Origin of the sequence: Nocardia sp. NPDC059177 (assembly GCF_042755165.1) — a bacterium.
In the GTDB taxonomy this organism is placed as follows: Bacteria; Actinomycetota; Actinomycetes; order Mycobacteriales; family Mycobacteriaceae; genus Nocardia.
Window position 1 is genome coordinate 112,419 of record NZ_JBHZBX010000004.1, and the last position, 173,595, is coordinate 286,013.

Here is a 173,595-nt window from a genome sequence, read left to right on the forward strand (position 1 = left end):
GCGGGGTTCTTCGGACTGCTGGACTGGGAGCAGGCGACCGGGCTGTCGAAGTTCTGGGTCGACATGATCAGCATTCCGATCTTCAGCGCGATGGCCGGCCTGATCACCAACTGGACCGGGGTGATCATGTTGTTCGCGCCGGTGCGGTTCACCGGGTTCTATGTGCCGGGCCTGAAGACGGTGTTTCCGTTGTTGCCGCGCAAGGTGCAGATTCTGCCCACGTTCGCGCCGGGTGGCATTCTCGGTTTCCAGGGGTTCATTCCGGCGCGGGCGGAGAAGATGGCCAGTTTGATGGTCGACAATGCGGTCGCCAAGATCGGCACTGCCAAGGATTTCTTCGATCAGATGGATCCGCGCAAGATCTCCGCGCAGGTGGCGCGGGTGGCGTTGCCGAATGTGCGGTCGATGGTGGATGAGGTGATGGTCAGCGAGCATCCGAAGCTGTGGGCGGATATGCCGCCGCGGGCGCGGGAGGCGATGTATACGCGGGTGGAGGCCGAGCTGCCGGCGATCACCGATCGCGCGTTCGATTTCATCGGCGCCAATATCGATCAGCTGCTGGATGTGAAGTTGATGGTGGTGGGCTATCTGCGGCGGCGCCCCGAGCTGCTCAAGGATGTCATCTACGGTCTGGGTGCCCCGGAGTTGCGGTTCATGACCCGCAGTGGGGTGCTGGGGTTTCCGTTCGGGGTGGTGGTGGCGTTGTGGTTGTCGCTGCTGCATTACAGCACCCCGCACGGTGATTCGCCGGCGTTGATCTCGTTGCCGGGCTGGCTCTACGACATCCTGCATTTCCTGCCTGCGTGGCTGTGGGTGCTCGTCGGTGGCGCGGTGGTGGGTGTGCTGGTCAATATCATCGCGATCAAGGTGGTGTTCGAGCCCGCGGTGCCGCAGCCGCGGTACCGATATCCGTGGCGGGTGGCGAAATTCGCGAAGCGGCAGTATCAGGCGGCCGCGGATCTGGGGCATGCGATCGGGTATCAGATCGTCACGCTGGATGTGGTCACCGAGCAGCTGTTGGAGGGGCCGAGCGGGGACAAGACGCGGGCGGTGATCGCGCATTTCCTGAAGGCCGAGATCGATAGGGTGCTCGGTCCGTTGCGGTCGGTGACGCGATTGGCGGTGGGGCCCAAGCAGTTCGACGCCATCCAGGCCACCGCGGGGGCGAATCTGGCGACGGAGATGAAGCCGTGGCTGGTCGAGGACGTGGAGTTCTCGCAGACCACCGCGGCCAGTGTGGACCGGTTGGCGACGGAGAAGCTGCGGGAACTGCCGCCGGAGGAGTTCGTCGAAATGCTGTACACCGCCATCGAACAGGACGCGTGGCTGCTCTACGCGCACGGTGGGGCGCTCGGTGTCGTCATCGGGGCGTTGCATCTGCTGGTCTTCGGAGTGTGATCATGGACGAGAACCTGCCCGACCGCAGTCCCGGCCCCGAGCCTCAGGTGCCGACCGATCTGGTCGGGTTGGCGCGCCTGGCCGGTTTGTCGTTGCGCCATATCGTGGGCGCGGTCACCAAGGGCGCATTGCACACCGCGACCGAACTGGCCGAGGACATCCGGGCCGGGGAGCCGATGTCGCAGATCCTCGACGAACGGGTGGAGATGGTGCGCCGGGCCGCGTTGAGCGCGCTGGGCCTGACCCCGACCGCCGCCGGTGTCTACGGTCCGCCCGAACCGGTCGCCGAGGATCTCAAGGCGATGGGTGACGCGATGATCACCGAGGGCTGGGATTCGGCGCAGCAGCCGCGTGATCTGCATCCGTCGTTCGTGCCGATCCTGCACGACCTGACACCCGACGAGGCCCGTATTCTGCGGTTCCTCGCGGTGGCCGGTCCGCAACCGGCGATCGATATCCGCACCAAGACACCGTTCGGGATCGGTTCGCAGCGCCTCGCCGACGGCATCACGATGATCGCCTACATGGCCGGGTGCGCGATTCCCGAACGTGACCACCATTATCTGGGCAATCTGAGCCGGTTGGGGCTGGTCCGGTTCTCCACCGAACCGGTCGCCGATTTCCGTCGTTACGCGTTCCTGGAGGCGCAACCGGCCGCGCAGGCCGCCTACAAGTCGGTGAAGATGCACGCGATCAGTTCCTATCGCAGCATCTATCTGTCGGTGTTCGGTAAGCAGTTCTGTGAGGCGTGTTTCGTGCTCGACGACTACACCGGGGGCGGTTGGGCCAGCGATGATCGCGGTGACATCTACCTGGGCAAGGGCCCCCGGTTGCCGTGAGTCAGTCCTTGCCGCGCAGCGCGTCGAGGACTGCGGCGTACATGACGGATTTGATCGCGGTCATGGTCTGGGGGTCCTTGGCGCCGATCGGGGCGAGCATGCCGAGCGCGGTGTCGAGGACGTCGGCGGCGGTGGCGGTGGTGTCGACGAGGTCGTACGCGGCGGCGTCGGCGCCACCGAATCGGCGGCCGGTGGTCATGGCCGCGACGGCGGTCCTGGGCGGCACCTTGGCCTGGATGAGCGCGGCCATGCCGTTGGTGAACGGGATGCGGATGTCGGCTTCGGGGAAGCAGAAGTAGCCGCGGTCGGCGCGCATGACCCGGTAGTCGTGGGCCATGGCGAGCATGGCGCCCGCGCCGAAGGCGTGGCCGTTGAGGGCCGCGGCGGTGGGCATGGGCAGCGTCAGGACCCGCCCGAACAGGGTGTGCACGCCTTCGACGTATTCGGTGGCGTGGTCGGGGTTGGCCGAGAGCCAGTCCAGGTCCAGGCCGTTGGAGTAGAACTTGCCGGTCGCGGTGGTGACCAGGGCCGCGGCGCCGTCGGCGACGACGGTGTCGAGGTGGGTGTGGACTTCGGTGAGGAAATCGGGGGAGAAGCGGTTCTCGCCGTCGCCGAGGTCGAGGACGGCGACGGTGTCGTGGTGGCGCAGAGTGGGCAAGGTGGTGCCTTTCAGTGGGGGCCGAGTTCGAGGACGGCACGGACGGCGGCGCGCAGGTGGGTGCGGGCCAGGGGATCGGTGAGGCGGTCGCGGCGCAGCAGCAGCGCGGTGGGCAGGTCGACCAGGCAGGCGGTGACGGTGGCGACACCGCGCCGGTCCGCGCGGCCCCACAGGGCGCGTGCGAGGCGGGTCAGCACCGACAGCAGCGCCTTGTCGGTGGCGGCGATCTCGCGGGCCAGCTCCGGGGGCAGGTCGCCGGTGAGCAGGTCGGTGCGGTCGACGAGCAGCAGCAGGCGCGCGGAGTCGGGGTGGTGTTCGGCGAGGCGGGCCGGGGTGTCGGCGGCGTCGACGACGGCGGCGATGCGGGTGTCGGGGTCGGTGGCGGTGAGCGCGGCGGTCACCGCGCTCGATTGCAGGGCCAGGAAGCGGTGCGCGGCGCGTAACCAGGTGCGGGCCAGTACTTCCCGCCGGGAGCCGAAGCTGTGGTAGAGCGCGCCGTTGGAGATGCCGGTGGCGGTGGCGACCGCGCGGACGGTGACCGCGGCCGGACCGGAACGGGCGGCGAGGTTTTCGGCGGCGTCCAGCACGGCCTGTGGGTCGTGGGTGCGCGGTCTCGGCATGAACAAAAGTTTACAGAGCGATTGCTCTGTTATTCCATCCGGATCCACTTCACAGCGCTCTGTGCACGGATTTCGTTCCCGCGCTTGCTATTTCACAACGTTCAGCGCCGCGCCCGGCACAGCATGGACTTCGTTACGGGCGCGCGGGGCATCGATACGATGGGGTACTGTTCGCATTCTTCGACCCTGCCCGCAACGAACAGAACGGCATCGCGATGTCCCGAGTGGTCACCAAGGAGCAGTACTTCGACACCGCGGTGGCGGTGCTCGCCGAGTTCGGCTTCAAAGGACTCAACATCGGGGTGTTGTGCCGTCGCCTCGGCGTCACCAGCGGCTCGTTCTACCACCACTTCGGTTCCTGGCAGGGCTTCGTCGACACACTGCTCGAGCACTGGGAGAACCGCCAGATGATCGAGCTACGCACCATCGAGGTCGGCCACGGCGACCCCGACGCCGACGTGCGCGCCATGTCGGCGCTGGCCAGCGGGCTCGAACACGGCGCCGAAGCCGCGCTGCGGGCGTGGGCGGCCAACGACGAATCGGTGCACGTCACCGTCAAACGCGTCGACGAGTCCCGCCGCCGCACCGTGTTCCGCGTCATCGACGGCGTCGTCGGCGACGAAGCCACCGCCACGGTGGTCACCGAACTCGGCATGGCCATGATCATCGGCTACCAGCAGCTCGCCGCCACCGGCGAACCCACCGAACTCGACGAACTGCTGGCCGAATACGCGCGCCTGATCTACTCGCACCGCCCGGCCTAGACTCCGCGCCGGCTCAGCCGAGCAGCTCGTCCACATAGCACCAGCGCCACACTTCGCCCGGCTCGATACTGCGCATCACCGGATGCCCGCTCGCGTGATGGTGGGCGCTGGCGTGATTGCCCACCGACGACTCGCAGCAGCCGATGGTGCCGCACGCCGTGCACAACCGCAGATGCACCCACGTCGACCCCTCGGCCACGCACTGCGCGCACACCAGCGCACCGTCGGGTTCACGCAGCAGCGGCGCCTGCCGCAGATGCTCGCAGCCGTCGGGGGCGGCCGCACCGGCCAGCGGTTCGAGACGCTGATCGTCGTCGGCCTCGTCGAAACGGTCGATCATCGACTCCTCGAGATCCAGGCGCGCCAGCACATGCTGCAGTACCTCGTAGTCGACCGTGCCCGCGTCGCGCACCGCCAGCACGGTGTCGCGTTCGGCGGCCAGCATGGCCAGCCGCAGCCGCCGGTATTCCGCGGTGGGCGTGGCCAATTCGGCCTCGGGGCGCCCCAGCCGTTCCCAGGCGGCGTTGGTCCGCCAGATCAGCCGCTGGCGCAGCGACTCGATCACCGGCTCGGGGGTGTCGGGCCCGATCCGGCGATCCAGTTCGGCCAGCCCGGCACCGGCGGCCTGCTGCAGCAGATCGGCTTTGGCCAGCGCGTCCTCGGCGCGGGTCGGGCCGCGCAGCTTCAGCAGCCGCACCAGCCACGGCAGCGAGGTGCCCTGCACCAGCAGAGTGCCACCGACCACCACCAGCGCCAGCAGTTCCAATACCGGCAACTGCGGGGTGGACTCGGGCAGCAGCAGCACCGCGGCCAGGGTCACCACCCCGCGCATACCCGCCCACGACACCACCGCGGCATGACTCAACGGTTCGCGCGACCGCCCGAACAGCCGCGCAACCAGCACCGGCGTGAACACCCAGATCGGGCGGGCCACCATCACCGCCGCCAGTACCGCCACCGCCGTGACCAGCAGCGTCGAGTGGTCCAGGCCGCTGTGCCAGGCGCCCTCGACGATCCAGCGCACCTGCAGGCCGATGATCAGGAACACCGCGCTCTCCAGGATGAACTGGATGGTGCGCCAGTTGGTGGTCTCGGCGACCCGTGAGGCCGCGCCCTGCCAGCGTTGCGCGCCGTGACCCAGGATCATCCCGCAGGTCACCACGGCGATCACCCCGGAGGCATGGAAGTGTTCGGCCGGCAGATACGCCACGAACGGTGCCAGCAGGGAGGCGGTGGTGTCGAGCACCGGATCGTTGATCCGTTTGCGCACCGCCACCAGCAGTGCCGCCACCACCGCGCCGATCAGCGCGCCACCGACGGCGGCGATCAGGAAGTCCTCGCCGATCTGCCACACGGTGACCGCGCCGGCCATCGCCGCGATCGCGCTGCGCAACGACACCAGCGCGGTCGCGTCGTTGAACAGCGACTCGTCCTCGAGCACGGTGACGATGCTGCGTGGCATGCCGGTGCGCCGCGCGACCGTGGTGGCGGCCACCGCGTCCGGGGGTGCCACCACCGCGCCGAGGGCGACCGCGGCGGCGAAGGGCACCGGCAGCAGCCACCACACCACCAGCGCCACGGTGAAGGTGCTGAACAGCACCAGCCCCACCGACAGCGAGGCGATGGTGCGCAGATTGTCCTTGAAGTCGACCAGTGAGGTGCGCAGCGCCGCGGTGTAGAGCAGTGGCGGCAGCAGGCCGAGCAGCACCACCTCCGGTTCCAGATGCACCTGCGGCACCATCGGCAGATAGGACGCCGCGACCCCGGCCAGGGTCAGCACCAGCGGTTCGGATATCCCGGCGCGGCGGGCCAGTGCCGCGAGCGCGGTCGCCGAACCGATGAGTACCACCAAGCCGATCGCGATATGCACCCCGGCATTCTCGCACCCGGACCAGGGTTCGGTCCGGGTGCGCTGATCACCCGGCCTGCTCGTCGACGGCCAGGTGGTCGGTCGCGCCCCACACCCGCAGCGTCAGTCGCGAGCCCTCGCGCCGCCACTGCGAGACCGAGGCGTTGGGTACCGGTTCGAGCGAATCAGGGACCGGCGCGCCCAGTCCGTCGAGGATGTAGCGCAGCGCGAGCACCACCGCGTCGTGGGCGACCAGCAGGACTTGTTCGCCGGCGGCGACGGTGTCGAGTTCGTCGAGGAAGCCGCGCACCCGCAGCGCGACATCGGCCAGGGATTCCCCGCCCGGGGGCCGGTAGACCCAGTTGCCGATCTGTTCGCGGCGGGCGGCTTCCTCGGGGGAGCGGCGCCGGATCGCCCGGTAGGGGTGGAGTTCGAAGATGCCCATCTCGCGGTCGCGCAGGCGTTCGTCGACCAGGGTGCGGATCGGGCGCAGGTGCCGGTTGCGGGTGGCGGCGGCCTCGGCCATCAACGCCCAGGTGAGCCGGGTACGCAGGTAGGGCGAGCAGACCACCAGGGTGGGTCGCTGGATCGAGGCAAGTCCGGCCAGCCAGCCGCCCAGGCAGTGCGCCTGCCATTCGCCGTAGCTGGTCAGTTCCACTTCGGCGTCGGTGCCGCGCATCGGGCGCGTTTCGGTGGCGGGGTCGGCGAACCAGGCGTTGGCGCGGCTCTGCGCGTGGCGTATCGCCCACAGGCCGCCGAGTGCGCGGGGGACGAGGAGTCCCTCGGGCGCTGGTATCCAGCCTCTGCGGTGATCGGCTGTCATCGGTTGTCCTCGCTGTCCTGTCGTGCCCGGACGCGCTGGGAATACCGGCTCCGTTGCCGATGTTGCACCCACAGATTTGAACGCTTGTCCAGATGTGTTCGGCGGGACACCGCCGGTCGAATGCCGCCAGGAGGCCCGCGTGACAACCAGAGTAGAGATCTGGACCGACATCAACTGCCCCTTCTGCTACCTGGGCAAGGCCCGCTTCGACCAGGCACTGGCCGGCTTCGAACATCGCGCCGAGGTCGAGGTCGTGCACCGCTCCTTCGAACTGGACCCCGGCCTGCCCGCCGACGCCTCCGGCCCGGTCATCGCGCACATCGCCGCCAAGTACGGCATCAGCGTCGAACAGGCCGCCGCCAACGAACGCGGCATCGCCGCCCAGGCCGCCCAGCTCGGCTTGCCCTATCAGACCAGCGGCCGCGACTTCGGCAACAGCTTCGACATGCACCGGCTGCTGCACTTCGCCCACGAACAGGGCAACCAGGACCGCCTCGTCGACGCCCTCTACGCCGCCAACTTCGCCGAACCGGCCCCGATCTTCGCCGACACCGAACGCCTCGTCGCGGTCGCGGTGGCAGCCGGGCTCGACGAAACCGCCGTCCGCGCGGTCCTCGACGACCCGAACGCCTACGCCGATGCCGTGCGCCAGGACGAACGCGCCGCCAGCCAGCTCGGCGCGACCGGTGTCCCGTTCTTCGTCTTCGACGACAAGTACGCCGTCTCCGGCGCCCAGCCGACCGAGGTGTTCACCCAGGCATTGACCACCGCCTGGAACGACCGCCCCGCCCCGGTCGTCCTCGCCGCCGACGAGGACACCTGCGGACCCGACGGCTGCGCGATCTGACCGGCGCCACGCGGGGTCGTTGACGCGCCACCACCGCGCTGCCACGATCGAGAGGTTCGGTCTGTCCCGAGTCATCGTCGACGTGAGGGCCCACCATGAAGGCAGTCCAGTATCGAACCCCCGGCAGCGCACCGGAAGTCGTCACCGTCCCCGACCCGGAACCCGGTCCCGGACAGATCCTGCTGAAAGTGGCCGCCGCCGGTGTCTGCCACTCCGACATCGCGGTGATGAGCATGCCCGCCGAGCAGCTGCGGTTCCCGCTGCCGCTGACCCTGGGCCACGAAGGCGCGGGCACGGTCGCCGCGCTCGGCGCCGGTGTCGAGGGCATCGAGGTCGGGGAGATGATGGCGGTCTACGGGCCGTGGGGCTGCGGGCTGTGCCGCAAATGCACGCAGGGCCAGGAGAACTACTGTCTGCGCGCCGCCGAACTCGGCATCTTCCCGCCCGGGCTCGGTGCGCCCGGCGCGATGGCCGAATACATGATCGTCGACGACCTGCGCCACCTGGTACCGATGCGCGGGCTCGACCCGGTGCAGAACGTCTCGCTCACCGACGCCGGCCTGACCCCGTACCACGCGATCAGCCTGTCACTGCCCAAACTCGTGCCCGGGTCGACCACCGTGGTCATCGGCGCGGGCGGCCTGGGCCATGTCGCCATCCAGCTGCTGCGCGCCCTGACCGCGACCCGGGTCATCGCCCTGGACGTCTCCGCGGATCGCCTCGATCTGGCCCGCCGCGTCGGCGCCCACGAGACCGTCCTGTCCGACGAGCACGCCGCCGACCGGATCAGAACCCTCACCGGCGGCGAAGGCGCCCAGGTGATCCTCGATTTCGTCGGCGCCCCACCGACCACCGCGACCGCGGCCGCCGCGGCAGGCATCGACGCCGATATCACCGTCGTCGGGCTCGGCGGCGGCACCGTCGCGGTCGGGTTCGCGACACTGCCGTTCCAGACCACGGTCACCGCACCGTATTGGGGCAGCCGCACCGAACTCGTCGAAGTGCTCGAACTCGCCCATCACGGCGCCGTCGACGTGCACGTGGAGACCTTCGGCATCGATGAGGCGCCGCTGGCCTACCAGCGCCTGCACGCGGGGGAGATCACCGGTCGCGCGGTCATCCTGCCGCACGGGTGAACGCGGGTCCGATACGGTGGACAGCGCTAGCACCCCGTTGTCTGCTGGAGGCGTCTTGCGCATCATCGTCCCGATCCTGTTCGTGCTGGCCGCTTTCCTCGGCGCCACCGCACCCGCGCAGGCCGCCCCGGCCATCGACGACGCCTCCGCGCGCACCATCGACGACCTGCTCGCCATCCGGGCCCAGGCCGGTGACATCAGCCGCGCCGAACTGATCGAACGGCTCTCCGCGCGGCTGCTCGGCACCCCCTACGGCGAGAACATGCTCATCGGCTCGGCCAGCGAACCCGAACAGCTCGTCGTGGATCTGCGCCGCGTGGACTGCTTCACCTATCTCGACTACATCGACGCCGCCTCCCGCTCGGCCGACCGCGACCAGTTCCTCACCAACCTGACCGCGACCCGCTACATCGACAGCCGCGTCGAATTCGCCCAGCGCAAACACTTCTTCACCGACTGGGCCACCCGCCCCCGGATCGCGGCCACCGACATCACCGCGAGCCTGAGTCCCGCCGCGGTCACCACCACCAAACATCTCAACGCCAAACCCGACGGCAGCACCTACCTGCCCGGCGTCCCGGTCGTGGATCGCGCCGTCACCCACATCCCCGCAGCCGCTGTCGATCCGGCGGTCATCGCCGGCCTGCGCACCGGTGACTATCTCGGCGCCTACAGCCCCGAGCCCGGCCTCGACGTCACCCACGTCGGGATCGTCGTGGCGACCCCCACCGGCACGATGTTCCGCAACGCGTCCTCACTGGCCGAGTACCGCGTCATCGACACGCCACTGGCCGACTACGTCGCCACCACCCCCGGCATCGTGGTGTTACGTCCCACGCCCTGATCCCGGGGCCGCACGCGGACTGGGCCGAGACCACCCACGCCCGGTCCTAGGCGAACCCGCCCCGGCATGCGACGATCACGCAGGTGACCAGCACGGACAAACCCCAGCACCTGCGTGATCTCGCACTGCTGCGACGCGTGCGCGACCGCATCGACCGCGAATACGCCCAACCCCTCGACGTCGAAGCACTCGCCCGCGGCGTGCACATGTCCGCCGGGCACCTCAGCCGCAAATTCCGCGCCGCCTACGGCGAATCGCCCTACTCGTATCTGATGACCCGCCGCATCGAACGCGCGATGGCGCTGCTGCGGCGCGGCGATCTCACTGTCACCGAGGTGTGTTTCGAGGTCGGCTCGTCCTCACTGGGCACCTTCAGCACCCGGTTCACCGAACTGGTCGGGGTACCGCCCAGCATCTACAAACAGCAGGCCGCCGCCACCGAGGGGATGCCGTCGTGCGTGGTCAAGAAGGTGACCAGACCGATCAGGAATCGAGAAGCGACCGCACCGACCGATCATTAGCGTGGTCGCCATGACCATCACCATTCACCAGAGCTACCTGCCCCACGACGACGCCGACGCCGCCCTGGCCTTCTACCGCGACAAGCTCGGTTTCGAAGTCCGCAACGACGTCGGCTACAACGGCCTGCGCTGGCTCACCGTCGGCCCGCCCGGCCAGCCCGACACCTCGATCGTGCTGACCCCACCCGCCATCGACCCCGGCCTCACCGACGACGAGCGCCGCGTCATCACCGAGATGATGGCCAAAGGAACCTACGCCGGAGTCAACCTCGCCACCGACGACCTCGACGGACTCTTCGCCACCCTGCAGGCCGACGACATCGAAGTCGTGCAGGAACCCACCGACCAGCCCTACGGCATCCGTGACTGCGCCTTCCGGGACCCCGCGGGCAACCTGATCCGCATCCAGCAACTCCGATAGGTTGTCGGACCCCGCCGATACGATTCCCACCGCGACGCCGACCACCTTCGAGGGAGACCCATGAACACGGCCAGCCCAACCGGTACCACCCGCACCGTCGAACCGGCCGACAGCCACGACCTGATCCGCGTCCACGGCGCCCGCGTGAACAACCTGCGCGACATCAGCGTCGAAATCCCCAAACGCCGACTCACCGTGTTCACCGGCGTCTCCGGCTCAGGCAAGAGTTCGCTGGTGTTCGGCACCATCGCCGCGGAATCCCAGCGCCTCATCAACGAAACCTACAGCGCCTTCGTGCAGGGCTTCATGCCCAGCCAGTCCCGTCCCGACGTCGACGTCCTCGACGGGCTCACCACCGCCATCCTGGTCGACCAGTCGCGTCTCGGTGCCGACCCACGCTCCACGGTCGGCACCGTCACCGACGCCAACGCCATGCTGCGCATCCTGTTCAGCCGCCTCGGCGACCCACACATCGGCTCCTCGCAGGCGTTCTCGTTCAATGTCGCCTCGATCAGCGGATCCGGCGCGGTCGCGGTCGAGAAACACGGCGTCACGGTCAAGGAACGGCGCAGCTTCTCCATCACCGGCGGCATGTGCCCGACCTGCGAAGGCAAAGGCACCGTCAACGACATCGACCTCACCCAGCTCTACGACGACAGCAAATCCCTCGACGAGGGCCCGTTCACCATCCCCGGATACAGCATGGACGGCTGGATGGGCCGCATCTACAAGGGCAGCGGCTTCTTCGACCCCGCCAAGCCGATCAAGAAATACACCAAGAAACAGCTCGCCGACCTCCTCTACAAGGAACCGACCAAGATCAAGGTCGACGGCATCAACCTCACCTACGAGGGCCTGATCCCCAAGATCCGCAAATCCATGCTGTCCAAGGACCTCGACGCGCTGCAACCGCACGTGCGCGCCTTCGTCGAACGCGCCGTCACCTTCGGCACCTGCCCCGACTGCGCGGGCACCCGCCTCAGCGCCGAAGCCCGCTCCTCCACGATCGAGGGCATCAGCATCGCCGACGCCTGCGCCATGCAGATCACCGACCTCGCCGAATGGGTCAAGGGCATCGACGACCCGTCGGTGGCGCCGCTGCTGGAATCACTGCGCCAGACCCTGGACTCCTTCGTCGAGATCGGCCTGGGCTACCTGTCGCTGTCGCGCCCCTCGGGCACCCTGTCCGGCGGTGAAGCCCAGCGCGTCAAGATGATCCGGCACCTGGGCTCCTCGCTCACCGACGTCACCTACGTCTTCGACGAACCCACCGCCGGACTGCACCCGCACGACATCCAGCGCATGAACGACCTGCTGCTGCGGCTGCGCGACAAGGGCAACACCGTGCTCGTCGTCGAACACAAACCCGAGACCATCGTCATCGCCGACCACATCGTCGACCTCGGCCCCGCCGCCGGCTCCAAGGGCGGCACCATCTGCTTCGAAGGCACCGTCGAGGGCCTGCGGGCCAGCGACACCGTCACCGGCCGCCACTTCGACGACCGCGCCGCCGTCAAAGACACCGTCCGGAAAGCGAACAGCGCCATGCGGATCCGCGGCGCCACCGCCAACAACCTGCGCAAGGTCGACGTCGACATCCCCCTCGGCGTCCTGGTCGCCATCACCGGTGTCGCCGGATCCGGCAAGAGCTCACTCGTGCACGGCTCCATCCCCCGCGACGAAGGCGTCATCTCCATCGACCAGGCCCCCATCAAGGGCTCCCGGCGCAGCAACCCCGCCACCTACACCGGCCTGCTCGACCACATCCGCAAAGCCTTCGCCAAAGCCACCGGCGCCAAACCCGCCCTGTTCAGCGCCAACTCCGAAGGCGCCTGCCCCAACTGCAACGGCGCCGGCGTCGTCTACACCGACCTGGCGATGATGGCCGGGGTCTCCACGGTGTGTGAAGTGTGCGAGGGCAAACGTTTCCAGGCCGAGGTGCTCGAACTGATGTTCGCGGGCAAGAACATCAGCGACGTGCTCGCCATGCCCGTCGACGAAGCCCGCGAATTCTTCGGCGACGGCGACGCCCGCACCCCCGCCGCCCACAAGATCCTCACCCACCTCACCGAGGTCGGCCTCGGCTACCTCACCATCGGCCAGCCACTGACCACCCTGTCCGGCGGTGAACGCCAGCGCCTCAAACTGGCCACCCACATGTCCGACAAGGGCGGGGTCTACATCCTCGACGAACCCACCACCGGCCTGCACCTGGCCGACGTCGAACAACTCCTCGGCCTGCTGGACCGCCTCGTCGACGCAGGCAAATCCGTCATCGTCGTCGAACACCACCAGGCAGTCATGGCCCACGCCGACTGGATCATCGACCTGGGCCCCGGCGCGGGCCACGACGGCGGCACCATCGTCTTCGAAGGCACCCCCGCCGACCTCGTCGCCGCCCGCTCCACCCTCACCGGCGAACACCTCGCCGACTACGTCGGGGCATGAAATCACCGTCCTCCCTCGGGATTCATCACTGGGGGAGGACGGTCGGGCGCGGCCCGCAGCGGCGATCTCGATCCGGTAGTGCAGGATCCCCAGTCCCGGAACATGATTCAGCCCACAGGATTGACTCGCTTATCGTGTGCAGCCGATGATTGTGGTGGACCTCGGGCGGCAACCCGCCCCCGAATCTCTGACCCGTCCGGATCGGGACAGGGAACACGGGGCAGGTGCCGACCCACACGTCGAATCGATCTACCCCACCGAACCGAGCATCGCGGGCATCCGAACGTGTCATCGGCGAAATCTCACCTCGCCGCGCCCTCGGATCACGCACCCGATGCGTCGAGGAGCGTCTATGAACACCGATATCGGCAAACCCGGCGCCCTGTCCCCGGATCACCGATGACCGAGAAAACCCTCACCCTGGGTGACACCACATTGCGGGCAACAGTGACCGGCACCGGGCCGACGGTCCTGCTGCTCCATGCGGGCGGAGAGCACCGTGGCGTCTGGGCCCCGACCGCCACCCGCCTCGCCGAGGCCGGGCTCCGGACCGTGGCCTACGATCTGCGCGGTCACGGCGAGAGCACCGGGCAACCGACAGCTCTTCGCGCGCTCGCCGACGACGTGATCGAGATGGTGCGGCAGGAGCCCGCACCGCTCGTCGTGGTGGGTGCCTCCGCCGGCGGGTACGCCGCCCTCGCCGCGCTGGCGGAACCGACCATCGCTCGCCGTGTTACCGGCCTGATACTGGTGGATGCCGTGCCGAATTCCGAACCGGAACGGGTACGCGCCTGGCTCAGCGAGCGAGGCCTGCTCGACCAGTACGCTGAACTCACCGAGGACATCCTCAGCTCAGGCCCCGAATTACACACGGCCGCAACAGCATCGAACCTGCCCATCCTGCTGGTGCGCGCAGGACGGTCACCGATCGACGGCGCCGATTTCGACCGGTTCCGCGCCGCCAACCGACGCATCACCCTGACCGTACTGCCCGAGGCCGGCCATCTCGTGGCCCAAGAAGCACCCGCCGAACTGGCGCGCATCGTGTCGGCCCACGCCCACTCGGAAACTGGAGCGTGTGGCAGGCCGCCGACACGGGTGTGGACAGCGCCTACGCGTCGTATCCGCCCGAGTTCTACGACAATGAGTTGGCCGCCGCACCCGGCTGGAAAGTCGGCGGCTGGCCTCGCTGGGGAGCCACCGACCCCACCCCGCGGAGCTGCCCTACCTGCGACAGCGACATGGATGCCCTACTGACCATCGCCACGTTCGAGGCCTGCGGCGACAGCAGCTGGCGCCCGCACGAGGAACCGGTGCAGGAACCACTCATCGGCTTCAACCACACCGCGGTCCAGATAGGCAGCGGCTACGACCAGCAGCTCTACGTCTGCCCGAGAGCACCGGAGCACGCTCACGCCGAGCTGATGCAATAGCCGGCCACACAACCGGGTATGTCGCTTCCGCTGCCCGGCACGTATTCGGCGCTCAGGAGGTGGGGGAGCGGGGGAGCAGGCCGAGGGTCAGGTGTCCGACCAGGTCGTCGAGCAGGTCCTCGGAGTCGTAGTCGGCGGTGTAGCCCGAACCGACGAAGGTGGCCAGGCCTTGCAGGGCCGCCAGTGCGGTGACGCCGAGACGTTTCGGGTCGCCGGGCACGATTTCCCCGGCGGCCTGACCTTCGGCGATCAAGGCGATCGGGACGGCGAACGCCCGCTCGGCGGCCACCTGGATCTCGGCGGCGGTCGAACTGTGCCTGCGCGCGAACATCAGCGGGAGCAGCTCGGGATTGTCGACCGCGAAACGCAGGTAGGCGCGGGCGAAGGTCTGCAGGCGGGTGGTGATCGGCCCGTCGGTGACGGCCTGCTCGAAACAGTCACCGAGCCGCTCCAGCCCGGTGATCGCCAGCGCGTCCAGCAGAGCTTGCTTGTCCCGGAAATGCCGGCTCGGGGCAGCGTGGCTGACTCCGGTGTCGCGGGCGAGCTGACGCAGTGACAGACCGTCCACACCGACCTTGCGGAGTGCGGTCTCGGCGTGGCGCAGCAGCGCGGCCCGGAGATCGCCGTGGTGATAGCGCGAGTGCAGGGACATGGTACGAGCAGGATATCCGACACCCCCACCCAATGTTTGCATTGACTACTTTGTAGTCGCTGACTACATTGACCGATGCCATGACAGACAACACCGCGCCGACGCGCCCACCGCGCGCCATGCCCCTCCGCGAATGGCTGGCCCCGATCACGCTGGTCACCGTGCTGGCCGCACTCCTGGGAACCATGTACCTCGGCTACACCGCCGACCCCGAGAAGCACCTGCACGACTTCCCGATCGCCCTGGTCAACCAAGACGTCGGCGACACCGTCGCCGGACAACCCACCAACCTCGGCGACCAGATCACCACCGCTCTCGGCACCGAAATCCCCGCCGACAAAATCGACCTGCGCACCGTCGGCCTCAACGAAGCCCAGCGCCAACTCCAGAACGGCGAGGTCTACGGCGCCATCGTCATCCCCGGCGACTTCACCAAACGCGTCACCATCCTCGGCACCGCCTCGATCGTCCCCGGCGACATCGAACGCCCGATCATCTCCGTGCTCACCAACCCCCGCGCAGGCACCCTCGCCGCCCAGATCATGCAAACCGTCGCCGACCAGGCCATGACCCAGGTCAACACCACCGTCGGCACCCGACTCGCCGCCCAGGTACATACCGCGATCGGCGACACCCCACTCAGCGGCGCGGCACAACTGCAACTCACCGAACCCATCGACGTCGTCGTCACCGCCTACCACCCGCTACCCGACGGCACCGGCCAAGGCCTCGCCGCGTTCTTCTACACCCTGGTCCTGCTCATCGTCGGCTTCAGCGGCGCGATGATGATCAACTCCCTCGTCGACGCCTCCCTCGGCTTCGTCCCCGCCGAATACGGCCCCTGGCACAAGACCACCGCCACCGCCCCGATCAGCCGTCGGCGCACCCTGCTCATCAAATGGGGGATCGCCGCGATCAGCGCACCCCTGGCCTCCGCGGTCTTCCTCGGCATCGCCGCCCTGCTCGACATGTCCCTCGGACGACCACTCCTGCTGTTCCTCTACGGCACCCTCGCCATCACCGCCATCGCGATCACCTGCCTGTCGGTCATGGCCGCCTTCGGCACCGCGGGCCTGATGATCAACCTCATCGTCTTCGTCGTCCTCGGCATCCCGTCCTCCTCGGGCACCATCCCCCTCGAAGCCACCCCCCGCTGGATCGCCGACATGGCCGGCTTCGAACCCATGCACCAGATCTACCTCGCCGTGCGCGCCATCGTGTTCTTCGACGGCCACCTCGAAGCCGGTCTCGCCCAAGGCCTCTGGATGACCCTCGCCGGCCTGGCCATCGGGCTGATCCTCGGCGCCACCGCCACCCACACCTACGACCTGCGCGGGCTGTATCGCCTCGGCCGCGCACCAGCACCCGCCGGAGGACACTGATGCGAGAATTCGAAACCCCCGCTTCCTACACCGTCCCCGAACACGCCAACAACTCCGACAGCGTGTTCCGCCACGCCGAGCAAACACCCGACACCGTCCTGTTCCACGCCACCACCGACAACGGCGACCACACCGACATCACCGCCGCCCAATTCGCGGCCACCGTCACCGCCGTCGCCAAAGGCCTCATCGCCACCGGCATCCAGCTCGGCGACCGCGTCGCCATCATGGCCCCCACCCGCTACGAATGGGTCGTCCTCGACCACGCCATCTGGGCCGCCGGTGGCTGCACCGTCGCCATTTACGACAGCTCCGCCGCCGCGCAGGCCACCTGGATCCTGCAGGACTCCGGCACCGCACTCCTGATCGTCGACAGCGACAAACACCGCCGCGTCATCGACGACATCGACCCCGCCGACCTGCCCGCACTCCGCGAAACCCTCCAGATCGACCAGGGCGCCCTCACCACACTCACCACCCGCGGCACCCACCTCGACGACCACATCGTGCACACCCGCCGCGCCCAGGTCGGCGCCACCACACCCGCCACACTCATCTACACCTCCGGCACCACCGGCCGTCCCAAAGGCGTCCTGCTCACCCACGCGAACCTCTACGCCCAGTCGAAATCCGACCGGATCGCCCTCGCGGAATTCGTCACCGAGGGCAACAAGACCCTCATGTTCCTGCCGCTGGCCCACGTCTTCGCCCGCGCGGTCACCCTGGCCGCCCTCGACGCCAAGGTCGTCGTCGCGTTCAGCGCCGACTGGTCCACCCTCGTCGACCAATTCGGCGCCTTCCGCCCGAACTTCATCCTCGCCGTGCCGCGCGTGTTCGAGAAAGTCTTCAACAGCGCGAAAAACAACGCCCACGCCGACGGCAAGGGCCGGATCTTCGACCGCGCCACCGAAACCGCCATCGCCTGGAGCGAATCACTCGACACCGGCGGACCCGGCATTCTCCGCAAGCTCGAGCACGCCCTGTTCGACAAGCTCGTCTACCGCCGGCTCCGCATGGCCCTCGGCGGACAGTGCGCAGCCGCGGTATCCGGTGGCGGACCACTCGGCGCACGCCTCGGCCACTTCTTCCGCGGCGCGGGCGTTCCCGTCTACGAAGGCTACGGGCTCACCGAAACCACCGCCGCGATCACCGTGAACACCCCGCGCAATACCCGAGTCGGCACCGTCGGCCGTCCCACCGATGGCCACGGCATCACAATCGCCGACGACGGCGAACTCCTGCTCCGCGGCCCCGTAGTTTTCGGCGAATACTGGGGCAACCCCGAAGCGGCCGCCGACGCCCGCACCGACGGCTGGTTCCACACCGGCGACCTCGGCGCCATCGACGGCGACGGCTACCTCACCATCACCGGCCGCAAGAAGGAAATCCTCGTCACCGCAGGCGGCAAGAACGTCGCACCCGGCCCCCTCGAAGACACCCTGCGCGCCCACCCCCTCATCGGCCAGGCCATGGTCGTCGGCGACGGCCGCCCCTTCATCGGCGCCCTGATCACCCTCGACCCCGATGCCCTGCCCACCTGGAAACAACGCCACAACCTCCCCGTCGACACCCCGGCCGAACACCTCATCACGCACCCCGACCTCATCGCCGAGATCGACGCCGCGGTCGCCGACACCAACACCCTCGTCTCCCACGCCGAAGCGATCAAGAAGATCCGCATCCTGGCCACCGACTGGACCGAGGCCACCGGCGAGCTGACCCCGAAGATGTCACTCAAACGGGCAGCGGTCATGACGAAATACGCGACCGAGGTCGACAGCATCTACCTCTGACGACAGGGACTCGGTTACAGATAAAACGTCACAGTGACAAAATGACGGGGTGTGGGGAAGTGGAGGGGGAGTGGCAACACTGAACCCCGGATCCACCACCAACCCGGTTTGCCCAGCTATCGCACCGCACGGGCCAGCCGGCGAGCAATTCATCCCAATGAGTCATCATTGGCTCCGAGCCCGAGAATCGCTCGAATTCGACTCGCCGGGTCTGGCGTCCAAGGATCCTGGGTGATCCACTGAAGAAGCATGGTTGCACACGCGGCGACAGCGCTGGTCCAGGGGCGGCAATCCGGCCGATTGGCACGCGATGCACTGCGGCACACACCGCAAAATTCGCAAAACCGCCCCCGGACCAGCGCCGTTCCAGCGCCGATAATGCACATTATGTCAAGTAAGCGGTTGGTGAGCGCTCGGGTTCAATGCCGAGGCGTCAGCGTGATGGAACCGATCACCACCCCACCCAGATACGCCGGGCCCGTGTACCCGCCATGTCCGTCGCTGATCAGTACGACTCGATGGCCGGGAAACAGGTCCACGTAACCACCGTCGGGCGTCGAATGAATGGGGTAACGCCCTATCAAGACCAGGTCCCCGCCCTCGACTCGCGCGTCGCGTTGCAGGAGCACGATGCCCGACGACCACGTCGTGGACGTGTAGTCGCCGGGTTCGACGTCGGCGAATGCTTGACCGGCCGCGCCGAAGAGCATCGCCGCGCCCACGGCCACAGCGATCCCAGCAGTCCGGATTACCGCTGGTCTGGCGCGTAGGGACATCGTCAACTCCTGCCGCCTCGGGGTATCAACTCTACGCCTGCGGATCCGCGAGTAGTTCCCAGCAGCCTGACAGCAACAGTGCAGGGCCCTCACCGGATCGACACGGAGTATCGGAAGCAACGAACCCACCGAGTGTCACCGAAGGAGCAATCAGCGATGACCCGCATACCCGAACCCACCAACACTCCCGCGGGACCGGCCTATGAAGGACGCCTGCTCGATCGCCCCGCCGAGGATGTCGTCGATCAGGGTGCCGGCTTCGATATCGCCACCCTCGTCACCCGCCGCCGGGTGCTCAGTGTTGTCGGTGCGGGCGCAGGCGCGATCGCGCTCGCTGCCTGCTCGAACTCCCCCGGCGCCGCCGATTCGACCACAACGGCGGCCGCCGCGAGCGAGATCCCCGAGGAGACCAACGGCCCCTACCCCGCCGACGGCACGAACGGCGTCAACATTCTCGAGGAATCCGGAATCGTCCGCCGCGACATCACCTCGAGCCTGGACGGCGGGACCACGGTCGCCGGTGTCCCGCTCTCGCTCACCTTCACCGTGACCGACATGGCGAACGGCAACAGCCCGTTCGAAGGCGCCGCCGTGTACGCCTGGCAATGCGACGCGGACGGCCAGTACTCGATGTATTCCGAGGGCGCCGAAGACGAAACGTATCTGCGCGGGATCCAGGTCCTCGACGCCGACGGCACCGCGACCTTCGACACGATCGTCCCCGGCTGCTACCCCGGCCGCTGGACCCACATCCACTTCGAGGTCTATCCCGATGCCGACTCCGCGACCGACGTCGCGAACGCCATCGCCACCTCGCAGGTCGCCTTCCCTCAGGACATGCTCGATGAGATCTATCAGCTCGACACCTATCCGGAGTCGGCGCAGAACCTGGCCCAGCTCGGCAGCATCGAGAGCGACAGCATCTTCGGTGACGGCTACGACCTGCAGATGCCGATCTACTCCGGCGACGCTACCGCCGGCTATGCCGGCTCGCTGGCCGTCGCGGTCGACACCACCACCGAGCCCGCGGTCAGCTCACCCGGCGGCGGGCCGGGTGGCGGGCAGCCCCCGATGGGCAACGGCACTCCCCCGGCCAACTGACCACCTTTCCATCCCCACGACTCGAAGGAAACATCATGTTGCACAACCTGACCGGCTGGCACGCCCTCATCGTCCTCGCGATCCTGCTGCTCGTTTTCGGGTCGACCAAGCTCCCGTCGCTCGCCAAGGGCGTCGGCCAGTCCCTGCGCATCCTCAAGGACGAGGTGCGTGAGGAGACACCGTCCTCGCCGCGCGACACCACAGTTCCGTATCGACACGCGTCATGACCGCGACCACCGTCGCGCGCGGCACGATGCCGCTCGCCGGGCATCTTCGTGAGGCGCGACGCCGCGGGCTGCGCGCTGCGGTGTCACTGCTCGTTGGCGCGGTGATCGGTTTCGTTCTCGCCGACCAGATCCTCGACGTGCTGCGAGCGCCGGTCGAAGAGCTCGCGCTTTCACGTCAGGCCAGTCTGAACTACGACACGGTGACCGGTGCGTTCGATCTCGAACTGAAGATCGCGCTGTTCACCGGTGTGGTCGTGTCGAGTCCGGTCTGGCTGCGTGAGCTTTTCGCCTACGTCACCCCCGGCTTGACCCGGCGTGAGAGGCGATACGTCCTCGGGTTCTCCGCCGCGGCGGCCCCGCTCTTCGCGGCCGGGTGCGCGTTCGGACTGCTGGTCTTCCCGCGCATGGTCAGTGTGCTGGCAGGTTTCTCCGATGACCAGGACAGCACGATTCTCAACGCCTCGTACTACGTGGATTTCGTGATGAAGATCGTGCTGGCGACCGGGATCGCATTCGTACTGCCGGCGTTGCTGGTGATACTGAACTGCCTCGGTATCGTCTCGGCGCGCAGGCTGCGCGGCAGCTGGCGGGTCATCGTGGTCGTCATCGTGCTGTTCAGTGCCCTGGTGACCCCGGCCGCTGACGTGCTGTCCATGTTCCTGGTCGCGTTGCCGATGTCGGCGCTGTTCGGTGCTGCCCTCGCGATCACCGCCTTGCACGATCGGCGGGCCGCTCGACGCGTGCCGGCCGCCGACTGAAAACGTGGAGCCACACCATGTTCGGTTTGACCTTCGAGAAGTTGTTCCTGGTCGCTGTCATCGCGGGGTTCGTCCTCGGTCCGCAGCGGCTGCCCGGATACGCCCACCAGCTCGCCCGGTCCGCGCGGACGTTGCGCCGGTTCGTCGAATCGACGCGTAGCGCGGCGGAACGGGAGATGGGGGTGCCGCTGGATCGCACCGAATGGCAGTCGTTGAATTTGCGGCAGTACGATCCGCGCCGCATCGTCAGCGATGCGCTCCACGACACCACGGGCTCCTCCCCCGCGGCGGTGGACGACGAGGTGATCGAGGAGGCCAGGAGGGTGCGCCCGGGTCAGAAGTACCTGGTGAGTGGGCCGTCGTCGCATCCTCGCCGGATCCGTATCGACTCGTTGGCCGAGGATGATCCCCGGCGTCTCGCTGCCCGAGCTCCGGTGGTGTCGCCGCCTGGCTGACCGCGGTTCCGGTCGACCACCCCGCCACGAATTCTAGAACACGTTATAGTTTTCGAAGCGGGCAACGGAGCCCCTGCTCGGAAGGTGGTACAAGTGCGGACCTGGGACGATGAAGCCGATGTCGTGGTGGTCGGCTACGGCGGTGCGGGAGTCTCCGCGGCGCTCGCGGCTCGCGAAACCGGCGCCGACGTCCTCGCGCTGGACCGGTACATGGGTGGCGGCGCGACAGCATTGTCCGGCGGCATCGTGTACGCGGGCGCCGGCACCTGGGTGCAGCGTGCGGCCGGGATCGACGACGATGCCGAGAACATGTTCGCCTATCTGGAGGCCGAGGTCGGTGACGCGGTGAGCGCGGCGACACTGCGCAGATTCTGCGAACAGTCCCCCGCACTGATCGACTGGCTGACCGAGCACGGTGTGCCGTTCCAGGCCTCGGTGTGCCCGTACAAGACCTCCTACCCCACCGACGACTACTACCTGTACTACTCCGGCAGCGAGAACGCCGGCGGCTTCCGCGATCTGGCGGCACCGCGACAGCGTGGCCATCGCGCCCATGGTCGCGGCGTGTCGGGTAAAGCGCTGTTCGGGCCGCTGGCGGCGTCGGCGGACGCGCACGGGGTGCGGGTACGCACCGGTGTCCGAGCGACCCGGCTGGTCCTGGAAGACGGCCGGGTGACCGGCATCGAGGCGATCACGATCGACCGCGCGCCCGCCTCGGTGCGGCGGCGTTTCGCCGCGCTCGCGCGGATCTCGGCGAAACCCGGTGTGTACCACCAGGGTCTGCGCCGCGCGATGCAGGTCCTGCTCGACCGGATCGAACGCGATCACGGTGTGCCGGTGCGGATCCGGGCGCGGTCCGGTGTCGTGCTGACCACCGGCGGGTTCATCGCCAACGGGGAGATGGTCGCCCGGCATTCCCCGGCGTATCCGTGGTCGCAGGGTCTGCCGTTGGGTACCGCCGGTGACGACGGCAGCGGCATCACCATGGCCCTGGACGCGGGCGCGGTGAGCGGCAAGATGGATGCGATGTCGACGTGGCGGTTCATCGCCCCGCCGAGCGCCTTCTACGGTGGGCTCGCGGTCGACTCGACGGGTAGTCGCATGATCGACGAGTCCCGCTACGGTGCGGCGCTGGGCGCGAAGATCGCCGCGGCACCGGGTCATCGGGCCTGGCTGCTCGTGGACGCGGAACTGGCCGCCGAGGCACGCAAGCAGATCGGGAAGCAGTCGGTGTGGTTCCAGCGGATGCAGACCGAACGGCTGTTGCGGATCGGGAGCTGCTCGGGCCGTACGGTCGAGGAGGTCGCTGCCCGCGCCGGTGTCGATGCCGCCGGGCTGCGTGCGAGTGTCGATGCCCACAATCGGGCCATCGAGGACGGTGTCGCTGATCCGCTGGGCAAGCCCGCCGACATCCGCCGCCCGATCCGCACCGGGCCATTCACCCTGCTCGACATCTCGTTCACCGCACGGCTCACTTATCCGATGCCGATGCTGACCCTGGGTGGTTTGCTCGTCGACGAGGACACCGGTGCGGTGCGTGCCGCGGCGGGTGGGGTCATTCCCGGGTTGTATGCGGCGGGGCGTGCGGCGGTCGGGATCTGTGCGAACGGGTATGTCAGTGGACTGTCGCTGGCGGACTGTGTGTTCTCCGGGCGGCGGGCCGGCACGCACAGCGTCGAGCGGGTGCGGCCGCGTTAGACGGTGCGGGCGGTGCGACCGGGTGGGCCGCCCAGCCGGTCCACCGCCGTGGCGAGTTCGCCGGCGGGCAGGGTTTCGCCGTCGAAGGTCGAGACGAGGATTTCGCTGTCGGCCTGTTCCCAGGTGCCTGCGATGCGGGCGCCGGCCAGGACCAGTGGCGAGATCCAGCCGGCGGCCCGGCTGACCGCCAGGCGAGGATCTGATCCCATCCGACGCTGAGCACGCCCATTTCTTCAGTTCTCCTCGCTGCGCCGGGTCCGCACGGCGGCCCGGAGTCCTTCGAACTCGTCGTCGCTGATGCGGTCGACGAAGTATCGCAGCACGAGGTCGCCGCGGCCACCGGTGGTGAGTGCTTCGTGCATGCGGCGGGCGCTGTATTCCTCGCGGGTCATCGTGGGCCAGTAGCGGTAGGCGCGGCCGTCGCGTCGGCGGGCCAGCCAGCCTTTGCGGTGCAGGTTGTCCATGGTGGACATGACGGTGGTGTAGGCGATGTCGCGTTCGGTGGTGAGGTCGTCGTGGAGTTCGCGCACGGTGGTGGTGTCGACGTCACGGTTCCAGAGGCGGTCCATGAGCACCGCTTCGAGATCGCCGAAACCTCGCACCGCCATTGTGCTCCTCCGATGCCGTCGCCCTCGACAGACCGGTTGTCACAGTACCGGCTGCGGGGGTGTGTTCACATCGAGTAGAGGCTGTGTTTGCGCGGGTTGAATTCCTGGGTCAGGGGGTGCTTGTCGCGTAGTAGCCGCAGGGCGTGGCGGATTTCGAGGCGGGTGCGTGCGGGTTCGATGACGGCGTCGATGTAGCCGCGTTCGGCCGCGACCCAGGGGGTGGCGACGGTTTCGTTGTACTGGTTGATCATGAAGTCGCGGGCAGCGGCACGGTGTTCTTCGGGTACGGCCATGAGCTGGCGTTTGCCGATGAGGTCGACCGCGCTTTCGGCGCCGATGACGGCGATACGGGCGGTGGGCCAGGCGAAGCTGATGTCGGCGCCGAGTTGTTTGCAGGCCATCATGCCGTAGGCGCCGCCGTAGGATTTGCGGACGACGAGGTTGATGATCGGGACGGTGGCTTCGATGATGGCGCGGGGTACGCGGCCGCCGCGGATGATGACGCCGTTGTTCTCCTCCTCGACGCCGGGCAGCACGCCGGGGGTGTCGGCGACGAAGACGAGCGGGATGCCGAACGCGTCGCAGAGGCGGATGAAGTAGGTGGATTTGTCGGAGCAGGCGGCGTCGATGGATCCGCCGAGGACCAGTGGCTGGTTGGCGATGACGCCGACGGTGCGGCCGTCGACGCGGGCGAATCCGGTGATCAGGTTGGGGGCGAATTCGCTGCGGATCTCGTGGAATTCGCCGTCGTCGAAGATGCGCAGCAGGATGTCGTGCATGTCGTAGCCTGCGCGGTCGGAGTCGGGGATGATCGTGTCGAGTTCGCGGTCACTGGCGGTGATGTCGGGTTCGAGTCCGGGGTTGACGATCGGTGGGTGTTCCAGGCAGCTCGAGGGCAGGTAGCCGAGGTAGGTGCGGGCCCAGTCGAAGGCTTGTTGTTCGGTGTCGGTGACGTGGTGGATGACGCCGCGGCGGGCTTGGACGTCGGCGCCGCCGAGGTCTTCGGCGCTGACGTCTGCGCCGGTGACCGCTTTGATCACGTCGGGTCCGGTGACGAACATGTAGGCGTTGCGGGTGCCGACGAGGACGTCGGTGTTGATCGGCCCGTAGACCGCGCCCGCGGCGCATTTGCCGAGCATGATCGAGACCTGGGGGACGTAGCCGGACAGTTTGGCTTGGACTCGGCTCATGTGCCCGAACCAGGCGATGGAGGCCACCGCGTCCTGGATGCGGGCGCCGCCGGAGTCGTTGATGGTGACCACCGGGCAGGCTTTCTCGAACGCGAATTGGAGTGCTTTGGTGAGTTTGCGTCCGAACATCTCCCCGACCGAGCCGCCGTAGACGGTCTGGTCGTGGGCGATGACGACGACGGGTCTGCCTTGGATGAGTCCGTGGCCGGTGACCACGCCGTCGCCGTACATGGCGTCGGCGGTGCCGGGTTGGCGGGCGAGGGCACCGATTTCGAAGAAGCTGCCGGGGTCGAGCAGGGCGGTGACGCGGGAGCGGACGCTGGGGATGTTCTTCTTCGCGCGTTTGGCGACAGCGGATTCACCGGCGGGTTCCGCGGCGATCTCCAGGATCTTGGTGAGTTCTTCGAGCTTCTCCTGGGTACTACTGACCACGCCGCCAACCTTTCGAACCGTGCTGTGTGCGGTGGTGACGTTAGGACCTGGCGCGGGTCGGTGGGGTGTGGTGGCTGAGATCCGGGACAGGTCACAGTCGCCGGCCGGGTCGTGCCGGGTTTACGACATGGGGGGTCGAGCCGGGCGCGGCGTTCACGGTCGCCGCCATCGATGCGAACATATGTTCGTGTCCGATTCCGTCGCCGCTGGTCGTCCCCGTATCCGCTCCCGTGCGGAGGCGTCGATTCTGCATGCCGATCTGGACTCCTTCTACGCCTCGGTCGAGCAGCGTGATCACCGGTGGTTGCGTGGCAAACCGGTGATCGTGGGTGGCGGGGTCGTGCTGGCGGCCAGCTACGAGGCCAAGGCGTTCGGGATCCGGACGCCGATGAACGCCGCTCAGGCGCTGCGGTTGTGCCCGCACGCGGTGGTGATGCCGCCGCGGATGTCGGCCTATGCCGAGGCGAGCAAAGCGGTGTTCGCGGTGTTCGGCGATACGACTCCGGTCGTGGAGGGCATCTCGATCGATGAGGCGTTCCTGGATGTGGGTGGGTTGCGGCGCATCAGCGGGGAACCGGTCGCGATCGCGCACCGATTACGGGCCGAGGTGCGTGATCGGGTGGGGTTGCCGATCTCGGTGGGGATCGCGCGCACCAAGTTCCTGGCGAAGGTGGCGTCGGCGGTCGCCAAACCTGACGGGTTGCGCCTGGTCGAGCCGCAGCGCGAGCTCGAGTTCCTGCATCCGCTGCCGGTGGAGCGATTATGGGGGGTCGGGACCGTCACCGCGGCCACGCTGCGCGCGCACGGCATCACCCGGGTCGGTCAGCTGGCCGAGACCGGTGAGGCGCATCTGCGGGTGATCCTGGGTCCGGCGGCGGCGCGGCATCTGTTCGCGCTGTCGTGGGCGCGTGATCCGCGCCGGGTGGAGACCGGGAAACGGCGCCGTTCGATCGGCGCCCAGCGTGCGCTCGGACGACGTCGTCGGGAACCGGCCGAGATCGCCGCGTACCTCGACGGGTTGACCGACCGGCTCGGCCGCCGCCTGCGCGCCGCGGATCGGGTGTGCCGGACGGTGGTGCTGCGGCTGCGATTCGACGATTTCTCCCGCGCCACCCGCTCGCACACCCTGCTCGAAGCCACCGACTCCTCCGCCGGCATCCGCCAGGCCGCGCGGCTGCTGCTCGAGGCGGCGCAGCCGTTGATCGCCGAACGTGGCATCACTCTGATCGGGTTGTCGCTGACCAATCTCGACGACGCCGACACCATGCAGCTCACGCTCCCGCTGGAACCGCGCGCCGGCAACACCCTCGACGCCACCCTCGATGATCTGCGCCGCCGGTTCGGTTCGGGCGCGGTGACGCGCGCGGCGCTGCTGAAGTCCGGGGAGGGTCTGTCGGTGCCGTTGCTGCCCGACTAGTGCAGCCGTTGGGGACGTTTGTCCATCAGGCGCAGGATCAGCGGGGTGAAGATGAGTTGCATGGCCAGTTCCATCTTGCCGCCGGGCACCACGATGCAGTTGGTGCGGGACATGAACGAATCGTGCAGCATCGACAGCAGATACGGGAAGTCGATGACTTTCGGGTCGGCGAAGCGGATGACCACGAAGCTCTCGTCGGCGGTGGGGATGGAGCGCGCGATGAACGGGTTGGAGGTGTCCACGGTCGGTACCCGCTGGAAGTTGACGTAGGTGCGGGAGAACTGCGGGCAGATGTATTTCACGTAGTCGGGCATGCGCCGCAGAATGGTGTCGATGACCGCTTCGCTCGAGTATCCGCGATGGGTCTTGTCGCGGTACACCTTCTGGATCCATTCGAGGTTGATGATCGGCACGACACCGACGAGCAGGTCGGTGTAGCGGGCGACATCGACGCTGTCGGTGACCGCGGCGCCGTGCAGGCCTTCGTAGAACAGCAGGTCGCTGCCGGGGGTGAGGTCCTGCCATGGGGTGAAGGTGCCGGCGGGCTGGCCGAACGGTTTGGCTTCCTCGTCGTCGTGCAGGTATCGGCGGACCTGGCCGACCCCGGTTTCGCCGTAGTCGCGGAACAGGGTCTCCAGTTCGGGCAGCAGGTTGGCGTCCTCGCCGAAGTGGGAGAAGGTGGTGTCGCGTTGCTGTTCGGCTTCGGCCATGGCGAGTTTCATCGCCGTGCGGTCGTAGCGGTGGAACGAGTCGCCTTCCACGATCGCGGCGCTGATCCCTTCGCGCCGGAAGATCTCCTCGAAGGTGCGGGTGACACTCGAGGTGCCCGCTCCGGAGGATCCGGTGATCGCGACGACGGGATGTTTGATCGACACGGTGCCTCCTAGGTGCGCTGGTCGTGGCGGGCGGGCCGGAACAGTGAGCGGTTGCCGAACAGGGAACTGTCGAAGCTGGGTCCTGCGTCGGGTTCGCGGTGGTAGCGCTCGATGCGCAGCACTTCGGTGCGGGAGCCGAAGATGAACGGCACCCGCTGATGCACCTCGACCGGCGCGACGGCCATCACCCGGTCGTGTCCGGTGGTGGCCGCGCCGCCTGCCTGTTCGACGATGAACGCGATCGGGTTGGCCCCGTACAGCAGCGAGACCCGGCCGGGGCGGGCGGGGTTGCGGGTGTCGCGCGGGTAGAGGTATATCCCGCCGCGGGTCAGGATGTGGAAGGTGTCGGCGACCAGTGAGGCCACCCAGCGCATGTTGAAATCGCGTCCGCGCGGACCGTCGAGACCTTCGAGGCATTCCTGGACGTAGCGGCGGACCGGGCGTTCCCAGAAGCGTTCGTTGGCGGCGTTGATGGCGAAGCCGGAGGTGTCTTCGGGGATGCGCATGCGTGGATGGGTGAGTACGAACGCGCCGATCTCGCGGTCGAGGGTGAACCCGTCGACGCCGCTGCCGGTGGTGATCACCAGCATGGTCGCCGGTCCGTAGAGGGTGAACCCGGCGCACACCTGCTGCACGCCGGGTTGCAGGAAGTCCGCGTCGCTCGCGCCGTCGGGGGTGTCGCGGGGTGTGCGCAGGATGCTGAAGATCGAGCCGACGGGCAGGTTGACGTCGATATTGCTCGACCCGTCCAGTGCGTCGTAGGCGAGCAGGTATTTGCCGCGTCGCTGGGTCGCCGGCAGCGGTAGGGCTCCGGCGCGCTGTTCGGACAGCAGCCCTGACAGATGCCCGGTCCACTGGGTCTGCCCGACCATGATCTCGTCGGTCAGCACGTCGAGGCGGCGGCTGACCGAGACCGGTTCCTCGCCACCGGATCCCACGATCGCGCCGCGGGTCACCTGGTTGGCGATGATTTTCGTCGCCGTCGCCACCACGTTGACCAGGGCGGAGAACTCGCCGGAGGAACCGGGATGGCGGTGTTCTTCCTCGATCGTGTAGCGGGTGAGGGTTTTCAATCGGTCCGGCATGGTGTCGCGAATACCTCCGGATCGGTGTCGGTGAACAGGCTGCTGCCGTAGACGTCGCGGTCGCACAGCGTGATCAGGTCGGTTTTCGACAGTGGCCGTGCCGCTTCGACGAGCCGTTTGGCCTGGCGCAGCCGGCAACGGTCGATCGCGTTGCGCACACTGCGCGCGTTGGAGAATCGTGGCCGTGTCATCCGCACCGACAGATACTCGGCGAACGCGACCTGCGCGTCGGCGTCGAACCGGAAGTTCTCCCCCGCCACCATGAGTTCGGCGATGCCGAGCAATTCCTCGTGGGTGTAGTCGCTGAATTCCAGGTGGTGGGCCACCCGGGAGGACAGGCCGGGATTGGCGGAGAAGAACCGGTCCATCCGGTCGGGGTAGCCGGCGAAGATGACGACGAGGTTCGCGCGTTCGTTCTCCATCTCCTGGAGCAGGATCTCGATGACCTCCTGCCCGTAGTCGCGTTCGTTCTCGGGCCGGAACAGGAAGTAGGCCTCGTCGATGAACAGCACCCCGCCCGCGGCCTTGGCGATGGCTTCCTTGGTTTTGGGTGCGGTGTGACCGATGAACTGGCCGACCAGGTCGTCGCGGGTGACGGTGTGCACCTTGGGTTTACGGATGTAGCCCAGGGCGTGCAGCATGTGCGCCATCCGCAACGCCACAGTGGTCTTGCCGGTGCCGGGTCCGCCGGTGAAACTCATGTGCATGGTGGGCCGTGAGGAGCCGAGCCCGAATCGGCGCCTGGCCCGGTCGATCAGCAGCAGTGCGGCGATCTCGCGTACGCGTTCCTTCACCTTGGCCAGCCCGATCAGTTCGGCGTCGAGCGCGGCCAGTGTTTCGGCGACATCGTGGCCGGCCAGGTCGAGGGACAGATCCAACAGCGCGTCCTCGCTCAGCAGTTCCTCGGTCGCGGCCGCCTCCGCTGCCGGTGGGCGCGACGGCCGGGCATCGGTGACGCCCGGCCGTGGCAACCGGAATCCGGCGGCGGATCCCTCAGCCGCCATAGCGGTGCCCCTGCGGGCGGCCGGTGGCGTAGGACCGCACACTGTAGCTCTGGCGGCGGTCGGCGCCTTCGGAACGGACCAGTTCGAAGCCGGGTTCCTCGGCCGGGCGCTGCACCAGGAAACTCAGTGCCGTGGTCTGTTTGGTGTAGCTCGCGTCGTAGGCGGTGACGCGCACATAGTGGCGGGGGAAGGTGGCGCGGCAGGCGTTGATCTCGGCCATCACCCCGTCGGGTTCGTCGAGGTCGAACAGCGGCAACCCCCACATCTCCCAGTAGGTGTTACGTGGGTGCGGGTCGTCGGTGTATTCGATCGACACCGGCCAGTTGTTGAGCAGCGCGTAGCGGACCTGGGCGGCGATGTCGGCGTCGCTGAGTTCAGGCAGATACGAGAACGTCCCGTGGCGCAGATACATGATGCTCCCTACAGGCTCGGGGTCGGCACCGCGTCGGGTGCGTCGGTGGAGGTGTAATCGAAGGTGACATCGCCCCAGGTGGCCAGCGCGACCTCGAGCGGACGGCAGCTCGCCGCCGCGGTGCGTAGCACATCGGGGCCCTCTTTGAGCAGGTCGCGGCCTTCGTTGCGGGCCTGCACGACGGCTTCGAGCGCGACCCGGTTGGCTTCGGCGCCCGCGGCGATGCCGAGCGGATGCCCGATGGTGCCGCCGCCGAACTGCAGGATCACGTCGTCGCCGAACAGGTCGAGCAGCTGATGCATCTGGCCGGCGTGGATACCGCCGGAGGCCACCGGCATGACCCCGGGCAGGCTCGCCCATTCCTGGTCGAAGAAGATGCCGTTGCCCAGGTCGGTGGGTACCGAGTTCTCACGCAGGGTGTCGTAGAAGCCGCGGGTGGTCGCCGGATCGCCTTCCAGTTTGCCGACCACGGTGCCGGCGTGCAGATGGTCGACGCCGATCAGCCTGCACCATTTGGCCAGGACCCGGAAGCTGACACCGTGGGTTTTCTGCCGGGTGAAGGTGGAGTGCCCGGCGCGGTGCAGGTGCAGCAGTACCCCGTTGCGGCGCGCCCACTTCGACATCGACTGCATCGCGGTGTAGCCGACGGTCAGATCCATCATGATCACCACGCTGCCGATGTCCTTGGCGAACTCGGCCCGCTCGTACATGTCTTCCATGGTGGCGGCGGTGACATTGAGGTAATGGCCTTTGATCTCGCCGGTTTCGGCCATTGCCCGGTTCACCCCCTCCATGGCGAACAGGTAGCGGTCGCGCCAGCGCATGAACGGCTGGGAGTTGATGTTCTCGTCGTCCTTGGTGAAATCCAGGCCGCCCTTGCAGGCTTCGTAGATCACCCGGCCGTAATTGCGGGCCGACAAACCGAGTTTCGGTTTCACCGTCGCACCCAGCAGTGGCCTGCCGTATTTGTTGAGATATTCGCGTTCCATCACGGTGCCGTGCGGTGGACCCTGGAAGGTCTTGACATAGGCGACCGGAATGCGCATGTCTTCCAGGCGCAGCGCCAGCAGCGGTTTGAATCCGAAGACATTGCCGATGACCGACGAGGTGAGGTTGGTGATCGATCCTTCTTCGAAAAGGTCCAGATCGTAGGCGATATAGGCGAAGTACTCGCCCGGCCTGCCCGGCACCTCCACCACCCGGTAACACTTCGCCTGATATTTGGTGTGCGCGGTGAGCCGGTCGGTCCACACGACTGTCCAAGTGGCAGTGGAGGATTCGCCCGCGACGGCGGCGGCGGCCTCGATCGGGTCGACACCCGGCTGCGGGGTCACCCGGAACACCGCGAGCACGTCGGTGTCGGCGGGGATATAGTCGGGTGCGTAATAGCCCATCGAGGCGTAGGACTGTACACCCGGATCCCAACGATCCCGTTCGGTTTCTTCCGCCATGGTTCCTCCTGTGGAATCCGATGTGACCGTTGCGAATTCCAGGATGAAGGGTGAACCGGCGGCAAACAATCTGAATGTTTCCGCGCACACTCAACCGAAACGTTGAGTTTGCTACCGTCGGGTATGGGTAGGGTCAGTGCGGGGCGGATGGAAACCTTTCTGGCCGTGGCCCGGTCGGGATCGATCCGGCGCGCGGCCGCCCAGTTGCATGTCACCGAGGCGGCGGTCTCGGCCGCGGTCGCCCATGTCGAGAAGCAGCTCGGCGCCAAACTCGTCGCCCGGGCCGGGCGCGGGATCACCCTCACCGAAGCCGGACGGGTCTATGCCGAATACTGTCGCGGCATCCTGGGCTTGATGAAGGAGGCGCACGCCGCGGTCCGTCAAGCCGATGTGGGCCGGCTGCGTATCGGGGTCGTCGCGACCGCCGGTGAATCGGTGGTGCTGCGCCCGCTGGCCTCGTTTCGCCGCCGCTACCCCGAGGTGGAGCTGAGCCTGTCCATTCAGCCGCGTGACGTGCTGTTTCTCGAACTGCAGCACCACGAAACCGATCTCGTCATCGCCGGGCGCCCACCGCACGCGGCGAATCTGGTCATCCAGGCCCGCCGCCCCAGCACCCTCGTCGTCGTCGGCACCGACGACCCCGACCCGCGCACGAGCACCTGGCTGCTGCGCGGTACCGGCTCGGGCACCCGCGAAGCCACCCTCGCCCTGCTCGACCGCCTCCGAATCGACCCACCCACCCTGACACTGGGCTCCCACGGCGCCGTCATCGCCGCCGCCCGCGAAGGCCTGGGCCTCACCCTCATCCACTCCGACGCCGTCGGTGAACACCTGCGTTCCGGCGCCCTGCACACCATCGACGTCGCAGGCACCCCCCTCGACCGCGCCTGGCACGCGGTCACCACCCCCACCCCCACCCCGACCACCCGCCTGTTCCTCGCCCACCTCATCGACCCCACCGAAACCGGCCCCGACGCCTTCCACCCCGCCATCGGCCCCTGAACCCACCAGATATCGTGACCGTCGTGACGACTCCCCTGTGGGCGCGCATCCCCGCCGAGGTCCGCGCACACATCGACGAACTCCTCGCCCAACATCGGAAACTGCAGGCGATCGCGGTGATCCGCGACCACGTCGACAACCCACGCCCCGGCCTGCTCGAATGCCAGGCCCTGCTCGCGAAACGATGCGCCGAACTCGGCTATTCGCTGGTCCGGCTCAGCCCACCGCTCGACCTCGACACCTTGACCGATGCCGTCGCTGCGCTGCCGATGCCACCGGACGCCATCGAGGCGCTGTGGGATGGCGACAGCGACGGCTGGTTCGTCTGCCTGGTCGCGGTGACCGCACAGCCCAGAGCCGAGCACCACTTGGCCGTGGTCCGGCACGGCACCGATATCAGGCTGTTCGACGGCGAGGTCCCGCCGTGGCCGGAAGCGCGGGAAGCCGCCGATGTCGGCAGCGCGCTGGCCGATCGTCGGGGTGTGCCGTTCCATTTCGTGAGCCCCGAGGCACCCCACCAGGATCCGCCGCGCTGGTGGAACAGCGTGGCGTAGTTCACGAAGAGTCCGGTTTTTGTCATGAACACAACAACTCGGGCGACATTGTCGGTGGGTTCTGTCAGGATCACGTGGACGACCGACCCGCAGCGCGGTGGACGCCCATCCGGGCGTTGAGTACGGTCGGTGACGGGGCTTGTTCGGACGGAGGGGTGGGATATGACAACACAGGTGACTTTGTCGGGGGACGCGCTGGAATTGCCCGGCGGTGTTCAGGTGACGTTCGTGCGCACGCTGCGACTGCCGGAGACGGGCACGTATCCGCTACCACCGGGGATCGGGGCGTTTCCGTTGCGCCGGGTCGCGGACTATCCCGATACCGTGCCCGAGCAGTGGCGGGCGCGTGGGGGTGTGATGCTGCCGGTGTATCAGCGGGAAGCGATGTGGTTGCAGTTCAGTGCGACCACGCCGGCCGCCCTGCAGGTCGGCGTTGGCAAGGTGTGCGCGGTCTCCGGGAAACCGTGGAGTGACGCGCTCACCCAGGAGCCGCAGAACTATGTCCCGCTGCCGCGCCAGCCCTGGCTGGACGGGATCAACTCCGGTGACGGCACCGTGCGCCAGTTCGTCGCGGTACCGCTCGGACTCGGCGCGACGGTCGAAGGTCAGCTCACCGGCACCGAACAGTGGGGTGGCGTGCAACTGGCCGTGCACGGCCTGACCGACGAGGCGCTCGCGGCCTGGCAGCGTGCGCAATCGGCCCGGCGCGACCGTGCGGCGGACTACGGCGGCTTCGCCCCGGTGGCGTGCGCCGCGCCTGCCGCACCGCCGGGCGCGATGACCATGGGCCTGGGTGGCGCCCCGGCCGGATCGCCACCGGCGCCCCGCGCGATGGGATTGGGTGCGGGCGGCACGATGCGCCAGGAGATCTACACCGATACCCGCCCGGTCGAGGACTACCGGCCGACCGCCGACGGCCGCGTCTTCGTGCACCTGGCCTCGGCCGCGCAATGGCAGCAGATCACCGGCGAGCCCGCACCGTCCACACCGGTCACCGCACAGTCCTATGCCGAGTACGGTCTGCCCTGGTTCGAGTACTACGCCGCCGACGCCACCGACCTGCCCGCCGCGCCCGAGCTCGCCGAGGTGAAACCCACCGGCGACTGGCTCGCCGACGAACAGCCGAATCCCGCTGTCCAACAACCACTTCCGGTGATCCCGCTGGGCGACAAGGCAGTCGGGGACGGAGACTGGTAACGGCGTTGCGGCGCAGGCCGACCGGCTGATCCAGCGAACCTGCCACGGGCCGGGCCCGCGCGGACGTACGATCCGAACGTGGCCGAATCGACTGGTTCCACCCCGCTGCGTGTGCTGGTCTACAGCAACGATGCCGATACCCGTCAACAGGTGATCCTCGCGCTGGGCCGCAGGCCGCGCGCCGATCTGCCGGAACTCGATTTCTTCGAGGTCGCCACCGCACCGGTGGTCATCGAGCAGATGGATGCCGGCGGGATCGATCTGGCCATCCTCGACGGGGAATCCGCACCCGCGGGCGGCCTCGGCATCGCCAAGCAGCTCAAGGACGAGATCGACGACTGCCCGCCGGTGGTCGTGCTCACCGGCAGGCCCGACGACGCCTGGCTGGCCAACTGGTCGCGCGCCGAGGCCGCCGTCTCGCATCCGATCGACCCGATGCAGCTGACCGACGCGGTCGCCGGAGTGCTGCTCGCTCGCTGATCGGCATCGTCCCGATCCGTCGGATAGTCCGAATCGCACCTTTCCAGCTATCACCACTGGTAACACCCGTGGTTTCCGCGCGCCCACGTACCGGCGATTACCACCGGATCGCTCATGAATCGCGGTACCGAAATCGATCAAAAGGCGCCCCGGAAACGTGCGGCAGACCCCCGAAACGGCGGTAGTCTGTGCTCTAGCTCACACGAGCGCGGGCTCTTGTATAACGCTCCGCCATCGCTGCACAGCCTTGCGCGAGCCCCGGTTCGGCGGACAACGTTGTCGGCCGCGTCTCGCCGAAGCTGCCGTCCGCGGCCGGGCCACCCAGCCCGGCCTGCTCCAGCGAGGAGGGGAAGTGCAGTCGTGAACATCGAGGTGCCCGCACTCGTACTCGGCGCCATCGCCGCGGCGTTCGCGGTGTTCTCCGTCATCATGGCGGCGCTGGTCGGCCCGAAGCGGTACAACAGGGCCAAGCTCGAACCCTACGAATGCGGCATCGAGCCGACACCGCACGCCATCGCCGGCGGCCCGGGAAACGCGACAGGACAGCGCTTTCCGGTCAAGTACTACCTGACGGCGATGCTGTTCATCATCTTCGACATCGAGATCGTGTTCCTCTACCCCTGGGCCGTCCACTTCGACGCGCTCGGGCTCTTCGGTCTCGCCGCGATGGCGCTGTTCATCGTCAATGTCTCCGTCGCCTACGCCTACGAGTGGCGTCGCGGCGGCCTCAGCTGGGAATGAGTGGGAAATTATGGGTCTCGAAGAGAAACTGCCCAGCGGGTTCCTGCTGAGCACGGTCGAGGATTTCGCCGGCTACCTGCGCAAAGGCTCGGTCTGGCCGGCCACGTTCGGGCTGGCGTGCTGCGCGATCGAGATGATGGCCACCGGCGCCGGACGATTCGACATCGCCCGCTTCGGCATGGAAGCCTTCCGCGCCTCCCCCCGCCAGGCCGATCTGATGATCGTGGCCGGACGGGTCAGCCAGAAGATGGCGCCGGTGCTGCGGCAGGTCTACGACCAGATGACCGAACCGAAATGGGTACTGGCCATGGGCGTCTGCGCGTCCTCGGGCGGGATGTTCAACAACTACGCGATCGTGCAGGGCGTCGACCACATCGTCCCGGTCGACATCTACCTGCCCGGCTGCCCGCCGCGGCCGGAGATGCTGCTCAACGCGATCCTGGCCCTGCACGCCAAGATCGCCGAGATGCCGATGGGCGTCAACCGGGAAGAAGCGGTGCGCGCCGCCGAACAGGCCGCCCTCGCCAGCACGCCGACCATCCGGATGGAGGGCCTGCTGCGATGACCTTCGACTCCCCCGAAGGAACCGACGACACTGCCGGACAACAGGTTCCGCAGGAATCCACCCCCAGCCCGGCGTCGCAGCCCGCGCCGGCCGAGGACGAGGTCATCGGTACCCGGCACGGCATGTTCGGTGTCAGCGGCACCGGTGACACCTCCGGTTACGGCGGCCTGGTCACTCCGGTCACCCTGCCCGGCGGTACCCCACCGCCCTACGGTGGCTGGTTCGACGCCTTCGTCGGCACCGTGCGCGCCGCACTGACCCACCGCGTCATCGCCTTCGACGCCGCGATCGAGAAGATCGTCGTCTTCCGCGACGAACTGACCCTGCACGTGCGCCGCGAACACCTCGTCGACGTGGCAGGCGCGCTGCGCGACGACAGCGCGCTGCGCTTCGAACTGTGCCTGGGCGTCAACGGCGTGCACTACCCCGACGACGCGGGCCGCGAACTGCACGCGGTCTACCACCTGATGTCGATCACCCACAACCGGCGGGTACGCCTGGAAGTGTCGGCCCCCGACGCCGACCCGCACATCCCGTCGCTGTTCGCGATCTACCCGACCACCGACTGGCACGAACGCGAAACCTACGACTTCTTCGGCATCCGCTTCGACGGGCACCCCTCCCTGACCCGCATCACGATGCCCGACGACTGGCGCGGTCACCCCCAGCGCAAGGACTACCCGCTCGGCGGGATCCCGGTGGAGTACAAGGGCGCGCGGATACCGCCGCCCGACGAGCGGAGGACCTACAGCTGATGACCGACACCGATTTCCGCCGCGACGAACCACAGGTCGTCACCGTCGCAGGCCAGGACTGGGACCAGGTCAGCGAAGTACTCGAGGGCACCCGCGAAGAACGCATCGTGGTCAACATGGGCCCGCAGCACCCCTCCACGCACGGCGTGCTGCGCCTGATCCTCGAAATCGAAGGCGAAACCGTCACCGAAGCCCGCTGCGGCATCGGCTACCTGCACACCGGCATCGAGAAGAACCTCGAATTCCGCACCTGGACCCAAGGCGTCACCTTCGTGACCCGGATGGACTACCTGTCCCCGTTCTTCAACGAAACCGCCTACTGCCTCGGCGTGGAGAAACTGCTCGGCATCACCGACGACATCCCCGAACGCGCCACCGTCGTGCGGGTGCTGCTGATGGAGCTCAACCGCATCTCCTCGCACCTGGTGGCACTGGCCACCGGCGGCATGGAACTGGGGGCGCTGACCCCGATGCTGTTCGGGTTCCGTGAACGCGAACTCATCCTCGACGTCTTCGAAGCCATCACCGGACTGCGGATGAACCACGCGTTCATCCGGCCCGGCGGCCTCGCCCAGGACCTGCCCGACGACGGCGTCACCAAGGTCCGCGAACTCCTCGACATCCTGCCCGGCCGGTTGCGCGACCTGGAACACCTGCTCAGCGCGAACCCGATCTGGAAGAAGCGCACCCAGGACATCGGCTACCTCGACCTCACCGGGTGCATGGCACTCGGGATCACCGGACCGGTGCTGCGCTCCACCGGCCTGCCACACGACCTGCGCAAATCCGCGCCCTACTGCGGCTACGAGAACTACGAGTTCGACATCCCGACCACCACCGGCTGCGACTGCTACGGCCGCTACCTGATCCGCGTCGCCGAGATGAGCGAATCGATCAAGATCGTCGAACAGTGCCTGGACAAACTGCGTCCCGGCCCGGTGATGATCGATGACAAGAAGATCGCCTGGCCCGCCGACCTCGAACTGGGACCCGACGGACTCGGCAACTCGCCCCAGCACATCGGCAAGATCATGGGCACCTCCATGGAATCGCTGATCCACCACTTCAAGATCGTCACCGAAGGCATCAGAGTCCCCGCCGGACAGGTGTATTCGGCGGTGGAGTCCCCGCGCGGCGAACTGGGCGTGCACATGGTCAGCGACGGCACCACCCGCCCCTACCGGGTGCACTACCGCGACCCCTCGTTCACCAATCTGCAGGCCGTGGCGGCGATGTGCGAAGGCGGCATGGTCGCCGACGTCATCGCCGCCGTCGCCAGCATCGACCCCGTAATGGGTGGTGTAGACCGATGACAACCGAAAACCCCGCAGGCACAGTGATCCTGCTGAACCTCACCACGCGACCGGAACCGTATCCGCCGCACGTGCGCCAGCGTCTCGAGCTCGACGCGAAGGAAGTCATCGCCCGCTACCCGCATCCCCGCTCGGCGCTGCTGCCGCTGCTGCACCTCGTGCAGGCCGAGGAGGGCTGTGTCACCGGGACCGGGATCGACTTCTGCGCCGAACATCTCGGCCTCACCGGCGCCGAGGTGACCGCGGTCGCCACCTTCTACTCCATGTACCGGCGCACACCCACCGGCGACTATCACGTCGGTGTCTGCACCAACACCCTGTGCGCGGTGCTCGGCGGCGACGCGATCTACGACGCGCTGCAACAGCATCTGGGCATCGGGCACGGCCAGACCACCGACGACGGCGCGATCACCCTCGAGCACGTCGAATGCAATGCCGCCTGCGACTACGCCCCGGTCATGATGGTGAACTGGGAGTTCTTCGACAACCAGACCCCGGAAACGGCCGTCGCGATCACCGACGCCCTGCGCGCCGGACATCAGGTGCGCCCCACCCGCGGGGCACCACTGTGCACTTTCCGCGAGACCGCCCGCATCCTGGCCGGCTTCCCCGACGAACGCCCCGGCGCCCTCGACGGAGCCCCCGGCCCGGCCACCCTCGCCGGCCTGCACGCCGCCGACGACACCGACGACTCCACGGGGGGCCTGAGATGACACTGACCCCGGTCCTGAGCCGGCACTGGGCCGAGCCCCGCTCCTGGACACTCGACAGCTATCTCGCCACCGGCGGCTACGAAGGACTGCGCGCGGCCCTGCGCCGCGAACCCGACGAAGTGATCCAGCTCGTCAAGGACGCCGGACTGCGCGGACGCGGCGGCGCCGGATTCCCCACCGGGATGAAATGGTCGTTCATCCCGCAGGGCCCCGGCCCCGACGGCACGACGAAACCGCACTACCTCGTCGTCAACGCCGACGAATCCGAACCCGGTACCTGCAAAGACATTCCGCTGATGCTGGCCACCCCGCACACCCTCGTCGAAGGCGTGATCATCGCCGCCTACGCGATCCGCGCACAGACCGCGTTCATCTACGTGCGCGGCGAAGTCGTGCCGGTGCTGCGGCGACTGCAGGCCGCCGTCGCCGAGGCCTACGCGGCCGGCTACCTCGGCCGCGACATCCTCGGCTCCGGCCTCGACCTGGAACTGATCGTGCACGCCGGGGCAGGCGCCTATATCTGCGGTGAGGAGACCGCGCTGCTCGACTCGCTCGAGGGCCGCCGCGGCCAGCCGCGCCTGCGGCCCCCGTTTCCCGCGGTGGCCGGCCTCTACGCCTGCCCGACCGTGGTCAACAATGTCGAATCCATCGCCAGCGTCCCGTCGATCCTGCGCCACGGCACCGAATGGTTCCGGTCCATGGGTTCGGAGAAATCGCCCGGCTTCACGTTGTATTCGCTGTCGGGCCATATCGCGCGACCCGGCCAATACGAGGCGCCGCTGGGCATCACCCTGCGCGAACTGCTCGGCTACGCCGGTGGTGTGCGGGCAGGGCACACCCTGAAATTCTGGACGCCCGGTGGCTCGTCGACCCCGCTGTTCACCGACGAGCACCTCGATGTCGCGCTCGACTACGAAGGCGTCGCCGCCGCCGGATCCATGCTGGGCACCAAAGCGCTGCAGATCTTCGACGACACCACCTGTGTCGTGCGGGCGGTGCTGCGCTGGACCGAGTTCTACGCTCACGAATCGTGCGGCAAGTGCACGCCGTGCCGCGAGGGCACCTACTGGCTGGTGCAGCTGCTGCGCGATCTGGAAGCCGGTCGGGGCAGCGAAGCCGACCTGGACAAGCTCGCCGACATCGCCGACAACATCAACGGCAAATCGTTCTGTGCGCTCGGCGACGGCGCGGCCAGCCCGATCTTCTCCTCGCTGAAGTACTTCCGTGCGGAATACCTCGAGCATCTGCGCCGCGGCGGCTGTCCGTTCGATCCGGCCCGCGCCACGGTGTGGGCTCCGGCAGAGGGAGGGAACCGATGACCGCGATCGCACCGGGGAACAGCAGTGACGTGGTCCCCGCCGACCTGGTCAGTGTCACCATCGACGACGCCACGATCCAGGTGCCCGCCGGCACCCTGCTGATCCGTGCCGCCGAACTGATCGGCGTGCAGATCCCACGTTTCTGCGATCATCCGCTGCTCGAACCGGTCGGCGCCTGCCGTCAGTGCCTGGTCGAGGTCGAAGGTCAGCGTAAACCGGTGGCCTCCTGCACGATCCCGGTCACCGACGGCATGGTCGTGCGCACCCAGCTCAGCTCGCCGGTCGCGGAGAAGGCGCAGCGTGGGGTGATGGAACTGCTGCTGATCAACCACCCGCTGGACTGCCCGGTCTGCGACAAGGGCGGGGAGTGCCCGCTGCAGAACCAGGCCATGTCCACCGGCAGCGCCGAATCCCGGTTCGAGGGCGAGAAACGCACCTATCCCAAGCCGATTCCGCTGTCCTCGGCGGTGCTGCTGGACCGGGAACGGTGTGTGCTGTGCGCGCGCTGCACCCGGTTCTCCCAGCAGGTCGCCGGTGACCCGTTCATCGAGTTGATGGATCGTGGTGCGCTGCAACAGGTCGGCATCGCCCAGGCCGAACCGCTCGACTCGTACTTCTCGGGCAACACTGTGCAGATCTGCCCGGTCGGCGCGCTCACCGGCACCTCCTACCGGTTCCGGGCCCGCCCGTTCGACCTGGTCTCCACCCCGAGCGTCTGCGAGCACTGCGCCTCCGGCTGCGCGCAGCGCACCGATCACCGGCGCGGGAAAGTGTTGCGCCGCTTGGCCGGTGACGATCCACAGGTCAACGAGGAATGGAACTGCGACAAGGGCCGCTGGGCCTTCGCCTACGCCACCGAACGCGACCGGCTCACCACCCCGCTGGTGCGCGGCTGGGACGGCGTGCTGGCGCCCGCGTCCTGGCCCGAGGCGCTCGCCGCCGCGGCGACCGGGCTGCGGGCCGCGATCGGCAACGCCGGTGTGCTCGTCGGCGGACGGGTCACCGAGGAGGACGCCTACGCCTACAGCAAGTTCGCGCGGATGGTGCTGGCCACCAACGACATCGACTTCCGCAGCCGCGTCCACTCCGAGGAAGAGGAACGGTTCCTGGCGGCGCGGATCGCCGGACGCGGTGTGCAGGTCAACTACCGGGCGCTGAGCCAGGCGCCGGTGGTGCTGCTCGTCGGGTTCGAACCCGAAGAAGAGTCCCCGATCGTGTACCTGCGGTTGCGCAAAGCCACCCGCACCCACGGACTGCGGGTGGTGTCGCTGGCGCCGTTCGCCTCCCGCGGACTCGAACGTCTCACCGGCGCGCTCATCCAGACCCCGCCCTGCGGTGAGGCCGAGGTCCTGGCCGCCATCGGCGCCGAAACCTCCGCCGACGCCGCCGAACTCATGGACCTGCTCCGTAGTCCCGGCGCGGTGATCATGGCCGGGGAACGGCTCGCGGGCAGCCCGGGCGCGCTCTCGGCGGTGGTCCGGCTCGCCGATGCCACCGGCTCCGCCCTGGCCTGGGTGCCGCGCCGCGCCGGGGAACGGGGCGCGCTGGAAGCCGGGGCGCTGCCGAGTCTGCTGCCCGGTGGCCGTCCGGTCATCGATCCGGCGGCCCGCCAGCAGGTTCGCCATCGCTGGCAGGCCGGTGAACTGCCGGTCAGTCTCGGCCGCGACACCGCCGGCATCCTTGCCAACGCCGAGCAGGCCGGCGCGCTGGTGATCGGCGGCATCGATCCGGCCGACCTGCCCGACCCGGCCGCCGCGCTGGCCGCCATCGACGCCGCACGGTTCGTCGTCAGCCTCGAACTGCGCCACAGCGCCGTCACCGAACGCGCCGACGTGGTGTTCCCGGTCGCGCCCGTCACGGAGAAGTCCGGGACCTTCCGCACCTGGGAAGGCCGGGCGCGGCCGTTCACGGCGGCCCCGCTCGACACCACCCGCCGGGTCGCGGCGCCGCTGCCGGATCTGCGGGTCCTGCATTCCCTCGCCGCCGAGATGGGTGTGCCGATCGGGCTGCCCGACACCGCCACCGCCCGCGCCGAACTCGACACCCTCGGCGCCTGGACCGGTGACCCGATCAGCGCCCCGGAATCCACCAGCCAGACCAGACCCGCACCCGGCCCGGGGACCGCGGTGCTGGCCGGGTGGCGGATGCTGCTGGACGCGGGCCGCATGCAGGACGGTGAACCGAACCTCGCCGGTGTCGCCCGGCCACCGGTGGCGCGCCTGTCGGCCGCGACCGCCGCCGAGATCGAAGCCGCCGACGCCGATCACGTCATCGTCTACACCGACCGCGGCGAGATCACGGTGCCGCTGATGATCACCGACCTGCCCGACCGGGTCGTGTGGCTGCCGCTGCACTCACCCGGGTGCACGGTCGCCGCCGAACTCGGAGTGACTCCCGGCGCCGTGGTGCGCCTGCGCCGCGCCGACGACAGGATGAAGGAACACCGTCATGAGTGATCCCGTGCACTACCTGGCGGCCGACGCCGTGTTCGGCACCGACCCGCTGTGGCTGGTGGTGGTCAAGGCGTTGGGTGTGTTCGTGTACCTGATGCTGGTGCCGTTGATCGCGGTGTTCGCCGAACGCCGCGTCGTGGCCAGAATGCAGATGCGGTTGGGCCCCAACCGGATCGGGCCCGGCGGCATGCTGCAATCGGTCGCCGACGGGGTGAAGATGGCACTCAAGGAAGACATCATCCCGGCCATCGTCGACAAACCGATCTTCGTGCTCGCCCCGATCATCTCGGTGATCCCGGCGTTCATGGCGTTCGCGGTCATCCCGTTCGGCCCCGAGGTGTCGATCTTCGGTACCCGGACCCCGTTGCAGCTCACCGACATGCCCGTCGGCGTGCTCTACATCCTCGCCATCACCTCGATCGGCGTCTACGGCATCGTGCTCGCGGGCTGGTCGTCGAATTCGACCTATCCGCTGCTGGGCGGGCTGCGCTCGACCGCGCAGGTCATCTCCTACGAGATCGCGATGGCGCTGACCTTCGCCACGGTGTTCCTGCTCTCGGGCACCATGGCGACCTCGGGCATCGTGTCCGCGCAGGAAGGCACCTGGTACGTCTTCCTGCTGCTGCCCTCGTTCCTCATCTACTGCGTGGCCATGGTCGGTGAGACCAACCGCGCACCCTTCGACCTGCCCGAAGCCGAAGGCGAACTGGTCGGCGGCTTCCACACCGAGTACTCCTCGCTGAAGTTCGCGATGTTCATGCTGGCCGAATACGTCAACATGGCCACCGTGTCGGCGCTGGCGACCACCTTGTTCCTCGGCGGCTGGCGGGCCCCGTTCCCGATCAACCTGTGGGAGGGCGCCAACTCCGGCTGGTGGCCGCTGCTGTGGTTCACGATCAAGGTCTGGTCGTTCCTGTTCGTGTTCGTGTGGCTGCGCGGCACCCTGCCCCGGCTGCGTTACGACCAGTTCATGAACCTGGGCTGGAAACTGCTCATCCCCACCTCGCTGGTGTGGGTGATGATCGTGGCCGCCGCCCGCGTGCTCGACATCGAGGGCATCCCCGGGCAGACCGCGATCCTCGTCGGTGTCGGGGTGGTGATCACCGTGGCGCTGATCGCGATGTTCCTGCGGGCGGGCCGCGCGCGCGGACTTCCGCCGCTGCCGCAGCCCGAACCCGCGAAATCGGCGGTCTTCCTCGGGTTCCCGGTACCGCCGATGCCGCCACGTCAGGTGTCCGCCGAACCCGAGGTCGGGCTGCTGGAACCGCTGGCGGGTTTCGCGGTCACCGCGGCGACGATGTTCAAGAAACCCAATACCGAGTCCTACCCGGAACAGAAGGTGCCGACCGCGCCGCGCTATCACGGCCGCCACCAGCTCAACCGGTATCCCGACGGGCTCGAGAAATGCATCGGCTGCGAACTGTGCGCCTGGGCCTGCCCAGCCGACGCGATCTACGTCGAAGGCGCCGACAACACCGAGGAGCGACGATTCTCCCCCGGTGAACGGTACGGGAGCGTCTACCAGATCAACTATCTGCGCTGCATCGGCTGCGGACTGTGCATCGAAGCGTGCCCGACCCGCGCGCTCACGATGACCAACGAATACGAGATGACCGACGACAACCGCGCCGATCTGATCTACGAGAAGGACCAGCTGCTCGCCCCGATGGAACCGGGGATGGCCGCCCCGCCGCACGCGATGGCGCCGGGCACCGACGCCGCCGACTACTACCTGGGCCGGGTGCGGCCCGCCACGTCGGAAGAGGTGCTGCGATGACCACCGCACACGTACTGGCCGCCGGCATCGCCGACACCTCCACCGGGGAGGCGGTGCTGTTCTGGGTGCTGGCGCCCATCGCCGTGCTCGGCGCGCTGGGCATGGTGTCGGCGGCCAAGGCCGTGCACTCGGCACTGTGCCTGGCCGCCACCATGATCGCGCTGGCCGTGTTCTACATCGCCCAGGGCGCACTGTTCCTCGGGGTCGTGCAGATCGTGGTCTACACCGGCGCGGTGATGATGCTGTTCCTGTTCGTGCTGATGCTCGTCGGCGTCGATTCCGCCGAATCGTTGAAGGAGACACTGCGCGGGCAGCGAATCGCGGCCGCCGTCGTCGGTGTCGGGTTCGGATTGCTGCTCATCGGCGGCATCGGATCGGCATTGCGCGACAGCACCACCGCCTACCCCGGCACCGGATTCGGTGATCGTGACGTCATCGCCGAACTCGCCGAACTGATCTTCCTGCGCTACGTGTGGGCCTTCGAACTCACCGGCGCCCTGCTGATCACCGCGACCATCGGCGCCATGGTGCTCGCCCACCGCGAACACTTCACCCCGCGCCGCGGCCAGCGGGAACTCTCGCGTGACCGGTTCCGCACCGCGGGCAGGCGGCCCACACCGATGCCGACACCGGGTGTGTACGCACGCCACAACGCGGTCGACAGTCCCGCCCAGCTACCCGACGGCTCGTTCGCCGAGCTGTCGGTCAGCACGATCCTGCGTCACCGCCGCACCCGCGCGCACACCGAGGCCGCCGCGCTCTCGGTCGGCACGGGCAGCGACGTCACCCCGACGGCCGACGAGGAAGGCACCCGGTGAACCCCGAGAACTACCTGTTCCTGTCTGCGCTGCTGTTCACCATCGGCGCCGCCGGAGTGCTGTTGCGCCGCAACGCGATCGTGGTGTTCATGTGCATCGAGCTGATGCTCAACGCGGTGAACCTCGCCTTCGTCACCTTCGCCCGCCTGCACAGCAATCTCGACGGGCAGGTGATCGCCTTCTTCACCATGGTCGTCGCCGCCGCCGAGGTGGTCGTCGGGCTGGCGATCATCATGACGATCTTCCGTGCCCGCCGGTCGACCTCGGTCGACGCCGCCAACCTGCTGAAGTTCTGACATGGGTACCGCAACGTTGTGGCTGCTGCCCACCTTCCCGCTCGCCGGCGCGATCCTGCTGCTGCTGATCGGGCGCCGCGCCGACCGCTGGGGCCACTACCTGGGCACCGTCGCCGCCCTGGCCTCCTTCGTCGTCGCCGTCGTCGCGTTCGCCGGCATGCTCGGCCGCGCCGACGCCGACCGGGCGATCCATCTGCAACTGTTCGAATGGGTGCCCGTCGGTGCCCTGCGGGTCGGGTTCGGGCTGCAACTGGACCAGCTGTCGATCTGTTTCGCGCTGCTCATCACCGGCGTCGGGTCGCTGATCCACCTGTACTCGATCGGCTACATGAGCGATGACCCCGGCAGGCGCCGCTTCTTCGGCTACCTCAACCTGTTCCTCGCGGCCATGCTCGTGCTGGTACTGGCCGACAACTTCCTGGTGCTCTACCTCGGCTGGGAAGGTGTGGGTCTGGCCTCCTACCTGCTGATCGGGTTCTGGTACACCAAGCCGGCGGCGGCGACCGCGGCCAAGAAGGCGTTCGTGGTCAACCGGGTCGGTGACATGGGCCTGGCCATCGCCATGATGGTCATGTTCGCCGCGTTCGGGTCCTTCGACTTCCGCACCGTGTTCGCCGCGACACCGGGCGCGAGCGAAGGCACGCTCACCGCGATCGGGTTGCTGCTGTTGCTGGCCGCCTGCGGCAAATCCGCGCAGGTGCCACTGCAATCCTGGCTCGGTGACGCGATGGAAGGCCCCACCCCGGTCTCGGCCCTCATCCACGCCGCGACCATGGTCACCGCCGGTGTCTACCTGATCGCCCGCGCCAACCCCATCTACGACCTGGCCCCCGACGCGCGACTGGCGGTGCTCGCGGTCGGTGCGGTGACGCTGCTGTTCGGCGCGATCATCGGCTGCGCCAAGGACGACATCAAGAAGGCACTGGCCGCCTCGACGATGAGCCAGATCGGCTACATGATCCTGGCCGTCGGCCTCGGCCCGGCCGGCTACGCGTTCGCGATCATGCACCTGCTCACCCACGGCTTCTTCAAGGCCGGACTGTTCCTGGGCGCCGGGTCGGTGATGCACGCGATGAACGACGAGACCGATATGCGCCGCTACGGCGGGCTGCGCACCCTCATGCCGATCACCTTCGTCACCTTCGGGCTCGGCTACCTGGCGATCATCGGCGTACCGCCACTGTCGGGATTCTTCTCCAAGGACAAGATCATCGAGGCCGCCTTCGGCCACGGCGGCGGCACCGGAATCCTGCTCGGCACAGTCACTCTCCTCGGTGCCGGCCTGACCGCGTTCTACATGACCCGCGTCATGCTCATGACGTTCTTCGGTGACCGTCGCTGGCGCCCCGACACCCACCCCCACGAAGCGCCCGCGGTGATGACCGGCCCGATGATCCTGCTCGCCTTCGGCTCGGTCTTCGCCGGCGGCCTGTTCGTGTGGGGGTCCTCGCTGGTCAACTGGCTCGAACCCGTGGTCGGCGCACACCACGGCGAACCGGTCGTCCCGGCCGGGGTGGTCACCGGGCTCGCGTTGACGGTGGTCGTCATCGGTGTGGCGCTCGCCTACCGTGTCTACGCCGAGAACCCGATCCCCGAGACCGCGCCGGAGCAGGTGAGCGTGCTGACCGTGGCCGCGCGCAAGGACCTCTACGGCGATGCGATCAACGAGGCCGCGTTCGAACGCCCCGGCAACTACCTGACCAGGGCGCTGGTGTTCCTCGACGCGCGCGGGGTCGACGGCATCGTCAACGGGACCGCCGCCGCGATCGGTGGGCTGTCCGCGCGCATCCGCACGGTGCAAACCGGTTTCGTGCGGTCCTATGCCCTGTCCATGTTCACCGGCGCGGCCCTGGTGGCCGCTGCCCTGCTGGCGGTGAGGTTCTGGTGAACTCGTTTCCCTGGCTGACGACGCTGTGGCTGGCCCCCGCGGTCGGCGCGCTCGCGGTGCTGATCGTCCCCGCCGGACGGCGGAATCTGGCGCGCGGGCTGGCCTTCGCGGTATCGATCGGTGTGCTCGCGCTGGCCGTGACCCTCGCGGTGCGGTTCCAGCCGGGCGGCGAGCAATACCAGTTCGTCGAAGCCCACGAATGGATTCCGGCGTTCGGCGTCGGCTACACCCTCGGCCTCGACGGCATCGCCACCGCGCTGGTGCTGCTCACCGCGGTGTTGCTGCCGCTGCTGATCCTGGCGGGCTGGCACGACGACCGCGCCGCGGGCGACGGCCGCAAGACCGTCCACATCTATATGGCGTTGATGCTGCTGGTCGAGTCGATGGTGCTGATCTCGTTCCTGGCCCTGGATGTGCTGCTGTTCTACATCTTCTTCGAAGCGATGCTGATCCCGATGTATTTCCTGATCGGCGGCTTCGGGCCACGCACCAGCGACGCCGCGGTCCGCGCCCAGCGCTCCCGCGCGGCGGTGAAGTTCCTGCTGTACAACCTGTTCGGCGGCCTGATCATGCTGGCCGCGGTGATCGGGCTCTACGTGCTCACCGTCAACGCCGAACTCGGGACGAACTCGGCGGGCACCTTCGATCTGCGTGTGATCGTCGCCGCGGTCCAGAACGGTCAGCTCGGTGGCAGCGCCGCCGTGCTCGACCTGCTGTTCCTCGGTTTCCTGTTCGCGTTCGCGGTGAAAGCGCCGCTGTGGCCGTTGCACACCTGGCTGCCCGACGCGGCGGTCTCGGCGACCCCGTCCAGTGCGGTGCTGATGATGGCGGTGGTCGACAAGGTCGGCACCTTCGGCATGCTGCGTTACTGCCTGCTGCTGTTCCCGCTGGCCTCCACGACCTTCGCGCCGATGGTGATCACCCTCGCGGTGATCGGCATCATCTACGGTGCGCTGCTCGCGATCGGCCAGACCGATGTGATGCGCCTGATCGCCTACACCTCGATCTCGCACTTCGGGTTCATCATCCTCGGCATCTTCGCCATGACCAGCCAGGCCCAGGCCGGTGCGACGCTATACATGGTCAATCACGGACTGTCCACGGCCGCATTGTTCCTCATCGCCGGGTTCCTGGTCTCGCGGCGCGGTACCCGGATGATCGCCGACTTCGGCGGCGTGCAGAAAGTGGCGCCCGTGCTGGCGGGCACCTTCTTCATCGCCGGCCTGGCGACCCTGTCGCTGCCGGGGCTGGCGCCGTTCGTCAGCGAATTCCTGGTCCTCATCGGCACCTTCAGCAAGTACAAGGTGGCCGCGGTCATCGCGACCGGTGCGCTGGTTCTGGCCGCGATCTACGTGCTGTGGCTCTACCAGCGGATGATGACCGGCCCGCTGAAGCAGGGCAACGAGCAGCTGCGTGATCTGGTGCCCCGCGAACTCGCCGTGGTCGTGCCGCTGCTGGTGGCACTGCTGGTGCTCGGCTTCTACCCCAAACCGATCCTCGACCTGGTGGATCCCGCGGTGGGACACACACTCTCGACGATCGGTCAGCATGATCCCGCGCCGACGGTGCCCGCCCCCGAGGCAGGCGCCGCCCCCCAGCCCGCAGGCGGACACCAATGAGGACGGACTCCGTGACCATCGACGAGCTCGCCGCCACCCTGCCCGCACCGAGCATCGAATACCACCTGCTCGCACCGATGCTGATCGTGTTCGCGGTCGGCGTCGTCGGGGTGCTGGTGGAAGCCTTCGCGCCGCGGTCGTCGCGGTATCTCACCCAACTGGTCCTGGGGGTGGGCGGGGTGATCGGCGCGCTGGTCGCCGTCGTGCTGCTCGCGGGGACCTCGGCCACCGCGGTAGCCGGCGCGGTCGCCGTCGACGGGGTGACACTGTTCCTGCAGGGCACGATCCTGCTGGTCGCGCTGCTCGGACTGCTGCTGATCGCCGAACGCGGCGCGGTGCCGCGGGCGCGCAGCGGACCCGGCACCTGGAGCCGGGCCGCGGCCACCCTCGAACGCGGTGTCGACGCGTTCACCCCGCAGGCCTCCGCGGTGCCGGGCAGCGCCGACGAGCTCGCCGCCGTCCGGGCCGGCGTGGCGACCACCGAGGTGTTCCCGCTGACCATGCTCGCGCTCGGCGGGCTGCTGCTGTTCCCCGCTTCGAACGATCTGCTGACCATGTTCGTCGCGCTCGAAGTGCTGTCGCTGCCGCTGTACCTGCTGTGTGGGCTGGCGCGGCGCAGGCGGCTGCTGTCGCAGGAAGCGGCACTCAAGTACTTCCTGCTCGGCGCGTTCTCCTCGGCGTTCTTCCTCTACGGTGTCGCACTGCTGTATGGGCAGACCGGGACGGTGTCGCTGCCGGGAATCGGTGCGGCACTGGAGAAGGAGCCCGAGAACGCGACCCTGGCCTTGCTCGGGATCGGCATGCTCGCGGTGGGTCTGCTGTTCAAGATCGGCGCGGTCCCGTTCCAAGCCTGGGTGCCCGATGTGTATCAGGGCGCGCCGACACCGATCACCGCGTTCATGGCGGCGGCTACCAAGATCGCCGCGGTCGGCGCGACCCTGCGCGTACTGATGGTCGCGGTGGACGCGCTGCGCGAGGACTGGCGTCCGGTGCTGGCCGCGATCGCGGTGGCGACCATGGTGGTCGGTGCGGTCATGGCGATCACCCAGACTGATGTGAAACGAATGCTCGCCTACTCCTCGATCGCGCACGCCGGGTTCCTGCTCGTCGGCCTGGTCGCCGCCGACACGGCCGGGGTGGCGGCGGTGCTGTTCTATCTGCTCGCCTACGGTCTGAGCACGGTCGCCGCGTTCGCGGTGGTCACCCTGGTCCGGGACGCCTCCGGTGACGAGGCGACCGCGCTGTCGCAGTGGGCAGGACTCGGACGGCGATCCCCGTGGCTGGCCTCGGCTTTCGCGTTGCTGCTGCTCTCGTTCGCCGGTCTGCCGCTGACCAGCGGATTCGTCAGCAAGTTCGCGGTGTTCGCCGCCGCGTCGGGCGCGGGCTACACCCCGCTGGTCGTGATCGGTGTCGTGTGCAGTGCCATAGCCGCGTTCTTCTACGTCCGGGTGATCGTGCTGATGTTCTTCACCGATCCACCCGCCGACGCACCGACGGTGACAGCACCGTTCGCGACCACCCTGGTCGTCGCGTTCGGCGCCGGCTCGACGGTGCTGCTCGGCATCTTCCCGCAACCGGTGCTGGACCTGGCCGAACGCTACGCGGAATTCATCCGCTGATGCACGAACAGGACCGGGAACCGACCAGTCACGAACGCCACAGCGGGCAACCGTGGGACGCGTCCTACCGCCACGGCCCCGCGCCCTGGGACATCGGTACCGCCCAACCCGCGGTCACCCGGCTGATCGCGGCGGGCGCATTCACCGGTGAGGTCCTGGACGTGGGCTGCGGCACCGGCGACAACACCGTCGCCCTCGCCGCCACCGGCCTGCACGTCCTCGGTGTCGATGTCGCCGAGACCGCCCTGGCCATCGCCCGCCGCACAGCCACCGACCGCGGCCTCACCGTCGACTTCGCCCTCGCCGACGCCCTGCACCTCGAGCGACTGCACCGCCGCTTCGACACCGTCCTCGACAGTGCCCTGTTCCACACCTTCGACACCACCGAACAAGCCGCCTACGCCGCGAGCCTGACCACCGCCACCACCCCCGACGCCACGGTCCACCTCCTGTGCTTCAGCGACACCGGCCCGAATCCGGGCCCGCACCCGATCTCCCGTGCTGCCATCACCGCGGCCTTCGCCTCCGCCGACTGGCACATCGCCGCCATCGAACCCTCCACGCTCCGCACCAGATTCGACGACGCCAGCCCCGCCTGGCTGGCCACCATCCACCGCCGCCCGCGCACACCGGCTGCGTCTTCCTGACCTACGCGAGGACATCGCCCAACCCAGGCGCTCCGGCCATTCAGGTGGCGGGAAGGGGAAACTCGATATGGGTGAGGAGTTCGGAAACCTCCCAGAGCTTGTGCGCGGCATCATCATCGAGGGCTTGGCCGGACAATTCCTCGAGGGCGGCGGGCCCGCGCACCCCGAACCGGCTGGGGCCGGAGAAGCTGGCACCGGGGACGTCGCCGACAGTGGCCAGCAGGGTCGGCCGGGCCCCACCCTCGGGGCTTTGGGCCAGTAGCCGCGTTCCCAGTGCGAGGGTGCGGTCGAGGGTCCGCCGGCCGGTGGTCATGGTGAATCCGGTGGCTGCCCAGCCGGGATGCGCGGCCGTGGCCAGGATCGGTGAGCCGGCCGTGTTCAGCCGGCGCTGTAGTTCTCTGGTGAACAGCAGGTTGGCCAGCTTGGTCTGCCCGTAGGCGCCGAACGGCCGATACGGGCGTCGTTGCCACTGCAGGTCCTCGAAGTCGATGTGTGCGTTGCGGTAATTGGTGGAGGACACGGTGATCACCCGCCGGGTGATCTGGCTCAGGAGCAGATTCGTCAAGGCGAAGTGCCCGAGATGGTTGATGCCGAACTGGCTTTCGAAGCCGTCGGCGGTGAGCTGCAGGCTGTCGGTCATGGAACCGGCGTTGTTGATCAGATAGTCGATGGAGCCGTCCATCGTGCGCGCGAACGCACGCACCGAGGCCAGCGACCCGAGATCCAGCGGACGCGACTCGGTACGGCCGCCGATCTCGGCCGCGGCCGCACGCCCGCGGGTCTGGTCGCGCACGGCGAGGACGACCCGCGCGCCCTTCGCTGACAGGGCGGCCGCGGTGGCCTTGCCGATGCCGCTGCTGCCGCCGGTGATGACGACGGTCCGGCGGGTCTGATCGGGGATGTGCATGGTCATGAGGTGGTCTTTCCGTGATCGGGGTGCGCGGTGTTCGAGATCGATGCTGTCCGGGATGTGCCGCCTCACAAGCTGTCCCAGAAGTCCGACAGCATGCGGGCGGCCCGGGCCGGGTCCTGCAGCATCCACCAGTGACCGAGCGCGTCGAGGTCGACGGCACGGGCGCCCGCGCGCTCGGCGGCGCGGCGGCGGAGGGCAACGCTGCCGGCAGTGAGGTCGTCGGTGGCCACGGGCACCAGACCGGGCCGCGCGGCCGCCGCAGGCAGCTCGAGCCCGCGTTCGGCCAGCATGTTCGCGGGTACCGAGCGGTACAGCGACAGAATGGCTCGGCCCATCTCCGGGCCCTGCCCGAGCGCCACCTGGCCGGCCGTCGGCTCCGGGATGCCCCAGGAGACCATGCGCGCCGTCCGTTCCGCGGTGTCTCCCGAGAAGGATTCCTCGATGTGGCGTTCCCCGTCGCCCGGGGTCTGCCAGGTCGTTGCGATCTCGTGCCAGGTGAAGTCCGGTTCGTACCCGCCGATGGTGTCGCTGACCCAACTGCGCACCAGGTCGGGGCGGGCCATCGCGACTTCCAGCACGTATCCGCCGCCGAAGTCGTGACCGACCAGGTCCACCGGGGTCTCGAGCTGCGTCAGTTCGTCGATGAGCCAATCGCGGTAGTCCAGGAAGGTGGCCCCGAAGTCCGCGGGAAGTGCGGTGCCGAACCCGGGGGGTGAGAGCCGGACCACGTCCTGCTGGTAGGGCTCGGGCAGTTCGTTGATCAACGGGGTCCAGACCGCAGCGGTCACCGGGACGCCGTGGACGAAAACAATGGTCATACCAGGAATGACACCACCGGACCGGCGTAGCCGTCCAAGACCTACTGTGCACCACGTGATGCAAGAAATGCATCACGTGGTGGCTAGTCTTGGGTGCATGCTTCCCGATCTGGACCTTCGGTTGGTCCGGTACTTCACGGTCGTCGCCGAGCAGCTGAACTTCGCCCGGGCGGCCGAGGAACTGCGTGTCGCGCAGCCGTCCCTGAGCCGTCAGATCCAGCGCCTGGAGAACACTCTCGGCGTGCGGCTGCTCGAGCGCACCACCCAGGGCAGCCGGCTCACCGCCGCAGGTGCGGCTTTCCTGCCCCGGGCACAGCAGTTGCTGCACAGCGCCCAGCAGGCGGTCCAGACCGCCGTGGCCGCGGCCCCGGCGCGCACGATCACCATCGGGTACGTCGACGATCTCGTGGTCACGCCCGCCGTGCGCGACCTGCGCCATCGATATCCCGACGCCCACGTCCGTACTCGGCACCTCGGCTCGCGCGACGCCGCCGCACTGCTGGAGCGCCAGGTCGATGTCCTGGTCACCCGTACACCGCTGCCGATCCCGGTCGAGGATCTACAGGTGACGGTCCTCTACTCCGAGGACCGGGTGTTGCTGGTGCCCGCGTCACACCGCCTCGCCGGGAAAGAGACCGTCACCGCCGACGACATCGCCGCGGAACCACTCGTGGGCTGCACCGGGATGGGCGTCGAATGGACCTCCTTCTGGCGGCTCGAACCCCGATCCGGCAGCGAACCCGCCCCGGTGGGTCCCACCTTGGCCGAGACCTACGAGGACAAACTCGAAGCCATCACCGACGGCACCGCCATCGCCATCGTCCCGGCCGGCGACCGCCGCTACACCCTGCGCCCCGACCTGGTCACCGTCGCGCTCGACGGCATCGAGCCGTGCCGAATCGTCGTAGCCACCCGGACCACGGACACGAACCCACTCGTCACAGAGTTCGTGCGATCGGCGAAAGATCTCCTGGTCGGGCCGATCCGGAGATCGTGACACCGAAGATCCCCGCGTGGACAGTCACCCCGGATGGTCCCCGCCGCGGTGCGGTACTCGCGTCGGACTGTTCGCCGGTGAACGTATTCGCACTGTCGTCCGGGGCGCGACCGCGACTACCGTGGCGGTGTGCGAAGTGTGGGGAGAGAACTGCTCGACGAGGTCGAGAACATGTCGGTGCCGCAGCGGATGCGGACGCTGGCGGCGCGAGCGCGGCAGCTGGCCGGGACCCCGGAACTGGATCAGCTGCTGGCCGCGGTGGATGCCGAGGGCCCGTACGGGCGGTGGGTCGCCGGGTATCTGGCCAGGATCGGTGGCGGGCGGCAGTTCCTGCTGGCCCGGCTCGACTCCTCCGACCAGGACGCGGCCGGTGCCGCGCTGACGGCGTTGATCCGGCTCGGCATCGAGCCGCGGGTTCTCGTCGACCGGCTGCCGGCGATGTCGAAGCGCGTCCGGTACAACGTGTTCCGGGCACTCGGGCGCGGCGACAACACCGAGCTCGCCGATACGCTGCTGCCGCGGGTGCGCAGCCTGTTCGGTGACGTCGAGGCCGCGCGGGTGCTGCCGTCGTGCTCGGCCGCGGTGGTCGCGCACCTGCTGCCCGATCTCGCCTATACCGTGCCGAGCTGGAACAAGCTGGGCGGCAAGCACATCGGCGTCGTCTTCGACTACGTGCAGGCGCGCGCGGCCGGTGCCGACCGCGCGCAGTGGCAGGAACTGTGGTGGCGTCTGACCGCGAACCCGATCGCCGCCGCCACCCACGACCCGGACCGGCTGCTGGCGCTGGCCGGTGTCGCTGTCAGGTATGTGTCCGTCGCGCAATTGAACCCGGTGGCGGGCATGCTCGCCCGCCACGACATCGCCGCGGTGCGACGGCTCGTCCTGCATCCCAGTGGACACGGGCGCGGACTGGCAGGGCCTGCGTTGTGGCGGGCGCTGCAAGTTCTGCCCGACGACGACCTGCGTGAGCTCTACCTGGCCTGCCCGGCGGGCTCGAAACAGCAGTTCCTGCACACGATGCCGCCGTCGCGCCGGGCGGCTCTGGCCGCCGCCGACCTGGTCCGGCCCGGGCTCGCCCCGGCTGCCGTCGATGTCGCGCTGCTCGACGAACTCCCCGGCCCCGCCCGCCACGCCGTGGCCGACGAGCTCCTCGCCCGCCCCGGCGGCGCGGACATCCCCGAGGTCGCCGACCGGCTCACCGCACGCTTGCCCTGGACACGGGCTCGGCCCGTGCTCGTCCAGGCGACGCGGCGGCCCACCGCCGACGAACGCGCCCGCGCCTACCCGCTGCTGATCACCGCCGCCGCAGGCACCCGCGATCCCGCGGTGCTCACCGACCTGCTGACCCTGCTCACCCGCCTGCGCAACGAACAGGACCCAGTCCGTTCCAGCGCACTCCAGGCACTGGCCGGCATCCCGATGTCGCTGCTCACCACCGAGCATCTGCCCGCGCTCGAACAACTCGCGACCGATGCCCTGCAGGCACGCGACCGATCCTGGACCACCATCCACGCCGTCGGCCGGCTCACCCGCACCCTGCTCCTGCGCGGTGGCCACACCGGCGACCCGGCGTTCACCGACACCTCGCTACGGGTCATCACCCAGCTCGCGGCCCTGTCGAGCGCGCCGAATCTGCGGGGCCTGCACCACAATCTGCCCCGCGGCGCCGAACACCGCATCTTCGCGGCCCTGCTCGACCGGCTCACCGCCGACGCCGACCGCGACATCTGGTACCTGTGCCTGGCCACGGCCGAAGGACTCGCCCACCGCGCCTGCAACATCCCCGCCCTGCAAGCCCTGCTCGTGCGCGCCTGCCGGTCGGCCTCGGATGCCACGGTGTGCCGCGCGGTGCCCCTGGCCCTGGCCGCACCTGACACCCGCGACACCCACCTCGACGCGATGCTCGCCCACGATCGGTCCCTGATCACCCTGCCGATCGTCCAGCAGCACATCGGCTCCCGCCGCACCGATCTGCTCGTCTCGCTGCTCGACACCACGACTCCGGGCCGGTTCCTGCCGGACTCGGTGAGGTTCGTCCCGATGTCGCTGGGGGGTTTCCGGCGCTGGTCGCCGCAGCACATCGACCGGTACGCGCGGCTGCTCGACGACTACGCCCGCGGCCGGGCGACCCAGCGGTACGAGCAGGCCGCCGCCGTGCGCCAGCTCGGCCGGCTGCCGGGCAGCCTCGCCCGCGTGCGCAGGTTCGTCGACCACGACGATGTCGTCGTCGCCGAGGCCGCCCTGACCGCACTCGGCGGCAGCGACCAACCCGAAGACGCCGTCGCGATCCTGGCCGCGTATGTCGGCGACGACCGGGCCCGGGTGGCGGTGAGCAGTATCGCGGCGTGCGCTCCGGCGCTCCCGCCGGAGCGGATCTCGGTCGCGGTCGCCCCGCTGCTGGGTTCGCGCAAGATCACCGCGGTGAAGGAAGGGATCCGGTTGCTCGCGTCGTTGCGTGCCCCGGACGCGGCGACGGTGATCACCGAACTGGCCCTGCGCCCGGACGCGCACCGGGATGTGCGGCGCGCCGCGGTGTTCGGTACCCGGTTCCTGCTCGATCAGGAAGCCGCGTGGACCCTGCTCGACCGGGTCGCGGCCGACCCCGAGGTGGCGAGCGCGATCCTCGAGATCCGGCCCTTCCTGCTCCCGATCCCGCAGCGGCCCCGGTTCGCGGCGTTCGTGCGGGATCTGGCCGCGCAGCCCGATCCGCGGGTGGCCGGTCCGGCACTGGCCGCGCTGAGCGGCTGGCAGCGGTGGGCGGCGCCGGGCACCGACGCGGTGATCATCGATCAGCTCACCGATCTGGACCGGGTCGGGGTGTGGCAGGCCGCGATGCAGGCGCTGCTCGCCGGTGTCCGTCAGTCCGGCGAACCGACGGCGCTGTCCACCGCCGTCACGCGGCTACGCGCCGACGGATTCACCGCACCCGGCCGGGATCTGCCCGCGCACCAGCGGCTGTCGAGCCTGCTGCACTGGTTCGTGCCGTTGCTGCGCAACTACGACGAGATCCGGCCCCTGGCCGCGCCGATCGCCGAACTCGTCGCCACCGATCCGCTCTGGCACGACCAGGTCATCCAGCTCACCGTCGTCGCCATCCGATGGGAAGACCCCGCCGGTGTCGTCGCCACCTTCGACCGGATCGCTGCCTACGCCACCGGTGCCCTGATCCCCCGCCCCGCACACCACCTCGCCCAGCGGCTCCCCGACGCCCTCACCAGCACCGCGCCCGAGGTCCTGCACACGATCAGCGCCGAATTGTCCACCCGCCCAGCACCGTCGACCGCCCTGGCCGCCCTCGCGATCGTCACCCAGTGCGGCCCGAAGTTCGGCTGGTCGACCGACTGGCTCGACATCCTGACCCGCCTGCGCGCCCATCCCGACCCGGACGTCCGCCGCACCGCCCACACCGTCTTCACCGAACCGGAGTAACCGGGACCGCCGGGGGTGACGCCGGGTGACCGCTGCCGGGCCGCGATCACCGCCACGGTCCTGGGTCACGGCTGATCGAGGACCTGCTGGAGCCGCGCGGCAAAAGCGATCGGGTGGTCGACGAATCCGGTGTGGTCGCCGGGGAACAGCACCGGTTCGATGCCCAGTGCGGTGCCGAGTTCGCGGGAGGCGCGGTCACAGAACTGGCCGGCCGATTCGGTGCCGATGCCGATGATGACGCGGGTCGGCACGGCGCGCAGCAGCGGCGGGTCGGGCACCCAGGCGGTGGTGGCGCGCAGTTCGTGGGCGAACCAGTACTGTTCGCTGGCGACCTGCCGGGGATCACGGTCGCCGCCGAACATCTGCGCGACCACCTCGGCGGGGACGCCGAGGTCGGCCTGGTCGAAGAATTTCTGCCAGGCGCCGACCACGTCACCGGCGGCGTAGGTGGCGATGATGTCCTCGGTGCGGGCCCGCTGGGACTCGGCGTCGGGCAGCAGTTCCCGCAGGGGTGGTTCGTGCGCGACCACGGTGGTGACCAGGTCGGGGTGGTTCTGGGCCAGGGCCAGCGCGCTCACGGCGCCACCGCTGGACCCGAACACGACCGCCGGGCCGGTATCGAGGTGGGTGATCAGGCGGGCCAGGTCGTCGGCGCGGGCCAGTACCGCCGAGTCCTGGTCCGGATCGTCGAGGGGGCTGGCGAAATGACCTCGCGGATCGGTGGTCAGGACGGTGTTGGTGGTGGCGAGGTGCTCGGCCAGCGGCGCGAACGAGGCGGCGTTCATCGGCGCGCCGACGAGCACGATCAGCGGCCCCGACCCTCTGACCTCATAGTGCAGGCGGGCATCAGGCACCACGAGGGTGCCGGTGGTGACAGCGGAACTGGCAGTCATGAGACTCTCCCGGATCTCGGCTAAAGGTAGCACTCATAGAGACGGTGCCTGCCCGGAGAACTCATCGCTCGCGGTGGAACTAGTTGTAGGCGGCGGCGACTCCGTCGAGCAGATGCTCGAGGGTGTCGTAGGCGGGCACGTCGACGATGTCGATCAGGTCGGCGGGCACCGCCACCTCGCGTTCGGTGGCGACAGCGGCGAATTGCGCGTTGTCGCCGGTGCGGAAACCGTGTTCGGCGGCCAGGCGGCGCAGTTCCGGGTTCTCGGTGAGCAGGGCGCCGATCGTGTCGCCGGTCGCGGTCAGCGGCACCAGGGTGTGGTTGGACAGCACCGTCGGGGTCGGGTAGGTCAGCACCATGTCCGGGGTGATGCGCCCCTCGCCCGCGGCGCCGACGAACTGCGCTTCGTAGATGCAGACCAGCGGGGTCGGGCCCATCCCGTTGGCGAGGTACTGGTTGAACGGCCCCTCGCTGCTGTTGTCGGTATAGCCCTGGGCGAGAAACAGTTTCGACAGCACCGGCAGGACATGCGCTTCGGCGGTGTCGCCGCGCACGATGGTGTGATCGTTGGCCACATAGCTCGCGATCGAGAGGTACATGGCCGCGGAGTTGGAGGTGCGCGGGTCGGTGGTGGAGACCAGGATGTTCTTGGCGACCGGGTAGGTGGTGTTGCCGGGCAGGTCGTCCCATTGCACGCCGGCGGCGGTCAGTTCCAGGTACTTGTTCATGTCGAAGGTCGCGACGGGACCGGGACGGATGACGCCGGCCGCGGTGAGCAGGTCCGCGATCGGCCGGTAGGTGGCGATGGCGATCGGCGAGGCGAACGGGGTGTATTTGGTGGTGACGGCGCGCTGACGCTGGATGCGTTCGGCGGCCGGGCTGCTCGACGGGAACGCGAAGTCGTACTGATCCAGGTCGACGGTGGTGGCGATCTGGCGTGACCCGGCGGGCTCGACCTCCACGCGGACCCCGTTGTCGGCCAGTACCCGGACCACCCGCTCGTCCTGGAAGAACGCCACCTTCTCCGACCCGACGACACCGCGCACCACCGTCGGTGCGGCCGGGGCAGCCACCGCCGCCTCGTCGGCACCCGGCCACAGCGCCGAACCGGCCACCACCGCGGCGACCACGCCGACCGCGCCGATCGACAACGGCACCACCGCGCGCCTGCTCACCACCCGCCGGTGCGCGCCACCGGCACCCGGTTCGGTGGGCTCCTGGCCGGCCGCCCGCACCGCGGCCGGTGCCGGGATCCGCACCGTCGGCTCGGGGTCGGCGAGTTCGCGGCGCACGATCCGTTCGACGAGGATCGGCACGAACTCCCGGATCGGTTTGCCCTCGAAACGTGTATGCGCGGCGCCCACCGCCGAAGTCACCTGGTCGACGGGGACGTTCTCGGACAGGTCTTCGACCAGACTCTCGGTCATACGCCGCATGGCCAGCTCTTCTCGCTGGACGACATCGGCTGCTATGCCGGGGGTTACGCGCGACACCACATTCTCCTGGGCTCGGATCGGCTGCGGACGTGGCGCGGCGACCGGGCCCTCCCGTGCGCACGCCGCGGGCCACGCTACCGGCGCGCAGCACAGTTGCCCCAGCGCGCAACGGCCGGGCACGCAGAGTTCAACACCCGCTCCGCTGTGCGCCATGTGATGTTGTCCGGCTGTTCGCGAATATTCTCGAAACCCGCTCTGCGGGTGGCTGATTCGCGTCGGCGTGCGCGGTCAGCCCGCCGCGCCGGGTCGCTCGGTCAGGCCGAGGCGCAGATGCTCGCTGTGGTAGACGGCTTCGTCGAGCAGTTGGGCGACGTGGTTGTCGTAGAGGCTGTAGACGATGCTGCGTCCGGTGCGGGTGCCGGTGACGAGCCCGAGGTTGCGCAGCAGCCGCAGCTGGTGGGAGACCGCGGACTGTTCCATGCTGACGGCGTCGGCGAGTTCGGTGACCGGGAGTGGTCCCTGGCGTAGTTCGCTCAGGATCAGCAACCGGCTCGGGGTGGCCAGGGCCTGCAAGGTCGTGGCGACGTGCGCGGCGGCGTCAGCGTCCAGCCGTGCGATCGGCCTGTCGTGGCCGTCGACACCGTGTCCCATGGCCGCAGTCTATCCCGCCAACAACACATGAATACCTCTTCATTTATTCTGTTATTGTCGCGTCGTCCGTTCCCCGCTCCCGGAGGTGACCCGTGGCCTCGTCCACCGCCACGCCCACCCGTCCTGCCCTCGGCAGACCCGCGCTCACCCCGCGACGCACCCGCTGGTCGTCGCTGCCGCAGATGCGCTGGGCCGCGACGGCATCGGCACTGTTCGTCCTCGGCGTGCTCGCCCAGCTCGCCGATACCCCGGCGCCGCTGTGGTGGGCGCTGTATCTGGGCTGCTATGCCGCGGGCGGCTGGGAGCCGGGACTGGCCGGACTCCGGGCGCTGCGGGACAAGACCCTCGACGTCGACCTGTTGATGGTCGTCGCGGCGATCGGCGCCGCCGCGATCGGGCAGGTGTTCGACGGCGCGCTGCTCATCGTCATCTTCGCCACCTCGGGCGCGCTCGAAGCCCTCGCCACCGCCCGCACCGAGGACTCCGTCCGCGGCCTGCTCGACCTCACCCCCGACACCGCCACCGTCCTCACCGCCGACGGCGAACAGACCGTCGCGGCCGCTGAACTCGCGGTCGGCGCGCTCGTGCTGGTGCGTCCCGGTGACCGGATCGCCGCGGACGGCACGGTGATCGGCGGGGCGAGCGAGGTCGATCAGGCCACCGTCACCGGCGAGTCCCTGCCGGTCGGCAAAGCCGCAGGCGACGACGTGTTCGCCGGCACCCTCAACGGCACCGGTGTGCTGCGGGTGCGGGTGCGGCGCCGCGCCGAGGACTCGGTGGTGGCCCGGATCGCCGGACTGGTCGAAGAAGCCGGACGCACCAGCGCGAAGGCGCAGCTGTTCATCGAGAAGATCGAGCAGCGCTATTCGGTGGCCATGGTCACGGCCACGCTCGCGGTGTTCCTGGTGCCGTTGGCATTCGGTGCGTCGTTGCAGAGCGCGCTGCTGCGGTCGATGACGTTCATGATCGTCGCCTCACCGTGCGCGGTGGTCCTGGCGACCATGCCGCCGCTGCTGGCCGCCATCGCCACCGCGGCCCGGCACGGCGTGCTGGTCAAATCCGCGGTGGTCATGGAACAGCTCGGCGGCACCACCCGCGTGGTGGTCGACAAGACCGGCACCCTCACCCGCGGCGTCCCCGAGCTCGCCGCCGTCACCGTCCTCGACCCGACGATCACCGAGGACGAGGCCCTGCGCGTGGCCGCGGCCGCCGAGTACGCCAGCGAACACCCCCTCGCCACCGCGATCGTGCGCGCCGCCCGCGGGCGTGGACTGTCGCTGCCGAAGGCCGAGGACTTCGCCGCCCTGCCCGGGCGCGGTGTATCGGCACTGGTCGACGGTACCCGAATCCGCGTGAGCTCCCCGGCGGCTTCCGATCCGGCGACCGGGGCGGTGGCCGAGCTGCGGGCACGCGGAGGCACCGCGGTCGTCGTCCACCGCGAGCAGACCCCGGTCGCGGTGTTCGGCATCACCGATCAGGTGCGTCCCGAGGCCGCTGCCGCCGTCGCCGCGCTCACCGCCGCGACCGGCGCCACCCCGGTCGTGCTCACCGGCGACAACCCGGTCACCGCCGCCGCCCTCGCCCGTCAGGTCGGGATCGGCGAGGTGCGCGCCGAACTGCTGCCCGCCGACAAGGTCACTGTCATCCGGGAACTCGAGGCCGCCGGCGCCCGGGTGACGATGGTCGGCGACGGGATCAACGACGCACCGGCCCTGGCGGCCGCGCACGTCGGGATCGCCCTGGGCGGCGCCGGATCCGACCTCGCACTGCAGACCGCCGACGTGGTGATCGTGCGCGACGACCTCACCGCCATTCCCGCGGTCATCGCGCTCGCGCGCCGGGCCCACCGCGTCGTCGTCGCCAATCTCGTTCTCGCCGGCGGATTCATCGCTGTCCTGGTGACGTGGGACCTGGTCGGTCACCTGCCGCTGCCGCTGGGCGTGGCCGGTCACGAAGGATCGACGGTGCTGGTCGGCCTCAACGGATTGCGCCTGCTGCGGTCGAAGGCGTGGCCCCGCTGAGGATTCCGTTCGCCGACGCCGACTTGGCATCGGCCCACCGAAAAACCCATCCGCACCGTGCCTTCGAGGTCAGCTCCGGGGGTCCGGGGCCGAATCCTGGGCGGTGGCCCGCAGCAGGGTGCGCAACAGTCCCCCGGCCAGCAACTCCAGCACACCGATCACCACCAGCGCACCACCGGTGACGGTGGCCAGGCCGGTGACAGTGTGGAACTTCACCGCGATCACCACGAGCCCGATGACGGCGGTGGCGACGCCGCACACCTCGTGCACCCAGCCGTCGGCGACCTCAGTGTCCCAGGCCGCCACCAGCGCCTGCACGGTCCCACGCACCGCCCAGCCGATCCCGATCCACAACGCCAGCAATTCGATCGTGCCGCCGCTGAAGGCGAGCATTGCCAGGATGCCGGTCAGAATCGCGCTCACCACCACGATCAGCCGCAACGGGAACGTGATACGCGAGAGCAACGCCAGATACACCTGTATGCCCGCACTCACCAGCAGCGCGACCCCGAACACCAGGGCCAGCGTCGAGGTGGAACGCCCAGGCCAGAGCAGGATCACCAGGCCGAGCGCGAACGAGCAGATCCCGGCGAGCAGCATCGCCTGCCGGGTACCGTCGCGCGAGCGCGAATCCACGGCTACCGAGATTACGCGGTCACATCCGCCGCACGATGCCGCACACGCTGGGCGTTCGCGACCGAACTAGAAGAACCAGCCCAGTTCCGGTGCGCGCTCGGTGGCGAACGCGGCGTCCAAGGCATCCAGTGCCGCCGCGTTGCCGACCCGGATCCGGTGGGCAGCGGCCAGGGTGCGGGCGCCGCCGGCCGGCTGGCTAAGGTCGGGACCATGCTGCTGTGGATCAACGGCCCCTTCGGCGGGGGCAAGACCCAGACCGCGTTCGACCTGCATCGACGACTTCCCGGCAGTGTGGTCTGTGACCCCGAGTCGGTGGGTTTCGGGCTGCACCGGATGATGCCCTCGGCGCTGCGGGGCGATTTCCAGGACTATCCCAGCTGGCGGCAAGGCGTGTTCGAGGTGCTCGACCACGTCGTGCGCCACCACGACGGGGTGGTCATCGCGCCGATGACGGTCGCGAACCCGCGCTACTTCGACGAGACCGTGGGACGGTTGCGCACCGCGGGCCACGATGTCCGTCACTTCGCGCTGCTGGCCGAGCGGGCGACGGTCCTGAATCGGCTGCGCGACCGGGGACTCGGTCTCGCCGCCGTCCTGCGTCTGGTCGGTAAGCAGGATCTGTTGCTGCGCATGGAACAGTTCGCTGTCGACCGGCTCGACTACTGCCTCGACCAGTTGCGCGCACCCGAATTCGCCGAACACCTCTGGACCGACACCACCCCGATCGCCGCGGTGGCCGACCGTATCGCCGACAGCGCCGGTCTGACCTTGACCCCCGACACCGACGGCCCGATCCGCGGCACACTGCGCCGCGTCGCCGTCACCGTCCGCAGCGCCCGCCTGTAACTGTCAGCGTTGCACCATCGCGCGCAGGTCGGGCAGATTGCCGATGCGCTGGGTGACGGGGCGCCCGGGGGCGGCGGCCTGCGGGGAACCGGTGGCCCGCAGCAGTGCCCGGATCTCGGCGGGTGTGGCACGGGCACCGGTCTGCGCACGGATGCCCTGGTAGGCGGCCACGGCGCCGACGACGATCGGGGACGCGCTCGAGGTACCGCTGAATTCGTCGGTGTACCAGAGGTCTTCGTCGGCGCCGCCCTGCAGGTCACCGTAGCCGGTGGTGGTCACCTCCCGGCCCCACCCCTGGACATCCAGGCGCGCACCATAGTTCGAGAACGCCAGCCGGGAGCGGGCCGGACCGTGGTCGCGGCCGTGCAGACCGGGCGGTGGGGCGCCCGCCCCGACGAGGACCGCGCCGGAGTCGACGGGACCGGCGCGCAGCGGATTGCGCCAGTCGCCGGGGAAATCGGCGGGCCGGGCATCGTAGACGGGGTCGTCGAAGTTCTCTCCGCCGTTGCCGGCCGCTTCCACCACGACGATGCCGCGCCCGACCGCGTATCGGACGGCGGCGAAGTCGTCGGGCCACCACTCCACGGCGATGTAGCCGCGCTGGTCGGGGGTGGCACGGTAGTCGAATCGTGGTCCGGGACGGTGCAGTTCGATGAGCAGCACGTCACCGGGGTCGAGGGTGTCGGCGGCCGCGCGGATCGCCGTCGCCGACCCGATACCGAAGATCGAAACGGCCCTGATGTGGGCTTCCGGCGCGATCCCGGTGACACCGAAGGCATTGAGGTCGCCGCTGATCTCGCCGGCGACAGCGGTGCCGTGATTGCGCCAGCCGAGATCGTCGGCGGCGGTGCCGCCGATCATCCCGCCCTGGTTCTGGCGTAGGTCTTCGTGGGTGAACCGCCACGCGCCTTCGACGTCGACGATCCGCACGCCGGTGCCGAGCCCGCCGGGGCGGGTGTGCGCCCACACCGCGTCGATCCCGGTCGGTCCGGCATCCAGATACCCCTGGCGCGACCGGAAGTCCGGTGTCACGGCCGGGGCGTCGGGCGCGACGGCGTTCGCGGCCAGCGGGGCCAGCGGTGGTTCGGCCGCCGGTTTCACGTAGGCGGCCGCGACGGTGTCCTCGGCGCGCAGCCGGTGCGCGAGCTCACCGAGGTCACCTACCTCGCCGCGCACGGTGAAATAGCTCAGGTACTCCCCGGCCACCGGCGCCTGCGGTGTTTCCGAGAGCCGGGCGGCGAGCCGGTTGCCGGGTCCGAAGATCGGTTCCAGATGTGCTGTGCCGGGCAGTAATTCGTCGACCCGGCTGCGCAGCGACCGGTTTTCGCGCAGGGCACGGTCGGTGATCTCGGGTCCGGTCGGTGCGGTGACGACGACCAGTTCGCCGGATGCGACCGCGGCGACGGGCGCCCCTGGTCGCCGATGCCTGCTGGGTCGAGCGGTGGAGGCCATGGCTATCAGTGAACCGCGCGCCGCGTCGGCTCGCTACCGATCCCCCGCACACGCGGTCCGCGACACGCCGTTCACCACATCGCGGCGACCACCCCGGCCCCCGCGATCACTGCGACGTAGAGCAGCACCAGCCGGGTGTCACGCAACCAGCATCGGCTGCGCCGCAACCCCGCTCGCCACGCCCGCCAGTATCCGGCGAAGGCCAGCGCACCGAATCCGGCGACCGCCCACGGCCCGATCAGCCAGGTCAGCAGGGCCGCGGTCGCGACAATGCACAGCGTCAGCGGATCCGGTGGCTGGTGTCCGCGCACCGCTTCCTCGTAGTAGACACCGCGTGACTCGCTCACCGCACCGCCACCGGCAGCAGCGTGTGTCCGGCCGGTGCCGCGGCCGCCAGGCGCTGCCGTGACAGGGCGGGCCAGGCCTGGACCGCGCAGAACGGCGCGCACTGATCGGCATCGGAGCGGGTGCCGACATGCACACAGCACTGGGTGAGGCGTTCCTCGATCATCGTCGAGACGTCCATGAACGGTTTGATCGTGATCCGCACGACCCGTTCACCGAGCAGGGTCCGCAACCGTTTCCGCCGCCCGGGCAGTGCCGAGGACGCCAGCGTGAGCAGCGTCGACATCCCCAGATCGCAGTGCTCGCAGATGTTGCGCCACACCCGCCCGATCTCCGGATGTGACAGCGAGGACTGTTCCGACAGCAATCCCAGCAGCGATTCGCGCACCGCGACCCGCAACTCGGCGGGCAGTTGCGTGTCCGCGATCCGGTTCGACACCAGACCCAGCTGCTCCTTCAACCGGTCGGGCCCGATCAGCGATACCAGCGACCGCCAGTCTCCCGCGTCGTCGCGCAGCAGATATCCGACCGAGCAGCAGTGCGGATGCGAGCACGGCAGGGCGGTCAGGTCACGCCAGGTGACCTGCCCGCCGGTTTGCGGGCCGAGCCGGCGCAGCACCCCGGTGTGGGTGAGACGATCCATCGGGTCGATGGCTCCCGAACGGCCCGAACCGAATTGGGGCTGGATCGACACGCCGCCGACGAAGGGGGTGTCCATGGCGGTGCGCACGACGGCGCCGATCTCGTCGTCGTTCACACCGAGCGCCACCGTCATCACCAGGGTCGTGAAGATGCCTGCGCCGGAGAGCCTGCGCAGCGCCTGCGCCTTCCTGGCCCGCAGGTCACCACCGCGATGGTGCCGCGACGCTGCCGCGCTCACTCCGTCGTATTGCAGATACACCTCGACCCGGTCACGGTGCTCGCGCAGCAGGGCGAGCAGGGTGTCGTCGGTGGCGATGCGTAACCCGTTGGTGTTGAGCAGGATGCGGGTGATCGGGCGGGCGGTGAGCTCGGTCAGCAGCTGCGCCAGTTCCGGGTGCAGGGTCGGTTCGCCGCCGCTGAGCATGAGCACATCGAGGCGGCCGTTCTCGCGGGCGAGCCGCTGATCGACATTGGCCAGGACATCGGCCACCGCGACCACCCCGCGCAGGTCCGGGGAGGAATCGGCGAAACAGGTGGGGCAGCGCAGGTTGCAGCTGTCGATGATGTCCTCGAGCAGGATGCAGGTGTGCTGGGTCTGCATCTCGGGCAGCCCGCGCAGATACGCCGACGGCACCGGATCGAAATTGCTCACCACGTCGGGCCGGTGCGCTTTGGTCGGCGCGGTCCATTCCTCGAGGTAGGCGAGGATTTCGGGGTCCTCGTCGTAGAGGGTGCGGACCATGCCGTGCACCGCGCAGCCGCGCTCCAGCCACACCCGCCCGTCGCGTTCGGCCAGCCAGCCCGAGAGCCGGGCCACCCGTGGCAGCGGGGTCTCGGGGTCCGCGGCGTGGCAGTGCGGGCAGAACGCGGTGACATAGCGCAGGATCCGGTCACCGCGCAGCGGCATGCCACTCATCGCGCCATCCCGAACATCGTGGTGTACAGCGCGGGATTGACCGCCGTACAGATCCCGGCCGTGCATACCGTGACCAGCGCCCACCCGATCATCAACCCCATCCCGAACCCTTTCGGTATCGGCTTTTTCAGCCGGATCAGCAACCAGCCACCGACGAACGCCGACACCGCACTGATCACCCCGGTCAGCGCGAACACCGCCCGGCCCACGTTCTGTTCGTTCGCGGCCGCGATCAGGAACGCGATGAATCCGGCGACGGCGTTGACGCCGACGAAGGTCGAGGCACCCGCCAGCGCCATCGCCGCGATGGTCCCGCCCTGCCCTGAGGGTGGCGGACCGGGCGGTGGTGGCGGTGGCATGTTCGGTGGAGGGACGGGCGGAAAACTCATGCCGGCACCTTTCGTCGCAGGACACGGTCGTAGTTGCCGCGCCGATAGCCGATGGTCCACCGCACCGCGACCAGCACCAGTCCCGGCAGCAGGAACCATTGCGGCCGGGTCAGATCCAGCCACACCGTGTCGTTGGCGCGGGTGAATTCGACCAGGAACCGGAAGATCGCGTACGCCCCGACATAGAGGGTGAACAGTTCCCCGGGTGTGCTGATCCGGTCCCGCAACCACCACAGCGCGCCGAAGGCTGCCAGCTGGAACGCGATCTCGTAGGCGTAACTGGGATGCATCGCCACTCCGGCGGCACAGCCGGGACAGTGCGGCACGCTCATCGGTGCGTGGATGCCCCACGGCAGGGTGGTCGGGCGGCCCGGCGCCTCGGTGAGCAGGCAGCCGATCCGGCCGACCGCCATCCCGAGCGCCACCGCGGGCGCGAACAGGTCACCGGTGCGTTCCCGGTAGCCGATGATCCGCTTGGCGACCAGCACGCCCACATAGGCGCCGAGCAGCCCGCCGAGCACGCTGCGTGCCCCGAACATCCAGCTCTCGTATGGATCGAGGGTTTCGGCCAGGCTCGACAGCCGCATCCCGATCGCCCCACCCACCAGTGCCCCGGTGACCGCGACCAGCGATTCCTCGCGCAGCGCGTCGCGACGCCGGCATTCGGCCACGAACACGATCGCCGCCACGGCCACGCCGAGCGCGACGAAGAACCCGTGCGTCTCGATCCCCCACACCACCTGTGGCACCATGGCGAAAGGGTAGCGGCCCGCAGGGTGGGTCCGCGTGAGTGAAACTACCCGTCTTTCCCCCGCTCACCACCGGGTACGTCGCTGTTCGTGAGTGAATCCCGGTGCGCGCGTGAGTGTTTCGCCTAGAATCGGCGCCGGGTGAGATCCTCGGTCACCCGGCGTGAACCAGTCCATCGGAAATGCCGTCATGCAGGGGGTCAACCATGTCTACTGCTGTCGATTTCGCCGCCCGTCTCATCGATCCGTCCGCGATCGCCGCCGCAGGCCACTCCGCAGTTCTCGCCTATGTCGCACCGAGCAGACCCGGGGCGAACTTCGGCGCCAAACCCATCACCGCCGACTATGCCCGCGCGCTCACCGCCGCGGGCCTCGACATCGTCTCGATCTGGCAGTACGGCAAACCCGGCGACCCCACGCCCTCGGACTGGACCACCGGTTTCGACGGCGGCAGGCGGATGGCCGAACAGGCCCGCGCCACCCATCTGAGCCTGGGCGCGCCGGCGCACGCGCCGATCTTCTTCGCCGTCGACGAGGACATCTCCCTGGCCCAGTGGAACAGCACCGCGGTCGAGTTCTTCCGCGGCGTCAACGCGGTACTCGGCACCGCGGGCACCGGCATCTACGGGCATTCGCGGGTGTGCGCGTGGGCCATCGAGGACGGAGTCGTCGGCGGGCGTGGCGAATTCAGCTGGGTGTGGCAGACCCGTGCCTGGTCGGGCACCGAACGGGAGCCACGCGCGGTGCTCTACCAGCGGGTGATCGATACTCCGGGCAACCCCGGCCCGGTCATCGACGGCACCTCGGTCGACGTCAACGACATCGTGGCCCCCGATTTCGGGCAGTGGGCCCTGGACCGCACGGTCACCGTTCCGCCGTTCACCGAACTCGATCGCCTCGGCCCCTCCCATTCACCCCGTGACGGCGCCCGGATCACGAATTTCCTCCTGCACACCCAGGAGGGCAACGGCACCGCCGAGTCCCTGGCCGCCTACCTCAACGACCCGGCCAACGGCGTCTCCTACCACTACACGCTGCGCGACGCGGTGCTGGTGCGGGTGGTGCCCGAGGAACTCGCCTCCTGGTCGGTGCTGTCGGCCAACCCGTTCACCGTGAACCTGTGCTTCGCGGGCAGCCGGGCGGCCTGGTCGCGCGCGCAGTGGCTGGCCATCGACGACGACCTGCGCGTCGCGGCCTACATCGCGGTCCGCAGCGCGCTGCGCCATCACTTTTCGACCACGGTGATCGCCCCGGACTACCACGTGGGCGAGGGCATCACCGATCACAACTATGTGACCGAAGCGCTCGGTATCGGCAGCCACACCGATGTCGGCCCGAACTTCCCGTGGGATGTGTTCGCCGCCCACGTCGCCGATTTCGCCGGAGCGGGCCCGCCCAGCGCCATCGATGTCCGAGCGGCCGCGTCGCCGTGGCTCGGGACGCGGCGCACCGACGGGGAACTCGCCACGCCCGACGGGATCGGCCGCTTCGCCGAGTTCGAGCACGGCTACGTGTACTGGCATCCGGCCACCGACGCGCACGCGGTCCCGACCGCGATCATGACCAAATACGCCGAGCTCGGCTGGGAGGCCGGCCCGCTGGGCTATCCGATCGCCGAACACACCGAACTGCCCGACCCGCGTGGCACGGGCCCGGGGTTGGCGCAGGCCTTCCAGGGCGGCATCGTGTATCGACGGGCCGGGAGTCCGGCGTATCGGGTGCACGGTGCGATCGGTGCGCGCTGGGCCGCGACGGGCTACGAGAACGGGCCGCTGGGTTGGCCGGCCTCCGACGAGGTCGGCCATGACGACGGCATGTATCAGGAGTTCGAGTTCGGCCGGGTCTACTGGGTGCCCGAACAGGTGGTCGCCCTGCGCAATTCCGGCGAACCCGACACGCCGCTGGCGCGTCCGGCGTAACCGGTCAGGCCAGCAGGATGGCGAGCGTGGTGGCCGCGGCACTCAGGATCAGTGCCACGACCACCACGATCGCGATGAGCCGTATCCGCGAGGACGGGCCCTGGTAGGTCTCGTCCTCGTTCAGCATGTCCGCGAGGTCGACGGCGGCGAACTCACGTGTGGTTTCCAGAGGTCCGGGCTGCTCGGTCATGATCGGTGACGGTAGTCGAGGCCGTGGCCGAGGTCGACCGGTACCCCGATCATGGCTGCGGCGCAGCGGTTCTGGTCGCCGCCAGCAGGTCGTCGAGGCGGCGTTCGGCGCGTTCGGCCCGCGCGAGGGTCTCCTTGCGTACCTCGTCGAGCGCGGTCAGACGTTCCGTGGCCTCGGCGCGAGCCTGGTCGAGTGCGGCGGCGGCTTCGGTGCGCCGCTGTTCGGCGTCCGCGGTGGCGCTGCGGCGCAGGTCGGCGAGTTCGACTCGGGTGCGGTCGAGTTCGGCGCGGGTGGTGTCGAGTTCGGCGCGTGCCCGTCGCCATTCCTCCCGTGCTTCGGCGGCGGCTTCGACCCGTTCGGCGGTGGCCTGCTCGGCGCGTTCGGTGGCGCGGTCGGCGTCGGCGGCCCGCTGGATCGCCAGATCGCGTTCCGCGGTGGCGGCGGCGATGCGTGCCTCGGCGTCGCGGCGGACGTGGGCGGTCTCGGTGTCGGCCCGCTGCTCGGCGCGGGTCACCGCGTCGGCGGCGTCCTGCTGGGCGCGGGCGATGTCGTCGGCGGCTTGTTGGTGTGCGGCCCGCACCTCGGCTTCGGCGTCGCTGCGGGCGGCGAAGACATCGTCGGCGGCCTGTTTGGTGACGCGGTCCACCGAGGCGAGCACTTCGTCCCGGGCGGCGAGCGCTTCGGTCACCGCCTGCTCGGCATCCTCGGCGGCGGCCACGGCCTCCTGGGCCACCGATTCGGCGAGCGCTCTGGCCTCCTCGGCGTCCCGGCGCGCTTGCTCGGCGGCCACCGCGGTCATCTCCGCTTCGGCGATCCGGCGTGCCGCGTCGGCCTGCACCGCCTGGACCTGCGCCTCGGCCACCGACGGGTCACCCAGGGTCTGCAGTTCGGCGACGGCGGCATTCAATGTGGTGCCCAATTGTTCTGCCAGCCCACGGAACTGCCCGAGCAGCTCATCGGCCCGCAGCCGCGCCACCGTCACCGGCCCCTGTGTCGTCACAGTGACGTTAGCGGGCGCACTCTCCGACTCCTGCTGCAGCCGTTGCCTTTCCCGCCACGCGCGCCATCGCGTGTGGTCGGGGTGATCGCAGTATTCCGACGGTCGGCCGGGGCCACCGCCGCGGGTGATGGGCCGGGCACAGCCCGGATAGTTGCAGACGCTCGACACCGATGAATCGTAACGTTGGTTTCGTCAACTGGTTACGTATCAGACGAAACGAATTCTGTGTCGCCCGTTCAACTCTCGATACCAACCCTTCCCATCCTGACCCCCGATAAGTGAACATTATCGGGGGTCAGATGGTCACGAGGGTTCCAATCACCTCCCCTGATTTACGTTTACGTTTGGTCGCATCCAACGCTACGTATCCACAACGGAATCTGGTGAAAACTGTGCTCGGTGGTACAGGCGTCCACAACGACAGGTGGCCGATGTCAGCGGGGTCCGGTTGGACGAGCTCGTGACTGTCTACGACGTGGCCCGCCGGCTTCCGGCCATCGCCGACGTGCGGGATCTGTGTCGCTCGGTGGCGATGCTCGATGCGATCCTGAGCCCGGACTGGGAACGCCGGTACTACTCGTTCAACGCCGCGTGGGCGGACGGCGAGGAGGTGGCCTCGATGCGCAACGGGTCAGGAGACGAGTACTCCATCGTGTTCGCGGCGGCCGGGGCCTATGTCCGTGGTTTCGGTCACGAATCGCCGATGAGCCCCTACGGCAACGACTACGAGCCCTGGCCGGGAGTGATCGACGACGTTCCCGATGTCTTCCAGGGCTTCGTCGAAGAGCCGGCGTTCACCGACGAGGACGGCGTGCCCGTGGTGACGGCCTGCCTGTGGCGGGAAGCGACGGATGATCAATGGCGCCACGGCACCATCGACTTCCCCACTGGCCGCGCCGACCCTGATGGGGCGACAGGTCTGTTCCACCTGCTGGTCGAACGCTCACCCGAATCGTTCCAGCGCTTCGCCGAGGACTACTACGAGATCCCCGTCGACCTGAAAGCGGTGCGTGAGGTGTATGCCTTGCGCCCGCTGGACCAGGAACTCGTGTCGTCGCTGAACGGAAACCTCACCCTGGCGGACCTGGCCCAGGACATCTCCGAAATCGGTTATCCGCAGGTTCGCTGAGCGCCGAAGGCCGGTCACCAGCATTCGCCTGTCCGTCACGATGCGTGTCCATCCAGCGACGATCGCCCTGTCCAATACGTCGCGCGACGTATGCGGCAGCGGCGCGCAGGCTGGCCGAGTACGCGCGGATGCCCGACGACGGACTGCGCCGGTATCAGGCAGACAGTCAACCGGCGGTGCGGCGGCCGACGTGTATCAGCTGATCTTCTGGATGTCGGCAGGTTTCCAAGTGCCGTCGAACGCGGGCTGTTCGGGGCCGTAGATGCGCAGGTAGACAAACCAGCCACGCCCCGGCACGGTACGGATCCAGCGGCCTTCGGCCCCGGCCGGCTCCTCCGGTGCGAAATACAGGCGCGTCGGTGTCGAGGTGTCGACATCGCTGAGCTCGAACATCGACCGCAGTGCGGCTTTGTCCTGATCGGTCTGTATTTGCGAGCGGGTTTCGACTCCCACGCGCGGTCGGGCCAGGCGATGCGATCGGGCCGGTCGCTGGCGAACGCCGCGACCAGCATCTGGTCACGGCCGGTGCGGGCGGCGCGCTCGAGCAGGGCGCGGGTGGTTTCGTCGGTGGGGAACGGTTTGCCCGGTTCGATTCCGAGTGCGCTCAGCAGTCCATGCATCGGCCGGAACTCCTCGATGACGGGTTCGGCGTCGAGGAGTTCGTGCAGTTGTTTCCAGTAGTCGAGACCGGCCTCGACCTGGAGGGGGCTGGCGTCCATGGCGGTCTCGGTGATGTCACGGAAGCCCATGCGATCGTCCTCGCCCGCGGCGAGCGGGTAGATCTTCATCGCCCGCAGCGCGTCGAGAGCCTTGTCGATGTCGGCCCCGAGCGGGTGTCGGAGTTCGCGGTGAACCCGATCTGGCGGGGTCCGGTCGAGGCGATGCCCATGGTCTCGTTGGCGTGAATGCCGATTGCACGGTTGCCCCGGAACATTGCGTCGACCGAGATGGTCGGATACCAGAACCGGTACGCGGTCACCGCCCTCGCGAACGTGGCCTCGTCGCGGGCGGCCGCCGCAGCCGCAGCGGTCGGATAGCCGGTATCGAATTCATAGGCGAAACCGATCTGCTGGGCTTGCGTGCGTTCGGTCACCGCGGACTCCATTTTCTGTCTCGGGAACGGGCGTGTGGCGCGCCCGGCGACGGATTCTCACTGTCGCATCACCGCCCGCTGCTCGACCCCGCACGAAACGGGTGATTTCGGTCGGGCCTCGCCCCCATCGGTGGCGCAGATACCCGCGTGCTCACTCGTCGCTGTCAGGGTCACGCGCACCACCGCGGCCCGACACATCTTCCCGATGTCCTTCGATCCGGTCGCAGTCGATGCGCCCGCCTGCGGCCTTGTCCAGGGGCGTAGTCCCGGCCGGAACGAGACCACCGGCGACGATCAGGCCGGTCTTGTTGTCGCCAGGCGGTACCCGACGCAGTGGAGCTCGTCGGTGGGGTGGCCGCTAGTTCTGGCGGAGCCGGTCGAGGGTCAATCGCACCTGCGCCCGGGCGACCGTGTCGAGGTCGTGCCGGCTGACCGCGGGACTTTCCGGTTCCCGGGTGAGGTCGATCCGTACGCGCACCATCATGTTGCGGTCCTGGACCTCCATCTCGTAGGTCATATTGGGAACGAGGTCACCATAGGTTTCCCACATCCAGCAGCCGCGGGTGCCGATGTCGGTGACCAGTCCCATATCGATGTCGCCGGAGGCACGCATGGTGCAGAAGTGGCTCGGCGCCGACTCGTCGTGGGTGAACTCGGCCGCGACGACCATGGCGGCACGGTCGAACGAGTAGTCGTCACCGACGGTGCTGGTGTAGTCGACTTCGCATTCCAGGCGGCCGAGGGAGTTGGCCGATGGTGGCGTCTCCGTGTGTACGGGGTCGCGTTTCGGTCTCGTCGCCCATTGGGTCAACGGGGTCGGATCGAGCAGATCGCACGCGTTGGTGATGCCGTTCATCGAATAGGTCGTCGGGCTCGGTGCCGCATCGGCGTCCGTTCCACCACTGTCACCGGCACCGCGGACGAGGAACCCGATCGCCACCCCGACGACCAGGCCGAGCACTCCCGCGACGATCAACCCAGTACGCGGCGGCCGCGGATGCGGTGCCGATCCGGCCCCACCCCGATGCGGTGCGTCGCTGTGTTCGCGCTGCGCTTCGCTCATCCTTGATCCCCTCCGGTGCCGGCCGGACCCGCTCGCCGGTGATCGACTCGGACCGATCCTACTGTCGGCCTGCCCCGGATCATCCACGCGCACACCGGGGTCCGGGCGGACCGGGCAGTGCCGATGTGGTGTCAGGCGAGGGTGGCGGTCGTGGCGAGAGTGGTGTGTTCCATGGTGAAGGAACCGCCCAGCGCGTCGATGGCCGCGCCGACCACGTCGGCGATCTCGGCCAGTTGATCGGGGCCGAGGCCGGTGAGTCCGCCGGTGGTGGGGAGTAGTTCGAGCCATTGGTCGCGGGTGTAGGACCGCTGCCAGTCGTATCGCCACTGTTCGGGTTCGGCGAAGTGCCCGGTCGCGCGGATCTGCTCGGCGAACTTCGCGTAGCCGGCCTGGTAGAGACTCAGGGGTCGGCGGGCCGGTTGACCGTTGAGTGGGGAGTCCGGTGCCACTCGCCGGTAGACGGCGGCGAACGGTTCGGCCACTGCCTCCGGTGGTTCGTAGACGTGGCCGAAGATCGCCAGGCGGCCACCCGGACGTAGCACCTCGGCCGCTTTGGCGGCGCCCACGGCGGGGTCGACCCAGTGCCACGACTGGGCCGCGACGACCGCGTCGAACGACCGGTCGTGCGGTTGCCACTGCTCGAAGCTCGCCACCTCGACCCGCAGGCCGCGGGCGCGGGCGAACTCGGCCATGCGCGCGTCGGGTTCGATGCCGAGCACCGTGGCTCCCCCGGCCTGGAACTGGCGGGCGGCGATGCCGGTGCCGCAACCGATGTCGAGAACGTCGGGCCGGTCGGTTCCGGCGAGGATTCGGGTGATGAGGGTGTCGGGGTAGCCGGGGCGGGCCCGGTCGTAGCGCTGGGGGTCGACGCCGAACGAGACGGCCATCCGCGGAAACCGATCCGGCGGTCGTGGGACGGGTTCGGGGTGTTGCGACGATAGAGTGGGCATGCGCCCACCTTAATGGGCGATCGCCCACTGTGCCATGATTCCGCTGGATCGACGCACGAGAGGATCAGTGAGTGCCGACTGGAGTGCACCTTCGTGATGTCCGGCAGCAACTCTTCGACGCCGCCGACCGCGTCCTGCTGCGCGACGGCCCGAACGGGCTGACCAGTCGCGCCGTCACCGACGAGGCCGGCTGCGCCAAAGGCGTGCTGCACCGGCACTTCACCGACTTCGACGCCTTCCTCACCGACCTGGTGCTCGACCGGGCCGCCCAGCTCGACACCCAGGCGGCCACGCTCCGCGCCGCCGCGGGCACCGACACGGTGGCAGCCAACCTGACCACCGCCCTGACCACGCTGTTCGGTCCGGTTCCGGTGGCGATCATCCCGCTCATCACCTTCCGCGACGAGCTACGCGCCCGCCTCCGCCACGCCAGGCCCGGCGGCGGCATGGCGATCCTGGCCGAGGTGACGACCGCGATCACCGGCTATCTCGACGACGAGCGCGCGCTCGGCCGCATCGCCGCCGACGCCGACATCGATTCGCTGACCCTGTCCCTGGTCGGCGGTGGGCACCTGCTGTTCACCGATCGCGACCACATCCCCACCACCGAGGCGGTCGGCAAGTTCGTCGCCTCGGTCGTCTCCGACGTGGTCCGGCGCCGACCGGCCTGAGCCGTCCGGGTCCGCATCGGACTAATTCTTCTTCAGCTCCTCGGCGAGCATGACCAGGATGCCGCTGGGACCGCGGAGGTAGGTGAGCTTGTAGATGTCGGCATAGGTCGCGACGCCGCGCAGCGGATGGCAGCCGTGCCGGGCGGCAATCGTGAGAGCCTCGTCGAGGTCGTCGACCGAGAACGCGACGCGGTGCATGCCGATCTCGTTGGGCAGGGTGGGCTCGGTCTCGATCGCTTCGGGATGGATGTACTCGAACAGCTCGATCCGGCCGTGCCCGTCCGGCGTCTGGAGCATCGCGATCTTGGCGTGGTTGCCATCCAGGCCGACCGCGGTGTCTGTCCACTCGCCGCTGACGGTGCTACGGCCGACGACCGTGAGGCCGAGGTCGGTGAAGAACGCGATCGTCGCTTCGAGGTCGTGAACGGCGATGCCGACGTTCTCGAGTTTGATGTCCATGCGTCGCATGCTAATCCCGGTGTGCGACGAGTTCTGGAAGCGTAGCGTGACGCCGTTGTTCAGGATCTGCACGCCGTCGTCGAGGGTGACAGCGGGGTCCGGTTCACGAGCGTGCTTCTTGTGCCGCGGTGTAGTCCTCGTCGCTGACGTGGTCGAGCCAGGTCACGACCTGGCCGTGGTCGTCGGCTTCCTGCATGGCGACATGTGCCATGAAGCAGTCGGCGGTGGCGCCGTGCCAGTGCTCCTCGCCCGGCTCGATGTAGACGACATCGCCGGGCCGGATCTCCTGCACACCGCCCGCGCGGGTCGCGACCAGGCCCACGCCGTCGGTGACGTAGAGGGTCTGGCCTCTGGGGTGGTGGTGCCAGGCGGTGCGGGCGCCCGGGGTGAATCGGACGTGGGCGCAGCCGATGGCGGTCTGCTCGTCGGGATCGCGGATGCCGTCGATGAGGACGGTGCCGGTGAAGTAGGCCGTGGGACCGGTCGCGGTCGGGCCGCCGCTCCTGCTGTATTTCACAACGTTTCTCCTCGTGGTCGGGTTCGGGTGACAGGCGTCTAGACCGTCAGCAGCACCTTGGTGGCGCGGCGCTCGTCCATGGCCCGGTAGCCTTCGGCCGCTCGATCCAGCGGCAGGGTGAGGTCGAAGACCTTGCCCGGGTCGATCTCACGCCGCCAGATCAGGTCGATCAGTTCGGGCAGATACCGGCGTACCGGTGCCGGGCCGCCGGCGAGGTGCACGCCGGTGCCGAACAGCAGTTCGCCGGGGATTTCGACGTCGTGGGAGACGCCGACGAACCCGACGTGCCCGCCTGGGCGCGTCGCGCCGATCGCCTGCATCATGGCTTCCTGGGTGCCGACCGCCTCGACGACGCTGTGCGCGCCGAGCCCGCCGGTCAGGGCCACCACCTCGGCGGCGCCCTCCTCGCCTCGCGTCTCGACGATGTCGGTCGCGCCGAACTCGCGAGCGAGTTTCTGGCGGTCGGCGTGGCGGCTGAACGCGATGATCCGCTCGGCGCCCATCTGCCGGGCGGCCAGGACCGCGAGCAGACCGACCGCGCCGTCACCGACCACGGCGACGGTCTTGCCCGGGCCGGCCTGGGCGGTGTCGGCGGCGAACCAGCCGGTACCCAGCACATCGGAGGCGGCGAGCAACGAGGGGATGAGGTCCGCGTCGGGCCGGCCGGGCGTGGCGACCAGCGTGCCGTCGGCCAGCGGAATGCGCGCCCGCTCGGACTGGGTGCCGATCGAACCCATGATCGTGCGGTGCACGCAGTGCGACTGGTAGCCCGCGCGGCAGATCTCGCAGGTGTTGTCCGACGCCCAGAACGACCCGACGACGAAATCGCCCACCGAGACCTTTTCGACCGCGGGGCCGACCTGTTCCACCACGCCGACGTACTCGTGCCCCATGACCTGGTGATCGACGTCCTGCACGCCGCGATACGGCCACAGATCGGACCCACAGACGCAGGTCGCCGTCACCCTGATGACGGCATCGGTCGGCTCGATGATCGTGGGGTCGGCACGGTCTTCGACCACGATCTCGCCCGGTCGTGTCATAACCACCTGACGCATGAGACACACTTCCTTTCTCGCCTACTTCGCCGGTTTGAGCTGCTTCACCAGCGACCGCGCGACGATCGCGAGCCGGTCGGCCTCGGCGTCGTCACCGGCCGCGGCCGCGCGCCAGTACTCGATCTTGATCTCGACATACTGCTGCCGGATCCCGATCAACCGTGCCTCTTCGGCCAGGCGTTCGGCCCGCTCGCTCAGCAACGCGATCTGTTCGTCGGCGGCGGCGGTGCCGAGCTGTCCGTTCTCCCCATAACGCCGCATATCGCTGACCGACATGCCGGTGGCAGCCAGACACGCGACGCCGACGAGCAGGTTCAGGTCCTCGTCGGTGTACACGCGATGCCCGCTGGTCGCACCCCGGCCCACCGGCGCGATCACCCCGATCGACTCGTAGTAGCGCAACGTGGTGGCGGGTAGCCCGGTCAGCGCCGCTGCTTCCTTGATCGTGTAGGTGTGCTCGCCGATCTTCGCTGTCACTTCATCCACGATAAAAACTTCGAGCACTCGAAGTCAATGGAAGTATTCGCAGGTCGGACCGGCGCACCGACAGACCACGTGATCCCAGGAATGTGTCGGACCGGTGGGTTAGGTTGCGACACATGACCGATCGAAGTTCTTTCGCACCGCTGACCTTCTTCGAATACGACCACCAGCCCGGCACCTACTGCCTGATGCTCACCGACAGCGAGATGTCCGAGGGTGCGGAGGTCTTCGACGAGGCCGGATACGAGGCCAGCGGTTACAGCTGGACCGGTATCGCCCGCGCGGCGCTGACGGTGCGTGCCCCGGAACTGGTCGATCGGGTGAAGTTCGATCCCGAGGCGGGAATGATGGTGGCATACGGGTCTGATGCCGACGCGCTGCGCACGCTGGGCACCTACCTGCAGGAAGCGTTGCGGGACAGGACCGTCCTGGCCGGGTTCTTGGCCGCGGGCGATCCGGAATGGTACGACTGACCACACCTGGTCGAGGTCACACTTTCTTCAGCGCGTTGAAGATCAGGTCGCCGTAGATCCGCCACTGTTCGGGGTCGCGTTCCTGCTGGCGGAACAGGCTGCCCGCGACGCCGCCGAGCAGCACTTTGACGTGTTGGGCGGTCACGTCCTCGCGGATGACGCCCTGTCGCTGGCCGGCGGTGATGATCGGCTGCAGTGATCCCGGTTCCTGCGCCGGGGTCGTCGCGGGGAGCGCTTCGGCGAGGGCGCGGTCGTTGGCGAGGCGCTCGACGGTGTCGGCGAGCATGTCGCGCAGGATCGTGAGGGGGTCACCGCCGGCGTTCAGTTGTTCGAGGGCGGCCAGGCCGCGGCGGTGGAACCAGGCGCGCTGATACTGCGCGACCGCCTGCACCAGCGCGTCTTTGGTGGGAAAGCTGCGGTAGACGGTCGCTTTGCCGACCCCGGCTCGCTCGGCGACCTGCGGAATGGTCGCGTCGATGCCGTGTTCGGCGAACACTTCTACCGCCGCGGCGACCACCCGTTCGTGATTGCGCCGGGCGTCGGATCGTTTGTTGGACCAGTCGACGTCGTCGTCGGGCAGCGGGTCGGGCTCGGGAGCGGTCACAGTGCGATTGTGCCGAATCGGGCAGTAGCGATGATCACAACGGCTCCCTCTGTTTTAAACGGACTCCGAGGTCCACTATAGTTCTATATGGACTTCAAGGTCCACTTACTGGCTCGCGGACGCACGGAGGCGTGAAAACCCATGACAGAACTGACAACCCGGGAGCCGGAGGCCGCACCCGGCTCCGGCGGACTCGGGGCCAATCTCCTGTTCCTCGCACTGGCCGCCGCCGCGTTCGCGCTGGCCCAGACCGCGATCGTGCCCGGCGTCATGATCCTGGGTCACGAACTGGGCGCGAGCACCGCCGATGTCGGCTGGGTGCTGACCGCATACCTGATCTCGGCGGCCATCCTCACCCCGGTCTTCGGCCGCCTCGGTGACATGTACGGCAAGAAGAAGCTGCTCGTGGTCGCGCTCGCGCTGTTCGCGCTCGGCAGTGTGATCGGCGCGCTCGCGCCCTCGATCTGGGTACTCGTCGCCGCCCGGGTGATCCAGGGTGCCGGTGGCGGCATCTTCCCGCTCTGCTACGGCATCATCGGCGACACCTTCCCCGCCGAGAAGCGCGCTGGCGCACTGGGTCTGATCTCCGCGCTGGCCGGCATCGGCGCCGGTGGCGGCCTGCTCATCGGCGGCCTGCTCATCGACCACCTGTCCTGGCAGTGGGTGTTCTGGTCCGGTGCCATCATGTCGGTGATCGCGCTGGTCGGCGTGCTGCGGGTGCCCGAGCGCAGCATCCCGACCCCGGGCCGCATCGATGTCGTCGGCATCGCCCTGCTCAGTGTCGGCCTCACCATGCCCCTGCTCGCCCTGAGCCGCGGCGCCACCTGGGGCTGGACCGACGCGCGCACCCTCGGCCTCATCATCGGCGGCCTGGTCGTGCTGGTCGGTTTCGTCTTCTTCGAGAACCGCACCACCGAACCGCTGATCGACATGCAGGTGCTGCGCCGGCCGATCGTGCTGATCACCAATATCGCCATGCTGCTCTTCGGCGCGGGCATGTTCGCGGTGTTCTCGCTCATCCCACAGTTGGCGCAGGCACCCGACACCGGCGAATACGGTTTCGGGATGGACGCGACCGGTTCGGGCCTGCTGATGGTCCCGGGCTCGATCGCCATGCTGGCCGCAGCGGTGGTGGCCGGACGTCTGGTGGCCCGAGTGCGGGCCGCGGTGCCGCTGGTCATCGGCGCGTTCATCGCCGCGGCGGGTTTCGCTGCACTGGCGCTGGCACACGGGTCCCAGGGCGCGGTCGTCGCGTTCACCGTGGTGACCTTCGTCGGTATCGGCCTGGGCATGGCGGCGATGCCGAACCTGATCATGTCCGCGGTGCCGGCGGAGAAGACCGCGGAGAGCACCGGCGTCAACGCGCTGATCCGTTCGGTCGGTTCGTCGATCGGTTCCCAGGTGGCGGCCACCGTGCTGGCCGGCAGTATCGTCGCCGGGTCGGCACTGCCGACGGATTCGGCGTTCTCGACCGCGTTCTGGATGGCGGCCGGTGCGATCGCGCTGGCCGGTGTGGTCGCGGCGTTCATCCCGAAGGGCGGTACGCCCGCCGCACCGCCTGCCACCGAGCCGGAACTCGCTGTCGCGCTGGCGAAGTAGTGACCACGACACCCCCGGGCCGCGAGTCGCCCGGGGGTGTCGCGCACGCTCAGTTCGCCGGATCGAGCAGTGTGTCGATCTTCTCCGGTGCGACACCGAAATTGGCGAGCCGGTTCAGCGGCACCGAGGCGATCATCTTCATGATGTTCACGCCCAGTGCCGCGCCGCTGTCTGGAGCGCCCGCGCCGAACACCTCCGCCAGCGCGGCGGCGGCCGCGGGGTCGGTCAGTACTTCACCGAGGGTGGAGGACGCGGTGATCGGGACCCGCACGTCGTCACCGGTGAGTTCGATCTCGCCGTCGACGCGCAGGTCCCGGCTCGACGCACCCACCCACACCCGGTAGGTTCCGCCCTCGACCACCCACTGGTCGGTGCGGGTCTCCCAGTACGCCAGCTGATCTCGGTCGACACTGATCGAAACATGTTCGCTCGCACCGGGTTCCAGGTCACCGGTGACCGCGATGGCGGCCAGCTCACGGATCGGCCGCGACACCGCCGAGCCCGGCCGTCCCGTATACACCTGGACCACTTCGCGGCCCGCGCGGGCACCGCTGTTGGTGATGTCGACCTCGACGGTGAGCCGGGAACCGTCGGTGGCCAGTGTCAGGCCGGTGTAGTCGAAGCTGGTGTAGGACAGGCCGTGGCCGAAGGGGTAGGCCACGTCGGCGGCACGGATGTCGTACCAGCGGTAGCCGACGAACAGTCCTTCGCCGTAGCGGGCGTGACCGTTCTCGCCGGGGAACCACGGGTAGGCCGGGGTGTCTTGCAGGCGCAGCGGCACCGTTTCGGCCAGCCGCGCCGAGGGGTTGACGACGCCGAACAGAACGTCGGCGAGTGCGCCGCCACCGGCCTGGCCCAGCAGTGCGGCGTCGAGCACCGCGGGCGCGGTGACCGGCGGCTGTGCCAGTACCCCGCCGTGGGAGAGCACGACCACGGTGTCGGGCTGCGCCTGCACCACCGCGGTGAGCAGTTCGATCTGGTCGGCGGGCAGGTCGATATCGGTGCGGTCGAATCCTTCGGACTCCTGGCTCTCGCCGAGGCCGAGGAACACCACGGCGACCTCGGCGCGCGCGGCGGCGGCGACCGCTTCGGCGCGCAGTGCCGCCGGGTCGGCGTCGTCGGCGGCATCGAAGCCACGGCTGAACGACACCTCCGCCTCGCCGGCCAGGGCGCGGATCTCCTCGAGCGGCACATCCACCCGGGTCGGGTTGACGTGTGAGCTGCCGCCACTCTGATAACGCGGTTCCACGGCGAAGGCGCCGATGACCGCCAGCGACCGGCCCGCGGCCAGCGGCAGCAGTTCGCGTTCGTTGCGCAACAGCACGACACAGCGCCCGGCGACTTCGCGCGCGAGCCGATGGTGGTCCTCGACGGCGAAGGCCGCGAGATCGCGTGCCCGACCCTGCGTCACGCGGTCGGCGAGGACGGCGACATTGGCCGCGACCCGGTCGACGCTCGCCTCGTCGAGGATGCCCGCGCGCACCGCAGCCACGACCTTCTCGTCACCGCTGCCACCACCGGGCATCTCGAGGTCGAGTCCGGCCGCGACGGCGGCGGGCCGGTCCTCGACCGCACCCCAGTCCGAGACGACGACACCGTCGAATCCCCATTCCCCGCGCAGGACATCGGTGAGCAGCCACCGGTTCTGGGAGGCGTAGACGCCGTTGATCCGGTTGTAGGAACACATCACCGTCCACGGTCGCGCGGAGCGCACGATGTGGGCGAAGGCCCGCAGATAGATCTCGCGCAAGGTGCGGGGGTCGATGTCAGAACTGATCCGCATCCGGTCGAATTCGGCGTTGTTGGCGGCGAAATGCTTCAGCGAGGCACCGACACCGACGCTCTGCAACCCGGTCACCCAGGCCGCGCCGAGCACGCCGGTCAGAGCCGGGTCCTCGGAGTAGTACTCGAAGTTACGGCCGCCACGCGGGTCCCGCTTGATATTGATGCCGGGCCCGAGCAGGACATCCACGCCGAGCTCGCGCGCTTCCCGGCCCAGCGCCTCCCCCACGCGCCGTACCAGGTCGGGGTCGAAACTCTGGCCGAGGCCGACCGCGGGCGGGAAGCAAGTCGCGGGTTTGCTGCCCGCCAGTCCGAGGTGATCGGTGGCGCCGTCCTGGCGGCGGACACCGTGCGGGCCGTCGGTGAGCAGCAGCGAGGGCACCGGGCCGACCGCTTTCGTCGTCCAGAAGTCGGCGCCACTGCCGAGCGCGGCGCGCTCCTCCAGTGACAGCGCGGTGAGGTCGGTGGTCATCGAAGCTCCCTCGAGTGATCGCGCGGACATCAACCCTGCCCACGGTACGTGTCGGTGGAGCAGCAGCACATACCTTCTTTATTCGCTATTTAGCTACAGTGCTAAATTATGAACATGACCGAGTTCGGGCCTGAAGAGGAGGCCGGAGTGTTCCGCGCGCTGGCCGACTCCACGCGCCGGCAGATCTTGGAGGACCTCCGCTCCGGCGAGTTGACCGCTGGTGAGATCGCCGCGAGGTTTCCGATCAGCGGTCCCTCGATCTCCCGGCATCTGGGCGTACTCAAGGCAGCCGGGCTCGTCCGAGAGCGACGAGCCGCCAATCGGATCTTCTACTCGCTGGTCGAGGAACGACTGGCGCTGTGTGTCGGCAGGTTCCTGAGCGCGATCTGCCCGGAGCAGGTCATCGTCAGACAGCGCAGACCGCGAACCACCGAGAACAGGGCAACCTGATGAGACCTCCGCGGATGTCCAGCGTCGTCGAGCGACGCCTGCTGGTGAACTACCGAGTAGACCCTGATGCCGCCGCGAGCTCGGTGCCGCCGCCGATGCGACCTCAATTGGTTGGCGGTTGGGCGGTTGCCGGCATCTGCCTGGTCCGCCTCGGCCAGTTCCGGCCCAGTTGGCTACCCGGCTGGGCCGGGCTGCGCACCGAGAACGCCGCACATCGCATCGCGGTCGAGTGGGACGGTCCGCAGGGACGCTCGACCGGTGTGTACATCGCGCGCCGCGACAGCGGTTCGGCGATCAATGTCGTTGCCGGTGGCCGACTGTTTCCCGGTGAGCACAGTCTGGCGAGGTTCGACGTGCGGGAGACGGCGCAGGACCTGCATGTGGCCTTCACCAGCCAGGACGAGACGGTTTCGGTGAGCATGGATGTCCGGCCGGTCGATATCCACTCGGTTCGGTCCACGGTCTTCGACGACCAGAACCGGTTCCCGCCAGGCACCGCGGGGTAACCAGGGGTGCTGTTTCAGCCGAGCGCCGCAGCCGACCGCCCGGGGGGCTAACCTGCCACCTGGAATACCTCGGCATGGCAGCAAGAAGGCACAAGAATGCGCGTGACAGCGAAGACGGGTCGATTCGTCCTCCAATGGGCGGTAGCGGCATCGGTAGTGATGACACTCGTCGGCTGTGCAGAGTCTCGAGGAACCATGGACGTGGCGACCAGCGCGCCCGGGACCCCGACGGCCGTCAGTACACAGCCGCGCGGCATCGAGGGCATGAACCAACCGTGCTTCCCACAACCAGGCTTCTATCCGGCGGCGGACGCTTACGCCGGTCCCGCACCGCATCCGGTCGCGGTGTTCGCCAACGACTACGGCGCGATTTGGACTACGCCGCTGCAACCTCCCGAGTGGATGAACCAGTCGGACCCGCTCCGATATCAGCTTGTCGTATGTCTGGGAACCAGCCAGGACGGCGGCGAGCTGATCCAGGCTTGCGAATTCCTCGGGGACAAGCGACTACCGCTGTTCCGTGGGCGATACGTCGCCAAGGTCTACGAGGCGAAGTCGGCAAAGCTGCTGGGCACCGAGGTGATTCTCGGGGACCTCTACGGCGGGTGCCCGATGGTGGTGCGGTTCACGCCGAACGAGCGGCAATGGCTGTTCTCGAATCCGGACCTGATCGAATTGCAAAGGGTGCTGGGCAAATACGTCTACCGATGACCAGGGCGAGGTCATCGCGGTGCGGCTCCGGGTGTCGCGCCTTGACGATCGGCGCACTGCTCCCTACCCTCCGGTGGCGGACAACCGAGGCACGGAGACCGTGGAGCGAGGGGGCGCCGATGTTCGCCGAGAGTGTGCTCTGGCCGCGGGAGCCGTCGACGGTGGCCGAGGTGGTCGTCGACGAGGCGACCGTGGCGGATCTGCGGCTGGATCAGGTGATCGCCGCGGTTGTCGGGTCCCCGGACGAATTCGGGCTCGCGGCACTGTTGCGGCGGCCGGTGCGCGACCGTGACACCGTGCGCTACCGCCAGGAAGTCTTCGCGGATCTGGCCGTCGACGAGATCCGGGCGGTGTTCGACGATTTCGCGGCCGGTCTGCGACGGGTGCGGCGGCGCAGCGACGGCGCGGCCCGCCTGCAGCATCCGCGCCAGCGGCAGCGCTGGCATCTGGACGCGGCCGCCGACTATCTGGCCGCACTCACCACGACAGCTGCGGCGTTGCCGTCGCTGCCGCTGACCTCGCGCGCGCTGCGGCAATGGCGCACAGCCGTCCTCGACGCGGTCGCCGGCCCCGCCGTCACCGAACTCGCCGAACAGGTACGCACGGTACGCGAAGCGCTGGCCGCGGTCCGCTACAGCGTCCGCGTGCTCGACACCGGCACGCTCGCGGTCGGACCCGACGACGACACTTCCGACTACACGGCCACGATCACCGAACTGCTGGCACGCTTCGGCGCGGGCCCGCCACCACCACCGCCGCCCACCCAGCCGGAGTGGCCGGACATGAACCAGATGGAAGAACAGATCCTCGACCGGGTCGCGGCGCTGGCACCGCAGGCGTTCGGGCAGCTCGCGGCCTTCGCCGACCGATCCCCCCGCTTCGTCGATCCGGCGGTCGCGAGCTTCGACCGGGAGATCCATTTCTATCTGCGCTACCTCGATTTCGCCGCCACCCTGACCGAGCCGCTGTCACTACCGCGGATCCTCGACGCACCCGGCGACATCGGCGCCGAAGACGCCTTCGATATCGCGCTGGCCGCCAAACCCGGCCGGACCGGACCGCTGGTGTGCAACGACTTCGAGCTCGCGGACCCGGAACGGGTGCTGGTGGTCACCGGCCCCAATCAGGGCGGTAAAACCACCTTCGCCCGTATGGTCGGCCAGCTGTGTTACCTGGCGGCGCTGGGTTGCCCGGTGCCGGCACGGTCGGCACACCTGGCCTTGCCCGACCGACTGACCACCCACTTCGAACGCGCCGAGCAGGCAGGCGACGCCGATGGGCGGCTGCTGGCCGAACTCGGACGAGTCCGTGAAACCCTCGACAACGCCACCGCCGACAGTGTGCTGATCCTCAACGAGAGCTTCAGTTCGACCAGCACCCTCGACGGTGTCCGGATCGGCGGACAGGTACTGGACCGGATCATCGCCGCGGGGTCGGTGGCGGTGTGGGTGACCTTCTTCGACGAACTCGCTGCCGCACGCCCGGAAACAGTCAGCATGGTCGCCGCGACCGACCCCGCGGATCCGGCGCGGCGCACCTTCCGGATCGTGCGCCGCGCGGCCGACGGCCAGGCACACGCGGTGGTGCTGGCGCAACGCTACGGCCTCACCTACGGTCTCGTGACCGCGAGGATGACCGCATGCGAGTGAATCTGCTGCACCCGCCCGGTCGGGTCCCCGCGATCGCGGTCAACGGGGAGCGCGTGGTCACCGATCTGGGTCTGGAGTCGCTGTTCACGGCGATGGCCACCGACGATCCGCTGATCGCGCAGGTCGTCCGCGCGACGGTGCCCGCCACGATCACCGATCCGGCGGTCATCGCCTACCGGCAGGCCGTGCTGAGTGACTGCATCACGCATCCGGATGCGGTCCGGGAGCTCTACCGGATCGCGGTCGCGCCGACGCGGATCCGGCGCTGGCCCACCGGCGAAGGCCGGCGTGCGGGCGGCAAACTGGTGCTGTCGCTGCCACCGTTCGGTGAGCTGCTGGACTGCCTGCGCCTGTTGCGGGCGCAGTGCCGCCGTCACGCCACCGATTTCACTTCCACCGGTCTGCGGGCCCTGGTCGCCACGGTGACCGACCACTTCGACGACGACTACCTCGACGCGGTCGAACAACAGTTGACCGCACTGCATTTCGATGACGGTATCCATCTGGGTGCCGGTCTCGGGATCGGCAACAAGATCGCCGATATCGTCCTGCACGACCCGTTGCCGCCGCGCCGGACCCGTTTCGGGTTCGACCGGCGTGCCGCGCAGACTTTCCAGCCGATCGAGGATCCCGAGGCCAGATCCAATCCGACACTGAATCCGATTGTGCAGCTGCGTAATCGAGCACTGGCCGAGGTGGCCGAGGTCGTCGGTTACGCAGCCGACCACATCCACGGCTTCTTCGAACGGTTGCGCACCGAACTCGCCTTCTACATCGGCTGCCTGAACCTGCGCGACCGCGTGACCGCGGCCGGGGTTCCGACCTGTCTGCCTGCCGTGGCCGCCGCCGGCGATGTGGGTCCGCGGTGTGCGGGTTTGCGTGATGTCACGCTGTGCCTGACCGGTGGCCGGGAGGTCGTCGGCAACGATCTCGACGCGACCGGCCGCGAGCTGCTGGTGGTCACCGGCGCCAACAACGGCGGCAAGTCGACGTTCCTGCGCAGTGTCGGCGCGGCCCAGGTGATGATGCAAGCCGGTATGTTCGTGGTCGCCGAGAGCTTCCGGGCCCCGGTCCACACCGGGATCTTCACCCATTTCGTCACCGACGAAGACCGCACCATGACCTACGGCAAACTCGTGGACGAACTGGTCCGGATGCGCGCGATCGTGGACCGGATCGGGCCCGGGGCACTGTTGCTGTCCAACGAGTCGTTCGCCTCTACCAGCGAACACGACGCCGACCATATCCTGACTCCGCTGGTGACCGCGCTCGTCGATGCCGGAGTGCGGCTGGTGCTGGTCACCCACCTGTTCGACTTCGCCCGTCGGCGCCACGATCGCGCGCTGGCCGGTGATTTGTTCCTGCGCGCGGGTCGGCTGCCCGACGGCCGGCGCACCTTCCGGCTCGTGCCCGGCGCACCGGAGCCGAGCAGTCATGCCGAGGAAATCTTCCGGCAGGTGTTTCCGGAGGGATAGTTCGGCTCGCGCATGGCTTGTGGGGACGGTTTGAGTAGCGGCGCAGGTTCTCGGCCTTGCGGCGACGGGAGTTCGCCATGACTTCGAGGGCTGACCCCGGATTCTCCGAGGTGGGTCAGGGCCGAGTGTCGGAGCTCGTGCAGGTCCCAGCCGGTTGCGGCCCGTCGACCGCAGTGGCAGCGTCGAGCAGGGTCGCGGTCGCGCCAGCGCCACCAGGCGGTGAGCTCCGGTACCCGGACGCCGACGGCTCTGAGACCCGCACCTCGGAGAATCCGAGTGGATCGAGATCAGCGGGGAATACGCGAGCCGGGTGCCGCACTTCCCGCTGGCCCGCCCGCGGGATCCGGCCAAGGGCCGCCCGAACGCGCCGACGCGCGCTACTGACTGTCAGCCCCGGGCCGGAGTTAGGTTGCTGGTATGCATCCGGGAAACCCTTCGGCGGCGTTGCCACCGCGATCGGGTGAACAACACCAGCCACCAAGCACCGGCGAACCCGCCGCGGCACCCATGGGCGGACGCGACGGTTTGTCGTCGCGGCGGTGGCCGCTGCTGGCCGCCGCCAGCGCCGCGGGCGCGGTCGCGGTGTATCTGGCGGCGGTACTCACCAGCACCGGGCAGGCACTCGAGAACGCCGCGCTGCGCGGCGCGGACCAGGCAGGAGCACGTGATGAGGCACGGGCCTGGGCGAGCCTGGACCAGATCACGGTGTACTCGCTGGCGGTCGCGGTGGCGATGATCGCGGTGATCGCGCTGCTGCGTCGGCGCGTCGATCTGCTGGTCGCCGGAGTCGGGGTGATCGTCGCCGGGCAGCTGGTCACCCAGGTCCTCAAGCGGTGGGTACTTCCGCGCCCGGAATTGGTGGACACCACCGGCGGTTTCACGGCCAACAGCCTGCCCAGCGGGCACACCACCATCGCGATGACGGTGTGCTTCGCCATCGTGCTCGTTGCCCCCTACCGGTGGCGCGGACCGGCCATGCTGATCGTCGCGTTCTGGGCAGTGGGCATCGGCCACTTCACCTTGACCGCGAAATGGCATCGTCTCAGCGACACCCTCGCCGCCGACGCGATCTCGCTGGCCCTGGCGTGTCTGGCCTCGTGGTGGCTGGCGCGGCGCGGCGCGCTCGCCCGCGACACCGGCCCGCGCCGTATCGTGGCCGTGCTGGTGGCGGCGTTGCTGTCGGTCTGGGCGCTGATCAGCCTCGCCCTGGGATGTGTGCTGTGGGTGGTCCCGCTGCGCACGGAAGGCCTGGACACCGCTCTGGCCGAAGACGACTGGAACATCTATCTCGGCGCCACGGCCTTCGCTTCGGCCGGATCGGTACTGGCCGCGCTGGTGTTTCTGGCCGCCTGGCACCGCCTCGACACCACACCCACACCGGGCCGGCCGCCCCCGCCCTCGGCACCGGCATCCGGCGACCACGGACCGGCCGGGCGGTGACCGGGGGCATGCCGAGTCGTTCGTCGAGACCTGGACCATCTGCATCGGTTGCGGAGGGAAACACCCGCTGTCCGCAATCCGATGGTTTGCCCGAAGTTGTCTATTACAGTGAACTCGTTCATCCGATCACAGCGAGGAGTCCACGTGCGCAAGTCACTAGCTACCGTAACCGTCGCATGCACCATGACCGCCGGGGCCGTACTCGCCGGCGCAGGGGCCGCCGGAGCCACCCCCGCCCCGCCCTCACCGGCGTGCTCGCTGGTCTCCTGGCCGCTGGTGTTTCTGGTCGAGGCCACCGGCGGCGCGTCGAGCCCGCTGCTGCCGCTGGCCGATTCCATCCAGGCCATGGTCTGCCCGTAACCCCTCTGCCGGTGACCGGTCATCACCCGGTTCCCGACGAAAACGCTGCGTCAGCGAATTCGCGGCGCGAACCCTCGCGGCAGGAAACTCCGCGTCTGCTTCGAAAGGTATGACCAGATGAAGCGTGTACTGATCGCGGTCGCCGGCGCGGCCCTGATCTGTGGTGTCGGGGCCTGTTCCAACGATTCGGACCCGGCGCCGGCGACGAGCACCAGCGCACCCGCGACCACGACCACGACAACCACCCCCGTGGGCACGACACCGCCCACACCGCCCACAACCGGCGAACGCGGCGCCGACGGCTCTACCGGCAACGGGCTCAGCGCCGAATACTGCGCCCGCAACGAGGATCCGGGATGCCCGGCCGGCTCCTACGTCGGCCCCAGCGCCATCCCCAACCCCAACGGTGACGGCACCTGGGTGCCCTGTGAGGGCACCGTTTGCACCAACCCCAACCACGGGGCAGGCCCGGACGGCACCGTCCCGCCGGTCGATCCCACCACCACGGTCCCGCCCGCTACCACCACTCAGCCCGCCGCCGAGCGGGTCGAGGGCGCCCCTTGCGAGGGCGACGGCCGCTGGGTGCATCTCGAGGGTGGCAACGCCGGCCATTACGGCACCGAATGGCTCTGCCAGCACTGAACACCGACACCGGCGGGTGAGGAACATGCACCTGGCGCATCCCGCCCGCCGGTGACCGACCGCCAGCGATGGCCTCGCGTCGACTGAGGGGCGAGTACGGGTGCCGGACCGCCGGTCTCGCGGTGAACTCCGCAGCGGCGACACCGGGATCGGCCGCTCTGCCCCTCGGGCGCTCGAGCGCAACGCGCGGTCCGGCTCACCTGAGACGACAGCGTGTCGGACCACGGCGGGCAACCTTGCAGTTACGGTGAGCGGCGTGGTGATGATACTGATCGGGGTGTGTCTGCTCGCGGTGTTCACGGTGCGCTTTCGCAAAGAACGGCGCCGCTTCGGCAACGGAGTGCTGTTGCTGGCCGGGCTGCTGTTCACCGCGGGCGGACTGCTGACCTCCGGCGTGGAGGACTACGGCCCGGGAATCGGTGTGGCGCTGCTGTTGCTGCTCTCCCCCCTGCTGATCGTGATCCTCGCCGGTCTGCTGATCTGGAACGGGCTGGTCATGCTGCGCCGCGAAGGCACCCGGATCGCGAACGCGCTGTCACTGGCAGCTGGGGTGGGCCTGCTGGCGCCCTACCTGGGGCTGGTGGTCGCGGTGGTCTCGGGCTGGAAGTGGGAACTGGTCGCGCTGGTGTCGATCACCCTCGTCGCCTCCTACCTCGGGTTCGTCCTCGCGGTGTTTGTGACCTATTCGCTGGTCTATGCCTGGACGACCGAACCCGTCGGCGCCGCGATCGTCGTGCACGGTTCCGGGTTGATCGGTGACCGCGTCCCGCCGCTGCTGGCCGCACGCCTGGACCTCGCCGGACAGCTCTGGGCCGCCTGCCGCGCCGCCGGTGCGGACCCGTTACTGGTCACCAGCGGCGGGCAAGGACCTGACGAGGCGGTCAGCGAAGCCACGGCGATGGCCACCTATCTGCGCGAGCGGGGCGTTCCCGACGAACGGATCCTGCGCGAGGACCGATCAGTCAACACGCGCGAGAACCTGCGCTACAGCGCGCAACTGCTGGCCGAGCACGCCATCACCGGCGACATCGTGCTCGTCACCTCGAACTTCCATGTGCTGCGGACCGCGCTGCTGGCGCGATCACTCGACGTCGACGCGCACGCCGTCGGCGCCCCGACCGCCCGCTATTACCTACCCAGCGCCCTGCTGCGCGAATACATCGCAATCCTCGCCGAACACAAGATCGGCAACACCGTGACGTGTCTGGTCCTGGCAGCGATCCCGATCGCCGTAGCCATCGCAACGTAAGCGGCCCTTGGATCCTGCGCACCAGTTCGGCGCGCAGACGAGCCCCACCCACGAAACGCCCTCGCCATACCTCGGGCCGATCTCATGAACGTCGCTGTCGGCGGTGTGGTTCTGAGCGTCGATGTCGGCAGCGCCCGCGAACCCGTAATACTCGGTGGTCCAGGCGATCACGGTGTTGGTGGCCAGGGTCAGACACCACTCTTGCTCGGTCTGGTCGGCGAGCTGGCCGGGCCCGGATCATGCCCTCATGGGCGTAGAGCAGCTCACGGCGCAGCGCGCAGGGATTCGCCCCCTGTTGAGCGGGCGAGCGATCTTGTGCAGGCAGTCCGGATCGGCCAGGTACTTCGCGGCGTAGATGGTGCGCCGCAGCGCCCAGTACACCTTCATGGCCGCGACCAGACGATGAGCACCTTGGCTGCGCGCAGGGTGTCCTCGCGTACATACCATCTGTCGGTCCAAGACAAGCGCGATCGCCTCGGCCGGGTCGGCTTTCGCCGAGATCGACTGATCGAACGTGCCACGACCTCGCCGACTACGCGGTGCGGGCGTTGCTGGCCGCGCCCGGCGGGGCGAGCGCGGCGCTGCAGGTCGCTGTTCGTGCTCGGCCACGACGCCCCCGCACAAGATCAGCTCGTGCAGCAGGCACACATCCGTCTCCCCGTCCCGTCCGCCACCGAGACGACGACGCCCGCACATGTGGCACAGCTCGAGTCGGCGGTATCGAACCGGCAGCGCTCACAGGCCTGCATGCCATCGTGTTCAGGCCCCGAAGAATACGATCGTCTTCGGATTGGTCGCACCGACAACGAAACCCTGCCGGAACACCCGAGCACCGTCGGCACCGGGCACCGCCGACCGCAACACCTCCGCCAACTGCCGACGCCGCCGAAAAGTCGAGACACCCAAGTAGATCAAATATCCGGCGCCGATCACCTTCACCACCAGAAACAGCACCGTCGAAGCCATCAGCACCGCCCCCAGCCCGAACACCACGGCCACCAACGGCACGAACGACCCCGCCACCGCACCCACCACCGACAACACCGCCGACCGCCGCCCCACCGTCAGCGCCCGCCCGATCGCAAACAACACATTCGGCCCTGGAATGACAATGATGACCAGCGCGGCAACAGCAAAAGCGGCAGCATGCCCGAATGGAACACCGCCCCGACCACGATCCCCGACGAAATCCCGTGCGGTCGAACAGCATTGCGCACCGAGCAGGGGCCGGAAATCATGGCACAGCAGATCGTAGACTCGGAGCAGTGATCGTCGCTGTGGAAGGACCGAGCGCTGCCGGTAAGACGACGTGGTGCAAGAGGGCAGGACTGCGGTTCGTTGCCGAGTACCTGCCGACCAGGGTGGAGCCGGACGGGTCCGATCCGGAGGAGCAGGCGCGGTATTGGACCGAGGTGAATGCGCGGCGATGGATGCGAGCCCGGGAGCTGGAGGAACAGATCGGTGTCGCGGTCTGCGACAGTGACCCGCTGAAGCTGCACTACAGCTGGTGTCTGGCGGCGGTGGGCGCGGGACCGGTCGTGCGGTTCGAGCGGGAACTCGCCGCTGTCCGTCAGGCGTTCACGCAGCGGCGACTCGGGTTCGCCGACGTGGTGTTGTTGTCGATACCCGAACCACAGCAGTTGGCGGCACAGCGCGCCGGGGATCCGACCCGGCGGCGCAGACACTTCGAACTGCACGCACAGCTGGCCGAACCACTACGCCAGTGGTATTCGGCGCTGGGCCGGCTCGATCCGGGTCGCGTCGTAGACGGCTTTCCCACCGAACTCGGCGACGCGATACCGGAGGCACCGCGCACAGATCGGTGCGACCGGGACCTGCTCGACAGCCTGGTCGACGAACTTCCCGCGCTGTGACATGTACGGAACCGGGTTCAGCCAGCACGATCAGCATCTGCGCCGCCGCGAGCCTCGATGCGGCGTCCACCCGCCACGCCGACCGAAAATTGTTCGCGCCGCCAACTCCCGCATGGCACCATCGCCGCCATGACTGCGACCATGACCGCCGACCAGCTCGCTGCCCGCACCGCCCGGGCCGTCGCCGCCGCCGTCGGCGCAGGCCGCGAGCGAGGGCTCACGGTGCACGAACCGGTGGTATTGCACGACGTGTTCTCGGTGGTGGTGCATCTCGCACCCGCGCCGGTCGTGGTCCGTGTACCCACCGTGCTGCCCATCGGAACCGACCTCGACGACATCACGCACCGCCAGCGCACCGAACTCGCGCTCGTGTCCTGGCTGAACGCCCAGAACGTGCCGGTGATCGCGCCGAGCCCGCTCGTCGCCACCGAACCCGTGCACCGCGACGGCTTCTCGATGACGTTCTGGCAGTACGTCGAACGAGACCTGACCACCGAACCCGACTACGTTCGCAATGCCGCACTCGTCGCCGACCTGCACCTCGCCTTGCGCGACTACCCAGCGGAACTCCCGTTCCTCTCCGCAGCCGAACCGCGCACCGTCACCGCCGGACTCGACGCCCTCACCGGATGCCCCGAACTCCTCCCCGCCGCCGACCTCGAACGAGCCAGGATGGAATGGGCGCTGCTCGAACCGCTGGCCTCCTCCCGTATCGCCTTCGATGCCGAATTCCCCGGCACCACCCTGCAACCCGTCCACGGCGACGCACCCGCCTACAACATCGTCGCCACCCCCACCGGCCCGCTCTACGCCGACTTCGAACTGGTCACCCTCGGCCCCGCGGAATGGGACCTCGCCGCCTTCGGCCCCGACGCGGCCGCCGCCTACGACACCGCGGCCCAGGGCCTCGGCCTGCGCCGCCTCGACGCGCGTGTCCTGCGATTCGTCGAAGCGATCGGCATGGCACGCACCATCGCCTGCCTCCCACTGGTCGCCCGGCAACCGATCCTCGGCCCCGCCCTCGCCCCCGCGATCGACCAGTGGCGAACTCAGCCCTTCGCAGGCGGGATCTTCGACTGAAGCCGGCTCGCGCGCGGCTATGAGTTCACCGTGCGTCACCCTCGGCGACACGCATCGCCCACACGTAGAACCGCACCGGGTCACCCAGCGTCGCCCGCGCCGCGGGCCGGGCGAGGACACCGTTGGCCGCCGACAGCAGGTCGTACAACCCCAGATATCCCCACTCCCACAGCATGCTGTCGAAGTTGTAGGACATCATCGCCGGCTCGACCCGTCCACGGATCCCGGCGATGCCCGCCGTGGACAGTCCGGCCCGCCGCAGGCGGTCCTCGGTGGCCCGCTGGGTGTCGTCGTCGAAGATGGTGTCCAGGAACGGTTCGAGCAGATCAGACCAGATATCCGGACGGTTGCGCACCGTGATCGCGTTGGCCGTGCAGAACTCGGTCAGCTCCACGCGGTGCGCCGCGGGCACGAACAACGTCTCGCCATGGATCGTCCTGATCTCCGGCGGTATACCGGCCGGCTCGGCATCGCGGATCCCGGCCACCGCGAGCACCCCGTCCGGATACACCGACGCGCCCGCGAAGGGGTAGTCGACGAAGCGGATCTCGGCATCGGCCAGCACAACCTGCATCGGTCCATGATGGGCGCGGGCGACTCGCCGGAAAACGTGTCGGTTATCACTCCGGGGCCTACCATGTTGACAACGGCTGTAATCAAAACGTTAGGTTTCAGACATGGTACGCACCGGAGCAGCAATCACCGACCCGGACGAACTGAATGTTCCTCTGCCCCAGCAGCATCCGGCACGTCTCGAACTCGTCGACACCACACCCAGCACCGACGCGACCCCCACCGACGCCGTCGATGACCATTTTCCGCGACTGGGCGACACCAGTTTCCTCACCACCGCCGCCCGGCACCGCCTCGCCGCCTACATCCACACCAAGCTCGCCGAACTCGCCGAAATGCCGTGAACGCCACGCCGATGACTAGGATCGACCCGTCATCGGCGACACCAGCGCAACACGACAGGAGAGGCGTGGACAGCGACGCAGCAGTCGTACTGCCCGAACGGGTCCGCACCGAACTGCGCCGGGGAGTTCGCAGCGTCCTGGTCGACACCGCCGCCCTGCGCCTGGTCCGCGAACGCTTCGACGACAACCAGGCCGGCGCCCTGCGCCGCTACCTCGAAGCCTCCCAATCAGCCAACACTCTGCGCGCCTACCGCACCGACTGGATCGCCTGGGCTGGCTGGTGCCAGATCGAACACCGCCAGGCACTACCCGCCGACCCCCTCGACGTCGCCGTCTACCTGGCCGCCTCCGCCGACGCCCGCCGCGACGACGGCACCTGGGCTTTCAGCCCCGCCACCCTGGACCGCAAATCGGCCGCAGTCGCCGCCGTTCACGCCGCCAACGGCCTGCCCTCACCCACCCGCTCCGACGTCGTCCGGCTCACCCTGCGCGGCATCCGCCGCACCCGCCGCACCCCACCCACCCGCAAACGCCCTGTCCTGCTGCACACCCTCGACCAGCTCCTCGCCGAACTCCCCGCACCCGCTTGGCCCACCGAACCCGCCCGCCGCCGCGACACCCTCGCCCTGCTCGTCGGCTTCGCCGGCGCCCTGCGCCGCAGCGAACTCGCCGGCCTCCGGATCAGCGACGTGCACGTCCGCACCGACCACACCACCGGCGAACCACTGCTCATCGTGCACCTGCCGACCACCAAAACCGACCCGACCGGCGCCGCCGAACAACGCGTCGCCCTGCCCCGTGGCACCCACCCCCGCACCTGCCCCGTCTGCGCCTACGCCGACTGGGTCCGGCTACTCGAGATCCACGCCGACGGCGGCGACCCGGGCACCAAAACCTGGATCACCACCCACCCGCCCACCGACAACGCGATCCACCGCTGCCACGGCTTCACCGGCACCCGCCTGAGCAACAACTCGGACCGACCCCTCTTCCCCACCATCAACCGGCACGGATCCATCGCCGCCACCGCCCTGTCCGGCCGCGCCGTCGCCGAACTGATCAAACGCTACGCCGCCCGCGCCGGCCTCGACCCCGCCCTGTTCTCCGGTCACTCCCTACGCGCCGGCTTCGCCACCCAAGCCGCCCTCGGCGGCGCCAGCGACCGCGAGATCATGCGCCAGGGCCGCTGGGCCAACCCGCGCACAGTGCACGGCTACATCCGCACCGCCAACCCTCTCGAAGACAACGCGGTCACCAAACTCGGACTGTGAACCGCCGGTAGCGATGCTCATTCTTCCGGGAGCCGGCCGCTCGGATCTGTCTGTGCGGTGATCAGCGGAAGGAAGATGGTGTCGACGATCTCGGAGATGACAGCGTCGGTGGCGGCCTGCCGATGTATCAGCATTTCCTGCCGGAGCAGATCGAACGGTAACGACCTGATCCTGTCGGTGACCCGAGCCGGGTCGACCTCACCCCGCGCCGCGGCGCGATCGAAGATGATGTCGAGCGCGCCGGGTCGTTCGGTGGCGAGCAGTTTGCGTAGATCACTGGGACTCGTACCGGTGGCCTCGTAGTATTCCGCCACCTGCACGCTCAGTGCGGTCATCAGGCCGACGCGAGTCTGGTTGATCTCCGACATCAGTTCGAGGACATCACCTCGCAGCGATCCGGTGTCCGGCACGGATAGGCGATGCCGTTCGAGGATGTGCCGCAAGGTAGCCCGGAGTAGGTCGGCCTTCTCGGGCCATCGCCGATAGATCACCGGGCGGCTGGTGCGCGCCCGCGCGGCGACGGATTCCATCGTCAAATTCGCGTATCCGGTCTCGGCCAGTTCGGCCCAGGCCGCGTCGAGCAGGGCTGTCTCCAGCGCTGCCCCCCGCCTACGTTCCATCATTCCGCCTCCTTTAAGGAACAGTTGCGCATCTTATTCGAAGGGGCTATCGTTACCCGCCGTAAGATACGTGTTTGCATCTTATCGCCATCTGACCGAAGCGCCAACTGCTGGAAGAGAGATTTCATGACCACCACCGCCACGGTGGAGCCGGACACGTCCGAGTCAGGCAGCCACCAGAGGAACGTGGGCCTGCTGTTCGCAGGACTGATGGTGACGATGCTGCTGGCCTCGCTGAACCAGACGGTGCTGTCGACGGCGTTGCCGACGATCGTCGGCGAACTCAACGGTGTCGACCACATGACATGGGTGATCACCTCCTACATCCTCGCCTCGACGATCGTGATGCCGGTCTACGGGAGCATCAGCGACCGCCTCGGTCGAAAGCCCGTCCTCATCGCCGCGATCGTGCTGTTCCTCGCCGGATCGGTCGTCGGGGCGCTCGCTCAGGGGATCGGCGTGCTCATCGTCGGCCGAATCGTCCAAGGTATCGGCGGCGGCGGCCTGATGATCCTGTCGCAAGCCGCGATCGCGGACGTCGTCCCCGCCCGCGACCGCGGCAAGTACATGGGGCTGATGGGGGCGGTATTCGCGGTGTCTTCAGTCGCCGGCCCCCTGCTCGGCGGATGGCTCACCGAGGGCCCCGGCTGGCGCTGGGCGTTCTGGATGAACGTGCCCCTCGGCGCACTGGCCATCGCCGCAACCGTGGCATTCCTGCACCTACCCAAGGTTGCCGCCACCGTCCGCCCGAAGATCGACTACCTCGGCATGTCACTCATCGCCGCCGCGACCACAGCCGTCGTCCTCGTCTGCACCTGGGGCGGTGGGACCTACGAGTGGATCTCACCGCAGATCATCGGGCTCGGCGTAGGGGCGGCCGCGCTGGCCGCACTGTTCGTATTCGTCGAATCCCGCGCCGAGAGCCCGGTCATGCCGCTGACGTTGTTCAAGGACCGCAGTTTCGTCCTGACGACGATCGCCGCCCTGATGATCGGCATCGCGATGTTCGGTGCCGTCGGCTATATGCCGACCTACATCCAGATGGTTTCCGGCGTGAACGCGACCGAGGCTGGACTTCTGATGATCCCGATGATGGGCGCGCTCCTCATTGCCTCCACCTTCTCGGGTCAGGTGGTGTCGAAGACCGGCCGGTACAAGATGTTCCCGATCATCGGATCGGTGATCATGGGCGTCGGACTCACCCTGCTCTCGACCATGCACGCGAACACCGCGACATGGGTGATGTGCGCGTACCTGGCCGTGCTCGGCTTCGGCATCGGGCTCGGCATGCAGATTCTGACGCTGATCGTGCAGAATGCATTCCCAGCAAGGGTCGTCGGCACCGCCACCGCGTCCATCAACTACTTTCGTCAGGTCGGTGCCACGATCGGATCCGCTGTCGTCGGCTCGGTGTTCGCGTCCAGGCTGGCGACGCTGCTGCAGGAGAAGCTCGGCGGAGTCAACGACCCGAGCGGTGCCGCCGGCTCAGGCATGAAGTCGCTGACGCCGGCCTCGGTGAACGCGCTTCCCGACGCTGCGCGCATCCCGATCGTGGAATCCTACAATGACGCCTTGCTGCCGATCTTCCTGTTCATGGCGCCGCTCGCGGTGATCGCGGTGATCGCCCTGTGGTTCCTCGAGGAGAAGCCACTCAGCGAGCAGGTCGAGCACGAGATCTCGGCCGAATCACTTGCCGAGGGGCAACTTCTGGTGACCGACCTCGACGACCCGGCCGAGGCGGCCACTCCAGCCCGGATCCCGGCCGCATCGCGGGTTCACGACAGATGACAGGAAGTGTTCGAGTCGCCAGATGGCCCTGGCGACTCGAACGGGGGTTCCGGACTGGTGAGATCGCGTATTCAACTGTCGCGGGTTGTCGATGGTTTCCAACCCTCGGGCGACCGGAACCGGGGTGCGGTGACGTGGGGGCTCCAGGTGGCCGCGATTTCGGTCGCGAGCTTGGTTGTGGTGACGTGGTGGTAGCCGAGATGATCGTCGGCGACGACCGGACGGGCAGCGAGTGCAGAGACGACGTGCATGAAGCTCGTCCTCTCGTCCGCGGCGCGAGCACCTGCAGTCGGTGGCGAGAGCGGCGCAGTCGGTGCAGATCGGCCCGCACGACTCCGGCTCAGTAGGGGCCAATGGCGAAGAAAACCGCATTCGGTCTGCGGAATTCGAACGGCAGTTCGTCATCCAACCAGTCCTGATGGACGCCCCCATCGAGCTGTCCGACGCCCTCACCCACGATCACACGCCATGTCAGTGGCTGCAGTTTTCCGATCACCCGACAGGGAAGGCTTCCTGGCACCCGGGTCCGGTGGACTTCGTAACGCATGGCCGTCAGATTACCGACATCCGCACTGTTGGATGTCTCCGATATCGGTGCCTAACGGAGTCACGGACTGGTGCGTATCAATTGTCGCGGGTTGTCGACGGTTTCCAGCCAGCGGGTGACCGAAGCCGGGGTGCGGTGACGTAGCGGCTCCAGGTCTCTGCGGCCTCGGCGGCGAGCTTGGTTGTGGTGACAGGGTGGTAGCCGAGGGCGTCGGCGACGACCGGGGCGGGCATCTGCTGGACGTGCTGCCGCATGGCGGAGGTCCGAGCGGGAACGTTGGAGACACCCAGCGCCTTGACCAGACCACCGAGTGTGTCGGGGTGCATGGGTTGTCCGGCGCGTCGGCCGGGAAACAGCCAGCGCGAGTTGCGGTTGGTCGCGGTGTTCATGTTGGTGCGGTTCTCGATCCAGCCCAGCAGGATGTCGGCGACCGGTTCGGGGACCGGGGATGGTGGTTCGCCGAGCCGCAAGAGCACTTGGTCTCCGTCGCGGATGACGTCGTCGATGGTGAGTCGGGCGACGCGGCTGAGCGGTTGGGCGTAGAGCAGAACGATCACGGCCGCCGCGCGGGAACGCAACGGCTGGTCTTCGTCGGTCAGGATGTGCCCGATCAGCTCGATGCGGTCTTCGGGTGGCATCGGTGATGCCCGGTTCGACTGCGGGGCGGGCAGGTAGAACCGTTGGGAGAGCTTGGTTTCGATGCACCACAACAAGAATGTGCGAAGGCATGCCCGGCGATGGGGACCGTTGCCGACGTGCCAGGAGTCGATATCGGACTGGCGGCAGGTGGCGAGCGTAAGTCCTTGGTCTGCAAGCCATTCCAGGAACCGGGTTGCCTGCGTGACCTGGTCGTGGGCGCGGCGTCGGCTCGATGGGGTGATCGGTTTGCGTTCGGCTTTGGCCCGGAGCTGGGGCAACAGGTGCCAGGTGGCGTAGCGGCGGATGATTTGGGCGTGGTCCGGGTCTGTGATGATGGTGGCTAAGTGGCCGGGCAGCCAGCGTTCGAATCCGCAGATCTGTTTGTCGATGACGGGCAGAACACCGCAGGCCATGAGCAGTTCCCGCAGATGCGCCGCAGCTCGCCAGGGTTCGAGGATATGGAACGCTTCGTGGGTCAGCTCGATCTGCCCGCGTCCGAGTTCGCGCAGCAGATCCGCTGGTGTCCGAGCGCGTCCTTTGCGGGGATAGAGCCAGGTCAGGCCCGACAGTGGGTTGTTCATGACGAGCAGCCGCTCGGCCAGGGGGACAAGTTCGGGTCGGATCCGGCCGGTGCCGTCGTCGAGCAGTTCGTTGAGCTTGTCGGAGAACGTGCAGCGGGTGCAGAGGCGTCCGGCGTGGAGCTTGCCTTCGTAATCGCAGCGCGAGCACCGATAGTTCGCGGTGGTGAATCCGGCGCAGTCGGTGCAGATCGGGTCACCGGAATCCGGTGTCAGCCCCGGTAATACCCGATCGTCACCGCAGCTCGAGCAACGGCCCCGGACGCGAAGGGCTCGATCGCAGCAGGTCCGGCAGAGTGTGCCGTCGGGCCACCAAGCCGCGACATGGGCATGTCTGCCGCAACGGGCGCAATCGCGACTCTGCCATCGTGCGAGCTGTTCCCGCGTGGGTCGGCTGGTCATCCCTCGGGCAGGATGCGAGCCGGTCGGGGCCGCAGCTTCGCGACGACCGGTGGCTGGCCAGTCGTGTCGGTGGTGCCGGTCTTGCGGACCCCGGCGTTCTCGGCGGTGGTCGCAACCAGATCCGCCGGTGTGCAGGCCAGGATGTCGCAGAGCGCTGAGAGGACTTGCAGCGACATCCGTTCCGGAGTGCCCGACACCAGTCGATGGACCTGGGACGCGGACAGGTCGATGCCGCGGTCACGCAGCAGCGGAACCAGTTCGGTGGCGGTGAAAACGCCTTGGCTGGCCATGATTTCGCGCAGCCGCCAGGTGTAGCCGATGGAGCGTTTCATGCGTGTTTGCCTTTCTGGGACTTGAGGGCCGCGGCGACGGTTGCGTCCAGTCGCCGCCGCAGGGTGCGGGTGCGGAAGTCCGAGAACACGCAGGTGTAGATCGACGTTGTGCTCGCGTGCTCGTGACCGACCTGTTCCTGCACGAACCGAGGATCCCAGCCGTCTTCGATCAAATGGGTGACGTATGACCTTCGCAGCGAATGGAAGTCGACCCCGTGGTCCAGGCCCAGAGCGTGGCGGTATGCGACGAAGCGGGAATTCAGGCGCTGGCAACCGATCCGGAGCCCGCGTTCGGACGGCCAGGCCGCCGGATTGCCGTCGACGCCGAACAGCGGCCGGACCTCGGTGAACCATTCTTCAAGGACGTCGCCAGTCCAATCCCACACGGTCAACACTCCGCGTCGTTTCGGTGCCGAGCCCTTCTTGGCCTTGCCGAACCGGACCTGGCAACGGCCGAATGGGCCGAACTCCGGTGCATGCGGATTCGAGCCGAAGTCTGCCGCATCAAGCATCCGAGTCTCGTTGCGCCGCAACCCGAATGCGTAGGCCGTCTTGAACAGCGTGGCATCACGGAAGGCGGGCAACCAGCCCTTGCGGCCGAAGGCCCGAATACGGGCAACCTCGTCGTCGCAGTGGCCGAAGAACGCGTGCAGCTCCGCCTTGGTGAACGCTCTCTTCTTCGGATCGGACTCGTTGTCCTGGACGTGCGCGGCGGTGTTCCACTCGTGCACCACCTGGACCGGGTGCGTGCCGAATCGGTCCTCGCAGATCGCCGGCCACTGATAGAGCGGGTCGGTGACGAAGTGGCAGAACGCCCGGACCGCCTCGGAGTAGGAGCGGATCGTCGTTCGCTTCAGCTCACGTAGTGACCGCAGGTCTCCGAGCCATTCATCGACCATCGCCGGACTCCATTGCCACGGAAAGGCATTCACGTACGCGGTGAACGCCTTGACCGTGCGCTCCCGGCCTTCCGCCGTGGTGCGGGCCAGATTCCGGGCCAGCTGCTGATTCGCAAAGCCCGCGAGCATCGCATCGAACACCTGCTCCTCCGGCCGCAGCAGCGACACCCCGTCGACCAGATGCAACCGTGCCGCACCGGGCACCGAACCGCTGAAACCCACCAAACCGACCCACCTCCACTGGTCGCATCAGATGCGAGAAAGTCGCATCGTATGCGAGTCGTAGTGGAATCCGCAGGCAGTTGCGTCAGACCGATCACTCAGGCGCCATCAGCCGTCTATCCTCATCGGTGCCGAGACAGTCGAATCCCTCTGGTAGAGACTGGATTTGCCACCCTCGAACCGGTCGATGTGCACACCGTCGCGAGTTCGCATCCAATGCAATTGGCGACAGATGTAGCAATCGCCGAAAAACCAACGGATATGGCGAACTGATCTTGTGCGTCAAGGACGACTCGGCTGACGGGTCCGGGCAGCGCGCACCGCTGGCCGGTCCGGAGTATCCGTCGGATTCGGCGATCCAGAAGGTCTGCTACGACGAGTTCCCCGCTGTGCACACCGAGCGCTTGTATTCCTGTCGCGTGGTTGTGGTCAACTACGAGATCTTCGCGCCCGGCCAGACCGAGCCTGCAGGCGGAACCCAGCTCACCGTTGAGATGGAGTCGCGAACCAAGTGGGACACCGAGGTCTTCACATTCCGTCAGCGCGCCATCGTCGTCGATGTCTGGGGTGCGATGTCGTACGCGAAGTTGAAGATGGTGCCGCTGTGCGTGGTGCCGGGTCAGGCCTGCGATATCCAGGGGACCCAGATGCCGTGGTGGGAGATGGAGGACGGTAAGAAGTTCTTCGTCGAGAACAACATCGATCCCGGGTCGATTCCCCAGGATCAGCTGGTCGGGGTGAACAAGCTGGCCGTGGACTTCAACTTCCGGCCCGGTCCTGCCTACAGCTGGGAAGAAATCGTCCATGTTCAGGAGGTGGGACTGGCGGTGATCCGCTGCGACAACAAGCTCTCGGCGAACAAGCCGGGATGTGTGTTCCCCGAGATCCGACCGGTTCTCACCTATTTCGAGCCGACACGCAACGGCGAGCTGGCCGGCCACATCGCCGCAGCCCAGGCCTCCGGTGTCCCGGGCGGCCTCGGCAGCCAACCGCTGCACAAAAGGCACGAAGGAGCTCGAAACCGAGAACCGTGACATCACCTGCAAGGACAACCCGAGAGTTCCGAGTCCACGACCGCAGGGCCGTGACTGTGACGAGTACCCGTTCGCATCCAGCCGCGAAGGCGGCACCTTCGGCGGCGCGGAACGAACATTCGGCGCCGGATGCCTGTTGCCCGATGTCGCCACCGGCGTCACCGGGCCCGGCTACAGCATCTGCCTGATCAACCCCAGCCACAACCGCAGCGGCGGCAGTGACGCCCGCTGGTTCTACCACTGGAATAGGGTGATCATGGACGACCCGTTCTACGTTCAAACGCTGAACGGGTATCTGCCGACACCGTGACGGATGCGAGGGCATGGGAAGGAGGCTCAAGGTGAGGTGGACTGTCGCGATCCCGAAGCCCGGGTCGATGCCGCCGGCTGCGGCCGGCTTGGACGGCAACGCCGACTCCCTCGAGCAGGCCGCCCATGCCCTCGTCGACACCGCTCGCGCGTATCTGCGGCGCCAGCAACGCGAACCCAGCCCGGAATCGGTCGAAGGACACCTCGACGGGGTCCAGGTCACCATCGAAGGACTGCTCGATCCCGCTGTCGCGGCGCATGACGTCGCCGAAGCAATCGTGGCGTCCGCTGCTACGGGATCAGCGGCTCCGCCGCGCGCTGCGACCAAGGAGGAAGCCGGCCCGAGACCGTGGCCATCGGACCACCCGGGTGACCTGGGCTCCCAGCTGGGCCGGATCCAGCAGTGGACGAGAACCCGACTCGACACCGACGCGTTCACCCCCGCCACCGGGATCGATGTCGATGCGGTCCAACGCCGTTGGTCGCTGCAGTTCCCCACCGACCTCACTATGCTGTTCGGTCGCGTTGGCGGATACTTCCCCACGCTGATGCCCGGCTATGACCTGCTGGCGATCAACCGCAGCGAGCAGGTCCGAACCCTGTGGCTGGATCTCGGAGCTGACCAACGTCAACGATTTCCGGAGTTCGCCGCCCAGTTCGATCCGGCGACACTCGGCGCCGAGCCTGCCGGCACAGCCAGCGAGTTGTTCTTGCCAGAGTTCGTCCCGGTCGCCGATCGCGACGGCACTACCCTGTTCGTCGACACCCGCAGCGGGAACCTGGCGGGCTGTGTCAGCGCCTACAGCGCCGAGGGCGCCGGGGAGGGGGTGTTGTGGACGTCGGTCACCGCGATGTTCGCGGCACTGGCCGACAGCCTGGAGAAGGGCACTGTCCTGCTGGGCGCACGTCCCGTCATCCGCGACGATACGTTGGTGTGGGAGCGGTAGCCTCGCTCGGCGTCGCTGGTCAGCGTCGGCGGTCGGCTCCGGGGCCGAGCAGCGAGGTGAGGTCGCGCATCGCCTGCGGGGACGGTTTGAAGTAGCGGCGCAGGTTCTCAGCTTTGCGGTGCCGGGACTTGGCCATCAGTTCCAGCAGGCCGGCCCCGGATTCCCCGAGGTGGGTCAGGCCGGAATGGCGCAGTTCGTGCAGATCCCAACCGGTTCCGGGCCCGTCGACCGCGGTGGCGGCGTCGAGCAGATCGCGGGACTGGTCGTAGGACAGCCGAGCCAGGCCGGTTTCGGGGCAGACGTCGCGGTCGGCGAGGTACTTGCCGGGACCGGGTCGAAGGTGGCCCACGAACACTGGTCCGCGGGTGCGGGTGCGGGCACGGAGGAGCCGGGGCAGCAGCCCGGCGGTGCCGGCGTCCCAGTACACGGTCTCGAGGACATGCTTGTGGTGCGCGGGCCCGCGACGGCGGGTGCGGGGTTTGGCGCCCTTGGATTTCACCGGGGCGCTGCGGGCGGCCAGGTCGAGGTCTTCGATGTTGAGCTGGAGTAGTTCTTCTGCGCGGGCGCAGGTTTCGTAATAAAGGGGCCGCTTCGTGTACGCGACGGGGTTGGTCCGTCGCAGTTCGGCCCAGACCTGATACCCCGGATAACAGGCTGCTATCCGGGGTATCAGGTCTGGGCCCTGAATCTCCGCATCGGCCGTTCCAGGCTGTTGGACGGCGCCCCGGTCGTGCCGTAGCGGTGAGTCGTCGACGGGTTCGGCAAGGGGGGCTGACCGGGCGTGGATCGCCGGTGGCCTGGGGTCTCAGGAGTGAGAGAACAGCGCGACCACGCTCTGTGGTGCTTGCGGGCCGAAGTAGGTTTCCAGGTTTTTCGCCGAGCGGGCTGCGGCGTCGCCGCTACGCGGGAACAGTCGCTGCTCATAGGCGGTGAGCGCCTCTTCGGTGTCGCGTTGCTCGACCAGCTTGCTCGCGAGGTCGGCGCTGTCGTACATGGCCAGGTTCGCGCCCTCACCGGCGAAGGGCGACATCAGATGCGCGGCATCGCCGAGCAGTGTCACACCGGGCACCCTGTCCCAGGTGAGCCCGACGGGAAGGGCATAGATGGGTCGCAGCCACGGTCGCGCGTCGCTGTGCGTCACGAATGCGGTCAGCAGCGGCGACCAGCCGTCGAACTCATCGGCCAGGCGACGCAGGCCCGCGGACGGGTCGATGAAATCGATCGACCTCACCCATTCCTCGGGTCTGTTCAGCGCTACGTATCCGAGCACACGTCCGTCGGCATAGCGATGGGCGATGATGCCTTTACCCGGCGCGACCGCCATCAGCGTGCCGCTGCCGATCGCGGCCACGCTCTCCCTGGTGTCCGGGGCGGCCGAGGCGAGAGCGATTTCGATGAAGCAGGTACCGCTGTAGACGGGCTCGGCGGGGGTGAGCAGCGGACGCACCTTGGACCAGGCTCCGTCTGCGCCGATGACGATGTCGGCGTGGGTGGCGGAACCGTCGGCGAAGGTCAGGTCATAGCCGCCATCCACGCCGTGCCGGACCGATGAGAGCTTGTGATCCCATTCGATCGTCCCGGGCGCGAGCGATTCGATGAGCAGGCGTCGCAGTTCGCCTCGGTCCACCTCGGGACGCGTCGAACCGGGGTCCGCGGGCTTGTCGAACAGGATCGCACCGTGGCGGTCGACCACGCGCTTGGCGTCCTCGCCCGGACGGACCAGGGTGAGGAAGTCGTCGTATAGGCCGGCCGCGCGCAGCGCGACCTGTCCGGTCTCTTCGTGGATGTCGAGCAGGCCACCTTGCGTGCGGGTCGTCGCCGATGCCTCGGCCTCGTGGATCGTCGCGGTGACGCCGTGCACTTGAAGCACGCGGGCGAGTGTCAGTCCGCCCAGCCCCGCTCCGATGATGGCGATGGGCTTCTGCATGTTGCGCTCCTCTGTCTGGCCGACGCGTATCGGCAGGGGTTACTGGGATCGGGCGGTGCCCGTCGATTGGCCTTGCGGGTCATCAGCGGTCCCGCGTGCGGGAACCGGTCCTCGGCGGCCGCGCGCGGGCCCGGCCGGTAGCCGGTGATCCGGCCCAAATCGCGGATGCGCGGGGACAGCTGCATGCCGAGCAGGTCGAACAGCCCGAAATTGACCAGGGTGACCCCGTGGGTGTCGGTGGCGTGTTCGGTGATGGCAGATCGGTGGCGTTGCCCAAGGAACGTCGCTGGGGCCGCATCGTCACTGTCCTCGGTCGCCGCGTTCGCTCGACCCGCAGCCAGCCTGCTCTACACCGGTATCAAGTCCTACGTCCTCAACACCTCACAAGCCCTCGACATGGAACTCAAACCCCACGGCATCCACGTCACCGCTCTGTGTCCCGGCTTCACCCACACCGAATTCCACGATGTGATGGGCACTCGCGACAAAGCCGACTACCTGCCAGGCATCCTCTGGCAGCAGCCCGAAGCCGTCGTCGCCGAGGGCTGGGCCGCGGTGATGAAAGGCAAGCCTGTGTGCGTGCCCGGCACCGTCAACAAGATCTCCGCCGCCGCCATGAAACCCCTGCCTATCCGCCTGGGCTACCTCGCCGGAAAGACCTTCAACCCCTTCAAGAACAATTGACCCCGCTCACCGAGGTCGGCGGCCCTAGGAAATTGCCGGTGTAGACGATGGTGATCGCGAGGCCGGATCGGATGGCACCCGCGACGGTCGAGAAGCCAGGTACGCCGCCGATGTGGCCGATACTGCGAACCGCACGGCAGCTGCGTGTATCCGACGCCCAGACCGTAGGACATACCGTCACCGTTGCCTATGTCGACGCCGTCGAGCATCTGCCGCAGTTGGAGCTCGGGCACGACCTGACCGGCCGGCAGCGCGAGGAAGATCCGAAAGCGACGGGCCGCACGACGGCGCGGGCTTGCTTCTCCACCCGGTACATGCGCTCGGGCGTCCACCAAGTCTCCGCCGTCCAACCCGCTGACGATCTTGCTATCGACAATCGGTGGGTAGCACAACTGGTAGTTGATCAGGTGACGATCGTGACCAAAGGGTCCGGGCGCTGAGGTTTCGCGGACAGAATCCCGGTCACGGTCGCCTGATCCGGCGGCTGGCGGGGTCAGCGGGCGAGCGAGACGGCGAAGGGGGTGAAGCCGTTTCGGCGCAGGACGTGGGGCACGACCAGGATCATCGCCTCAGTGGCGCGCGCGGTGGTGATGTCGCCGAGGTCCTCGACCCACCCGGGCTTCCAGCCCAGATCGCCGAGCAGGCCGATGACGGTCTTCTTCGCGTTCTCGTCATCGCCTGAGACGTACACCGTCGGAGGCGTGGCCAGGGTTTCGGGAGCGGTCATGACCATGAACAACATGGTGTTGAGGGTCTTGACCACGTGGGTGTCAGGGAGCGCGGCCTGGAGTTTCTCTCCGAGACTGCCGCCGGGGTAGCACAGGTCCCCGGGCAGGCCGTCCGCGGCGTCACGGGTGGCGTTGGAGACATCGATGACGATCTTTCCGGCGAGGTCGGCGCGCAGGTCGGTGAGCCGATCCAGGGAACTCTCACCGGGCGTGGCGTTGATCACGATGTCGGCGGTTCGGGCGATGGTGCGCTGGTCGGCCACGGCGATCCGTGGATCGAGCCCGGCGACGCGGGCAGCGGACTCTGATACGTCCCGGCCTCCGATGGTGACCTGATGTCCGGCCGCGGCGAGTTTCGCGGCGAGGTTGGTGCCGACGCGGCCGGCGCCCAGGATGCCGATGCTGGTCATGAGGTGATGCTCCTTGCGGTAGGGGGCGGGAAACGTGGAAGGTGCCTGGTCAGGCGATCGTCGCCAGGACGTCGAGGGCGGCGGTGTGGATACCGGGCGCGGCGGCCAGGAAGTCGCGGCTGGCCGTGGTCCAGGGCCGGCCTGCCAGATCGGTGACGGTGCCGCCGGCCTCGGCGACCAGCAGTGCACCGGCGACCAGGCCGGAACGGACATCGGAGAACTGCCAGAACGCGTCCATTCGTCCGGCGGCGACGTGGATGAGCTGCATGGTGGCCGGTACCGACACGCGCACGACCAGCCCGTTGATCATCATGGCGGTGACCGAGTCACCGATGCGGCGGAAGGTGCGCTCGTCCTCGCCGGGCTTGGCCTGGCCGGTACCGATGAGCGTGGCACCGAGATCGGTTTTGGCCGACACCGTCAGGGGCACGCCGTTGAGGTGGGCGCCGCCGCCCGCGACGGCGGTGTAGGTGTCGCCGGTCAGCGGCAGGTGCACCACGGTGAGCACCGGCAGGTTGTCGCTGACCAGCGTGGCGGTCACGGCCCAGTCCTCCAAGCCGTGGACGTGGTTGATGTTGCCTTCGGCGGGGTCGACGACCCACCACTCCCCGGCCGGGAGCGCGCCGCCGGCCAGCTCGTCCTCGGCCCACCGCGATCCTGGCCGTGCGGCCAGCAGAGGTTCGCGCAGCACGGCCAGTACCGCGTCGTCGTTGGCGTGGATCTCCCCGACGACCTCGTCCAGGCTCACACCACGCGGGTGGGTGGTGTAGCGGTCGCGCAGTGTCAGCCCGGCGGTCTTCACCGCGGCGCTCACGTCGGACAGCAGTGTGGTGTCGGCGGCGAAAGGCGTGGTCGTGGTCATGGTGGACTCCTTGTGTTCGGTCGATCCGGGCGGCTTGTCCTGCCCTGTGCCGATAACGCTAAGCGGCATTTCAATTAACAACAAGTGCATGCTTTGCACTTGTAGAGTTACTTTCATGCAATTGGATTTGAACCTCCTCACGGCCTTGGACGCGCTGCTGGAAGAGGGCAGCGTCGCCGGCGCCGCCGCCCGTCTGCACGTCACCCCACCGGCGATGAGCCGCTCGCTGGGCCGAATCCGCAAGGTCACCGGTGATCAGATCCTGGTCCGCACCGGCCGCAGCATGGTCCCCACCACCCGCGCGCTGGCCATGCACGCCGAGGTCCACGCCCTCGTGCAGCAGGCCCAGCAGCTGCTGTCCGCGCAACACGAACTCGACCTGTCGGCGTTGGATCGGGTATTCACCGTGCGCTGGCATGACGCCCTGACCGCCGCCTGCGGTACCACCCTGACCAAAGCCGTCCATCGCCAGGCCCCCGGTGTCCGACTGCGCCTTTCTGCCGAGACCAGTACCGACACCCCTGAACTGCGCCGCGGCGAGGTCGACCTCGAATCCAGCTCCGGGCTACCGACCCTGCCCGACATCAGCCACCGCCTCGTCGGCCGGGACCGGCTGGTCGTGGCCGTCCGGCCAGGCCACCCGCTCGCCGAGGGCGTGCTGAGCCCGCAGCGTTACGCGGCCGCCGAACACCTCACCGTGTCGCGGCGAGCACGCCTGCGCGACCCGATCGACGACGCCCTCACTCCCCACGGCCTGCACCGACGCGTCGCCGCCGCCGGGCCGACCACCGTCTTCGCGCTGCAACTCGCCCTCGACACCGACCTGGTGGTCACCCTGCCCGACGCGGTCACCCGCTCTGCCCGCGATCGACTCGGCTTGCTCACCCTGCCGCTACCGCTGCCACTACCCTATGTCTCGTTGTATCTGCTGTGGCACCAGCGCTATGACGAAGACCTCGCACACAGGTGGCTACGCGACCTGGCCACCGAAACCGTCCGAACATTGTTCACGGCACCACCTGCTTGAACGTTTCCCCGCCGCCCACAACGATCCGGTCACTTCCGTCCCACTATGCTGCCTGGCGACATGTAGGCAATTGGATGCGAATCAGCTGGTGCAGGTCCAGCGCGGCCAGGATGTTTCCCTGACGCAGTGGCGCGGTGCTGGACTCAGCGGCCTGCGGTGCTCACGGCGTAGCCGGGAAGCAATGTGGAGGAAGAAGACGGGCGTACGGCAATCAGGGGCCGGCCTACGGGCGGCGGGCGATCCAGGTGGTGCGCGTCGTATGGACGCTCAGGTCGCCGCGGCGCGTGATGCCGAGCGGGTGGTTCTGGTCCAGGAGGGTGTCGAGCGCGGCCAGGTCGTCTGCGTCCAGGTCATCTGCGGCATGAGAGCGCAGCTTGGCCAGGCAGATGTGCGCGTAGCGGCCCAGTGCTGGGCTGGCCTGGGAGGCGTGGAGGCGGATCTCGAAGGGTCGGCACGCCTCCACAGTGAACCCGGCGTCCGTGAGGGCCTGGGTCCATTCATGAGGCGGCTGGGTATTCGCCACGGCATGCAGGCGGGCTTCCAGGCCGGGGCGGCCGACACCGGCCTCCTGGGGCAGAAACCGCGGGAAGAAGTCCATCTCGCTGACAGCGAGCAAGCCCCCCGGTCGCAGCTGCCCGTACGCCTGGGCCAGCGTCCGGACCGGATCACTCAGGTGGTGCAGGAACGAGGCCGCCCACATGAGATCGTACGGCTGCGAGGGCAAGGGCCACGGCTCGTCCAGGTTCGCCTCCAGCGTGCGCACGCGCCCTGACACGCCCCGCGCGGTTGCCTTCTTCTGCAGACGGTGCAGCATCTGCGGCGAGAGGTCGACCGCCGTGAGCGACGCGGAGGGAAAATGCTCGGCAAGTGCGAGGGTGCCGGTGCCGGGACCGCTGCCCACGTCCATGATCCGCTGCGGAGCAGGGCTGGTCAGAGCCGCGATCCAGCCGGTCAGTTCAGCCAGGTAGGGCGCGAGGACCTCGGCGTCCAGTTCCAGCAGCTCCGCCATCGCGACATCGGAGCGGCTCGCGTGCTCGTGCCCTATAAGTCCGCTGGTGCTGTGGTGTGTACTCATGACTCGACAGTAGGGTGACCCCTGCTATTCCGGCATACACTCTTGCCGGTGGAGCAAGAATCAACTCTCGACGCAGTCGTCAGGATGCGCATCCGATCCCTGCGCAAAGCGCGCGGATGGTCACTGGACAACCTCGCCGAGCGTGCGGATATCAGCCCGTCCCAGCTCAGTCGGATCGAAACCGGGCACCGACGCATCAGCCTCGACCAGCTGACTGCCATCGCGACCGCCCTGGGTAAATCCCTCGACCAGCTCGTGGAATCCCCCGACGACTCCGACGTGGTCATCCGCCCCGCCCGCGACGAGAACAGGGGCCTGACCACCTGGCTGCTCAGCGGCGACAACGGCCCCCAGGGGCTCACGGTCGCCAAGATGCGTATCACCGACCCGGTCGGTGCCGTCACGCGCGACGACCTCGGCGTCCACCCGGGCCGCGACTGGTTCACCGTGCTGTCCGGCACGATCGTCCTCTACCTCGGGGAACGCGTCATCCGCGTCGAGGCAGGGCAGGCCGCCTCCTTCTCCACCATGACCCCCCACACCCTGCGCGCCGACCGCGGGCCCGCCGAAATCCTGTGCATCCTCGACCACAACGGCGAGCGCAACCACCTGCGAGCGGGTAGCGGGGGGCTGTGAAGGATACGGTGCGAGCTGGTGTCGTCGAGTCCCCGGTGAGCTCGATGAACCGTGGATCGTCGACGTCGCTGCCCACGGCCTGGCGCAGATTCGCGATGAAGCATTCCGTGACCGATTCCCATTCCGGATACAGAGCCTGCTCGGCGGGGTCAAGGAACATGCCTCGAAGCTGATTACCTCCCACTCTGAGGCCAGGTGAGAGCGCCCGTGCGAGATTGTTCGAGGCGACGATGTCGAAGTACCGATCTTCGATCACGTCCTCGTTCCAGGCGAATGGAACTATTATCCGGTCCCCTGTTCCGTGTAGAGCGTTGTGGACGGGTGAACATGTGTGTTGTGTGGGCTGGTGGGGTGTACGGAAAGTGATACATAGTTCAATGCGCATATCTACGTATGTAGATGTTCAATCTGGACTCGGCAACCGGCGACCTCCAGTTCTCCCACGACTGACCGTGTCGATGACGCACACTGGGTGCACGCCCCCGCCCGCCCAGCTTCCAGGAGCGCTATGCACTCCCCCAGCGGTCGCCGAATCCTCGCTGTGGTCGCACTGACCGCCGCGGCGTTCCTCATTACCAGCACCTTCCCCGCGCCCGCCCGTCCACCGGCACCCGAGCGGATCGCCCCGATGCCGGCGGACTTCCTGTGGGGCGTCGCGGCATCCGGGTTCCAGGCTGAAGGCGAGGCGCCGGACAGCAATTGGCGCCGCTACGCGGAATCGGGACAGACCGAAGACCCCTACCTGAACTCGGTCGACTTCCGGAACCGGTTCCGATCAGATATCGCGCTGGCCGCCGACCTCGGGGTGCGGGTCTACCGGATCGGCATCGAATGGGCGCGTGTACAGCCGCAACCGGGCGTCTGGGACGAGGCCGGGCTGGCCTACTACGACGAGGTCGTCAGCGCGATCACCGCCGCCGGCATGCGCCCGATGCTCACCCTCGACCACTGGGTGTACCCGGGCTGGGCGGCCGACCGCGGCGGCTGGCGCGATCCGGAGATCGTGACGAACTGGCTGGCCAATGCCCGCCACGTGGTCGACCGCTTCGCCGGCGCCGATCCGCTGTGGGTCAGTTTCAACGAGCCGACCATGTACCTGGTCAACGAGCTGCGCCACGGCGGCATCACCGCCGCTGAACTGCCGACCATGGCCGAGCGGATCGCGCAGGCGCACAACAGCATCTACGACTACATCCACGCCGTGCAGCCGGGCGCGCAGGTCACCAGCAATGTCGCCTATATCCCGACGGTCGACGACGCGATCAGTGGCGCGGTGCTGGACCGGATGGCGCCGCGACTGGACTACATCGGCATCGACTACTACTACGGCTTCTCCCCCACCCAGCTCGAGGTACCCGATCCCAGCAAACTCTGGACCCTGCCGCTGCAAGCCGAAGGCATCTACTACGCCCTCGACCACTACGCCCGCCGCTTCCCCGGCAAGCCGCTCTACATCGTCGAGAACGGCATCCCGACCGAGAACGGACAACCCAGAGCCGACGGCTACACCCGAGCCGATTCCCTGCGCGACACCGTCTACTGGCTCCAGCGCGCCGTAGCCGACGGCATCCCGGTGATCGGCTACAACTACTGGAGCCTCACCGACAACTACGAATGGGGCTCCTACACACCACGATTCGGCCTCTACACCGTCGACGTACTCACCGACCCCACCCTCACCCGCGTACCGACCGACGCGGTAGCGGCCTACCGGGCGATCACCGCGGCGAACGGCGTCCCAGCCGACTACCGACCCACCCGCCCGCCCGCCACCTGCTCCCTGGTCGACGCACCGTCCAGCTGCACCGACCCGGTGATCCTCCCCCGGTGATCGTCGGCGACCGGATCGCTTCGAAGACGGTACGCACCGCCCTTCTCTGATGCGACCGCACGGCCGGAACGGGCTCGTAGGGTGCGGGTGTCGATGCGGCGTCGGTGTGGTCGGGTCGGCGAGGATGACCGGTGGGCGCGTGAGCTGGCGGGTCCGGGGCGAGCAGAAGGCGGTGCATCATGTCCGGTCGGCGCGATCAGCATGCGTTGTTTCTCGTCATCGTGGGCATGTCGGTGGTGTTCGTGGTGTTCGGGCTGATCGTCGACCCGGTGGACGAGATCGTGCACGGCCTGGGCGATATCGTGTTCGCGCGCGATCTGGTGATCACCGATTTCGTCGGGGTGGGTGGACTCGGTGGTGCTTTCGTCCAGGCCGGGCTGGTGACCCTGGTGGCGTGCGCGGTGTACCGGGTCACCGGGGCTCCGGTGGACGGTGCCGCGGTGGCGTGCCTGCTGTTGGTGCTCGGTACGGCGTTGTACGGCAAGACATTGCTCAATATCTGGCCGATCGTGGCGGGCGTGGCCCTGTACGCGCGGGTGCGCGGTGACCGGCTCGCCGACCACGTCTCGACGGCGTTCTTCGCGACAGCGCTCTCACCGATCTTCTCGGTGCTGGCCTTCCGCACCGCGCTGCCGGTGTGGGCCGGGGTCCTGCTCGGCGCCGCGACCTCGGTGCTGGTCGGCTTCGTGGTGCCGCCGGTCGCGCAACGGCTCTTCCATGCCCACGCCGGCTTCACCCTCTACAACATGGGATTCGTCGCCGGTGTGGTCGGCGCGGTCGTCATCGCGGTGTATCAGGCGTTCGGCTTGGGCCCGCAACCGGAGATGGTGTGGACCTCGGGCCACGACACGCCACTGCTGATCCTGCTGGCGGTGCTGTTGCTCGGCATGCTGGCCGCGGCGTTCGCCTGCGATCGGACACCGTGGCGTGGCTATCCGCGACTGCTGCGCCGGACCGGGCGGGCGCCCGCTGATTTCATCGACAGCGACGGCGCCGCAACGGTTCTGCTCAATATGGCCGTCATCGGCGCGCTGGCGACCGGGTATGTGCTGGTGATCGGCGCCGACCTGAATGGGCCGGTGGTGGCGGGGATCCTCAGCGTGATCGGCTTCGGGGCGTGCGGTAAGCACGCGCTCAATATCGTGCCGGTAATGGCCGGTGTCGCGCTGGCCGGTCTGCTCAAGCCCTTCGAGCTGACCGATCCCGGGCTGATCTGGGCCGCCCTCTACGGCACCTGTCTGGCGCCGATCGCCGGCCGGTTCGGGCCGCACTGGGGTGTGGTCGCCGGGTTCTTCCAGGCGTCGACGGCTCAGGTCACCGGTGCGGTGGTGGCCGGACTCAATCTGTACGGCAACGGATTCGCCGCCGGTTTCGTCGCGGCGGTGGTGGCGCCGGTGGCGGCGTTCCTCGCGAAACCGCGCCGTGCGGCGGACGAACCCGAGGAGCCGGTGCCCGCGGCCTGAGTTCGCGCCGCCGGGCCCGGCGCGTCCTCTACACTCGGGCGGATGTCGAGCACTACGTCACGCCCGTCCGGCGCCGTGAGTGGCAGGCAAGCCCGCTGGCAGCCGCACAACGACAGCAGGCGCGAGGCGATCGTGCTGTCGGCCATCGAGCTGCTCGAGCAGGCGCCGGTCGGCGTCGAGGTGCCGATCGTGCAGATCGCCGAGAACGCGGGTCTCGCGAAATCGGTGGTGTATCGCCAGTTCGCGGGGCGCGACGAACTCGATCGCCGGATCCGTGCCGAGATCGCGGAGCGCTTCGCCGCCGACATCGAGGACGCGCTCGATATCGGTGACGGCTCGATCCATCAGATTCTCGTGCGCACCGTCGGCGCCGTGGTCACCTGGATCCAGGATCATCCACGCCTGCACGACTTCCTGCGCACCGGTCCCTCGGACGACGATTCCGAGGTCGACGCGATGAACGCACTCATCGCGTCCATCGCGGCCTCGACCCGGGCACTGGTCACCGGGCTGGCCGGGGTGGTCGGGGTGGCCGACGACGGATCGGCCGACACGATGACCTTCGCCATCGTGTCGATGACCGAGGCCACCGTCACCCGCTGGGCCAACGACCCCGACCCGGTTCTGACCAGGGAGCAGTTGATCGAGGAGGTCGCCGACTACGCCTGGCACGTGGTCGACGGCGTCGCCCGGCGGCACGGCCTGACCCTCGACGCCGAACAGCCACTGACCACGGTCCTCAACCAGCTGCTGACCGGCGGCTGACCACTCGGCCGATCTGCTGCGCGGCGGGCTCAGCAGATCGGCGTGACGGCGCTCAGGCGATGCGGCGCGCGCTGCGTTCCGGTTCGCTGCGGTAGCGCGACACCGGACCGTCGACACCGAGCGCCTTCCACAGCCGCTTGGCCACCGGGTTCATCAAACCCAGCTCGTCGGCCAGTTTGCGCATGTCGCCGAAGTAGCCCGACAGGATCCGGCGCGAGTGCTCGGACTTCCAGAACGCCTGCTCGATCACCTCGCGCGGAATGTCGAACTCGTGCGCGAACGAGCGCGGCGGCGCCATGATCTCCCCGGCCAGCCAGCGCATGGCGATCGGGAACGCCACCGAACAGGCGCCACGGTTGAACTTGCCCATCCGGCCGACGTGCACGGCGAGGAACTCACCGGCGAAGGAGATGTGGCGCGCTTCCTCGGCGATGTGGATCTGCATGGTGCGCAATACCATCGGGGGCATCCGCTCGCCGTCCCTGATCACTGCCTTCTGGTAGTGATCGATCGGTTCCTCGCCGCCGAGGATGCCGATGAACAGGATCGCGTAGGCGTAGCCGCCCGCGACGCCGATCAGCGGGGAGAGCGCCCGGAACATCGGGCGCATGCCGGGCACGTCCACCCCGATCCGGTTGACCAGTTCCTGGAACATCTGGATGTGGTTGCACTCTTCGGTCATCTCGTGCATGCAGTACCGGAATTCCGGCGAGCCGTTGGGCAGCTTCATCGCGTACTGCATCATGCCGCGGATGAGGATGCTCTCGAAGGCGGCGCCGACCTTGATCGCGTTGGCGGTGCGCCACTTGCCGATCGCGATCCGCCGCTCCAGCGGCTGGTCGCGGTACCACTGGGTGGCGCCGAGCGGGTCGACGTCGGGTGAGAGCACCCACCGTTCGTCATTCGGGTCGATGGCGAGCTCGGGCGAATCCCAGTCGATGTCGAGGTAGGGATCGAAATGCCGGTCGACCGACCCCTCGGACAGGGTCGCCAGCGCATCTCGGTACTCCTCGGTGATGAGTCCGCCACGGCTCGATTCGGTCAGCGTCATCGGTGCCTCCTCGGGTCGTGTCCGGTGCGCGCGGCTGTAAGCGCCGTCACACCGGTTGTACCGAGAATAACTGAGACTCACGGTCCCACACAACCCTGGGCGGGCGGTGCGCACACATCGAGATCCGCCGCTATTCGACGAGCAGGACCACCAGCTGACGGGCCAGTTCACCGTCACCGGGACCGCCCAGCCAGATCAGCGGGCGACGGGGATCGAGCCGGTCCAGCGCGTCGGGCAACGAGCCGAACACCCGGTCGGCACGCACCACACAGACCTGCGGCACCGACTCCGAGACCCCGGGGCCACCGTCGACCTCCAGTGCCAGCGACCCGCTCGACGCGTCACCGGCGACCGCGTCCCGCACCACCGCGTCCCCGATGCCCGCCGTCGCCGCCCCGCCGTGCACGACCTGATGCCCCGGCGCGCTCGCCCAGTGGTCGAGCCAGGCCGGACCGGGCTCGACGGCGGCGAGTACCGAGGTGACGCTCATGCCGTACAGCACGTCGGCCACCGCGGCCGGCAGCCCGGCGACATCGACCGTGCGCACCAGCGAGCCGTGCGCGCGCAACCGTTCGGCGAAGCGGGCCAGCACGGCCGCGCGTTCAGCCGGATCGACCGCGGCGTGGCGGCCCGAGGATCGACGCATCGGCACCCGGCGTTCGTCGTCGGGTAGGTCGAGCAGCCCGTCGCGGACGCGACGCAACATCTCCTCGCGAGAATTCACTCGGGCACTCCCGTTCGTTGGCGACACCGGCCACCGTTCACACATTTCTCACCCGACATACCGCGGGAAATACCTCCGTAGTTACCGTACCGATCGGTCCGCAAGATGCGGAATCACGCCACCCGGAATCCGAGCAGCAGGCAGATCCGGTCGATCTGCAGCTCGAAGATCTCGGCGCGATCGGCGAAGGTGCCGGCGCCGTACATGTCGAAGACGTCGAAGTTCACCGCGCCGAACAGCGTCGTCCAGGCGGTCAGCCCGGACACGAGCAGCCAGTCGGGCACAGCCATGCCGAACTGCGCGCGGATGGTGGCGAAGTCGGCCGCCGTGCGCGCCGAGACGACCGGCTCGACTGCCGGTTCCCCGATCTGCCCGGCGCGATAGGCACCGTCGATGACAGCCAGCAGCGCGCCGATCACCCGCACGCCGGGCGCGACCGTATCCGCCGACGGCGCGGCGTACCCGGGCACCGGGCTGCCGTAGAGCAGGCCGTACCAGGCGGGCTCGGCCAGCGCCCATTCCCGGACCGCCCCGGCCACCACGCGGAAGCGCTGCGCGGGATCGGCCGGGGCGTCGGCCAGTGCGGCGTCGACGGCGTCACCGAGGGCGTTGTAGCCGTCCACGACGAGCAGCGTCAGCAGTTCGTCACGGCTGCGCACGTACCGGTACACCGCCGAGGACACCATGCCCAGCTCACGCGCCACCGCGCGCAACGACAGCGCCGCCGCGCCGTGGGACGCCAGATGCTCGCGGCCGACGCGCTTGATGTCGGCGATCGTCTGCGCGCGGGCCAGCGCGCGGGGGCCGGGCCGGTCGGTACTCATCCCCCGATCATCACCCACCGGCCGCACCCGAGAGATCCCGCGCGTCGGCTGTGTCGCCGCCGGCTTCCCCGGCGGCCCGCACGATCTCGGCGGCGAAGGTGGCGCCCGCGACATCCCAGGCCATCGACAGCAACCGGTCCCGGAACCGGTCCAGGTCGACGCCCACACTCTCGCCGCCGTAGCCGCCCGCACCCGCGGCGTCACGGATGGTGCGCACGACATCGTCGGCGAGACAAGCGAGCGTGCGATGGATCAGGGTGCGCAGCGCCCCGCTCAGGGTGATGTCGATGCCGACGTCGTAGAGCACCAGGGCGGCCTCGAGCATGGTCCGGTCGGGGACGAACCAGCGGTCGCCACGGCGCTCCAGGTAGCCGGCCGCGATCAGTTCCGCGTGGACGTCGGCGTCGCGGTCGAGCAGCAGCGCGGTGAGTTCGGCGTCGTCGACCGAGTCAGCGCGCTCGCCTGCGGCGCCGACCCGCGGATCGAACAGCGCGCGCCAGTCACCACCCGCGCCCGGCTGGGGTTCGGCGTCGAACACCTCGCGGATCGCGTCGAGCCGCAGCCCGCGCGCCTGCATGGCGACGATGTCGCGCAGCCGGTCCCGGTGCTCGTCGGTGTACACCACTTCCTTGCCCGCGCGGCCGGGTTTCGGCAGTAGTCCGAGCGAGTGGTAATAGCGGATCGTGCGCGCCGCGACGCCGGTGATGTCGGCGAGTTCGGCGCGGGTGTATCGGTGCACCCGACCAGCATAGGGCCGTCGAGCACGTACGTTGACAGTCCACGCTGTCGCCGTTAGCGTTACCGGCGTCACTGTTGACACGACCGAGGAGCTCCTCTATGTCCGAGCGAACCACCGATTTCGACGTCCTGATCGTCGGCTCAGGATTCGGTGGCAGTGTCACCGCGCTGCGGCTGGTCGAGAAGGGGTACTCGGTCGGCATTCTCGAGGCCGGGCGCCGCTTCGCCGACGACGAGCTTCCCAAGACCAGCTGGGACCTGCGTAAATTCATCTGGGCGCCCAAGCTCGGCTGTTTCGGCATCCAGCGCATCCACCCGCTGCGTGACGTCCTGATCCTGGGCGGCGCCGGCGTGGGCGGCGGTTCGCTCAACTACGCCAACACGCTCTACGTTCCGCCGGAGCCGTTCTTCCAGGACGCGCAGTGGCGCGACATCACCGACTGGCGCGCCGAACTCACCCCCTACTACGAGCGCGCCAAGAAGATGCTCGGCGTGGTGCAGAACCCGCACATGACCCCCGCCGACGAGATCTTCAAGTCCGTCGCCGAGGACCTGGGCGTGGGCGACACCTTCGTGCAGACCCCGGTCGGCGTGTTCTTCGGTGAGCCGGGCAAGACCGTGGCCGACCCGTACTTCGGCGGCGCGGGCCCCGAGCGCACCGGCTGTGTCGAGTGCGGTGACTGCATGGTCGGCTGCAAGTTCGGCGCCAAGAACACCCTCGTGAAGAACTACCTCTACCTCGCCGAACAGGCCGGTGCCCAGGTCGTTCCGATGACCACGGTGACCGCGCTGCGTCCCCTGCCCGACGGTTCCTGGGACATCGCCACCGAACGCACCGGCGCCTGGATCCGCAAAGAGCCCAAGACCTACACGGCCAAGCAGGTCGTGCTCGCGGCAGGCACGCTCGGTACGCAGAAGCTGCTGCACGCCATGCGCGACGAGCAGGTGCTGCCCGACCTCTCGGATCAGCTGGGCCTGCTGACCCGCACCAACTCCGAGTCGATCGTCGGCGCCGCCACCAAGACCCTGGCCCCCGGGCAGGACTTCACCAAGGGCGTGGCGATCACTTCCTCGATCCACCCCACCCCCGACACCCACATCGAGCCGGTGCGCTACGGCAAGGGCTCCAACGCGATGGGCCTGATGCAGACGCTCATGGTCGACGGCGGCGGCAAGATCCCGCGCTGGCTGCGGTTCCTCGGCATCGTGCTGATGCATCCGCTGCTGATGCTGCGTTTCCTGAGCGTGAAGAACTGGAGCGAGCGCACCATCATCTCGCTGGTGATGCAGCACCTGGACAACTCGATCACCACCTACACCAAGCGCGGGCTGTTCGGCCGGCGCAAGCTCACCTCCACACAGGGCCACGGCGAACCGAATCCGACCTGGATCCCGGCCGGCAACGACGTGACCCGCCGTGTCGCGGAGAAGATCGGCGGTGTCGCGGGCGGCACCTGGGGTGAGGTGTTCAATGTCCCGCTCACCGCGCACTTCCTGGGCGGCGCGGCGATCGGCGCCGACCGCGAGCACGGCGTGATCGACGCCTACCACCGTGTGTTCGGCTACCCGACGCTCAGCGTCGTCGACGGCGCGGCCGTCTCGGCGAACCTCGGCGTGAACCCGTCGCTGACCATCACCGCGCAAGCCGAACGGGCCGCCGCCTACTGGCCCAACAAGGGCGAGGCCGACACCCGCCCCGAGCAGAGCGCCGGGTACGCCCGGATCGCGCCCGTCGCACCGAAGCAGCCAGTCGTGCCCGCGGGGTCACCGGCCGCGCTGGTGCTGCCGATTGTGGAGATCCGCGGCACCGAGCAGACCGCGGGCTGATCCCGCCCCTGGAACCCCCGACACCGGGTGGTTCCAGGGACATTCACCACGCGTGGATCTGTACGATGTCACGGCGAGCCGAACGGCTCGGTGGTGCAACGAACAGACTTTGCCCTGAACCGACTTCCCCGGTGGGACCGTCGTACGCAACCATCGAGGTGGCCGATGGTGCCGTTGGCAGTTCGGGAACAGGGGCCTCTGATGGACTCGATGCGCAGAGGCGTCGTGGTGGCTGCCGCGATCGTGCTCGCCGGCGCGGCCGGATGCACGCACAATCCTGATCTCCACGATCCCGCACCGACATTCACCCACGTCGACACCGCGCCCGCCTTCGACACATCCGAACCGCGGGCGCTCGCAGGCTGGGCCGATGCTATCTTCGCCGGCACCGTGCTGGAACGCAGTGGCTCGGCGTCGCGCACTGCTCTGCCGGAAACACAGTTCCGGGTCGAGGTGATCGCGACGTTGAAAGGCGATCTCGGACATGTCGTCACCGTGAACCAGGAGGGGGGCAATGTACCCGGGACGAACGAGATCGTCGTCGTCGACGGTGACCCGCTGATCGCGGCAGGCACGAGCTATCTGTTCGCCACCCGGTATTCGCCGGAGATGGACTGGTACACGATCGCCTCCGGTGTCGGTGACATCGAGCTCACCGCGGACGAGATGCGGGCTGTGCGGGCCGGCGCACGCGCGCCAGGTGCACCGGAACCGGAGCAGATCAAGAAGATGCGTGACGCGATCGCCGGCCAGATCCCCTTCCGTGGTGCCCAACACCCGTGAGTCCTACGTGACGGCCTTGGATCGGCTGGTCGGTGGATATTCGCCGCGCGCGCCTGGCCCGCATCGGACTAATTCTTCTTCAGCTCCTCGGCGAGCATGACCAGGATGCCGCTGGGACCACGGAGGTAGGTGAGCTTGTAGATGTCGGCATAGGTCGCGACGCCACGCAGCGGATGGCAGCCGTGCCGGGCGGCAATCGTGAGAGCCTCGTCGAGGTCGTCGACCGAGAACGCGATGCGGTGCATGCCGATCTCGTTGGGCAGGGTGGGCTCGGTCTCGATCGCTTCGGGATGGATGTACTCGAAGAGCTCGAGCCGGCCGTGCCCGTCCGGCGTCTGGAGCATCGCGATCTTGGTGTGGTTGCCGTCCAGGCCGACCGCGGTGTCTGTCCACTCGCCGCTGACGGTGTCACGGCCGAGGACAGTGAGGCCGAGGTCGGTGAAGAACGCGATCGTCGCTTCGAGGTCGTGAACAGCGATGCCGATGTTCTCGAGTTTGATGTCCATGCGTCGCATGCTAATCCCGGTGTCCGACGAGTTCTGTGGAGAACCTCTGCTGCCAGGCCTCACACGGTGATGACGCCGAGGACCACCGGCGCCGCCGCGGCCAAGGTCAACACCAGCGGAACCGGGCTGCCCGCAATGTCTTTGGCGCGCACGTGCGACAGCACCGCGCCGACGAAGTACAGCACCACACCGATTCCGGCGGCAATGCCGAACGTCCGGTAGACGATGCCGGCCAACAGACCCAGGGCGCCGGCGAATTCGAGCACGGCGAGGGCGGGCAGCCAGGTCAGCGGCACGCCGAGCCGCGTCATGGTCGAGGTGATCTCCTCGTCCTCGACGAGCTTGGCGCGACCGGAGACCACGAGAACGATCGAGAGCAGGATTGCGAGAACCACATATGCGATGAACATGGAAGTAAAGTACAACGTGCATTGCATCTTGTAAAGTGGTCGTTGTACTCAACTAGGAGGACTGATGGACAGCACCGCTCAGCGGCTCGGACGGCCACGCAAAGGCTCACTCGGCAAGCGAGAAGCCATCCTGGCGGGCGCACGGAGGGTGTTCGGGCGAGTGGGCTACCTGGGCGCGAGCATCGACATGATCGCCGCCGAGGCCGAGGTGTCCACGCGCACGATCTACAACCACTTCGCCAACAAGGAACAGCTCTTCGCCGTCGCGTTGACCGAAAGCTCCGAGCAGGTGGCTGCCGCGCACGAGGCGATGATCGGGCGGTACCTCCACGACGACGTCACGGCCGAGAATCTGGAAACGGCATTGACCGAGCTGGCCACCGAGTGGGGTCGGCCGGATCCCGCCTTCGCCGAGCACGAGGCGATCGTCGGGCGGATTCACGCCAGGGGCGAGGACTTCCCGGCCGACCTCGTCGCCGCCTGGCTCGAAGCCGGCCCGCGACGAGTGCAACGCGCACTCGCCGACCGTCTGGCCCGGCTGGGCGAGCGCGGCATGCTGGACCTGGAGAACCCCGCCCTCGCCGCACAGCACTACATCGCGCTGATCACCACGGCACAGCACAGCGAGGCGACCGCCACACCCGAACCGTCGATCGACGAGTCCGTGGCAACCGGCGTGCACACCTTCCTGTACGGATACGCCGGCCGCAGCGCCACAAACGGTCCGGGTGCCGACCGCCGACGCTGAGCTGCGGCGTCGCCCTCTCCGTTGCTCTTCGGCGAGTGCTACGGCGACCCCTATACCGCGACCGGCGTCTCCGGTTGCGCCGCTTCGGTTGTCGCGGGTTTCGCCGGCCACCAGATCTTGTCGCCGAGGAGTTCGAACAGTGCGGGCACCACCAGGGTGCGGACCACGAAGGTGTCGAGCAGGATGCCGATGCCGACGACGATGCCCAGTTGGGTGAGCGTGATCAGCGGCAGCACGCCGAGGACACAGAACACCGCGGCCAGGACCGCCCCGGCGCTGGTGATCACCGCGCCGGTGGAGGCGACCGCGCGGACCATGCCCTGGGTGGTGCCACGCCCGGCCGCTTCCTCGCGCGCCCTGGTCACCAGGAAGATCGTGTAGTCCACGCCGAGCGCGACCAGGAACAGGAAGCCGAACAGCGGGACATTGGTGTCCAGCGCCGGGAAGCCGAAAACCGCGTCGCTGATCCAGCTGCCCGCGCCGAGCGCCGCCAGCGCGCTGAGCACCGTCGCCCCGACCAGCAGCAGCGCCGCCGGGACGGCCCGCAACAGCACGAGCAGCACGAGCAGGACGACCGCCAGGATCAACGGGATGACCAGTGCCTGGTCGCGGCGGGCGGCATCACGGATATCGAGCGCCTCGGCATCGGAACCACCGACGAGCGCCTCGGCGCCGGGAACAGCGCCCACCGCGTCCCGGATCGCCTCGATGGTGGTGAACGCCTCCGCCGAGCCCGGCTCCGCGTTCAGCACGACCGACCACCGGGTGGTGCCGAGGTCGGAGGTTCCGGTCTCGGTGGCTCGCGAAACACCGTCCACCTTCTCGAGTCCGGCCTGGATCTCGGTGGCGGTGGCGGTGCGCGCGATCACCACGGCGGGGTCGGCGGCGCCGGACGGGAAGTGCTCGGCCATGGTCCGCAATCCGTCGACCGATTCGGCCTCGACCCGGAACTGGTCGGTTTGCGAGAGGCCGATCTCGGTAGTCGCCAGGCCGGTCGCGAAGACCAGCAGGACCGCCGACGCAGCACCGGCGACCAGGGCGGGGCGGCGCACCACCCGTGCCGCGACGGCGGCCCAGAGGCCCTGTTCGGCCGGGTCGCTGCCGTCCGCGGCGGGCACGAACGGCCAGAAGACCCCGCGCCCGCACAACGCCAGCGCGGGCGGCAGCGCGCACAGCACGAAGACCAGCGCGACGACCAGGCCCGCCGCGGCGAACGCGCCCAGGCTGCGGGTGTTGGGCAGCGCGGCCAGCAGCAAGGTCAGCAGGGCAAGCACGACGGTGACATTGCTGGCCACGATGGCGGGCGCGGCATGGCGCACCGCGGCGCGCAGCGCGGCACGGTGGTCGGTGTGCCGGTGCAGTTCGTCGCGGTAGCGCGAGACCAGCAGCAGCGCGTAGTTCGTGCCGGCGCCGAAGACCAGCACGCTGGTGATGCCGGAGGTGGAGCCGTCGAAGGTGAGTCCGGTGAGCTGGGCCAGCGCGGTCCCGACGCTGGTGGCGACGCGGTCGGCGAGGCCGACGACGAGCAGCGGGACCAGCCACAGGATCGGCGAACGGTAGGTGAGGATCAGCAATGCCATCACCACCAGCGCGGTCACGATCAGCAGCAGCGCGTTCGCCCCGGAGAACGAGTCGGCGATATCGGCGCCGAAGGCCGGGCCGCCGGTCACCTGCGCGCGCAGTGGGTCCGGCAGATCGGTGGTGACGGCGGCGCGCAGTTCACCGATCCGGTCGGTGAGCGCGAAGCCGTTGAGGTCGGCCGATACCGGGATCTGGGCGATGGCGGCGCGGCCGTCAGGTGCCGGGACGACCTCGGTGGCGGCCACTCCGGCCCGCAGCAGCGCGGCGTGCACCGCCGCCAGATCCGGTGCGGTCAAGGTGCCGTCGTCGGTGCGGGTCGCCACCAGGATCGCGGCGGCTTCGCCCGCGTCCGGGAAGTCCGCCACCGCGGCGGCCGCCCGCGCGGATTCCGCCGACGAGGGCAGCGATACCGGCGCCTGGCCCGCACTGTCGTTGCTGCCCGCCAGCCCCATCACGGCCACGGCGACCGCCAGCATCGCCAGCAGCAGCGCCCACGATCGCCTGCCGGTGACCAACCGGGCGAACCGGTCCCAACCCTGTCCCTCGCTCACTCGCATCACGGACCAAACTATTTCAGAAACTTAATTAACCGGCAATGCCGACCCCCGCGAAGGGGTTAAGCTCGCAGCCGGACCGAGAGGAGACACCGCGTGGACGAGGACAACGCGCACACCGATCCGGCCCTCGACCGGACAGGGCTGGAAACCGAGATCGCCAAGGATCTGCGCGCGCTCACCGCGATCTCCGAACAGATCGGGCACGTCTTCGCGCGCTCGAACAGACTGCGCCCGAACGACTTCCGCGCCCTCATGCACGTCGCGACAGCCGACGCCGAAGGCGCGCCGGTGACCGCGGGCCAGCTGAGCAAGCTCATGGGCGTCTCCGCGCCGGCCGTCACCTACCTGGTCGAGCGGATGATCGAATCCGGGCACCTCGAACGGGTACCCGACGACACGGACCGCCGCCGGGTCCACCTCGGCTACACCGATCACGGAATGTCGGTCGCGGCCGGATTCTTCGGCCCCCTCAGCGCACGCACCCGCCGGGCACTGGCCGAACTGCCCGACACCGACCTGGCCGCAGCCCACCGGGTCTTCCTGGGCGTCACCGCCGCCCTGCGCGAGTTCTACGGCGAGTTACCGGACAAGGCCACCGACTAGCGCAGGGCGCCCGCGACCACGAGCGCACCGATCGCCGTGCTGCCGTAGCGATCGGTGCGCTCGATCCTGCGCTACACCAGCCGCAGGGTGCTGATCATCTCTCGTGCCTGCTCGGCGGGCAGTTCGCCGGTCGCGTTGCGGTCCACGAGCAAGGCGAGCGCCAGCATGGTGCCCGCGGCGTTGCGGAAGGCGAAGGAGTAGACGGAGTACGCGTCGGCCGTGCAGCCGGGGACCGACGGTGTCCACGGGCCGGAGCCCTCGACGAACTGGCCGGTCAGGCCGCTGTCGGTCGTCAGCGCGGTGGGCGCGGTGAGTGTGCCACCGGTCGGGTCCGAATAGCCGCCCTCCGCGGCGATTTTCGCGACGGTCGTCGCGGCGGCACCCAGGTCGGACTCGGTGATCGCGGTGACGCCGACGAGTCCGCGATAGGCCGAGCCGGGGCAGTAGTCCTCGCCTTCGGTGGCCTTGCCGCGGCCGGTGATGGTGCCGCTGAGACCGGTGATGCCCATCGTGTCGTACGCGGCTTCGACCGACCAGTTCGACGGCACGTCGTAGGCGACCCGATAGGCGGGGATGAGCACGCCCTTCGCGCCCGGGGACACCGGTGCCGTGGTGGTTCCCGACAGCGGCGCGGTCGTGTTCACGGTGGTGCTGGCGGCGACGGTGGTCTCGTCGTCGTCACCACCGGTGCCGATGAGGACCGCCACGGTGACCGTGATGGCCAAGGCGACCACCACACCAAGCACCGCGAAGATCACCCCGGCCCCGCCCTTGCGCGGGCCGGGCGGCTGCTGCGGGGCGTATCCGTAGGGCTGCTGCCCGTACGGCGGCTGCTGCCCGTAGCCCGCCTGCGGTGCGCCGTACTGCTGCGGCGGGAACTGCCCCGCCTGCTGGCCGTACCCACCCGGTGCCGGGTAGCCGGCTTGCGGATTACCGTACGGCCCAGCGGCATTCGGGTCCGCATAGCCCTGCGGAATCGAGGGCTGGGAGTACTGCCCAGAACCGGCGGGCGGCGCCACCGGCTGCGGTGCCTGCCCGGCGCCGTACAGCACCGTCGAGTTCGCGCCTTGATCACCGGGCGGCTGAGGAATCGCCGGCTGAGCGAACTGACCGGAACCGGCCTGCGGTGGGAACGTCGGCTGGGCGAACTGACCCGAACCCGCCGGCGGCGGCGTGGGCTGCGGTTCCTGACCCGCGCCGTACAACATCGTCGAATTCGCACCCTGATCACCGGGCGGCGGCGGGATCGCCGGCTGGGCGAACTGACCGGAACCGGCCGGTGGCTGCGGGATGGCGGGCTGGGCGAACTGACCCGAGCCCCCGGGCGGCGGGGTCGGCTGCGGTGCCTGCCCGGCGCCGTACACCATGGTCGAATTCGCGCCCTGGTCGCCGGGCGGCGGGAAGGCAGGTTGGGCGAACTGACCCGAACCGGCGGGCGGCGGCGTGGGCTGGGGTCCCTGGCCCGCGCCGTACAGCATCGTCGAGTTGGCTCCCTGGTCGCCGGGCGGCGGGGTGGGCTGGCCGGGCGGATTCGCGTCCGGTTGCTGTTCCGGTGGTTGCCCCGAGAATCCGGGTGCTTCCCACCACCGATCGACGTTGTCTGCCACGGCCTGTCCCTCCTCATCACCTGCCCGACTACCCGTCGGGGTCAGGGTCCCCACTCAGGGTAATGGCGGATGGTCGGTGAAGTTTCCCCGAGCGCCCGCTTTCACTGCCGATGACCCCGTTCCGGAGCCGGCGTGCCGGCGGAGATGCGTTCGGCCGCAGCGATGGTGGCCGCGCCGAGCTCGGCGAGCGCGCGGCTCGACAGCCGGGTGTCCGGGCAGGCGACGACGGAGGCCACGACCGTGCCGCGTTCGTCACGGATCGGGGCGGCCAGGGTGACCACGGCGTTCTCGGCGCCGAGTTCGTCGGGCAGGTAGTCGATGGTGATCAGCTCGGTGATGACCGAGCCCAGCTGGGCTCGCAGGGCGGCGGTGATCGGCGAATCACGCAGGCCGGCAAGAGCTTCCAGCATGGGCGTCGAGTCGTCGACGAGCCGTTCGACGGAGTAGCCGCGGGTCCGGATCTCGGCGAGGACACGGGTGAGCCGCTCCCGATGGGCGGGGTCGGCGACAGCCAGCCAGGCCTGCCGCTCGGGTTCCGGCGCCCAGGCGATGAACTCGCGACAGACCGGTGGCGCGAGGGGCAGCCGGCGTCCCGCCCTGACCCAGCCGGCCGAGGGATCGCCGATGACCTCGGTGACCACGATGCTCGGCCCGTCCCGCTCGGCGAGGAAGACCGGCACGCCCGAACTGTCGGCCAGTGCGCGCAGATGCGGGCCCGCGGTGTGCCGCAGCGGGAAGGCCACCTCGGCGCGCCGGGCGACGGTGAGCAGACGCAGGCCGATGCCGTAGCAGCCGTCCTCGTCGCGCACGGTCCAGCCGTCGGCGGTGAGCTGGGTGAGCACCGCGTGGGCGGTGGCCCGCGACAGTCCCGCTTCGCGCACGATCCGCGCCAGCGACAGCCGTTCGGCGGCATGCCGGCTCAGCAGTTCGATGACCTTCACGACCCGCTGGGTCGGTGGCGAGACGGCACCCGGCACGTCCGGATCCGGGGTCACCTCTTGACCGGCGCGCTCGGCCCGGTTTATCGTCGGTGTCACAATATCGAACAATAGCGTCGAATAGTCGACAATGCAAGTAGAGGTAGGTGGAACGTGCAGACAGGGTACGAGTTGTCGCACCTGGCGGCCCTGGAGGCCGAATCGGTGCACATCTTCCGGGAGGTGGCGGCCACCTTCGAGCGTCCGGTGCTGCTGTTCTCCGGTGGTAAGGATTCGGCGGTGCTGTTGCACCTGGCGCGCCGGGCCTTCTGGCCCGCGCCGCTGCCGTTTCCGTTGCTGCACGTGGACACCGGGCACAATTTCGACGAGGTGATCGAGTTCCGCGATCGCACCGCCGAACGCACCGGAGCACGATTGCTGGTGGCCCACGTCCAGGACGACATCGACGCGGGGCGGGTGGTGGAACGCCCGGGCGGCACGCGCAACCCGTTGCAGACCACCACGCTGCTGCGCGCGCTCACCGAGCACCGTTTCGACGCGGTGTTCGGCGGCGCCCGCCGCGACGAGGAGAAGGCACGCGCCAAGGAACGAGTCTTCAGTTTCCGCAACCGGTTCGGTGAATGGGATCCGCGCGCGCAGCGGCCCGAGGTGTGGAACCTCTACAACGGCAGGCACCAGGCCGGCGAGCACATCCGGGTGTTCCCGCTGTCGAACTGGACCGAGCTCGACATCTGGGAGTACATCGACCGCGAAGCCGTCGAACTTCCGGCGCTGTACTACGCGCACCGGCGCGAGGTCGTCGAACGCGACGGAATGCTGTTGTCGGCCACCAGGTTCCTCACGCCCCGGCCCGGCGAACACACCGTCGAGGCCACGGTCCGGTTCCGCACGGTCGGCGACGCCACCTGCACCGGCTGCGTGGAGAGCACCGCCGACACCCCGGCGAAGGTGATCGCCGAGACCTCGGCCACCCGGCTCACCGAGCGTGGCGCCACCCGCGCCGACGACCGGATCTCCGAGACCGGCATGGAAGACCGCAAACGAGAGGGCTACTTCTGATGAGCCGCAACCTGTTGCGCCTGGCCACCGCGGGCAGCGTGGACGACGGCAAGTCGACCCTCATCGGCAGGCTGCTCTACGACTCCAAGTCCCTGTTCGACGACCAGCTCGCCGCCATCGAACGGGTCAGCACCGAACGCGGTGGCGACGGCGCCGATCTGGCGCTGGTCACCGACGGTCTGCGCGCCGAACGCGAGCAGGGCATCACCATCGATGTGGCCTACCGCTATGTGACCACGCCGCGCCGCAAGTTCGTCATCGCCGACACCCCGGGCCATGTGCAGTACACCCGGAACATGGTCACCGGCGCGTCCACCGCCGACCTCGCCCTCATCCTGGTCGACGCCCGCGCCGGGGTGACCGAGCAGACCCGCAGGCACGCCTTCCTCGCCACGCTGCTCGGCGTGCCGCACCTGGTGGTGTGCGTGAACAAGATGGACCTGGTCGACTGGTCGCAGGAGCGGTTCGAGGAGATCAGGACCGAATTCGCCACCTTCGCCGCCAAATTGACCGTCGGCGACCTGAGTTTCGTGCCGGTCTCAGCACTGCTCGGCGACAATGTGGTCGAGGGCTCCGAGCACATGGACTGGTATCCGGGGCCGCCGCTGCTGCGCCACCTCGAGGACGTGCACATCGCCTCGGACCGCAATCTCATCGATGCCCGGCTGCCGATCCAGTACGTCATCCGGGCCCAGCAGGGCCTGGACCACCGCAGCTACGCGGGCACCGTCGCGGGCGGGATCTTCAAGCCCGGCGACGAAGTGGTCGTGCTGCCGGGTAACCGCACCTCGCACGTGCGCGAGATCTGGGGGCCCGGCGGCACGAAGATCGACGAGGCGTTCACCGGCATGGCCGTGTCGGTGACCCTCGACGACGATCTCGACGTCGGCCGCGGCGATCTGCTGGCCCGGCCCGGCAACCGCCCGCATCTCAGCGCCGATCTCGATGCCATGGTGTGCTGGTTCTCCGAGACCGACCGGCTGCGGGTGGGCGGGGACTATCTCGTCCGCACCGCCACCCAGACCTCGCCCGCCCAGATCACCGCCATCGACTATCAGCTCGATGTGAACACCCTGCACCGGGTGGAGGACGTGGAGACGCTCGCGCTCAACGACATCGCCCGGGTGCGCCTGCACAGCAGGCAGCCCCTGCTCACCGATCCGTACCGGGAGAACCGGCGCACCGGCAGTTTCATCCTCATCGACCCCGTCACCGATCAGACGGTCGCGGCGGGAATCGTGACCGGGCGCGAGACCGGCGCCGAACACACCGATTCCGCCGCGCGCGCCGAGATCTCCTGGCATCGTTCGGCCGTGAGCCGCGCCGACCGCACCCACACCGGTGCCACCGTCTGGCTGACCGGGCTGTCCGGGTCGGGCAAGTCGACCATCGCCGTCGAACTCGAACGGCAGCTGGTCACCGCGGGCAGGCCCGCCTACCTGCTCGACGGCGACAACCTGCGGCACAGCCTCAATGCCGGTCTGGGCTTCTCCCCCGCCGACCGGGACGAGAACGTGCGCCGGGTCGCCGAAGTCGCCGCCCTGTTCGCCGATTCGGGGGCGATCGCCATCGTGTCGGTGATCAGCCCGTTCGCCACCCAGCGCGGCGCGGCGCGCACCACCCACGCCGACCGGGACCTGCCGTTCCACGAAGTGTTCGTCGACACCTCCCTGGCCGAATGCGAACGGCGAGATCCCAAGGGGCTCTACGCCAAAGCCAGGGCGGGCGACCTCCCCGGCTTCACCGGTGTCGGCTCGCCCTACGAACGGCCCACCCACGCCGATCTCGTCATCACCCCTGATCTCGGCTCCCCCGCCGAGATCGCCGCCCACATCCTCCGAGAGCTAGGAATCGCAGACCGTTGACCCACTCCAGTACCGCCACCGACGCCGGGAGCACCGCCGCGGCGGAACCGCTCACCGCGCCGTTCCTCGCCGCGGTCGCCCAGGCCGAAAAGCTCGTCGCCGGTGCGGAATTCGTCCGCAGTGAGCTCGACCTCGCCGAGGGCTACGACTATCTCGCGGCCAGTATCGCCGCGTGCTTGCGGCTGTCCGGCGCGCACGGCACCTCGCACCCCTATTTCGTGTCCTCGACCGGGCCCTATGCCAAGATGGGCCTGGACAATCCCGACACCCTCTACTATCACGCGAACATCGAGCCGGACGCCGAGTATCTGGTGACCGGAGTGCGTGGCAGCACCGTCGACCTGAGTTTCCAGGTGCTCAAAGGCGATTACACCGCCACCGAGGTGCCCGGCGGCGAGGACGCCTTCGACGATCGGCGCATCCCGATCGCAGCCGACGGCAGCTTCGCGATCCGGTTCGGTCCCGCCAAGCCGGACGCCGGCGACGACTACTTCGCGCTCGGCGAGGGCGCGTCGATGCTCGCGGTGCGTGAGGTCTACAGCGACTGGACCGAACGCAAGGGCTCGGTGCGGATCGAACGCGTCGACACCGTCGGCACGGCACCGGCCGAACCGGATCTCGCCCGGCTGCGCAAACGCTACGGCGCGGCGGCGAAGATGCTGCTGACCCGGGTGCACACCTGGTTCAACTTCCCGAAGTGGTTCTATCTGGACCTGCCGGTGAACACCCTCACCGCGCCCCGGCTCACCCCCGGCGGGCTGAGCACCCAGTACTCCTCGGTCGGGCATTTCGATCTCGCCGACGATCAGGCGCTGGTGATCACCGTGCCGAAATCCGATGCGCCGTATCAGGGTTTCCAGCTCGGCAGTCTCTGGTACATCTCGCTGGACTACGTCAACCATCAGACCAGCCTCAATCACGCACAGGCCCAGGTGGATCCGGACGGCATGATCCGGATGGTGGTGAGCAAGCAGGATCCCGGTGTTGCCAACTGGATCGAGACCACCGGCCGCACCCGCGGCATCCTGCAGTTCCGCTGGCAGCGCACCGACCGGCCGATGACCGAGGCCGACGGTCCCACCGTCGAACTCGTACCCGTCACCGAGGTCGCCGGGCACCTGCCTCATCTCGACCACAACCGGATCGACGCCGCAGGCTGGCGCGACCGGATCAGCGCCCGGCAGCGGGCATTCGCGGAAAGGATGCTGGGATGAGCGCGGCATTGCTGGACAAGAAGGTCGTCGTCGTCTCCGGGGTCGGTCCCGGGCTGGGACGCTCGATCTGCCTCGAGGCCGCCGCGGCAGGGGCGACGGTGGTGCTGGCGGCACGCACCGAATCGCGACTGCTGGAGGTGGCCGCCGAGGTCGAGGCGATCGGTGGCACCGCGCTGTGCGTGCCGGCCGACATCACCGACGAGGCCGCGGTGCAGAATCTGGTGACCCGGACCGTCGAAACCTTCGGACGGGTCGACGCGCTGGTGAACAATGCGTTCTCGATGCCGTCGATGAAGCCGCTCGAGCGCACCGATTACGAGCAGATCCGGTCGAGCCTGGACATGACAGTGCTGGGTGGGCTGCGGATGACCCAGGCGTTCACCCCCGCGCTCGCCGAGGCCAAGGGCTCGGTGGTGATGATCAATTCGATGGTGCTGCGCCATTCCGAACCACGCTACGGCAGTTACAAACTCACCAAGGCGGCGCTGCTGGCCATGTCGCAGACCTTGGCCACCGAGCTCGGTAGCAAGGGCGTTCGCGTCAACAGTGTGCTGCCCGGCTATATCTGGACCGATCAGCTGAAGTGGTATTTCGGTGAGATCGCCGGCAAATACGGCATCACCGCCGAGCAGGTCTACGCCCAGACCGCCGCGAAATCCGATCTCGCACGGCTGCCCGAACCCGCCGAAGTCGCCAAGGCCGTGGTGTTCCTCGCCTCGGACTGGGCCAGCGCGATCACCGGCCAGACCCTCGATGTCAACTGCGGCGAATACCACAACTGATCCAGGAGATCTCTGCTCATGACCGTGCGCACCGATGTCGGCACCGTAGCCGACCTGCACGCTTCAGCGACCAAACTCACCGGCCTCACCGATTTCGGGGCCGACGACTACACCGAGGCGTTGCAGGTGCTGCTCGACTCGTACCGGACCGAGGCCGGCTTCACCGAACTCGGCTCCAAGATGTCGCGTTTCTTCCTGCGCGGCAGCCTGATCGCCCGCGCGCTCAGCGAAGCGGCGTGGGCGGCCAACCCGGAGTATGCCGAAACCCCGGTCACCCGGCCGATTTTCGTCACCGGGCTGCCCCGCACCGGCACCACCGCTCTGCACCGCCTGCTGGCCGCCGACCCGGCCAACCAGGGGCTCGAGATGTGGTTGACCGACTTCCCGCAGCCGCGTCCGCCGCGCGAGTCCTGGCCGGACAATCCCGCCTATCAGCAGATCGATGCGGGTCTGCGTCAGCATCAGGTGGAGAATCCGGAGTTCATGGGCCTGCACTACATGAGCGCCGCCGATGTCGAGGAGTGCTGGCAGCTGCTGCGCCAGTCGCTGATGTCGCATTCCTACTCGTGCCTGGCCCACATCCCGGGTTACGCGCAGTGGGTCGCGACGCAGGACTGGACGCCGGCCTACGCGCGGCACCGGCGCAACCTGCAACTCATCGGCATGAACGACACCCGGCGCTGGGTGCTCAAGAATCCCAGCCACCTGTTCTGCCTGGACGCGCTGCTCGCGGTCTATCCGGACGCGATCGTCATCCAGACGCACCGCGATCCGGCGACCATCATCCCGTCGGTGTGCAGTCTCAACGAGCACGCCACCCGTGGCTGGTCCACGGTGTTCACCGGCGAGACCATCGGCCGCACCCAGCTCGAGTTGTGGTCGCGCGGTCTGCGCGAGTTCACCGCGGCCCGCGCCCGCCACCCCGAGGCCATCTTCCTCGACATCGACTTCGACGATCTGCGCACCGACCCGTTCGGCGTCGTCGACGGCATCTACCGCACCATCGGCACCGACCTGAGCGAGGAGGCCCGCACCGCCATCACCGCCCTCGACAACGAAAGCCGCACCGGCGACCGCAAACCCACCCACCGCTATTCCCTCGCCGACTACGGCCTCACCGAGGACCTCGTCGCCGAACACTTCGCGCAGTGACCGGTGGCGGTCAGTCCTCGACCGCCACCCCGTAACCCCGGGCCAGGGCCGCGAGATCCGACTCGTAGCCCTGGCCTACCGCGCGCAGTCGCCAGGTGTCACCGCGCAGGTAGAGCTCGGCGAGCAGCAAGGTGCGTTCCACGGTCGCCGCGTCGAGTGTCGCGCGGATCGCACCGCTCGATTCGAGGCCGGCGGCGACGTCCAGTTCGATCGCGCCGACATCACCGAAACGGCGATCGGCGCCGTCGAGCGCGGCGGCGAACACGATCCGCGTGCAGTGGGCGGGCAGCTCGTCGAGTGCCACTGTGATCGCCTGCTCGTTCGGGCCGTCCACGGACAGTCGCGCACCGAGAGCCTCGGGTTGGTTGTAGAACACGAAATCAATGGAATCACCGACCTTTTCGGTGCCGTCCACCAGGAACGCGACCAGGTCCACCGTCTCGGCGCCGTCCTGGCTCCAGGTGGCACGCAGTGTCCAGGTGGTGTCGGTGCCCGGTAGATCGATCACCTGCCCGCGGGCCAGCACCGTCGGTTCGGAGTTCCCGGGATCCTCGGCGCCGACCCGCGGTGGCTGGTGGTGCTCCGGCGGCTCACCGGAGGCGAGTAGCTCCGGACCGTGGACCGGCAGTCCGAGTTCGATCGCCTTGCGCACCCGGCGATCGGCCTCCGCGCCGGCCAGTACCAGGAGATCGGTGACGGTCGCCGAGAGATTGACCGCGGCCGAACCGCCCAGCTCGACGAGCCGGGCACGGGCACCGGCGGCCTGCGCGTGGGTGCCGCCGAGCACCAGGACCCGGCGGCCCGACAACGGACCCGACGGTGGCCTCGCGCGGGCGGTGGTGGTGCGCCGGGGCGCCGGCTGCTCACGCGCCGCCTGCACACGGGGCTGACCTGGCTCGATGGCGGTGAGCAGCTCGAGGAACCGCGCTTCGCCGAGCACGGGTGTGCGGTGCTCGGCCGCTCTGCGCGCCTTGCCGGTGCCCGATCCCGGGTCGTTGGTGACCAGCGCGCTGGTCCGGCCGCTCACCGTGCCCGTCACATCGAGCCCGGCGGCCTCGGCGCGGGCCACCAGGTCCTCGCGTTCGAGGTGGGTCTCGCCGGTGAACGCGATCTTCATGCCCTGCCGCAGGGGACCGTCTCCGGTGAGTTTGCCCGGATAGGTGAACGCGCACGGCTGTTTCGGGCCGCGACGTTCGACCGGCCAGGCCTGCCACTCGTCGCGTTCGGCGTCGGGGCCGCAGTCGAGTACGGGTGCGCCGATTCCCAGCTGGGCGGCATCGGCGACCAGGGCCCGCAGCACCTGGACCAGCACGCGGGAATCGTCGAGCGCGTCGTGTGCCTTGTGTTGCGGCACACCGTAATAGGTCGCGAGAGTGCCCAGCTTGTAGTCCGGGGTGGGTGGCGCGACGCGGCGCGCGAGCGCCAGGGTACACAGGCGGCGGCCCACCGGCAGGCGGGCCCCGGTGCGCGCGAACTCGCGCGCGAGGAATCCATAGTCGAACAGGGCATTGTGCGCCACCAGCACCCGGCCGTCGAGCAGACCCGACAGCCGGCTACTGATGTGCGCGAATTCCGGTGCGCCGCGCAGACTCTCGGCGGTCAGTCCATGGATGTGCACCGGCCCCGGATCGCAGCCGGGATCGACCAGGGTGTGGAACTCTTCGCGCACCAGCCCGGCACTGTCCAGCGTCAGTGCCGCCACCGACAACACGCGGTGCTGGTGGGGGCGTAAGCCGGAGGTCTCGACGTCCACGACGGTGTACGCGCCGAACCCGGCGGCCTGCGGTTGGGTGTCGAGCTGTGTGATGCCCTGCATGAGCATCGCATCGTAGACGAGAACCGAAATGTTGCGAGGCACTACCGGTTCCATGCGCCCACCGGTCGCCGTCGGTGGGCGATCACTTCCGCGATGTCGACTCGCTTTCCCCCGCCGCGCCAGGAACCGCTCGGTCCCCCGCGTGGGTGTGCCATTCGCCGTCCGGGTAGGTGATGTAGAGCGGACCCAGGTTGCACGGGTTGAGACACCCAGTCGGGGTGACCAGCGCACCGGGATTGTCGCGACGCAGGCTGCGATGCAGTTCGCCCGCGCCGTAGACGGTGCAGCGGGGGCCGCGGCAGACCAGGATGTGGGTGGTGTGGTCAGGGATCCGGGACCAGGCCGGGCTGCGGAAGGCGCGCGGGCTGGCGGTGACCGGGGTGCCGTCCTCGGCCGTTCTGGCGCGGACCACCTCGGCGAACCCTGGTGCGCTGTCCAGACTTTCGGTGACCCGCACATCGAGTTCGCGGTCGCGGGTCTCCTTCCAGTTGGCGACCGCACGGGCGATCCACGTCTCCAGGTACCGGTCACGCGGCACGGCCAGCGGGATCAGGGTGACGGCCGCGTCATCGCGGGCGGCGGCGTCGAGGGCGTCGTGAATCGTCGGTTCGCCCTGGTCGAGCAGCGCGTACCCGATGCCGCAGGCCGTGGCGAGCGATTCGACGGCGCCGAGGTCGACACCCGACGGCGTGGGCCGGGCGACCAGGACGTGGCGGCGGCTCATGCGGTACGCACCGTCCGCCCGGCCGGAACGACCAGCGGCGTCCCGGTCATCGGGTCGTCGATGACCGTGGACTCCACGCCGAAGACCTCGGCGACCAGGTCGGGGCGCACGATCTCGGCGGGCGATCCCTGAGCGACCACCCGGCCGTCGCGCATGGCGACCAGGTGGTCGGCGTAGCGGGCGGCGAGGTTCAGATCGTGCAGGACCGCGATCACGGTGCGCGGCAACATGTTCCGCAGCACGTCGAGGATGTCGAGCTGGTGGGCGAGATCGAGGAAGGTGGTCGGTTCGTCGAGCAGCATGACCTCCGGGTCCTGGGCGATGGCCAGAGCCAGCCACACCCGCTGCTTCTGCCCGCCGGAGAGCTGATCCATGGTCCGCTCGACGAGGTCGAGGGTGTCGGTGGCGGTCAGGGCGGCCCGGACCGCGGCCTCGTCGGCGTCCGACCACTGCCGGAACCACCGCTGGTGCGGATGCCTGCCGCGGCCGACGAGTTCGCCGACGGTGATGCCGTCGGGCGCCACGGGCTGCTGCGGCAGCATGCCGACCCGGCGCGCCACCGTGCGGGCGGGCTGCTGCGCGATGTCGGCGCCGTCGAGCAGGACCGCGCCCGCGCGCGGCGGGATCAGCCGGGCGAGCCCGCGCAGCAGTGTGGATTTGCCGCAGCCGTTGCGGCCGACGACCACGGTGATCCGGCCGACGGGGAAATCGACGGTGGCCTCGGCGACGATCGTGGCGTCGCCGTAGCCGAGGGTGAGTCCTGAGGTGGTGAGATGTGCGGTCATCCAGCGTGTCCGATTCGGGTTGCGCGGGCGAGGAGATAGACGAGGACCGGGGCACCCAGCAGCGCGGTCACCACGCCGACGGGCAGTTCCGCCGGGAAGAGCCGGCGCGCGGCCAGGTCGGCGGCCACGACCAGCAACGCGCCCGCCGCGGCGGCCGGGGCGAGTCCGGCACCGCGCTCGGCGAGCAATCGCCGCACGATCTGCGGTGCCACCAGTGCCACGAAGGCGATGGGCCCGGCCGCGGCGGTGGCCAGCGTGGCGGCCACTGCCGCGACGACGATCAGCACCGTGCGATGCGGACCACGCCGCCCAGCCAGGGAATTCGCCAGTTCGTCGCCCAGTTCGAGCAGGGGCAGCGAGCGGGCGGTGGCGATCAGCGGCGGTACGGTCACCGCGAGCGCCGCGGCGGCGAACCAGACGTGGGGCCAGTCCCGGTTGGCGAGGCTGCCGGTGAGCCACAGCGCGGCCGTATGTGCCTGGTAGGCATCGGCTCTGGTCAGGATGAAGGCGATGGCCGAGGACAGCATCGCCGTCACGCCGATGCCGACGAGCACGAGGCGGTAGCCGTCGAGGCCGTCCTTGGTCGCCACCACCATGATCAGCGCCATGGCCACGAACGCACCGGCCAGTGCCCCACCGACCAGCCCGAGCCCGGCGCCGCCGAGCAGCACGCTCACCACCAGCGCGCCCAGCGAGGCACCCGCGTTGATCCCGATGATCTCCGGGCTCACCAGCGGGTTCGCCGCGATGCGTTGCAGGATCGCGCCGGCCAGCGCGAAGGCGGCACCGACGCCGAGCCCGGTGAGCACGCGCGGCAGCCGATCGTTCACGACCACGTCGTATTCGATGAGCGTGCCGCCGCCGGACAGCACCCGCAGCACATCGGCGGTGGTCAGCGGATAGTGGCCGACGGTCAGCGACCACGCCGCCACCGTCAGTGCCGCCACGGTGAGCAGCACGGTCAGGAGCACCGATCGCCGCTGGACCCGGAGCACGACGCGGCGCCCCGGCGAGCACAGCAGTACCGTGCCGACCGGCAGCACCCTGCCTTCGGTGACCGTCACAGCTTCGCCACCTTCCGGTCGCGCACCAGATACAGGAAGAACGGTGCCCCGGCGAACGCGGTGATGATGCCGACCTGGATCTCCTGCGGCCGCGCCACCACCCGGCCCACGATGTCGGCGAGCAGCAGCAGGGTCGGACCGAGCACGGCCGACCAGACCAGCACCCACCGGTAGTCGGGCCCGGCGACCGCGCGGGCGATGTGCGGGATCACCAGGCCGACGAACCCGATCGGTCCCGCGACGGCCACCGCCGCGCCCGCGAGCAGCACCACCGCGCAGGCGCCGGTGGCCCGGACCGGGACCAGGCGGGTGCCGAGGGTGCGCGCCATGTCGTCGCCGATGGCGATCGTGTTCAGCGGCCGCGCGACGACCAGGGCCAGTACCGCGCCGACCGCGATGAACGGCGCTGTCCCGCCGAGGGATTCGAGATCGGCGCGGGCCAGCGATCCGACCACCCAGAACCGGAAGTTGTCGAACGTGGTCCGGTTCAGCAGGGTGACGGCGGTGGTGATCGAGGCCCACAGCGCGGTGCACGCGGCCCCGCCCAGTGCCAGCTTCACCGGTGTCGCGCCCCCGAATCCCAGCGAACCCAGCAGGTAGACGCAGGCCGCCGCGATCGCGGCACCGAGGAACGCGAACCACACGAAGCCGGCCGGGGTGGTCACGCTCAGCGCGCCCATGGCGAGCACAATCGCCAGCGAAGCGCCCGCGTTGATGCCCAGCAGGCCGGGCCCGGCGAGCGGGTTGCGGGTCAGGCCCTGCATCACCACACCGGCCAGGGCCAGCGCCACGCCCGCGAGCAGCCCGGCGAGGGTCCTCGGCAGGCGGATATAGCGCACGATCCGGTCGCTGTCGGTGCCGCGGAAGTCGGTGAACGCCGTGAGGGCCTGGTCGAGGGTGAGCGGGTGCGCGCCGATCAGGACGGAGGCGACGCAGACAGCGGCGAGCGCGGCACCGGCCAGCATCAGGCCGGTGCCGCGAACGGTGCGGGTCACCGTCCGAACAGATCGGGGTGGATCAACTCGGCGACCAGTTCGGTCGCGTGCGCGATCCGCACACCGGCGGCCCGGTCCGCGAACAGGAACGGATGCACCACGCCGTTGCGCACGGCGGTGAGGTTCGCGAAGGCCGGGTTGCCGACGATCCGGTCGACCTGCGGCTGCGCGTCGGTGCGGGTGTAGGTGGCCTTGCAGCACTGGCTGGTCAGGATGATGTCGGGATCGCGGGCGATCAGGCTTTCGGCGCCGATCGGGACATTGCGGCGCTCGGTGAGATCGGCGAAGGCGTTGACTCCGCCGGCCGCCTCGATGATCTGGGTGACGAAGTCGATGCCGCCCGCGACGGTGTAGGAGCCGTCGTCCTTGGGCGTGACGACCGCGACCCGCGGGCGTGGCGCGCCGGCCACCGTCGCGCGCACCGCCTCGATCCGGGTACTCAGCTGTGTGACCAGCTCGTCGGCCCGTCCGGCAACACCCCACAGCGCGCCGAGGTCACGCAGGTCGGCGTAGACATTGTCGAAACGCACGGTCTTCGGGTCGATCGCCTCGTCGGCGAGTCCGTCCGCGCTCGGGCACAGCGGGCTCAGCACCCAGGTCCGCACGCCGAGTTCGTGCAGGCTCGCCCGGGTGCCGACACTGTTCTGGGCCGAGGCGGCGAAGACGCCGTTGTAGCCCGACAGCACGAAATCGGGTGTCTGCGCGAGCAGTTCGTCACGGCTGGGCAGCTTCTCGGCATAGGCCGACTTCGCCTGTGCGTCCCGGTATTCGGGCAGTACTTCGGCGTCCAGGAACGCCGTGCCCACCAGCCGGTCGGTGACGCCGAGGGCGTGCGCGATCTCGATCGAGGGCTGGTAGGCGGCGTAGATCCGTTGCGGTGGCGCGTCGACGGTGATGTCGATTCCGCAGTTGGCGCGGGTCACGGCGTTCGCGCCGGTGGTCGCGGGGGCGGGTTGCACACCGCAACCGGTGACGACGATCGCGCAGGCGATCAGCGCGCCGGTACGTAGGCGCGCGAAAACAGACGGGGTCAAGGTGACGGCCTTCCAGGTCCTCGTGGAACGGTTACTGCGTGGCCGTGGCCGGTCTCCTGGCTGACGGGATTGCGTGCGCCGAATCCACCTTCCCAGGGCATCGGCCCCAGTGGCTCCGGGCAGCGTCTGCTGCCCGGAACGATTCGTCGCTCCCGATCACAGTGGCGAGGGCCGCACCGGTTTCCCACCGATTTCCCGAACACCACGGCTGCTGGACTCTAGCAAGATCGGTGCCGGGGTAGCGGGAGCACCCTGGTCGGACGTCCGGTCAGCGCGGGTCGGGGCAGCCGGTGCGGGCGGGCCGGCAATCAGTCTCCGCAGACAATGCCACGCCCGCGCGCGGCCGCACCACCTGTCCGACGACCAGGTCGCCCGGCGCGCTGATTGGCTCCCGTCACAGGATCGTGGTGTTCGCTGGCGGGCGGGGTCGGGGTGTCGTTCACTGTTCGGCATGAACGTCCGTGAACTGATCGACCGGAAGTCCGGTCGCCGGATCTCGGTGGTGGTGCCCGCGCTCGACGACGAGGACACGGTCGCCGGAGTGGTCGCCTCGGTCCGCCCGCTGCTGGGCGGGCTGGTCGATGAACTGATCGTGCTCGACGCAGGCTCCGCCGACCGCACCATCGCGCGAGCCAGGGCGGCCGGCGCCGCCGTCTACACCCGGGAGGAGGCGCTCCCCGAGGTGCCGCCGCGCCCGGGCAAGGGTGAGGTGCTGTGGCGCTCGATGGCGGTGTGCACCGGTGACCTGATCGTCTTCCTCGACGCGGATCTGGTGGAGCCGGACCCGTTGTTCGTGCCCACGCTGGTCGCCCCGCTGCTCGCCGACCCGGGGCTGGCCCTGGTGAAGGGTTTCTACCGGCGGCCGCTCGCCGGTGGTGCCGGGGTGGACGCCGACGGCGGCGGGCGGGTCACCCAACTGGTCGCCCGGCCGCTGCTCACCGCGCTGGCGCCCGCCCTGGCCGAGATCGTGCAGCCGCTCGGTGGTGAATACGCCGCCACCCGTGCGTTTCTCGGCGAGATCTCCTTCGCCAGCGGGTTCGGCGCCGAGATCGGCATCCTGCTCGACTGCTGGCAGCGCCGTGGCCTGTCCGCGATCACCCAGGTCGACCTCGGCGTGCGGCGGCACCGTCATCGGCCGACCCACGAACTGGCGGTGATGAGCAGGCAGGTGGTGGCGACACTGCTGGACCGGCTCGGCATCCGTGACTCCGGCATCGGCCTGGTCCAGTTCCTGCCGGGCGAGACCGGATGGCAGCGCACCCCGTCGGAGGTCAGCCTGGCCGACCGCCCACCGATACCGCGGATGGCCGCCGCGCACCGCGATATCGCCTGACAGACACCGAGCGCCGGTGCGGTCTACAGACCACACCGGCGCTCGGCCCAGATGTACTACGCGGCGACCAGGCCGAAGTCGAGCTTGATCAGCTGGTCGGCGCAGTCGAAGTAGCGGTCGTCGTGGGTGATCACGATGACCGTCTTCCCGCGGCGCTTGAGATCGGTGAGGATCTCTCGGTAGAACACCTCGCGGAAGCGCGGCTCCTGATCGGCGGCCCATTCGTCGAAGACGTAGATCTGGCGGTCTTCGAGCAGCGCCGTGAGCAGGGCCAGCCGCTTACGCTGCCCCTGCGACAGATCCACCGTCGACAGGCGCCCGTCCCGCACGGTCACCTTGTGCGCGATCTGCAACTCGTCGAGGTAGCGCTGGACCTCGGAGTCGATCCCCGGCCGCGCGAACCCGAGATAGTCCTCGAACAGATGGAAATCGGTGAACACCGCCGACGAATTCTGCCGGTACCACTCGATGTTGTCGTGGTCGATCCTCTCCCCGTTGAGCGACAACGACCCCGTGCGTGGCACATACAGACCGGTGATGAGCTTGGCCAGCGTCGACTTGCCGCTGCCGTTGCCACCGACGATGAACGAGATCTGGCCCGGCTCGAAGACCAGGTCGATCGGCCCGAGCCGGAAGCCGCTGTCCTCGGACTCGTCGAGTCCGGGCGGCGGGCCCAGCGGCACCGGACGCACGTCCGTGGCACCGTGATCGATCCAGTTCTTGCCGTTCACATCCGGTCCGGCCGACGGACGCGCACCCGGATGTGCCGGATGATGACCGGGTCCGGGATGTCCGTTGTTGCCGCGCGGCGGCGGACCGGGACGCGGCGGCGGACCACCGAGTCCGGGCGGACCGGGCGGCGCACCGGGCGGCGGCGGAACCGGCGACGGTGCCTCCGAACGATACACGTAGCTCACATCGGTCAATTCCAGCTTGGCCTCCCCCACCGCTGGACGTTCCGAATAGGGCAGCAGATCCTCGTTGTGCAGCGTCTCCATCGACAGGTTCATGCCGCGGATCTTGGCCAGCGCCACATCACCACGCAGCAGATCCGGGATGCGGTGCATGAAGTTCTGCATCGGCATCGCCAGGAACGTGGTGACCAGCACGTAGCCGATCATGGTGTCGCGCGGCAGGTTCAGCGCCGCGGCGATGACGAACAGGATCAGCGCCATCGTCGCCAGCTGCAATGCCTGACCGAAGCCCTGCGCGTAGGAGAACTTCGATCCCGCGTCGGTGTTCTGATCGCGCAGCGTGCCCGCCGAACCGAGCAGATGCCGGTCCATGAAGTCACGGCGGCGGCCACGGTGCAGCTTCAGTTCCTTGATGCCGAGGGTGACGGCCTGAAACGATCGCAGCAGCGCGTCCTCGTTCTCGCGTGCCTCGCGGTAGATGCCGCGCACCCGCTTGAGCACCATCTCGACACACGCGATGCCGATCAGCGTGCCGGCCACGGTCACCGCGAAGATCGGCCCCGACACGACGGCCAGGAACACGAAACAGCCGACAATGGTCGCCACGTCGACACAGATCGACGGGATCGCGGTCACCGCCTGCGACAGCGAACGCACATCCTCGGTGAGGGTGGCGATCAGCCGGTGCGTGCCGAGCCGTTCCAGGTGTTCCAGCGGCGCGGCGACGATGCTCGTGCTCAGGTCACTGCGCAGCCGGAAGATCGCTTCCTGCGACAACCGGATCAGCAGCACCTGCGAGAGCACCCCGCTGACGAGGATCACCGCGCCGGCACCGGCGAAGCGCAACAGCAGCTGATCGGGCTGCGGCTTCGGCGAGACGACCGCGTTGATCAGCGTCACCAGATAGGTGTTGGCCACACCGCAGATCAGGCCCGCGACCACCACGGCCGCGATCCTGGCCGGCGAGAGCGCGGCGAGAAAACGGAGCAGATGCATGACTTACGCTCTCAGCTGCGGATGACATCGAAGACGATGCCCTCGAGGGTGACACCGGGAGCGAACGAGAACGCCACTCCGGTCGAGATCGGTGCCGAGGTCTGCGCGTCGCGGATCATCCGCTCCAGCACGAAGATCAACGACACACTCAGCATGTTGCCGTGCTCGGCGAGCACCGCCCAGCTCGGCCCGGCGGCCTCGGCGGGCAGCCCGAGCGAACGCGCCGACTCCTCGATGATGCGCGGACCACCGGGGTGGATCGCCCACAGGTCGATGTCGGCCTTGCCGAGTCCGTTGCGCGCCAGCACTTCCGACACCACCGGGTCGACACCGCGGTAGATGTAGTCGGGCAGGCTCGACGCCAGTTCGCAGGTGATGCCCGCGTCCTTCACCCCGAGCACGATGCCGTCCTCGGCGTCGTCGAGCAGGTGGCTGAAGCTGTCGCGGATCACCACGCTGCCCGCGGACAGCGGCTGGTGCACCTGGTTGGCGCCGATCACCACCGCGCCGCAGCCGTCACCGAAGAGGCTGTGGGTGATCACGTCGTTGACGTCGTCGTCGAAGACGGCGTTGATCGAGCTCAGCTCGATACACAGCACCATCGCCTTCTTGTCGGGGTGCGCCCGGACGTAGTCGACAGCGGCCCGGATACCGTTCATCGCCGCGGCGCAGCCCATGAAGTTGATCACCATGCGGCCGACCGCCGGCGACAGACCCAGCTGCTTGACCACCGCGACATCGACGCCGGGGGCGATGAACCCGGTGCTGGTCACGAAGATCAGCTGGCCGATGTCCTCGGCCGGGTTCGCCAGTCCGGCCACCGCCCGGCGGGCGACGTCCACCGCCAGCGGCACCGCGTGCTCGAAGAACAGGTTCATCCGCTCCCGGATGGTGCCCGGGCGCCGGCTGAACTCGAGGAACTCCGGGTCGAGCGGATCGACCGCCAGGTGGCGGATGTCGATCCGGGTCTTCTGGTAGATCCGCGGAATCCGCTGCTGCTGCACCGGATCGGAGAAGAGTTCGGCGACCCGGCCCGCGTTGACGGACTGTTCGACCACGCGGTCCGGGGACCCGGTGGCGACGGCCTCGATCACGCCGACCGTGGTCGGCGGCGTGGGCGGTAGCAGGTCGTGCCCGCGCTCGACGTCGGCCGTGCGCAGCGGGCCGTGGGGTCGACGCTTACCTTCATCAATGGAAACAGACACGCGCACAATTCCTTTCGAATACAGACAGATGCCGGCAGGGGACGCGGATCAGACGGTTCCGATGCCGGTGAAGCCCTGCACCGTGTAGGTGACACAGGTCTTCAGCGCTGTGGGTGCACAGTGTTCGCGCACGAATCCCCACCGGTTGTCCTCGGCCTCACGGGAGGGCGCGAGCAGATAGGTCCGGCACAGCTTGGGGAAACGATCTCCGAAGAAGCTCTTCGCGGGCAGCCACTCCACATCGAACTTCGCTGCCTCTTCGCGCACCACGTCCTCGGTGGCGATATTGGCGAACCCGCTGCGCTGGAACGGCAGCACATGGTGGACGCGATGCGAACTGAGCCCGGCCGAGAGGAAGCAGTCCACGTACTTGTTGCCGACCACGGTGAGGTCGTAGGCCTGTTCGAGCTGGTTGACCGCCCAGTCCTCGGTCTCGGTGTGCAGTTCCTCGGTCGGCACCTCGAAGTCGTGGCTGGCCACCACCATGAAGGTCGAGATCCACAGGGTGATCACGAATTGCAGTGCCCAGGCCCAGAAGTCACCGGCGAGGGTGAACACGACGACCTCGGCGACCAGCAGGAAACGCACGCCGAAGGAACCGATGAAGTGCGGCAGCGCGCCGCGCCAGGTGCCGTACATGTCCTTGATGCCCACCTTGCGGGTGAGCCGGCAGACATCGAGCAGGCGGATGATCATGCCGGTCAGCAGGTGACCGAACTTGTGCACGGTGTGGATCGGCACCCGGTACAGCCGCGGCACCTGCATCATCATCGTGAAGACGTTCTTCTTGATGTCGACTTCACTCTGGGTGTGCGGGTGGTGCAGCAGCGCGTGCCCGTCGGCGGTGACGAACGAGAGCGCGACATAGTTCATGTCGAAAGCGTTGACCGCGTACTTGTTCCAGCCCTTCTGCGCGCGATGGATCGCGTAGTGGCCGAAGCCGGCCAGCGAGCTGCGCAGCAGCACCATCGCGATCACGAAGACCGGCAGCGGCATCCAGCTGGTGTCCCACAGGCGCAGGCCCTGCACCGCGAAGTAGGCGACGATCAGGAACGCGACCACGATGTCGAACAGGCGGTCCATCCGCTTGAGCCGAGCGGCCAGTTCAGGCTCCTTGATCCTGGCCTTGATCTGGTGCAGCAGGTCGCCCTTGTTGTCGAACTGGTACTTCGGAGTGTCGTCCCAGCTGTTGAAGCCCTCCTTGAACAGGAAGTCGGGCGCGTTGTTCTTGGGGTGGATGTCCTCGGGAGTGGCTCGGCGGTCGAGGCTGTAGCGCTCGATCATGCGCGCGATTTTTTCCGGATCACGGTGGTATGAACCGATAATCGAGGTGATATCGCGGTTCTTCGTGCGCCCGATGAAGAATTCACCGCCCGGATGCTTGGAGATCCACTCACTCAGGTCGTAGGCTCGTCCGTTATAAACCCATACGTTGTTGACGGGAGGCCGACCGCCGGGGCCGGGCGGTGGCGGGAGCTCGCGCTCCTCTTCATCAGGTCGATCATCGATCGTCATTAGTTCTTCCTCCGTGTCGATCGGCGTTCGATGCGTGTTGCCTGCCGACCTGCGTCCCGACACGTATAGTCCTTGTGGCGCCTTGCATCTCGCTGAACATTCTCTTATCGGATGCGCCTGCGTGCGTTCATGATTCGCGGACCCGCAGCGACACCCACACGACACACCGGCCCGGGGCCGCGGACGGCACTGCGTGCCAGGCTCCGCATGCCCCGAACCGGTGTTTTCGGTGGTCCGGAACTACTCCGATCAGCCCGCGGGCTTGACGATGTTGACCGGCTCGGCCCAGTTCGACAGGCCGACGGTGACCTCGCCGTCACCCTTCTTCACCACGGCGCGAACCAGGTTCGGGCCGTCACCGGTGGAGGCGGCCTCCGACGGCTTGGTGGAATCCGACTCCGGCGGCGCGGTGTCCTGGATCCACAGCGTGATCGGCATGGTGCCGGCGTTCTGGCCGATGCGCGGCACGATCGGGTCGATGACGGCGGCGTCGATGGTGCCGGTGACCTTCACGGTGTTGATGCCGTCGATGACCTCGCGGCTCTCCGCCTTCGGGTTCTGCACGTTCGCGATGACGTTCGCGATGCCCTTGTCCTTGTCCAGGATGACGCCCGGATCGTAGACCTTCTCGGCCGGGCCTGCGGGCACGTAGCGGCCATTGGTCTCGGTGTAGAGCACCTTGTCCACCACGAGGAACTTGGCCTCGGTGAACGGGTCCTCCGGCTTGATCTTGACCTTGGCCTCACCCATCGCGGCGCCGGAGCCCTGGGTCTCGTTGGTGACATCGGCCGAGACGGTCTCCACCGGCAGATCCGGCAGGTTGGTCACATTGATGTTCAGGTGCACGGTGCGCAGTGTCTGGGTGGTCTTGGCGGACTCCTTCACCAGCTGCGCGCCATCGGGCAGCGCGCCCGTGGGCGCCGCCGGAGTCGACTCCTCGCTGCTGCAGCCGGATACGAGGGCCGCGCACAGGGCCGCCGCCGCGACGACCGAAGTGATGGCGGAGCGTCGCGTGAAGCGACGACGCGTGGTGGGGTTCGGTGTCATGTCGATCAAGTTTCATCCCCTGGAGATGGTCGTGTATCGCTGTGGTGAGGCAGCCGAAGCTACCGCTGCCTGCGACATACTAAGCAGACCATCGGACATCTCGCGCTCCCCCGACGGCGATAGTACCCGAGGATTGCGATTTGCGACTTATACGCGGGGACTATCGAATTCGCCTCCGTACCGACCGGCCGGGCGACAGCGTCGGCACGACGCGCGACGACGATTCTGAAATGAAACTGTGTCTGAAAGGGTGGGCGCAACCGCCGGTGAGTGGCGAGAATTGCCCCCGATGGTCCGGCACCGCAGCATCTGCCGCACCATCGCGAATCCACTACGGCAACAAAGGAATCCGACGATGAATAGGTTGTCGAGGTCCGCCGCGGCGACGCTGGTCGCCGCGGTCGTCGCGGCCGGGACCACAGCGGTCGGCCTCGCGCGGGCGGACGCGCCCGGCGCATGGCCCTGCACCCCGTACACCGCGGTATTCGGGCCGGGGACCTGGGAGACCTCGCCGGGCGCCGATCCCGAGGTGCCCGTCGGCATGCTCCGGCCGATCGGCGAGGGCCTGGAACGGCAGTTCGGCAATGACATCACCGTGCTCTACGTCCCGTATGCCGCCAGCGCGTTCGACCAGGGCCTGAGCTACGCGCAGTCGCTGGACACCCTGGAAGCCCGCCTGCGCCGGCTGCTGCGCGGCCTGTGCGAGTCGACGCGGGTCGTCCTCGCCGGCTACAGCCAGGGCGCGGACGGCATCGGCGATCTCGCCACCGAGATCGGCAACGGTGACGGCCCCATCGGTGCCGATCGCGTGGTCGCGGTGGGGCTGCTGGCCGATCCGCATCGCGATCCGGACACCACGCTCTCCCTCGGCGATCCGCAGCCCGGCTACGGCATCGCCGGAACGCGCAGCCGCGACTTCGGCGCGCTGACCGAACGAGTTCGCACCCTGTGCGCCGACGGTGACCTGTACTGCTCCCTCGATGCCGCCACCTCCCCCTTCCTCGCCGTGCTGGGCCGGGTACTGAGCGGTGATCCCACCCCGATCGCGGACTTCCTTCCCGCCACCGTCGATCCCGGCAACCTGATCGCGCAAGCCGTCGCCATGGGCGCGGGCTGGACCGCCACCGCCGCGAATCTGCCAACCATCGTCGACGACCTCACCCGCCTGCCGGAGTTGCTCGCGGCGGGTGACATTCGCGGTGCGCACCGGACCGCGCGGTCACTGAATGTCGCGCTGGCCCCGTTGGTCGAGGCCGCCGCGGGTGCGGATCGGGCGCTGATCGCCCAGGTCGTCCGTGCGGCGGCCGCCGCCGATCCGTCCGGCCGGATGGCGGGCGTCAGCGTCATCGCCGACGCCCTGACGCACATCGACTTCGCGGGCATCGCCGACCGGGTCGGCCGCATTCAGGAAATCCTCTGGCGAGCGGTCGAATCCCTCGATCGCAACGATCCCCTCGCGGCCGCCGCCGACCTGGCAGCCTTCGCCACCACCAGCGCCGATCTCACCGGCTCGGTGTTCGGCCCCGTCGCCGTTGGCATCCGGGCCGACCTGCGCGCGACCACCCGGACCCTGCTCAGCATCACCGACCCAGCCACCGTCGACGAGCTCGTCCAGCTGGGCCGCCAAGGCGTCGACATGGCCACCTTCTACACCTCCGCCGCCCACATCGACTACGGCACCGATGCCCAGATACTGCTGAACTACCTGAGTTCCCAGGTCACTGCGTAGACGCGGCGAGGGCGTCGATCGCGGACTGCAGGCGTCGGCCCGCGTCGGCGGCGACCGCGACGAGTGCGGGCTCGCCGGTGACCTGCACCATCAGTTCCGGGTTCATCGCCTCCACCAGGACCGCGCCCACGGTGGTCGGGTGCTCGCGAACGATCACATTGCACGGCAGCAGCAGCCCGATCTGCCGGTTCGCCGTCACGGCCTGGTGCGCGAGCGGTGGGTTGCAGGCGCCGAGGATGAGGTAGCGCTCCATGTCCGCGCCGAGCTTGGCCGCGAGGGTGGCCTGCAGGTCGATCTCGGTGAGCACACCGAATCCTTGTTCCTGCAACGCCGCCCGGGTGCGGGTGACGGCATCGGTGAACGATGTCTGCAGCGTGGTGGACAACGCGAGTTCCATTGGATACGGCTCCCTTCACCCCCCCTTGTGCGGATCTGTCAGGCGAGGGCGAGCCTCTCCGGTTCCTTTCGATCACCCGACTCGACCATACCCCCGGGTGTCGCGGATCCAGGTTGGTTCGTGCACTAACTATTCATGTACGATGAAACCGTCAACGACAGCCAGCGGCGATACTGCGTTAGGACATCGCGATGCCTCCGACGAACAGCGGAACACCTCGACCACCTGCCGACACCCCGTCGATCACCCAGCGGATCGGCTACATCACCGGGCGCACCACCCTGCCGCCCTCGATGCGCGACTGGGTGCTGCACGACCTCACCGGCCCCGGTGCCACCCGCCGCTATCTCGTGCGGATCCTGGTGCCCACCGTTCCGCTGCTGTGTGTCTTCCTGCTCGTGCCCGCGCCCCTGTGGATGGGTCTGTCGATGATGGCCCTGGTGTTTCTGCCGCTGGCCTTCTTCACCGTCGCGCTCACCTACGTGTTCCGCCGCAACCGGCTCAGCCGCCACGGCCTCGACCCCGCCCTGGCCGAAGCCGACATCCGCGCCCAGGAAGCCGAGCGCGCCGACTACGAACGTCGCCACGGTCGCGGCTGACGGAATCCATACCACCCCGGACAGGAGACTCATGAGTAGCGAAACGCCCACGCCGAGTACGGAGGAGGCGGACCCGCTCGCTCTCGAGCGTCAGGTCTGTTTCGCCTTGGCCGTCGCCAATCGGGCGGTCCTCGCGGTGTACCGCCCGCTGCTCGAGCCACTCGGCCTCACGCACCCGCAGTATCTGGTGATGCTGGCCCTGTGGGGCGAGGCGCCGATGTCGGTGACGGCGATCGGCGAAGCGATCCAGCTCGACCTGCCGACCCTGTCCCCGCTGCTCAAGCGCCTACAGGCGGCCGAGTTGATCTCCCGCACCCGCGGCGTGGACGACGAACGCCAGGTGATCATCGATCTCACCGGCAAAGGCCGGGAGCTGCGCGCGCGAGCAGTGCAGATTCCCCCCGCCGTCATCGAACAGCTGGGCACGACGGTGCCCGACCTCGAAGACCTCCACGACGGCCTCACCCGGCTGATCGCGGCGGCACGCCAGGCGAACGCGCGCCGCTCCTGAGCCCCCGGGAACCGAGAACGATGAGCGTCCGCCGCTCACCGAACTCGAGTCCGTTGCCGGAAACTAGCCGAGATACACCGGAACAGCGGCGTGCCCGTTGGAGATGAAGCTGGGCATCGGTGCCAGCTCGGCAGCGCTGGTGGCCAGACGCATCTGCGGGAACCGGTCGAACAGCGCGGGCAGCGCGACGGCCGCTTCCAGACGTGCCAGCGACGCGCCGATGCAGTGGTGCGCCCCGTGCCCGAAGGAGAGGTGCTGGTCACGGGTGGCCCGGGTGGGGTCGAACTCGGCGGTGTCGGCGCCGTGCACCTTCGGGTCGCGGCTGGCACCCGCGTAGGAGGCCAGGATGGCTTCGCCCTTGCCGATCCGGTACTCCCCCGCGATGTCGATGTCCTCGACCGCGTACCGCAGCGGCAGGTGCGCCACCGGCGCCTGATAGCGCAGCGTCTCCTCCACCACATCCGCCCACGACACCTCGCCCGCGGCCACCGCGGCCCGCTGCCCGGGATGGGTGAGCAGGGCGACGATCGCCTGGTCGAGCAGATTGACCGTGGTCTCGTGACCGGCGTTGATGATCAGCATCAGGGTGTCGACGAGTTCCTTCTCCGACAGCCGGGTGTCCTCCTCGTCGCGCGTGGTGATCAGCACGCTGGTGACATCGTCACCGGGATGTTCACGCCGGTAGGCGACGAGTTCGCCGATCAGTCCGTACATTTCGAGATAGTTGGCCTGGGCCTGCTCGGCGGTGAACGACCCGTCGAAGAAGCCGTCCACACACTTGTGCAACGCGGGACCCACGCCGTCCGGCACACCGACCAGTTCGGTGATGACCCGGATCGGCACCGGGTAGGCGAACCCGGCACGCAGATCGACCGGTTCGCCGGCGGGGGCGGCCGCCAGCGCGTCGAGCAGATTGTCGGTGATCTCGGCGATCCGCGGACGCAGCGCGGTGCTGCGGCGATGACTGAAAGCCGGCGCGACCAGACGGCGCAGCCTGCGGTGATCGGCGCCGTAGGCGGTGAACATGTTGTCCACCGCCACCCAGGGCAGCAACGGCCACGCCTCGGTGATCTCGCCGTTGATGAACGACATCCAGTGCTGTCGCGGGTCTTTCGACACCCGCGGGTCGGCGAGCAGGCTGCGCAGCACCGCCTGGTCGGTGACCGACCAGGCAGGCACACCGCCGGGCAGCTCGACCAGGGCCACCGGGCCGCGCTGCTGAATGCGTGCCGACTCACCTTGGATGTCGGCGCCGGTCGTATCCAGCACGATCGGTTCCATGACGTTCTCCTCATCACACCAGGGGTTCCACCGACCGTGATCGACAGTGCCACAGCCAGTTTCACCCGCCTGGTCAAGAAACCTACTCCGGGGCCGGGCGGTCTACGGAACGAACAGGGGTGCCGAGGGCGGGAAACTGACCGGTAGCGTCGTCATCGCCCGGTGGAACGGCCCCGGCCGCCAGGTGATCTCGTCCACGGGCACGGCCAGGGTCAGGTCGGGCAGGACGTCGAGCAGCTGGTCCAGCGCATCCTGCGCGATCTGATACGCGACCGAGCGAGCCGGGCAGGCGTGTGGGCCCGCACCCCAGGCGAGATGGGATCGATTGCCGCTGCGCTCGCCCTGGGCGATCTCCGGGTCGTTGTTGCACGCGGACAGGCTGATCACCACCGGCTGGTTGGCGGGCAGCCAGACCTCGTCGAGCATGACCGGGTGCCGGGGATAGGTGATGGAGAAGTTCGCCATCGGGGGGTCCAGGAACAGCACCTCGTCCAGCGCGTCGCGGGTGGACAGGCTGCCCGCGATCACCCCGCCGCCGAATCGGGCATCGGTCAGGATGAGCAGCAGCGCATTGCTGATCAGGTTCTGCATCGGCTCGATACCCGCGCCGTAGAAGCTGATCAGGTTGTACAACATCTCCTCGTCGTCGAGGTGAGCGCCGTGATGGGCGAGCCGCGATGTCAGGTCGTCGCCCGGTTCAGTCCGGCGCATGCTGATCAGCTCGATCAACGCGGCGGACAAGTGTTCCATCCCCCAGGCCGCGTTGACGGTGTCGAACAGCGCGGCCATTCCGGTGGCGACCCGCTGCCCCAGCTCCGGGGTGCAGCCGACCACCCGGTTGAGAGTCTCGAAGACCAGCGGAAAGGCGTACTGCGTCAGCACATCCGCCGAACCGGTACTACAGAACGAATTGATCAGCGACACCGCGATCTGTTCCACGGTCGCGTGCAGCGCATGATGGTCGATGGAGTCGATGGCGGCGACGTAAGCCTGCCGATAGCGGGCGTGGACGGTCCCGGAGTTGCGCAGCGCGTTCGGATACCACTGCATCATCGGCCGCACCGGACAGTCCTCGGGGATACCGTCCTGCCACGGCCGTGGATCAGCGGGGAAGGTCTGCGGGTCGTTGAGGATTCGCACCGCGGCGCGATACCCGAGCACCAGGTTGGCCGGTACGTCCGGCGACAGTTCGATCGGGGCGATCGGGCCGTAGCGGCCGCGCAGGGCTCGGTAGTTCCCGTGGGGATCGGCGGCGAACTCGGGCTCGTAGAGCCGGCCCGTCACCGGGCAACCGGCACCCCGATCAGCGTGCGGCGGCGACTTCGGTTCGAGTCGAGTCGGGTAATCGAGGTGCTCCACCACCGGCAATGCTCCTTTTCGAGGGGGGCCGACAGCTTCACCCACCTCCCGACGAAACCCTTTGGTGTGCAACCAGACCCATTGCTTTCCTGTACTAATAGCGTTACACCCCCGGCAGAAAGCCCGGCGACCCGGCCTACGGTTCGGTGCCACAGACCAGCCCCCACCTGCGCGGACACCCCGAGGCCCGCGCGGGGTTCACCTCGCGCTGTGCCACTGTGCGACGTGGTCGGCCCAGGCCGCCCGGCGTTCCTCTTCGCTCATCGCGGGCAGGCTGGTCAGTCTCGCCTGCTGTGATTCGTCGACCGGGGTGAAGACCTGCATCCAGGCACCGTCGATCAGCGGCAGCGACAGATTGGTCAGATGCATCGTGATCGATCCGATCGCCACATGCCTGGCCTCTTTGACCAAGCTTATCGGCACCGCCACATCGTTGCTCGCCCACAGCGTCGCGAAAGCGGGGCTGTCGGTATACAATCCGTTCACCAGGCGCTGCCACGCCGGGTCGTCGGCATGCTTGGCGTGCGCGCCGCGCAAGTAGGCCACCATCCTGCGCAGATCATCGGCATTGTGCGCATAGGGATTACAGCAATCGAGCGTCGTGAACACCCGACGCAGCACATTGTCGGTGAAGCAGGGAAACAACGTCCGGTACGCGCGATTCCGTGCCAGCACATCGAACTTCGGGCTCACCACCACCGCGGGCAACGGATCCAGCTGTTCGAGGATCTGCGGCACACCCGGCGGAATCCCCACCTCGGCGACCGCCACAGCCGGCACCGTCGGCAGATCCGCCAGTCGGTAGAGATGAGCCCGCTCCGCCGCATCGAGCCGCAACGTCCGCGACACCGCATCCAGCACTTGCACACTGGCTTTGATCGGCCTGCCTTGCTCGAGCCACGTATACCAGGTGATCCCGATTCCGGACAGCTCCGCGACCTCTTCGCGCCGCAACCCCGGCGTCCGCCTCCGCACCCCCACCGGCAAACCGACATCCTCGGGACCGATCCTGGCCCGCCGCGACTTCAGAAACTCCGCGAGCTGCACCCGCTTCGCCCCACCCACCCCGACCACATCCCTCATCCGACCAGTGTCGCGAACGTTGGTGCCGGCATCCAGGTGCTGCTGGTACCCGGCATGACGAGACTGATTCCGAAGCGAGGCGATGTCCGTTTTGTGAGGGGTCCCGAGAACGCTCCGGTACCGTTCGGTCGGCTGATTCGACAGAAGGGACAGTGCGATGGCCTGCGATGGTTTCGTGCCGCAGATGTTGCAGAGTTCGATGCGGAGCCTGGCAGGAGGAGTTCCGCCCGCGCCGCCGGGCACGATCTTCGCACTCGGGGCCGACGGTGGCTACGCCGTCCCTCCGCGAGAATTCAGGCTGTATTTCGGCCGGAGCCGAGACGATGTCCATGTACCCATCGGGGTCGACGACAATCGTGTCAGCCGTCGACACGGCGTCTTCGAGTACGACGGACAACAGTGGCGGATCAGCAACCAAGGGCAACTGCCGATCGAGTTTCCGGGAGAAGCCCTTCTGTTGGCCGGCCAGCAGCGGACCATCGAACCCGGCTACACGCCGATGTTTATCAGATCCTCGAAGGACCGGCCGCATCTGCTGGAGGTCCATGTGGTCGGTGTCCACACAGGCAAACCCACCGACCAGCAACACACCCGCACCGTACCTCCGGACGCGCATCCCTTGAGCTCTGACGAGAAACTGGTTCTGACCGCACTCGCTCAACGGTATCTGCGCCAGGAGCGCTACCCGCAGCCCCTGTCGTGGCGGCAGGTGGCCGAAGATCTGAACAGCTCCTCCGACGAAAGGATGTGGTCACCCAGGACGGTGTCCTACATCGTCGGCGTGGTACGTGAGCGGCTGTCGATGGCTCCCGAACCTGTCACCGGACTACGGATTGAGGATGGCATCGGCGAACCAGTAGGAAATGCGTTGAACCACAATCTCATCCAGGCATTGCTACTATCGGCGATGCTGACTCCCGCGGACCTCCGGATGCTCGGCGACACCCTCGACGATGATCCGTGCACGACTGTGTGACAGAGGCTGACGATGGCATTGCAGGCGGGAGACGAATTCGCCGGGTACACCATCGAAGGCACCCTGGGTGCCGGCGGGATGGGCATCGTCTATCTGGCTCGGCATCCCCGGATCAAGGAGCGCCGTGTCGCATTGAAGGTGCTCGCCGATGCCCTCGCCGGCGACGCCGGTGCTCGCATCGCCTTCGACCGCGAAGCCGCCATGGCGGCCCGACTCGAACATCCCAATATTGTCACCATCCACGACCGCAGCGCCTCCGGCGATCCGGTGCCGTGGCTGTCCATGCGGCACATCCGCGGTGGCGACGTCAAGTCACTGCTCGCTGATTCGCCCACGGGATTGCCGCCCGACCTGGTGATGCGGTTGCTGTCCGATGCCGCCGACGCGCTGGACTACGCCCATCGCGATGGCGTCCTGCACCGCGACGTCAAGCCGGCGAACCTGCTCATCGAACCCGCGGCCGACGGCGAGTTACGCGCTGTGCTGGGCGATTTCGGTATCGCGCGGGCCCTCGACGCGACTGCCACGACCTCGGCGATGGCGGTGACCTTCGCCTACGCCGCGCCGGAAAGGTTCACGGGCGGTCGCGTCGATCACCAGGCTGATATCTATTCCTTGGGCTGCACTCTCCATGAACTGCTCACCGGCGAGCCTCCATTCCCGTTCGACACCCAGGCCGCGGTCATGGGTGGGCACCTGAGCGCCGATCCTCCATCACCACACAGCATCCGACCGGACCTGCCCGCGACACTTGACGAGGTCATCGCGAAAGTCCTGGCCAAAAGGCCCGAAGACCGTTACGTGAGCTGCACCGAATTCGTCGATGCGGCGCGACGGTCACTCGCGGATCCGGCCGACCCGCCCGGGTCCGGCGATGTCCATTCCGACGTGGATGCGCCTGCGCCCGCCGAACCGGCGTCCTGCGCTGCGGACACGACGCGGGCGCCCACCGCGGTGGCAGCGCAGCGCCCGCCCGTCGACACGCCCCGATTCGGTCCGGTCGCCGGCGACCGCTGGATACCGAGTGGACGGGCCCAGCCGATCACGACCGTCCGTCGGTCCGAGGTCGGATTGAAATGGGTGGCGGTCGTCATCGCCGTCATGATATTCGTGGCATGGGTCGCCAATTTCATTAACGGCGTGTACGGCGGCACGCGGGCCGATCACCAAGCGTCGAGCCAGGAAACCACGTCCACCCGAACTGAGGTGCGTTCGAGTTCGGAACTTCCAGCCGCTGATCGCAGCAGTACGGCTGCGACGGAGACCACCCGCCCCACGACATCGACATCGACATCGACATCGAGCACACCGGCAAGAACGACCAGCAGGCCGGCTGTCCGGCCGTTGCCGCGTGCGTGGGTGGGTGAATGCATAGCCGTGAGCGCCCACGGGAATCTGACGAAGGTTGTTTCCGATTGCGAGCGTGGGGGCGCTCCCTATGTGGTCAGGGCAATCAGATATCCAGACGACCCGGATCCAGAATGCCCGAGCAGCGAATCCGGCACCATCACCGACCAGGGTGTCCGGTTGTGTGTCGACCTCTTCCTGCTCGCGGACTATTGCTACTACGCGCCCAGCGCGGATGATTTCATCATGGCGACATCGTGCCGGAGCGGAGATTTCGTCGTCGTGCGCGTCACCAGGTCACCTTCTGCATGTGGCGCCGAAGCAACCAGATCGTTCAACCAGAACTCGATCACCTATTGCATCCGGTACCTCTGACTGCCAGGAGGGCAGATGGATAGAAGAACGCGCCGACATTGCCTGCCGACTTCGCGGTTTCGCCGCATACAAGCCGCCACGCAGGAATATTTCGTCACCGAGTGGCTCGCCATCGTCATCGACAGCCTTATATTAGATCGAATACCGCAGTCCGGCAGCGACACAAGCATCGACCAACCGCCCGAGAATTTCAGCGGCGTCACCCGAGCTCAACGAACCCTCGATCAAGTATAGATGTTTTCCGCTTACTGACGATTGATTCTCCTGACAATAGATGTCGAGGACGCCGTCGACGTAGGTGAACTCATATCCAACACGGCCAATCTTCACCCTCGCGGAACTACCGAGCCATCGTTCCAAGACTGCCGTCATTTCCCGGTACGGTACCCATCCGACTTCAGCACCGAATGTGTACATGTATTGCGCTACTCCATCTACAAGGCCGGTCCCGTGTCGAAAGCCTGAACCTGCTGTGCCGGATCCGGCTTCGGTCGGCCTCCGCGCATCAGGTTACGCCACCCCGCCCGCGCGAATGGCAGAGCCAAGGGTGGACTCGGGACAAGTGGACACGCGCCGCTGATGAGCTGTGGTCGAGCGACCTGAGGTGGTTGCTACGGTGCTGCGGTGATCACGACTGCGCGATTGTTGCGAATGGTGTCTGTACTGGGGTTGGTCGGTGGGCTCGTTGTGGGGCTGGTCGGGTGTGGCGGTCCTTCCGATGACGTCGAGTCCGGGGTCGGTGCGGTGCCGACGGGGACCGGGGCTACCAGTTATCCGTTCACGCTCGACAACTGTGGGGTCGAGGTCACTTTCGAGAGGGCGCCCAGCAGGGCGGTGTCGTTGTATCAGGCGTCGACGGAGATTCTGTTGTCGCTCGGGCTCGCCGATCGGATGGTCGGTACGTCTACCTGGTTCGATCCGGTGCTGCCCGGGCTGGCCGCCGGGAATGCCGAGGTGCCTCGGCTCGCGGACAACGATCCGTCGCTCGAGACGGTGCTGGCGACCGAGCCCGATCTGGTGACTTCGGCGAGTGCGCACACCTTCACCCCGGCTGTCGTCGCCGAACGAGCGCGGTTCGCGCAGCTCGGGATTCCCACCTATCAGTCGCCCTCGGTGTGCGCGGGCGCGGAGGTCGAGGGTGAGACCGTCACCCGTACCGAGCCGCTGGCGATCGACACGTTGTTTCAGGAGATCGGCGAGCTGGCCCGGATCTTCGATGTCCAGGAGCGCGGTGCCCAGCTCGTCGACGAGCTGAAGGGGCGGCTGGCCGCGGCCACCACGGCACCCGTCGAGCCCACACCGACCGTGGCGTTCTGGTTCTCCGGTATCAAGGCGCCGTATATGGCCGGATGTTGTTCTGCCCCTGGGATGTACGCCCGTGCTGTGGGTGCGCGCAATGTCTTCGCCGAGCAGCGCGAGGACTGGCCGGAGATCAACTGGGAGGCCGTCGTCGCCGCCGACCCGGATGTGCTGGTGCTCGCCGACCTGAGCCGCCAGCGCGTCGACGGCGACGCGCTCGCGACGAAGATCGCCTTTCTCGAGTCGAATCCGGCCACCAGCCGGATGCGCGCGGTCCAGGACAAGCGCTATGTGGTCATGACCGGCTCGGAACTCGACCCGGGGATCCGGGAGATCGACGCCATCGAGAAGCTGGCCGCCGGTCTCGCCGCGGCGCGCTGACCACGAGCCGACAGCGGACCGAGCTGTGCGCCGATGCTGCTCACCGACCGTACGGTTCGGATCGGTCCAGTCGTCCGGGGTAGCATCAGCGCGGCGTTCGTCGAGGGAACACCGGTGGGAATCCGGGGCTGACGCGCAACGGTAACGGCCCGACCAGGCCGAAGCCCGACTACTCGATGATCGTCACACGGCTGTTCGAGGCTCCGCGACCGAGCCCTGACGAAGGAGTTCACGCGCGATGCGCCTGGCGTCCCGGCACCTCTGTGCCTTGTTGACCCTCACTTCTGCCCTGGCGATCGCGGGCTGCGGTACCAGCGACTCCGGTGCCGATACCGCCCAGGACGCCGGCGCGGGTTATCCGCTCACGGTGCAGAACTGCGGGCGAGAGGTCATTGTCGAGCAGCCGCCGCAGCGTGCGGTGTCACTCAATCAGGGGTCGACCGAGATCCTGCTCTCGCTCGGCCTGGCCGACCGGCTCGTCGGCACCGCGACCTGGACCGATCCGGTCCGCGCCGACCTCGCCGAAGCGAACGCGAAGGTGCCCCGGCTGGCCGAGAACAAGCCCTCCCTCGAAGTGGTACTCGACGCCGAACCCGACTTCGTCTCCGCCTCCTTCGGTGGCACCCTGGGCCCCGGTGGTGTCGCTGATCGCGATCGCTTCGAACAGCTCGGGGTGCCCACCTATCTGTCGCCGACCGACTGCGACGGCAAGTCGGCGGTGAGTGTGAACTCCGACGGGGCGCGCACCGAACCGCTGCGGATCGACTCGGTGTACACCGAGATCCGGCAGCTGGCGGCGATCTTCGATGTCGAGGACCGCGGCGAAACCCTGATCGCCTCGTTGCAGCGCCGCCTCGACGCGGCGACCGCCGCCGGGGAGCACGCGGGGACGAGCGTCGCGTTCTGGTTCTCCGACCTGAACACCCCGTACATGGCCGGATGCTGCGGGTCCTCCGGCATCATCACCGAGGCGGTCGGCGCGCGGAACATCTTCGCCGACACCACCGACGAGTGGCCGCAGGTCAGCTGGGAAGCCGTCGCCGACCGCGATCCCGATGTGCTGGTCCTGGCCGATCTGAGCAGGCGGACCATCGACGGCGACGCGCTCGACAGCAAGATCGCCTTCCTGCAGTCGCATCCGGTGACCTCACAGCTGACCGCGGTGCGTGAGCAGCGGTTCGTCGTGGTCAACGGCGCCGATCTGAATCCGTCCCTGCGCACGGTGGACGGCGTGGAGAAGCTCGCCGCGGCGCTGGCGCAGTGGGGACCGGTCCGCTGACCGGGCTCGCGTCCCGGCGCGGCACCGCTGTGCTGGCGGCCGGGCTCGTCGCGGGCTGTGTCCTGCTGGTGTTCTCGATCGCGGTGGCCCTGACCATCGGACCGGCCGAGCTGTCGGTGGGCGAGGTCTACGCCGTGGTCGGTGAGCATCTCGGCGTCGGGCAGGCCGGGGTGAGCCGGATCAAGGACGGCATCGTCTGGGAGCTCCGCCTGCCCCGGACCTTGCTCGCCGCCGTGTGTGGTGCGGGGCTGGCGATGTGCGGGACGATCCTGCAGTCGGTCCTGCGCAACCCGCTCGCCGACCCGTTCGTGCTCGGGATCTCCTCGGGCGCGTCGACCGGTGCGGTGCTGGTCGCGGTGCTCGGCCTCGGCGCCGGCTCGATCTCGCTGGCGGCGGGCGCGTTCGGTGGGGCGGTCGCCGCGTTCGCGCTGGTGCTGATCCTGGCGGCGGTATCCGGTGGTGGCACCGCGCGGATCGTGCTGGCCGGTGTGGCAGGCACCCAGTTGTTCTCCGCCCTCACCTCTTTCATCGTTGTCTCGAGTGCCGATGCCGAACAGACCCGTGGTGTGCTGTTCTGGTTGCTCGGCTCACTGGCGGGCGCGGACTGGAACGATGTCGTCGTCTGCGCCACCGTGACCGGGCTCGGACTGGTGATCTGCCTGAGCCGGGCCGCGGCACTGGACGCGTTCACCTTCGGCGCCTCCTCGGCCGCCGCGCTCGGCATCCCGGTGCGGGCGACCAGGGGGCTGTTGCTCGGGGTGACCGCGTTGACGACCGCGGCGCTGGTCAGCGCGGCGGGAGCGATCGGTTTCGTCGGGCTCGTGCTGCCGCACGCGGCACGGTTCGTGGTGGGTCCGCGCCACAGCAGACTGCTGCCCACTGCCGTGCTCGCCGGCGCGGTGTTCACCGTCTGGGTCGATGTCGTGGCCCGAACGGTCTTCGCGCCCACCGAGATTCCCGTCGGCGTCGCGACCGCGCTGATCGGCGTGCCCGCGTTCATCGTGCTCCTGCTGCGGAATCGAGCCATGGCATGACGTTGCGCGCGGAGAAACTGCGCTGGACGCGCGGCGGCAATCTCGTCGTCGACGGCGTCACCGTCGAACCGCGCCAGGGCGAGACCATCGGTCTGCTCGGCCCCAACGGCTCCGGGAAATCGTCACTGTTGCGGCTGCTCAGCGGTATCGCCCGGCCCGACAGCGGACGGGTGCTACTCGACGACACCGATCTCACGACGCTGCGCCGGAACCGGATCGCCCGTCGTGTCGCGGTGGTCGACCAGCACGCCGACACCGAGGTCGACATCACCGTCGAGGATGTGGTGTCGCTCGGACGTATCCCCCATCGCGGCGTCTTCGGCGGCGACACCGGAGCCGACGCCACCGCGGTGCAGGAAGCGCTGGCTCACACCGGGATGTCGGCCAAGGCGGGCGATCGGTGGCACACACTGTCCGGCGGCGAACGCCAGCGCACCCAGATCGCGCGGGCACTGGCGCAGCGTCCGCTCGAACTGCTGCTCGACGAACCGACGAACCATCTCGACATCCGCCATCAGCTCGACATTCTCGCCCTGGTGGCCGCGCTGCCGGTCACCAGCTATATCGCACTACACGATCTCAACCTCGCCGCGATGTTCTGCGACCGGCTGCTGATCCTCGACGGAGGTCGTGTCGTCGCGATGGGCAGCCCGGCCGAGGTGATCACCGCCGAACTGGTCGAGCAGGTGTATCGCGTGCGCGCCCAGATCACGACCGATCCCGAGCACGGATACCCGGTCGTGTCGTTTCGGCCCGATCTGACCGGCACGCCGGACAGATCGGATTTCACGCTCTGAACCGCGTGTTCGGTGGTGGTGCCCCGTCAGGGTTTGCGGCCGATGCCGCCGATGATGCAGTTGCGGACATCGGAGAGCGGCAGCAGGTGCGGGCCGTCGGGCCACCAGTCGTCGCAGCGGACCAGGCCGGGTTCGACCATCTCCAGCTTGCCGAACATGGCCTGGATTTCGGCGCGGGTGCGGAAACGGCCGCTGCCCATGGGGCTGTGGATGAACTTGTCTTCCATATTGCGGGCCAGTTCGCTGTATTCGGCGGTTTCCGGGTCGTGGAAGTGCGCGATCGCGACGAAGGAACCGGCGGGGAGGGCGTCGATGTAGGTCTGCATCAGGGCGGCGGCATCCTCGCCGAGGTAGTGGTGCAGGGTGCCGATGTGGAAGAGGGCCAGGGGGCGGCTGAAGTCGAGTTCGTTGCGCACGGTCGCGTTGTTGAGGACCTCGAACGGGCGGAAGATGTCGGCCTCGGCGATGCGGGTGCGGGTGTTGCTGGCCAGCAGGGCCTGGGCGTGGACCAGCACCGACGGATCGTTGTCGACGTAGACCACCCGCGACTGCGGGTTGACCCGCTGGACCACCTGGTGGGTGTTCTCCGCGGTGGGCAGCCCGGAGCCCAGGTCGAGGAACTGGTCGACACCGGCACGGGCCAGGAAGCGGCAGGCTCGGATCAGGAAATCGCGGTTGGCCCAGGCCAGGTCGTTCACCTGGGGCGCGACGGTGCGCACCTGCGCCAGCACCTCGCGATCCACCTCGTAGTTGTCCTTGCCGTTGAGCGCGGCATCGTAGACCCGCGCGATACTCGCGCGCGTGGTGTCGACCCCGACCGGAACGGCGCTGGGGTAGGCAGCGGAAGACTGCGACATCGGGTGCCTCCAGGCATCGGTCGCGTGCGTGGAATTTCAGCCTAGATCATCGGTTCCGTTGGCACAGAGCCAATCTCGAGGTGCGACACAGCATCGCAACAGAGTGCTGCCGGTACCCGTATCACCAGGCTCGTGGTCGGCGCGGCCGGTTCCGCACACGATCTAGCCATGAGCCAGACAATTCCCCCACCCACCACCTCGATGAACCGGCACGCGATCGCCACCCTCGTCGTGCTGCTGACCGGCCAGTTCATGGCGGTGCTCGATGCCTCGATCGTGAATGTCGCGGTGCCGGCCATTCGCACCGATCTGCGTACCGGCGGCGCGGGACTGCAATTGATCGTCGCCGGGTATGTCATCGCCTATGCCGTCCTGCTGGTCGGTGGGGCACGGCTCGGCGAACGGTTCACCCAGCGCCGGGTGTTCCTCGTGGGGCTCGCGGTGTTCACCGTGGCCTCGCTGGCGTGTGGGCTGGCCTGGAACGAGCTGTCGCTCATCGTGTTCCGGTTCGGTCAGGGCGCGGGGGCCGCGGCGATGGTGCCGCAGGTGATGACGCTGATCCAGCGCACCTTCACCGGTCCGGCACGGGCACGAGCGCTGGGTGTCTACGCGACGATCGTCTCCGGCGGTGTGGTCGCGGGACAGATCCTGGGTGGGGTGATCGTGGACGCCGATCTGGCCGGGAGTGGTTGGCGCGGGGTGTTTCTGGTGAATGTGCCGCTCGGGCTCGCACTGTGGGTGACCGCGGTGCGGGTCCTGCCGGTGACGGCCGGGCGGACCGATCGGCGGATCGACATTGCGGGGCTGGTGACATTGACGGCGACCGTGCTGCTGCTGGTGGTGCCGCTGCTGGTGGGCCGCGAGTTCGGGTTCGCGCGGTGGACGCTGCTGTGCGCGGCTGCCGGTGTAGTCGGCGTCGCCGTATTCGTGGCCGTCGAGCGGCGGGTCGCGGCGCGCGGACGTGACCCGCTGTTCGCGCCGCACGTGGTCGGGGCCGCCGGGCTGCTGCCCGCGGCCGCGACCCTGGCGCTGATCATGGTGATCTTCACCGGATGGCTGTTCGCGACGACCATCCATCTGCAGGGCGAGCTCGGGTACAGCGCGTTGCGGGCGGGGCTGCAGTTCCTGCCGATGGGTGTGGCGTTCGCGCTCGCGGGACTGTATTGGCAGCGTTTGCCGCAGCGGTGGTTCGCGCGGATGATTCCGCTCGGCCTTGTCCTGGACGGGGTCGCGCTCGGCTGGCTGGCCGCCCTGCTGGGCGATGGCGCGGGGGTGGGCATCGCGGCATCGACGGCATTCGCGCTGTTCGGGGTGGGTAACGGGCTGGCGTTCAGCCCGTTGATGACGCGCGCGCTGGCGGCGGTGCCGCTGCCCTCGGCCGCCGATGCCAGCGGCATCCTCGTCACCAGTGTGCAGCTGGGCATCGTCGCGGGGATCGCGAGTTTCGGATCGGTGTTCCTGGAACTGTCGGAGTCGATGACCTCCGCGGAGTCCGTCGCACTCGTCTATCTGGGTGGCGCCGCGGCATCGCTGATCGCGGCCGGAGCCGCGGTGCTCGCGGTGCGGCGAACCCGGCAGTGACCGGCCTGCCCCGGTCCTGAGTTACCGTAACTGCATGCACGAGCTCCCGGCCGGTGCCGTCTTCGCCGGTTTCCGTATCGAGCGGGTGCTCGGGTCCGGGGGGATGGGTAGCGTCTACGCGGCCAGGCATCCGCGATTGCCGCGCCTGGTCGCGCTCAAACTGCTGCATTCCTCCTATGCCGCCGACCCGGTGTTCCGGGGCCGGTTCGAGCGGGAGGCCGAGCTGGCGGGGCGGCTCGATCATCCGAATATCGTGGCGATCCACGATCGGGGCAGCGCCGAAGGCCGGTTGTGGATCGCCATGCAGTATGTGGCGGGCAGCGATGCCGAAACAGTGGTGCGGGCGGGGGCGCTCGGGGTCGAGCAGGCCATGCATATCGCGCGGTCGACGGCGGACGCGCTCGATCACGCGCACGCGGCCGGGCTGCTGCACCGGGATGTGAAACCGGCCAATATCCTCCTGCGGGAGCAGGCGCCAGGGGTGCAGGTCCAGCAGGTGCTGCTCACCGACTTCGGGATCGCGAAGGCGATCGACGAGGCGAGCGCGTTGACGCAGACCGGGTCGCTGGTGGCGACCTTGCGCTATGCCGCGCCCGAGCAACTCGACGGCAGGCCGCTCGGGCCGCGTTCGGATCAGTATTCGCTCGCGTGCACATTGTTCCATCTGCTCGCGGGGCAGCCGCCCTACACCGCGACCAGTGCGGGGGCGCTGATCGGGGCGCATCTGATGCAGCCGGTGCCGCGGATCACCGGGCTGCGGCCGGAGCTGCCGCCCGCCATGGACGCGGTGTTCGCGCGGGCGCTGGCCAAGGAACCCGGGCAGCGGTTCGCGAGCTGCGCGGAAATGGTCGCGGCGGCCACCACGGCGCTCACCACCGGTGTCGGACCCACTGTGCCGTTCACCCAGCAGGCCGCCGGGCAAGTCGGTCGTCTGGGCGGTGGGGCAGGTGGCGTCACCGACGGCGGTGGATCCTCGGTCGGTCCGGTCGTCCCCCGGCCGGGTCCGGGGAGGGCACCGATCGGGTGGATTGCGGCCGCACTCGCCGTGGCCGTCGTGCTCGCCGTCGCCGGGACGATCGCGCTGACCCGCGACAACGATCCCGAAATCACCACCACCACCACCACCACGACCACCGCACCCCCGACGACCACCACCGTCGACGCCTGGGCCGCCGCCCGGCCCACCATCGCGCTGTTCCCCGACCTGCTGCCCTCCGGACCGGACAGCGAAGGGTATCGCGGACTCCGCTGCTCCTTCGCCACCAAGAACCCGGAAGCCGTGTGGGACAACGGTTTCAACTGCACCGACCGCGAGCACCTCGAACTGCAGGTGCTCGCCCATCCCGACACCGACACGGTCGAGAAGTTCGTGGCGACGCTGCCGTCCGGCACCACCCAGGAGCTGCGGTCCCGTTACGGCAGACCGCTGACCGTCCGGAGTTTCAACGGCTCGACCGGGCCGTGGCTGCTCGTGCAGTTCGATGCCGCGCCGTATTCCACCGTGCTGCTCCAGGTGTACTGGAAGGGCCACACCCATCAGGAGATGATCGACGAATGGCTGACCAGCGCACCCCTGTGACCGCGCGCCTCGCCCTGGGCGCGCTCGCGGTCCTGCTCGCCGGATGCTCCACGGTGGCCGGCACCGCGACACCCGGTGAGATCGATGTGCGGACACTGGACGTGGGCAGTTACAACACGGTGCCCGCCGATCTCGAGGCCGGCCGCAAGCCCACCGACGGTGCGATCCTGGAAGGACTGCGGATGGCGGGCGCGGTGGTGTTCCCGCACGAGGTGGAGCCCGACCTCACCCACAACTGGGGTACCGATGTGCTCGACACGCCACGCCGCACCGCCGATGTCTCGGCCATCTCGAATGTGAATCTGCCGGTGCTGGAACGGCATCGGATGATCACCGGCTTCGATATCGCCGAGGGCAATCGGGCCTTCGACGAGAAGACCCCGGCGATCGAGACCGACGCGCGCGTCAGCCGCGTGGTGCTGTTGCGATTCCCCGGTGCCGCCGCGGCCGCGGCTGCCGCGCGCGAGCTGGAATCCACCGATTTCGCGGTCAGCCCGGACAACCAGCCGGTGCCGATCCCCGGATACGCCGGCGCCCACGCGCATTGGCGGCCCGGGGTGAAGACGATCAGCGTGCTGTTCGCGCACGGCGAGATCGTGGTCAGCCTGTTCCTGCAGCACCCGACCCCGGACATCGATGCGCTCGCCGGCCGGGCCGCGGCGCTGCTGGACGCCCAGGTGCCGCTGCTGGAGAAGTTCACCCCGACCGCACCGGAGCGGATCGCCGAACTCCCCCGCGATCCCGACGACATGCTGCGGCGCGCGTTGATTCCGGGCCCGGCCAATCAGCAGATCGCCATCTCCTCGCGGGAGTTCGCGAGCTGGTCCGGGCGCGCGAGCCTGCACTACCGGCCCGCCGAGCCCGAGCTCGCGGCCGCGTGGGATCGCGGCGGGGTGGACAGCGTCGCGAATTCCTATACCACCACGCTGTTCCGGTTCCGCGACGCGGCCGCCGCCACCGATTTCGGTGACACCTGGCAGCGCACGCTGAGCACGACGGTGCACCCGGTGACCGCGCCCGAGCAGCTGCCCGGCGCGCACTGCGCGGAGCGGCGCGCGGGCAGCTCACCGGCACTGACCAGGTGCTATGTCAGCTACCGCAACTACGGCGCGTTCGTCAGCGGGCCGGAACCGGCCGGTGTCCGCAGGCAGGCCGCGGCGCAGTACGCGCTGCTGGCGAACGCGGCCTGACTCAGAGCTGGGCTTCGATCGCCTGCACGACCTCGCCGGCCTCCGGGGTGACGGTCGGGCGGAAACGCCCGGCCACGGTGCCGTCGCGGCCGATCAGGAACTTCTCGAAGTTCCACTGGATGTCGCCCGCGGAGCCGTCGGCGGCCGGGGTCTCGACCAGCGCGGTGTAGAGGGGGTGGCGATCCGCGCCGTTGACGTCGATCTTGGCCAGCAGCGGGAAGTCCACGCCGTAGGTGACCGAGCAGAACTCCTGGATCTCCTCGGCGGTGCCCGGCTCCTGGCCCATGAACTGGTTGCACGGCACGCCGATCACGGTGAAACCGCGCTCACCGTAGGTCTTCTGCAGCTCGACCAGGCCGGTGTACTGCGGGGTCAGGCCACACTTGGAGGCCACGTTGACCAGCAGAACCGCCCGCTCGCCCGCCACCTCGCCCAGCGTGGTGTCCGCACCGGACAGGGTCTGCACGGCAATGTCTCGAATATTCGCGCTCACCGGCGCCACCGTACCGGAGCGGGGACGGCCCGCCCAGTGTCCCGCTCGGCGGGATTTCTGAAACACGTTCTTGTTTTGTCGGCGGGGAGGCGGCACCATTTCGGGGTACACACCCGAGCACCGGAGGATCACTCGTGACCGAAACCCCACCCCGGATCGATACCGTCCGCCCGTTGCGCGCGGACACCGTCACGCACTGGGACTTCGAGGCCGACGTCGTGGTCGCCGGGTTCGGCATCGCCGGGGTCTGCGCGGCCATCGAAGCCGCGCGGGCGGGCGCGCAGGTGCTGATCCTCGAGCGCACCGGCGGGTGGGGCGGCGCGGCGGCACTGGCGGGCGGGTTCGTCTACCTGGGCGGCGGCACGCCGTTGCAGCGAGCGCTCGGCTTCGACGACACACCCGAGAACATGGCCACCTTCCTCACCGCGGCCCTGGGTCCCTGTGTGGACACCGACAAAATCCAGGACTACTGCGCGGGCAGCGTCGAACACTACAACTGGCTGGTCGAGTGCGGGGTGCCGTTCAAGGAGTCGTTCTGGGGCGAGCCCGGCTGGGAGCCGCCGCACGACGAGGGTCTGATGTATTCCGGTGGCGAGAACGCCGCGCCGTTCCTCGATATCGCCGAACCCGCGCCGCGCGGGCACGTGCCGGAGCTGGCAGGTAAGAAGATCGGTGAGCGCAGCGGCGGCTACATGCTGATGAAGCCACTGGCCGACACCGTGGCCGAGCTGGCCATCCCGGTCGAGTACGACACCCGCATCCGCAGGTTGATCGTCGACGAGGACGATCGCGTGGTCGGCGTGCTGGCCACCCACTTCGGCAAGCCGGTCACCGTGCGCGCCGAGCGCGGCGTCGTGCTGGCCACCGGCAGCTTCGCCTACGACACCGAGATGGTCGACCGCTACACGCCGAAGCTGAGCGGGCGCCCCGGCGCGGCGATCGAGGAACACGACGGCATCGGAATCCGGCTGGCCCAGGCACTGGGCGCCGAGCTCGCGCACATGGACGCCAGTGAGGTCGCCATCTTCGGTGATCCGCAGATGATGGCGCGCGGCATCCTGGTCAACGGGCGCGGCCAGCGCTATGTCCCCGAAGACACCTATCCGGGCCGGATCGGCCAGGCGACGCTGCTGCAACAGGAGAACCAGGCCTTCCTGATCCTCGACGAGAAATCCCTGGAGGAAGCGCTCGCCACCGAGAGCTCCACGCCCTTCTTCCGGTTCCAGCCCAAGTGGGTCGCCGAGGACGTCGCCGAACTCGAGGCCGAGATGGGCCTGCCCGAGCAGGCACTGCAGACCACCGTCGAGACCTACAACCGGCACGCCGAGAACGGCAGCGACCCGCTGCTGGGCAAGAAGTCCCAGTGGGTGCGGCCGATCTCGGGCTCGCTGGCCGGCTTCGACCTGCGCGGGCTGACCGCCGGATTCACCCTCGGCGGGCTGCGCACCGACCTGGACTCGCGGGTGCTGCACGTCAGCGGCGAGCCGATCGCCGGGCTGTACGCGGCGGGACGGTGCACCTCGGGGCTGTGCGCGGGCGGGTACGTCAGCGGGGCGTCGCTGGGTGACGGCAGCTTCTACGGCAGGCGCGCGGGCCGGGCCGCCGCGGCCGCGGGCACCGACTGAGACGCGGGCCACCCACCGGACGGGCACTGTCAGTACGCTGCTTGCAGTGCCACGGGCGGACGAGTCCGGCTGTGGCGCATCCGTGTTGGCTACGACAGATGCAATGCAGGATCGGAGTGGGACAGTGCAAGCAGGTGGGACGTCCGCGGATTACGTGATCGTCGGCTCCGGATCAGCGGGGGCGGTGCTCGCGAATCGGCTCAGCGCCGACCCGGACACCACGGTCGTGCTGTTGGAGGCCGGTCCGGCCGACGACGACAAGTTCGCCCATATTCCGGCGGCGTTCTCGAAACTGTTCCGTTCCGAGCGTGATTGGGACTACCTGACCGAGCCGCAGCCCGAGCTCGGCGACCGGCAGATCTACTGGCCGCGCGGCAAGACTTTCGGCGGATCGTCGTCGATGAACGCGATGATGTGGGTGCGTGGTTTCCGCGCCGACTACGAGGAATGGGGCGAGCTCGCCGACGAGCAGTGGAACTGGGCCGCCGCCGTCGAGCGGTTCCGCGCGATCGAGAAGGTCCAGGACGCGCAGTTCCCCGACGAGGGCACCCAGGGTCCGCTGCACGTGCAGCGCCAGCGCAGCCCGCGCGCGTCCACGCACGCGTTCCTCGAGGCGGTGCGCCAGGCCGGTCACGAGCTCGAATCGGCCAACCGCCCCGCACCGGAGGGTTTCAGCCAGACGATGGTGACCCAGCGCGACGGCAGGCGCTGGAGCACCGCCGACGCCTACCTGCGCCCGGCGATGAAGCGGCCGAACCTGACCGTGCACGCCGAGGCACTGGCCACCAAGGTGCTCTTCGAGGGCACCAGGGCGACCGGCGTGGAGTACCTGAAGGACGGGCAGACCCACACCGTCACCGCGGCGCGCGAGGTGATCCTGTGCGGTGGCGCGGTGAACAGCCCGCAGCTGCTGCAGCTCTCGGGCATCGGCGACCGCGACGAGCTCGCCGAGCACGGCATCGAGCTCGTCGCGCACTCCCCCGAGGTCGGCGCGAACCTGCAGGACCATCTGATCGCCGCGCTGGGCTACAGCGTCGAGTCCGATTCGCTGTTCACCGCGGAGAAGCCGCTCGAGCTGCTCAACTACCTGATCCGCCACCGCGGCATGCTGACCTCCAATGTCGGTGAGGCCTACGGCTTCGTGCGCAGCGAACCCGAGCTCGACCATCCCGATCTGGAACTGATCTACGCGCCGGCGCCGTTCTATCACGAGGGTCTGGTCGAGGCGACCGAGCACGGGGTGGTGCTCGGCGCGATCCTGCTGCGCCCGCGCAGCCGCGGCAAGATCAGCCTGGCCTCGCCCGATCCGACGGCCAAGCCGACGATCGATCCGCGCTACCTGTCCGACGCCGACGGCGCCGACCGCGAAGCGCTGCGCAAGGGTCTGCGGGTGTGCGCCGGTTTCGTCGAGCAGCCCGCGCTCGAGAGCGCGCTGGGTCCGCTGATCTACCCGCCGCAGGCGCCCGCGGACCTCGACGAGACGATCTCGCTGACCATCGAGAAGTTCTCGCACACCCTGTACCACCCGGTCGGTACCTGCCGGATGGGCACCGACGAGGCCAGCGTGGTCACCCCCGAGCTGAAGGTGCGCGGGGTGGAGGGTCTGCGCGTCGCCGACGCCTCGGTGATGCCGTTGATCATCCGCGGCCACACCAACGCCCCGGCGATCTTCATCGGTGAGCAGGCGGCGGCCTTCATCCTGGCCGGTTCCTGACCCGGCGTGGGGGGGGGGGGGGGGCGGGCGGCGGGGGGGCGGCGCAGGCCGCTGGCGGAGTTGCGGGCGGCCCAGGACGGGATGGTGCCGTCCTCG

At 68.5% G+C, this 173,595-nt stretch carries 167 protein-coding genes, 5 pseudogenes and 2 riboswitches (1 of these 174 cut by a window edge); of the genes and pseudogenes, 94 read left to right on the forward strand and 78 right to left on the reverse strand.

The window, feature by feature from the left end:
• Together ACFXK0_RS06925 and ACFXK0_RS06930 are read left to right on the forward strand one after the other, a co-directional pair.
• A protein-coding gene (locus tag ACFXK0_RS06925) for a hypothetical protein (RefSeq protein ID WP_379408908.1) crosses the window boundary here: on the forward strand, nucleotides 1–1,398 show its 3' portion. 21 nt of this gene lie to the left of the window's left edge; only the last 1,398 of its 1,419 coding nucleotides appear in the window; its start codon lies beyond the left edge, outside the window; it ends in the stop codon at nucleotides 1,396–1,398.
• Nucleotides 1,399–1,400: 2 nt separating this feature from the next.
• Nucleotides 1,401–2,237, forward strand: coding sequence for an Abi-alpha family protein (locus ACFXK0_RS06930; RefSeq protein ID WP_379408909.1), 837 nt, complete (start codon nucleotides 1,401–1,403; stop codon nucleotides 2,235–2,237).
• Nucleotide 2,238: 1 nt separating this feature from the next.
• On the opposite strand, the gene ACFXK0_RS06935 is transcribed toward ACFXK0_RS06930, so the two are convergent.
• Together ACFXK0_RS06935 and ACFXK0_RS06940 are read right to left on the reverse strand one after the other, a co-directional pair.
• The gene (locus ACFXK0_RS06935) at nucleotides 2,239–2,895 is read right to left on the reverse strand and encodes an enoyl-CoA hydratase-related protein (protein ID WP_379408910.1); all 657 of its coding nucleotides are present in this window, start codon (nucleotides 2,893–2,895) and stop codon (nucleotides 2,239–2,241) included.
• 11 nt (nucleotides 2,896–2,906) lie between these two features.
• Complete coding sequence (locus tag ACFXK0_RS06940; protein ID WP_379408911.1) at nucleotides 2,907–3,515, reverse strand: TetR/AcrR family transcriptional regulator; 609 nt, start codon at nucleotides 3,513–3,515, stop codon at nucleotides 2,907–2,909.
• A gap of 215 nt (nucleotides 3,516–3,730) precedes the next feature.
• Between ACFXK0_RS06940 and ACFXK0_RS06945 the strand changes: the two genes are divergently transcribed.
• Nucleotides 3,731–4,279, forward strand: coding sequence for a TetR/AcrR family transcriptional regulator (locus ACFXK0_RS06945; RefSeq protein ID WP_379408912.1), 549 nt, complete (start codon nucleotides 3,731–3,733; stop codon nucleotides 4,277–4,279).
• Between the two features lie 13 nt (nucleotides 4,280–4,292).
• Here ACFXK0_RS06945 and ACFXK0_RS06950 read toward each other — a convergent pair whose 3' ends face one another.
• Together ACFXK0_RS06950 and ACFXK0_RS06955 are read right to left on the reverse strand one after the other, a co-directional pair.
• The gene (locus ACFXK0_RS06950; RefSeq protein WP_379408913.1) at nucleotides 4,293–6,149 is read right to left on the reverse strand and encodes a Na+/H+ antiporter; all 1,857 of its coding nucleotides are present in this window, start codon (nucleotides 6,147–6,149) and stop codon (nucleotides 4,293–4,295) included.
• 46 nt (nucleotides 6,150–6,195) lie between these two features.
• Nucleotides 6,196–6,951: a histidine phosphatase family protein gene (locus tag ACFXK0_RS06955; protein WP_379408914.1), complete on the reverse strand. Its 756-nt coding sequence runs from the start codon at nucleotides 6,949–6,951 to the stop codon at nucleotides 6,196–6,198.
• 139 nt (nucleotides 6,952–7,090) lie between these two features.
• On the opposite strand from ACFXK0_RS06955, the gene ACFXK0_RS06960 reads away from it, so the two are divergent.
• From ACFXK0_RS06960 to ACFXK0_RS06995, 8 genes are all read left to right on the forward strand, one after another.
• A complete protein-coding gene (locus tag ACFXK0_RS06960; RefSeq protein ID WP_379408915.1) occupies nucleotides 7,091–7,798 on the forward strand; it encodes a DsbA family oxidoreductase in 708 nt (235 codons plus the stop codon).
• A 95-nt stretch (nucleotides 7,799–7,893) separates the two neighbouring features.
• The gene (locus ACFXK0_RS06965) at nucleotides 7,894–8,934 is read left to right on the forward strand and encodes an NAD(P)-dependent alcohol dehydrogenase (RefSeq protein WP_379408916.1); all 1,041 of its coding nucleotides are present in this window, start codon (nucleotides 7,894–7,896) and stop codon (nucleotides 8,932–8,934) included.
• A gap of 55 nt (nucleotides 8,935–8,989) precedes the next feature.
• The gene (locus tag ACFXK0_RS06970; protein ID WP_379408917.1) at nucleotides 8,990–9,778 is read left to right on the forward strand and encodes an N-acetylmuramoyl-L-alanine amidase-like domain-containing protein; all 789 of its coding nucleotides are present in this window, start codon (nucleotides 8,990–8,992) and stop codon (nucleotides 9,776–9,778) included.
• A gap of 83 nt (nucleotides 9,779–9,861) precedes the next feature.
• Nucleotides 9,862–10,299: a helix-turn-helix transcriptional regulator gene (locus ACFXK0_RS06975; protein WP_379408918.1), complete on the forward strand. Its 438-nt coding sequence runs from the start codon at nucleotides 9,862–9,864 to the stop codon at nucleotides 10,297–10,299.
• A gap of 10 nt (nucleotides 10,300–10,309) precedes the next feature.
• A complete protein-coding gene (locus ACFXK0_RS06980) occupies nucleotides 10,310–10,720 on the forward strand; it encodes a VOC family protein (RefSeq protein WP_379408920.1) in 411 nt (136 codons plus the stop codon).
• 60 nt (nucleotides 10,721–10,780) lie between these two features.
• Entirely contained in the window at nucleotides 10,781–13,168 is a 2,388-nt protein-coding gene (locus ACFXK0_RS06985) for an ATP-binding cassette domain-containing protein (protein WP_379408921.1), read from the forward strand.
• 399 nt (nucleotides 13,169–13,567) lie between these two features.
• Nucleotides 13,568–14,425 carry an alpha/beta fold hydrolase gene (locus tag ACFXK0_RS06990; protein ID WP_379408922.1) on the forward strand — a complete coding sequence of 286 codons (858 nt, stop codon included), beginning with the start codon at nucleotides 13,568–13,570 and terminating at the stop codon, nucleotides 14,423–14,425.
• On the forward strand, nucleotides 14,410–14,601 hold the full coding sequence (locus ACFXK0_RS06995) for a hypothetical protein (RefSeq protein ID WP_379408924.1): 192 nt from the start codon (nucleotides 14,410–14,412) through the stop codon (nucleotides 14,599–14,601). Before ACFXK0_RS06990 ends, ACFXK0_RS06995 begins: the two co-directional genes overlap by 16 nt.
• Before the next feature lie 52 nt (nucleotides 14,602–14,653).
• Here the strand turns inward: ACFXK0_RS06995 and ACFXK0_RS07000 are convergent, their stop codons facing one another.
• Nucleotides 14,654–15,253, reverse strand: a complete 600-nt coding sequence (locus ACFXK0_RS07000; protein ID WP_379408925.1) for a TetR/AcrR family transcriptional regulator — start codon at nucleotides 15,251–15,253, stop codon at nucleotides 14,654–14,656.
• A gap of 80 nt (nucleotides 15,254–15,333) precedes the next feature.
• Here ACFXK0_RS07000 and ACFXK0_RS07005 point away from each other — a divergent pair, with 80 nt between their 5' ends.
• Nucleotides 15,334–16,635, forward strand: coding sequence for a DUF3533 domain-containing protein (locus ACFXK0_RS07005; RefSeq protein WP_379408927.1), 1,302 nt, complete (start codon nucleotides 15,334–15,336; stop codon nucleotides 16,633–16,635).
• Nucleotides 16,635–18,428: an AMP-dependent synthetase/ligase gene (locus ACFXK0_RS07010; RefSeq protein WP_379408928.1), complete on the forward strand. Its 1,794-nt coding sequence runs from the start codon at nucleotides 16,635–16,637 to the stop codon at nucleotides 18,426–18,428. The genes ACFXK0_RS07005 and ACFXK0_RS07010 overlap by 1 nt, the downstream gene beginning before the upstream one ends.
• 419 nt (nucleotides 18,429–18,847) lie before the next feature.
• Here the strand turns inward: ACFXK0_RS07010 and ACFXK0_RS07015 are convergent, their stop codons facing one another.
• The gene (locus tag ACFXK0_RS07015) at nucleotides 18,848–19,156 is read right to left on the reverse strand and encodes a hypothetical protein (RefSeq protein WP_379408930.1); all 309 of its coding nucleotides are present in this window, start codon (nucleotides 19,154–19,156) and stop codon (nucleotides 18,848–18,850) included.
• 204 nt (nucleotides 19,157–19,360) lie between these two features.
• Between ACFXK0_RS07015 and ACFXK0_RS07020 the strand changes: the two genes are divergently transcribed.
• From ACFXK0_RS07020 to ACFXK0_RS07040, 5 genes are all read left to right on the forward strand, one after another.
• On the forward strand, nucleotides 19,361–20,305 hold the full coding sequence (locus ACFXK0_RS07020; RefSeq protein WP_379408931.1) for an intradiol ring-cleavage dioxygenase: 945 nt from the start codon (nucleotides 19,361–19,363) through the stop codon (nucleotides 20,303–20,305).
• A 35-nt stretch (nucleotides 20,306–20,340) separates the two neighbouring features.
• Nucleotides 20,341–20,532, forward strand: coding sequence for a twin-arginine translocase TatA/TatE family subunit (locus ACFXK0_RS07025; RefSeq protein WP_379408932.1), 192 nt, complete (start codon nucleotides 20,341–20,343; stop codon nucleotides 20,530–20,532).
• A complete protein-coding gene (gene tatC / locus ACFXK0_RS07030) occupies nucleotides 20,529–21,290 on the forward strand; it encodes a twin-arginine translocase subunit TatC (protein WP_379408934.1) in 762 nt (253 codons plus the stop codon). Before ACFXK0_RS07025 ends, tatC begins: the two co-directional genes overlap by 4 nt.
• A gap of 17 nt (nucleotides 21,291–21,307) precedes the next feature.
• Complete coding sequence (locus ACFXK0_RS07035; RefSeq protein ID WP_379408935.1) at nucleotides 21,308–21,745, forward strand: preprotein translocase; 438 nt, start codon at nucleotides 21,308–21,310, stop codon at nucleotides 21,743–21,745.
• A gap of 93 nt (nucleotides 21,746–21,838) precedes the next feature.
• Complete coding sequence (locus ACFXK0_RS07040; RefSeq protein ID WP_379408937.1) at nucleotides 21,839–23,443, forward strand: FAD-binding protein; 1,605 nt, start codon at nucleotides 21,839–21,841, stop codon at nucleotides 23,441–23,443.
• Here ACFXK0_RS07040 and ACFXK0_RS07045 read toward each other — a convergent pair.
• From ACFXK0_RS07045 to ACFXK0_RS07055, 3 genes are all read right to left on the reverse strand, one after another.
• A complete protein-coding gene (locus ACFXK0_RS07045; protein ID WP_379408938.1) occupies nucleotides 23,440–23,652 on the reverse strand; it encodes a hypothetical protein in 213 nt (70 codons plus the stop codon). The genes ACFXK0_RS07040 and ACFXK0_RS07045 overlap by 4 nt on opposite strands.
• A 24-nt stretch (nucleotides 23,653–23,676) precedes the next feature.
• On the reverse strand, nucleotides 23,677–24,051 hold the full coding sequence (locus ACFXK0_RS07050; protein WP_379408939.1) for a BlaI/MecI/CopY family transcriptional regulator: 375 nt from the start codon (nucleotides 24,049–24,051) through the stop codon (nucleotides 23,677–23,679).
• Between the two features lie 65 nt (nucleotides 24,052–24,116).
• Nucleotides 24,117–25,673, reverse strand: a complete 1,557-nt coding sequence (locus tag ACFXK0_RS07055; protein ID WP_379408940.1) for an acyl-CoA carboxylase subunit beta — start codon at nucleotides 25,671–25,673, stop codon at nucleotides 24,117–24,119.
• A 181-nt stretch (nucleotides 25,674–25,854) separates the two neighbouring features.
• Here ACFXK0_RS07055 and dinB point away from each other — a divergent pair, with 181 nt between their 5' ends.
• Complete coding sequence (gene dinB, locus ACFXK0_RS07060) at nucleotides 25,855–27,090, forward strand: DNA polymerase IV (protein WP_379408942.1); 1,236 nt, start codon at nucleotides 25,855–25,857, stop codon at nucleotides 27,088–27,090.
• On the opposite strand, the gene ACFXK0_RS07065 is transcribed toward dinB, so the two are convergent.
• From ACFXK0_RS07065 to ACFXK0_RS07085, 5 genes are read right to left on the reverse strand one after another with little or no spacing between them, the layout of a single operon-like run.
• Nucleotides 27,087–27,965 (reverse strand): phosphoribulokinase, encoded by an 879-nt coding sequence (locus ACFXK0_RS07065; RefSeq protein WP_379408943.1) that lies wholly within the window; start codon nucleotides 27,963–27,965, stop codon nucleotides 27,087–27,089. The genes dinB and ACFXK0_RS07065 overlap by 4 nt on opposite strands.
• 8 nt (nucleotides 27,966–27,973) lie before the next feature.
• The gene (locus ACFXK0_RS07070; protein ID WP_379408945.1) at nucleotides 27,974–29,050 is read right to left on the reverse strand and encodes a class 1 fructose-bisphosphatase; all 1,077 of its coding nucleotides are present in this window, start codon (nucleotides 29,048–29,050) and stop codon (nucleotides 27,974–27,976) included.
• The gene (locus ACFXK0_RS07075) at nucleotides 29,035–30,054 is read right to left on the reverse strand and encodes an AAA family ATPase (RefSeq protein WP_379408946.1); all 1,020 of its coding nucleotides are present in this window, start codon (nucleotides 30,052–30,054) and stop codon (nucleotides 29,035–29,037) included. The genes ACFXK0_RS07070 and ACFXK0_RS07075 overlap by 16 nt, the downstream gene beginning before the upstream one ends.
• A complete protein-coding gene (locus ACFXK0_RS07080; protein WP_379408947.1) occupies nucleotides 30,044–30,466 on the reverse strand; it encodes a ribulose bisphosphate carboxylase small subunit in 423 nt (140 codons plus the stop codon). Before ACFXK0_RS07080 ends, ACFXK0_RS07075 begins: the two co-directional genes overlap by 11 nt.
• An 8-nt stretch (nucleotides 30,467–30,474) precedes the next feature.
• Complete coding sequence (locus ACFXK0_RS07085; RefSeq protein WP_379408949.1) at nucleotides 30,475–31,917, reverse strand: form I ribulose bisphosphate carboxylase large subunit; 1,443 nt, start codon at nucleotides 31,915–31,917, stop codon at nucleotides 30,475–30,477.
• 123 nt (nucleotides 31,918–32,040) lie between these two features.
• Here ACFXK0_RS07085 and ACFXK0_RS07090 point away from each other — a divergent pair, with 123 nt between their 5' ends.
• The 18 genes from ACFXK0_RS07090 (at nucleotide 32,041) to ACFXK0_RS07175 (ending at nucleotide 51,673) form a co-directional block, all read left to right on the forward strand.
• Nucleotides 32,041–32,919: a LysR family transcriptional regulator gene (locus ACFXK0_RS07090; protein ID WP_379408950.1), complete on the forward strand. Its 879-nt coding sequence runs from the start codon at nucleotides 32,041–32,043 to the stop codon at nucleotides 32,917–32,919.
• A gap of 23 nt (nucleotides 32,920–32,942) precedes the next feature.
• Nucleotides 32,943–33,473 (forward strand): hypothetical protein, encoded by a 531-nt coding sequence (locus ACFXK0_RS07095; protein ID WP_379408952.1) that lies wholly within the window; start codon nucleotides 32,943–32,945, stop codon nucleotides 33,471–33,473.
• Nucleotides 33,474–33,635: 162 nt separating this feature from the next.
• On the forward strand, nucleotides 33,636–34,670 hold the full coding sequence (locus ACFXK0_RS07100; protein WP_379408953.1) for a hypothetical protein: 1,035 nt from the start codon (nucleotides 33,636–33,638) through the stop codon (nucleotides 34,668–34,670).
• A 78-nt stretch (nucleotides 34,671–34,748) separates the two neighbouring features.
• A complete protein-coding gene (locus ACFXK0_RS07105; RefSeq protein WP_379408954.1) occupies nucleotides 34,749–35,150 on the forward strand; it encodes a hypothetical protein in 402 nt (133 codons plus the stop codon).
• A gap of 360 nt (nucleotides 35,151–35,510) precedes the next feature.
• A complete protein-coding gene (locus ACFXK0_RS07110; RefSeq protein WP_379408956.1) occupies nucleotides 35,511–35,891 on the forward strand; it encodes an NADH-quinone oxidoreductase subunit A in 381 nt (126 codons plus the stop codon).
• Between the two features lie 10 nt (nucleotides 35,892–35,901).
• Nucleotides 35,902–36,456, forward strand: a complete 555-nt coding sequence (locus ACFXK0_RS07115) for a NuoB/complex I 20 kDa subunit family protein (RefSeq protein ID WP_379408957.1) — start codon at nucleotides 35,902–35,904, stop codon at nucleotides 36,454–36,456.
• Complete coding sequence (locus ACFXK0_RS07120) at nucleotides 36,453–37,211, forward strand: NADH-quinone oxidoreductase subunit C (protein WP_379408958.1); 759 nt, start codon at nucleotides 36,453–36,455, stop codon at nucleotides 37,209–37,211. Before ACFXK0_RS07115 ends, ACFXK0_RS07120 begins: the two co-directional genes overlap by 4 nt.
• Complete coding sequence (gene nuoD / locus ACFXK0_RS07125; protein ID WP_379408960.1) at nucleotides 37,211–38,524, forward strand: NADH dehydrogenase (quinone) subunit D; 1,314 nt, start codon at nucleotides 37,211–37,213, stop codon at nucleotides 38,522–38,524. The genes ACFXK0_RS07120 and nuoD overlap by 1 nt, the downstream gene beginning before the upstream one ends.
• On the forward strand, nucleotides 38,521–39,237 hold the full coding sequence (gene nuoE / locus ACFXK0_RS07130) for an NADH-quinone oxidoreductase subunit NuoE (protein WP_379408961.1): 717 nt from the start codon (nucleotides 38,521–38,523) through the stop codon (nucleotides 39,235–39,237). The genes nuoD and nuoE overlap by 4 nt, the downstream gene beginning before the upstream one ends.
• The gene (gene nuoF, locus ACFXK0_RS07135; protein WP_379408963.1) at nucleotides 39,234–40,556 is read left to right on the forward strand and encodes an NADH-quinone oxidoreductase subunit NuoF; all 1,323 of its coding nucleotides are present in this window, start codon (nucleotides 39,234–39,236) and stop codon (nucleotides 40,554–40,556) included. Before nuoE ends, nuoF begins: the two co-directional genes overlap by 4 nt.
• On the forward strand, nucleotides 40,553–43,012 hold the full coding sequence (locus tag ACFXK0_RS07140) for an NADH-quinone oxidoreductase subunit G (protein WP_379408965.1): 2,460 nt from the start codon (nucleotides 40,553–40,555) through the stop codon (nucleotides 43,010–43,012). Before nuoF ends, ACFXK0_RS07140 begins: the two co-directional genes overlap by 4 nt.
• Nucleotides 43,005–44,786 carry an NADH-quinone oxidoreductase subunit NuoH gene (gene nuoH, locus ACFXK0_RS07145; protein ID WP_379408966.1) on the forward strand — a complete coding sequence of 594 codons (1,782 nt, stop codon included), beginning with the start codon at nucleotides 43,005–43,007 and terminating at the stop codon, nucleotides 44,784–44,786. The genes ACFXK0_RS07140 and nuoH overlap by 8 nt, the downstream gene beginning before the upstream one ends.
• On the forward strand, nucleotides 44,783–45,604 hold the full coding sequence (locus tag ACFXK0_RS07150) for an NADH-quinone oxidoreductase subunit J (protein ID WP_379408968.1): 822 nt from the start codon (nucleotides 44,783–44,785) through the stop codon (nucleotides 45,602–45,604). Before nuoH ends, ACFXK0_RS07150 begins: the two co-directional genes overlap by 4 nt.
• Complete coding sequence (gene nuoK / locus ACFXK0_RS07155) at nucleotides 45,601–45,900, forward strand: NADH-quinone oxidoreductase subunit NuoK (protein WP_379408969.1); 300 nt, start codon at nucleotides 45,601–45,603, stop codon at nucleotides 45,898–45,900. The genes ACFXK0_RS07150 and nuoK overlap by 4 nt, the downstream gene beginning before the upstream one ends.
• A gap of 1 nt (nucleotide 45,901) precedes the next feature.
• Nucleotides 45,902–47,788: an NADH-quinone oxidoreductase subunit L gene (gene nuoL / locus ACFXK0_RS07160; RefSeq protein ID WP_379408971.1), complete on the forward strand. Its 1,887-nt coding sequence runs from the start codon at nucleotides 45,902–45,904 to the stop codon at nucleotides 47,786–47,788.
• On the forward strand, nucleotides 47,785–49,407 hold the full coding sequence (locus ACFXK0_RS07165; protein WP_379408972.1) for an NADH-quinone oxidoreductase subunit M: 1,623 nt from the start codon (nucleotides 47,785–47,787) through the stop codon (nucleotides 49,405–49,407). The genes nuoL and ACFXK0_RS07165 overlap by 4 nt, the downstream gene beginning before the upstream one ends.
• Nucleotides 49,404–51,026 carry an NADH-quinone oxidoreductase subunit NuoN gene (nuoN, locus tag ACFXK0_RS07170; protein ID WP_379408973.1) on the forward strand — a complete coding sequence of 541 codons (1,623 nt, stop codon included), beginning with the start codon at nucleotides 49,404–49,406 and terminating at the stop codon, nucleotides 51,024–51,026. Before ACFXK0_RS07165 ends, nuoN begins: the two co-directional genes overlap by 4 nt.
• The gene (locus tag ACFXK0_RS07175; protein WP_379408975.1) at nucleotides 51,026–51,673 is read left to right on the forward strand and encodes a class I SAM-dependent methyltransferase; all 648 of its coding nucleotides are present in this window, start codon (nucleotides 51,026–51,028) and stop codon (nucleotides 51,671–51,673) included. Before nuoN ends, ACFXK0_RS07175 begins: the two co-directional genes overlap by 1 nt.
• 40 nt (nucleotides 51,674–51,713) lie before the next feature.
• Here the strand turns inward: ACFXK0_RS07175 and ACFXK0_RS07180 are convergent, their stop codons facing one another.
• Both ACFXK0_RS07180 and ACFXK0_RS07185 read right to left on the reverse strand, forming a co-directional pair.
• Entirely contained in the window at nucleotides 51,714–52,586 is an 873-nt protein-coding gene (locus tag ACFXK0_RS07180) for an oxidoreductase (RefSeq protein WP_379408976.1), read from the reverse strand.
• Nucleotides 52,587–52,651: 65 nt separating this feature from the next.
• Entirely contained in the window at nucleotides 52,652–53,404 is a 753-nt protein-coding gene (locus ACFXK0_RS07185) for an alpha/beta fold hydrolase (protein ID WP_379408977.1), read from the reverse strand.
• A gap of 97 nt (nucleotides 53,405–53,501) precedes the next feature.
• Here ACFXK0_RS07185 and ACFXK0_RS07190 point away from each other — a divergent pair, with 97 nt between their 5' ends.
• Entirely contained in the window at nucleotides 53,502–54,401 is a 900-nt protein-coding gene (locus ACFXK0_RS07190; RefSeq protein ID WP_379408978.1) for a LysR family transcriptional regulator, read from the forward strand.
• Nucleotides 54,402–54,530: 129 nt separating this feature from the next.
• Nucleotides 54,531–57,830 carry a hypothetical protein gene (locus ACFXK0_RS07195; RefSeq protein WP_379408979.1) on the forward strand — a complete coding sequence of 1,100 codons (3,300 nt, stop codon included), beginning with the start codon at nucleotides 54,531–54,533 and terminating at the stop codon, nucleotides 57,828–57,830.
• A gap of 65 nt (nucleotides 57,831–57,895) precedes the next feature.
• On the opposite strand, the gene ACFXK0_RS07200 is transcribed toward ACFXK0_RS07195, so the two are convergent.
• The 3 genes from ACFXK0_RS07200 to ACFXK0_RS07210 all read right to left on the reverse strand — a co-directional run bounded on the left by ACFXK0_RS07200 (nucleotide 57,896) and on the right by ACFXK0_RS07210 (nucleotide 60,809).
• Entirely contained in the window at nucleotides 57,896–58,723 is an 828-nt protein-coding gene (locus ACFXK0_RS07200) for an alpha/beta fold hydrolase (RefSeq protein WP_379408981.1), read from the reverse strand.
• A gap of 79 nt (nucleotides 58,724–58,802) precedes the next feature.
• Complete coding sequence (locus tag ACFXK0_RS07205) at nucleotides 58,803–60,215, reverse strand: three-helix bundle dimerization domain-containing protein (RefSeq protein WP_379408982.1); 1,413 nt, start codon at nucleotides 60,213–60,215, stop codon at nucleotides 58,803–58,805.
• 231 nt (nucleotides 60,216–60,446) lie between these two features.
• The gene (locus ACFXK0_RS07210; RefSeq protein ID WP_379408983.1) at nucleotides 60,447–60,809 is read right to left on the reverse strand and encodes an ArsR/SmtB family transcription factor; all 363 of its coding nucleotides are present in this window, start codon (nucleotides 60,807–60,809) and stop codon (nucleotides 60,447–60,449) included.
• A 92-nt stretch (nucleotides 60,810–60,901) separates the two neighbouring features.
• Between ACFXK0_RS07210 and ACFXK0_RS07215 the strand changes: the two genes are divergently transcribed.
• Nucleotides 60,902–62,830, forward strand: coding sequence for a heavy metal translocating P-type ATPase (locus tag ACFXK0_RS07215; protein WP_379408984.1), 1,929 nt, complete (start codon nucleotides 60,902–60,904; stop codon nucleotides 62,828–62,830).
• A 69-nt stretch (nucleotides 62,831–62,899) separates the two neighbouring features.
• Here the strand turns inward: ACFXK0_RS07215 and ACFXK0_RS07220 are convergent, their stop codons facing one another.
• On the reverse strand, nucleotides 62,900–63,466 hold the full coding sequence (locus ACFXK0_RS07220; RefSeq protein ID WP_379408985.1) for a DUF308 domain-containing protein: 567 nt from the start codon (nucleotides 63,464–63,466) through the stop codon (nucleotides 62,900–62,902).
• Nucleotides 63,467–63,676: 210 nt separating this feature from the next.
• Here ACFXK0_RS07220 and ACFXK0_RS07225 point away from each other — a divergent pair, with 210 nt between their 5' ends.
• Nucleotides 63,677–64,312: an AAA family ATPase gene (locus ACFXK0_RS07225; RefSeq protein WP_379408987.1), complete on the forward strand. Its 636-nt coding sequence runs from the start codon at nucleotides 63,677–63,679 to the stop codon at nucleotides 64,310–64,312.
• 3 nt (nucleotides 64,313–64,315) lie between these two features.
• On the opposite strand, the gene ACFXK0_RS07230 is transcribed toward ACFXK0_RS07225, so the two are convergent.
• The 5 genes from ACFXK0_RS07230 to ACFXK0_RS07250 form a co-directional block, all read right to left on the reverse strand.
• Nucleotides 64,316–65,764, reverse strand: a complete 1,449-nt coding sequence (locus tag ACFXK0_RS07230; RefSeq protein ID WP_379408988.1) for a S8 family peptidase — start codon at nucleotides 65,762–65,764, stop codon at nucleotides 64,316–64,318.
• Nucleotides 65,765–65,835: 71 nt separating this feature from the next.
• On the reverse strand, nucleotides 65,836–66,111 hold the full coding sequence (locus ACFXK0_RS07235) for a hypothetical protein (protein ID WP_379408990.1): 276 nt from the start codon (nucleotides 66,109–66,111) through the stop codon (nucleotides 65,836–65,838).
• Nucleotides 66,108–67,658, reverse strand: a complete 1,551-nt coding sequence (locus tag ACFXK0_RS07240) for a radical SAM protein (protein ID WP_379409179.1) — start codon at nucleotides 67,656–67,658, stop codon at nucleotides 66,108–66,110. Before ACFXK0_RS07240 ends, ACFXK0_RS07235 begins: the two co-directional genes overlap by 4 nt.
• Before the next feature lie 5 nt (nucleotides 67,659–67,663).
• A complete protein-coding gene (locus tag ACFXK0_RS07245; protein ID WP_379408992.1) occupies nucleotides 67,664–67,966 on the reverse strand; it encodes a hypothetical protein in 303 nt (100 codons plus the stop codon).
• An 86-nt stretch (nucleotides 67,967–68,052) separates the two neighbouring features.
• A complete protein-coding gene (locus ACFXK0_RS07250; protein WP_379408993.1) occupies nucleotides 68,053–68,808 on the reverse strand; it encodes a prolipoprotein diacylglyceryl transferase in 756 nt (251 codons plus the stop codon).
• Between the two features lie 203 nt (nucleotides 68,809–69,011).
• Here ACFXK0_RS07250 and ACFXK0_RS07255 point away from each other — a divergent pair, with 203 nt between their 5' ends.
• Nucleotides 69,012–70,724 carry a glycoside hydrolase domain-containing protein gene (locus ACFXK0_RS07255; protein WP_379408994.1) on the forward strand — a complete coding sequence of 571 codons (1,713 nt, stop codon included), beginning with the start codon at nucleotides 69,012–69,014 and terminating at the stop codon, nucleotides 70,722–70,724.
• A gap of 4 nt (nucleotides 70,725–70,728) precedes the next feature.
• On the opposite strand, the gene ACFXK0_RS07260 is transcribed toward ACFXK0_RS07255, so the two are convergent.
• Nucleotides 70,729–70,914, reverse strand: coding sequence for a hypothetical protein (locus ACFXK0_RS07260; protein WP_379408996.1), 186 nt, complete (start codon nucleotides 70,912–70,914; stop codon nucleotides 70,729–70,731).
• A gap of 49 nt (nucleotides 70,915–70,963) precedes the next feature.
• Nucleotides 70,964–71,914: a hypothetical protein gene (locus ACFXK0_RS07265; protein WP_379408997.1), complete on the reverse strand. Its 951-nt coding sequence runs from the start codon at nucleotides 71,912–71,914 to the stop codon at nucleotides 70,964–70,966.
• A 460-nt stretch (nucleotides 71,915–72,374) separates the two neighbouring features.
• Here ACFXK0_RS07265 and ACFXK0_RS07270 point away from each other — a divergent pair, with 460 nt between their 5' ends.
• Nucleotides 72,375–73,043 carry a hypothetical protein gene (locus ACFXK0_RS07270; RefSeq protein WP_379408999.1) on the forward strand — a complete coding sequence of 223 codons (669 nt, stop codon included), beginning with the start codon at nucleotides 72,375–72,377 and terminating at the stop codon, nucleotides 73,041–73,043.
• Nucleotides 73,044–73,238: 195 nt separating this feature from the next.
• On the opposite strand, the gene ACFXK0_RS07275 is transcribed toward ACFXK0_RS07270, so the two are convergent.
• The 4 genes from ACFXK0_RS07275 to ACFXK0_RS07290 all read right to left on the reverse strand — a co-directional run bounded on the left by ACFXK0_RS07275 (nucleotide 73,239) and on the right by ACFXK0_RS07290 (nucleotide 76,086).
• Complete coding sequence (locus ACFXK0_RS07275) at nucleotides 73,239–73,496, reverse strand: DUF1214 domain-containing protein (protein WP_379409000.1); 258 nt, start codon at nucleotides 73,494–73,496, stop codon at nucleotides 73,239–73,241.
• A 331-nt stretch (nucleotides 73,497–73,827) separates the two neighbouring features.
• On the reverse strand, nucleotides 73,828–74,136 hold the full coding sequence (locus tag ACFXK0_RS07280) for a hypothetical protein (RefSeq protein WP_379409001.1): 309 nt from the start codon (nucleotides 74,134–74,136) through the stop codon (nucleotides 73,828–73,830).
• A gap of 358 nt (nucleotides 74,137–74,494) precedes the next feature.
• Entirely contained in the window at nucleotides 74,495–75,199 is a 705-nt protein-coding gene (locus tag ACFXK0_RS07285) for a hypothetical protein (RefSeq protein WP_379409002.1), read from the reverse strand.
• A gap of 131 nt (nucleotides 75,200–75,330) precedes the next feature.
• The gene (locus tag ACFXK0_RS07290; protein WP_379409004.1) at nucleotides 75,331–76,086 is read right to left on the reverse strand and encodes a class I SAM-dependent methyltransferase; all 756 of its coding nucleotides are present in this window, start codon (nucleotides 76,084–76,086) and stop codon (nucleotides 75,331–75,333) included.
• 134 nt (nucleotides 76,087–76,220) lie between these two features.
• Between ACFXK0_RS07290 and ACFXK0_RS07295 the strand changes: the two genes are divergently transcribed.
• Nucleotides 76,221–76,820: a TetR/AcrR family transcriptional regulator gene (locus ACFXK0_RS07295; protein WP_379409005.1), complete on the forward strand. Its 600-nt coding sequence runs from the start codon at nucleotides 76,221–76,223 to the stop codon at nucleotides 76,818–76,820.
• A 21-nt stretch (nucleotides 76,821–76,841) separates the two neighbouring features.
• Here the strand turns inward: ACFXK0_RS07295 and ACFXK0_RS07300 are convergent, their stop codons facing one another.
• The 4 genes from ACFXK0_RS07300 to ACFXK0_RS07315 form a co-directional block, all read right to left on the reverse strand.
• The gene (locus ACFXK0_RS07300; protein WP_379409180.1) at nucleotides 76,842–77,279 is read right to left on the reverse strand and encodes a VOC family protein; all 438 of its coding nucleotides are present in this window, start codon (nucleotides 77,277–77,279) and stop codon (nucleotides 76,842–76,844) included.
• A gap of 103 nt (nucleotides 77,280–77,382) precedes the next feature.
• Entirely contained in the window at nucleotides 77,383–77,796 is a 414-nt protein-coding gene (locus ACFXK0_RS07305) for a cupin domain-containing protein (RefSeq protein ID WP_379409006.1), read from the reverse strand.
• Nucleotides 77,797–77,834: 38 nt separating this feature from the next.
• Nucleotides 77,835–78,854 carry a zinc-dependent alcohol dehydrogenase family protein gene (locus ACFXK0_RS07310; RefSeq protein WP_379409008.1) on the reverse strand — a complete coding sequence of 340 codons (1,020 nt, stop codon included), beginning with the start codon at nucleotides 78,852–78,854 and terminating at the stop codon, nucleotides 77,835–77,837.
• Nucleotides 78,855–78,875: 21 nt separating this feature from the next.
• Nucleotides 78,876–79,331 carry a MerR family transcriptional regulator gene (locus ACFXK0_RS07315; protein ID WP_379409009.1) on the reverse strand — a complete coding sequence of 152 codons (456 nt, stop codon included), beginning with the start codon at nucleotides 79,329–79,331 and terminating at the stop codon, nucleotides 78,876–78,878.
• Nucleotides 79,332–79,453: 122 nt separating this feature from the next.
• Between ACFXK0_RS07315 and ACFXK0_RS07320 the strand changes: the two genes are divergently transcribed.
• A complete protein-coding gene (locus tag ACFXK0_RS07320) occupies nucleotides 79,454–79,810 on the forward strand; it encodes an Imm51 family immunity protein (RefSeq protein ID WP_379409011.1) in 357 nt (118 codons plus the stop codon).
• Between the two features lie 16 nt (nucleotides 79,811–79,826).
• On the opposite strand, the gene ACFXK0_RS07325 is transcribed toward ACFXK0_RS07320, so the two are convergent.
• The gene (locus tag ACFXK0_RS07325; protein ID WP_379409012.1) at nucleotides 79,827–80,414 is read right to left on the reverse strand and encodes a TetR family transcriptional regulator; all 588 of its coding nucleotides are present in this window, start codon (nucleotides 80,412–80,414) and stop codon (nucleotides 79,827–79,829) included.
• Nucleotides 80,415–80,555: 141 nt separating this feature from the next.
• Between ACFXK0_RS07325 and ACFXK0_RS07330 the strand changes: the two genes are divergently transcribed.
• A complete protein-coding gene (locus tag ACFXK0_RS07330; protein WP_379409013.1) occupies nucleotides 80,556–82,013 on the forward strand; it encodes an MFS transporter in 1,458 nt (485 codons plus the stop codon).
• A 49-nt stretch (nucleotides 82,014–82,062) separates the two neighbouring features.
• Here the strand turns inward: ACFXK0_RS07330 and ACFXK0_RS07335 are convergent, their stop codons facing one another.
• Nucleotides 82,063–84,267: a glycoside hydrolase family 3 C-terminal domain-containing protein gene (locus ACFXK0_RS07335; RefSeq protein WP_379409014.1), complete on the reverse strand. Its 2,205-nt coding sequence runs from the start codon at nucleotides 84,265–84,267 to the stop codon at nucleotides 82,063–82,065.
• Nucleotides 84,268–84,375: 108 nt separating this feature from the next.
• Between ACFXK0_RS07335 and ACFXK0_RS07340 the strand changes: the two genes are divergently transcribed.
• The 9 genes and pseudogenes from ACFXK0_RS07340 to ACFXK0_RS07380 all read left to right on the forward strand — a co-directional run bounded on the left by ACFXK0_RS07340 (nucleotide 84,376) and on the right by ACFXK0_RS07380 (nucleotide 92,749).
• Nucleotides 84,376–84,717 (forward strand): metalloregulator ArsR/SmtB family transcription factor, encoded by a 342-nt coding sequence (locus ACFXK0_RS07340; protein ID WP_379409016.1) that lies wholly within the window; start codon nucleotides 84,376–84,378, stop codon nucleotides 84,715–84,717.
• Between the two features lie 14 nt (nucleotides 84,718–84,731).
• Entirely contained in the window at nucleotides 84,732–85,223 is a 492-nt protein-coding gene (locus tag ACFXK0_RS07345) for a DUF2071 domain-containing protein (protein ID WP_379409017.1), read from the forward strand.
• 195 nt (nucleotides 85,224–85,418) lie between these two features.
• Entirely contained in the window at nucleotides 85,419–85,934 is a 516-nt protein-coding gene (locus ACFXK0_RS07350) for a hypothetical protein (RefSeq protein WP_379409019.1), read from the forward strand.
• 119 nt (nucleotides 85,935–86,053) lie between these two features.
• On the forward strand, nucleotides 86,054–87,583 hold the full coding sequence (locus ACFXK0_RS07355) for a DNA mismatch repair protein MutS (protein ID WP_379409020.1): 1,530 nt from the start codon (nucleotides 86,054–86,056) through the stop codon (nucleotides 87,581–87,583).
• Nucleotides 87,574–89,058, forward strand: coding sequence for a DNA mismatch repair protein (locus ACFXK0_RS07360; RefSeq protein ID WP_379409022.1), 1,485 nt, complete (start codon nucleotides 87,574–87,576; stop codon nucleotides 89,056–89,058). Before ACFXK0_RS07355 ends, ACFXK0_RS07360 begins: the two co-directional genes overlap by 10 nt.
• Nucleotides 89,059–89,583: 525 nt before the next feature.
• Complete coding sequence (locus ACFXK0_RS07365) at nucleotides 89,584–90,498, forward strand: phosphatase PAP2 family protein (protein ID WP_379409023.1); 915 nt, start codon at nucleotides 89,584–89,586, stop codon at nucleotides 90,496–90,498.
• Between the two features lie 183 nt (nucleotides 90,499–90,681).
• Nucleotides 90,682–90,858: a hypothetical protein gene (locus tag ACFXK0_RS07370; RefSeq protein ID WP_379409025.1), complete on the forward strand. Its 177-nt coding sequence runs from the start codon at nucleotides 90,682–90,684 to the stop codon at nucleotides 90,856–90,858.
• A 282-nt stretch (nucleotides 90,859–91,140) separates the two neighbouring features.
• Nucleotides 91,141–91,344 (forward strand): annotated as a pseudogene (locus ACFXK0_RS07375) (hypothetical protein); the annotation flags it as partial.
• A gap of 418 nt (nucleotides 91,345–91,762) precedes the next feature.
• The gene (locus tag ACFXK0_RS07380; protein ID WP_379409181.1) at nucleotides 91,763–92,749 is read left to right on the forward strand and encodes a YdcF family protein; all 987 of its coding nucleotides are present in this window, start codon (nucleotides 91,763–91,765) and stop codon (nucleotides 92,747–92,749) included.
• Nucleotides 92,750–92,883: 134 nt separating this feature from the next.
• On the opposite strand, the pseudogene ACFXK0_RS07385 reads toward ACFXK0_RS07380, so the two are convergent.
• Together ACFXK0_RS07385 and ACFXK0_RS07390 are read right to left on the reverse strand one after the other, a co-directional pair.
• Nucleotides 92,884–93,148, reverse strand: a pseudogene (locus ACFXK0_RS07385) (Tn3 family transposase); the annotation flags it as partial.
• A 360-nt stretch (nucleotides 93,149–93,508) separates the two neighbouring features.
• Nucleotides 93,509–94,075, reverse strand: a complete 567-nt coding sequence (locus tag ACFXK0_RS07390; protein WP_379409182.1) for a LysE family translocator — start codon at nucleotides 94,073–94,075, stop codon at nucleotides 93,509–93,511.
• On the opposite strand from ACFXK0_RS07390, the gene ACFXK0_RS07395 reads away from it, so the two are divergent.
• The gene (locus ACFXK0_RS07395; protein WP_379409026.1) at nucleotides 94,015–94,623 is read left to right on the forward strand and encodes a hypothetical protein; all 609 of its coding nucleotides are present in this window, start codon (nucleotides 94,015–94,017) and stop codon (nucleotides 94,621–94,623) included. The genes ACFXK0_RS07390 and ACFXK0_RS07395 overlap by 61 nt on opposite strands.
• Nucleotides 94,624–94,752: 129 nt before the next feature.
• Nucleotides 94,753–95,703, forward strand: coding sequence for an aminoglycoside phosphotransferase family protein (locus ACFXK0_RS07400; protein WP_379409028.1), 951 nt, complete (start codon nucleotides 94,753–94,755; stop codon nucleotides 95,701–95,703).
• Nucleotides 95,704–95,728: 25 nt separating this feature from the next.
• Here ACFXK0_RS07400 and ACFXK0_RS07405 read toward each other — a convergent pair whose 3' ends face one another.
• Nucleotides 95,729–96,277, reverse strand: coding sequence for a hypothetical protein (locus tag ACFXK0_RS07405; protein ID WP_379409029.1), 549 nt, complete (start codon nucleotides 96,275–96,277; stop codon nucleotides 95,729–95,731).
• Between the two features lie 103 nt (nucleotides 96,278–96,380).
• Between ACFXK0_RS07405 and ACFXK0_RS07410 the strand changes: the two genes are divergently transcribed.
• Both ACFXK0_RS07410 and ACFXK0_RS07415 read left to right on the forward strand, forming a co-directional pair.
• On the forward strand, nucleotides 96,381–96,620 hold the full coding sequence (locus ACFXK0_RS07410; protein WP_379409030.1) for a hypothetical protein: 240 nt from the start codon (nucleotides 96,381–96,383) through the stop codon (nucleotides 96,618–96,620).
• Between the two features lie 65 nt (nucleotides 96,621–96,685).
• Nucleotides 96,686–97,891 (forward strand): site-specific integrase, encoded by a 1,206-nt coding sequence (locus ACFXK0_RS07415; protein WP_379409032.1) that lies wholly within the window; start codon nucleotides 96,686–96,688, stop codon nucleotides 97,889–97,891.
• 17 nt (nucleotides 97,892–97,908) lie between these two features.
• Here ACFXK0_RS07415 and ACFXK0_RS07420 read toward each other — a convergent pair whose 3' ends face one another.
• On the reverse strand, nucleotides 97,909–98,514 hold the full coding sequence (locus ACFXK0_RS07420; RefSeq protein WP_379409034.1) for a TetR/AcrR family transcriptional regulator: 606 nt from the start codon (nucleotides 98,512–98,514) through the stop codon (nucleotides 97,909–97,911).
• Between the two features lie 123 nt (nucleotides 98,515–98,637).
• Between ACFXK0_RS07420 and ACFXK0_RS07425 the strand changes: the two genes are divergently transcribed.
• Nucleotides 98,638–100,299, forward strand: coding sequence for an MDR family MFS transporter (locus ACFXK0_RS07425; protein ID WP_379409035.1), 1,662 nt, complete (start codon nucleotides 98,638–98,640; stop codon nucleotides 100,297–100,299).
• Between the two features lie 71 nt (nucleotides 100,300–100,370).
• Here the strand turns inward: ACFXK0_RS07425 and ACFXK0_RS07430 are convergent, their stop codons facing one another.
• The 5 genes from ACFXK0_RS07430 to ACFXK0_RS07450 form a co-directional block, all read right to left on the reverse strand.
• A complete protein-coding gene (locus tag ACFXK0_RS07430; RefSeq protein ID WP_379409037.1) occupies nucleotides 100,371–100,550 on the reverse strand; it encodes a hypothetical protein in 180 nt (59 codons plus the stop codon).
• 89 nt (nucleotides 100,551–100,639) lie between these two features.
• The gene (locus tag ACFXK0_RS07435) at nucleotides 100,640–100,846 is read right to left on the reverse strand and encodes a hypothetical protein (RefSeq protein ID WP_379409039.1); all 207 of its coding nucleotides are present in this window, start codon (nucleotides 100,844–100,846) and stop codon (nucleotides 100,640–100,642) included.
• 77 nt (nucleotides 100,847–100,923) lie between these two features.
• Nucleotides 100,924–102,066: a hypothetical protein gene (locus ACFXK0_RS07440; RefSeq protein ID WP_379409040.1), complete on the reverse strand. Its 1,143-nt coding sequence runs from the start codon at nucleotides 102,064–102,066 to the stop codon at nucleotides 100,924–100,926.
• 395 nt (nucleotides 102,067–102,461) lie between these two features.
• Nucleotides 102,462–102,797 (reverse strand): helix-turn-helix domain-containing protein, encoded by a 336-nt coding sequence (locus ACFXK0_RS07445; RefSeq protein ID WP_379409041.1) that lies wholly within the window; start codon nucleotides 102,795–102,797, stop codon nucleotides 102,462–102,464.
• Nucleotides 102,794–103,918 (reverse strand): tyrosine-type recombinase/integrase, encoded by a 1,125-nt coding sequence (locus tag ACFXK0_RS07450; RefSeq protein ID WP_379409042.1) that lies wholly within the window; start codon nucleotides 103,916–103,918, stop codon nucleotides 102,794–102,796. The genes ACFXK0_RS07445 and ACFXK0_RS07450 overlap by 4 nt, the downstream gene beginning before the upstream one ends.
• Before the next feature lie 128 nt (nucleotides 103,919–104,046).
• Here ACFXK0_RS07450 and ACFXK0_RS07455 point away from each other — a divergent pair, with 128 nt between their 5' ends.
• The 3 genes from ACFXK0_RS07455 (at nucleotide 104,047) to ACFXK0_RS07465 (ending at nucleotide 106,208) form a co-directional block, all read left to right on the forward strand.
• Nucleotides 104,047–104,952: a hypothetical protein gene (locus ACFXK0_RS07455; protein ID WP_379409043.1), complete on the forward strand. Its 906-nt coding sequence runs from the start codon at nucleotides 104,047–104,049 to the stop codon at nucleotides 104,950–104,952.
• Nucleotides 104,953–105,088: 136 nt separating this feature from the next.
• Nucleotides 105,089–105,262, forward strand: a complete 174-nt coding sequence (locus ACFXK0_RS07460; RefSeq protein ID WP_379409044.1) for a hypothetical protein — start codon at nucleotides 105,089–105,091, stop codon at nucleotides 105,260–105,262.
• 31 nt (nucleotides 105,263–105,293) lie between these two features.
• Nucleotides 105,294–106,208: a hypothetical protein gene (locus ACFXK0_RS07465; protein WP_379409045.1), complete on the forward strand. Its 915-nt coding sequence runs from the start codon at nucleotides 105,294–105,296 to the stop codon at nucleotides 106,206–106,208.
• Between the two features lie 19 nt (nucleotides 106,209–106,227).
• Here ACFXK0_RS07465 and ACFXK0_RS07470 read toward each other — a convergent pair whose 3' ends face one another.
• The 3 genes and pseudogenes from ACFXK0_RS07470 to ACFXK0_RS07480 form a co-directional block, all read right to left on the reverse strand.
• Nucleotides 106,228–106,995, reverse strand: a complete 768-nt coding sequence (locus tag ACFXK0_RS07470) for a site-specific integrase (protein WP_379409183.1) — start codon at nucleotides 106,993–106,995, stop codon at nucleotides 106,228–106,230.
• A gap of 18 nt (nucleotides 106,996–107,013) precedes the next feature.
• Nucleotides 107,014–108,135: an FAD-dependent oxidoreductase gene (locus ACFXK0_RS07475; protein WP_379409047.1), complete on the reverse strand. Its 1,122-nt coding sequence runs from the start codon at nucleotides 108,133–108,135 to the stop codon at nucleotides 107,014–107,016.
• Between the two features lie 65 nt (nucleotides 108,136–108,200).
• A pseudogene (locus ACFXK0_RS07480) lies at nucleotides 108,201–108,412 on the reverse strand (Tn3 family transposase); the annotation flags it as partial.
• Here ACFXK0_RS07480 and ACFXK0_RS07485 point away from each other — a divergent pair.
• Together ACFXK0_RS07485 and ACFXK0_RS07490 are read left to right on the forward strand one after the other, a co-directional pair.
• Nucleotides 108,411–108,819, forward strand: a pseudogene (locus ACFXK0_RS07485) (SDR family NAD(P)-dependent oxidoreductase); the annotation flags it as partial. The pseudogenes ACFXK0_RS07480 and ACFXK0_RS07485 sit on opposite strands and share 2 nt — an antisense overlap.
• 47 nt (nucleotides 108,820–108,866) lie before the next feature.
• Entirely contained in the window at nucleotides 108,867–109,259 is a 393-nt protein-coding gene (locus ACFXK0_RS07490) for a hypothetical protein (RefSeq protein WP_379409048.1), read from the forward strand.
• 53 nt (nucleotides 109,260–109,312) lie between these two features.
• Here ACFXK0_RS07490 and ACFXK0_RS07495 read toward each other — a convergent pair whose 3' ends face one another.
• Nucleotides 109,313–109,957 (reverse strand): NADPH-dependent F420 reductase, encoded by a 645-nt coding sequence (locus ACFXK0_RS07495; RefSeq protein ID WP_379409049.1) that lies wholly within the window; start codon nucleotides 109,955–109,957, stop codon nucleotides 109,313–109,315.
• Nucleotides 109,958–110,006: 49 nt separating this feature from the next.
• Complete coding sequence (locus ACFXK0_RS07500) at nucleotides 110,007–110,819, reverse strand: inositol monophosphatase family protein (RefSeq protein WP_379409051.1); 813 nt, start codon at nucleotides 110,817–110,819, stop codon at nucleotides 110,007–110,009.
• 115 nt (nucleotides 110,820–110,934) lie between these two features.
• On the opposite strand from ACFXK0_RS07500, the gene ACFXK0_RS07505 reads away from it, so the two are divergent.
• Nucleotides 110,935–111,846 (forward strand): LysR family transcriptional regulator, encoded by a 912-nt coding sequence (locus ACFXK0_RS07505; protein ID WP_379409052.1) that lies wholly within the window; start codon nucleotides 110,935–110,937, stop codon nucleotides 111,844–111,846.
• Between the two features lie 223 nt (nucleotides 111,847–112,069).
• Here the strand turns inward: ACFXK0_RS07505 and ACFXK0_RS07510 are convergent, their stop codons facing one another.
• Nucleotides 112,070–112,921, reverse strand: coding sequence for a class I SAM-dependent methyltransferase (locus ACFXK0_RS07510; RefSeq protein WP_379409053.1), 852 nt, complete (start codon nucleotides 112,919–112,921; stop codon nucleotides 112,070–112,072).
• A gap of 48 nt (nucleotides 112,922–112,969) precedes the next feature.
• Between ACFXK0_RS07510 and ACFXK0_RS07515 the strand changes: the two genes are divergently transcribed.
• Entirely contained in the window at nucleotides 112,970–113,557 is a 588-nt protein-coding gene (locus ACFXK0_RS07515; protein WP_379409055.1) for a helix-turn-helix domain-containing protein, read from the forward strand.
• 40 nt (nucleotides 113,558–113,597) lie between these two features.
• On the opposite strand, the pseudogene ACFXK0_RS07520 reads toward ACFXK0_RS07515, so the two are convergent.
• A pseudogene (locus ACFXK0_RS07520) lies at nucleotides 113,598–113,942 on the reverse strand (hypothetical protein); the annotation flags it as partial.
• A 123-nt stretch (nucleotides 113,943–114,065) separates the two neighbouring features.
• On the opposite strand from ACFXK0_RS07520, the gene ACFXK0_RS07525 reads away from it, so the two are divergent.
• From ACFXK0_RS07525 to ACFXK0_RS07535, 3 genes are all read left to right on the forward strand, one after another.
• Nucleotides 114,066–115,388 (forward strand): family 1 glycosylhydrolase, encoded by a 1,323-nt coding sequence (locus ACFXK0_RS07525; RefSeq protein WP_379409056.1) that lies wholly within the window; start codon nucleotides 114,066–114,068, stop codon nucleotides 115,386–115,388.
• A 179-nt stretch (nucleotides 115,389–115,567) separates the two neighbouring features.
• Nucleotides 115,568–116,851 (forward strand): DUF1576 domain-containing protein, encoded by a 1,284-nt coding sequence (locus ACFXK0_RS07530; RefSeq protein WP_379409058.1) that lies wholly within the window; start codon nucleotides 115,568–115,570, stop codon nucleotides 116,849–116,851.
• A gap of 42 nt (nucleotides 116,852–116,893) precedes the next feature.
• Nucleotides 116,894–117,616 carry a TetR/AcrR family transcriptional regulator gene (locus ACFXK0_RS07535; protein ID WP_379409060.1) on the forward strand — a complete coding sequence of 241 codons (723 nt, stop codon included), beginning with the start codon at nucleotides 116,894–116,896 and terminating at the stop codon, nucleotides 117,614–117,616.
• A 52-nt stretch (nucleotides 117,617–117,668) separates the two neighbouring features.
• Here the strand turns inward: ACFXK0_RS07535 and ACFXK0_RS07540 are convergent, their stop codons facing one another.
• The 4 genes from ACFXK0_RS07540 to ACFXK0_RS07555 form a co-directional block, all read right to left on the reverse strand.
• A complete protein-coding gene (locus tag ACFXK0_RS07540; RefSeq protein ID WP_379409061.1) occupies nucleotides 117,669–118,667 on the reverse strand; it encodes a diiron oxygenase in 999 nt (332 codons plus the stop codon).
• Between the two features lie 130 nt (nucleotides 118,668–118,797).
• Nucleotides 118,798–119,391 carry a hypothetical protein gene (locus ACFXK0_RS07545; protein ID WP_379409063.1) on the reverse strand — a complete coding sequence of 198 codons (594 nt, stop codon included), beginning with the start codon at nucleotides 119,389–119,391 and terminating at the stop codon, nucleotides 118,798–118,800.
• Nucleotides 119,392–119,504: 113 nt separating this feature from the next.
• The gene (locus ACFXK0_RS07550; protein ID WP_379409064.1) at nucleotides 119,505–120,215 is read right to left on the reverse strand and encodes a TetR/AcrR family transcriptional regulator; all 711 of its coding nucleotides are present in this window, start codon (nucleotides 120,213–120,215) and stop codon (nucleotides 119,505–119,507) included.
• 10 nt (nucleotides 120,216–120,225) lie between these two features.
• Nucleotides 120,226–120,954 (reverse strand): MerR family transcriptional regulator, encoded by a 729-nt coding sequence (locus tag ACFXK0_RS07555; RefSeq protein ID WP_379409065.1) that lies wholly within the window; start codon nucleotides 120,952–120,954, stop codon nucleotides 120,226–120,228.
• 98 nt (nucleotides 120,955–121,052) lie between these two features.
• On the opposite strand from ACFXK0_RS07555, the gene ACFXK0_RS07560 reads away from it, so the two are divergent.
• A complete protein-coding gene (locus tag ACFXK0_RS07560; RefSeq protein WP_379409067.1) occupies nucleotides 121,053–122,780 on the forward strand; it encodes a GMC oxidoreductase in 1,728 nt (575 codons plus the stop codon).
• Between the two features lie 210 nt (nucleotides 122,781–122,990).
• A complete protein-coding gene (locus ACFXK0_RS07565) occupies nucleotides 122,991–123,563 on the forward strand; it encodes a hypothetical protein (RefSeq protein ID WP_379409068.1) in 573 nt (190 codons plus the stop codon).
• 68 nt (nucleotides 123,564–123,631) lie between these two features.
• On the opposite strand, the gene ACFXK0_RS07570 is transcribed toward ACFXK0_RS07565, so the two are convergent.
• Nucleotides 123,632–124,069 carry a VOC family protein gene (locus ACFXK0_RS07570; protein WP_379409069.1) on the reverse strand — a complete coding sequence of 146 codons (438 nt, stop codon included), beginning with the start codon at nucleotides 124,067–124,069 and terminating at the stop codon, nucleotides 123,632–123,634.
• A 59-nt stretch (nucleotides 124,070–124,128) separates the two neighbouring features.
• Complete coding sequence (locus ACFXK0_RS07575) at nucleotides 124,129–124,479, reverse strand: DoxX family protein (RefSeq protein WP_379409070.1); 351 nt, start codon at nucleotides 124,477–124,479, stop codon at nucleotides 124,129–124,131.
• 64 nt (nucleotides 124,480–124,543) lie between these two features.
• Between ACFXK0_RS07575 and ACFXK0_RS07580 the strand changes: the two genes are divergently transcribed.
• Nucleotides 124,544–125,227, forward strand: coding sequence for a TetR/AcrR family transcriptional regulator (locus ACFXK0_RS07580; protein ID WP_379409071.1), 684 nt, complete (start codon nucleotides 124,544–124,546; stop codon nucleotides 125,225–125,227).
• Between the two features lie 50 nt (nucleotides 125,228–125,277).
• Here ACFXK0_RS07580 and ACFXK0_RS07585 read toward each other — a convergent pair whose 3' ends face one another.
• On the reverse strand, nucleotides 125,278–127,365 hold the full coding sequence (locus tag ACFXK0_RS07585) for an MMPL family transporter (RefSeq protein ID WP_379409184.1): 2,088 nt from the start codon (nucleotides 127,363–127,365) through the stop codon (nucleotides 125,278–125,280).
• A 93-nt stretch (nucleotides 127,366–127,458) separates the two neighbouring features.
• On the opposite strand from ACFXK0_RS07585, the gene ACFXK0_RS07590 reads away from it, so the two are divergent.
• Nucleotides 127,459–127,968, forward strand: coding sequence for a MarR family winged helix-turn-helix transcriptional regulator (locus tag ACFXK0_RS07590; protein ID WP_379409072.1), 510 nt, complete (start codon nucleotides 127,459–127,461; stop codon nucleotides 127,966–127,968).
• Between the two features lie 71 nt (nucleotides 127,969–128,039).
• On the opposite strand, the gene ACFXK0_RS07595 is transcribed toward ACFXK0_RS07590, so the two are convergent.
• A complete protein-coding gene (locus ACFXK0_RS07595; protein WP_379409073.1) occupies nucleotides 128,040–129,575 on the reverse strand; it encodes a hypothetical protein in 1,536 nt (511 codons plus the stop codon).
• A 101-nt stretch (nucleotides 129,576–129,676) separates the two neighbouring features.
• The gene (locus tag ACFXK0_RS07600) at nucleotides 129,677–130,612 is read right to left on the reverse strand and encodes an IclR family transcriptional regulator (protein ID WP_379409074.1); all 936 of its coding nucleotides are present in this window, start codon (nucleotides 130,610–130,612) and stop codon (nucleotides 129,677–129,679) included.
• Nucleotides 130,613–130,666: 54 nt separating this feature from the next.
• On the opposite strand from ACFXK0_RS07600, the gene cysD reads away from it, so the two are divergent.
• Genes cysD through ACFXK0_RS07625 form a run of 5 tightly spaced genes read left to right on the forward strand, consistent with a single transcriptional unit; the run spans nucleotide 130,667 to nucleotide 136,585 of the window.
• On the forward strand, nucleotides 130,667–131,572 hold the full coding sequence (gene cysD / locus ACFXK0_RS07605; RefSeq protein WP_379409076.1) for a sulfate adenylyltransferase subunit CysD: 906 nt from the start codon (nucleotides 130,667–130,669) through the stop codon (nucleotides 131,570–131,572).
• The gene (cysC, locus tag ACFXK0_RS07610) at nucleotides 131,572–133,437 is read left to right on the forward strand and encodes an adenylyl-sulfate kinase (RefSeq protein WP_379409077.1); all 1,866 of its coding nucleotides are present in this window, start codon (nucleotides 131,572–131,574) and stop codon (nucleotides 133,435–133,437) included. Before cysD ends, cysC begins: the two co-directional genes overlap by 1 nt.
• Nucleotides 133,434–134,651, forward strand: coding sequence for a hypothetical protein (locus tag ACFXK0_RS07615; RefSeq protein ID WP_379409079.1), 1,218 nt, complete (start codon nucleotides 133,434–133,436; stop codon nucleotides 134,649–134,651). The genes cysC and ACFXK0_RS07615 overlap by 4 nt, the downstream gene beginning before the upstream one ends.
• Nucleotides 134,648–135,433, forward strand: a complete 786-nt coding sequence (locus ACFXK0_RS07620) for an SDR family oxidoreductase (RefSeq protein WP_379409080.1) — start codon at nucleotides 134,648–134,650, stop codon at nucleotides 135,431–135,433. Before ACFXK0_RS07615 ends, ACFXK0_RS07620 begins: the two co-directional genes overlap by 4 nt.
• An 18-nt stretch (nucleotides 135,434–135,451) precedes the next feature.
• Nucleotides 135,452–136,585: a sulfotransferase family protein gene (locus ACFXK0_RS07625; RefSeq protein ID WP_379409082.1), complete on the forward strand. Its 1,134-nt coding sequence runs from the start codon at nucleotides 135,452–135,454 to the stop codon at nucleotides 136,583–136,585.
• Nucleotides 136,586–136,595: 10 nt separating this feature from the next.
• On the opposite strand, the gene ACFXK0_RS07630 is transcribed toward ACFXK0_RS07625, so the two are convergent.
• The 6 genes from ACFXK0_RS07630 to ACFXK0_RS07655 form a co-directional block, all read right to left on the reverse strand.
• On the reverse strand, nucleotides 136,596–138,401 hold the full coding sequence (locus ACFXK0_RS07630) for an exonuclease domain-containing protein (protein WP_379409083.1): 1,806 nt from the start codon (nucleotides 138,399–138,401) through the stop codon (nucleotides 136,596–136,598).
• An 82-nt stretch (nucleotides 138,402–138,483) separates the two neighbouring features.
• Nucleotides 138,484–139,125: a (2Fe-2S) ferredoxin domain-containing protein gene (locus tag ACFXK0_RS07635; protein WP_379409085.1), complete on the reverse strand. Its 642-nt coding sequence runs from the start codon at nucleotides 139,123–139,125 to the stop codon at nucleotides 138,484–138,486.
• Nucleotides 139,122–139,910: an ABC transporter ATP-binding protein gene (locus ACFXK0_RS07640; RefSeq protein ID WP_379409087.1), complete on the reverse strand. Its 789-nt coding sequence runs from the start codon at nucleotides 139,908–139,910 to the stop codon at nucleotides 139,122–139,124. The genes ACFXK0_RS07635 and ACFXK0_RS07640 overlap by 4 nt, the downstream gene beginning before the upstream one ends.
• Nucleotides 139,907–140,974 (reverse strand): FecCD family ABC transporter permease, encoded by a 1,068-nt coding sequence (locus tag ACFXK0_RS07645; protein ID WP_379409089.1) that lies wholly within the window; start codon nucleotides 140,972–140,974, stop codon nucleotides 139,907–139,909. The genes ACFXK0_RS07640 and ACFXK0_RS07645 overlap by 4 nt, the downstream gene beginning before the upstream one ends.
• Entirely contained in the window at nucleotides 140,971–141,969 is a 999-nt protein-coding gene (locus tag ACFXK0_RS07650; RefSeq protein ID WP_379409090.1) for a FecCD family ABC transporter permease, read from the reverse strand. The genes ACFXK0_RS07645 and ACFXK0_RS07650 overlap by 4 nt, the downstream gene beginning before the upstream one ends.
• Nucleotides 141,966–143,003: an ABC transporter substrate-binding protein gene (locus tag ACFXK0_RS07655; protein ID WP_379409092.1), complete on the reverse strand. Its 1,038-nt coding sequence runs from the start codon at nucleotides 143,001–143,003 to the stop codon at nucleotides 141,966–141,968. The genes ACFXK0_RS07650 and ACFXK0_RS07655 overlap by 4 nt, the downstream gene beginning before the upstream one ends.
• A gap of 28 nt (nucleotides 143,004–143,031) precedes the next feature.
• Nucleotides 143,032–143,225: riboswitch (cobalamin riboswitch) on the reverse strand.
• A 229-nt stretch (nucleotides 143,226–143,454) separates the two neighbouring features.
• On the opposite strand from ACFXK0_RS07655, the gene ACFXK0_RS07660 reads away from it, so the two are divergent.
• Nucleotides 143,455–144,336 carry a glucosyl-3-phosphoglycerate synthase gene (locus ACFXK0_RS07660; protein ID WP_379409093.1) on the forward strand — a complete coding sequence of 294 codons (882 nt, stop codon included), beginning with the start codon at nucleotides 143,455–143,457 and terminating at the stop codon, nucleotides 144,334–144,336.
• Nucleotides 144,337–144,392: 56 nt separating this feature from the next.
• Here the strand turns inward: ACFXK0_RS07660 and ACFXK0_RS07665 are convergent, their stop codons facing one another.
• The 4 genes from ACFXK0_RS07665 to ACFXK0_RS07680 all read right to left on the reverse strand — a co-directional run bounded on the left by ACFXK0_RS07665 (nucleotide 144,393) and on the right by ACFXK0_RS07680 (nucleotide 150,013).
• Nucleotides 144,393–146,246, reverse strand: a complete 1,854-nt coding sequence (locus tag ACFXK0_RS07665) for an ATP-binding cassette domain-containing protein (RefSeq protein ID WP_379409094.1) — start codon at nucleotides 146,244–146,246, stop codon at nucleotides 144,393–144,395.
• Nucleotides 146,247–146,257: 11 nt separating this feature from the next.
• A complete protein-coding gene (locus ACFXK0_RS07670; RefSeq protein ID WP_379409096.1) occupies nucleotides 146,258–147,451 on the reverse strand; it encodes a type III polyketide synthase in 1,194 nt (397 codons plus the stop codon).
• A 48-nt stretch (nucleotides 147,452–147,499) separates the two neighbouring features.
• Complete coding sequence (locus ACFXK0_RS07675; protein WP_379409097.1) at nucleotides 147,500–148,966, reverse strand: fatty acid desaturase; 1,467 nt, start codon at nucleotides 148,964–148,966, stop codon at nucleotides 147,500–147,502.
• Between the two features lie 249 nt (nucleotides 148,967–149,215).
• Complete coding sequence (locus ACFXK0_RS07680) at nucleotides 149,216–150,013, reverse strand: LppX_LprAFG lipoprotein (RefSeq protein WP_379409098.1); 798 nt, start codon at nucleotides 150,011–150,013, stop codon at nucleotides 149,216–149,218.
• Between the two features lie 355 nt (nucleotides 150,014–150,368).
• On the opposite strand from ACFXK0_RS07680, the gene ACFXK0_RS07685 reads away from it, so the two are divergent.
• On the forward strand, nucleotides 150,369–151,742 hold the full coding sequence (locus ACFXK0_RS07685; RefSeq protein ID WP_379409100.1) for a cutinase family protein: 1,374 nt from the start codon (nucleotides 150,369–150,371) through the stop codon (nucleotides 151,740–151,742).
• On the opposite strand, the gene ACFXK0_RS07690 is transcribed toward ACFXK0_RS07685, so the two are convergent.
• Nucleotides 151,732–152,139, reverse strand: coding sequence for a DUF302 domain-containing protein (locus ACFXK0_RS07690; protein WP_379409101.1), 408 nt, complete (start codon nucleotides 152,137–152,139; stop codon nucleotides 151,732–151,734). The genes ACFXK0_RS07685 and ACFXK0_RS07690 overlap by 11 nt on opposite strands.
• A gap of 191 nt (nucleotides 152,140–152,330) precedes the next feature.
• Between ACFXK0_RS07690 and ACFXK0_RS07695 the strand changes: the two genes are divergently transcribed.
• Both ACFXK0_RS07695 and ACFXK0_RS07700 read left to right on the forward strand, forming a co-directional pair.
• Nucleotides 152,331–152,738: a DUF5313 family protein gene (locus ACFXK0_RS07695; RefSeq protein WP_379409102.1), complete on the forward strand. Its 408-nt coding sequence runs from the start codon at nucleotides 152,331–152,333 to the stop codon at nucleotides 152,736–152,738.
• A 31-nt stretch (nucleotides 152,739–152,769) separates the two neighbouring features.
• Nucleotides 152,770–153,249, forward strand: coding sequence for a MarR family winged helix-turn-helix transcriptional regulator (locus tag ACFXK0_RS07700; RefSeq protein WP_379409104.1), 480 nt, complete (start codon nucleotides 152,770–152,772; stop codon nucleotides 153,247–153,249).
• Between the two features lie 63 nt (nucleotides 153,250–153,312).
• Here ACFXK0_RS07700 and ACFXK0_RS07705 read toward each other — a convergent pair whose 3' ends face one another.
• The 3 genes from ACFXK0_RS07705 to ACFXK0_RS07715 all read right to left on the reverse strand — a co-directional run bounded on the left by ACFXK0_RS07705 (nucleotide 153,313) and on the right by ACFXK0_RS07715 (nucleotide 156,972).
• Nucleotides 153,313–154,530, reverse strand: coding sequence for a cytochrome P450 (locus ACFXK0_RS07705; protein ID WP_379409105.1), 1,218 nt, complete (start codon nucleotides 154,528–154,530; stop codon nucleotides 153,313–153,315).
• A gap of 102 nt (nucleotides 154,531–154,632) precedes the next feature.
• Complete coding sequence (locus tag ACFXK0_RS07710; protein WP_379409106.1) at nucleotides 154,633–155,892, reverse strand: cytochrome P450; 1,260 nt, start codon at nucleotides 155,890–155,892, stop codon at nucleotides 154,633–154,635.
• A gap of 195 nt (nucleotides 155,893–156,087) precedes the next feature.
• Nucleotides 156,088–156,972, reverse strand: coding sequence for a helix-turn-helix transcriptional regulator (locus ACFXK0_RS07715; RefSeq protein WP_379409108.1), 885 nt, complete (start codon nucleotides 156,970–156,972; stop codon nucleotides 156,088–156,090).
• Nucleotides 156,973–157,129: 157 nt separating this feature from the next.
• Between ACFXK0_RS07715 and ACFXK0_RS07720 the strand changes: the two genes are divergently transcribed.
• The 6 genes from ACFXK0_RS07720 (at nucleotide 157,130) to ACFXK0_RS07745 (ending at nucleotide 164,460) form a co-directional block, all read left to right on the forward strand.
• Nucleotides 157,130–157,948 carry a hypothetical protein gene (locus ACFXK0_RS07720; RefSeq protein WP_379409109.1) on the forward strand — a complete coding sequence of 273 codons (819 nt, stop codon included), beginning with the start codon at nucleotides 157,130–157,132 and terminating at the stop codon, nucleotides 157,946–157,948.
• 12 nt (nucleotides 157,949–157,960) lie between these two features.
• Complete coding sequence (locus tag ACFXK0_RS07725) at nucleotides 157,961–159,670, forward strand: serine/threonine-protein kinase (RefSeq protein WP_379409111.1); 1,710 nt, start codon at nucleotides 157,961–157,963, stop codon at nucleotides 159,668–159,670.
• Nucleotides 159,671–160,321: 651 nt separating this feature from the next.
• Nucleotides 160,322–161,350 (forward strand): ABC transporter substrate-binding protein, encoded by a 1,029-nt coding sequence (locus ACFXK0_RS07730; protein ID WP_379409185.1) that lies wholly within the window; start codon nucleotides 160,322–160,324, stop codon nucleotides 161,348–161,350.
• Nucleotides 161,351–161,455: 105 nt separating this feature from the next.
• Nucleotides 161,456–161,523: riboswitch (cobalamin riboswitch) on the forward strand.
• A gap of 65 nt (nucleotides 161,524–161,588) precedes the next feature.
• Nucleotides 161,589–162,629: an ABC transporter substrate-binding protein gene (locus ACFXK0_RS07735; protein WP_379409112.1), complete on the forward strand. Its 1,041-nt coding sequence runs from the start codon at nucleotides 161,589–161,591 to the stop codon at nucleotides 162,627–162,629.
• Complete coding sequence (locus ACFXK0_RS07740) at nucleotides 162,611–163,663, forward strand: FecCD family ABC transporter permease (RefSeq protein ID WP_379409114.1); 1,053 nt, start codon at nucleotides 162,611–162,613, stop codon at nucleotides 163,661–163,663. The genes ACFXK0_RS07735 and ACFXK0_RS07740 overlap by 19 nt, the downstream gene beginning before the upstream one ends.
• Nucleotides 163,660–164,460 (forward strand): ABC transporter ATP-binding protein, encoded by an 801-nt coding sequence (locus ACFXK0_RS07745; RefSeq protein WP_379409116.1) that lies wholly within the window; start codon nucleotides 163,660–163,662, stop codon nucleotides 164,458–164,460. The genes ACFXK0_RS07740 and ACFXK0_RS07745 overlap by 4 nt, the downstream gene beginning before the upstream one ends.
• Before the next feature lie 26 nt (nucleotides 164,461–164,486).
• On the opposite strand, the gene ACFXK0_RS07750 is transcribed toward ACFXK0_RS07745, so the two are convergent.
• Complete coding sequence (locus ACFXK0_RS07750; RefSeq protein ID WP_379409117.1) at nucleotides 164,487–165,317, reverse strand: SAM-dependent methyltransferase; 831 nt, start codon at nucleotides 165,315–165,317, stop codon at nucleotides 164,487–164,489.
• Nucleotides 165,318–165,485: 168 nt separating this feature from the next.
• Between ACFXK0_RS07750 and ACFXK0_RS07755 the strand changes: the two genes are divergently transcribed.
• From ACFXK0_RS07755 to ACFXK0_RS07765, 3 genes are read left to right on the forward strand one after another with little or no spacing between them, the layout of a single operon-like run.
• On the forward strand, nucleotides 165,486–166,898 hold the full coding sequence (locus tag ACFXK0_RS07755) for an MFS transporter (protein ID WP_379409119.1): 1,413 nt from the start codon (nucleotides 165,486–165,488) through the stop codon (nucleotides 166,896–166,898).
• A 34-nt stretch (nucleotides 166,899–166,932) separates the two neighbouring features.
• Nucleotides 166,933–168,477, forward strand: coding sequence for a serine/threonine-protein kinase (locus tag ACFXK0_RS07760; protein ID WP_379409120.1), 1,545 nt, complete (start codon nucleotides 166,933–166,935; stop codon nucleotides 168,475–168,477).
• Nucleotides 168,453–169,667 (forward strand): hypothetical protein, encoded by a 1,215-nt coding sequence (locus ACFXK0_RS07765; protein ID WP_379409121.1) that lies wholly within the window; start codon nucleotides 168,453–168,455, stop codon nucleotides 169,665–169,667. The genes ACFXK0_RS07760 and ACFXK0_RS07765 overlap by 25 nt, the downstream gene beginning before the upstream one ends.
• Nucleotide 169,668: 1 nt before the next feature.
• Here the strand turns inward: ACFXK0_RS07765 and ACFXK0_RS07770 are convergent, their stop codons facing one another.
• Entirely contained in the window at nucleotides 169,669–170,160 is a 492-nt protein-coding gene (locus tag ACFXK0_RS07770) for a glutathione peroxidase (RefSeq protein WP_379409123.1), read from the reverse strand.
• 134 nt (nucleotides 170,161–170,294) lie between these two features.
• Between ACFXK0_RS07770 and ACFXK0_RS07775 the strand changes: the two genes are divergently transcribed.
• Both ACFXK0_RS07775 and ACFXK0_RS07780 read left to right on the forward strand, forming a co-directional pair.
• Complete coding sequence (locus tag ACFXK0_RS07775; RefSeq protein WP_379409124.1) at nucleotides 170,295–171,785, forward strand: FAD-dependent oxidoreductase; 1,491 nt, start codon at nucleotides 170,295–170,297, stop codon at nucleotides 171,783–171,785.
• A 124-nt stretch (nucleotides 171,786–171,909) separates the two neighbouring features.
• Entirely contained in the window at nucleotides 171,910–173,499 is a 1,590-nt protein-coding gene (locus ACFXK0_RS07780; protein WP_379409125.1) for a GMC family oxidoreductase, read from the forward strand.
• The last annotated feature ends 96 nt before the right edge of the window (nucleotides 173,500–173,595 follow it).

Bases quoted from the DNA above. Each gene is read 5' to 3' on its own strand.
- ACFXK0_RS07705 (WP_379409105.1), bottom strand. From the start codon at position 154,530: ATGGAACCGATCGTGCTGGATACGACCGGCGCCGACATCCAAGGTGAG.
- nuoD (WP_379408960.1), top strand. From the start codon at position 37,211: ATGACCGACACCGATTTCCGCCGCGACGAACCACAGGTCGTCACCGTC.
- ACFXK0_RS07535 (WP_379409060.1), top strand. From the start codon at position 116,894: ATGTCGAGCACTACGTCACGCCCGTCCGGCGCCGTGAGTGGCAGGCAA.
- ACFXK0_RS07625 (WP_379409082.1), top strand. From the start codon at position 135,452: ATGACCGTGCGCACCGATGTCGGCACCGTAGCCGACCTGCACGCTTCA.
- ACFXK0_RS06985 (WP_379408921.1), top strand. From the start codon at position 10,781: ATGAACACGGCCAGCCCAACCGGTACCACCCGCACCGTCGAACCGGCC.
- ACFXK0_RS07680 (WP_379409098.1), bottom strand. From the start codon at position 150,013: ATGACACCGAACCCCACCACGCGTCGTCGCTTCACGCGACGCTCCGCC.
- ACFXK0_RS07210 (WP_379408983.1), bottom strand. From the start codon at position 60,809: ATGGGACACGGTGTCGACGGCCACGACAGGCCGATCGCACGGCTGGAC.
- ACFXK0_RS07050 (WP_379408939.1), bottom strand. From the start codon at position 24,051: ATGGCGGTGCGAGGTTTCGGCGATCTCGAAGCGGTGCTCATGGACCGC.
- ACFXK0_RS07505 (WP_379409052.1), top strand. From the start codon at position 110,935: ATGCAATTGGATTTGAACCTCCTCACGGCCTTGGACGCGCTGCTGGAA.
- ACFXK0_RS07500 (WP_379409051.1), bottom strand. From the start codon at position 110,819: ATGACCACGACCACGCCTTTCGCCGCCGACACCACACTGCTGTCCGAC.
- ACFXK0_RS07085 (WP_379408949.1), bottom strand. From the start codon at position 31,917: ATGGCGGAAGAAACCGAACGGGATCGTTGGGATCCGGGTGTACAGTCC.
- ACFXK0_RS07745 (WP_379409116.1), top strand. From the start codon at position 163,660: ATGACGTTGCGCGCGGAGAAACTGCGCTGGACGCGCGGCGGCAATCTC.
- ACFXK0_RS07525 (WP_379409056.1), top strand. From the start codon at position 114,066: ATGCACTCCCCCAGCGGTCGCCGAATCCTCGCTGTGGTCGCACTGACC.
- ACFXK0_RS07240 (WP_379409179.1), bottom strand. From the start codon at position 67,658: ATGCCGCTGCGCGGTGACCGGATCCTGCGCTATGTCACCGCGTTCTGC.
- ACFXK0_RS07035 (WP_379408935.1), top strand. From the start codon at position 21,308: ATGTTCGGTTTGACCTTCGAGAAGTTGTTCCTGGTCGCTGTCATCGCG.
- cysC (WP_379409077.1), top strand. From the start codon at position 131,572: ATGAGCCGCAACCTGTTGCGCCTGGCCACCGCGGGCAGCGTGGACGAC.
- ACFXK0_RS07730 (WP_379409185.1), top strand. From the start codon at position 160,322: ATGGTGTCTGTACTGGGGTTGGTCGGTGGGCTCGTTGTGGGGCTGGTC.
- ACFXK0_RS07540 (WP_379409061.1), bottom strand. From the start codon at position 118,667: ATGACGCTGACCGAATCGAGCCGTGGCGGACTCATCACCGAGGAGTAC.
- ACFXK0_RS07630 (WP_379409083.1), bottom strand. From the start codon at position 138,401: ATGCAGGGCATCACACAGCTCGACACCCAACCGCAGGCCGCCGGGTTC.
- ACFXK0_RS07080 (WP_379408947.1), bottom strand. From the start codon at position 30,466: ATGTATCTGCGCCACGGGACGTTCTCGTATCTGCCTGAACTCAGCGAC.
- ACFXK0_RS07370 (WP_379409025.1), top strand. From the start codon at position 90,682: ATGACCGCCGGGGCCGTACTCGCCGGCGCAGGGGCCGCCGGAGCCACC.
- ACFXK0_RS07200 (WP_379408981.1), bottom strand. From the start codon at position 58,723: ATGACTGCCAGTTCCGCTGTCACCACCGGCACCCTCGTGGTGCCTGAT.
- ACFXK0_RS07635 (WP_379409085.1), bottom strand. From the start codon at position 139,125: ATGAGCCGCCGCCACGTCCTGGTCGCCCGGCCCACGCCGTCGGGTGTC.
- ACFXK0_RS07640 (WP_379409087.1), bottom strand. From the start codon at position 139,910: ATGACCGCACATCTCACCACCTCAGGACTCACCCTCGGCTACGGCGAC.
- ACFXK0_RS07185 (WP_379408977.1), bottom strand. From the start codon at position 53,404: ATGACCATTGTTTTCGTCCACGGCGTCCCGGTGACCGCTGCGGTCTGG.
- ACFXK0_RS07675 (WP_379409097.1), bottom strand. From the start codon at position 148,966: ATGACGATCGATGATCGACCTGATGAAGAGGAGCGCGAGCTCCCGCCA.
- nuoF (WP_379408963.1), top strand. From the start codon at position 39,234: ATGACACTGACCCCGGTCCTGAGCCGGCACTGGGCCGAGCCCCGCTCC.
- ACFXK0_RS07045 (WP_379408938.1), bottom strand. From the start codon at position 23,652: ATGGGATCAGATCCTCGCCTGGCGGTCAGCCGGGCCGCCGGCTGGATC.
- ACFXK0_RS07340 (WP_379409016.1), top strand. From the start codon at position 84,376: ATGAACATGACCGAGTTCGGGCCTGAAGAGGAGGCCGGAGTGTTCCGC.
- ACFXK0_RS07580 (WP_379409071.1), top strand. From the start codon at position 124,544: ATGGACAGCACCGCTCAGCGGCTCGGACGGCCACGCAAAGGCTCACTC.
- ACFXK0_RS07320 (WP_379409011.1), top strand. From the start codon at position 79,454: ATGACCGATCGAAGTTCTTTCGCACCGCTGACCTTCTTCGAATACGAC.
- ACFXK0_RS07565 (WP_379409068.1), top strand. From the start codon at position 122,991: ATGCGCAGAGGCGTCGTGGTGGCTGCCGCGATCGTGCTCGCCGGCGCG.
- ACFXK0_RS07475 (WP_379409047.1), bottom strand. From the start codon at position 108,135: ATGCAGAAGCCCATCGCCATCATCGGAGCGGGGCTGGGCGGACTGACA.
- ACFXK0_RS07120 (WP_379408958.1), top strand. From the start codon at position 36,453: ATGACCTTCGACTCCCCCGAAGGAACCGACGACACTGCCGGACAACAG.
- ACFXK0_RS07715 (WP_379409108.1), bottom strand. From the start codon at position 156,972: ATGAGGGATGTGGTCGGGGTGGGTGGGGCGAAGCGGGTGCAGCTCGCG.
- nuoN (WP_379408973.1), top strand. From the start codon at position 49,404: ATGAGGACGGACTCCGTGACCATCGACGAGCTCGCCGCCACCCTGCCC.
- ACFXK0_RS07620 (WP_379409080.1), top strand. From the start codon at position 134,648: ATGAGCGCGGCATTGCTGGACAAGAAGGTCGTCGTCGTCTCCGGGGTC.
- ACFXK0_RS07430 (WP_379409037.1), bottom strand. From the start codon at position 100,550: ATGCACGTCGTCTCTGCACTCGCTGCCCGTCCGGTCGTCGCCGACGAT.
- ACFXK0_RS06965 (WP_379408916.1), top strand. From the start codon at position 7,894: ATGAAGGCAGTCCAGTATCGAACCCCCGGCAGCGCACCGGAAGTCGTC.
- ACFXK0_RS06930 (WP_379408909.1), top strand. From the start codon at position 1,401: ATGGACGAGAACCTGCCCGACCGCAGTCCCGGCCCCGAGCCTCAGGTG.
- ACFXK0_RS07285 (WP_379409002.1), bottom strand. From the start codon at position 75,199: ATGAGCGAAGCGCAGCGCGAACACAGCGACGCACCGCATCGGGGTGGG.
- ACFXK0_RS07410 (WP_379409030.1), top strand. From the start codon at position 96,381: ATGGTACGCACCGGAGCAGCAATCACCGACCCGGACGAACTGAATGTT.
- ACFXK0_RS07300 (WP_379409180.1), bottom strand. From the start codon at position 77,279: ATGGACATCAAACTCGAGAACGTCGGCATCGCCGTTCACGACCTCGAA.
- ACFXK0_RS07010 (WP_379408928.1), top strand. From the start codon at position 16,635: ATGCGAGAATTCGAAACCCCCGCTTCCTACACCGTCCCCGAACACGCC.
- ACFXK0_RS07380 (WP_379409181.1), top strand. From the start codon at position 91,763: ATGATACTGATCGGGGTGTGTCTGCTCGCGGTGTTCACGGTGCGCTTT.
- nuoH (WP_379408966.1), top strand. From the start codon at position 43,005: ATGAGTGATCCCGTGCACTACCTGGCGGCCGACGCCGTGTTCGGCACC.
- ACFXK0_RS06940 (WP_379408911.1), bottom strand. From the start codon at position 3,515: ATGCCGAGACCGCGCACCCACGACCCACAGGCCGTGCTGGACGCCGCC.
- ACFXK0_RS07530 (WP_379409058.1), top strand. From the start codon at position 115,568: ATGTCCGGTCGGCGCGATCAGCATGCGTTGTTTCTCGTCATCGTGGGC.
- ACFXK0_RS07330 (WP_379409013.1), top strand. From the start codon at position 80,556: ATGACAGAACTGACAACCCGGGAGCCGGAGGCCGCACCCGGCTCCGGC.
- dinB (WP_379408942.1), top strand. From the start codon at position 25,855: ATGTTCGTGTCCGATTCCGTCGCCGCTGGTCGTCCCCGTATCCGCTCC.
- tatC (WP_379408934.1), top strand. From the start codon at position 20,529: ATGACCGCGACCACCGTCGCGCGCGGCACGATGCCGCTCGCCGGGCAT.
- ACFXK0_RS07765 (WP_379409121.1), top strand. From the start codon at position 168,453: ATGGCTGACCAGCGCACCCCTGTGACCGCGCGCCTCGCCCTGGGCGCG.
- ACFXK0_RS07435 (WP_379409039.1), bottom strand. From the start codon at position 100,846: ATGCGTTACGAAGTCCACCGGACCCGGGTGCCAGGAAGCCTTCCCTGT.
- ACFXK0_RS07550 (WP_379409064.1), bottom strand. From the start codon at position 120,215: ATGAGTACCGACCGGCCCGGCCCCCGCGCGCTGGCCCGCGCGCAGACG.
- ACFXK0_RS07175 (WP_379408975.1), top strand. From the start codon at position 51,026: ATGCACGAACAGGACCGGGAACCGACCAGTCACGAACGCCACAGCGGG.
- ACFXK0_RS07560 (WP_379409067.1), top strand. From the start codon at position 121,053: ATGTCCGAGCGAACCACCGATTTCGACGTCCTGATCGTCGGCTCAGGA.
- ACFXK0_RS07245 (WP_379408992.1), bottom strand. From the start codon at position 67,966: ATGGCGCTGGCGGGTGCCTCGACCTTCGTCGGCGTCAACGCCGTCGCC.
- ACFXK0_RS07260 (WP_379408996.1), bottom strand. From the start codon at position 70,914: ATGACCGAGCAGCCCGGACCTCTGGAAACCACACGTGAGTTCGCCGCC.
- ACFXK0_RS07075 (WP_379408946.1), bottom strand. From the start codon at position 30,054: ATGGCGGCTGAGGGATCCGCCGCCGGATTCCGGTTGCCACGGCCGGGC.
- ACFXK0_RS07575 (WP_379409070.1), bottom strand. From the start codon at position 124,479: ATGTTCATCGCATATGTGGTTCTCGCAATCCTGCTCTCGATCGTTCTC.
- ACFXK0_RS07570 (WP_379409069.1), bottom strand. From the start codon at position 124,069: ATGGACATCAAACTCGAGAACATCGGCATCGCTGTTCACGACCTCGAA.
- nuoL (WP_379408971.1), top strand. From the start codon at position 45,902: ATGGGTACCGCAACGTTGTGGCTGCTGCCCACCTTCCCGCTCGCCGGC.
- ACFXK0_RS07225 (WP_379408987.1), top strand. From the start codon at position 63,677: ATGCTGCTGTGGATCAACGGCCCCTTCGGCGGGGGCAAGACCCAGACC.
- ACFXK0_RS07490 (WP_379409048.1), top strand. From the start codon at position 108,867: ATGGTGATCGCGAGGCCGGATCGGATGGCACCCGCGACGGTCGAGAAG.
- ACFXK0_RS06995 (WP_379408924.1), top strand. From the start codon at position 14,410: ATGGATGCCCTACTGACCATCGCCACGTTCGAGGCCTGCGGCGACAGC.
- ACFXK0_RS07350 (WP_379409019.1), top strand. From the start codon at position 85,419: ATGGACGTGGCGACCAGCGCGCCCGGGACCCCGACGGCCGTCAGTACA.
- ACFXK0_RS07140 (WP_379408965.1), top strand. From the start codon at position 40,553: ATGACCGCGATCGCACCGGGGAACAGCAGTGACGTGGTCCCCGCCGAC.
- ACFXK0_RS07310 (WP_379409008.1), bottom strand. From the start codon at position 78,854: ATGCGTCAGGTGGTTATGACACGACCGGGCGAGATCGTGGTCGAAGAC.
- ACFXK0_RS07005 (WP_379408927.1), top strand. From the start codon at position 15,334: ATGACAGACAACACCGCGCCGACGCGCCCACCGCGCGCCATGCCCCTC.
- ACFXK0_RS07090 (WP_379408950.1), top strand. From the start codon at position 32,041: ATGGGTAGGGTCAGTGCGGGGCGGATGGAAACCTTTCTGGCCGTGGCC.
- ACFXK0_RS07405 (WP_379409029.1), bottom strand. From the start codon at position 96,277: ATGCAGGTTGTGCTGGCCGATGCCGAGATCCGCTTCGTCGACTACCCC.
- ACFXK0_RS07150 (WP_379408968.1), top strand. From the start codon at position 44,783: ATGACCACCGCACACGTACTGGCCGCCGGCATCGCCGACACCTCCACC.
- ACFXK0_RS07700 (WP_379409104.1), top strand. From the start codon at position 152,770: ATGAGTAGCGAAACGCCCACGCCGAGTACGGAGGAGGCGGACCCGCTC.
- ACFXK0_RS06980 (WP_379408920.1), top strand. From the start codon at position 10,310: ATGACCATCACCATTCACCAGAGCTACCTGCCCCACGACGACGCCGAC.
- ACFXK0_RS07425 (WP_379409035.1), top strand. From the start codon at position 98,638: ATGACCACCACCGCCACGGTGGAGCCGGACACGTCCGAGTCAGGCAGC.
- ACFXK0_RS07230 (WP_379408988.1), bottom strand. From the start codon at position 65,764: ATGGCCTCCACCGCTCGACCCAGCAGGCATCGGCGACCAGGGGCGCCC.
- ACFXK0_RS07420 (WP_379409034.1), bottom strand. From the start codon at position 98,514: ATGATGGAACGTAGGCGGGGGGCAGCGCTGGAGACAGCCCTGCTCGAC.
- ACFXK0_RS07100 (WP_379408953.1), top strand. From the start codon at position 33,636: ATGACAACACAGGTGACTTTGTCGGGGGACGCGCTGGAATTGCCCGGC.
- ACFXK0_RS07755 (WP_379409119.1), top strand. From the start codon at position 165,486: ATGAGCCAGACAATTCCCCCACCCACCACCTCGATGAACCGGCACGCG.
- ACFXK0_RS07665 (WP_379409094.1), bottom strand. From the start codon at position 146,246: ATGCATCTGCTCCGTTTTCTCGCCGCGCTCTCGCCGGCCAGGATCGCG.
- ACFXK0_RS07760 (WP_379409120.1), top strand. From the start codon at position 166,933: ATGCACGAGCTCCCGGCCGGTGCCGTCTTCGCCGGTTTCCGTATCGAG.
- ACFXK0_RS07495 (WP_379409049.1), bottom strand. From the start codon at position 109,957: ATGACCAGCATCGGCATCCTGGGCGCCGGCCGCGTCGGCACCAACCTC.
- ACFXK0_RS06955 (WP_379408914.1), bottom strand. From the start codon at position 6,951: ATGACAGCCGATCACCGCAGAGGCTGGATACCAGCGCCCGAGGGACTC.
- ACFXK0_RS07115 (WP_379408957.1), top strand. From the start codon at position 35,902: ATGGGTCTCGAAGAGAAACTGCCCAGCGGGTTCCTGCTGAGCACGGTC.
- ACFXK0_RS07345 (WP_379409017.1), top strand. From the start codon at position 84,732: ATGTCCAGCGTCGTCGAGCGACGCCTGCTGGTGAACTACCGAGTAGAC.
- ACFXK0_RS07720 (WP_379409109.1), top strand. From the start codon at position 157,130: ATGGCCTGCGATGGTTTCGTGCCGCAGATGTTGCAGAGTTCGATGCGG.
- ACFXK0_RS07735 (WP_379409112.1), top strand. From the start codon at position 161,589: ATGCGCCTGGCGTCCCGGCACCTCTGTGCCTTGTTGACCCTCACTTCT.
- ACFXK0_RS07000 (WP_379408925.1), bottom strand. From the start codon at position 15,253: ATGTCCCTGCACTCGCGCTATCACCACGGCGATCTCCGGGCCGCGCTG.
- ACFXK0_RS07400 (WP_379409028.1), top strand. From the start codon at position 94,753: ATGACTGCGACCATGACCGCCGACCAGCTCGCTGCCCGCACCGCCCGG.
- ACFXK0_RS07690 (WP_379409101.1), bottom strand. From the start codon at position 152,139: ATGGAACTCGCGTTGTCCACCACGCTGCAGACATCGTTCACCGATGCC.
- ACFXK0_RS07250 (WP_379408993.1), bottom strand. From the start codon at position 68,808: ATGGTGCCACAGGTGGTGTGGGGGATCGAGACGCACGGGTTCTTCGTC.
- ACFXK0_RS07335 (WP_379409014.1), bottom strand. From the start codon at position 84,267: ATGACCACCGACCTCACCGCGCTGTCACTGGAGGAGCGCGCCGCGCTC.
- nuoE (WP_379408961.1), top strand. From the start codon at position 38,521: ATGACAACCGAAAACCCCGCAGGCACAGTGATCCTGCTGAACCTCACC.
- ACFXK0_RS07025 (WP_379408932.1), top strand. From the start codon at position 20,341: ATGTTGCACAACCTGACCGGCTGGCACGCCCTCATCGTCCTCGCGATC.
- ACFXK0_RS07440 (WP_379409040.1), bottom strand. From the start codon at position 102,066: ATGAACAACCCACTGTCGGGCCTGACCTGGCTCTATCCCCGCAAAGGA.
- ACFXK0_RS07070 (WP_379408945.1), bottom strand. From the start codon at position 29,050: ATGCCGGACCGATTGAAAACCCTCACCCGCTACACGATCGAGGAAGAA.
- ACFXK0_RS07685 (WP_379409100.1), top strand. From the start codon at position 150,369: ATGAATAGGTTGTCGAGGTCCGCCGCGGCGACGCTGGTCGCCGCGGTC.
- ACFXK0_RS06990 (WP_379408922.1), top strand. From the start codon at position 13,568: ATGACCGAGAAAACCCTCACCCTGGGTGACACCACATTGCGGGCAACA.
- ACFXK0_RS07020 (WP_379408931.1), top strand. From the start codon at position 19,361: ATGACCCGCATACCCGAACCCACCAACACTCCCGCGGGACCGGCCTAT.
- ACFXK0_RS07355 (WP_379409020.1), top strand. From the start codon at position 86,054: ATGTTCGCCGAGAGTGTGCTCTGGCCGCGGGAGCCGTCGACGGTGGCC.
- ACFXK0_RS06945 (WP_379408912.1), top strand. From the start codon at position 3,731: ATGTCCCGAGTGGTCACCAAGGAGCAGTACTTCGACACCGCGGTGGCG.
- ACFXK0_RS07360 (WP_379409022.1), top strand. From the start codon at position 87,574: ATGCGAGTGAATCTGCTGCACCCGCCCGGTCGGGTCCCCGCGATCGCG.
- ACFXK0_RS07190 (WP_379408978.1), top strand. From the start codon at position 53,502: ATGCTTCCCGATCTGGACCTTCGGTTGGTCCGGTACTTCACGGTCGTC.
- ACFXK0_RS07585 (WP_379409184.1), bottom strand. From the start codon at position 127,365: ATGCGAGTGAGCGAGGGACAGGGTTGGGACCGGTTCGCCCGGTTGGTC.
- ACFXK0_RS07750 (WP_379409117.1), bottom strand. From the start codon at position 165,317: ATGTCGCAGTCTTCCGCTGCCTACCCCAGCGCCGTTCCGGTCGGGGTC.
- ACFXK0_RS07510 (WP_379409053.1), bottom strand. From the start codon at position 112,921: ATGAGTACACACCACAGCACCAGCGGACTTATAGGGCACGAGCACGCG.
- ACFXK0_RS07660 (WP_379409093.1), top strand. From the start codon at position 143,455: ATGAACGTCCGTGAACTGATCGACCGGAAGTCCGGTCGCCGGATCTCG.
- ACFXK0_RS07180 (WP_379408976.1), bottom strand. From the start codon at position 52,586: ATGACCATGCACATCCCCGATCAGACCCGCCGGACCGTCGTCATCACC.
- ACFXK0_RS07725 (WP_379409111.1), top strand. From the start codon at position 157,961: ATGGCATTGCAGGCGGGAGACGAATTCGCCGGGTACACCATCGAAGGC.
- ACFXK0_RS07695 (WP_379409102.1), top strand. From the start codon at position 152,331: ATGCCTCCGACGAACAGCGGAACACCTCGACCACCTGCCGACACCCCG.
- ACFXK0_RS07290 (WP_379409004.1), bottom strand. From the start codon at position 76,086: ATGGCCGTCTCGTTCGGCGTCGACCCCCAGCGCTACGACCGGGCCCGC.
- ACFXK0_RS07255 (WP_379408994.1), top strand. From the start codon at position 69,012: ATGTCTACTGCTGTCGATTTCGCCGCCCGTCTCATCGATCCGTCCGCG.
- ACFXK0_RS07445 (WP_379409041.1), bottom strand. From the start codon at position 102,797: ATGAAACGCTCCATCGGCTACACCTGGCGGCTGCGCGAAATCATGGCC.